Origin of the sequence: Flavobacterium sp. WG21, assembly GCF_000335775.1 — a bacterium.
Taxonomy (GTDB): Bacteria; Bacteroidota; Bacteroidia; order Flavobacteriales; family Flavobacteriaceae; genus Flavobacterium; species Flavobacterium tructae.
Genome location: NZ_AMYW01000001.1, coordinates 1 through 230,686, shown reverse-complemented (window position 1 = coordinate 230,686; position 230,686 = coordinate 1). Strand labels below are relative to the sequence as shown.

At 35.6% G+C, this 230,686-nt stretch carries 188 protein-coding genes and 6 tRNA genes (1 of these 194 cut by a window edge); 109 read left to right on the top strand and 85 right to left on the bottom strand.

The window, feature by feature from the left end; genetic code table 11:
- On the bottom strand, nt 1-192 hold the 5' portion of the coding sequence (locus tag C245_RS0101015; RefSeq protein WP_017494724.1) for a hypothetical protein. 138 nt of this gene lie to the left of the window's left edge; the window shows 192 of its 330 coding nt (coding positions 1-192); the start codon lies at nt 190-192; the stop codon falls past the left edge of the window.
- 161 nt (nt 193-353) lie between these two features.
- Here C245_RS0101015 and C245_RS0101010 point away from each other — a divergent pair, with 161 nt between their 5' ends.
- Complete coding sequence (locus C245_RS0101010; protein WP_157495755.1) at nt 354-1,127, top strand: hypothetical protein; 774 nt, start codon at nt 354-356, stop codon at nt 1,125-1,127.
- Between the two features lie 710 nt (nt 1,128-1,837).
- Here the strand turns inward: C245_RS0101010 and C245_RS0100995 are convergent.
- The 4 genes from C245_RS0100995 to C245_RS0100980 form a co-directional block, all read right to left on the bottom strand.
- Nucleotides 1,838-5,263, bottom strand: a complete 3,426-nt coding sequence (locus tag C245_RS0100995; protein ID WP_157495754.1) for a DEAD/DEAH box helicase family protein — start codon at nt 5,261-5,263, stop codon at nt 1,838-1,840.
- A gap of 120 nt (nt 5,264-5,383) precedes the next feature.
- A complete protein-coding gene (locus tag C245_RS0100990) occupies nt 5,384-5,659 on the bottom strand; it encodes a helix-turn-helix domain-containing protein (protein WP_035745991.1) in 276 nt (91 codons plus the stop codon).
- A gap of 119 nt (nt 5,660-5,778) precedes the next feature.
- On the bottom strand, nt 5,779-7,167 hold the full coding sequence (locus tag C245_RS0100985; protein WP_017494718.1) for a phage integrase SAM-like domain-containing protein: 1,389 nt from the start codon (nt 7,165-7,167) through the stop codon (nt 5,779-5,781).
- Nucleotides 7,168-8,104: 937 nt separating this feature from the next.
- Entirely contained in the window at nt 8,105-8,338 is a 234-nt protein-coding gene (locus C245_RS0100980; protein ID WP_026109791.1) for a hypothetical protein, read from the bottom strand.
- A gap of 82 nt (nt 8,339-8,420) precedes the next feature.
- Between C245_RS0100980 and C245_RS0100975 the strand changes: the two genes are divergently transcribed.
- Complete coding sequence (locus tag C245_RS0100975) at nt 8,421-8,651, top strand: helix-turn-helix domain-containing protein (protein ID WP_017494716.1); 231 nt, start codon at nt 8,421-8,423, stop codon at nt 8,649-8,651.
- Nucleotides 8,652-8,937: 286 nt separating this feature from the next.
- Here C245_RS0100975 and C245_RS0100970 read toward each other — a convergent pair whose 3' ends face one another.
- The 9 genes from C245_RS0100970 to trxA all read right to left on the bottom strand — a co-directional run bounded on the left by C245_RS0100970 (nt 8,938) and on the right by trxA (nt 19,318).
- On the bottom strand, nt 8,938-10,521 hold the full coding sequence (locus C245_RS0100970; RefSeq protein WP_017494715.1) for an MFS transporter: 1,584 nt from the start codon (nt 10,519-10,521) through the stop codon (nt 8,938-8,940).
- A gap of 1 nt (nt 10,522) precedes the next feature.
- A complete protein-coding gene (locus C245_RS0100965) occupies nt 10,523-11,572 on the bottom strand; it encodes an HlyD family secretion protein (RefSeq protein WP_017494714.1) in 1,050 nt (349 codons plus the stop codon).
- Between the two features lie 64 nt (nt 11,573-11,636).
- Nucleotides 11,637-12,986: a TolC family protein gene (locus tag C245_RS0100960; RefSeq protein WP_017494713.1), complete on the bottom strand. Its 1,350-nt coding sequence runs from the start codon at nt 12,984-12,986 to the stop codon at nt 11,637-11,639.
- Nucleotides 12,987-13,249: 263 nt separating this feature from the next.
- Nucleotides 13,250-14,071 carry an AraC family transcriptional regulator gene (locus C245_RS0100955; RefSeq protein WP_017494712.1) on the bottom strand — a complete coding sequence of 274 codons (822 nt, stop codon included), beginning with the start codon at nt 14,069-14,071 and terminating at the stop codon, nt 13,250-13,252.
- 218 nt (nt 14,072-14,289) lie between these two features.
- Nucleotides 14,290-14,363, bottom strand: a tRNA-Asp gene (locus C245_RS0100950).
- Between the two features lie 675 nt (nt 14,364-15,038).
- Nucleotides 15,039-15,112, bottom strand: a tRNA-Asp gene (locus C245_RS0100940).
- An 86-nt stretch (nt 15,113-15,198) separates the two neighbouring features.
- Entirely contained in the window at nt 15,199-16,125 is a 927-nt protein-coding gene (locus tag C245_RS0100935; RefSeq protein WP_017494711.1) for a DUF58 domain-containing protein, read from the bottom strand.
- The gene (locus C245_RS0100930; protein ID WP_017494710.1) at nt 16,122-18,695 is read right to left on the bottom strand and encodes a M1 family aminopeptidase; all 2,574 of its coding nucleotides are present in this window, start codon (nt 18,693-18,695) and stop codon (nt 16,122-16,124) included. Before C245_RS0100930 ends, C245_RS0100935 begins: the two co-directional genes overlap by 4 nt.
- A gap of 305 nt (nt 18,696-19,000) precedes the next feature.
- Nucleotides 19,001-19,318, bottom strand: coding sequence for a thioredoxin (gene trxA / locus C245_RS0100925; protein ID WP_012023423.1), 318 nt, complete (start codon nt 19,316-19,318; stop codon nt 19,001-19,003).
- Between the two features lie 244 nt (nt 19,319-19,562).
- On the opposite strand from trxA, the gene C245_RS0100920 reads away from it, so the two are divergent.
- Both C245_RS0100920 and C245_RS0100915 read left to right on the top strand, forming a co-directional pair.
- Nucleotides 19,563-22,025, top strand: coding sequence for an AsmA-like C-terminal region-containing protein (locus tag C245_RS0100920; protein ID WP_017494708.1), 2,463 nt, complete (start codon nt 19,563-19,565; stop codon nt 22,023-22,025).
- A 164-nt stretch (nt 22,026-22,189) separates the two neighbouring features.
- Nucleotides 22,190-22,504, top strand: coding sequence for an HPF/RaiA family ribosome-associated protein (locus tag C245_RS0100915; RefSeq protein ID WP_017494707.1), 315 nt, complete (start codon nt 22,190-22,192; stop codon nt 22,502-22,504).
- 54 nt (nt 22,505-22,558) lie between these two features.
- Here the strand turns inward: C245_RS0100915 and C245_RS0100910 are convergent, their stop codons facing one another.
- Nucleotides 22,559-23,215, bottom strand: coding sequence for an oxidoreductase (locus C245_RS0100910; protein ID WP_017494706.1), 657 nt, complete (start codon nt 23,213-23,215; stop codon nt 22,559-22,561).
- Between the two features lie 474 nt (nt 23,216-23,689).
- Between C245_RS0100910 and wrbA the strand changes: the two genes are divergently transcribed.
- Nucleotides 23,690-24,850 (top strand): NAD(P)H:quinone oxidoreductase, encoded by a 1,161-nt coding sequence (gene wrbA / locus C245_RS0100905; RefSeq protein WP_017494705.1) that lies wholly within the window; start codon nt 23,690-23,692, stop codon nt 24,848-24,850.
- A 280-nt stretch (nt 24,851-25,130) separates the two neighbouring features.
- Here the strand turns inward: wrbA and C245_RS0100900 are convergent, their stop codons facing one another.
- Nucleotides 25,131-25,796, bottom strand: a complete 666-nt coding sequence (locus C245_RS0100900; RefSeq protein WP_017494704.1) for a hypothetical protein — start codon at nt 25,794-25,796, stop codon at nt 25,131-25,133.
- A gap of 361 nt (nt 25,797-26,157) precedes the next feature.
- Here C245_RS0100900 and C245_RS0100890 point away from each other — a divergent pair, with 361 nt between their 5' ends.
- The 6 genes from C245_RS0100890 to C245_RS0100870 all read left to right on the top strand — a co-directional run bounded on the left by C245_RS0100890 (nt 26,158) and on the right by C245_RS0100870 (nt 30,352).
- Nucleotides 26,158-26,649 (top strand): nuclear transport factor 2 family protein, encoded by a 492-nt coding sequence (locus C245_RS0100890; protein WP_017494702.1) that lies wholly within the window; start codon nt 26,158-26,160, stop codon nt 26,647-26,649.
- Nucleotides 26,650-26,910: 261 nt separating this feature from the next.
- Nucleotides 26,911-28,293, top strand: a complete 1,383-nt coding sequence (locus C245_RS0100885; protein ID WP_017494701.1) for an ammonium transporter — start codon at nt 26,911-26,913, stop codon at nt 28,291-28,293.
- Between the two features lie 195 nt (nt 28,294-28,488).
- Entirely contained in the window at nt 28,489-29,166 is a 678-nt protein-coding gene (trmB, locus tag C245_RS0100880; RefSeq protein WP_026109789.1) for a tRNA (guanosine(46)-N7)-methyltransferase TrmB, read from the top strand.
- Between the two features lie 41 nt (nt 29,167-29,207).
- A complete protein-coding gene (locus C245_RS24445; protein ID WP_232424313.1) occupies nt 29,208-29,534 on the top strand; it encodes a hypothetical protein in 327 nt (108 codons plus the stop codon).
- A 23-nt stretch (nt 29,535-29,557) separates the two neighbouring features.
- Complete coding sequence (locus C245_RS24440) at nt 29,558-29,845, top strand: hypothetical protein (protein ID WP_232424312.1); 288 nt, start codon at nt 29,558-29,560, stop codon at nt 29,843-29,845.
- Nucleotides 29,846-30,025: 180 nt separating this feature from the next.
- Complete coding sequence (locus C245_RS0100870; protein WP_017494699.1) at nt 30,026-30,352, top strand: MGMT family protein; 327 nt, start codon at nt 30,026-30,028, stop codon at nt 30,350-30,352.
- Between the two features lie 15 nt (nt 30,353-30,367).
- Here the strand turns inward: C245_RS0100870 and C245_RS0100865 are convergent, their stop codons facing one another.
- On the bottom strand, nt 30,368-31,693 hold the full coding sequence (locus C245_RS0100865; RefSeq protein WP_017494698.1) for a PAS domain-containing sensor histidine kinase: 1,326 nt from the start codon (nt 31,691-31,693) through the stop codon (nt 30,368-30,370).
- A gap of 82 nt (nt 31,694-31,775) precedes the next feature.
- Complete coding sequence (locus C245_RS0100860; protein WP_026109788.1) at nt 31,776-33,122, bottom strand: sigma-54 dependent transcriptional regulator; 1,347 nt, start codon at nt 33,120-33,122, stop codon at nt 31,776-31,778.
- Between the two features lie 157 nt (nt 33,123-33,279).
- Here C245_RS0100860 and C245_RS0100855 point away from each other — a divergent pair, with 157 nt between their 5' ends.
- From C245_RS0100855 to C245_RS0100845, 3 genes are all read left to right on the top strand, one after another.
- Nucleotides 33,280-34,524, top strand: a complete 1,245-nt coding sequence (locus C245_RS0100855) for an efflux RND transporter periplasmic adaptor subunit (protein WP_017494696.1) — start codon at nt 33,280-33,282, stop codon at nt 34,522-34,524.
- Between the two features lie 151 nt (nt 34,525-34,675).
- Nucleotides 34,676-35,383 (top strand): ABC transporter ATP-binding protein, encoded by a 708-nt coding sequence (locus C245_RS0100850; RefSeq protein WP_017494695.1) that lies wholly within the window; start codon nt 34,676-34,678, stop codon nt 35,381-35,383.
- Between the two features lie 147 nt (nt 35,384-35,530).
- Nucleotides 35,531-37,960, top strand: a complete 2,430-nt coding sequence (locus C245_RS0100845; protein WP_026109787.1) for an ABC transporter permease — start codon at nt 35,531-35,533, stop codon at nt 37,958-37,960.
- A 167-nt stretch (nt 37,961-38,127) separates the two neighbouring features.
- Here C245_RS0100845 and C245_RS0100840 read toward each other — a convergent pair whose 3' ends face one another.
- Complete coding sequence (locus tag C245_RS0100840) at nt 38,128-39,744, bottom strand: murein L,D-transpeptidase (RefSeq protein ID WP_017494693.1); 1,617 nt, start codon at nt 39,742-39,744, stop codon at nt 38,128-38,130.
- 418 nt (nt 39,745-40,162) lie between these two features.
- On the opposite strand from C245_RS0100840, the gene C245_RS0100835 reads away from it, so the two are divergent.
- The 4 genes from C245_RS0100835 (at nt 40,163) to C245_RS0100820 (ending at nt 42,699) form a co-directional block, all read left to right on the top strand.
- Nucleotides 40,163-41,293 carry an Mrp/NBP35 family ATP-binding protein gene (locus C245_RS0100835; protein WP_017494692.1) on the top strand — a complete coding sequence of 377 codons (1,131 nt, stop codon included), beginning with the start codon at nt 40,163-40,165 and terminating at the stop codon, nt 41,291-41,293.
- 89 nt (nt 41,294-41,382) lie between these two features.
- The gene (locus C245_RS0100830; protein ID WP_017494691.1) at nt 41,383-41,622 is read left to right on the top strand and encodes a NifU family protein; all 240 of its coding nucleotides are present in this window, start codon (nt 41,383-41,385) and stop codon (nt 41,620-41,622) included.
- A gap of 216 nt (nt 41,623-41,838) precedes the next feature.
- Nucleotides 41,839-42,321: a hypothetical protein gene (locus C245_RS0100825; protein ID WP_017494690.1), complete on the top strand. Its 483-nt coding sequence runs from the start codon at nt 41,839-41,841 to the stop codon at nt 42,319-42,321.
- Between the two features lie 60 nt (nt 42,322-42,381).
- A complete protein-coding gene (locus C245_RS0100820) occupies nt 42,382-42,699 on the top strand; it encodes a 2Fe-2S iron-sulfur cluster-binding protein (RefSeq protein ID WP_012023404.1) in 318 nt (105 codons plus the stop codon).
- Nucleotides 42,700-42,796: 97 nt separating this feature from the next.
- Here the strand turns inward: C245_RS0100820 and C245_RS0100815 are convergent, their stop codons facing one another.
- The 4 genes from C245_RS0100815 to C245_RS0100800 form a co-directional block, all read right to left on the bottom strand.
- Nucleotides 42,797-43,300, bottom strand: coding sequence for an SMI1/KNR4 family protein (locus C245_RS0100815; RefSeq protein WP_026109785.1), 504 nt, complete (start codon nt 43,298-43,300; stop codon nt 42,797-42,799).
- A gap of 116 nt (nt 43,301-43,416) precedes the next feature.
- A complete protein-coding gene (locus C245_RS0100810) occupies nt 43,417-44,406 on the bottom strand; it encodes an aspartate-semialdehyde dehydrogenase (RefSeq protein ID WP_017494688.1) in 990 nt (329 codons plus the stop codon).
- Between the two features lie 167 nt (nt 44,407-44,573).
- A complete protein-coding gene (gene mscL / locus C245_RS0100805; RefSeq protein WP_017494687.1) occupies nt 44,574-44,990 on the bottom strand; it encodes a large conductance mechanosensitive channel protein MscL in 417 nt (138 codons plus the stop codon).
- Between the two features lie 69 nt (nt 44,991-45,059).
- A complete protein-coding gene (locus C245_RS0100800; RefSeq protein ID WP_026109784.1) occupies nt 45,060-47,531 on the bottom strand; it encodes a bifunctional UDP-N-acetylmuramoyl-tripeptide:D-alanyl-D-alanine ligase/alanine racemase in 2,472 nt (823 codons plus the stop codon).
- Nucleotides 47,532-47,734: 203 nt separating this feature from the next.
- Here C245_RS0100800 and C245_RS0100795 point away from each other — a divergent pair, with 203 nt between their 5' ends.
- Nucleotides 47,735-48,340 carry a hypothetical protein gene (locus C245_RS0100795; protein WP_026109783.1) on the top strand — a complete coding sequence of 202 codons (606 nt, stop codon included), beginning with the start codon at nt 47,735-47,737 and terminating at the stop codon, nt 48,338-48,340.
- On the opposite strand, the gene C245_RS0100790 is transcribed toward C245_RS0100795, so the two are convergent.
- On the bottom strand, nt 48,335-49,048 hold the full coding sequence (locus tag C245_RS0100790; protein ID WP_026109782.1) for a porin family protein: 714 nt from the start codon (nt 49,046-49,048) through the stop codon (nt 48,335-48,337). The two genes, C245_RS0100795 and C245_RS0100790, sit on opposite strands and share 6 nt — an antisense overlap.
- Before the next feature lie 221 nt (nt 49,049-49,269).
- Here C245_RS0100790 and C245_RS0100785 point away from each other — a divergent pair, with 221 nt between their 5' ends.
- The 4 genes from C245_RS0100785 to C245_RS0100770 all read left to right on the top strand — a co-directional run bounded on the left by C245_RS0100785 (nt 49,270) and on the right by C245_RS0100770 (nt 55,397).
- A complete protein-coding gene (locus C245_RS0100785) occupies nt 49,270-49,623 on the top strand; it encodes a hypothetical protein (RefSeq protein ID WP_017494683.1) in 354 nt (117 codons plus the stop codon).
- Between the two features lie 158 nt (nt 49,624-49,781).
- Nucleotides 49,782-51,989: a TonB-dependent receptor gene (locus C245_RS0100780; protein WP_017494682.1), complete on the top strand. Its 2,208-nt coding sequence runs from the start codon at nt 49,782-49,784 to the stop codon at nt 51,987-51,989.
- A gap of 143 nt (nt 51,990-52,132) precedes the next feature.
- A complete protein-coding gene (locus C245_RS0100775; protein ID WP_017494681.1) occupies nt 52,133-54,241 on the top strand; it encodes a prolyl oligopeptidase family protein in 2,109 nt (702 codons plus the stop codon).
- A gap of 163 nt (nt 54,242-54,404) precedes the next feature.
- The gene (locus tag C245_RS0100770; protein ID WP_017494680.1) at nt 54,405-55,397 is read left to right on the top strand and encodes a Gfo/Idh/MocA family protein; all 993 of its coding nucleotides are present in this window, start codon (nt 54,405-54,407) and stop codon (nt 55,395-55,397) included.
- 289 nt (nt 55,398-55,686) lie between these two features.
- On the opposite strand, the gene C245_RS0100765 is transcribed toward C245_RS0100770, so the two are convergent.
- The 3 genes from C245_RS0100765 to C245_RS0100755 all read right to left on the bottom strand — a co-directional run bounded on the left by C245_RS0100765 (nt 55,687) and on the right by C245_RS0100755 (nt 61,949).
- Nucleotides 55,687-56,655, bottom strand: coding sequence for an outer membrane beta-barrel protein (locus C245_RS0100765; RefSeq protein ID WP_026109781.1), 969 nt, complete (start codon nt 56,653-56,655; stop codon nt 55,687-55,689).
- Nucleotides 56,656-56,832: 177 nt separating this feature from the next.
- Nucleotides 56,833-61,362 carry a DNA polymerase III subunit alpha gene (gene dnaE, locus C245_RS0100760; protein WP_017494678.1) on the bottom strand — a complete coding sequence of 1,510 codons (4,530 nt, stop codon included), beginning with the start codon at nt 61,360-61,362 and terminating at the stop codon, nt 56,833-56,835.
- A gap of 167 nt (nt 61,363-61,529) precedes the next feature.
- A complete protein-coding gene (locus tag C245_RS0100755) occupies nt 61,530-61,949 on the bottom strand; it encodes a DUF417 family protein (RefSeq protein ID WP_017494677.1) in 420 nt (139 codons plus the stop codon).
- A 604-nt stretch (nt 61,950-62,553) separates the two neighbouring features.
- Here C245_RS0100755 and leuC point away from each other — a divergent pair.
- The 4 genes from leuC (at nt 62,554) to leuB (ending at nt 67,581) form a co-directional block, all read left to right on the top strand.
- Nucleotides 62,554-63,948 carry a 3-isopropylmalate dehydratase large subunit gene (gene leuC / locus C245_RS0100745; RefSeq protein WP_017494675.1) on the top strand — a complete coding sequence of 465 codons (1,395 nt, stop codon included), beginning with the start codon at nt 62,554-62,556 and terminating at the stop codon, nt 63,946-63,948.
- Between the two features lie 158 nt (nt 63,949-64,106).
- The gene (leuD, locus tag C245_RS0100740; protein ID WP_017494674.1) at nt 64,107-64,703 is read left to right on the top strand and encodes a 3-isopropylmalate dehydratase small subunit; all 597 of its coding nucleotides are present in this window, start codon (nt 64,107-64,109) and stop codon (nt 64,701-64,703) included.
- Between the two features lie 124 nt (nt 64,704-64,827).
- Nucleotides 64,828-66,348: an alpha-isopropylmalate synthase regulatory domain-containing protein gene (locus C245_RS0100735; RefSeq protein WP_017494673.1), complete on the top strand. Its 1,521-nt coding sequence runs from the start codon at nt 64,828-64,830 to the stop codon at nt 66,346-66,348.
- A 171-nt stretch (nt 66,349-66,519) separates the two neighbouring features.
- On the top strand, nt 66,520-67,581 hold the full coding sequence (leuB, locus tag C245_RS0100730; protein ID WP_017494672.1) for a 3-isopropylmalate dehydrogenase: 1,062 nt from the start codon (nt 66,520-66,522) through the stop codon (nt 67,579-67,581).
- Between the two features lie 125 nt (nt 67,582-67,706).
- On the opposite strand, the gene C245_RS0100725 is transcribed toward leuB, so the two are convergent.
- Together C245_RS0100725 and C245_RS0100720 are read right to left on the bottom strand one after the other, a co-directional pair.
- Nucleotides 67,707-68,057 carry an RNA-binding protein gene (locus tag C245_RS0100725; protein WP_017494671.1) on the bottom strand — a complete coding sequence of 117 codons (351 nt, stop codon included), beginning with the start codon at nt 68,055-68,057 and terminating at the stop codon, nt 67,707-67,709.
- Nucleotides 68,058-68,191: 134 nt separating this feature from the next.
- Complete coding sequence (locus C245_RS0100720; protein WP_017494670.1) at nt 68,192-68,674, bottom strand: DUF6252 family protein; 483 nt, start codon at nt 68,672-68,674, stop codon at nt 68,192-68,194.
- A 197-nt stretch (nt 68,675-68,871) separates the two neighbouring features.
- Here C245_RS0100720 and C245_RS0100715 point away from each other — a divergent pair, with 197 nt between their 5' ends.
- The 4 genes from C245_RS0100715 to C245_RS0100700 all read left to right on the top strand — a co-directional run bounded on the left by C245_RS0100715 (nt 68,872) and on the right by C245_RS0100700 (nt 71,336).
- Nucleotides 68,872-69,438: a 30S ribosomal protein S16 gene (locus C245_RS0100715; RefSeq protein ID WP_017494669.1), complete on the top strand. Its 567-nt coding sequence runs from the start codon at nt 68,872-68,874 to the stop codon at nt 69,436-69,438.
- Between the two features lie 15 nt (nt 69,439-69,453).
- The gene (gene rimM / locus C245_RS0100710; RefSeq protein WP_017494668.1) at nt 69,454-69,978 is read left to right on the top strand and encodes a ribosome maturation factor RimM; all 525 of its coding nucleotides are present in this window, start codon (nt 69,454-69,456) and stop codon (nt 69,976-69,978) included.
- Between the two features lie 158 nt (nt 69,979-70,136).
- On the top strand, nt 70,137-70,487 hold the full coding sequence (locus C245_RS0100705; protein ID WP_017494667.1) for a four helix bundle protein: 351 nt from the start codon (nt 70,137-70,139) through the stop codon (nt 70,485-70,487).
- A 141-nt stretch (nt 70,488-70,628) separates the two neighbouring features.
- On the top strand, nt 70,629-71,336 hold the full coding sequence (locus C245_RS0100700; protein WP_017494666.1) for a tRNA1(Val) (adenine(37)-N6)-methyltransferase: 708 nt from the start codon (nt 70,629-70,631) through the stop codon (nt 71,334-71,336).
- Here the strand turns inward: C245_RS0100700 and C245_RS0100695 are convergent.
- From C245_RS0100695 to C245_RS0100685, 4 genes are all read right to left on the bottom strand, one after another.
- Nucleotides 71,333-72,625 (bottom strand): HlyD family secretion protein, encoded by a 1,293-nt coding sequence (locus tag C245_RS0100695; RefSeq protein ID WP_017494665.1) that lies wholly within the window; start codon nt 72,623-72,625, stop codon nt 71,333-71,335. The two genes, C245_RS0100700 and C245_RS0100695, sit on opposite strands and share 4 nt — an antisense overlap.
- Nucleotides 72,626-72,628: 3 nt before the next feature.
- On the bottom strand, nt 72,629-74,821 hold the full coding sequence (locus C245_RS0100690; protein WP_017494664.1) for a peptidase domain-containing ABC transporter: 2,193 nt from the start codon (nt 74,819-74,821) through the stop codon (nt 72,629-72,631).
- Between the two features lie 682 nt (nt 74,822-75,503).
- A complete protein-coding gene (locus C245_RS24140; RefSeq protein ID WP_070906069.1) occupies nt 75,504-75,701 on the bottom strand; it encodes a hypothetical protein in 198 nt (65 codons plus the stop codon).
- Between the two features lie 85 nt (nt 75,702-75,786).
- Nucleotides 75,787-77,349 (bottom strand): vitamin K epoxide reductase family protein, encoded by a 1,563-nt coding sequence (locus tag C245_RS0100685; RefSeq protein ID WP_017494663.1) that lies wholly within the window; start codon nt 77,347-77,349, stop codon nt 75,787-75,789.
- A gap of 259 nt (nt 77,350-77,608) precedes the next feature.
- Here C245_RS0100685 and C245_RS24090 point away from each other — a divergent pair, with 259 nt between their 5' ends.
- Genes C245_RS24090 through C245_RS24080 form a run of 5 tightly spaced genes read left to right on the top strand, consistent with a single transcriptional unit; the run spans nt 77,609 to nt 78,388 of the window.
- On the top strand, nt 77,609-77,746 hold the full coding sequence (locus C245_RS24090; RefSeq protein WP_017494662.1) for a hypothetical protein: 138 nt from the start codon (nt 77,609-77,611) through the stop codon (nt 77,744-77,746).
- Between the two features lie 20 nt (nt 77,747-77,766).
- Entirely contained in the window at nt 77,767-77,919 is a 153-nt protein-coding gene (locus tag C245_RS23855) for a TIGR04149 family rSAM-modified RiPP (protein ID WP_017494661.1), read from the top strand.
- 21 nt (nt 77,920-77,940) lie between these two features.
- Nucleotides 77,941-78,093 carry a TIGR04149 family rSAM-modified RiPP gene (locus tag C245_RS23850; RefSeq protein WP_017494660.1) on the top strand — a complete coding sequence of 51 codons (153 nt, stop codon included), beginning with the start codon at nt 77,941-77,943 and terminating at the stop codon, nt 78,091-78,093.
- 20 nt (nt 78,094-78,113) lie between these two features.
- On the top strand, nt 78,114-78,257 hold the full coding sequence (locus C245_RS24085; protein ID WP_017494659.1) for a TIGR04149 family rSAM-modified RiPP: 144 nt from the start codon (nt 78,114-78,116) through the stop codon (nt 78,255-78,257).
- Nucleotides 78,254-78,388: a hypothetical protein gene (locus C245_RS24080; RefSeq protein ID WP_017494658.1), complete on the top strand. Its 135-nt coding sequence runs from the start codon at nt 78,254-78,256 to the stop codon at nt 78,386-78,388. The genes C245_RS24085 and C245_RS24080 overlap by 4 nt, the downstream gene beginning before the upstream one ends.
- 19 nt (nt 78,389-78,407) lie before the next feature.
- On the opposite strand, the gene C245_RS24760 is transcribed toward C245_RS24080, so the two are convergent.
- Nucleotides 78,408-78,665: a helix-turn-helix domain-containing protein gene (locus tag C245_RS24760; protein WP_369769999.1), complete on the bottom strand. Its 258-nt coding sequence runs from the start codon at nt 78,663-78,665 to the stop codon at nt 78,408-78,410.
- Nucleotides 78,666-80,315: 1,650 nt separating this feature from the next.
- On the opposite strand from C245_RS24760, the gene C245_RS0100650 reads away from it, so the two are divergent.
- The 6 genes from C245_RS0100650 to C245_RS0100625 all read left to right on the top strand — a co-directional run bounded on the left by C245_RS0100650 (nt 80,316) and on the right by C245_RS0100625 (nt 85,714).
- Nucleotides 80,316-81,494, top strand: coding sequence for an acyl-CoA dehydrogenase family protein (locus C245_RS0100650; RefSeq protein WP_017494656.1), 1,179 nt, complete (start codon nt 80,316-80,318; stop codon nt 81,492-81,494).
- A gap of 87 nt (nt 81,495-81,581) precedes the next feature.
- Nucleotides 81,582-82,364, top strand: a complete 783-nt coding sequence (locus tag C245_RS0100645; RefSeq protein ID WP_017494655.1) for a DUF3050 domain-containing protein — start codon at nt 81,582-81,584, stop codon at nt 82,362-82,364.
- A gap of 67 nt (nt 82,365-82,431) precedes the next feature.
- Nucleotides 82,432-83,163 (top strand): SGNH/GDSL hydrolase family protein, encoded by a 732-nt coding sequence (locus tag C245_RS0100640; RefSeq protein ID WP_017494654.1) that lies wholly within the window; start codon nt 82,432-82,434, stop codon nt 83,161-83,163.
- A gap of 107 nt (nt 83,164-83,270) precedes the next feature.
- Entirely contained in the window at nt 83,271-84,098 is an 828-nt protein-coding gene (locus C245_RS0100635; RefSeq protein WP_017494653.1) for a helix-turn-helix domain-containing protein, read from the top strand.
- Between the two features lie 69 nt (nt 84,099-84,167).
- Nucleotides 84,168-85,127: a nitrilase family protein gene (locus C245_RS0100630; RefSeq protein ID WP_017494652.1), complete on the top strand. Its 960-nt coding sequence runs from the start codon at nt 84,168-84,170 to the stop codon at nt 85,125-85,127.
- Between the two features lie 80 nt (nt 85,128-85,207).
- Complete coding sequence (locus C245_RS0100625) at nt 85,208-85,714, top strand: GNAT family N-acetyltransferase (RefSeq protein WP_017494651.1); 507 nt, start codon at nt 85,208-85,210, stop codon at nt 85,712-85,714.
- Between the two features lie 93 nt (nt 85,715-85,807).
- Here C245_RS0100625 and C245_RS0100620 read toward each other — a convergent pair whose 3' ends face one another.
- The 3 genes from C245_RS0100620 to C245_RS0100610 all read right to left on the bottom strand — a co-directional run bounded on the left by C245_RS0100620 (nt 85,808) and on the right by C245_RS0100610 (nt 87,646).
- Nucleotides 85,808-86,521 carry a hypothetical protein gene (locus tag C245_RS0100620; protein WP_017494650.1) on the bottom strand — a complete coding sequence of 238 codons (714 nt, stop codon included), beginning with the start codon at nt 86,519-86,521 and terminating at the stop codon, nt 85,808-85,810.
- Between the two features lie 108 nt (nt 86,522-86,629).
- Nucleotides 86,630-86,716 (bottom strand) — tRNA-Ser (locus tag C245_RS0100615).
- A 60-nt stretch (nt 86,717-86,776) separates the two neighbouring features.
- Nucleotides 86,777-87,646: a LysR substrate-binding domain-containing protein gene (locus tag C245_RS0100610; protein WP_017494649.1), complete on the bottom strand. Its 870-nt coding sequence runs from the start codon at nt 87,644-87,646 to the stop codon at nt 86,777-86,779.
- 91 nt (nt 87,647-87,737) lie between these two features.
- Here C245_RS0100610 and C245_RS0100605 point away from each other — a divergent pair, with 91 nt between their 5' ends.
- The gene (locus C245_RS0100605; protein ID WP_017494648.1) at nt 87,738-88,970 is read left to right on the top strand and encodes an MFS transporter; all 1,233 of its coding nucleotides are present in this window, start codon (nt 87,738-87,740) and stop codon (nt 88,968-88,970) included.
- 76 nt (nt 88,971-89,046) lie between these two features.
- On the opposite strand, the gene C245_RS0100600 is transcribed toward C245_RS0100605, so the two are convergent.
- The 6 genes from C245_RS0100600 to C245_RS0100575 all read right to left on the bottom strand — a co-directional run bounded on the left by C245_RS0100600 (nt 89,047) and on the right by C245_RS0100575 (nt 95,401).
- Nucleotides 89,047-90,078 (bottom strand): asparaginase, encoded by a 1,032-nt coding sequence (locus C245_RS0100600; protein ID WP_017494647.1) that lies wholly within the window; start codon nt 90,076-90,078, stop codon nt 89,047-89,049.
- Nucleotides 90,068-91,204 carry a 1-acyl-sn-glycerol-3-phosphate acyltransferase gene (locus C245_RS0100595; RefSeq protein ID WP_017494646.1) on the bottom strand — a complete coding sequence of 379 codons (1,137 nt, stop codon included), beginning with the start codon at nt 91,202-91,204 and terminating at the stop codon, nt 90,068-90,070. The genes C245_RS0100600 and C245_RS0100595 overlap by 11 nt, the downstream gene beginning before the upstream one ends.
- A gap of 64 nt (nt 91,205-91,268) precedes the next feature.
- Entirely contained in the window at nt 91,269-92,048 is a 780-nt protein-coding gene (locus C245_RS0100590; protein ID WP_026109780.1) for a TatD family hydrolase, read from the bottom strand.
- Nucleotides 92,049-92,242: 194 nt separating this feature from the next.
- The gene (locus C245_RS0100585; protein ID WP_017494644.1) at nt 92,243-93,898 is read right to left on the bottom strand and encodes a S41 family peptidase; all 1,656 of its coding nucleotides are present in this window, start codon (nt 93,896-93,898) and stop codon (nt 92,243-92,245) included.
- 190 nt (nt 93,899-94,088) lie between these two features.
- Nucleotides 94,089-94,814: a tol-pal system YbgF family protein gene (locus tag C245_RS0100580; protein WP_017494643.1), complete on the bottom strand. Its 726-nt coding sequence runs from the start codon at nt 94,812-94,814 to the stop codon at nt 94,089-94,091.
- Between the two features lie 2 nt (nt 94,815-94,816).
- A complete protein-coding gene (locus tag C245_RS0100575) occupies nt 94,817-95,401 on the bottom strand; it encodes an RNA polymerase sigma factor (protein WP_017494642.1) in 585 nt (194 codons plus the stop codon).
- A 148-nt stretch (nt 95,402-95,549) separates the two neighbouring features.
- Between C245_RS0100575 and C245_RS0100570 the strand changes: the two genes are divergently transcribed.
- The 6 genes from C245_RS0100570 (at nt 95,550) to C245_RS0100545 (ending at nt 107,523) form a co-directional block, all read left to right on the top strand.
- Complete coding sequence (locus C245_RS0100570) at nt 95,550-95,849, top strand: hypothetical protein (RefSeq protein WP_017494641.1); 300 nt, start codon at nt 95,550-95,552, stop codon at nt 95,847-95,849.
- A gap of 123 nt (nt 95,850-95,972) precedes the next feature.
- The gene (locus tag C245_RS0100565) at nt 95,973-96,956 is read left to right on the top strand and encodes a hypothetical protein (RefSeq protein ID WP_017494640.1); all 984 of its coding nucleotides are present in this window, start codon (nt 95,973-95,975) and stop codon (nt 96,954-96,956) included.
- 180 nt (nt 96,957-97,136) lie between these two features.
- Complete coding sequence (locus C245_RS0100560) at nt 97,137-99,089, top strand: PKD domain-containing protein (RefSeq protein WP_026109779.1); 1,953 nt, start codon at nt 97,137-97,139, stop codon at nt 99,087-99,089.
- Between the two features lie 109 nt (nt 99,090-99,198).
- Nucleotides 99,199-101,862 (top strand): CHAT domain-containing protein, encoded by a 2,664-nt coding sequence (locus C245_RS0100555; RefSeq protein WP_017494638.1) that lies wholly within the window; start codon nt 99,199-99,201, stop codon nt 101,860-101,862.
- Nucleotides 101,814-102,251, top strand: a complete 438-nt coding sequence (locus tag C245_RS0100550; RefSeq protein ID WP_017494637.1) for a retropepsin-like aspartic protease — start codon at nt 101,814-101,816, stop codon at nt 102,249-102,251. The genes C245_RS0100555 and C245_RS0100550 overlap by 49 nt, the downstream gene beginning before the upstream one ends.
- A 94-nt stretch (nt 102,252-102,345) precedes the next feature.
- Entirely contained in the window at nt 102,346-107,523 is a 5,178-nt protein-coding gene (locus tag C245_RS0100545; protein ID WP_017494636.1) for a T9SS type A sorting domain-containing protein, read from the top strand.
- Between the two features lie 88 nt (nt 107,524-107,611).
- On the opposite strand, the gene C245_RS0100540 is transcribed toward C245_RS0100545, so the two are convergent.
- Nucleotides 107,612-108,580, bottom strand: a complete 969-nt coding sequence (locus tag C245_RS0100540; RefSeq protein ID WP_017494635.1) for a C1 family peptidase — start codon at nt 108,578-108,580, stop codon at nt 107,612-107,614.
- Nucleotides 108,581-108,778: 198 nt separating this feature from the next.
- Here C245_RS0100540 and C245_RS0100535 point away from each other — a divergent pair, with 198 nt between their 5' ends.
- Nucleotides 108,779-109,615: a hypothetical protein gene (locus tag C245_RS0100535; protein ID WP_017494634.1), complete on the top strand. Its 837-nt coding sequence runs from the start codon at nt 108,779-108,781 to the stop codon at nt 109,613-109,615.
- 204 nt (nt 109,616-109,819) lie between these two features.
- On the opposite strand, the gene C245_RS0100530 is transcribed toward C245_RS0100535, so the two are convergent.
- From C245_RS0100530 to C245_RS0100510, 5 genes are all read right to left on the bottom strand, one after another.
- Nucleotides 109,820-112,996 (bottom strand): efflux RND transporter permease subunit, encoded by a 3,177-nt coding sequence (locus C245_RS0100530; protein ID WP_017494633.1) that lies wholly within the window; start codon nt 112,994-112,996, stop codon nt 109,820-109,822.
- Between the two features lie 92 nt (nt 112,997-113,088).
- Nucleotides 113,089-114,156, bottom strand: a complete 1,068-nt coding sequence (locus tag C245_RS0100525; RefSeq protein WP_017494632.1) for an efflux RND transporter periplasmic adaptor subunit — start codon at nt 114,154-114,156, stop codon at nt 113,089-113,091.
- 11 nt (nt 114,157-114,167) lie between these two features.
- Entirely contained in the window at nt 114,168-115,502 is a 1,335-nt protein-coding gene (locus tag C245_RS0100520) for a TolC family protein (protein WP_017494631.1), read from the bottom strand.
- A gap of 61 nt (nt 115,503-115,563) precedes the next feature.
- Entirely contained in the window at nt 115,564-116,163 is a 600-nt protein-coding gene (locus C245_RS0100515) for a TetR/AcrR family transcriptional regulator (RefSeq protein ID WP_017494630.1), read from the bottom strand.
- Nucleotides 116,164-116,271: 108 nt separating this feature from the next.
- A complete protein-coding gene (locus C245_RS0100510) occupies nt 116,272-116,793 on the bottom strand; it encodes a YceI family protein (protein WP_017494629.1) in 522 nt (173 codons plus the stop codon).
- Nucleotides 116,794-117,168: 375 nt separating this feature from the next.
- On the opposite strand from C245_RS0100510, the gene C245_RS0100500 reads away from it, so the two are divergent.
- Nucleotides 117,169-118,143: a polyprenyl synthetase family protein gene (locus tag C245_RS0100500; RefSeq protein WP_026109778.1), complete on the top strand. Its 975-nt coding sequence runs from the start codon at nt 117,169-117,171 to the stop codon at nt 118,141-118,143.
- A 103-nt stretch (nt 118,144-118,246) separates the two neighbouring features.
- Here the strand turns inward: C245_RS0100500 and C245_RS0100495 are convergent, their stop codons facing one another.
- The 3 genes from C245_RS0100495 to C245_RS0100485 form a co-directional block, all read right to left on the bottom strand.
- On the bottom strand, nt 118,247-120,112 hold the full coding sequence (locus tag C245_RS0100495) for a trehalase family glycosidase (RefSeq protein ID WP_017494626.1): 1,866 nt from the start codon (nt 120,110-120,112) through the stop codon (nt 118,247-118,249).
- Entirely contained in the window at nt 120,102-121,322 is a 1,221-nt protein-coding gene (locus tag C245_RS0100490) for a sugar MFS transporter (RefSeq protein ID WP_017494625.1), read from the bottom strand. Before C245_RS0100490 ends, C245_RS0100495 begins: the two co-directional genes overlap by 11 nt.
- A gap of 119 nt (nt 121,323-121,441) precedes the next feature.
- Nucleotides 121,442-124,081, bottom strand: a complete 2,640-nt coding sequence (locus C245_RS0100485; RefSeq protein WP_017494624.1) for a TonB-dependent receptor — start codon at nt 124,079-124,081, stop codon at nt 121,442-121,444.
- Nucleotides 124,082-124,248: 167 nt separating this feature from the next.
- Here C245_RS0100485 and C245_RS0100480 point away from each other — a divergent pair, with 167 nt between their 5' ends.
- Both C245_RS0100480 and C245_RS0100475 read left to right on the top strand, forming a co-directional pair.
- Complete coding sequence (locus C245_RS0100480; protein WP_017494623.1) at nt 124,249-125,274, top strand: LacI family DNA-binding transcriptional regulator; 1,026 nt, start codon at nt 124,249-124,251, stop codon at nt 125,272-125,274.
- A gap of 41 nt (nt 125,275-125,315) precedes the next feature.
- Entirely contained in the window at nt 125,316-125,669 is a 354-nt protein-coding gene (locus tag C245_RS0100475; RefSeq protein ID WP_017494622.1) for a hypothetical protein, read from the top strand.
- 36 nt (nt 125,670-125,705) lie between these two features.
- Here C245_RS0100475 and C245_RS0100470 read toward each other — a convergent pair whose 3' ends face one another.
- Both C245_RS0100470 and C245_RS0100465 read right to left on the bottom strand, forming a co-directional pair.
- A complete protein-coding gene (locus C245_RS0100470) occupies nt 125,706-126,377 on the bottom strand; it encodes a hypothetical protein (RefSeq protein WP_017494621.1) in 672 nt (223 codons plus the stop codon).
- Between the two features lie 46 nt (nt 126,378-126,423).
- Entirely contained in the window at nt 126,424-126,975 is a 552-nt protein-coding gene (locus tag C245_RS0100465) for a hypothetical protein (RefSeq protein WP_017494620.1), read from the bottom strand.
- 115 nt (nt 126,976-127,090) lie between these two features.
- Here C245_RS0100465 and C245_RS0100460 point away from each other — a divergent pair, with 115 nt between their 5' ends.
- The 7 genes from C245_RS0100460 to C245_RS0100430 all read left to right on the top strand — a co-directional run bounded on the left by C245_RS0100460 (nt 127,091) and on the right by C245_RS0100430 (nt 137,310).
- Nucleotides 127,091-129,865, top strand: coding sequence for a 2-oxoglutarate dehydrogenase E1 component (locus C245_RS0100460; protein ID WP_017494619.1), 2,775 nt, complete (start codon nt 127,091-127,093; stop codon nt 129,863-129,865).
- Nucleotides 129,866-129,948: 83 nt separating this feature from the next.
- Nucleotides 129,949-131,184 carry a 2-oxoglutarate dehydrogenase complex dihydrolipoyllysine-residue succinyltransferase gene (odhB, locus tag C245_RS0100455; RefSeq protein ID WP_017494618.1) on the top strand — a complete coding sequence of 412 codons (1,236 nt, stop codon included), beginning with the start codon at nt 129,949-129,951 and terminating at the stop codon, nt 131,182-131,184.
- A gap of 216 nt (nt 131,185-131,400) precedes the next feature.
- A complete protein-coding gene (locus tag C245_RS0100450) occupies nt 131,401-133,866 on the top strand; it encodes a TonB-dependent receptor (protein ID WP_017494617.1) in 2,466 nt (821 codons plus the stop codon).
- A gap of 58 nt (nt 133,867-133,924) precedes the next feature.
- Nucleotides 133,925-134,257, top strand: a complete 333-nt coding sequence (locus C245_RS0100445; protein ID WP_017494616.1) for a hypothetical protein — start codon at nt 133,925-133,927, stop codon at nt 134,255-134,257.
- 18 nt (nt 134,258-134,275) lie between these two features.
- Entirely contained in the window at nt 134,276-134,578 is a 303-nt protein-coding gene (locus C245_RS0100440) for a hypothetical protein (RefSeq protein WP_017494615.1), read from the top strand.
- 3 nt (nt 134,579-134,581) lie between these two features.
- Complete coding sequence (locus tag C245_RS0100435) at nt 134,582-136,141, top strand: PepSY domain-containing protein (protein ID WP_017494614.1); 1,560 nt, start codon at nt 134,582-134,584, stop codon at nt 136,139-136,141.
- Between the two features lie 56 nt (nt 136,142-136,197).
- Nucleotides 136,198-137,310: a PepSY domain-containing protein gene (locus C245_RS0100430; protein WP_017494613.1), complete on the top strand. Its 1,113-nt coding sequence runs from the start codon at nt 136,198-136,200 to the stop codon at nt 137,308-137,310.
- A 212-nt stretch (nt 137,311-137,522) separates the two neighbouring features.
- Here the strand turns inward: C245_RS0100430 and C245_RS0100425 are convergent, their stop codons facing one another.
- Nucleotides 137,523-137,870, bottom strand: a complete 348-nt coding sequence (locus C245_RS0100425; protein WP_017494612.1) for a toxin-antitoxin system YwqK family antitoxin — start codon at nt 137,868-137,870, stop codon at nt 137,523-137,525.
- A gap of 210 nt (nt 137,871-138,080) precedes the next feature.
- Nucleotides 138,081-139,076 (bottom strand): TlpA disulfide reductase family protein, encoded by a 996-nt coding sequence (locus C245_RS0100420; RefSeq protein ID WP_017494611.1) that lies wholly within the window; start codon nt 139,074-139,076, stop codon nt 138,081-138,083.
- 157 nt (nt 139,077-139,233) lie between these two features.
- On the opposite strand from C245_RS0100420, the gene aspS reads away from it, so the two are divergent.
- From aspS to C245_RS0100330, 18 genes are all read left to right on the top strand, one after another.
- Complete coding sequence (aspS, locus tag C245_RS0100415) at nt 139,234-140,985, top strand: aspartate--tRNA ligase (RefSeq protein ID WP_017494610.1); 1,752 nt, start codon at nt 139,234-139,236, stop codon at nt 140,983-140,985.
- A 402-nt stretch (nt 140,986-141,387) separates the two neighbouring features.
- Nucleotides 141,388-141,582, top strand: a complete 195-nt coding sequence (locus tag C245_RS0100410) for a cold-shock protein (protein ID WP_007137066.1) — start codon at nt 141,388-141,390, stop codon at nt 141,580-141,582.
- Nucleotides 141,583-141,823: 241 nt separating this feature from the next.
- A complete protein-coding gene (locus tag C245_RS0100405; protein ID WP_026109777.1) occupies nt 141,824-142,189 on the top strand; it encodes an NADH-quinone oxidoreductase subunit A in 366 nt (121 codons plus the stop codon).
- A 160-nt stretch (nt 142,190-142,349) separates the two neighbouring features.
- Nucleotides 142,350-142,898 carry an NADH-quinone oxidoreductase subunit B gene (locus tag C245_RS0100400; RefSeq protein ID WP_017494608.1) on the top strand — a complete coding sequence of 183 codons (549 nt, stop codon included), beginning with the start codon at nt 142,350-142,352 and terminating at the stop codon, nt 142,896-142,898.
- 1 nt (nt 142,899) lies between these two features.
- Nucleotides 142,900-143,421: an NADH-quinone oxidoreductase subunit C gene (locus C245_RS0100395; protein ID WP_017494607.1), complete on the top strand. Its 522-nt coding sequence runs from the start codon at nt 142,900-142,902 to the stop codon at nt 143,419-143,421.
- A 24-nt stretch (nt 143,422-143,445) separates the two neighbouring features.
- On the top strand, nt 143,446-144,684 hold the full coding sequence (locus C245_RS0100390; RefSeq protein WP_017494606.1) for an NADH-quinone oxidoreductase subunit D: 1,239 nt from the start codon (nt 143,446-143,448) through the stop codon (nt 144,682-144,684).
- Nucleotides 144,685-144,832: 148 nt separating this feature from the next.
- Nucleotides 144,833-145,363, top strand: a complete 531-nt coding sequence (locus C245_RS0100385; protein WP_026109776.1) for an NAD(P)H-dependent oxidoreductase subunit E — start codon at nt 144,833-144,835, stop codon at nt 145,361-145,363.
- Nucleotide 145,364: 1 nt separating this feature from the next.
- A complete protein-coding gene (gene nuoF / locus C245_RS0100380) occupies nt 145,365-146,732 on the top strand; it encodes an NADH-quinone oxidoreductase subunit NuoF (protein WP_017494604.1) in 1,368 nt (455 codons plus the stop codon).
- Between the two features lie 86 nt (nt 146,733-146,818).
- On the top strand, nt 146,819-147,850 hold the full coding sequence (locus tag C245_RS0100375) for a 2Fe-2S iron-sulfur cluster-binding protein (protein ID WP_017494603.1): 1,032 nt from the start codon (nt 146,819-146,821) through the stop codon (nt 147,848-147,850).
- 3 nt (nt 147,851-147,853) lie between these two features.
- Nucleotides 147,854-148,906 carry an NADH-quinone oxidoreductase subunit NuoH gene (nuoH, locus tag C245_RS0100370; RefSeq protein WP_017494602.1) on the top strand — a complete coding sequence of 351 codons (1,053 nt, stop codon included), beginning with the start codon at nt 147,854-147,856 and terminating at the stop codon, nt 148,904-148,906.
- A gap of 156 nt (nt 148,907-149,062) precedes the next feature.
- Nucleotides 149,063-149,608 carry an NADH-quinone oxidoreductase subunit I gene (locus tag C245_RS0100365; RefSeq protein ID WP_026109775.1) on the top strand — a complete coding sequence of 182 codons (546 nt, stop codon included), beginning with the start codon at nt 149,063-149,065 and terminating at the stop codon, nt 149,606-149,608.
- A complete protein-coding gene (locus tag C245_RS0100360) occupies nt 149,609-150,148 on the top strand; it encodes an NADH-quinone oxidoreductase subunit J (RefSeq protein WP_017494600.1) in 540 nt (179 codons plus the stop codon).
- Nucleotides 150,148-150,468 (top strand): NADH-quinone oxidoreductase subunit NuoK, encoded by a 321-nt coding sequence (nuoK, locus tag C245_RS0100355; protein ID WP_017494599.1) that lies wholly within the window; start codon nt 150,148-150,150, stop codon nt 150,466-150,468. Before C245_RS0100360 ends, nuoK begins: the two co-directional genes overlap by 1 nt.
- A 6-nt stretch (nt 150,469-150,474) precedes the next feature.
- Complete coding sequence (gene nuoL / locus C245_RS0100350; RefSeq protein ID WP_017494598.1) at nt 150,475-152,358, top strand: NADH-quinone oxidoreductase subunit L; 1,884 nt, start codon at nt 150,475-150,477, stop codon at nt 152,356-152,358.
- A gap of 10 nt (nt 152,359-152,368) precedes the next feature.
- The gene (locus C245_RS0100345) at nt 152,369-153,808 is read left to right on the top strand and encodes a NuoM family protein (protein ID WP_017494597.1); all 1,440 of its coding nucleotides are present in this window, start codon (nt 152,369-152,371) and stop codon (nt 153,806-153,808) included.
- A gap of 68 nt (nt 153,809-153,876) precedes the next feature.
- Nucleotides 153,877-155,268: an NADH-quinone oxidoreductase subunit N gene (locus C245_RS0100340; RefSeq protein ID WP_017494596.1), complete on the top strand. Its 1,392-nt coding sequence runs from the start codon at nt 153,877-153,879 to the stop codon at nt 155,266-155,268.
- A gap of 166 nt (nt 155,269-155,434) precedes the next feature.
- Nucleotides 155,435-156,208, top strand: coding sequence for a Bax inhibitor-1/YccA family protein (locus tag C245_RS0100335; RefSeq protein ID WP_017494595.1), 774 nt, complete (start codon nt 155,435-155,437; stop codon nt 156,206-156,208).
- 670 nt (nt 156,209-156,878) lie between these two features.
- On the top strand, nt 156,879-159,725 hold the full coding sequence (locus C245_RS0100330; RefSeq protein ID WP_017494594.1) for a T9SS type A sorting domain-containing protein: 2,847 nt from the start codon (nt 156,879-156,881) through the stop codon (nt 159,723-159,725).
- 84 nt (nt 159,726-159,809) lie between these two features.
- Here the strand turns inward: C245_RS0100330 and C245_RS0100325 are convergent, their stop codons facing one another.
- On the bottom strand, nt 159,810-160,553 hold the full coding sequence (locus C245_RS0100325) for a hypothetical protein (RefSeq protein ID WP_017494593.1): 744 nt from the start codon (nt 160,551-160,553) through the stop codon (nt 159,810-159,812).
- A gap of 111 nt (nt 160,554-160,664) precedes the next feature.
- Entirely contained in the window at nt 160,665-162,218 is a 1,554-nt protein-coding gene (locus C245_RS0100320) for an aldehyde dehydrogenase family protein (protein ID WP_017494592.1), read from the bottom strand.
- A 181-nt stretch (nt 162,219-162,399) separates the two neighbouring features.
- On the opposite strand from C245_RS0100320, the gene C245_RS0100315 reads away from it, so the two are divergent.
- Nucleotides 162,400-163,359: an MBL fold metallo-hydrolase gene (locus C245_RS0100315; protein WP_017494591.1), complete on the top strand. Its 960-nt coding sequence runs from the start codon at nt 162,400-162,402 to the stop codon at nt 163,357-163,359.
- Between the two features lie 340 nt (nt 163,360-163,699).
- Here the strand turns inward: C245_RS0100315 and C245_RS0100305 are convergent, their stop codons facing one another.
- From C245_RS0100305 to C245_RS0100295, 3 genes are all read right to left on the bottom strand, one after another.
- Entirely contained in the window at nt 163,700-164,011 is a 312-nt protein-coding gene (locus tag C245_RS0100305) for a hypothetical protein (protein WP_017494589.1), read from the bottom strand.
- 125 nt (nt 164,012-164,136) lie between these two features.
- Entirely contained in the window at nt 164,137-164,676 is a 540-nt protein-coding gene (locus C245_RS0100300; protein WP_017494588.1) for a 3-hydroxyanthranilate 3,4-dioxygenase, read from the bottom strand.
- 128 nt (nt 164,677-164,804) lie between these two features.
- Entirely contained in the window at nt 164,805-165,905 is a 1,101-nt protein-coding gene (locus C245_RS0100295) for an endonuclease (protein WP_017494587.1), read from the bottom strand.
- 228 nt (nt 165,906-166,133) lie between these two features.
- On the opposite strand from C245_RS0100295, the gene C245_RS0100290 reads away from it, so the two are divergent.
- The 3 genes from C245_RS0100290 (at nt 166,134) to C245_RS0100280 (ending at nt 168,333) form a co-directional block, all read left to right on the top strand.
- Nucleotides 166,134-167,033, top strand: coding sequence for an LD-carboxypeptidase (locus tag C245_RS0100290; RefSeq protein ID WP_017494586.1), 900 nt, complete (start codon nt 166,134-166,136; stop codon nt 167,031-167,033).
- Between the two features lie 166 nt (nt 167,034-167,199).
- Entirely contained in the window at nt 167,200-167,559 is a 360-nt protein-coding gene (locus C245_RS0100285) for a YraN family protein (RefSeq protein WP_017494585.1), read from the top strand.
- A gap of 117 nt (nt 167,560-167,676) precedes the next feature.
- On the top strand, nt 167,677-168,333 hold the full coding sequence (locus C245_RS0100280; protein WP_008466087.1) for a hypothetical protein: 657 nt from the start codon (nt 167,677-167,679) through the stop codon (nt 168,331-168,333).
- Between the two features lie 68 nt (nt 168,334-168,401).
- Here the strand turns inward: C245_RS0100280 and mfd are convergent, their stop codons facing one another.
- Together mfd and C245_RS0100270 are read right to left on the bottom strand one after the other, a co-directional pair.
- A complete protein-coding gene (gene mfd, locus C245_RS0100275; RefSeq protein WP_017494583.1) occupies nt 168,402-171,767 on the bottom strand; it encodes a transcription-repair coupling factor in 3,366 nt (1,121 codons plus the stop codon).
- Nucleotides 171,760-172,386, bottom strand: coding sequence for a hypothetical protein (locus C245_RS0100270; protein WP_017494582.1), 627 nt, complete (start codon nt 172,384-172,386; stop codon nt 171,760-171,762). Before C245_RS0100270 ends, mfd begins: the two co-directional genes overlap by 8 nt.
- Before the next feature lie 309 nt (nt 172,387-172,695).
- Between C245_RS0100270 and C245_RS0100265 the strand changes: the two genes are divergently transcribed.
- Entirely contained in the window at nt 172,696-173,634 is a 939-nt protein-coding gene (locus tag C245_RS0100265; RefSeq protein ID WP_017494581.1) for an L-threonine 3-dehydrogenase, read from the top strand.
- Between the two features lie 194 nt (nt 173,635-173,828).
- On the opposite strand, the gene C245_RS23525 is transcribed toward C245_RS0100265, so the two are convergent.
- Nucleotides 173,829-174,176, bottom strand: coding sequence for a helix-turn-helix domain-containing protein (locus C245_RS23525; RefSeq protein ID WP_017494580.1), 348 nt, complete (start codon nt 174,174-174,176; stop codon nt 173,829-173,831).
- Nucleotides 174,177-174,352: 176 nt separating this feature from the next.
- Here C245_RS23525 and C245_RS0100255 point away from each other — a divergent pair, with 176 nt between their 5' ends.
- Both C245_RS0100255 and C245_RS0100250 read left to right on the top strand, forming a co-directional pair.
- A complete protein-coding gene (locus C245_RS0100255) occupies nt 174,353-175,321 on the top strand; it encodes a hypothetical protein (RefSeq protein WP_017494579.1) in 969 nt (322 codons plus the stop codon).
- A gap of 87 nt (nt 175,322-175,408) precedes the next feature.
- Complete coding sequence (locus tag C245_RS0100250; RefSeq protein ID WP_017494578.1) at nt 175,409-175,948, top strand: DUF5683 domain-containing protein; 540 nt, start codon at nt 175,409-175,411, stop codon at nt 175,946-175,948.
- Nucleotides 175,949-176,011: 63 nt separating this feature from the next.
- On the opposite strand, the gene C245_RS0100245 is transcribed toward C245_RS0100250, so the two are convergent.
- Both C245_RS0100245 and C245_RS0100240 read right to left on the bottom strand, forming a co-directional pair.
- On the bottom strand, nt 176,012-177,892 hold the full coding sequence (locus C245_RS0100245; protein WP_017494577.1) for a M1 family metallopeptidase: 1,881 nt from the start codon (nt 177,890-177,892) through the stop codon (nt 176,012-176,014).
- A gap of 62 nt (nt 177,893-177,954) precedes the next feature.
- Nucleotides 177,955-179,589 carry a S8 family peptidase gene (locus C245_RS0100240; protein ID WP_026109773.1) on the bottom strand — a complete coding sequence of 545 codons (1,635 nt, stop codon included), beginning with the start codon at nt 179,587-179,589 and terminating at the stop codon, nt 177,955-177,957.
- Between the two features lie 511 nt (nt 179,590-180,100).
- Here C245_RS0100240 and C245_RS0100235 point away from each other — a divergent pair.
- The 4 genes from C245_RS0100235 (at nt 180,101) to C245_RS22550 (ending at nt 193,398) form a co-directional block, all read left to right on the top strand.
- Entirely contained in the window at nt 180,101-184,219 is a 4,119-nt protein-coding gene (locus C245_RS0100235; protein ID WP_017494575.1) for a LamG-like jellyroll fold domain-containing protein, read from the top strand.
- A gap of 150 nt (nt 184,220-184,369) precedes the next feature.
- Nucleotides 184,370-189,196, top strand: coding sequence for a T9SS type A sorting domain-containing protein (locus tag C245_RS23520; protein ID WP_017494574.1), 4,827 nt, complete (start codon nt 184,370-184,372; stop codon nt 189,194-189,196).
- A 2-nt stretch (nt 189,197-189,198) separates the two neighbouring features.
- Nucleotides 189,199-189,891, top strand: a complete 693-nt coding sequence (locus tag C245_RS0100225) for a hypothetical protein (RefSeq protein WP_017494573.1) — start codon at nt 189,199-189,201, stop codon at nt 189,889-189,891.
- A 177-nt stretch (nt 189,892-190,068) separates the two neighbouring features.
- On the top strand, nt 190,069-193,398 hold the full coding sequence (locus C245_RS22550) for a T9SS type A sorting domain-containing protein (protein WP_017494572.1): 3,330 nt from the start codon (nt 190,069-190,071) through the stop codon (nt 193,396-193,398).
- An 88-nt stretch (nt 193,399-193,486) separates the two neighbouring features.
- Here C245_RS22550 and C245_RS0100215 read toward each other — a convergent pair whose 3' ends face one another.
- Nucleotides 193,487-194,344 carry an MBL fold metallo-hydrolase gene (locus C245_RS0100215; protein ID WP_017494571.1) on the bottom strand — a complete coding sequence of 286 codons (858 nt, stop codon included), beginning with the start codon at nt 194,342-194,344 and terminating at the stop codon, nt 193,487-193,489.
- Between the two features lie 296 nt (nt 194,345-194,640).
- On the opposite strand from C245_RS0100215, the gene C245_RS0100210 reads away from it, so the two are divergent.
- The 6 genes from C245_RS0100210 to sufD all read left to right on the top strand — a co-directional run bounded on the left by C245_RS0100210 (nt 194,641) and on the right by sufD (nt 199,667).
- Nucleotides 194,641-194,970 carry an iron-sulfur cluster assembly accessory protein gene (locus tag C245_RS0100210; protein ID WP_017494570.1) on the top strand — a complete coding sequence of 110 codons (330 nt, stop codon included), beginning with the start codon at nt 194,641-194,643 and terminating at the stop codon, nt 194,968-194,970.
- A 94-nt stretch (nt 194,971-195,064) separates the two neighbouring features.
- Entirely contained in the window at nt 195,065-196,513 is a 1,449-nt protein-coding gene (gene sufB, locus C245_RS0100205) for a Fe-S cluster assembly protein SufB (RefSeq protein WP_017494569.1), read from the top strand.
- A 7-nt stretch (nt 196,514-196,520) separates the two neighbouring features.
- Nucleotides 196,521-197,009, top strand: a complete 489-nt coding sequence (locus tag C245_RS0100200; protein ID WP_017494568.1) for a flavodoxin family protein — start codon at nt 196,521-196,523, stop codon at nt 197,007-197,009.
- A gap of 12 nt (nt 197,010-197,021) precedes the next feature.
- The gene (sufC, locus tag C245_RS0100195) at nt 197,022-197,768 is read left to right on the top strand and encodes a Fe-S cluster assembly ATPase SufC (RefSeq protein WP_017494567.1); all 747 of its coding nucleotides are present in this window, start codon (nt 197,022-197,024) and stop codon (nt 197,766-197,768) included.
- 85 nt (nt 197,769-197,853) lie between these two features.
- The gene (locus C245_RS0100190; RefSeq protein WP_017494566.1) at nt 197,854-198,243 is read left to right on the top strand and encodes a four helix bundle protein; all 390 of its coding nucleotides are present in this window, start codon (nt 197,854-197,856) and stop codon (nt 198,241-198,243) included.
- 107 nt (nt 198,244-198,350) lie between these two features.
- Nucleotides 198,351-199,667, top strand: a complete 1,317-nt coding sequence (gene sufD / locus C245_RS0100185) for a Fe-S cluster assembly protein SufD (RefSeq protein WP_017494565.1) — start codon at nt 198,351-198,353, stop codon at nt 199,665-199,667.
- Nucleotides 199,668-199,785: 118 nt separating this feature from the next.
- Here the strand turns inward: sufD and C245_RS0100180 are convergent, their stop codons facing one another.
- Nucleotides 199,786-201,135, bottom strand: a complete 1,350-nt coding sequence (locus C245_RS0100180) for a serine hydrolase (RefSeq protein WP_017494564.1) — start codon at nt 201,133-201,135, stop codon at nt 199,786-199,788.
- A gap of 219 nt (nt 201,136-201,354) precedes the next feature.
- On the opposite strand from C245_RS0100180, the gene C245_RS0100175 reads away from it, so the two are divergent.
- From C245_RS0100175 to C245_RS0100150, 6 genes are all read left to right on the top strand, one after another.
- Nucleotides 201,355-202,569: an aminotransferase class V-fold PLP-dependent enzyme gene (locus tag C245_RS0100175; RefSeq protein ID WP_017494563.1), complete on the top strand. Its 1,215-nt coding sequence runs from the start codon at nt 201,355-201,357 to the stop codon at nt 202,567-202,569.
- An 11-nt stretch (nt 202,570-202,580) separates the two neighbouring features.
- Nucleotides 202,581-203,006: a hypothetical protein gene (locus C245_RS0100170; RefSeq protein ID WP_026109772.1), complete on the top strand. Its 426-nt coding sequence runs from the start codon at nt 202,581-202,583 to the stop codon at nt 203,004-203,006.
- 2 nt (nt 203,007-203,008) lie between these two features.
- Nucleotides 203,009-203,434: a SufE family protein gene (locus C245_RS0100165; protein ID WP_017494561.1), complete on the top strand. Its 426-nt coding sequence runs from the start codon at nt 203,009-203,011 to the stop codon at nt 203,432-203,434.
- 87 nt (nt 203,435-203,521) lie between these two features.
- Nucleotides 203,522-203,845, top strand: coding sequence for an SUF system Fe-S cluster assembly protein (locus tag C245_RS0100160; protein WP_017494560.1), 324 nt, complete (start codon nt 203,522-203,524; stop codon nt 203,843-203,845).
- Nucleotides 203,846-203,914: 69 nt separating this feature from the next.
- A complete protein-coding gene (locus tag C245_RS0100155; protein ID WP_017494559.1) occupies nt 203,915-204,424 on the top strand; it encodes a DUF2480 family protein in 510 nt (169 codons plus the stop codon).
- An 80-nt stretch (nt 204,425-204,504) separates the two neighbouring features.
- Nucleotides 204,505-205,455 carry a DUF3078 domain-containing protein gene (locus tag C245_RS0100150; RefSeq protein WP_017494558.1) on the top strand — a complete coding sequence of 317 codons (951 nt, stop codon included), beginning with the start codon at nt 204,505-204,507 and terminating at the stop codon, nt 205,453-205,455.
- Nucleotides 205,456-205,496: 41 nt separating this feature from the next.
- Here the strand turns inward: C245_RS0100150 and hflX are convergent, their stop codons facing one another.
- From hflX to C245_RS24325, 10 genes are all read right to left on the bottom strand, one after another.
- Nucleotides 205,497-206,726, bottom strand: a complete 1,230-nt coding sequence (hflX, locus tag C245_RS0100145) for a GTPase HflX (protein WP_017494557.1) — start codon at nt 206,724-206,726, stop codon at nt 205,497-205,499.
- Between the two features lie 173 nt (nt 206,727-206,899).
- Nucleotides 206,900-207,769 carry a hypothetical protein gene (locus tag C245_RS0100140; protein ID WP_017494556.1) on the bottom strand — a complete coding sequence of 290 codons (870 nt, stop codon included), beginning with the start codon at nt 207,767-207,769 and terminating at the stop codon, nt 206,900-206,902.
- Nucleotides 207,770-207,907: 138 nt separating this feature from the next.
- Nucleotides 207,908-209,257 carry a DUF5689 domain-containing protein gene (locus C245_RS0100135; RefSeq protein WP_017494555.1) on the bottom strand — a complete coding sequence of 450 codons (1,350 nt, stop codon included), beginning with the start codon at nt 209,255-209,257 and terminating at the stop codon, nt 207,908-207,910.
- Nucleotides 209,258-209,277: 20 nt separating this feature from the next.
- A complete protein-coding gene (locus tag C245_RS0100130; RefSeq protein WP_026109771.1) occupies nt 209,278-212,115 on the bottom strand; it encodes a carboxypeptidase-like regulatory domain-containing protein in 2,838 nt (945 codons plus the stop codon).
- Between the two features lie 238 nt (nt 212,116-212,353).
- Complete coding sequence (locus tag C245_RS0100125) at nt 212,354-213,571, bottom strand: MFS transporter (RefSeq protein ID WP_081603498.1); 1,218 nt, start codon at nt 213,569-213,571, stop codon at nt 212,354-212,356.
- A 262-nt stretch (nt 213,572-213,833) separates the two neighbouring features.
- Nucleotides 213,834-214,877 carry a Gfo/Idh/MocA family oxidoreductase gene (locus tag C245_RS0100120; protein WP_017494551.1) on the bottom strand — a complete coding sequence of 348 codons (1,044 nt, stop codon included), beginning with the start codon at nt 214,875-214,877 and terminating at the stop codon, nt 213,834-213,836.
- A 129-nt stretch (nt 214,878-215,006) separates the two neighbouring features.
- The gene (locus C245_RS0100115; protein ID WP_017494550.1) at nt 215,007-216,077 is read right to left on the bottom strand and encodes an NADH:flavin oxidoreductase/NADH oxidase; all 1,071 of its coding nucleotides are present in this window, start codon (nt 216,075-216,077) and stop codon (nt 215,007-215,009) included.
- A 474-nt stretch (nt 216,078-216,551) separates the two neighbouring features.
- Nucleotides 216,552-217,007 (bottom strand): CPBP family intramembrane glutamic endopeptidase, encoded by a 456-nt coding sequence (locus C245_RS24755; RefSeq protein WP_157495751.1) that lies wholly within the window; start codon nt 217,005-217,007, stop codon nt 216,552-216,554.
- 406 nt (nt 217,008-217,413) lie between these two features.
- Nucleotides 217,414-217,572, bottom strand: a complete 159-nt coding sequence (locus C245_RS23845) for a bacteriocin (protein ID WP_017494547.1) — start codon at nt 217,570-217,572, stop codon at nt 217,414-217,416.
- 19 nt (nt 217,573-217,591) lie between these two features.
- Nucleotides 217,592-217,753 carry a hypothetical protein gene (locus tag C245_RS24325; RefSeq protein ID WP_017494546.1) on the bottom strand — a complete coding sequence of 54 codons (162 nt, stop codon included), beginning with the start codon at nt 217,751-217,753 and terminating at the stop codon, nt 217,592-217,594.
- Nucleotides 217,754-218,494: 741 nt separating this feature from the next.
- On the opposite strand from C245_RS24325, the gene rseP reads away from it, so the two are divergent.
- The 3 genes from rseP (at nt 218,495) to C245_RS0100075 (ending at nt 220,105) form a co-directional block, all read left to right on the top strand.
- Nucleotides 218,495-219,835: an RIP metalloprotease RseP gene (rseP, locus tag C245_RS0100085; RefSeq protein ID WP_017494544.1), complete on the top strand. Its 1,341-nt coding sequence runs from the start codon at nt 218,495-218,497 to the stop codon at nt 219,833-219,835.
- 86 nt (nt 219,836-219,921) lie between these two features.
- Nucleotides 219,922-219,995 (top strand) — tRNA-Asn (locus tag C245_RS0100080).
- Nucleotides 219,996-220,031: 36 nt separating this feature from the next.
- Nucleotides 220,032-220,105, top strand: a tRNA-Asn gene (locus C245_RS0100075).
- Nucleotides 220,106-220,180: 75 nt separating this feature from the next.
- Here the strand turns inward: C245_RS0100075 and C245_RS0100070 are convergent.
- Nucleotides 220,181-220,609: an SRPBCC domain-containing protein gene (locus C245_RS0100070; RefSeq protein ID WP_017494543.1), complete on the bottom strand. Its 429-nt coding sequence runs from the start codon at nt 220,607-220,609 to the stop codon at nt 220,181-220,183.
- 266 nt (nt 220,610-220,875) lie between these two features.
- A tRNA-Leu gene (locus C245_RS0100065) sits at nt 220,876-220,955 on the bottom strand.
- Nucleotides 220,956-221,183: 228 nt separating this feature from the next.
- Between C245_RS0100065 and C245_RS0100060 the strand changes: the two genes are divergently transcribed.
- The 4 genes from C245_RS0100060 to C245_RS0100045 all read left to right on the top strand — a co-directional run bounded on the left by C245_RS0100060 (nt 221,184) and on the right by C245_RS0100045 (nt 224,767).
- On the top strand, nt 221,184-222,125 hold the full coding sequence (locus C245_RS0100060; protein ID WP_017494542.1) for a ribose-phosphate pyrophosphokinase: 942 nt from the start codon (nt 221,184-221,186) through the stop codon (nt 222,123-222,125).
- 113 nt (nt 222,126-222,238) lie between these two features.
- Nucleotides 222,239-222,850 (top strand): 50S ribosomal protein L25/general stress protein Ctc, encoded by a 612-nt coding sequence (locus tag C245_RS0100055; RefSeq protein WP_017494541.1) that lies wholly within the window; start codon nt 222,239-222,241, stop codon nt 222,848-222,850.
- Between the two features lie 543 nt (nt 222,851-223,393).
- Nucleotides 223,394-224,020 carry an aminoacyl-tRNA hydrolase gene (gene pth / locus C245_RS0100050; protein WP_017494540.1) on the top strand — a complete coding sequence of 209 codons (627 nt, stop codon included), beginning with the start codon at nt 223,394-223,396 and terminating at the stop codon, nt 224,018-224,020.
- Nucleotides 224,021-224,158: 138 nt separating this feature from the next.
- A complete protein-coding gene (locus C245_RS0100045; protein ID WP_017494539.1) occupies nt 224,159-224,767 on the top strand; it encodes a superoxide dismutase in 609 nt (202 codons plus the stop codon).
- 91 nt (nt 224,768-224,858) lie between these two features.
- On the opposite strand, the gene C245_RS0100040 is transcribed toward C245_RS0100045, so the two are convergent.
- From C245_RS0100040 to C245_RS0100015, 5 genes are all read right to left on the bottom strand, one after another.
- Nucleotides 224,859-225,203 (bottom strand): hypothetical protein, encoded by a 345-nt coding sequence (locus C245_RS0100040; protein WP_017494538.1) that lies wholly within the window; start codon nt 225,201-225,203, stop codon nt 224,859-224,861.
- Between the two features lie 708 nt (nt 225,204-225,911).
- Complete coding sequence (locus C245_RS0100030) at nt 225,912-227,810, bottom strand: amidophosphoribosyltransferase (protein ID WP_017494536.1); 1,899 nt, start codon at nt 227,808-227,810, stop codon at nt 225,912-225,914.
- Nucleotides 227,811-227,892: 82 nt separating this feature from the next.
- Nucleotides 227,893-228,816, bottom strand: coding sequence for a PfkB family carbohydrate kinase (locus C245_RS0100025; protein WP_017494535.1), 924 nt, complete (start codon nt 228,814-228,816; stop codon nt 227,893-227,895).
- A 240-nt stretch (nt 228,817-229,056) separates the two neighbouring features.
- Complete coding sequence (locus tag C245_RS0100020) at nt 229,057-229,452, bottom strand: hypothetical protein (protein WP_017494534.1); 396 nt, start codon at nt 229,450-229,452, stop codon at nt 229,057-229,059.
- A 4-nt stretch (nt 229,453-229,456) separates the two neighbouring features.
- Nucleotides 229,457-230,023: an RNA polymerase sigma factor gene (locus tag C245_RS0100015; RefSeq protein ID WP_017494533.1), complete on the bottom strand. Its 567-nt coding sequence runs from the start codon at nt 230,021-230,023 to the stop codon at nt 229,457-229,459.
- 283 nt (nt 230,024-230,306) lie between these two features.
- Here C245_RS0100015 and C245_RS0100005 point away from each other — a divergent pair, with 283 nt between their 5' ends.
- Complete coding sequence (locus C245_RS0100005; RefSeq protein ID WP_026109770.1) at nt 230,307-230,654, top strand: DUF6249 domain-containing protein; 348 nt, start codon at nt 230,307-230,309, stop codon at nt 230,652-230,654.
- The last annotated feature ends 32 nt before the right edge of the window (nt 230,655-230,686 follow it).

Sequence of the window (230,686 nt, the reverse complement as noted above, 5' to 3'; positions counted from 1 at the left end):
TTCTTTGATCTCATCTTTGAAATCATAATGAATAATTTTTCCTATTTGTAACACTATATCTAAAGAAACATTACTGTTTTCAAACATTAGATAAATCCATCTTCTGCTTTTTGATAATCTTTTGGCTAATTCCGTAATAGGATAACCACTTTTATAAACCGCTTTTTTTATTATCTCGCCTCTGTGTTCCATGATTCAAAGATTGACAGTTTAGCGTGAAATTTATTTTACAATTAATGCACATATATGTGTATTTATACTTATTTTTACGGTTATTAAAACAAACATATATTCAAATATGTGAATTATATGTGCAACAAAGCAGTTCATTAATAAAAATCCAAATAACCAGTATGAAAAAAACATTACTATTAATTGCAATAATTTTCATTTTCACACAACAAATGCAAGCCCAAACTACATCTGAAAAAATTAAATGGGACTACACCAACATGACTCCAAAAACATTTACCTTCAACAAAACAATAATTGGTTATTTTATTGAAGAAAATAAGGATTCTCCCAGAATTGCTATGGACATTTTTTCAGATTCTACAGCGACAACTAAAATTGGTTCAACAAAATTAAATGAAATATTACCGACAGAAGTTTTTGATGCATTAGCATATAGTTATTCTGACAAGGTTTATTTGATTAAGTCAGCAAAAGACAATAAAATATGTTTAATACATGAAGATGTTATGTATTACCAAAATTGGGGTAAGGGTAATGGAATTACACTAACCAAAGATTACACAAAACCACAAATACTTGCAAAAGAAAAATTGCTTTTAGAAAATTACCGTTTAAAACTGAAAAATGCATTGTCAACAGTTAGCAAAATAGAAGCGATTAATAATAAGCATTTAGTAAATATGGTTAACGCTTTTGGCGTAGTTGTAGAACAAAAATATGATCCAACTAAGTTCACAAAGGATGAAAAAGTCATTTACAAGCAATTAATACAAAAATTGAAATCACAAAATGAAGAAATAAAAACGGAATTAGAGAAAAAAATTGATTCTAAGAAAACATTAACTGAATTAATTAGTATTCCTGACATAAATAAGCAATTGCAGATCGAGCATGCTTACAACGATTATTCGTATCCCACATTAAATTGGTAAACATATTAACCCCATACAATATGTATGGGGTGTTTTTTTTCTAAATTAGCTTAAATTTAGACACATAACTTCTAATAAATGGACAAGAAATTACAATATTATTACGTTCATGGATTGCACTCTTCAAAAAATTCAATAAAATTTAAAGATATCCAAGTAAGATATCCAAACGCAATATGTTTTGAGTGGACAGTTAAGGATAATTTAACCGATAAAATTAATGAATGGGTCGCTATAGTCAAGGAATCAAAAAACAAATAATGTACTAATAGGTTCGTCTACTGGATGTAATTTTATTTGTCAAATGAATTTAATATTACAAAAACACAATAACCATCCAAAAACGATATTACTAAATCCGTTGTTAAATCTGGATCAAGTAATCAATAAAGAAATAATTAAATACATCCAAAAGATTGATGCTTTTATTAATTGCCTACTAATAATTTCTGATAATGATGAAGTTTTAAATCACGATCAAATAAATACTAAGTTAATAGAATCAAATCTGCTAATAATTTCAAAAAACGATAATCATCAATTAATTAAGTTTAAGAATTACTTTGATGAAATTGACAGATACATCGATTCTACAATATCTATCTAGCCTTTTTTAGTTTTTTACATCTGCTTTTTGTATTTCTGTTCTCTATAAAAATATTATATATTATACATAAGCCAAAAACAACCAAAAAGCAGATGTAAAATTATTAGCTATATCTAGTTTCTCTAACTCCTTTAATCATTTTTGGTGTAGATTTTAATTCACTAAATTTTGCCTTAACAAAACCACCTACACTTTTATTAGATAAACCCGTTATTTCCATAATCTCTTTTACTGTAACAAAACCATAAATTTCAACTCTTTTAGCTATGTCAGTAATAGTATCATCGGAAATATGTGTATATGCGTTCCCTATATTTTCACCTATTGCCTTTCCTTTTCTATTTCTTAGCAACCTTTTATTCATGGGTGCTTCCGTTTCTAATTTACCTTTCAAATTGTCTTCATACCAAGTAATCGTATCACTTATCCATGCTTGCGTATATCGTTGCTTAAACTCAATCTTTTTTCCCTGTTTAATTATATAACAGACGTTCAATTTCTTTTTAAAGTTTTCTTGTAATTTTAGTTTTGTGTTACGATCCATATTGTTGTATGCTTTATTGATATACTTTGGAGACAAATCATCTAACATCTTTTGATATTGCAATTTTGATAAACTACCATAACCATCAATCATATTTACTATTTTATCCACCTCATCAATTAGGCTATTATCTAAATCGTCAACCAAATCACTATTAACAAACTTCATAAATTTGAGTCTATTATCAATCTCCTTAAAATTCATATTACAATCCTCCATTAATGATTTTATCCAACCGTAATCATTAATAAAACCACTAATATCTACACACTTTTTTACTAACAACCTTACATTTCTAAAAATCTGTTCATTTTCAAGAGTCAATATTTCTTCAACCAATGAATAATTACCTAATTTTATTGTGGCAACACTGAACTTTCTTATTAAATTAAATACATCGCTAAGAATAAAATCTAGAGCCCGTACTTTGCTTTGCTTTTCCAATTCATTTTGTTCTTTTAATAATTCTTGATATTTTTTAATCACAAAACTATCTGTACAAGTACCCTCTATAACTTTCACATTATAACCAAACTTTTTTAAATTTCCTCCTATACAAATGATATTACTATAATGTTCTTTTAATTTTTCATTTAATACTTTCCACTTAACTTTATCTTTGTCAACTCCATAACTATCCTCCATGTTTTCAAATTCATTATCTGTAAAAAGATCTGTAGCTATATGATTTTTTATTAAACTTATTTCATTCGGATCTTCTACATAATTAAAAGCAAATTCTTCATCATACTGGTTATTTTTAGGTATTACAAAAAAAACGAAAATCTTAACATTTGTTCTTCTGAATCTGTTGGCATATTGTTCAATTTCTTGCGCTGTGATTGAGTTTTGATTATCAGTATAAACAACCATAACAATTGGTTTATCTGTATTGTTTATATCAATACCAACATTCCCCAAAGAAGTAGTAAAAAGTATTTCAACGTCATCATTTATCATAGATATTTTATTAATATCCTCACTTACTTGATTATACTTCTGATTATTTGAATAGATCGCAAAATTTGGAGAACCAATATTGCCCGCAAAACAATTTATCCACTTCTCCCCCATATTTGTTGGAATTAGCACCCTGAATTTGCTCTTTAATAATTCTTTAGTTTTACTGATAATTGACGTGTAACACATATCTCTATTTTCACAACCAACTAAAGTTACTTCTCTATTTTTATTATTAATAAATTCCTTTTTTTGCGTTATTGGCTCACCATGTTCATCTGTTCCAAAATAAAACTCCTCACCTGTAGGAGTACCTGTCATTAATATTATAATAGTACTATTTATCAATAAATTTGTATTACTACGAACTTTTCGCATATAAGAATTTAGCTTCTTAAGCAACAATACTATAGCATTTATTCTATATCTCTCAGTAAACAAAAGATGAGACTCATCTATAATAACGTAATCGAATTTTCCAAAATCTTCAACCTTTATTTGTGCTCCTTTATCAAAGGTGCAAATTATTGATTCCGTATTATTAATATGTTTTTGTATATCTATAGAATCAAAAACTTTTACAAAACCATTTAAATTTTTATTTTTTATTATTGCCTTTGTCGGTACTATAAGTAAACATCTATAATTTTGTTCGTTTAGTTTTTCAACCATACTTGTTTTACCGCTTGATGGCGGGGAAATTAAAATATTTATATGCCTCCACGACCAATACTCCTTTAGTTCTTCTATTTTATCACTAAGAAATCCATTTAATACTTCGCCCTCAATTCGTTTAAATTTTTCAACTTCATTTTTGATCTCACCAAGTTTAGTGCTAAGTAAGGAAGGATCGACAATATCAGTAGATTTTTCCTTCTCAATTTTTTGTTGTACTGAGTAATTCTTTTCATTTACTATCTCTGTTAATTCAAATTGAATAATTCCATTCTCAAATGAAGTGCAGAAGTTATTATAATCAATATCATTTCTTTTAAGAAAATTTAATGAATCATGTCCTCTTGTCCAACCAACAATATTGTTAACCTCAGCAAGTTTTTGAACATATTTACTCTCATGTTTACTTGCCCAATGCACGAATAGATAATTGGGGGAGTCGGTTATTTCAAGCTGTATTTTAATTGCTTCTTCTTTTGTCCATCCAAAGCCACATAGAGTTTCAATATATTTTTGTTTACTGTTCCATGTATTCCTGCGATCTTTCAGATTTAATATAGAATTAAATTTACGTTTTGCTACATCCCTACTGACATTGTATTTCTTGGCATAATTCTCATAAGCGCTTTTTGAAACGTTAGAACCAACAATCAAATCTATATAAGACAAATGACCACTCATTACATCAAATTCTATCATTTCAAAAGGCTGAACTTTACGAAGAATTCGAGGTGTTTGTATAAATTTATTATAAAGCCTATAGTCTGAAATGACCCCATTCTTTACTTTATAGTCATATTTATAATTTTTACAAGTCCCAAATGTATTTGCTAAAATATCTAATACACCATAATACCAACTATTAAGATAAGTATCCATATTAAATTGAACTGGTCGCTTCTTAAATTTTGTTGGACTCTTAACCCATTCCTTAAAATCGTCAATCTTTTTAAACGCGCTTTCAAGTCTTTGTTCATCCACACCATTCTGCAAAATTTCGCCAGTCTTTCTATAGTGCTCAACAGATTCAAAATAAGGATGTTCGCCAAACCGCTTTGAACCAAAGAAGTAAGCGGTTTGAATTATTAAATAACATTCTGTAAAGTAATCTGCACGAAACAATTCTACATATTCAGTATTAGTAATTATTTCCATTGGAGTATATGGCGTGTAATTACAAACATCTAATATTGCTTTAATCCCTGCTATACTAGTTGATTTTAACTTTCTGTAATGATATTTTTTAATTTTATCATCTTCTTCTTTACACGAAAGATAAATTTGATCATAAAAATAATTCACAGCCAAATAGGTAAGAGAATCAAAGGATCTTCCTGATTCTGTTTCCATATTATTAAGATTTGCAATGCCGTTAATTAGTGCCTTCTCTGTATCTTGATTTTCTGATAAATAAAATGACAGATTTCGATCTATATTTTTATTAGCATTAATGATACTGTAAAGCTTCAATTACCTTAATGGGATCAAAGAAGCTTCAATATCTGAGCGTAAAAAATAGACACGTGAACCTAAACCAAGCGGTTTGAGTTTTCCACTTTTTGACCAGTTATTTATGGTCGAAATATCTACATCGAACATGCGGGAAACCGCTTGTCTTGTTAAATATTCATTTGGTTGAACAGGTTTGAAATTTTTTAAGAATTCATCTAGAATTAACTTTACATCAGCAGTAATTTCTTGTTTTAATTTTTCTGGACTAGTTGCCAGGAATTGAATTTGTGACATGACTAAAATGTTTATGTTAGTCATATCATTACACGTTTTAGTTTTCAACCTTAGGTTGAAAACTAAAGCAAATCAAAAAATCAAATACCTCTTTATCAGGTAATTAAGCCAAAAGCAATTCATTCATTTGTTCCGTCCTTAATTATTTTTAATCTTGGTGGCTCATTTTTTTGCAAGTCACTATAGAATTTCATAAATAAATCAGCATTACTATCCTTGTCTTCACGTTGGTTTATATAGGTCAAAAACAAGCTTTCTTTTGAGTGTCCAGTTATTCCAATTAATACCGCAGTTGGGATTTTTTTATAGTAGTTTGTTGCAAAAGAACGTCTAAAACAATGACTTGCTATTAATTCATATTTAGGATAATTTCCTAACTCTTTCCTATTAGTTTCGGTATTTAATTTTGTACCCTTAACAATTGAATCAATCCGAGCCAACTTACAGATTACTTTCACATAATCATTAAGTTTTTGATGAGGTAATTCTTTTGGAAAATGATTTTCGATTATATCAATAACATGAGGAGCAATAATTCCTATTGTAACGTTTTTATTTGTTTTCTGTTGAATTATATCAATGTAAATGGATACTCCTTTATATCTTACATTTTCATTTGTCAATTTAAGTAAGTCGCCTCCTCGCTGTCCGATCTCACAACCTATCAAAATCCAGTTTCGTGCATTGTTTAACGCTTCAGGCGTAATAGCAATACCTTTTGTAAGTTCGGGGTTTGAAACTTTAAATTGTTTGAGTTCTTCTACATTTGACAAATCCAAATTTTTAATTTGTTCCAGTTCAGCAAAAGATAAAGTTTGTATGTACCTATCCGCTTCACTTTCTCGAAAGTGCTGAATTATTTTTGAATATGGTGCTACTGGTATTTCGTGTTTCTCTGCATCAATGCAAACCGTTTTTAAAATCTCTAATTGTTTTCCTGCATAGTTTGTCGAATAATTTTTAGTATTAATTAACCAATTTGTGAACTTTTCAACGAAAGGCTTTGTAACCTCAACAAACTGAATTTGCTTTTTTATTTTAGTTTGATATTCTAAAATTATATTTTTAAAAAGTGTATAGTTTTTTATTGTACTGGCACTTAACCCGATTTTAAAACCTCCATTGATTTTTACTTTGCGAGTGTTTGCATTATCAATAATGTACTGGATATGGTTAACCAATAAACCTGTTTCACTTTTTATGACACGTTTAAAACATTCATTAATTTTTGCATCAAGCCAAAAACTATCAATTACGACAGCTTCTCCCATATCATTATTAATATTTTCAAAAAGGAAAGATTCTAATTTTTTGAGATTATTAAATATTACTTTGTTTTCAGAGGTGTTTTGTTTTGGTCGACCTGTAGTTTCACTCCAATCTTTTGGATTAATAGAAAATCCCGTATTTAATTCTAGATCTTGTTTACCTCTACCTAAAATAACTCGTACTTTAATTGATACATTTTTGTTTGCTTTGCTTCGCACTCTAAATTTAACTGATGCCATAACTTTTTATGATTATATGTTTTAATTATATATCATATATCAATTTCAAAGATACGGCATTTTTTAAAGTTGCCCGACACTTGCCCGACATTCATACTAGTTTATTATATTTCATTCTATATCATTCCACTAGTTGACACTATCAAAAAACCCTTATACAAGTTGATTTTATTGACTTTTTAGTGCTTTTGTTTGATTTATAGGTAATATCAAAAAGAGCCAAGTGGAAGCGATAGGCGTGTAGGTTCGAGTCCTATTATCCGCACCGAAAAAAAGCTTCTGAGAAATCAGAAGCTTTTTTGTTTTAGTAAATATCTTCCTTCTAAAAGCGATCAGGTGCAAAAATACCTATCAATAACAAAGTAATTTCTATCCGAAAACTTTACGACTTTACTTTATCAAAATAAATATCAAGCTTCCTATTTCAATACACAAACCGATATAAAACACACAAACACATCATTATCTTTGTTTTAACATTTTTTAATTAAAAAAAACCTACTTTTACATGTGTTTATCAACCTTGACTTTAAGCCTTTTTTTTATGAATAAAAATCCAAACCGACTACGATTATTCCTGAGAATAATCGGCACATTATCAATAATAATCTTTTTTGTTTCAAAAGCACTTGAAATAGACAACAAATTCACTGACTACCTATTGATTTTAAGTGTACTATGCTTTTCAATAATTATACTATACCCCTTAATAAAGTATTTAAAAAATAATTACTTTGTTAAATAAATCAGATCATAATACTCTCTATGTCATTCTAAATTTACGCCCCAAATTAATCTCAATGACAAAGAATCTTGGAGCAGGAAAGAATTCTTAAATACTCTCAAAAATGCGAAAGTCTCTACATTATGAGATTTTCGCATTTTTTTTAGTTTATCTCTTCACAAAAATGAAGACACTTAAAGCATAACTTTCTTTTCACTCCACATCCAAATAAGGATCTAAAATCTCCGCCAATTTATTCAGCCAATAAAAATTATCATCGATATAAGGTAATTCAGATTCCATGGTTTCGCACCCTCGCATGGAAGAAACCGAAAGCGCATAATTTACCTGTCGTAACATTCTTGCCATATCTTTAGGCTCGATAAAATCCTTAAAAAAATCCTTTAGTCTAGTTTCAACATCATTTGAAATATTTATTGTAGCCATAATCTTATTTTTTTTCAAATATAATACATTTAAACACATATATGTATTTAAAAAAAGAAATAAATCTTGTGATTTTTGAAATATGAGCATTTCAGAAGAAACTTTTATTACAAATCTCGGCTTTCACATCAGACAACTTCGTGAAAAAAAAGGTTTATCCCAGCAAGAATTAGCTGATTATTGTAACATACCTCAAAACCAGATTGGCAGAGTAGAAAGAGCTGAAATCAATACCACAGTAAAAACTCTTATAAAAATTGCCAATGCTTTAGATGTCGAACCTAAAGAATTACTTGATTTTCCTTTAAAATAGAGATCATTCGACTAAAGCCTTTTCCTCCAAATCATAAAAAAACCTCCAGCTAAAGCAGGAGGCTATTTGTATCATTTATTATTTTTCACGTACAGTTTGTCATTTCGACGAAGGAGAAATCGCACCAGAGGTTCCATTCCAATTGTCATCAATCTTTGTCGAATTACGAGTGTGATTCCTCCTCCGTCGGAATGACAAGATTGCGTAGAAACTTTCCGCAAAAAAAACTCACAACTCACAACTCACAACTCACAACTCATAACTCATAACTCATAACTCAAAACCCTCAGCCTATCCAGATTTTACTTTTCACCAAAGTCATCGTTTGTCTTAAATGCTGATTGCAGACAATGAGGAAGATCAAAACCAGAAGACTATAACCCATAATGGTATAAATCTCCATATCAGCCAGTAAAGTAGCTTGTTTGGTAACGGTTCCGAAGATCTTTTTCATAGCTAAAACATTGGCATTGTCTGCCGAATATCCTTTGGCGATAAAACTTTGTGTTGTTGTGGCAATCGTTTGCTGCGCTTCGGGGTTATCACCTGTTACAAACTGACTGAGTTTTAAAAAATGCTTTTTGTTTAAAAATACGGTCGCATTCTGCATCACGCAAAAGCCAACGGTGCTTCCCCAAAAACGTCCCGAAACCCCCACAATTCCAGATGAAGCCGCCATTTTTGAAGGAACCGAAGAAGTCGTAAACAATATTAACGGAACAAATAAAAATCCCACTCCAATGCCTTGCAAAACATACGGAATGATAATATCCGACAACGCCACATCGGGCACAAAAAGAAACGTAAACCAAAAATGAAACAATGCAATAAGCGAAAAGCCAATGATAAAAATGATTTTGGTCGAAACGGACCTCATTAGAAAAAAAGCCGCCAGAACAAGTCCGATTACATTTCCTAGTCCGTTAATGTATTGCACGCCCGCCACACGCGACGGATCCCAATTCCAAATTGAATACATCGCCGAATGGCAAAGACTCAGCGTTGCCCTGCTGATATAAAAAAGGAAAAACAGCAAAAATCCAATGCGCAGATTGGCATATTTAAAGACTTCAAAATTAAAAGTGGGTCTTTTTACCAAAAGCTCCTTAAAGATAAACAGCCCTCCCGAAATCAGTGCAACGATAAGCGTTAGCACCATTTGAGAAGAACCGAACCAATATTTTTTCTCGGCATAGACAAAAAAGTAAGCACCGCAAAGAATTGCAGTTAAAACCAAAAAATAACTCATCCAGTCGATTTGATACAACGGAATTTTCTTTGTGATTCGGTGCCCACGAAAAGTAACTAAGATTAAAAAAACGTTCAAAACCTGCAATCCGCCCGAGACATACAGCATGTATTTCCAATCGTAATGATCCAGAAACCAAACGGCAATATTCATTATAAAAGGTGTAGACAACAACAACGCTCCATAATAAAACGAAAAACCTATGATGATGGCACTTTTAGAATTGAACTGTTCGATCAACAATTGTCGGATCGTAATTACCGGAAGCGCCATCAGGATTCCTTCGGCAATTCTCATAATTAAAAAGAGCGAAAAATTGGTAATATAGGCCGAAGAAACAATCGTAATTCCAATTAAGGAATACACCGCCATGAGGTAATTTTTAGCAGGGAAAAAACTAGAGAACCTCGCTTCGATTAAAATGGTCGCGAGCAGCGTCCCGTAAGTAACACACATAGCAAACTGCAGGTCTTCGGGTTCAATATCGAGAAAACTTGCCGCATAGGTCACATTTGACGTATAAACTCCCAATAAAATCATAGAATGCAGAAGACAGACAAACAAAATAATAATGATTGCCCACTTTGGAACCCAGGATTTAAAAATACTTTTATCTTCCATTTTAGTGTGCTGCAATCACAGTAATATTCATTCCCGCTCTTAAAAAATCGGTTTGTTTGTCGTCATCCTTTAACTGTATTCGAACCGGAATTCTTTGTTCGATTTTCACGAAATTTCCAGTTGCATTATCCGGAGGAAGCAATGAAAATCTTGCCCCGCTCGCAGGCGATAATGAGGCAATTGTTCCTATAAATGTTTTATCGCTTACCGCATCGGCTTTGATTTCGACATTCTGTCCAACGGTTAGATACTGCAATTGCGTTTCTTTAAAGTTGGCCGTAATCCATTTTTCCTTACTTACAATCGAAAGCAGCGACTGACCTTCTTTTACCAATTGTCCGGGCTGCAAAGTTCGTTTCCCGATCCAGCCATCGTAAGGTGCTGTAATTATAGTATACGAAAGAAATAAAGCCGCATTATCTGCCGTGGCTTGTCTCGAAGCGATATTGGTTTGTGTAGTTGGCACATTTGCTTCAGCCACCGAAGTACTTAAAGCCGAAGTATGGATTCTGTTTTTCATCTCCTGAAAATGCGCTTGTGCCGACTCGTAATCTGCCTTCACTTTTTCTAATTGCTGAGAAGTTGCCGCTTCTTCACTTACCAAAGCTTTGTACCTTTCGTACTCTAATTTGGTTTTCCAAAGATTCGATTTTGCAGCCTCTAATTGCGCTTCATTAATAGCCGTCGCACTTGCCGTGTTTACCGCATTTTTCTCGGCAACCAGGCTGTTTTGCCTTGCGCTCTGAACATCGGCAAGAGCCACATTCAATTTCGATTGATATTCTCTGTTATCAATAACAACCAAAGTATCTCCCTTGTGCACAAACTGATTTTCATTAAAACGAACTTCCTGCACATAACCCGTAATTCTCGACATAATTGGCGTTACATATTGCTCGACCTGAGCATCATTAGTTTCCTCGTGATTCCTGTTGAAAACATAAAACCAAATTCCCAAAATAATACCGCTTACCACCAATACACTTGCGATAATTGTTATTAACACATGAAACGTTCTGTTTCTTCTAGTCTCATTTTTAATCTTAACCATATTTTTCGTCTATTCTCTATATTCTATTTTCTATTTTCCAACATCTAACATTTAACTTCCAACCCTACGGAAGCATTCCCGCCGTACGCAAGAGTTCGTAATGTTTTAAAATCGCATCCAATCGTGTGGCAACTTTATTGTATTTTGCCTGAAGCAAAGCATTATCAGCATCAACCATTTCGGTTATTAAAACCAGTTGGTTCATATATTTCAATTTTACAATACGGTAATTTTCATCAGCCAAATCCAAAGCTTTATCTACTACAACAAACTTTTCAAGGATCTCCTGATACTGTGTATGCTCTTTAAAAAGCTTATCCTGAATTTCGTCTTTCAGAATCTCAGATTGCATTTCCTGCCATTTGATTTTGGTGTTTGCCTGATCCATTTTGGTCTTGTTTTTATACAGAGACGAAAGATCGAAAGCGGCTTCAACCCCTACTTGCCCCAGTGTGTACAAATATGGATTAGGCGGAAAGAATTTGTAGTTCGGATAATAAAAACCATAGTTCCCAAAAAAATGAACCGTTGGCAGATAATTCCCTTTAACCAGTTTCAGCTCTGTTTTGCTAATATTCAGCTCCTGACTGGCAATTCGCATCTCCTCATTATTCAAAGCCTTATTTAGATAAAAATCATACGGATCTAAACCGTTCATTTCATCCAAACTGGCCGCCGTATTGATGGCTATTTCTTCGTTTTCCGGAAGTTGAATTAGAGTTTTAAGATCGTGAAGCGCAATTTTTATGTTTTTGGAATTTGTAAGCGCATTTAATTCACGATCCGAAAGCTGTAATTCGGCTCTGATAACTTCATTTTTAGTCACCGCCCCGTGTTTTCGGAGTGATTGCACTTCTCTCAATCGGCTTTTCTCTTCTTTGATGTTTTCTTCAAAAATCTTTTGCAGCTCCATCATCTTATAAATCGCCAGATAGTTTGCCACCACTTCGAGTTCGACATCATTTTCGACCTTTTCTGTTTTTATTTTAGCAATTTCACTCTCCTGATTGGCAATTTTGATGGCGTTATTTATTTTATTTCCGGCATAGATTGGCATTTTAAAACTCGAATTCACTTCATAGAGTTCCGGAATCGCCTTTGTAACTTCTTTTCCGTTTAAAAACCCGTTTCCTTTAAATTCGGTAATATTAGTGATTCTGGAGTACATTCCACTTAGTTGTACATCAGGCAATCGGAGTTCTTTTCTTTCTTTGATATTTTGCTCTGAAAGCGTAACCTCAAGTTGAGATCTGAGGATTTTTTTGTTGTTTTCTTTGGCCAGCTTCAAAGCTTCTTTTAGCGAAACCGAGTGAACTTCCTGCGCTTTTATACCATTAAATGCTAATACAAGTAAAAATAAGAGCAGGATTTTAGGAAAACAATCGTTCGTAGAATTTGTTGTTTTAAGGAACATGAATACATAAATAATTTAAGCTGCAAAGTTCCTTCATTTTTCTCATTGACTGATAATTCTAAAAAGTCAAAAACATATTCATTTCGGACAAATGTTAAAATCGGATTTTTCGAAAACGTTATATTAAGATACTGAAAAACAATTTATTACAAAACAGATTTGGATTGTGATTTTTCACTCAGCTTTTAAAGGATTTAAGGCGATTTTTATTTTTCCCTCTCGCAGATTCCGCAGATTGAGCAGATTATTAAAGAGTTAAAAATTTACTTTTGCTCCAAAATCTCTTCACCATTTAAGTAATCGGAAGGTCTTTGTCCTAAAATCTTAAAAAAAGTATTACTGAAAGTTGGAACACTATTATATCCAACTTCTTCGGCTACCTCTTTCACCGAAAGCTTTCTTTCTAATAGCAATTCGATTGCCTTTAAAATTCTTCGAATAGTATAATATTGAATAAAGGACATTCCAAGATCTTTTTGAAACAAGCGATACAAAGAGCGCTCGCTATATCCGAATTCATGTGCTACATCAGCAAATAAAATCGTTTCTCCCAGATTATTCTCGATATGACGTAAAATCTTTCCAAGTCGTTTGTCTTTTGGCTGCGGTAATCCCAAAGGCAAATTCGTAGTACATATTTGAGGCAGAATCGCTTTTATAGCTTTGGCGATGGTAAAGTTTGGAGTTCCTTTCTCAAGATCGCCATTCCATCGATTCGTAAAAAGCATCATTTGAAGCAGTAAATTATTCACCGGATAAATTCCCTCGTTCTTGTAAAACTCATTTTCGTCTTTTTCAACCGGAAAATACAGGTTCCGCATCGTAACATTTTCCGACTTCGGTTCAATGCTGTGCTCCACCCCACTAGGAATCCATATAAAATGACGTGCCGGTAAAAAATAGGTTTTAGTTTCGGTGGTTACAAAAACAACATCCCCTTCGGCATACAACAACTGTGCTTTGTCGTGTTTATGTGTAGGCACAAACAACTCCCCCATCAAATCGTGGTGACAGTAAATGCTTTTTTTATCGGCATCTACTTTTTTGATGTAATACTTATCTAATTTCTGACCTGAATATTCCATTGGAGTTTATACAATGTTTTTGCAACTTTAAATATAAGAAAATTAAATTCCAAAGCTGAACCATTAAGACTTAACCGCAAAGTTCGCAAAGAAAAAAACGCAAAGTTCGCAAAGCTAAATTAAAACTTTGCGAACCTTGCGTAAATCTTAGCGCACTTTGCGGTTAAATACAAAAAACAAAAAAGCCTTTCCGTTAAGAAAGGCTTCTTCCAATATTGCGGTCTGGACGGGACTCGAACCCGCGACCCCATGCGTGACAGGCATGTATTCTAACCAACTGAACTACCAAACCGTGCGTTATTGCGAGTGCAAAAATACAACAGAATTTCGTTTCTGCAAGCATTTTTTACGAATAAATTTCAATTAATTTTTAATCAATTAAATTCCAATATTTTAAAATTTGACCATAAAACCAAAAAAGAAGAATTTACTTTCTTTTTAACCTCAAAGACTGCGAACCTCAAAGCGCAAAGTGTACAAAACTTATAAAAAACTTTATGGACTTTGCGTAAATCTTAGCGCACCTTGCGGTTAAACCAAACAAATAAAAACCAAAAAACCCACAAAGCTTATAAAAAACTTTGCGGACTCAGCGTAAATCTTAGCGCATCTTACGGTTAAACCAAACAAATAAAAACCAAAAAGCCCACAAAGCTTATAAAAAACTTTGTGGACTTTGCGTAAATCCTAGCGCACCTTGCGGCTAAACCAAACAAGTAAAAACCAAAAAATCCACAAAGCTTATAAAAAACTTTGCGGACTTTGCGTAAACCTTAGCGCACCTTGCGGTTAAAATCAGAATAGCCTTAAATCAAAAAAGCCATCCACAAAAGTGGAAAGCTTTTCATTGGTCTAACTACTAAACCAGCTACGAGTTACAAAGTCGTAGCAAAACAACACAACTAATCTTAGATACCGTATTTGGGCAAAAAAGCCTTTCCGTTAAGAAAGGCTTTTCCCAATATTGCGGTCTGGACGGGACTCGAACCCGCGACCCCATGCGTGACAGGCATGTATTCTAACCAACTGAACTACCAAACCTCTGCGTTATTGCGGTTGCAAAGATAGTACAGAATTTCGTTTCTGCAAGTGTTTTTTGAAAAAAAATTAAATAAATTTTAAATTATTTATCCAAAGTTTTGTTTTTCAACTAAATATGTCGTCAATATTTTTTCAAAATTGTCGCCTACATTTACCGGAACGTACTTAATATGGTTCTTTGCACAGGTTAAAGCCAGATTTTTAAAATAGCCTTCTACCCTTTTTTCATATTCCGCTTTTACGTTATCAGCAAAAATCGATACTTCTTCACCTGATTCCAGGTCAATAAATTTGCGCGGCGTGTTATCAAAGTCAAATTTCAATTCGGTTTGATCGTCAACTACATGAAACAGTACTACTTTATGTTTGTTGTGTTTCAGATGCTGTAAGGCGTTAAAAAGCTTCTCATCCTCTTCGGCCTGAAACATATCTGTAAAAAGAATAATCATCGAACGACGATGCATTTTCTCCGCAATCTGATGCAGATACGTAATCGTATCGGTACTTTTTTTACCTTTTGGCTGTTCCAGTAACTGTTCTAATTTATTGAGCAGCATTCTGTGATGGCGATCACTTCCTTTCTCGGGAGCATAATATTCATAACTGTCCGAGAACACGCTCAAACCAACAGCATCACGTTGTTTTTTAAGGATATTCATCAATACAGCAGACGCCAAAACAGAAAACCCAATTTTCTTTTCGTAAAAGGGCTGATTTGATTTTAGTTCAGGATAATGCATAGACGATGAATTATCGACAATAATATGACACCTCAAATTGGTCTCCTCCTCAAAACGTTTGGTATACAAACGATCTGTTTTGGCAAACAGCTTCCAATCGATGTGTTTGGTACTTTCTCCGGCATTATACACTTTATGCTCAGCAAATTCGGCCGAAAACCCATGAAACGGACTTTTGTGCATCCCCGAAATAAACCCTTCTACCACCTGATTCGCCAGCATTTCGAGATGCTGAAAACTGGAGACTTTTTCTATTTCCGATTCAATTTTCATTCGGTTTCTTTTTTAATATTTTGTGCGCGGTACAAACCGTCGGTTGCCTGCATTAATTTTCTTTTCAGAATGGGACTAAAATTAGGATTCTCTTTTAAAAATCGCTGTACCTCATCAAAAGCATATTTCGACGAATATTTCCCAATGGTATTGTTCAGCCAGTCTTTTGGAAAGAAGATATCTCCCGTTCTCTGAATTTCATCAACCAAATCTAGTGAAAATCTAATATACCTCTGAGCACTTTCCTGACGTAATGGATGATTTATATTCGCTAAACCGACAGAAACCCATGCTTCTTTTTCTCTGTTGGCATCGTCTTTTAAAGATTGTACAAAAGCATCGCGTACCCCTTCGTCTTTAGATAATGAAGGAAGCAGAAATTCAAATCGTTTTTGCTTGTCGGGATTACTAATCGAAGTTTTGGTCTTATTCAGAATCTCATCTGCTTTTTCATGCTTAAAAATTGCCAGATTCATGGCCATGTTCGTATAATCGTCTTCGTTTAATTTCAAACCTGAAATTACCGTTTCTTTACTCCAAATCGCATATAGCTTTACTTTTCCTGAATCTGAATAAGCAATCGAACTGAACAGATTAAACAATGTTTTCTTGATATTGCTAGGCAAATTGGTCTTCAAACGATCGAAAACTACTTCTTCAAGCTGTTTTTGTGCTCTATTTTGCTGTTTTTGCGTGAGATATTTCCAAAAAACAGCACTGGTTTGATTCGTAATTATTTTCAGCACCAATTCGTTTTGCTCCTGCTGAATTCCTTTCACAAAACAATCGAAAGCTTTTGCCGGAGCGACATTTCCCGTTAAGGTATTTTCATAAATATTAATGTAAGTCGAAGCTCTTGCCACCTCATCCTGTAGGCTTAAAACAGAATCTAAATTATTCCCGTCAAGCGGAAAAACACCATACCCAAAACCATTATAATTGTAAATAACAGCTATTGGTTTTTCGAGCCCAATTGCTTCTTTCAGCGACAGACTTTTGTCTTTTATAGTAGCACTGATCACTTTTACGCTGTTAGGATAAATCAAACCAATATCAAAAATCTGAGGCCATACGTTAGCCGAACGATCTTCTGCCTGCTGTGTAATTTCAAAGCTCGAAATTCGGTTTTGAGCATCGTAGGCAATCTTATCTGTAAAAATGGCTCTTCCAGATTTATTTACCCAGACTTCGCTCCATTTTTTCATATCCAAAGGTGTTTCGGCATCCAGAATTTCTACCAGATTGTTCCAGTCAGCATTATCGTTGGCGTACTTTTTAATATACTTTTCGATTCCTTTCTGAAAAGCTGTTTTTCCCATTGAAGCTTCTAACTGACGCATCATAATAGGTGCTTTATTGTAAATAATGGCTCCGTAAAGTGATCCTGCATTTTTAAGATTGGCAAGATTTTGCTTGATTGGATGCGTACCCAACGAGCGATCCTCGCCATATGCATTAGGATAGTGTGCCGTTAAAAATTGTAAATTATGGTTGACTTTAGGAAAAATCGGATTCATGATTTTGTCGGCCATGAAATTGGCAAAAACCTCTTTCATCCAGACATCATCAAACCATTTCATGGTAACCAAATCTCCAAACCACATGTGTGAAGTTTCATGTGCAATTAATTTGGCACGATCGAGTTTCTCGCTATCTGTAGCACTATTATCCAGAAACAAAGTTGATTCTTTATATTGTATCGCTCCAACATGTTCCATTCCGCCATACTGAAAAACAGGAATGGAAGCAAAATCTAACTTCTGAAACGGAAATTTATAATGCGTATATTTTTCTAAAAAATCTAAGGATTGCTGGTGCAGTTTAAAGATAGTATCAGTGCTGCTTTTTAGTTTTTCTGCATTGTTTTCGCGGTACAACATGGTCATTTCTAAACCTAGTTTCTCCGTGATGCTTTTAAACTTTCCTGCTACAAAAGAGAACAAATAAGTACTCATTTTATCGGATTCTCCAAAGGTGTAACTTGTAAAATCATCTTTTTCAAACTTCTCCTCTACATATGCCCCTGCCAGAACCGACCAGTCTTTTGGAACCGTTAACTTCAATTTATAAGTTGCTTTGATATCCGGCTGATCCAAACATGGGAATAAAGTACTGGCACGATCGGGAACCAGTAAAGTATACAAAAAATCATCGTTTCGGTTTAAAGACAAGTCACCTGCAATAAAAGAAATTGCAATCGTATTTTTTCCTTTTACTAAGCCTTCTGAAGGAATTATAATATGTCCTTTTTGATGCACAATTGGGATATTTTTCCCGTTTGCTGTAACTGATTTAATATTTTGAGTCTTCTCTTTAAAATCGAGATACAAAGGCTCACTCCCGTCAGCAAGAACAAGATCCAACACCAATTCGGCATTAATGGATTGCGCTTTTTTCTCCGGAATTTCGAAAGACAGTCCGTAAGTGAGTTTCGAAATCTGCTTTTTTCGAAAATGTGCTAACTGCTCTGAAACACCGTCCTCTAAAATTAATTTTTCTTTTTGTTTCGACTGGGAAAAACCAATTGTAGTAAACACAAAAAAGCAGAGTAAGCTATAGGAAATTTTCATTTTTAAAGGAAATTAAGATGCTCTAAAAATAAAAAAAGTTTAGCAGGTAATACCTAAATTTTCACGAATTAAAATTCAATCTGTTTCTTTTGCCACAGATTGAAAGGATTAATACCGATTGTATATTCAATATAGTCCAATTGCATTGTACTATTTTCATATTACATCGGCATTATATCAGAAAGCATTGGACTAAAATATAAGTAAAATTGATATAAAAAGATTTTTCAATCTGTAAAAACCTTTAAACATAAAAAAGGTCCGACTTTCGCCGAACCTTCTTTATATAAATTATAATCTTTCGATTACAACAAAGCGTCTAAACTATCTGCGTAGGTTTGTTTCGGAGCAACTCCTACTTGTTTTCCTACTACTTCACCGTTATGAAAAACCAAAACAGTTGGTATATTACGAACACCGTATTTTGCAGCAAATTCCTGGTTAGCATCTACATCTACTTTACCTACTACAACTTTACCTGCGTATTCGTCGCTTAATTGGTCAATGATTGGACCAACCATTCTACAAGGACCGCACCATGCTGCCCAAAAATCTACCATTACCGGTTTATCTGACTTCAAAACTACTTCATCAAAAGTAGCATCTGTAATTGCTAATGCCATAATTTTTTGTCTTTTAAAATTATTGTCTGAATTGTTTCGTTTCAAACTAGACCACAAATTTAAAAATTAAATACAAATGAAACACCATAACCAAATTAGTTTTCATTATAAATGTATTGTCATTAATTATATTCATTCAAAAAACAAAAATTATAAGTTTTAACCTACTCAAGTCTGAATTGTATCTTTTTAAAGAAACCTCCATATTTTACCTTATCTTTAAGGATTCAGAAAATTCTTCCCGATGAAAGCCGCTTTACTCCACATCAAAAACTTTTTTCAATCGCTTCATTTAAGAAAATATGCCAGACGTTTTTGCTTTTTCATATTAGGAATCATTGCTTTACTCCTTCTTACTTGTGGTGGATTATCGATTTATTTCAATCAAAATAAAGCCGAAATCATTACCAAGATCAACACTAAAATCAATGAAAACATCAACGGGAAATTTCATATTGGAGATTTTCATTATAAGTTTCTGACTGGTTTTCCCAACTTTACCCTGGCTTTAAAAGAAGTTGAAGTCAAAGACAATCAATGGGCCACGCACCAACACACTTTACTGAAAGCACAGGAAATAGAAGTACGCCTGAACGTTTGGAGTTTAATTCAAAACGAAATCAATATTCACAAAATCCTCATCAACGACGCGGCTATCTATGTGTATAAAGCGCCGAACGGTTATTCGAATGCCAATATTTTTAAACCAAAAAAGAAAAAAGCACCGGAAGAAAAATCAGATACCGAAACTACAATTGACCAGATTGAACTAAACGGAGTTCACTTTACTTTAAACAATTTGCTTGGTCATAAATTGTTTGATTTTGATGTTGATCGCTTACAATCGAAAGTAGAGCATGACGGCGACAACTGGCAAACCGATGTTTATCTAAACACCCAAATTAAAAGTCTTGCCTTTAATACGGTACACGGAAGTTTTGCAAAACAAAAAGAACTCAAAGGCACTTTTGCAGTAGCTTATTCCGCTCCAAAAGAAAGAATTGACGTGGTGACTAAGGACCTAAAAATTGGAACAGACTCTTTTGACATCATCGCTTTTTTTAATCTGGCTAAAGGAAATGCACTTTTTGGAATCAATATTAGTACGTCTATTTTGTGGCAAAATGCATCGAACTTATTATCGGCAAACATCAGTTCTAAGCTTAACCGATTTAATCTGAAAAAAGAGATTGAGGTAAATTGCGACATCAAAGGCGATTTTAATGCCGAAGGTGATCCCAGAATTGTCGTTCAGGCGATTACCAAAAATAACGAACTTTCTATACCGGACGGATTGATTAAAGACTGCAACTTTAAAGGCATTTTTACCAATAATTTCAAACCAACGGCCGGTTATAACGATGCCAATTCGGCTATTATTTTAACGAATTTTGCTGGTGAATACGAAAACATTCCGCTTACCATTCCGCAATTGTCGATCAATAATCTCGAGAAACCGCTGGCCACCGGAAATCTAAGTTCTGATTTCGACATTGAAAGACTCAACCAAATAAGCAACGACAAGTGGATTCAGTTTACAAGCGGTCATGCCAAAGCCAACCTGGCGTTTCAGTTTGACATTGTTGATCTGTACATTAACAAACCGCGTTTTATTGGTAAAATAGATGTTGACGACGCCTCGTTTCATTATATTCCGAAGAATGTTCGAGCTGTAAAAACCAACATTCATCTTGACTTTACCGAGAAAGCTTTACTCATCAAACAAATTGCTTACAAACACAATAAGAATACGATTTTCATCGAAGGAGAAATTGACAATTTCCTGAACCTCTATTATAATGCTCCCGAAAAAATGATTGTCAACTGGAAAATCTATTGCCCGAATATCGATCTCAAACAATTTCTGGGCGTTCTGGCCAGTTCACAAAAAGTAAAAGGCCCGGCCAAGACTGCCAAAAGCCCCACGATTTCGAATCATCTGAGAAGTGTAATCGACAAATGCTCGGTGGTGATCGATATCAAAGCCGACAAAATCAATTACAACAAACTCGTTGCCACCAATACCACCGCCCGAATTCAGATGCTGGACTCGAAACTGGTCATCAAAAATGGTTCGCTGCAAACGTCCGGAGGCACTATTACTTTTGACAGTGAAGTGGTGCCAAACGGAAAAAACTATGCTTTCAGTTCGAATGCTCAGGTAAACAGGGTCGAAATTGCAAGCTTTTTAAAGTCGTTTAACAATTTCGGGATTCAGTCTTTTAGCCCCAACAACATCAAAGGAAAACTAACTAGTAAAGCCAGCGTAAACGGTTTTATCAATAATCGTGGCGAATTGATTAGCAACTCGATGCGCGGAAAACTGGGGTTTAAAGTCAATCAGGGCGCTTTGGTTAATTTTGAGCCTATTGTGAAAATCGGCAAGTTTGCCTTTCCGTTTCGCGATGTCGAGAACATCACCTTTAGCGATTTGTCCGGTCAGCTCAATATGCGCGGAGAGCAGATCGACGTCAACAATCTCACTATAAGTTCCAACGTGTTAAACATCGATGTCAACGGAATTTACTCTTTCGGCCGAGGCACCAATCTCGCCCTTACCGTCCCCCTCCGAAACTCTAAAAACGACGCCAAACTCGCCACCCAAGCCGAACGCGATGCCGTCCGTGAACGCGGGATCGTCCTCCATCTACTTGCCGTTGACGATAACGGAAAAATGAAAATTAAATGGGGGAAGAGGGAGAAGTAGTTTTTTTCGCATCCTTTCAACACAATCTTATCATTCCTCGTTCCTCGGAATGACAAACTAGACGCAAAAAAACGCAATTAATTTCTTAATGTTTTATTAACCTGCTTGTCTTTTTGTTTTAAAAAAGATAGCTTTGAGAGACAATCATTAAATACAAACCAATTATGAAAATTCAGATCAATACCGACAAGAACATCGAAGGACACGAAAGATTAGAAGCTTATTTCTCTGGTGAATTAGAAAAAGGTTTAGCGCGTTTTGAGGAAAAAATAACCCGCGTCGAAGTACATTTTGGCGATGAAAACGGAGAAAAATTTAGTCTGCACGACAAAAAATGTGTGATTGAAGTTCGTACTGCAAAATTACAACCAGTAACCGTTACAGACCATGCCGATACGCTTGAAAAAGCTTTTATTGGTGCATTGGCGAAGGCAAAAAAATCTTTAACTACTACTTTCGAAAAAATGAAAGCGTATTAATTTATATACCATCCATAAAAAGGACCTTATCTCTAATCCGGATAAGGTCCTTTTTTATTTTAACAAAGTCGTCATTTCTTCCCAATGCAGTATTTTTACTTTCTGATCTAATCGTTCTGCACTTTTTACCATTGCTTTGGCTATATCTTCGGCCTCTATTCCTTTGTATTTGCTTAGGCTCCCCATAAATATTGGGTTGATCCATTTGAATATTCCAATGAATACTTTTTCCATTGGTCGGCTTTCTTTTCGGTCTCCTAAAATCATCGAAGGACGAAAGATATAAGTATGATCCAAATTTAGACTAATAATCCCTTGTTCGGTTTCTCCTTTTAATTTGGTATAAAATATCGACGATTTCGCATTGGCACCAAGAGTCGAAACCAGAAAAACCGCTTTTGCTCCGTTTTCTTTCGCCAGTTTTGCTGCCAGAATTGGGTAATCGTGATCTATTTGATAATATAACTTTTTGTCTGGCGTTTTCTTCTGTGTGGTCCCAAGAGCAATAAAAACTTCATCAACCTGAATGCCTTCTATTACTTTGGATAAGGTGTTAAAATCACCTATCAGCATTTTTAGTTTGGGATGCTGGATGTTTAAATCTCTCCTTACTACAATTATTACTTGCACATAAGTAGCGTTGTTCAACAAATTTTCGAGAATAAAGGAACCTACTAGTCCGCTTGCTCCATACACAATTGCTTTTTTCATAAGTAAGGCGATTTGTTTCCTCGAAGTTAATTTTTTTTGCTACAGATTTCACAGATTAGAATGATTACTTTTTTTTCCCGCAGATTTCTTTGTTGTTTTTTGATTTAAAGCTCCAACGGAGCAATATATCTATAGACTAATTTTAGTATGCGTTGTTACAATCCAGCTCCAGCGGAGCGACATATAATTTTAGCACAATTTGGTAGGTCACCCCGATGGGGTTCTGTTGATGTGCATTTTTAATTTCCTATAAATTTATTGCTCCTCCGGAGCTCTAAATATATTATTCTTGATTTTTTTTATAAATATATTCGTCCTGATGGATCCTAAAATAAATTACATCCAAAAACCTTAATTAAGATAATAATAACGCTTTTTGATATTGTAAGAAGTAATTTTGCAATCCCAAAAATGAAGCTTTGAAACAAGCGCATAACTGGGATTATTTACTATAAATTATTAAAAATTACCCTCATGAAAAAGCAACTACTGCTATTATTAACAGCTCTTTTTATAGGTTTTGGTTCAAATGCGCAAGTAAAATCATCTGAAACAAATGTGCTGGTTTTGATTTATTCTCAAAACGGCGGAACTTATAAAATGGCCAAGTCTATTGCCGAAGGAATTCAAGAATATCCCAATGCAAAAGCAATCATAAAACGTGTTCCTTCAATCAATCCAAAAGAAAAATTGAATGCTGATGTAGAAAAATTACCGATTGCAACTATCGAAGAATTGGCCAATTATGACGGAATCGCATTTGGAAGTCCTGTTCATTTTGCAAACATTAGTGCCGATATGAGTTCCTTCTTCAGCCAGAGTATTCCGCTTTGGACTTCAAGAACTCTGGAAGGAAAACCGGCTACTGTCTTTATGTCGGCAGGATCTGGAGCCGGAAAAGAAGCTGCGATTTTATCGTTCTGGAATATTCTTGCGTCTCACGGAATGGTAATCGTTCCAACGGGGATTATGGGAACAGCCACTTTAGACAAAACAGTTCCACAAGGAAATACTCCGTTTGGCGCTACTTCATTGGCAGGATCTGTTGGAACACGTCCGTCACAAAGCGAATTGAATTTAGCCAAAGAACAAGGAAAAGCTTTGGCAAGAGCAGCCTCGGGATTGAAAAATACCGAAACGATTAAAGCTGCAAAAACGACTTCGATTGAGGCTAAAAGCGATATCAACAAAACCTTAAAAGACAATAACATTACGCTTCCTGAAGCGCCTAAACCGGTTGGAAATTATGTTCCGTTTACGATTTCTGATCATAAAGTGTACATTAATCAGGTGGCTTTAAAAGACGGAAAGATTCTAAATCCCGGAAAAGTTGGCGCAACAGTTACCGAAGATCAGGCCAAAGAAGCTACCTATCAAACGATGCTAAATGTAATTGCGGTTTTAAAAGAGGCTTGCGGTGGCGATTTGAACAAAGTAAAACAATGTGTACAGTTAACAGGATATTTCAACACCACTCCTGATTATACACAACATGCAGCCCTTATGAATTCGGCTTCAAATTTAACGGCTTTGGTTTTTGGAGAAAAAGGAAAACATGCCAGAGCGACCATTGGCGCTGCTTCATTACCGATTAATTCGGCTGTAGAAATTCAGGCGATTTTTGAAATTGAATAAAGGAAAATTTTACCGCAAAGTTCGCAAAGAATTACGCTTTGCTTTGAAATCGCAAAGGGATTGTGTTTAAAAAAACTTAGCTTAATAACATCGCTCATAAGGATTACCCATATTTTATAATACAACCTAGTTTTTCGCGTGAGGGATAGAGCTAAGCTACCGAAGTAGCAGCGAAAGCCCGACAGCAATATAAAAAGGGGCGACTAAGCGATTGCAATAGTCAGCCCCTTTTTATATTGGTGGCACGCCCAGATTATTATTCACATAATTCTCGACTTCCTTATGATTTTGGTAATGGCGCCCCAACTGCAATATCGCAGCGATGCCCCGGTTTTCCGTGTGCGGGATTTTTTCCATCGGCTACAGTTGCTGTTTCTGTACTTAACAAAGCCGGAACAGCATTGTCTGTCGCCGGAGGTGTTACGGTAAAGGTTTGCGAAGTAGTTCCGCTTTGGGCTGTATTGGCAGCAACCGGTTGTTTGGCAGCAGCCGGAGAATTTAAAGGTGCTCCCACCGGAATATCGCAGCGGTGTCCGGGTTGTCCGTGGGCAGGATTCATACCTTTAGCCACTTTTGTCGGCGTAACAGTTGTTGTAGTCACTACATTTTGCTGACCCGGTTTTACCTGAACGGTTTGTACAGGCTGTGTCGTTGCAGTTTGTCCTTGTGTTGGAGCCGAATTTAATGGCGCCCCAACAGCAATATCGCAACGATGTCCGGGTTGTCCGTGTGCAGGATTCATTCCACCATTAGCACTCAAAACTGTATTTGGATTTGCTGCAGTTGGAGCCTGAACAACAGGGGCCGCTTTTGTCGTATCTTTTGCCAATCCCAGTTTTACCAATTCAGAATTTGGTGTGTTTTCCTGAGGTTCTAATTCCTTTTTGCAGGAAGTTAAAAAGATAGAGGAAAGTACTAATGAGGTGATGAGTATTTTTGGATTCATGATGTATCGATTTTAAAGCTATCAAATATACTAAATCCTATTATACCATATAAGTGATGTAAGATAATTTAAGTTTTACTTGGCTATTTGGGTTTTTAAAAGTGTAAAGGTTTGTAGAAAGTAAGGAGACTTGAACGACAGCGAAAAGATGGAATAGATCATACTAGAAACTCCGCACAGATTGCTGCCAATCTTTGTCGAGTTTCTTATGTGATCCTTCGTTCCTCAGGATGACAAACGGTACGTTTAACATCACTGTGCCTTGAACCTCTGCATCTTTGTGCCTCTGCATCTTTGTACCTCAGTACCTCAGAACCTTTCAAAAAATATTTGCTACCTTTAAATCCAAAACAAACCACTTATGAAAAAACCAATCTTACTTTTATTATTTGTTACCTTTTTTGCAAACGCACAGACTTCTGAAAAAGACAAAGTCAACCAAACTATCGATGCTTGGCACAAAGCAGCCGGCGAAGTAAAATTTGATGCTTATTTTGATTTAATGGCCGAAGATGCTATTTTCATCGGAACCGATGCCACCGAAAACTGGATCAAAAAAGATTTTAAAATTTGGGCCAAACCCTATTTTGACAAAGGAACGGCCTGGAATTTCACAGCTTTAGAACGTCATATCTTTTTTGACAAAACCGGAAAAATTGCTTGGTTTGACGAACTGTTAAATACGCAAATGAAAATTTGCCGCGGATCGGGGGTTTTGATCAAAATAGGGAAAGAATGGAAAATTCAACATTATGTGTTATCTATGACGGTTCCTAATGAGGAAGTAAATGCAGCGATCAAAATTAAAGCTCCTATCGAAGACGTTTTGATTGCAAAGCTTCAAAAAAAATAAACATTTTTGGGCTTTCTTTTTACAATCCTAACTTTTTATGCCCTTTACAGTACACTTTGCCAATTTTATTATAATACAATTGGCAATTTTGTCTCTTTTTTAGAAGTGCAAAATAAAATACCCTCAAAAAAACAGGGTGTATTTTACAAAATCTACTAAAATAAAAACAACACCTCTGTTTTTACACCCCTAAAAACCATAATATTCATTTTTTCATAACTTTAACCCTAAAAAAATAGGGACACATAAAGTATTTGAAAAATGAAAATAGAAAAACGCTGGATCATTTCCTTTATTATCATCAGTATTGTTTGCGTTACTGGTGCTTTTTGGCCAACTATCACCGAAAATAGTTACGTATTATCTGAATTTGGCACAACCGATCATATCGTTCCTGCCGATGTCGCCTGGATGTTAACGTCCTGCTGTCTGGTTTTAATCATGACTCCGGGACTGTCTTTTTTTTACGGCGGAATGGTTGGCAAGAAAAATGTAATTTCGACCATGTTGCAGAGCTTTATCTGTTTAGGGGTTGTCACGCTTTTATGGGTTGTAGTGGCCTTTAGTCTGGCTTTTGGCGATCCTGTAGGGCTAAATTTAGGAGGTCATTTTTATAGTTTCTTTGGTGATCCAACCACTTTTGCTTTTATGGATTATGTGGGAGTTCTGCCTCATAAACAATTGGCCAGTACGATTCCGTTTATGCTTTTTGCATTGTTTCAAATGAAATTTGCGATTATTGCTCCGGCCATTATCACTGGTTCTTTTGCAGAGCGCGTTCGTTTTATATCGTATTTACTTTTTATCAGTCTTTTTACCATTTTTATTTACGCGCCATTGTGCCATTCTGTTTGGTATCCAACAGGTATTTTAGGCAGTTATTTTGGTGTAAAAGATTTTGCTGGAGGAACGGTTGTACACATGAGTTCAGGATTTGCGGCTTTGGCGGGAGTACTGGTTTTAGGAAAAAGAAAAAACAATCAGCACATTCCAACCAATATTCCGTTTGTATTATTAGGAACCGGAATGCTATGGTTTGGATGGTTTGGCTTCAATGCCGGTTCGGCTCTTGCAGCCAACGGAACCGCCGCAATGGCTTTTGCAACTACGACAACCTCATCGGCTGCAGCCATGTTAACCTGGGTTTTCTTTGACCGAATGAACGGTCGAAAAGTTTCGGCTCTTGGCGCTTGTATTGGAGCTGTAGTAGGCTTGGTTGCCATTACTCCGGCTGCTGGTTATGTTTCAGTTCCTGAAAGTATGTTTTTTGGATTTATAACCGCTTTGGTTTCTAATTCGGTTGTAAACTGTCGCTTATCAAAAAAATTCGATGATACCCTTGATGTTTTTGCCTGTCACGGTGTAGGTGGAATTATGGGAATGATTCTAACTGCTATTTTTGCTCATGGTGAAGATGCGAGTTTGTTACACGGAGGCTGGAATGTATTTGCACATCACATGATGGCGTTGGTATTGGTTTCTATTTTTACTTTTTTCGGAGCGTACTTCTTGTTTAAGGTAACCAATTTCATTATTCCGTTGCGTGTTTCTGAGGAGAACGAACATATCGGATTGGATCTCTCTCAACATGATGAGACGCTTGATCCAAAATTAAAACCTATTGCAGAACCGCAGTACATTTAAGAAATCTTTTTTTTTCGCCACGAATTACACTTAATCTACACTAATTTTTTTCCGACCAAACCGCTTAAATTAATTCGTGAATTCGTGGCAAAAAAAAATATCCTTGATGAAAATTCGTGAAGGAAAACTTTTAAAGCTAATTGTACTATTTACATTCGTTTATATTCCTTAATTTTGCTGAAAATTTTTGTAAAAGTGGGAAGTAAAAATAAACTAAAAAGATTCAGAGAAAACGAAACATTTCAAAACGTTTTTCAACCAACCAGAGAAGAAGTTGTAGGCGATTTAATGCCTTTGAAAGGTAAATGGAATTCTGATTTCTTTAAAAATGATAATCCATTAGTTTTAGAATTGGGATGTGGAAAAGGAGAATATTCTGTTGGATTAGCAGAAAGATATCCAAACAAAAATTTTATCGGAATTGATATTAAAGGAGCCCGTTTCTGGAGAGGTGCCAAAACCGCTGTTGAAAACGGATTACACAACGTTGCATTTGTTCGAACTCAAATCGAACTAATCAATCATATTTTTGCCGACAATGAAGTGGACGAAATCTGGATTACTTTTCCGGATCCGCAAATCAAATACAAGAGAACCAAACACCGTATGACCAATTCGGAATTCTTGAAATTATACAAAAGAATCCTTAAAAAAGACGGTGTCGTAAACTTAAAAACCGACAGTGAATTCATGCACGGTTACACGTTGGGATTACTTCACGGTGAAGGTCACGAGGTTTTATACGCCAATCATAATGTATATAAAAATGAAGGAAGCCCTGAAGAAGTTACCGCATTCCAGACTTTTTATGAAAAACAATATTTAGAGATTAACAAGGCAATTACGTATATTCGTTTTAAAATTAAAGACTAATTTAATTTTAAAAACTTTTTCATAACCCATCAATCAACTGAATGGCATTACTTACCCCATTACTTTCAGGTTTTCTTGCCGCTTTCATTGGGATTATTCCACCAGGTTTAATCAACATGACGGCAGCCAAAGTAAATTTGAAAGAGGGGAAAAAAAATGCTTTATGGTTTGTTGCGGGAGCTGTCTTAGTGATCTTTTTTCAGGTTTCTTTAGCCGTTTTTTTTGCACGCGTCATCGACAATCGGCCAGATGTAGTGACATTGTTACGCGAAGTAGGATTTGTTATTTTCTCTGTTTTAACCGTTTATTTTTTGTTTATAGCCAAAGAACCGAAAGCCAAAAAAATCGAAAATAAAAAAAACCAGTAAAAAAAAGTCGTTTCTTTCTGGGAATGCTGCTTTCCGGACTTAACTTCTTCCCTATTCCGTATTATGTGGTTGTAAGTGTTACTTTGGCCTCTTACCACCTTTTTGCATTTGAAAACAACATTATTTTTACTTTTGTATTCGGATCTGTTTTAGGCTCATTTGCCGCTTTATACAGCTACATTGGTTTCTTTGGAAGAATCGAGAAGAAAACAGACTATCTGATGAAAAACATGAATACCATTATTGGAAGCATCACAGGATTAATTGCCGTACTCACGCTTTTTAATATTTTGACTTACTATTTCAGCTAATAAAATGTAAGTTCAGATTATTATTTATTTGTAAAATTTTAGTTTCACGCAGATTTTGCGGATTAAGCAGATTCTTTCCTTCATAAATTAAAAAAAATGGGCTTCATTTTAATGCATAAAATCTGCGTGAAAATTTCGTTAGTAAAATCATTTCTCACCCTTTAACCTGTGCTACAAATTATGGCTGAAGATAATTTTTTTGAAAGAGTTTATGCAATCGCCCGACAAATTCCGTACGGAAAAGTAACTTCTTATGGCGCAATTGCCAAAGCTTTAGGAACAGCCCGCTCTGCCCGAATGGTAGGCTGGGCCATGAATGCCTGTCACAACATGGATGATGTTCCCGCCCACCGTGTGGTAAACAGAAAAGGACTTCTCACCGGAAAACATCATTTTGACGGAACCAATTTAATGCAACAGTTACTCGAAAGCGAAGGCATTAATGTCGTAGACAATCAAATTATAGATTTTGAAAAACATTTCTGGCAGCCGAAAATAGAACCTTAAAACCGCTCCTTATAACTAAATCAGGCAAATTACAAAGCTGGTTTTATCCTCATCGGTTTGGTAACTCAAATACCCTCCGTGCGCTTCAATGATATTTTTAGAAAGCGTTAGTCCAATTCCGGCACCATCTTTTCTGGTGGTGAAAAACGGCAGAAAAACTTTATCTCTGATCTCGGTATCAATTCCTTTTCCATTATCCGAAATGGTAATAAAAAAGCGATTGTTTTCAGTATACGATGACAAGAACATCTTCTTTTCGCGCTTTTCTTTCAAAGCATAAATACTATTGGTAATCAGATTGATAATTACCTGTTCTATCTGACTTTTATCAATTAAAATCGATCTTGAACTATTAATTTCGTTTACCAGTTCTATATTTTCCGTCTTTAAAATTGGACTCATTACCCGAAGACAGTCTTCAAAAAGAACTTTTATAGGAGTCATTTTTTTAGTCGGAGTCGGCAGCATGGCCAGTTTTCGATAATTTTCTACAAAAACCTGCAAATGATCGCTTCGATTGATAATGGTCGAAATACTACTTTTAATATCCTCAAAATCATCCTCTTCTAATTCGTCCTGATCAACTATTTGCAGTAAATTTTGCGAAAGTGCACGGATTGGCGTTAGCGAATTCATTAACTCGTGCGAGATAATTTTCATCAGATTGATCCAGGCTTCCTTTTCTTTTTTCTCGATAACACGCTGAATACTGTCCAGCAGAATAATAAAATATTCTTTGTCATACATTTTCGTATGCGAAGTCTGAAGCACAAAAGTCTGTAAGTCCTGATCTTCGATCTTGATCGAAATAGCCGTTTTCAATTCTGTAAAATTGGTCTTTTCGATTTCCTCACAAAGAGACGGCAAATAGTTTTTAAGATACTTCCACTGGCTTACTTTTGGCACTTTGAATAAGTTTGAGAAGCAATCGTTCATTAAAAAAAGATTCCAGTCCTCACCTTCTTTCTCGAGAATTAAAGTAGCGGTGTCGATATTATTTAAAATGGACTGATAGATGCGCTCTTTTGACGTCTGTTCCTGTCGTTGAACCTTTAATTTATCATAAAGTAAAAACAAGTTCCTGAAATTCTCCTTTTTGCTTTCTTCCGGAAAATTATTCGAAAAATCATCCTGCAGAATCGATAAAAGCATTTTATCGTAAAACAAAATTTGCCCTTTAACAAAAAAATACATTTCAGACAACAATATAAAAACGACAAAACCAACCAGAATCGCATTGTAATACAGTTCTTTGTAAATCAAAAAGACACAAAAGAAAAAGGGAATCATCACCAACAGAATCCTTGCAAACAAAGCGTTATAAAATTTCCAGTTCTTCATTGTTTTATTTTTTATTCCGACAGATTCAAAAGTTTAATATTCAACAAGAATCTTTCAAAGCCGTTCGGAACTATTTTTAAGTTTAGATGTTTCTCAGATCGTATTTTTCAATTCTTCTGTACAAAGCGGCTCTTGAAAGCCCAAGTTCTTCGGCTGTTTTGCTGATATTTCCATTATTCTTAAACAATGTTTTCTCGATGGCACTTTTTTCCATTTCAGACAATGGATTTTCGTCGTTTTCCTGAAGTTCTTCGAAATCCAAAATATCCAGATTGGTTACCGAAATAGTATGATTATCGGCCAAAATTAAGGCACGCTCAATCTTATTCTCTAATTCCCGAATATTTCCTTTCCAGGGATATTTTTCTAAATAGGGTCCAACATTGTCGTCAAAACACCAATTTTCCTGATTGTATTTTTCAGCAATTTTATCCAAAATAAAATTAGCCATCGGGATAATATCGTCTTTTCGCTCACGCAAAGAAGGTAAATGAATCTCCATGGTGTTGATTCGGTACAGTAAATCTTCCCTAAACGTTTTATTTTTTACTTCTGCTTTTATATCGGCATTGGTAGCCGCAATGATCCTTACATTCAACGGTCTTGCTTTGCTTTCGCCCAAACGGGTTACGGTTTTGGTTTGTAAAACATGTAACAGTTTGGATTGCAGATGTAACGGAATATTCCCTATTTCATCCAGAAAAATCGTACCGCCTGATGCCGCTTCAAATCTTCCCGCGGTATCTGTTTTAGCATCTGTAAAAGCCCCCTTGGCATATCCAAAAAGTTCACTTTCAAACAAGTTATCACTCAGTGACCCCAGATCGACATGCACAAAAGGCTGCTCTTTTCGTTCTGAATTCAAATGGATGAACTCGGCAAAAACATACTTTCCTGTTCCATTTTCACCTAAGATTAAAACGTTAGCAGCTGTTTTGGCGACTCTCTCAGCAATACCGTAAGCCTGCTTAATTTTAAGAGAAGTTCCTGTAAAATAACTTTTGGTTGATTTTTCTACTACTTCTTTTTTACTATTCTTTCGGCTCTCTACTACAGCCTTATCAATAATTTCCAGTAGTTTTTCATTGTTCCAGGGTTTCAAAACATAATCAAAAGCCCCAATTTTAATTCCTTCAACCGCAGTGTCAATTTTACCAAAAGCAGTCATTAAAATCACAACAGTCTTTGGCGAAAGTGTTTTAATTTCCTTGAGCCAATGGATTCCTTCGCGCCCATCTTCAAAACCAATTCGATAGTTCATGTCCAACAAAACCACATTTATTTCATTTTCGTTTAAAATAGAGATGATTTTTTTAGGGCTGTTGGTCGTAAAAATGGTTTCAAAATGTTTTTTGAGAATCATTTTTGCCGAAAAAAGAATTTCTTCCTGATCGTCGACGATTAAAATATGGGCTTGTTTCTTTCGCATGCTGTCTTTTTTTGTCCGATTCTGAACGGTCAACTGTTCATTTCCGAACACTTCTTTTTTAGGTGGTTTTTAAAGCTTCTTTAAAATCAATACTTTACAGATTATACTTTTTATGGCACAGTATTTACCTATTGGTAATCAGTAAATTATTAAAGAAATGGACAAGATAATTCCTCGTAAAAATAGAAAATTTAGATATCTCACAATAGCAATTGGAGTTTTTTTAGTTTTGGCAACAATTGTGTTTTTCTCGTTTAATACCAAAAGAAGTTTAAATGTAAAAGCCGATGAACTTAGCGTTCAAAAAGTAGAAAAAGCTTTCTTTGAAGATTTTGTTGTTTTTCAGGCCAAAGTAGAACCTCTTAACGTAATGCTTGTAAATGTTACTGAAGGCGGTTCTGTAAAAGAGATTTTTGTTGAAAATGGCGCAATGGTTACCAAAGGTCAGCCTTTAGCACGTTTGTTCAATCCGAACACAGAACTGAATTACCTGACTCAGGAAACGGCGATTATCGAGCAAATCAATAATTTAAACACCGGAAAACTGAACATCAGAAATCAGGAGCTGAATTTAACCAAGGATCTGGTTTTAATAGAACACGATTACAATGACGCCAAAAGGTTGTACGACATGAACGCGAAATTGTTTGAAAAAGATGTGATTTCGAGAAATGACTGGAATAATTTTAAAGAAAGTCTGCGTTTTCAGGACGAGCGTAAAAGAACGATCCAACAAAGTATTCAAAAAGAAAAACAAACCAATCAGGTTCAAATTTCTCAAATCAACCGTTCGATTCAGACTATGGAAAAAAGTCTGGATATTTTAAGAAACAATAAAAAGAACTTCTTAATTACAGCACCGGAATCGGGGAGATTAACTTCTTTTCAACCTGTTTTGGGAAAAACGTTTCAGGCAGGTGAAAGTATCGGAAAAATAGATTCTAAGCAAGGCTACAAATTAGCAGCCGATGTAGATGAATTTTATTTGGAAAAAGTACGCGAAGGATTGAAAGGTCAGGTAGAATTTCAAGGAAAAAACCTGGAAGTTATAGTTACAAAAGTAATTCCGGAGGTAAAAAGCGGACACTTTAGAGTGGAGTTGGCTTTTATATCCAAAGAAAATATCACTTTACAAGACGGACTCAGTTTTGGTGTAAAACTGATTCTGTCCGAAAAAAACAAAACACTTGTGGTTTCAAAAGGAAGTTTCAATCAGGAGTCTGCAGGAAAATGGATTTTTGTAGTAAAAGGAAATAAAGCAGAAAGAAGAAATATAAAACTAGGCAGAGAAAACCCATCCTATTATGAAGTTCTCGAAGGCTTAAAAGAAGGTGAATCAGTTATCACTTCATCGTACACCGATTATAAAGACATTGAAGAATTATCGATTAGTTCTCAGTAGTAGTTTTCAGTCGCGGTTTTCAGTCACAGTACACAGTCACAGTACACAGTCACAGTATACAGTCGCAGTTTACATTTTACAATTCACAAAGTTTCAATCATCAATCATCAATCAAAAAATAGAATTAACAACCACTAAAATTTCAAAACTTATGATAACCATTCAAAACCTAACCAAAGTTTTCAGAACAGAAGAAGTAGAAACAGCAGCTTTAAGCGGGATTTCTTTAGAGATTAAAAAAGGTGATTTTTTAACCATTATGGGACCTTCAGGCTGCGGAAAATCAACTTTACTTAATATCATAGGTCTTCTGGACAGCGCTTCAGGCGGGAGTTACAAGTTATTAGATCAGGAAATGATTGGTTTAAAAGAGAAAGGAAGAGCAAATGTCCGAAAAGAAAACATTGGCTTTATTTTCCAAAATTTTAACCTGATCGACGAACTTTCGGTTTACGACAATATCGAATTGCCTTTGATCTACAACAATGTAAAAGCAACTGAGAGAAAACAAAAAATCGAAGCTATTGCCGAGAAACTGAATATCTCTCACCGCCTTAAACATTTCCCACAGCAACTTTCAGGGGGACAACAGCAAAGAGTTGCCGTTGCAAGAGCTTTGGTAAACGATCCTAAAATTATTCTGGCCGATGAGCCAACCGGAAATTTAGATAGTAAAAACGGTAATGAGGTAATGGAACTCTTAACCGATTTACACGCTAAAGGAGCTACCATTTTAATGGTTACCCACTCTGATTATGATGCTTCGTTTTCGCAAAGAACGATCCATATGAAAGATGGTGTGGTATTCTCTGAAAAATTCAATCAACGAAATGTTGATGTTTTTATGGACGCTAAATAAAAGTAAAATGATCAAATTCATCGTAAGCGCAATCATAATCCTGATGGGGTTTGTTTGCAAAATACTATCCGGCCTATAATGCCTTGCAGATTATAAAACCTGCAAAACTATTTCAAAACCAACCGTAACAACTATAAAAAATAAAACATGATTTTTAACTGGTTTAAGATATTTATATATCATTTGAAACAAAACAAACTGTTTTCGTTTTTAAATGTCCTGGGATTAAGCATTGGAATCTCTGGAGTAATTTTCGCCATTTTATACTGGAATAACGAAAATGCCTATGATCAATGGAATCCTGAAAAAGATAACGTTTATCAGGTTTTGAATAAAATTGGAGCAACAGGAGATACCTGGGCCTCCAGCAGTATTCCTTTCGGAAGAACTTGTAAAGCAACAATTCCCGAAATAGAATCGATCTGTTTTTTTAATTCCTGGTACAGCAATGATATGATTAAATATCAGGGGCAAAAATTCTTTCACAAAAAGATTGCAGTTTCCGACAATGGTTTTTTTGATATGTTTCCGCTGCCTATCGTAAAAGGAGCCAAAACCAATATCCTGAAAGAAAAAAACAGTGTGGCATTGTCAGAAGAAACTGCAAAATTACTTTTTAAGAACGAAGACCCAATTGGCAAATCAATTACCTATAATTACAAAGATTACACGGTAAAATCGGTTTATAAAATTATAGCTCCTTCAGCTTTTGAACCCAATTACGTTTTTAGCGGAGTTGCCCGTGATGGCGACGAGCAAAGTTGGGGTAACTTTAATTATGGCTTAATGATTAAAGTTAAAAAAGGAACTGATATTGCAACTGTTTTAAAGAAAATACAAAATGTAGATTACGTTAACCGAACTTTGAAAGATGCCAAAGCCAACGGACAGACTCCGGAACAATATGTAAAAGAAAATGGACAGACAACTGTAATATTAGATAAATTAAGCGATACCCGTTTGCACGGTACAAAATCGTCACAGGGAGCAAATCTTCCAGAAGGAAAAGGAAATCTGCAATTGCTTTACATTATGGTCGGTCTCTCTATTTTGATTCTGGCGCTTTCTTTGGTCAACTATATCAATTTAGCGACCGCTTCAGCAATAAAACGCGCTAAAGAAGTGGGCGTTCGTAAAATTGTGGGAGCCACTAAAAAGCAGATCGTCCTTCAGTTTATTTTCGAAACCGCGATAATAGTAGTTTTAGCCATTATTTTTGCTTTAGCAATTGTAGAACTTTCTCTGCCGTACTACAATACTTTTTTGAAAAAATCTCTGACTATGAATGGCAGTGAATTTTACCTGCAGCTCCTTTTTATATTTGGATTAGTGATCGTTCTTGCAGGTGTTTTTCCTGCCGTTTACATCTCAAATTTTGAAACGCTTAAGGTTTTAAAAGGAAACTTCTCCAGAAGTAAAAGCGGCATATGGATTCGAAATTCGATGCTTATTTTCCAGTTTGGTATTGCTGCTTTTTTTATTATTGGTGCTTTAATCGTGAATTCACAGGTAAGCTATATGATGAACAAAGATCTTGGTTTTAGTGGAGATCAGGTTATCAAAATTCCTTTTAATTATCAGGAATATGACAAGAAATTCCTTAAATATCAAACCACAAAACAAGAACTTTTAAAAATGCCTGGAGTTACAGATGTATCCACCTTTGCCGGTACTTTTGGAAACAGCACCAACTCCAGTTCAGGATTTACACACAATAGTATTTTTGTACAATCCCGAAATGTCGAAATGGATTTTGGCTTTCTGGATATGATGAAAATCAAAATTGTTCAGGGACGCGATTTATCTCCGAAATTTGCTTCGGATACCATTGACAATTGGCTGGTCAACGAAACTCTTGTTAAAACCTTAGGAATTAAAAATCCTATTAATACGGTTATAACATCGGGTTGGGGAAATGAAAAAGGAAACATGAAATTTAAAATTGTTGGTGTGGTAAAGGATTTTCACATCACGGGATTACAGGACAAAATACCACCAATGGTTTTTATCAATCTTAAAACTTTAAAGTGGAATAATTATGATAATATTTATGTGAAAGTTTCTCCAAACAACTTAACCGAAACCTTATCAAAACTAGAAAAATTCTGGGCAAAAAACATCAATCAGGATTATCCATTTGAATATGAATTTGTCAATAAAGGCTTTGCCCGAACCTATCAGGAACAGGTAAAACAGAAGAATTTGTTTTTCATTCTAAACCTTGTGGTCATCATCATCGCTATTTTTGGATTGTTTGCTTTGGCCTCTTTTTCAATGGAGCGAAGACTAAAAGAAATTGCCATTAGAAAAACATTGGGCGCTGAAACTGACGCTTTATTAAAAGAATTATCCAAGCAATATGTTGGTTTTTGTTTACTTGGATTTGTGATTGGTATTATTCCGGCATACCTTTTGCTACAAAAATGGCTGGAAAACTTTGCCTTCCGAATTGGAGTCTCGGTAATTCCATTCAGTATCGCTCTGGCTTCCCTATTGGCTTTAACGCTTGTCATCGTTTTAGCAAAAGCTTATCAGGTAACTAAGATTGATATCTTAAAATACCTAAAATACGAATAATACCGATTGTATATTCAATATAGTCCAATTGCATTGTACTATTTTCATATTACATCGGCATTATATCAGAAAACATTGAACTAAAATGTAAGTAAATTTGATATAAACTTGTAGACCATTTTTTTTAAAAACCCGCCAAATCATATTGATCTGGCGGGTTTCTTTTTTTATTTCGAAACAACTGAATCGGAATATAATAACTTATCCAGCTGTTTATCTCTGTCGTAAACATCGGGATAAAAACCAATTTCTCCGTCATCCGTTACCCAGGCCGTAAAATATCCAATATAAATTGGAATTTTGGTTTTCAGCATACAAGTGGTTTCTTTTTCACCGCTCATCGCTTTATCGATTTTATCTACCGGCCAGTCGGGATTGTCTTTCAAAATAGCCAAAGCCAATGGTTTTGCTTCTTTAACATTAATACAGCCATGACTGAAAATACGTTTTTCGAAATCAAACAAACTTTTTGCAGGAGTGTCGTGCAGGTAAATGTCATTTGGATTTGGGAACATGAATTTAACTAATCCTAAAGAGTTTTTAGGTCCCGGTTTTTGTCTTACATTCCCTCCGTTCCATTCCATATTATGATCTGCCAGATAATTTTTATCCTCTGCCATTTTCAGTTTCAGCTCATTTTTGATGATGCTCTGCGGAACATACCAATACGGACTAAATACAATTCGATCCATATTACCACTAAAAATTACGGTCTCGGTCATTCGGGTTCCCACAAAAACATCGGAAACGAGTTCATATTTACCATTTTTCACATAAATCAGCCTGAAGGACGGAATATTAACCATTATGTACTCGCTAGCCTTTGCTAATGAGGTAGGTATCCATCGGCAACGCTCCATATTCAGCATGATCGTTTTGATACGATTACCAATAGGTTCATTCATCTGATTGATATGATCACGGGTTAAGGTATAATTCAGTTTAAGTCCGTACCTTTTTTTATACTTTAAAACTCCGGCCATCATCTCCTCGTCATAGACATCTCTTTTAGAATCTTGCGCCAGATCTCCCACCACAAACAATCGCTGTCTGATTTGCTTGATGGCAACACCGCTATCAAAAGGCTTCAGGTCTTTATAATTTATACTGTCAATATCAATTTTTGTCCATTGATTGTTTTTCTCAATGTTTCTGTATCTTTTCAATACTGATTTAAGTTTGTAGTACTGTCCAAACAAAAGATCCTCGTCTTTATTCAGTCGACCGGGGTCAACCATAAGAGAATCTAATATTTTAGAGTAAGAAATCGTTTTTGCAGGAAGAAACCATCCAATTTTTTTTAGTGTCGCCGGATCAACTCCTGAATAAACGTTGCTTGCATAAAAAACATACATATTAGACAACAACAGTTCTGTATCAATTTGCGGAAGATCATTCGTTACGTTCTCATTAAAAACATCATCTACCAGATTCATATAAGGCATCATAGCTTTAATTCCCTGCTCATTTAGCAAGCGTACCTTATGATACAACAGTGCTCCAAATTCACTCACACTTTTATCATCGTACCAGATCATTTTGTATTCCTTTTTCTTATACAGGTCTAAAACGTCATTTTGGTATTTTTTCAGATTGGGATATTTTTTATAAAACTGACTGATTGCTGCCGCATCAACAGCGGTTTTAAAAAGGTACCTATTCGATGCAGAAACATTATCAAACTCTTTGAATTTGTGGTTTACATCGCTCTCTTTAGCGGAAGATCCGAAAGAAAACAGCAAAAAACTAACGGCAATAATTACAGAAGAAGTAAAATTTCGCATATTTTTCAGATTTAAATTTTAAGATTAAATTCTATTCAGAAAATACCGGAAACCTATAATTGTCCCCCAAAGACAAGTTCTCGTATATTTTTCAGAATATTTGGAAATCGCAAATTTAGGGTACTCAAATATAGCTAAGATTATTGATATTTTAACGATCTTATTCTTAAATTTTATCTATTTACCTGTTATGTTTTCCCCGTTTTTTTATTTCTAAATAAAACACAATCTCTCGTTTTTCAGATTCCGGAATCAAAAACTAGGTGTAAGAATCATTTTGAGCAATCTCAATATCAATAAATACAATTTAAAAAGGGTTTGAATCCGAACATAATCTGTTATCTTTGCAGTCTGAAATCAGTTTAAATTAACACAATACTTTAAATCGATTTCGATCAATCGAAAATAGTCCATTAAAATGAAATTAGACAGAAAAGAAATTCTTAAAGCTCTAGAAACAATTACTATAGCGGGAGAAGGAAAAAATATGGTTGAAAGCGGCGCTGTTGCCAATGTCATTACTTTTGGTGATGAAGTTGTGGTAGACCTGGTGTTACATACGCCAGCAATGCACATCAAAAAAAGAGCTGAAGATGATATCAAAAAAACAATCCATGAATTGGTATCTCCAGAAGCAAAAATTAAAGTAAATATTAAAGTAGAAACTCCGGAGAAAAACGAAATTAAAGGTCGTGCTATTCCCGGAATCAAAAATATTATTGCAGTTGCTTCTGGTAAGGGAGGAGTTGGAAAATCGACTGTTACCGCAAATCTTGCTGTAACACTTGCAAAAATGGGCTTTTCAGTTGGTGTTCTTGATGCTGATATCTACGGACCATCGATGCCAATTATGTTTGACGTTGAAAACGAAAAACCGGTTTCGATTACTGTTGACGGAAAATCAAAAATGAAACCTATCGAAAGCTATGAAATCAAAATACTTTCTATTGGTTTCTTTACAGCGCCAAGTCAGGCTGTAATCTGGAGAGGTCCAATGGCTGCAAAAGCACTGAATCAAATGATTTTTGATGCCGATTGGGGAGAATTAGATTTTATGTTAATCGATTTACCTCCGGGAACGGGAGATATTCATCTTTCGATCATGCAGTCGCTTCCAATTACGGGAGCTGTAGTAGTAAGTACTCCTCAGGCTGTGGCTTTAGCCGATGCTAAAAAAGGAGTAGCGATGTTCATGCAGGACAACATTAATGTACCTGTTTTGGGAATCATAGAAAACATGGCTTATTTTACACCCGAAGAATTACCTGACAACAAATATTATATCTTTGGACAAGAAGGAGCAAAAAATCTTGCCGAAGACTTAAACGTTCCTTTTTTAGGAGAAGTTCCAATTGTACAATCTATTCGTGAAGCTGGTGATTATGGTCGTCCGGCTGCTTTACAAACTGCTTCGGTAATCGAAACCGTTTTTGAAGGGATTACACGAAATGTTGTACAAGAAACTGTAAACAGAAACGATAGTTTACCTGCGACTGAAGCCATAAAAATTACAACTATGGCGGGATGTTCAGCGGTTAAAAAAAATTAATATAATGAGATAATGAGAAAATTAGATAATTAGATAATGCACAAAATTGTCTAATTATCTAATTGACCAATTTTCTAATTGATAAAATTATGACAACAGAAGAATTAACAAGCAACGTATTATTAGCTCTTGATGAAATCAGACCTTTTTTAAATTCTGATGGAGGAGACATTACGCTTATTTCTATAGAAGATGACAAACATGTTAAAGTTCGTCTTGAAGGAGCATGTATCAGCTGTAGTGTAAATCAAATGACGCTAAAAGCGGGAGTTGAGACCACTATAAAAAAATATGCCCCACAAATAGAAACGGTGGTTAATATAATGTAATAAAAACGCGATTTTTCTCAGCAATTCGATTTCGTTGATTTAACAAGAATATTAGCGCTTTATATCGTTTAATTTATAATTTCGCAAAAAAACAGTGCTAAATAAATGGGTTGTTGCATTTTTAGCAAAATATAATACAAATATTTAAGAGTTTTAGTTAAGGAATTGTCACTTATTTAATTAAATTTGTCACATAACCCTTAAATCTTAAATTTTATGAAGAAGTTTTACGCTCTGTTTTTATTATTATTTTGTGTTTCTGTAAATTATGCGCAACAAACCACTCAAACGTTAGTTGTTGACAAAGCCTGGCTAAATGATTCTGAAGAATGGTCGGATTTTAAATACACAGGTCAGATTGTATTTTCGACTAATGCCAACGAAGAAGAAGGAAGCCTAAGAATTGGAAACTATGATTTTCTGTTCGACATTTGTGGAGGAAAAGCAAAGTTTGCCAACAAAGCAACTTATAGTGTTGCACAATTCTCTCACCCGAGAAAAGTATCTGTTACCACAGATAAACAGGGAGTAATGAATTCAACTTATGAAGGAACTTTGGTTTTTCAATCTGATAAAGATTATTATTCTGTAATTGCTATAGTAACGATATTAGAGAAAAACGGAAATACTCTTGGAGTAAAAATGCACCTTAAAGAAGGCAGCAAAAAAGAATACGCATTTAGTATCAAAAACAGTTAATATAATTTAAGGATTTTTTCACGTTATAAAATCCGAACCAGTAAAATTCCACTAATTAAAATGGATGTATTAATAAAGATTAAAGATCGAGAAGGAGTTATACACGAATTACAGGCTCCGACTGATATGGCAATGAACATAATGGAGTTATGCAAAGCATACGAACTTCCTGTTGAAGGAACTTGCGGAGGAATGGCGATGTGTGCCTCTTGTCAGTGTTACGTTCTAAATGATGTTGCATTACCGGAAATGGGAGATGAAGAAGAAGCTATGCTTTCGGAAGCGTTTTATGTTAAATCTAATAGCCGTTTAGGTTGTCAGATCCCTATTACTGAAGAATTAGAAGGCCTGGAATTAGAACTGGCCCCGGAATATTAAATACAAAAAAGCGAGAAGTAAAATTCTCGCTTTTTTTATGGCTGTTACTTTAATAAATCCGACAGGTTTTAAAAACCTGTCAGGTTTGCTTATACAATTATTCTGTAATTTCTCCAGGATTAAATGGCTCAAAATTTCTTTCAGAAAATGCTTCTGTCAGGATTCCCGACGAACACAGCCAGGTTATCGTTTCTTCAAGTGTAGTTCCTGCCTTATAGATCATTTCACTATGTCTTGGCAATACAAAGTATTCGTTTTTTAAAAGAACAATCTCATCGCCGTCGTACGTATCCCCTATTCTTACTGAGCTCAAAACTTCTTCTTTCGTAAGCACATCCTTTCCTTCATCCCAGAACCAATATTCCGTTATGCGATTTCTCCATTCGTCGAGCGTCAGCATTATGGTTTCGGGAAGATAAATCCGTACGTAAGTTCCCCCAAGGATTCCACTCCCAAATTCTGAAACATACGCTTTGTAATCTTCGTCGAAATTAATATTTAAGGTTTTCTCACAAGCCAGAATATCTTCTTCATCCGCTACAAACAAATCTGTTTTATGGGTATTGTAATTGGCTATTATTTTATAATTATCGAAATTCATATCATTGATTTTTACAACAGCTAATTTATGATTTTTAAATTTATACATCAAAAAAACCGCAACTGCATTGCTGCAATTACGGTTTTCTCTTTATAACAATTTTATTTAATCTCTGTTTATACCAAACCTGCCGCGATTAAATACTCAGCGATTTGAATCGTGTTGGTTGCAGCTCCTTTTCTAAGGTTATCAGCAACAATCCATAGGTTTAAAGTATTTGGCTGACTTTCGTCACGACGAATTCTACCTACAAAAACATCATTTTTACCTTCTGCAAACAATGGCATTGGGTAAGTAAAAGTATCTAAGTTATCCTGAACTACTACTCCATCTGTATGGTGTAAAATTTCACGTACTTCATTTACATCAAAATCATTCGTAAACTCAACGTTCACAGCCTCACTGTGTCCGCCAACAACCGGTACACGAACTGCAGTAGCGGTTACTCTGATTGTATTATCGCCCAGAATTTTTTGAGTTTCACGAACTAATTTCATTTCTTCTTTAGTGTATCCGTTTTCCTCAAAACTGTCGCAATGTGGAATGGCATTTCTGTGAATTGGATACTTATAAGCCAATTCGCCCTGAACTCCGGCATATTCATTTTCTAACTGTCTTACCGCTTTCACACCCGTTCCGGTGATCGATTGATACGTAGAAACGATAATTCTCTTAATATTGTATTTTCTGTGCAATGGAGCCAAAGTCAACACCATTTGGATAGTGGAACAGTTTGGGTTTGCGATAATTTTATCTTCTTTGGTTAAAGTCGAAGCGTTGATTTCAGGAACCACTAATTTCTTAGTCGGGTCCATTCTCCATGCTGATGAATTGTCAATAACAGTTGTACCTGCTGCAGCAAATTTTGGAGCCCATTCCAGTGAAGTTTCACCTCCTGCCGAAAAAACAGCAATATCAGCCTTCATATCCACTGCTGTCTGCAGTCCTACCACTTTGTATTTTGTTCCTTTATATTCAATTTCTTTTCCTACTGATTTCTCAGAAGCTACCGGAATTAACTCTGTAACAGGAAAATTTCTTTCTGCTAAAACTTTAAGCATTACTTCGCCAACCATACCAGTGGCACCTACAACTGCTATTCTCATTTTTATATGTTTAGTATGAATTAATTTATTTTGTTATGCAAAAGTATACATAATAAAAGTCAAAACAACGTCCTTCACAAAAAATAACAAAATGTTACAAAACAAACAAGAAGCAAAAAAAACCGCCCCAATTAAGGAACGGTTTAGTTAGACTTAGTGTAGCGGAATTATTTTTTAAGCAAATCTCTAATTTGCGTAAGTAGCTCTTCTTGAGTTGGTCCGGCAGGTGCTGCCTCGACTACTGTTTCTTTTTTCTTCGCTTTATCTGCAGCTCTTAGTACCACAAATACAAAAAATGATATAATTACAAAGTTAATGATTGCCTGAACCAAATTTCCATAGGTAATTACTGCGGCTCCGGCAGCTTTAGCAGCGGCTAAATTTGGATAACTATTACCATCAAGTGTAACAAATTTTTGAGTAAAATCAATTCCTCCCGTAAGTAAACCAACAACTGGCATAATAATATCGTCTACAGCAGAACCCACTATTTTTCCAAATGCGCCACCAATAACAACTGCTGTTGCTAAACTCAACACATCACCTTTCAGCAAAGAAGCTTTAAAATCTGCAAAAAATCCCATAATCGATTATTTTAGTTTATACTTAATTGATTTTCGAAAATACGTAATTTTATTGACAATTTGTTAAAATTATCTAAAAAACACTCTTTTCACCCGCTGTGATATGCTGGTCATAATTTCATACGGTATTGTTTTTAAAGCAGTTGCCATTTCAATAACCGTTGGACTTTCTCCAAAAACAATTACTGAGTCACCTTCTTTACAATCGATATCGGTGACATCAACCATGAGCATGTCCATACAAACACTTCCTAAAATGAACGCTTTTTGATCCTTAATCACCACATACCCTACTTTATTTCCCCACAAACGCGAAATTCCATCTGCATATCCAATAGGTATGGTGGCAACTCTGGTTTGTTTATCTGCCATAAAACGGCGTCCGTAACCAACGCTATCTCCCGCCGGAATTGTTCGTACCTGAGAGATAATTGATTTCAGAGTACCTACATTTTCCAGATATTTTTGCTCAGCAGGATCGTTCGAAACTCCATATAAACCAATTCCTAAACGTACCATATTGTATTGCGCGTCGGGAAAATTACTTATTCCGGAAGTATTCAGTATATGACGAATCGGATTAATATCCAGAGCCGTAATCAATTTTAAGGACAAATCTTCAAACAGACGAATCTGGGATCTCACAAAATCAAAATGCTTCACTTCATCACTTGTTGCCAAATGAGACAGCACACTTTTTACTTTTACGGTCGAATTTCCTCTGAGAGTTTCAATCAGTTCCTCCAGTGTATTTTCTTCAAAGCCCAAACGATGCATTCCCGTATCCAGCTTTATGTGAATTGGAAAATCTTTGAGGTTCTTTTCTCTTGCAATTTTCAAAAATGCTTTTAGTCCTTTGATACTATAAATTTCGGGTTCTAAATGATACTGTATAATCGAAGGAAAGCTGGTCGATTCCGGATTCAGCACCATAATTGGTAGTTTTATTCCACCATTTTTAAGAGAGATTCCTTCATCAGCAAAAGCCACCCCCAAATAATCTACTTTGTGATGTTCGAGCAGTTTTGCGATTTCAAGTCCACCATTTCCATAACCAAATGCTTTCACCATCACCATTAGCTTAACATTAGCCGCTAATTTCGATTTATAGTAATTCAGATTGTGGCTAATCGAATTCAGATTGATCTCCAGAATCGTTTCATGCGTTTTTTCTTCGAGTAATGACACAATTTCTTCAAACTGAAACGATCTCGCTCCTTTAATTAAAATGGCTTCATTTTCGAAATTCAGACTCTCCATTTGTGCTATAAATTCAGCTGTATTTGGAAAAGTAATACAGTTTGAGAATTTAGCGGCAAAGGAAGAAATCGTTTCTCCTATCCCGATGACACGGTTTATTTTATTATCGGAAATTAACTGCGCTACTTTGGTATACAATTCTTCATTTGAAAATCCGCTTTGAAAAATATCCGACAGAATAACTGTTTTTGATGCATTCTTTTTCTGTTGGCTTTCTAAAAAATCCAACGCTATCTTGAGTGACTGAAAGTCTGAACTGTAACTATCGTCAATAATACTGCAATTGTTGATTCCGTTTTTTACCTCCAAACGCATTTGCACGGGGTATAAATTTTGAAATCGATTCTGAATGGTTTCGGCATCGTACTTCATGTAAAGCAAAACCAAGAGACAGGAAATCGCATTTTCTATGGAAGCAGAATCACTGAATGGAATTTCAAAATCAAAAAATTCATTTTTATAACGGGCCTGAATACTGGTCGTTTCATCCTCATTAATGCGTTTCACGACAAAAACATCTGCCGATTCATCGGTAAAACTCCACGAGAAAAGTACTCTTTCCGGTAAAAAATAGTCCTGATTTAACTTGGCAAGACATTCGTTTACAAGCTTGTTGTTCTGATAAATAATAACGGTCGCATTTTTAAAAAGCAGTAACTTTTCGTCTATTTTTTCTTCCAGATTTTTAAATCCTTCATCATGTGCCGAACCAATGCTGGTTAAAACTCCAATATTAGGTTTGATGATTCTTTCGAGTTTCATCATCTCATTAACTGTAGATATTCCGGCTTCGAAAATTCCCAGATTATGTTTTTCATTAATGGCAATTACAGATAACGGAACGCCAACCTGAGAGTTGTAACTTTTAGGGCTTCGGATAATATTATAGTCCGGACTCAACAAGAAATTAAGCCATTCCTTTACTATCGTTTTACCATTACTTCCTGTCAATCCGATAATAGGGAAATGAAACAAATCTCTGTAATAACCTGCAAATTCCTGTAAAGCCTGTAGTGTATTTTTGACCACCAAAAAACTGGCTTTTCCTTTTACATCTTCAGGAATATGCTGTACTACAAAATTCTGAACTCCTTTTTCTATCAATTCTGCAATATACAAATGAGCATCATTATTAATCCCCGAAAGGGCAATAAACAAAGTTTTGGAACCGTTTTGTAGAGAACGGCTGTCGATCGAAATATGGTCAACAAAAACATCGGAATCTGAACCTGTCCATTCGGCATTGAGAACCGGGATAAGGCTTTTTACATTTATGCTCATTAAGATTTTCTTTTTGTCAAATTTAAAAAAAGGTTTACCATGAATTTCACAAATTTTCACTAATTCTTTGCGGCACTTTTTGCCACAGATTACTAAAAAGTTTGTCGCGAATTGCACGAATTTTAACTCTTGCTAATTCATACGATTCGTAGCAAAAAAACATTATTTGTTTATATTTGCTTAACACCACTAAATACAACGTTTTGAAAAGAATCCTGCCTATATTCTCCTATATCTTTCATCCGATTTTTATATCGATGTACGCCACCTTATTTTATCTTTTCTTCAAACACGATCTCTTTAGTACTCAGGAAAAATATTATGTGCTGCTTCAAATCCTCATCATCACTATTTTAGTACCCATATTGTTTTATCTTTTACTACGTTCGACGGGGCGTGTGAATTCTATTATGATTCACGAAACTTCACAACGCAAAATCCCCCTGATTTTACAGTGTTTTTTGTATATTTTACTGGTAAAACGAAGCATCGTCATTAGCCGTTATCCTGAATTGCATTTCTTTTTTCTGGGCGCTTTATTCAGTACCATTCTGGCTCTGATTTGCTCGCTGTTCAAAATAAAAGCAAGCTTACACATGATGGCCCTTAGCGGATTCACCATTTTTGTGATTGGGCTGAACACACATCTTCAATTGCAAAATCCTTATTGGAGTGCTTTCCTGATTTTAATGACGGGAATTGTCGCTTCATCACGCTTAGAAATGGAAGCCCATTCTCCTAATGAGTTAGTGATTGGAACTTTTATTGGAATTTTACCGCAGTTATTGTTTCTGAATTTGTGGCTATAAAATGTAGAAAATCAATCCCGCATTCAGCGTTCTTACATTAATGTTTTGTCCTGAAACCGTTGTTACATTTTTAAACAAAGGATTTAGTCCATAATTGAGGTAAAGATTCCAGGTATTATAACCAACAGCCAGATATACGCTATACTGAAGCTTGTTTATATCAGGATTGTTCGAAATTTTATGAGACTCTTCTCCAGTGTCTAAAAGAGACTTATTAGAAAAAATATAGCTTAGTTTAAATCCTCCGTAAATCCTCCAGAATCTATAACTTTCGTAGGTCGAATTTCTCCAACGAAATTCTATCGGAAGATCAACCATATACTGTTTATATCGGTTTGATTTGATATCATTATAATCAGTTACTTCATAAGTCAACACACCATCTGCACCTTTAGCAATCGTCAGGTTCTGGTTATAATTTTGATAACTCAATCCCAAACCCGTTGCAATGGCAACCGTTCTGCTTTTATTGATTGGCATATCACGCAGAAAACCGGTAGAAAGTCCGACAGAGAATTTATTTTGTTTAAGTCCTTGTGGAACCTGGGTCAGAAGATTATAAGTAACTGAGAAATAAAACTGATCTTCCCGATACAATGAATCTATTTTAACAACAGGCTTCACTTCCGGCTTGACCTCCGGCTTTACTTCCTGAGCAAAAGAATTAAAAAACGATACTAAAAACAAACAGCTAAATAGTAGTCGCATATCGTATTTTGGTTTTAAAGAGTTTTTCAAGTAAACGTTTTTTAGGGTAGTTTTATTTCAATTACAAATATAATATAATGCCAGTTCAGGATACCATTTGAATGTAATTATTCGCTTTTCGATCCAAAAAAAATGCCTTTTCTAAACTTTTTTCAATGAATCGTTAACAGAATCTAAAAAATAAATCTATTTTTCTTCTATCTTTTATACCTTTGTGTGTGATGAAAAGAAAACAACTCATATTAAGTGTTTCTTTGGTTCTGATGATATTGTTCTCAATATTCTTTCAGTCCATACACAGTTATGAGCATATTGTAAAGCAGCTTTCAGAAAAACAATGCCACCACGACTATAATGATCCAAGTGGCGAAATAACGCATCAGCACCATAATTATGACTTATGTTATGTTTGTCATTTTGCTTTTGGCAGTTATATTGTTCCAGAAGAAATTGCGCTTCAGTTTCACCATTTCGATAACGAAATTCCGTACTTCTTTACTCTTTCAGAAAGATTATTTTCGTTTTCAGAGAGCGCCTATTTACTAAGGGGGCCTCCGCAAGCTATGGTTGCCTAAATTTCGTAATACACGAAATAAATTTAAACTCTTTTTAATCTAATTCTAAAAAATTGGTGAATTTCCCCATCCTGAAACTTTCAGGTTCGGCAGGTTGTACCGTTGATTTTAGTTTCAGATTGCAAGACAAATTCAATTAACTATAGCATCATTTTCAAATGAAAAAACTAATATTGGCCCTTATTTTAGGGTTTACGGGCATTCTTTCTGCTCAAAATTCGGTATCGGGAACTGTTATCGATCTTCAAAACAAACCCTTAGCCGGCGTATCTGTTTATGCAGCTGAACTACACAAAGGAACAACAACAGATGAAAACGGAAAATACGATTTTAAGAATCTTCCAAACGGTAGTTTCCGACTTTCTTTTACTCTTATCGGTTATACTACACAAAGCAAGACCATTTCTAAACTATTAAAAGAAAACACTCTAGACATTACACTTACGGAATCTGTTTTTGAAATGGATGAAGTTGTGGTTTCAACTCCTTTCAACAAATTGCAATCGCAAAACGTAATGAAAGTAGAACATGAAAGCATTAAAACATTACAACAAAAAGGAACTTCAACTTTAATCGAAGGTCTGGCAACTATTCCGGGAGTTTCTCAAATTTCTACGGGAACTTCTATTGGAAAACCGGTTATTAGAGGTTTAAGCGGAAATCGTGTTTTAGTGTACTCGCAAGGAGTTCGTATCGAAAATCAACAATTTGGAGACGAACATGGCCTGGGACTTAATGATGCCGGAATAGAAAGTGTCGAAGTAATCAAAGGGCCTGCTTCTTTATTATACGGATCTGATGCTTTAGGTGGTGTTTTGTATTTTAATCCTGAAAAATTTGCCGACGCAAATACCTTCAAGGCTAATTTTAGTCAAAAATACTTCACCAATACACAGGGAAGTAACTCTTCTATTGGCTTAAAAACTTCAACAGACAACTGGAAATTCTTAGCCAGAGGAAGCTTCAACACTCATTCTGATTATAAAATTGCCGACGGTGATCGTGTAACCAATACCCGCTATAATGAAACCGATTTTAAAACCGGAGTTGGATACAGCAACTCTAGTTTCTCAAGTGTTTTGCGTTACAATTACAACAAGCTCGACATTGGTATTCCCGAAGAAGGAATCGCAGAGCAGTCATCAAGCAAAAACACATTGTTCCCAAGACAAGGAATCTTCAACCATTTATTGAGTTTGAACAATGTGATCTTTTTTCAAAACTCTAAACTGGACGTTGATTTAGGCTACATTGCGAATGACAGAAGTGAATTTGAAGACAGTAATGTTGCTGCACTTCATATGAAACTGAATACTTTTAATTACAATGCCAAATATCATTTTCCAAAATTCGGTAAAATTGAAACGATTGTTGGTGTTCAGGGAATGCATCAGACTAATAAAAATTCCGGGGAAGAATATTTAATTCCAAATGCGACTACAAATGATTTTGGTGCTTTTGGAACTGCAAATTACGAATGGAATAATAATGTTTTACAAGCCGGATTACGTTTTGACAATCGAAAAGTAACTTCTGAAGCTCACGGTACCGAAGGTGAAGAAGGTTATTTTCTGCCTTTAGACCGTTCCTTTGATAGTTTTAATGCTTCTTTGGGATATAAAACCAAACTTGCAGAACCTTTAACACTGAGACTGAATGTAGCAACAGGTTTCAGAGCGCCAAACTTAGCCGAGCTTACTTCAAACGGGGTTCACGAAGGAACGAACCGTTATGAAGTTGGAAATTCTAATTTAAAAAATGAGCAAAACGTTCAAACCGATTTAAACTTAGAATATAAAAACACACACTTTGAGTTTTTCATCAACGGATTTTACAATCATGTGAACAACTACATTTACACTTCACCAACAGGCGAAGTACGTGATAACAACGATGTTTTTGCTTATGTTCAGAATGACGCCAAATTATACGGAGGTGAAGCAGGTTTACACTTCCACCCTCATCCGCTGGACTGGCTGCATTTTGAAACCAGTTTTGAAACGGTAACGGGTAAAAAACAAAACAATGATTACCTGCCTTTAATTCCTGCTAATAACTGGAATAATACATTACGAACTGAATTCAAAATCAAAAATTGGTTTGAGGAAGGTTATGCTTCTCTAAATGTTTCTTCTACTTTTAGCCAAAATAATGTAAGCGGTTTTGAAACTGCTTCAAAAGGATATACTTTAGTGAATTTAGGTTTTGGTGGAACAGTAAAACTGGGTAAACATGCTTTCGATGTTAACCTAAACGGAAACAATTTATTGGATAAAAAATATATTGCTCACCTGTCAAGATTAAAAACGGACGGTATACCAAACATAGGACGAAATATTGTTCTTGGAGTTAACTTCAATCTGTAACATTTTTAAACCCTATACGACATATAGCTAAGATTAGTTAATACCTGACTAAGCAAGCTTGTACGCCTTATATGGTTTAACTTTTTATCATTATTATTTCACAACAAAAATGCTATTTTTGCTACAATCGTTAAACAAAAATTATGAAAAAAACATTTCTTCTAATGGCAATCACAACTGCAGGAATTTCGTTCGGGCAAGGCAAAATTCAGTATCCCCAAACTAAAAAAGGCGAAACGGTTGATGTGTATTTTGACACTAAAGTAAACGACCCGTATCGTTGGCTTGAAGACGATAAGTCGGCTGAAACTGGAGCCTGGGTAAAGGCTCAAAATGAGGTAACTTATGGTTATTTAGACAAAATTCCATTCCGCAATGAACTTAAAAAGCGCATGGAAAAACTATGGAACTATGAAAAGATCAGTGCTCCATTTGTAGAAGGAAAATTTACTTACTATTCTAAAAACAACGGACTTCAGAATCAATCTGTAGTTTATAGAAAAGGGAAAGACGGTAAAGAAGAGGTTTTTCTAGATCCGAATACTTTTTCTAAAGACGGCACGACTTCTCTTGGAGGATTAAACTTCTCTAAAGACGGATCAAAAGCAGCTTATGCTATTTCTGAAGGAGGAAGCGACTGGAGAAAAGTAATCATTATTGATGCTATCACTAAAAAAGTTCTGGAAGACACCATCGTTGATGTAAAATTCAGCGGAGTTTCATGGCATGGAAATACCGGTTTTTATTACTCCAGTTATGATAAGCCAAAAGGAAGTGAACTATCTGCAAAAACCGATCAGCATAAATTGTATTTCCACAAACTGGGAACTTCTCAAAAAGAAGACAAAGTTATCTACGGAGCTGATCAAAAACGCAGATATATTGGCGGATATGTTACAGAAGACGACAAATATCTGGTAATTTCTGCAGCCAATTCTACTTACGGAAATGAGTTGTTCATCAAAGATTTAACGAAACCTAATAGTCCGATTGTAACGATTGTAGACAATTTCAACAGCAGCAATCAGATTATCGAGAATGAAGGAACTAAATTATTTATCGATACAGACTTAAATGCACCAAACTCACGTGTAGTTACTGTTGATATCAGCAATCCAAAACCGGAAAACTGGAAAGATTTTATCAAAGAAACTAAGGACATCCTATCCCCTACAACCGGTGGAGGATTCTTCTTTGCCAATTATACCAAAGATGCAGTTTCATTTATACAACAATACGATTACAGCGGAAAACTAATCCGTGAAATCAAACTTCCTGCAGTAGGTAGTGCCGGTGGATTTGGAGCCAAAAAAGAGGATAAAACATTATATTACAGCTTTACCAATTACACGACTCCCGGAACGATCTATTCATTTGAACCAAAATCAGGTAAATCTGAAATCTACCAAAAACCAAAAGTTGATTTTAAAAGCGAGGATTACGAATCAAAACAAGTGTTCTATACTTCAAAAGACGGAACAAAAATCCCAATGATCATCACTTACAAAAAAGGATTAAAATTAGACGGCAAAAACCCAACTATTCTTTATGGATACGGCGGATTCAACGTTAGCTTAACTCCTAGTTTCAGTATTGCAAATGCCGTTTGGTTAGAAAACGGAGGCGTTTATGCTGTTGCCAATTTAAGAGGTGGCGGTGAATACGGTAAAAAATGGCACGATGCCGGAACTAAATTGCAAAAACAAAATGTATTTGACGATTTTATTGCGGCTGGCGAATATTTAATTGCACAAAAATATACTTCTTCAGACTTCCTTGCTATTCGCGGAGGTTCTAACGGGGGTTTATTAGTGGGTGCGACTATGACACAGCGTCCTGATTTAATGAAAGTTGCTTTACCAGCCGTTGGTGTAATGGACATGTTACGTTACCATACTTTTACTGCCGGTGCAGGTTGGGCTTACGATTACGGAACAGCACAGGATAACAAAGAAATGTTTGAATACCTAAAAGGTTACTCACCAGTACAAAACGTAAAAAAAGACGTTAAGTACCCTGCAACTATGGTAACTACCGGTGATCATGATGACCGTGTGGTTCCTGCACACAGTTTTAAATTTGCGGCTGAGCTGCAAGAGAAACAAACAGGAGAAAATCCGGTATTAATTCGTATTGACGTAAAAGCAGGTCACGGTGCAGGAAAATCTGTTGCCGCAACTATCCAGGAGAATGTAGATGTTCAAGCGTTTACACTTTACAATATGGGCTTTAAAGCTTTACCAAAAAAGTAATACTTTATGCTAAATTTTTTAGCCACGAATTCACGAATTATTTTGTGAGTTCGTGGCTTTATTTTTTTGTCACAGATTAAAAAGATTAATATAATTTTTAATCTGTGAGAATCATATTAATCTGTGGCAAACTTTCTAAATTTGAAAAACTAAAATCTAAAACATGAAAATTGTAAAATGGGGAATTATAGGTTGCGGAAATGTAACGGAAGTTAAAAGCGGTCCTGCTTTTCAGAAAGCTTCAAATTCAGCTTTAGTTGCTGTTATGAGAAGGGATGCAGCTCTTGCCGAAGATTATGCCAAACGTCATAATGTTCCGAAATGGTACTCCAACGCCATCGATTTAATTAATGATCCTGAAGTTGATGCCGTTTATATTGCTACACCCCCATCTTCTCATAAAGAATACACTATTTTATGTGCCAAGGCCGGGAAACCTGTCTACGTAGAGAAACCAATGGCTTTAAATTTTGAAGAATGCAACGAAATGATCAGCGTTTGTAAAGAACACAATGTGCCTTTATTTGTTGCTTATTACAGAAGAAGCCTTCCAAGATTCCTGAAGATAAAAGAACTTATAGAACAAGGTAAAATAGGAACTGTCAGACATGTAAATTGTGTTTTATACCATCCATTTGAGAAGCGTTACGACGACGAAATCAATTTACCCTGGACGGTTTTACCACACATTTCCGGTGGCGGAATATTTGTCGATTTGGCTTGCCACACCTTAGATTTTCTTGATTTTGTATTTGGCCCGATTAAATCAGTCCGCGGGCATGCGAGTTCACAGCTCAAAGCTTATCCGGCAGAAGATTCGGTTTCGATGTCATTTTTATTCGAAAACGGAATCCACGGAACCGGTTTATGGAATTTTGCCAGTTTTGAGCGTTACGACAATACTGATATTGTAGGCGATAAAGGTAAAATTTCGTTCTCTACATTCGGTAATGACCCAATTCATATTCAGTATGCAAATGGTGAAAAAGAAAGTATTACGATCGAAAATCCGCTTCACATTCAATTACCACTTGTTGAAACTGTTGTTGCTGAAATTTTAGGCAAGGACGGTTTCTCACCATCAAAAGGAACCTCTGCTGCCAGAACAACCTGGGTTATCGATGAAGTTTTGAAAGAATTTAGAAACTCTAGATAAAGAGCAAGCCCATTTTGTTTCACGCAGATCCTGCAGATTTTGCAGATTTTTTCCTGCGATCATTAGTCTTGACCTCAATATTGTCATTTCGACTGAAAGGAGACTCGAGCGATAGCGAACAGGCGAAGCTAATCACATTAGCAGATCGACAAAGATTGGCGACTTTCAACGCGGAGTTTCTTTGCGGAATTGTTTGTGCGATCTCCTTTCAGTCGAAATGACAGGGAACAAAAAAAGAGGATATTCATTTCGAATATCCTCTTTTTCTAAAAACTAAAACTATATAAAATTATAAGCTGTATTTAAGACCTAAAGTCAATCCTAAACCTGAAATTCCAACATAAGAACTTAATTCGTTCATTGGTTTAGTAGAATCGTACCCTGATGGATTATACTCCTTATTATTAGAGTTTCCGTCTAAACGATCTACATATTTAGTATGAGTTGCAGAATATGAAGCAGCTCTGAAAGCAGTTGTTTCATTTAATTTATCTACACCATTTTCAGTATATATTGTAGTTTCTTTAGTCTTTCCGTGTACTGTAAAGTTACGGTATTCCAATTCTGCGAAAGCAGAAATATGTTTCCCTAATTTATAAGAGGTACCTAAAGATGCCATAAATCCGATTGTTGGATTTGGTTTAACTACATCTTTTGAGAAAGCATTTGTTGAAGCAACTTGATTGGCTCCTACAAACGTCGTATACTGTCTATCCGTTTTAATATCCAATGTACCATGAACAGGAACAATAACTCCTACTTTAGTGTATGGTTCAAAACCATGAGCTTCTCCTAAAAACATCACGATTGCTGGTGCTAAATCAAAAGCTTTAATTTCTCCATTCGCTGTAAAACTTACATAAGTAGCTGCCGGACTAGTAGCTGGATTATATGAAATAAGTCTGTTAGTCGTTTGTGACATGGTTTTTTCATTACTTACATAGTAGTTAGCTGACATCTCAACTCCTAAACGTGCTGAGAATCTATAACCTGCAGTAATTCCACTTCTGAAACCTTGTCCAAAAGACCCAGTAACACTTTCTCTAGATGCCAATTTATTATTTGCTAAAGTACCTGCATAAACATCTCTGTTTGGCAATTGACCTCCAACGACAGGAAATTCTGTAGAAGCAGTTTGGTTGAAGTAAGACGCACCCAATTTAAAATACCAGCTTTCCGGTTTATCTGCTTTTTCTGTTTGCGCCATTGTGGCCATAGAGCAAACTAATAACCCTAATAAAAATAGGTTCTTTTTCATAATTTTGATTTAATTAATTTTTACAAACATAGATTATTTTAACATAATCTTCTGGTTTGCGTTGTTAGACTTGGAACGAAATCGTTGTAATTTTGAGCAATATTACTAAAAAACTATTATGCATGCATAATTTTAACGTAAAAAAAATACATTCTTTTAAATTTTAACTGTTAAAATCTAATTTAACTTAAAATTCACCTGCATTTTTTCCAATTCTATCAATAGCTCTGTTGAGATTTTTATTTTTAACCTGCGGCTTGGCATCGTTAATTTGTTTACCACCTTAATTTCCTCAACTTCATTTACTTCCTGAATCTTTGTTTCCTCTATTCCATCATCTTCCCTGTCATTTTCTTCTTCAAAAGTAGATTCTTCAAAATCTTTTGGCGTTTCTACCTCAACCAATCTCTTTACTTTTTCCAATTCCATGATCTCAAAAGTCACTGAATTGTCTCCTTTATTCTCACTAAACAAATGGCTTAACCTATGAATAAAATCTGTCTGAAGGTCTTTTATGTTTAACAGCAAAATCAGCTTTTTGGCAAAAGCTTCCAAGATATCCTGCAATTGCCTGATTTCAACAAATTGCATTCTTGGATCCGATTTCTTACCGGTGTCATGATTTACCCAACCGTCTTTTATCAATATTTTGATGAATGCAAAATTATTCTGAATTAAGAAATGGCGGAATTTTAAATACTCTTCCCCAAAAATCTTGAACTCATAACTTTCATCATACCCCTCTAAGTTAAAAACTGCCCAGCCTTTTCCGTTTTTAGCCACACGATGCTGAACATTGTTTATGATTCCGGCAAAATTCAGATTTTTACCCACAAACTCGTTCATACTTTTCAAGGATTCCAATTTGTTATTGCAGAAATATTTCATCTCAAATCTGAAATCGTCCAAAGGATGTCCTGAAATATAGATTCCAACTACTTCTTTTTCCTTCGCCAGTTTTTCCATGGTACTCCAGTCTTCACAAGGAGGTACGACAGGTTCAGCAATCTGTACTTCGCTGGTTTCTCCGAACAAACTTACCTGTGAGGAGTTTTCATTTTCCTGAAACTTCGATCCGTAACGCATCGCTTTTTCGTAGAATGTAATTCCATCTCCCTCATCGTGGAAATATTGTGCTCTGGTTGTTCCTTCAAAAGAATCAAACCCCCCTGCTAATGCTAAATTTTCAATCGCTTTTTTGTTAGCTGCACGCAAATCAATTCGCTTGGCCAAGTCAAAAATCGATTTATATCTTCCGTCTTTTCTATTTTCTACAATTGTCTCTACGGCTCCGGAACCTACTCCTTTGATTGCTCCCATTCCAAAACGAACGGCATAATCATCATTAACAGTAAATTTATAGTACGATTCATTTACATCCGGCCCCAAAACCTGTAAGCCCATACGTTTACATTCTTCCATAAAGAAGGAAACCTGTTTGATATCGTTCATGTTATTCGAAAGTACCGCAGCCATATACTCTGCCGGATAATGTGCTTTCAAATAAGCCGTTTGGTAAGCAATCCAGGCATAACAAGTCGAGTGTGATTTGTTGAAGGCGTAACTCGCAAAGGCTTCCCAGTCTTTCCAGATTTTCTCCAAAACTTTTGCATCATGGCCTTTTTGCGCTGCTTGTTCCACAAACTTCGGCTTCATTTTATCCAGTACGTCTTTTTGTTTCTTACCCATCGCTTTACGCAAAACGTCGGCCTCACCCTTTGTAAATCCTGCCAAAGACTGAGACAAAAGCATTACCTGCTCCTGATAAACTGTAATTCCGTAGGTTTCTGATAAATATTCGGCACAGGCATCCAAATCGTATTTGATTTCCTCGTCACCGTTTTTTCTTCGAACGAAAGACGGAATATACTCCAAAGGTCCCGGACGATACAATGCGTTCATGGCAATTAAATCTCCAAAAACCGTTGGCTTTAGATCTTTCATATATTTCTGCATCCCGGGCGACTCGTATTGGAAGATTCCAACCGTTTCACCTCTTTGGAAAAGCGCATACGTTTCTTCGTCATCAATCGGAAAAGTATCAGGATCCAGATCAATGTTCGTTCTGTATTTTACCAGTTTTACTGTATCTTTTATCAGTGTAAGGGTCTTCAGACCCAAGAAGTCCATTTTCAGCAATCCGGCACTTTCTGCAACCGAGTTATCAAACTGAGTTACATATAAATCCGAATCTTTTGCGGTGGTAACAGGAACATAATTCGTAATATCCGAAGGTGTAATGATTACCCCACAGGCGTGAATACCAGTATTACGCATCGATCCTTCAAGGATTTTTGCCTGCTGAATGGTTTCTCCCGCCAAATCATCTTCATTGGCAATAGCGATTAACTCTTTTACATTATCAAATTCGTCCGAACGAAGTGCTTTTTTAACCTCGTCTTCACTCTCAGAAATAAAACGTGCCAAATTCCATTTGGACGGCATCATTCCCGGAATCAGTTTTGCAATTCTGTCTGCTTCAAATAATGGTAAATCCAATACACGAGCCGTATCACGAATTGCCGATTTGGTTGCCATTTTACCATACGTGATAATCTGTGCCACCTGTTTTTGACCGTATTTGTTGATTACATAATCCATTACACGTCCACGCCCCTCGTCATCAAAGTCGATATCAATATCGGGCATCGATACACGGTCAGGATTTAGGAAACGCTCAAAAAGTAAATCGTATTTAATGGGGTCAATGTTCGTAATTCCGAGACAATACGCAACGGCTGAACCCGCTGCAGATCCACGGCCGGGACCTACCGATACGTCCATTTTTCTAGCCTCGGCAATGAAATCCTGTACGATCAAAAAGTAACCCGGATATCCTGAATTTGAAATCGTTAATAATTCAAAATCCAAACGTTCCTGAATCGATTCGGTTATTACGCCATATCTTCTTTCGGCTCCTCGCATTGTAAGGTCTCGCAAGTAAGCATTTTCACCACGAACACCATTATCCTTTTCATCTTCCGGATCAACAAATTCTTCTGGAATATCAAATTTAGGAAGCAATACATCACGATAAAGCGAATATCCTTCAACCTTATCAATAATTTCCTGAATATTGATAATGGCTTCCGGCAAATCGGCAAAGAGTTTTTTCATCTCCTCTTGCGACTTGAAATAATATTCCTGATTTGGAAGTCCGTAGCGGTAACCTCGCCCACGACCAATTGGTGTTGCCTGCTTTTCACCGTCTTTTACACACAATAGAATGTCGTGCGCATTGGCGTCTTCTTTATTTAAATAATAAGTATTGTTAGTAGCAATTAACTTTACATCGTGTTTTTTAGAAAACTCAATCAGAGTTTTGTTGACACGATTCTCATCTTCCTGATTGTGGCGCATTACTTCCAGATAGAAATCTTCACCAAATTGTTCTTTCCACCAAATCAAAGCTTCTTCAGCTTGATTTTCACCAATGTTCAGAATTTTACTCGGAATTTCTCCGTATAAATTCCCGGACAAAACCATGATATCACCTTTATATTGCTCTACAATGGCACGGTCAATTCTCGGAACATAATAAAAACCTTCCGTATAGGCAATCGAAGCCATTTTGGCCAAATTGTGATAACCTGCTTTATTTTTAGCCAATAAAACAACTTGGTAACCATTATCTTTTTTGCTTTTGTCTAAGTGATTTTCACAGATATTAAATTCACAGCCTACAATTGGTTTTACTTCGGTTTCAGTCGGTTCTTCTCCAGCTTCAACCAAGGCTTTATTTTTTCCTGAAGCTGCTTTATTATGGTTCATAACGGCGCTCACAAAATGGAAAGCCCCCATCATGTTTCCGGTATCCGTCATAGCCACGGACGGCATTCCGTTTTTGGCTGCAGCCGAAACAATATTTCCAATTCCGATAGTAGATTGAAGTACCGAAAACTGTGTATGATTGTGCAAATGCGCATATTTTGCCGCTTTAAAATCTTCTCTGTCTGAATGCGAAATGGTAGGTTCTTGTCCAACAGACTCTAAAGCCTTTAACTGCTCTCTAATCTTGTCAGAAGCAGCCTTTAAATTGATGTGTTTTAATCCGATTAACGGAAACTCCTGTGGATTTCTACTTTGGAATTCCTTAAAATAATCCTTTGGAACATCCAATTCTTCTTTGGTAAAAACCTCTCTTCTGATTAACTCCAGAAAACAACGCGTAGTTGCCTCAACGTCGGCAGTTGCGTTGTGGGCTTCTGCAAAAGGTTTATTAAAAAGATATTCGTGTAATTCTGTTAACGTTGGCAATTTGAATCTTCCTCCACGTCCACCCGGAAGCTTTAACAACGAAGCGGTAACTTCTGTACAAGTATCCAAAACCGGCATCGAACTCATAGGAGAGTCCACTCCCATTCTATGGAATTCAGCCCCCATAATATTGACGTCGAAACCTAAGTTCTGACCCACAATAAATTTGGTTTTACTTAAAGCGATATTGAATTTCTCCAAAACCTCGGCCAGCGTGATTCCATCGGCTTCAGCCAATTCTGTCGAAATTCCGTGAATACGCTCGGCATCGTACGGAATATTAAATCCATCAGGCTTAACCAGATAATCCTGATGCTCTATGAGCTGCCCCATTTCGTCATGGAGCTGCCATGCGATCTGAATACAGCGAGGCCAGTTATCAGAATCGGTTATCGGAGCATCCCATCGTTTTGGTAATCCGGTGGTTTCAGTATCGAATATTAAGTACATAGGTATAAAAAGACAAATTTAAAATTCCAAATTCTACGTTCCGCATCACATAAACAACTGATTATATGAATCATAAGAAAAGTTGAGATACAAAATTGAGGAAGTTCAAATTTAGTCTTTTTTTTAGAGAAAGAATGCAGGTTTTTATCAACACCGCTCAATATTTTTTATTCTTTACCATTCACAAAAACCATCAGCGAAATTGCCAAATACGGAATGTCCTTTAAAATAAAAAAATCGGTTACAGGAAATCCTTCCACCATTTTAAAAACACCCGGAGTGGTCGCCAGAAAACTCAATGTGGTCACAAATATAACCGCTGATGCAAAGCCTGCATAAAAACCAATTCTTCTTAAAAACAAAGAAGCCAGTAAACCAATCCCCGTTAACACTTCAAAAATCCCAATAAGATTTGAAACCTGCTGAACCGACATTACTTTATACATCCAGCCCATAGCAAAATGATTTTCGACCAATTCTTTTATTGCTCCGGCTTCCACTGCTGTAAACTTAAAAAGTCCTACCCAAAGCAAAATAATTACAGTTCCCAAAACTCCCAGTTTGTACGCAAATTCATTTAAATTCATAACATTATTTTTAAAATTAGATTGTTCAAAATTAGCACTAGCTTTTAAAAGCAAATGTCAGATACCCGTCATTATCCGTCAATTTCTCCACAAGCAATCCTCTACTTCTTCATTTAATTTCATTCTAAAAAAGAAAAAAATACGCTTCTTGGATGTCGTATTATTTCCAGTAAAAAAACACAAATACATATTCCTCCTCAAGGCGTCAAAGTACGCTTAAAAAGTGTTTTTATCTGAGATCACAAAAACTTAAAAAGGAATTCAAAATCAATAAAAATCGCCTTTTTTGTTGATTTTATTACATTTTTCAACCCTAAAACCTATATTTTATGGTGATTTCAAGGCAAATCCATCAACTGCTAAAATTCAAAGCTACACTCTGGAAATTAACTTCGGAAAGAAAAACAATACTGATCTGCCATTCTTTTTGCGGCCAAAAACAGATTTTTCAAAAGCCAATCGCAATTCGTATTTTTAGTTTGGGTATCGTATATAATGAAATATTGAAATTGACCACTTTTTAGCTTTTTTTAATTTTGCTTTCCTATTATATATAAGCAGAAATTGCTGTGGTTATAGAAATTACAATTAAAAAAACAAAACAATGAGTAAGACATTATTTGACAAAGTATGGGATTCACATGTAGTGCGTAAAATTGAAGATGGACCAGATGTGTTTTTTATTGACCGCCATTTTATTCACGAAGTTACAAGTCCCGTTGCTTTTCTAGGATTAAAAGCCAGAGGCGTTTCCGTTTTATATCCGGAGCGTACTTTTGCAACTGCAGACCACAATACTCCAACTATTAACCAACACCTGCCAGTACAAGATGCTCTGTCCGCCAATCAGCTGAAAGCACTTGAAGACAACGCCAATGAATACGGAATTTCACACTGGGGACTAGGACACATTAAAAATGGAATTGTACACGTAGTGGGTCCTGAAAACGGAATTACTTTGCCAGGTGCTACTATTGTTTGCGGAGATTCACACACCTCTACTCACGGTGCTTTTGGAGCGATTGCTTTTGGTATCGGAACTTCTGAGGTTGAGATGGTTCTTTCTACGCAATGTATCATGCAGCCAAAACCAAAAAAAATGCGTATCAACGTAAACGGTCAGTTAAGCAAAGGAGTTGGACCAAAAGATGTTGCACTTTACATTATCGCTCAGTTAACGACTTCAGGCGGAACCGGTTATTTTGTTGAATACGCCGGAGATGTTTTCGAAAATATGACCATGGAGGGCCGTATGACGGTTTGTAACCTAAGTATTGAAATGGGTGCCCGAGGCGGGATGATCGCTCCGGATCAGACTACTTTTGATTTCCTTGAAGGAAGATTATTCACTCCAAAAGGAGAAGCATGGAACAAAGCGGTTGCCTACTGGAAAACCCTAAAAACGGATCCTGATGCTGTTTTTGATGCCGAACTGAACATCAATGCTTCTGATATCGAACCAATGATTACTTATGGTACTAACCCGGGAATGGGAATTGGTATCTCAAAACATATCCCAAATGCAAAAGAAGTTGAAGGTGGTGAGGAAACTTACAAAAAATCTTTGGCTTACATGGGCTTTAAAGAAGACGATGTAATGATTGGAAAGCCAATTGACTATGTTTTCTTAGGAAGTTGTACCAATGGGCGTATTGAAGACTTCAGAGCTTTTGCCGAGATTGTTAAAGGAAGAAAAAAAGCTGACAATGTAACGGCTTGGCTAGTTCCCGGTTCTCACGTTGTTGAAGCTCAAATTAAAGAAGAAGGTATTTTAGATATTCTTACGGATGCTGGTTTTGTATTACGTCAGCCTGGTTGCTCTGCATGTCTGGCTATGAACGACGATAAAGTTCCTGCCGGAAAATATGCAGTAAGTACCTCCAACAGAAATTTTGAAGGTCGTCAGGGCCCAGGTTCCAGAACATTATTAGCAAGTCCGATTATGGCTGCCGCAGCTGCTGTTACCGGAAAACTAACAGACCCAAGAGAATTATTTTAATTCTTGCTGTAAGCTTTAAGCAATAGGCTTTAAGCTTTAATCAGATTATAAAAAAAGGCTTACTGCCTGAAGCAAATAAAAAAACAAAACGCTGTGCAAAAAGCTTAAAGCATACAGCTTATAGCCTAAAGCAGAAAAACAGCCTAAAGCAGAAAAAAATGGCATACGATAAATTCAACATACTTACCAGCAGTGCGGTGCCACTGCCAATTGAAAACGTAGACACCGATCAAATCATTCCGGCTCGTTTTCTAAAAGCTACAAAACGTGAAGGTTTTGGAGACAATTTGTTTAGAGACTGGAGATACAACGGAGACGATACTCCAAAAACTGACTTCGTTTTAAACGATTCAACTTATAGTGGAAAAATTCTGGTTGGAGGAAAAAACTTCGGCTCAGGATCTTCGAGAGAGCACGCTGCCTGGGCAGTTTACGATTACGGTTTCAGAGCTGTCGTTTCAAGCTTCTTTGCAGATATCTTCAAAGGAAACTGTTTAAATATTGGAGTTCTTCCGGTTCAGGTAAGCCCTGAATTTGCCGAAACCATTTTCAAAGCTATCGAGGCTGATCCTAAAACAGAACTGGAAATCAATTTACCGAATCAAACGATTACCTTATTGTCGACAGGCCAGCAGGAATCATTTGCCATTAACGGATACAAAAAGAACAACATGATTAATGGCTTTGACGACATTGATTATTTACAAAACATTAAAGAAGACATTGTTGCTTTTGCTGACAAACTTCCTTATTAAAAAATCAGGTTCAGTCCTATGAGACCCGGCAGGTTTTTTTTAAAATCTGTCGGGTCTTATAACTTAAACAAAACCAGACAACACAACAACAATCTATTTGTATAAAGGAATTTGGAAAATCAATATGGAAAAAAGAAAAATTGAAATAATGGATACGACACTCCGTGATGGCGAACAAACCTCGGGAGTATCATTTTCTGCTGCAGAAAAACTGACCATTGCACAATTACTGTTGGAGGAATTAAATATTGACCGAATCGAAATTGCCTCTGCACGTGTAAGCGAAGGAGAATTTCAGGCCGTAAAAAGCATTACTACCTGGGCAACCGAAAAAGAATACATCAATCGTATTGAAGTTCTTGCCTTTGTAGACGGCGGCGTTTCGATAGAATGGATGAAAAAAGCTGGTGCAAGAGTTCAAAATTTATTGACCAAAGGCTCCCTAAATCATCTCACTCATCAATTAAAAAAAACACCTGAACAGCACTTTTCTGAAATCGCACACATCATAAGTTTAGCCCGGGAGAATGATATTGAAACCAATGTTTACCTGGAAGACTGGAGTAACGGAATGCGAAATTCTCCTGACTATGTTTTTCAATTTCTGGATTTTCTATCCACTCAGCCTGTTAAACGAATTTTGCTTCCGGATACTTTAGGTGTGCTAATTCCGTCCCTGACTTTTGAGTTTATTTCAAAAATCAGAGCCCGATATCCTAAAATTCATTTTGATTTCCATGCTCATAACGACTACGACCTAAGCGTTGCCAATGTTATGGAAGCCATAAAAGCCGGTATCAACGGACTTCATGTAACCGTAAACGGAATGGGTGAACGTGCAGGAAATGCGCCCTTAGAAAGCACAGTGGCCGTGATAAACGATTACCTGCCTGAAGTGAGCATCAACATTAAGGAAACTTCTTTGTACACCGTAAGTAAACTGGTAGAAACTTTTACTGGCTACAGAATTCCTGCCAACAAACCGATTGTGGGAGACAATGTTTTCACACAAACTGCCGGAATTCATGCCGACGGAGACAATAAAAACAATCTGTATTTTAATGATTTACTTCCGGAACGCTTTGGAAGAAAACGAAAATATGCTTTAGGAAAAACTTCAGGAAAAGCCAATATCGAAAAGAATCTTCAGGAATTAGGCTTAAAATTGAATCAGGAAGATTTGAAATTGGTCACACAAAGAATCATCGAACTGGGAGACAAAAAAGAGACGGTAACCAAAGAAGATCTCCCGTACATTATTTCTGATGTTCTGGACAGCCATACTTACGAAGAAAGAATAAAAATTGAATCCTATATATTAGTTCACTCAAAAGGAATGCGTCCATCAACGACTTTATGCTTAAAATTCGGCGATGAAATTATCGAAGAAAATGCTCAGGGTGATGGTCAGTTTGACGCTTTTATGAATGCTTTATCCAAAATTTATAAAAACAAAAAACTAACACTTCCCAAATTAATTGACTATGCCGTAAGAATCCCTCCCGGAAGCAGCTCTGATGCTTTGTGCGAAACCATCATCACCTGGGTCAACAACGGAAAAGAATTTAAAACGAGAGGATTAGATTCTGACCAGACCGTTGCAGCGATTATTGCAACTCAAAAAATGCTTAATATAGTTACTTGATAAAAGGTGCTAAGTTGCTAAGATTCTAAGGTACTGAGAAAAAAAACCAGAATTCAAGCAACTCAGAACCTGAGAACAAACAACAACATCAAGTTACTAAATGTGCTAATTAGAAAAAATCTTAGAACCTTAGCAACTCAGAATCTTAGAACCTTAAATAACACCCATAGAATGAAATTAAACATAGCCCTTTTAGCAGGAGACGGAATTGGTCCTGAGGTAATAAACGAAGCGGTAAAAGTATCTGATGCTATTGCAAAAAAATTCAATCACGAAATAACATGGACACCTGCCTTAACCGGAGCATGCGCAATTGACGCCGTTGGAGTTCCTTATCCTGATGAAACTCACGAAATATGCATGAAAGCCGATGCTGTTTTATTTGGCGCAATCGGTCATCCAAAATATGATAATGATCCAAGTGCGCCGGTACGTCCGGAACAGGGTTTATTACTCATGCGTAAAAAATTAGGATTGTTTGCGAATGTACGCCCAACCTTCACTTTTCCATCCTTAATTGATAATTCTCCTTTAAAAAGAGAAAGAATCGAAGGTACTGATCTGGTTTTCTTAAGAGAACTGACAGGAGGGATTTACTTTGGGGAAAAAGGAAGAAAAGATAATGGCGACACAGCATTTGACAATTGTGTTTATACCAGAGCTGAAGTACAACGTCTGGCAAAAAAAGGCTTTGAACTAGCCATGACCCGCAGCAAAAAATTATGCTGTGTTGACAAGGCGAACGTTCTGGAAACTTCGCGTTTATGGAGAGAAACAGTACAGGCAATGGAAAAAGACTATCCGGAAGTTACCGTATCTTACGAGTTTGTAGATGCCGTTGCCATGCGATTGGTTCAATGGCCTAATTCTTATGACGTTCTAATTACCGAGAATTTATTTGGAGATATTTTAACTGATGAAGCTTCTGTAATCTCGGGCTCTATGGGATTAATGCCTTCTGCTTCTGTTGGAGAACACACTTCTCTTTACGAACCAATTCATGGATCTTACCCACAAGCTACAGGATTGAATATCGCAAATCCGCTGGCTACTATTTTATCAGCTGCCATGATGTTTGAAGATGCTTTTGGATTAAAAGACGAAGCCGAAGCCATTAGAGCAGTTGTAAACCAATCCTTAGAACAGGGAATTGTTACCGAAGATTTGGCTTCAAAGGGTACTAAAGCTTATAAAACCAGTGAAGTTGGAGACTGGCTTGTAGCTAACTTATAGTTTTTTTTAGTTTCAGGTTTCAAGTTTCACGTTCCAACAACCTGAAACCTGAAACAAAAAAAAACGTGAAACAAAAAAAAGGGATCAACGCAAGTTGATCCCTTTTATATATTTAGAAAAAAATATTAATATCCTCCTCTGTTACCACCACGGTCATTTCCACCACGGTTGTTTCCGTAACCTCCGCGAGAATCACCTCCACGGTTGTTATTGAAGCTTCTTCTTTCACCTTCAGGTTTTGGTTCAGATTTATTAACAACAATTGTACGACCTTGAACAGTAGCTCCGTTCAATTCATCAATTGCTTTTTGAGCCTCGCTGTCGTTTGGCATCTCAACGAAACCAAATCCTTTGCTTCTTCCAGTAAATTTATCAGTAATAATTTTAACTGAATCTACTGCTCCGTAAGCCTCGAAAGACTCTCTTAAATCTGCTTCCTCAATACTGAATGGAAGGCTTCCAACAAAAATGTTCATATGTACTTATTTATAATAATGTAGCAAATGTAACTTTATTTTTCTGTAATCTACTATATATTAGTTTATTTATGTTTTTATTTTGATTTAAAAAAACAGATATCAATAAAACCAAACCATCGCAAATTAAAACTCTAATTTTCAAATGTTGCCGAAATTGGAATTTTGTAAAAAACACCTTCAGTAAAACTAATTTTTGGTTTTTCGAGATCCTTTTCATCCTCATTCAAAGCAGTAAACTTAAACGTCCCTGAGATCGTTTTGTTCTCGGCATTATATTCGGTAATCACAATTTGCCCATCCCCTTTATTTGCACCTGTAGAAAACCGGGATGGCGACGTCGATTGTGTATTTAAGTAAGTTGCCGTCGTTACATTGTCACGCCCCAGAATGTAGGTTTGTGCTGTTGGCTCCGGAACTTTTAAAATTACTTTTTCAAATCCAAGATCGCCCACAATAACAAAACCGCTGTTCGTAACACTGGAAGCATTATAGTTTACAGCACGCCAAAACACATTTTCCTTTAAGCTTTGGAAGGCCGGATTATTGAATTTTATATCTTCAGAACAAGCAGAAACAATAAAAAGCAGTAATACTAAAGAAATTATTTTTTTCATATCACAGTAAATTTGAGGCAAAAATAACCTCAATTAAGATAATTATTTAAAAAATGAAGTTAAAAAGGACATAAATGCCTCAGAAATACACCTGAAATACATTTAATATGATTTCGAACGTATAATTCATAAAAAAATTATATCTTTGCGCCCTTAATTAACAGGGGTCGAGTACCTCAAAATTTAATCATACGATTATGTCAGTAAAAATTAGATTACAAAGACACGGTAAAAAAGGAAAACCTTTTTACTGGGTTGTAGCTGCAGATGCACGCTCAAAAAGAGATGGTAAATACTTAGAGAAAATCGGTACTTACAATCCAAACACAAACCCGGCAACTATCGACTTAAACCTTGATAGTGCAGTTAAATGGTTACACAATGGTGCTCAACCAACTGATACTGCTAGAGCAATTCTTTCTTACAAAGGTGCTTTATTGAAACACCACCTTGATGGAGGTATCCGTAAAGGAGCTTTAACTCAAGAGCAAGCTGACGCTAAATTAGCTGCTTGGTTAGAAGCTAAAGCTGGAAAAGTTGATGCTAAAAAAGATGGTTTATCAAAAGCGCAAGCTGATGTTAAAGCTAAAGCTTTAAAAGCAGAACAAGAAGTTAACGCTAAACGTTTAGCTGCTGCTGCTCAAGCTGAAGCTGACGCAATTGCTGCTGCTACTGCTGCTGAGGCTACAGAAGAAGTTGCTGAAGTTGAAGCTTCAACTGAAGAAACTGCTACTGAAGAGAATAACGAAACAACTGAAGCATAATTTTAGCTGGCGAGAATGCGTAAAGAAGAATGTTTTTATTTAGGTAAAATCGCTAAAAAATTTAGTTTCAAAGGTGAAGTTCTGGCTTATTTAGACACGGACGAACCTGAGTTATACGAAAATCTGGAATCAGTGTTTGTTGAATGCAACAAACACTTGGTTCCTTTTTTTATTGAAACAAGTTCTTTGCACAAAAACGACTTTCTAAGAATTCGTTTTGAAGATGTAAACACAGAAGAAGATGCAGATGCCCTTGTTGGCAATGCCATTTATCTTCCTTTAACAATGTTGCCAAAACTTTCCGGCAACAAATTTTATTTCCACGAAGTAATCGGTTTTGAAATCGAAGACCAGCGCTTAGGTGTTTTTGGAAAAATTGCTGCCGTAAACGATACGACGGCGCAACCTCTTTTTGAAGTTTTAAATGGCGAAGTCGAAATGTTAATTCCGATGATCGATCAATTCCTTGTAAAAATAGACCGTGAAAACAAAAAGGTTATCATGAATCTTCCTGAAGGTTTAGTGGAGATGTACCTTTAAGTTTAGAAATTCCAAATTTTTTTAAATTCCAAATTCCAACTTGACAGAAGGGAATTATCAGTATTTTTTTTGAAAGAAAAAACTCGCTTTTTAATTGTCTTTTATTACTTTTAAACCCTAACCATTGGAGTTTGAAATAAAAAAAGGAAAATCATATCATGGGTAAACCGTACGATCTAGAAGAGAGAACTTTTTTGTTTGCAAAAGAATGCAGAAATTATATTAGAAGTCTGCCAAAAACAATATCAAATATTGAAGACGGCAAACAACTCATAAGGTCATCTGGTTCTGTTGGCGCTAATTATATTGAAGCAAACAAAAAACTAGGAGACAAAGATTTATTATTCAGACTTAAAATCGCCAGAAAAGAAGCCAAAGAATCTAAATATTGGCTGAGATTACTACACGAATTAAATCCTGATCAGAGAATAGCTTCAGATTCTTTATTATTTGAAATAGACGAATTGCGAAAAATTTTATCGGCAATAATCACTAAAACATCAAAATAATTAATTCGGATTTTAATCTTATTTTTGCATCGTAAAATAAGCCCCCAACAAACAACTAAAATTAGAATTTGGATCTTCTCCTTTGAAATTCTCTTCTGTCAAGTTGGAATTTGGAATTTAAAAAAATTGGAATTTCCCTATATGTTTACATTCAAACAATTTTCAGTTCTACAAGACAAAACCGCTATGAAAGTTGGCACTGATGGTGTTTTACTGGGCGCTTGGGCACCTATAAATCATAATCCATTTAGCGTTTTAGACATTGGCGCCGGAACCGGGATTATTGCTTTAATGCTGGCACAAAGAACAAATGCAGAGCAAATTGACGCGCTTGAAATTGACGAAGATGCTTATGAAGAAGCCGTAGAAAATTTTGAAAACTCGCCTTGGGGAGACCGTCTATTTTGTTTTCATGCAGGTTTGGATGAATTTATAGAAGAACCGGAAGACGAATATGATCTGATTGTTTCGAATCCCCCCTTTTATGCTGAAGATTATAAAAGCGAAAACGAACAACGTGATTTAGCACGCTTTCAGGACGCAATGCCTTTTGAAGAATTAGTTGAAGCGGCTGATTTACTTTTATCTGAAAATGGAATACTTGCCATAATTCTTCCTTTTAAAGAAGAAGAAAAATTTATTGCCTTAGCCAAAGAATCCGAATTATACCCTGTCAAAATTACGCGGGTAAAAGGTACTCCAACAGCTGTTGTAAAGCGTAGCCTTTTGGCTTTTAGCCGTAACCAAACCGCACAACCTGGAGTTGATGAATTAACAATAGAAATTGACCGACACGTTTATACCTCTGAGTATATCGAGCTTACTAAAGATTTTTATTTAAAATTTTAAACATGCTCAAAAAGGCTTTTGAACTGATATAAAATTCTCTCGATTAAACGTAAATCTTCGGTCACAATCTCGGCACTTCCTTTCATTTCCTGCTGAAAAACGATTTGCTTTTTATAGGACGTTTCCAATCCGTTGGGAAGCGCTACATCCAATAATAAATTCCCATCTTTATCCGGAACTAAAGAAATATTTTGGATCTTTCCTCTTAACACTCCAAATTCTCTGTCGGGAAAATTCGCTAATCTGATGTTCACCATCTGACCTACTTTTATTTTCCCTGAATTCAATGCCGGTGCTTTTACCTTACCTACAAAACCATTTTTGGTATCCGGAATAATCGAGAAGACGTTATCCCCAGTATTGATCGTTTGATTCTCTGTCCAAACCTGCAAAAAAGTAACAACCCCACTCACCGATGATTTTAAAGCATAGGCCAGCTCCCAGTCTTTTATTACTTTTTTAAGCTGATAAAAAGACTGCGCCATATTTCTTCCTAAGGTAACTTCTTCTTTAGTCCCACTGATTTGTGAGTTCTGACTTAATTTAGTATTAGTAATCAAAGCCGACTTTAACTGAGAAATGGAAGACAAAAGGGTTTTATAATTTTTTTGCGCCTGGAGATATCCCAGTTTTTTAGCTTCCATTTCCTGTGCAGAAATGATTCCTTTATTGAATAAGGTTTCAAATCTAGCCATTTCATTTTTCTGAAGCTGCAATTCACTTTCATTAATCACTTTTTGCTGCTGCAAAATTTCCAATCGGTCTTTAATCTGAACTTTTTCAGAAACCTGTGCCCGGTTTTCTACTTCAAAAGGCTGCAAATTTTTATTTAGTTGTTCTGCCTGATAGTCTTTTTGAAAAACAGCAAAAGCACTTTCAATCTCTCCTAACTGAGCATTTCTCAACAGTTCGAAAGGAAAGGCTTTTCTGGGATCATTGATATTATATTCGTCAACGATTTTTTTCAACAAAAAAACATCTTTATAATTAGCGGTATTTTCAATAACAGCAAGTGTGCTGTTTTTTGAAACAATCGATTTGTCTTTTACTAAAATTGCCTCAATACGACCCGATGATTTCGAAACGATCTTCTCCGGGGGAATATTGGTTGTAATTACAATTTGAGTAGCAACAACGTCAGGATATTTGATAAACCAGGACACGAAAAAAAGCATCGTAATAATAACGAATATCAAAACGGTTCCCCAACGAATCATCCAATGTGGTACCTTAGTGAGAATGTCCTGAACTTCTTCACTTCTTAGTTCAAATGTAGTATCTTCTGCCATGTTTTAATTTCCTAATTGTAATTGATTCTTAACCAGTTCAAAATAATTTCCTTTTTGCTCTACCAAAACAGAATGACTGCCAATTTCGATAATTTTTCCTTTATCTAAAACCACAATTTGATCTGCATTCATCACAGTACTTAAGCGATGGGCAATAACCACAACCGTTTTATCTTTGAAGAAAATATCCAGTTTTTGCATTATTTCTTTTTCATTATTCGCGTCCAATGCCGATGTAGCTTCATCAAAAAACAAAACTTCCGGGTTTTTATATACTGCTCTTGCTATTAACAAACGTTGCTTTTGTCCGGTACTCATCCCAAGTCCTTCGGCGCCAATTTTTGTATTGTATCCTAACGGTAAACCTGAAATGTATTCTTTTATGTTAGCTACATCAGCAGCATAAACCAAACGTTCTTTATCTACTTTATCGACACCAATTGCAATATTGTTCGCAATGGTATCACTAAAAATAAACCCTTCCTGCATAACAGCTCCGATATTGGATCTCCATGCTTTTTGCGAAATATTTTTCAATTGCGCATTTCCGATGGTTATCTCCCCTTTTTCAGGTTCATAGAATTTTAATAGAAGCTTCATTAAAGTTGTTTTACCGCTTCCGCTGACTCCTACTATTGCTGTTACTTTATTGGCCGGGATTTTCAGTGTCAGATCTTCCAGAACAGGAATATCAGAACCTAAATAACGATAGGAAAGGTTATTAATATCAATATCTGAATCAAAAGGAACATCACTCGTCTGATAGACTTCTTGCTGCGTTTCGTCTTCTTTCTCATGAATTTCAGATAATCTGGCCAATGATATCTTCGCATCCTGAAGCTCCCTGACGAATTCTATAAGTTGCGTAATTGGCCCGTTTAAACTCCCTACTATCGAACTAATTGCCAGCATCATCCCCAGTGTAATAGAACCATCAATTACTAATTTTGCCGATAGGAATATAATAAAGATATTTTTTAATTCATTGATTACAGAAGAACCTATAGTTTGTGTTTGCTCTAAAACCAGCCCCTTTATTGAAACTCTAAAAAGCCTTGCCTGTATGTATTCCCATCCCCAGCGTTTTTGTTTTTCGGCGTTGTGAAGCTTTATTTCCTGCATTCCGTTGATAAGCTCCATCACTTTGTTTTGCTCACTGGAAACCTCTGCGAAACGCTTGTAATCGAGTACTTCTCTTCTTTTTAAGAACAAAGTAATCCATCCAAAATAAAGCAAACTGCCCGCAAAAAACACTAGAAAAATCTTCAGATTAAAGTAAGCTAAAACACCTCCCATCACAAACATATTGATCACAGAAAATAAGACATTCAATGATGATGTTGTCAAAATTCGTTCAATTCTGCGATGGTCATTAATACGCTGCATGATGTCACCAGTCATTCGTACATCGAAAAATGAAATGGGCAGATTCATTAGTTTAATAAAGAAATCCGAAATAAGAGAAATGTTGATTCGGGTAGAAAGATGTAACAAAATCCAGCTTCTGATAAGTTCCAAACCTGTCCTTCCGGCAAAAAGGAACAATTGAGCAAAAAGAATCAGGTAAATAAAATGAATGTTCTGGTTTTGAATCCCGACATCGACAATACTTTGGGTTAAAAACGGAAAAATAAGCTGCAATAAACTACTGGCCAGTAATCCTATACTTAATTGTATTAGAAACGACCTGTACCGAAGCACGTATTGTGCCAACAATCCAAATCCGAGTCCGTGATTGTCTTCTTTATCAAAATCAGATTGAAAGAATTTAGGAGTCGCTTCAATCAATAATGCTATTCCTTCCTGAGTAGATTCATCCGCATTGTTTCCGATCCAGAATTTAATAAAATCTTCTTTGTTGTATTCGATCAAACCAAAAGCAGGATCCGAAATATAGTAGGTATTTCTTTTAATTTTGTAAAGTACTACATAATGATTTTTGTTCCAATGTAAAACACAAGGAAGCGGTGCTTCTTCTAATCGTTCGAGATTTAATTTTACACCTAAAGTTCTAAAACCAATTTTCTCGGCCGCATCACTCAAAAAAAGCAAATTACTTCCTTCACGTGTTGTTTCACTGATGTCTCTCAACTCCTGAATGTTGATTGTTTTGCCGTAATGTTTCGCTATTATTTTTAAACACGTCGGCCCACAATCTTTATAATCGGCCTGTTTATAATTGGTGAATTTTTTCAATTTAATTTAGGGTTAATCATTTATGCACAAACAATCTTACCATTATCTGCCTTACAAAAATATAATATTTATCCGCCAAAAAATCGCAATTATTTGTTTTTCCTTCTGATTTATAGTTAAAAAACAACAATGATCCTAAAAAAAGGATTTTACAAGAATTTTTCAGATCACATTTAAGACTACTAACCACAATACTAAACCATCTAAAGACCTTATTTCTACTCTTTACCAACCTAACAATCAATCCATATAAATGATTTCATTAAGTTCATTACGAAGCGACGGATTAATCCAAAAAAAAACAGAGAAGAAACAAATCTTCTCTGTTAGAGTATTTAAAAACATATCTATTAGAAATACAATTTCTTTAGGACATGGCACTGGTTAACCCTAACCAATTAAAATCAACTCAGTGACCAATTTCCTAAGAATCCCTACACCAATCATCAATGTGGGGAAATTTGCTCAATGTTCCACGATCGAGCGCCTACAAATTAAAAAAAACATGACTAAATTCTAAAAAAGGCTATTTTGTACTTCTATTAAAACGCTAAAAAATTAATATCAAAAACGACCAAAGTCATTTTACCTTGTCTTATATACTTCAATTTCGAAACATTCTTTAAATGCGAAGATTTATTTAGCCTCCTTCTTATATTAAATGCTCCTCATTAGAGTAAGACTACAAACAATCCTCAAGCACTGCCGGTATTGTACCATTCGAACAAATCGAATCACACGTTACAAGAGTAGACGAACCTCTACCCGGACAAACGCAACATCTTTTAGGCGGATTAATTGGCTGTCCTCCTACCATGCTTTTTTGCTCGAACGCACTTAGCTCTTGAGCACCTTCTAAGTTTAAAATGATTTTTAACATAACTAAAGGCTTTTGTTTTTTGGACTCATACTTCAATCATTTTAAGACAGTTGAAGCTTCTGTCTGTTGTAACTATTTTCAGATATTATGCTGTTTTTTCTAAAACAACCTCTTCTTTCTCTTCGATATAATCATTTAAAAAGTATTTTAACTCTCCTAATTCATATTCTGCCGGAAAAATTTTATCATTTACAATCTTAACAGGTGTGTAATTAAAATCGTTTTTAGAACACCATTCATATTGCTTGTTTATTTCCTGTGTTATCATCATACTTACAGAATCAACAGTCCATTTTTTCAACCATTTCTTAAGACTCATATTTTTAATATGCCAGTCTGAAATAGCCTCAACTGTTTTTCCCGGTGTAGATCTGTTTATTGTTAAAAGTCTTTCAACTACCACTTTATATGGATTTTCGGCATTCTCAGGATTTACATTAAACAACACGTTCAAGTGTATCTTATCCGGAAATCTCAATACTAAATCAAACGCCTCCTGAAATGTTTTATGACAATGTCCACAACTAGGGCTGATGATTACTGATAACTTAACGGCCGCATTTCTATTTCCAAAATGCAATCCTCTTAGATCATCAAGTCCATTTATATGAGGCACTTTTTTAGACAAGAAGTTCAATAAAGAGTAATTTCTTTTAAACTTTTTCATCTCTTTAAGTGAGCTTTCAGTCCCTAATATATTTTTTATAATTGTTTTCAAAACTGCCCAAATAGGAACAAGAAGTGCCAACGAGAACAAGAATGGAAAAATTTCAGCAAAACTAAAACTCAACGTAAACAAATCTGACGCAAACCATATAGCACTTTGCACAAAAATCAAAGAAGACACCACTAAGCACATTACACACCATCTTTGAATTTCAAATTTTTGAATCCAAATAGAAGACACAATAACCGGTATCGCTAATAAGCTTAAAAAACCTATGAAAATCGAAGACTCCAGTGGTTTTACCAAAATTGCAATCAAGCTGGCCCCAAAAAACATTAGTGGTAAGTCCGGAAAGCTAATCCATTTGCTTTCATTACCTTCTTTATTATTGATTACAGAGCTACAGGAAGAGTTAGAACTAAAATTGCAAAATTTTGAAATGATACTATTCTTAAATCCCAGTTTTTCCTGAACAATGAAAACACTTACAATGAATCCTAAAATTGATGTGGTTAAAAAAACCAGGCTAAATAAATTGTATGTATTGTAAAAAAATGACAATCCAACTACCAACAAAAGCGGCAAACCATATTTCAACCAGCTGAATTCAACTTTTATTCTCTCTCTTGCTATAACATTGTTTGGTTCAATTGCAACTATAACCCCATTCCAGTCTAATAAAAACTTTTCATAAGCCATTTTTTGACTTCCTTTTTTCATCGTATTGATTCGAACAAAATTCTTTGCTTTTTCCACTAATATTAACTCCTCTTTGAAATAAGCCAAAAAATTTGAAGGCAAATCTACTATTTGCTCTTTCGGAACTCTTATCGCAGCATTCTCTACAGACAGTAAATCCAGAGAATCTGTTATCGCAAACAAACTAGGATAATTTGGATGAGAAAGGAACAAATCTTTAAACTCATTTTTAATCTCCGAGTACTTGTTTATTTGTAGAAATTTTTGGACAAGCTTTAACATCTTTTCGAGTCTTTAAAATCATAATTACACTGCAAAGATTGTTGTTTTTGTTGAGAAAAAAACGCTAGTAGTACACATTTTATTAATTATACTACATACAATTTATAAATTATATCAGTCTGAATAAAATTACAATTAATTGATTATCAGTATTTTAATATTGAAATGATTTGTCAAAAACCCCAAAAACTCCATTCTCGATTAAGCGTTTTCCTTTTTGCATAGTTTTGATATATCAATAATCCTAATACAAACAAACATGGCAAATCGAGCACAAAAATTCGAAGATTTTCAATCTGAAAAACTGTCAAAAAAAGAACAAAAAACGGTTCAGGGAGGAGACGAATCTAATATTCCAGGTGACCCAAGTAGAGGGAATGGAAAAGGGTCTAATTAATCATTTAAAAAAATCAAATCATGAAAAATAAAAAATTAAACTTCGAAAATTTCAAAAGCAATACACTTTCAAAAAAAGAACAAAAAACGGTTCGTGGAGGTGACGATCCTACTACTCCTATTGAGACAATTACTGGTGATCCAAGTAGAGGAAATGGAAAAGGATCTAATTAATCATTTAAAAAAAATCAAATCATGAAAAATAAAAAATTAAACTTCGAAAATTTCAAAAGCAATACACTTTCAAAAAAAGAACAAAAAACGGTTCGTGGAGGTGACGATTCTAATACTCCCATCGATACAATTACCGGTGATCCAAGTAGAGGAAATGGAAAGGGATCTAATTAATCATTAAAGATCTACTAAAAATGGAAAATAAAAAATTAAATTTCGAAGATTTTACAAGCAATACACTTTCAAAAAAAGAACAAAAAACGGTTCGTGGAGGTGACAACGATAGTAATAGAGGAAATGGCAACGGATCTACACAACTAATAAACCTACAACAATGAAAACTAAAAAAATAAAATTCGAAGATTTTGGAAACGAAAAATTATCAAGAAAAGAGCAACAAACAATTTTCGGAGGTGACGGTGACCCTTCCAGAGGGAATGGTAAAGGAAGCACTGACGAAATTCCTTAATAAAAACACAAGAAACTTTTTAAATATTATTCGCAAACTGAGCTGGAGACACTCCAGTTCTTTTGCGAAATGATTTAGCAAAAGACACTGCATTTTTGAAACCTACACTTTCTGCTATCGCCTGAGTTGAATATTTACGATACATATGGTTCGTGATCATTTCATTAATAACATAATTAATTTTCAACTCATTCGAATATTCACCAAAAGACTTACCGAATCGCTTGTTTACCACATAAGACAAATAGGTTGTATTTGTTTTTATCTTCTTAGCCACATAAGGCAAGGTAAAATCAGCATGCAAAAATTCCTGTTTACTTTCTAAAGCCAGCAATTTTTCTACTATTTTATTCTCTTTTGCCTCATCAATACTTAAATTGACATTCTCTTTCTTAAGTTGTAACTCCTCAGACTCCAGAACAGCAATCTCTGGTTCAGGGTCGTTTTTCTTCTCTAAATTAGCTTTAAACTCTTCTATTAAAGCATTCATTTTTTTATGTGCTTTATTTTTATCCCGTATGTTTTTTATCAGCAAGAACACGATACCAATAAATATAACAACATAAAATACTTTCAGCGCTTTATTCAGAAAAACGTCGTATTTATACTTCTCCTGAATGGTAACCATCTCACTGGTCAAATCTCCTACTCCAAGTTTATAATTTACTTCCAGAATCTCATCATTTAATTTTGATTCTGATTTTTCATAATTATCAAGATAAATTTTTGAATGTTTATAAGCCAGTTCTGGTTCTTTTAGTATGTTATAAATCTTTGCCTGATAATAATTTGACTTCAGATGATCTACCTGATTGGTTTTAGTTAGCTCGCCAATCGAATCTGATTTTTTAAAAAACACTAATGCCTTATCATACTTCTTGGTATTATAATACAAGTCTCCTAAATTATAATTAGTAGTACATAAGATTTCCTGCATATTATTTTGATTGGCCAGAAAGATGATGTCGTAATACGTTTTTTCGGCATTTTTATATTCTTTCAGCTCACCATAAATATTCCCTAAACTTAATTTCGCTACAATCTTATTGTCCGGAAAATTTTGAGAATAGCTAATGGTTTTTTGGTAAAAATACTCCGCAGAGTCAAGCAAAACCTTCTTTTTAGGATCTTTCATATAAAAGCTTTCATATGATCCTGCCAGACTAAGATTGATGTTACTCTTATTATTAAGATACTGCTGCTTGGTATAAACGCTCTGGTTTTTATCCACAAAATCATTGAGACTCCGCAAATCCTTAATCGCTAATCGATAATTACCTACAGCAACATTTATAGCCGCGATATTACTCTTAAACTTAACAATTTGAATAATATCCCCAATCTTTATAGAGAGTTTTATTCCTTGTTGGTAATTTTCGATCGCATCACTGTAATTCTCTCTTTTCCATTCTGATAATCCGGCATAATTATACAAATAAGACCGAAGTTGAGTTTTTTCTTTATCATCCGGCATTTTATCTAAGTAATTTAAGGCTAACTGGTATTTTTCCTTAGATTTTACTGCATTTCCTTTTAACTGAATCAAATAAGACAATGCAGCATTTGCAAAAGCCAGATGTTTATTGTTATTAGATCTTGCCAGCTGATTAGCATATACGATCGAACTGTCAACATTAGCATTTGCCGTTAGTCGAATTTTGTCTTGTAATATTAAGTACTCTTGTTCCGTAAAATCCTTTTTCTCCTGAGAAACAGCGACATTTACAACAAAAAAGAGTATAAAAGAGATGATCAGCCTCATTCAATTCGTTTTTTGAATCTCAAAAATAGCTTATAAATTCACAATAAACTAAAATTAATTCGTGTTTATACTATTTTCCTTCTTTGCTATTTATAAAAATATAACAATTTAACCGTATTTTGTTATATTTTTATTGCGTAGATTTGTATTATAAAACTATCAAAAATGAAACCAGACCTATTTCAAGCACCAGATTACTATAACTTAGATGACTTATTGACAGACGAACACAAACTAGTTCGAGAATCGGCGCGAGCCTGGGTCAAGAGAGAAGTTTCCCCAATTATAGAAGAATATGCTCAAAAAGCAGCATTCCCTACACAAATTATAAAAGGACTCGGCGAAATCGGTGGTTTCGGACCGTATATTCCGGTAGAATACGGAGGTGCAGGTCTGGATCAGATTTCTTACGGTTTAATCATGCAGGAGATAGAACGCGGAGATTCCGGTGTTCGATCGACTTCATCCGTTCAGTCTTCCCTGGTAATGTATCCGATCTGGAAATATGGAAACGAAGAACAGCGAATGAAATATTTGCCAAAACTGGCTACAGGAGAATTCATGGGATGCTTCGGTTTGACTGAACCTGATCACGGTTCTGACCCCGGAAGCATGATCACTAATTTTAAAGATATGGGAGATCATTATCTTTTAAATGGTGCCAAAATGTGGATTTCTAACGCTCCTTTTGCCGATATCGCAATTGTTTGGGCAAAAAATGAGGAAGGAAGAATTCACGGTTTGATCGTTGAACGCGGAATGGAAGGCTTTACAACTCCTGAGACACATAATAAATGGTCTTTGCGTGCCTCTTCAACCGGAGAATTAATCTTCGATAATGTAAAGGTTCCTAAAGAAAACTTATTACCTAACAAATCCGGTCTTGGCGCACCTCTTGGATGCTTAGATTCAGCACGATACGGAATTGCCTGGGGAGCTATTGGAGCTGCAATGGATTGCTACGATACTGCTTTACGTTATTCTAAAGAAAGAATTCAATTTGGGAAACCTATCGGAGGAACACAATTGCAACAGAAAAAATTAGCCGAAATGATTACCGAAATCACAAAAGCACAGTTATTAACCTGGCGCCTGGGTGTTTTACGCAACGAAGGAAGAGCTACAACCACGCAAATCTCAATGGCAAAACGCAACAATGTCGATATGGCCATACATATTGCACGTGAAGCCAGACAAATGCTGGGCGGAATGGGTATTACAGGCGAATATTCGATCATGCGTCACATGATGAATCTCGAAAGTGTTATTACTTATGAAGGAACTCACGACATTCATTTACTAATAACGGGTATGGATGTAACTGGAATTCCAGCATTTAAATAATGAATATTTATTAAAATATATACAAAACCAATACAAAAAGCTTCTTCTTAACGGGAAGCTTTTTATATTTGCATAAAAAATTCGAAAATGAATATTGAAACTATAAACAATAGCATTCAACCCCAAAAAGATCAACTTCTACAACACTCATTATACAATAAAATCCAAAATATCGATGACTTACATCGTTTTTTAGAAACTCATGTTTTCGCTGTTTGGGATTTTATGTCCTTATTAAAAGCATTACAATCTAAGCTTACCTGTACTTCTACTCCTTGGTTCGCGACAAAAAATCCTGAAACAAGATACTTAATCAATGAAATCGTTTTGGCAGAAGAAACCGATTTAAGTATTGATGGAAAAAGACAAAGTCACTATGAAATGTATATTGAAGCTATGGAAGATTGTGGTGCCGATACAAGCGGAATCAACAACTTTTTAGCCGAAGTAAACTCCTTGCATAATATTTTTGTTGCCATAAAACAAAGTTCCTTGCATCCTGATACAAAAGCTTTCCTGGACTTTACTTTTAGAGTAATTGAAGAAGGAAAGCCTCATCAAATTGCTGCAGCATTTACTTTCGGAAGAGAAGATTTGATTCCGAGTATGTTTACCGCAATCCTGAAAAACTTCCAGAAGAACCTTCCTGAAACGGATCTAAGTAAACTTTTATACTATTTTGAAAGACATATCGAATTGGATGCCGATGAACACGGACCAATGGCGATGCAAATGATCTCTGATTTGTGTGAAGATGATGCTCAGAAATGGAAAGAAGTGGAAGAAATTTCGATTTTGGCATTAGAAAAACGTATCGGACTTTGGAATGCTATTGAAGAAGAAATTCTGATGAAGACTGAAATGGTCTAAAAACCGAAACAAGTTATTTAACGTAACTATTTGTTTAAAATGAACCGAAAATTAATTTGTCAAAATTATGAAACTGCATTTCAAACAAATAGTTATTGTTATCCTCTCTATATTCCTGCTAAGCTGTAGTTCTGACGAAAACACTTCGGAAATATCTACTTTTCCAACTACACCTCTTTTGGGCTCGATAAAGTATTTGGCTTTAGGAGACAGCTATACCATCGGACAAAGCGTATGCGAAACGTGCGGGTTTCCTGAACAGTTAAAATCGAGTTTAACCGCAATTTATCCGCAAGCCAGCTTTTCTTTAAAGATTATTGCGACCACCGGATGGACTACCACTAATTTAATTTCGGCAATAAACACCCAAAATCCGGATCCTAACTATGATTTAGTCACACTTCTTATCGGGGTAAACAATCAGTATCAGGGAAAAAGCTTTTCGATCTATGAGACAGAACTTCCGGAACTCGTAAACAAAGCAATTGTTTTAGCAAAAGGGAATAAAAAAAGGGTAATTGTTATCTCTATTCCGGATTATGCTTATACTCCTTTTGGCAAAATACAAATGGAGGGAGAAGGCGAAAGAATTTCAAGCGAAATCAATCAATACAATTCCTTTGCCGAAAGCTACTGCAAACTCAATAATATTGTTTTTGTTTCGATAACCGACATTTCCCGTAAAGGTCTTGATAATCCTGATTTGGTGGCCGCAGATGGCTTACATCCTTCTGCCAAAGCTTATACTTTATTTACAGAACGTATTTTACCTGTGGTGAGAGTAGCTTTACAGAACTAATATTTAAAATCTTAATTGGAAAAATATCCTTAATTTTATCAAAAGTTATTCTTCATAAATCAAAAATGATCTCATACAATTGACTGCAGTCCATAATCTTTTAAATAATGCAGATTTCACCATCAGTAGAATTAGCTCCTTACATTAAACATTATCTTTTTTTAGATACCAAAGAAGTATCCGAACAAAAGCTTCGTCTGTTTTCGGATGGTAATACCGGTATTGTGTTTTCTTTAAAAGGCAATCTTACTTCTGATCTAAACCATCAAGAAATTCAGAGCTTCTTACCGGATTCTTTTTTGTATGGACAACTTACGGGATTTAAAGACATTTATTCCAACCAGGAAATTACTCTTATAATTGTTGTTTTTCAGCCTAACGGGATTCATCAATTGTTGGGCATTCCGGCTTATGAATTTCTCGACTCTATTGTTTCTATTGATACTATTTTTAACAGAGAGGGTTTAATTCTTCAGGAGCAGCTATGCGAAAATTACACGATCTCAGAGAAAGTTGAACTTCTCAATCATTTTTTCGGCACTTATATTTCCAACAAAACAGCTTCTTACCAATTAATTATTGAAAGTTCGCTTCGTTTTATTACCGCACATAAAGGGAGTTTTAATGTAAACCAACTGGCTAAATTTACAGGTTATACGGAACGTCATCTGGAAAGAAAGTTCAAAGAGTGCATCGGATTAAATCCGAAGAAATTTGGAAATATTATCAAACTGCATTATTTCTTAAAACTACTAAAAGAGAAGTCTGTCGATATAAATCTCACAAACATTAGCTACAATGCCGGTTTTTCGGATCAGTCTCATCTGATAAAGGAATTCAAAAAACATACCGGAATCACGCCAAAAGAATACTTAAACAATACCGGGAAATTAACCAATAACCTCATCAAGACTGTTCCGCCTATTCTGCTTTAGAATGTCGGTTTTGTACAATTTTTAAAATAGTACCGATGCTACCTTTGTCTCAAATCAATAGTAAGCATTATGAAAAATTTAAAAATAGCCACGGCTCAGTTCGAGAACAAAAGTGGCGATAAAAGTTATAACTTATCCGTAATTGAAAAACTTTCACAACAGGCAGCAAGTCAGGGCTGCGATGTTATCTCCTTTCACGAGTGTTCTGTAACAGGCTATACTTTTGCCCGACATCTGTCAAAAGAGCAAATGCTAGATTTGGCAGAATTAATTCCGAGTGGAGAAAGTATTCTGAAATTAACTGAAATTGCGCGAAACCATAATATCGTGATTCTGGCTGGGCTTTTTGAGAAAGACGAAGACGATAACTTATTTAAAGCTTATGTGTGCGTAGACGAAAATGGTTTGGTTGCCAAATACCGAAAACTGCATCCGTTTATCAATCCACACCTTACTCCGGGCGACCAATACTGCATCTTTGAGATTAAAGGATGGAAGTGTGGTATTCTAATTTGTTACGACAACAATATTATTGAGAATGTTCGAGCTACCACTCTTTTAGGTGCCCAGATTATTTTTATGCCTCACGTTACGATGTGTACTCCTTCTACCCGACCGGGTGCCGGATTTGTTGCCCCACAGCTGTGGGAAAACCGTGAGGCTGATCCTACTTCTCTCCGACTGGAATTTGAAGGAATGAAGGGCAGAGACTGGCTTATGAAATGGCTTCCTGCAAGAGCCTATGACAATGCTATTTATGCCGTATTCTCGAACCCAATTGGAATGGACGATGATCAACTGAAAAATGGCTGTTCGATGATTATTGATCCTTTTGGGGATATTCTTTCTGAATGCAACTCTTTTGAAGACTCTTTTGTAACTGCACTATTAACTCCTGAAAAATGCATTCAGGCTGGCGGAAACCGTTACATAAAAGCAAGAAGACCAGAATTATATCGCGATATTATTGGTCAGGAGCATCAATCCGAACAAAATGTGGTATGGCTGAATACTTCTGAAAAAAGTTAAAACTGATGTTTCATGGGACTTTACGCTTCTTAAAGATTTACCTTTGAGGAATTCATTAATCTACAGTATACCGCCCAATAATGGAATTTTTTAAAACTACAAATGAAGATATCGATGCCGTTTTTGATCTTTATAATGAAGCTACCTCTTATCAAAAAACGGTCAATAATAAAAGCTGGAGAGGCTTTGAGAGAACACTTATAGAAACAGAAATTGCCGAAAATCGCCATTTCATCATCAAAGAAGGAAATGAAGTGGCCTGTACATTTGTGCTTACTTTTAACGATTTGATTATCTGGAAAGAAGCCAGCGCCGATCCTGCCATCTACCTTCATCGTATTGCTACGAACCCAAAATTCAGAGGACAGTCGTATGTTAAAAAAATCATCGAATGGGCAAAAATATATGCTCACGAGAATAACAAATCATACATCAGGCTTGATACGCATAGCGGTAACGAAAGGATAAATAAGTACTACACCAGTTGTGGTTTTAATTACAAAGGAATCAGCACCATCGAATGGACAAGTGAATTACCGGAACATTATAAAGAAGGTTCTTTTAGTTTGTTTGAGATTAAGCTTTGAATAATTGTAACTATTTTAATTTAAAAAAATGTTGTGAGAATCTCACAACATTTTTTTAAATTAATCATTTTGCTCAGAAAACCTACTGTTCTATTAATTTGAATCCCTTTTAGTTGGTTTGTAATTATCCATAGCTATCATATATAATTCCTTATCAACAGTTCTCATCGTTGATAATTTTGCCCGGTCTAAATACAATGCTCTTAAATCGCTTTCAAAGTTATCATATGCTTCATTTATACAACCATAAATAATATATCTAAATGAATCAAACGAATACAAATAATTTTCATTAGGATAATATCCTCCCATATCTTTAGATCTATTACTTTGTTCTTCTAAAAATGCTGGTATGTTATTATTTGGTGTCTCAAAATGAGAAAACATTATTCTCAAATCATCAATACTTTCAATATTGAAATCAAGTCTGTATAAAGTCTGAAATAATCGATATCTTATATGTACAAAACACCTTTTCATATATGGATCCCAAATTAACTGTTCTTGTATTCTACTTTCAAGTACAATTTTCCACTCATTGAATCTATCATTACGCAATTTATCCTCGTTTGCATCCGTAGCAGCTTTTAAACGCTTTAATCCCAAATATGCTGCTGTTACAGTTACAGTAGCCAAAAATAAACCCTTATAACTTCCTAATTCATGAATATAAATCTCAACACCTTTTGGAGATATATCAACCCCATGATCCCAAAGCTTCAGATGTATAAGTCCAAAACCAATTGAAGAAAAAACCAATAAAGAAACTACAATTAATAATAAGACCCCCGACAAGAATTTAACCATACTTAAACTATTTAAAAACTCAACTCGTATATTCATTTCAATAAATCAACCAGAATCTCTTAATTAATTAAATAAAAAAAACCTGTAAATTAACATTTACAGGTTTTGCAGAAAGGAAGGGATTCGAACCCTCGATACAGTTACCCATATACTAGCTTTCCAGGCTAGCTCCTTCAACCACTCGGACACCTTTCTAAATTGGTCTGCAAATAACATAAAAAAAAATGACTTAGAAAAACAAAATCGGATATTAGTTTACATACTTTTTCGAAATTCTTCCATAAACAGTTTTACGGCCTTTTTTTGATAGCCTCCAAGAGTCAGCATAAACGATTCTCTTTTTGTGGGAACTCCCGTAATCTGAATCGCTTTCAGGTCGTCCCAGCCTTTTAGGGCTTTCTCGGCCACTATGGTGGCCCAGTCACTGTCCTGAACCATTTGCAGCAAGGCGTGAATGGAGTTTAGTTCGATGGAAATCTTGGGTCTCATTTTGTTTTTGGCAAATAGTTCTTCAACAAATTCCCTTGAATTCGACCCTTTTCCCGGTAAAACAAGCGGAATTTCCTCTATTTTCTTGAAAGCAATTTTGTCTAATGTTGCCAAATAATGTGTTTTCGAAACCACCAATACCATTTGTGACGTAAACAAAGGAACTTTCTCAACGGGAATATTTATTTCATGTGACGAAATCACCAAAACCAGGTCCAATTCGTTGGTTAATAATTTTTGTTCTAAAGCTTCTGTCGTGCCGTATTCGACGACAATTTTCAGGTTAGGGTACTGTTTTGCAAACGTATTGATAACGGGCAGAATTAAAAGTCCGAAGATATAGGTTACGCCAATTCGCAGTTCACCGCCAATCATTTCGTTTAAATCTTCAATAGCCTGTTTTCCGTTTTCTACATTTTCGATAACTTTTTTGGCGTGAATCAGGAAAACAGCACCGGCTTCGGTAAGCTGTACTTTTTTACCGATCCTTTTAAACAAAGGCATTTCGAGTTCTTCTTCGAGTTTTTTTATTTGCTGTGATAAACCCGATTGTGTTACAAAACACAACTCGGCCGCTTTGGTAAAATGAAGTACCTCAGCGGTTTTTATAAAATATTCTAGTTGATAAATTTCCATACTGATAAGTTTTAATACTTATTATAAGTAAAATTATTAATTTTTCTAATGAAATCATAATTCCGAACTTTGTAAAAAAATATCAGGCATTATGTTTAAAGCGTTAAAATCAAAAAACTTCAAGTTGTTCTTTTACGGACAATCTGTTTCTGTAATTGGAACCTGGCTTCAGAAAACAGCTGTAAGCTGGATGATTTACAGCGTTACTGGTTCGGTTTTCTTACTGGGATTAGCGACATTTTTAAGCATGATCCCGTCCTTATTTCTGGCTCCCCTGGCCGGAAGTATTATTGGCCGTTACGACAGACACCGCGCTATGATTCTATTACAATCTTTGGCTATGCTTCAGGCAGGTGCTTTGGCACTGTTAATTTATCTGAAAATATACAACATCAACTTTATTCTGGCCTTGAGTTTAATTCAGGGAATCATCAATTCTTTTGACATGACTTGCCGACAAACGATGATGATAGATATTGTTGACAATAAAGAGGACTTACCCAATGCAGTGGCCTTAAACTCTACGCTGAATAATTTTGCCCGAATTGCCGGACCTGCCTTAGCCGGAATTATTCTGCACAATTATGGTGAGGACATTTGTTTTATTGGAAACTTCTTAAGCTACATTCCTGTTCTGATTTCTTTATTGATGATGAAAATCACACCGCATATTAAAGCCACCGAAAAAATGAAAATGGTTGACGACTTTCTTGAAGGTCTGGATTATATTAAAAAAGAAAGTGAAATGGCTAAAATGCTTCTGATGTTAATGTGCAGCAGCTTGTTTGTGATTTCGTTCAACACTTTAATGCCTGTTTTTGCCAAGGATATTTTTAGCGGAAATGCACAGACTTTCAGCTGGTTTGAAAGTGCTGCCGGAATTGGTTCGATACTGTCTGCTATTTATCTGGCTAATCTTAAAAAAGCAGACAATATGGGCAAAATAATGATCGTTGCGAGCTTATTATTAGGTTTTAGCATTATCGTATTGGCCTATTCCAATAGTCTGACTGTGGCACTTATTTGCATGGCTCTGAGCGGTCTGGGAATGATGGCACAAACCTCGTCTATAAACATTTACGTTCAGACACAAAGTCCTGTACACCTGCGTTCGAGAAGTATTAGTTACTATCTGATGGCATATCAGGGAATGATTCCTGTGGGAAGTTTGATTATCGGATATGTTTCACACATTATCGGAACCCGAGAAACTGTGGCTATTCAGGGTATTATTTGCATTCTTTCTGTAATAGTTTATGTGTATTACAAAAAACAAAGCCCTGAAGAAGAGTTTGGAACTTGTGAGGTTCGTTACAAAAATTGATAAGCTCCAAATTTAGAAATTCCAAATTCCAAAATGAAGATATAATCAGCAAACGATTGGAATTTGGAATTTTATCTTATAGCGAAATCTCCCCGCGTAAAGCTGTTTCGAAAATTGCCTTAAATTCAGTTTGAGGAATATTTTGTCCCAGCAGGTACATTAATTTTGTTATGGCTGCCTCGGTAGTGATGTCCTTTCCGGAGATAACGCCAAGCGATTTTAAAGCGGTACTGGTTTCATATTGTCCCATATTGACGCTTCCACCTGAACATTGGGTCACGTTAACAATGTGTAATCCGGACTGAATTGCTTTCTCAATCAAATCCAAAAACCAGTCTTCTGTTGGTGCATTACCCGAACCGTAGGTTTCCAAAACGATTCCCTTTAGATCTTTAATCGCTAAAATTGAAGCTAAAACCACTTCACTCATTCCAGGGAACATTTTGATGATTGCAACATGATTGTCCATTTCTTTATGAACGATTAGTTTCGCGTCTGTCTTTACAGGAAGAAATAAATGTGTGTTCAACTTTAAATGAACTCCTGACTCTACTAATTCCGGATAGTTTGGTGCTGTAAATGCTCTGAAATGTTCTGCATTTACTTTTGAAGTTCGGTTACCGCGGTACAGTTTATATTCAAAATACAAACAAACCTCAGTGATTACCGGTTTTCCGTTTTCCTGAAGTGAAGCAATCTGAATGGCTGTAATCAGGTTTTCTTTAGCATCGGTACGCAAATCTCCTATCGGAAGCTGGGAACCTGTAAATACTACCGGTTTTGCCAAATTCTCCAACATAAAACTCAATGCCGAAGCAGAATACGACATGGTATCCGATCCGTGCAACACCACAAACCCATCGTAAGCAATATAATTTTCTTCGATAATAGTGGCAATTTTCGTCCACTCTTGAGGATTCATATTCGAGGAGTCAATCGGCTCTTCAAATGAAACTGTTTCAATATCGCAGTCTAATTGTTTGATTTCAGGTATCTTTTGTAATAATTTACCAAAGTTGAACGCTTTGAGCGCGCCCGTCTCAAAATCTTTACTCATACCGATAGTTCCACCGGTATAGATTAGTAGTATTTTTGGTTTAGATGACATCCTGATATTTTAATTTATTAACAACCGGGTTAGCGTACATGGCCAGAAATCCTTGTCTTGTTACTGGGTTATCACTTCCGATACGCATTTCTAAACGACGCTCGAACAACGATTTTTCGCTTTCTTTGTACAAGTGCGCAAACTTATTGGTCTCGTTTAAAATATCGTAAGCAATAAAATTAGTTGGCCATAATTGATAATTTTTCAAAACCGAATCGTCAATAACCTGAGCCAAAGCCTGTACTTGTTTGTTGACATTGTCATTTTCAGCTACAATCTGATCGATTTCTGTATCTAAAACATCTCCAACAGAAATGTGTATTCTTTTTTTAGTTCCCATGATACCACTCAGGATATTCATGAAATCTTCGTTTTTGTCTTTAACATAAACCTCATTATTGGCTTCTGCCATTAACTGTGGCATCTTCAGAACATCTGTTGGATCGTATTCGTATGAAATGGACACGGGAACAATTTTTAATTTCTTAAAATAATCCATTAGATTAGGCTCATCAGATCCCATTCCGATCATTTTTAAAACTCCCGGATTGGTTTCATCGTTTCCATCTTTGGTACGGCCTTCTCTCTGTGCAATCCAAACCGAACGATTCTCACGAAGTAATAATTGCCCAATATATTCTGATAATAATTTAGAACTCTGCAACATTTCTCTTGGCGATAAACCTCTTAGAACCAAAAAGTTTCGGTTTAATTTTGCCAAAGTACTCAGGAATGCTTTTTTTACCAGATTGTCTCCAATGGCAGATGCCGTCATGACTAATCCGTGCTCAAAAAGACAAACGTTTAATAAAGTAGTATCTAATAAAATATCTCTGTGATTAGAGATAAACAAGTAAGAGGTGTTTTTTTCCAGTTTCTCAAATCCTGAAGTAGTAAGACCTTCAGAACTTTTCTCTAAAACTTTTTGTATGGTGTTATAAATAAAGTTGCATTGAAAATCACGAATAGAATGTGTCTTTTTTAGCTGCTCTTTCCAAACCTCATCTGCTACTTCCGGAAAAGTAAAGTTCATCATGGTTTTCATCATCGGATGATTGACTACATCATGAAGTGCTTCATTTATTTCAGAATCATAAAACGGTCGAATGGCATCAAATCTCTGCATTATTTATATTGGTATTAAGTGGGCAAAAGAACAAAAAAAAAATTAAACTATTGTAAGGTACGGGTTAAATCCCAAAAACGTCTTTAGAATTCTGAGTGGTTCGTTCTGCGATTTCTTCCTCTGAAACGTTGTATATATCCGCTAATTTGGCGATAACATTTACCAGATAACTGCTTTCATTTCGCTTTCCGCGATACGGAATTGGCGCTAAATAAGGAGAATCGGTTTCCAGAACGATATGTTTCAAATCGATCTGATTTAGAAACTGATCGATTTTTCCGTTCTTGAAAGTTACCACTCCACCAATTCCCAGCTTCATATTGTAAGACAGCGCCTGAAGTGCCTGCTCGTATGTACCTGAAAAGCAATGAAAAATTCCAAATAAATCGGCTGATTTTTCCTCTTCCAGTACTTCAAAGATTTCATCGAAAGCCTCACGACAATGAATTACAATAGGCAATTTGTATTGTTTTGCCAGTTGAATTTGCCTTTTAAAAGCAATTTGCTGCTCTTTTAGATGCGTTTTATCCCAATACAAATCGATTCCAATTTCACCTACAGCGTAGAACTTTCGTTTGGCCAGCTCCGTTTCTACATGCTTTAACTCTTCTTCGTAATTGTCTTTCACATAGGTAGGATGCAACCCCATCATCAAGTATACATAATCCGGATAATTTTGCTCCAGATCGTACATCGACTGTGTGGCAGCGGCATCAATCGCAGGAATAAAAAAACGGGTTACTCCGGCATTTATAGCTCTCTGCATCATCTCGTCGCGGTCCTGATCAAATTCTTCAGAATATAAATGTGTATGTGTATCGGTAATTATGGGCTTCAAATTCAATTGTTATAATTTTTAATGGCCCAAAATTACGATAATATTAAAAACTTTCCCAATTTGAATGAAATGAGGAAAAATGTCACGCGGATTTTTACGGATTCACTTCGTGAAAACGCGGATAAAAACGGATTTTTTCTAAAAGTAAACCCGACAGGTTTTAAAAACCTATCGGGTTTGAATCAGTACGAAATAATTTGTTATTTCCCTGTTTTAACAAACAGTAAAGCGCGATCCAGAACTTCGTCTTTACCTTGTTGAGCCCCTAAAATGGTTGGGATTACTTTAATATCCGGGATAATCCCAATACGCTGTGTTTCTTTTTTATTTGGGTAAAAAGCACCCATTGAAGTAAATGAAGAATCAAATCCGTTGATAATGTTAAATTCATAATTTGGTCCATCGGAGCCCGATGTCTGAGTACCTACAACGGTAACATTTGGTGCTGTCTGAAGGCTCATTACGGTTTGTTCCCCAAAACTATGAGTTCCTGAGCCTACCAGAGCAATTACTTTACCTTTATAATAATCTGGATTGATTTTACCACATTCTTCCATATCGTCCATAAAATAATAACGACCAGGATAACTTAAGTCCTGTCGAAGCAATCTCAAAATTGGTTTTGGCTCCGGATTTAGATATTCGCTGAATAAAAAATCAGTATAGGCTGGTCTGCTTCTGACATCAAAAATAATAGCTTGTGTCCCTTTTAATTCTTCCATCATCTTTGCAACTTCCTCTTTTGGTACTTTACTCATTCTTACATAGCCAATATTATCTGCCAGAATTTCCCATTTTGCAGTTTTTTTGAATGGTGATCTTTTAATTTTTTCGTTTGAGTAACGATGTATTTTCTTTGTTGATGTCACATTATCTCTAATGAATTCAATTTCTAAATCATCTGTATCTCCTGTAAACATTATAAAACCTCCCAAGTAAGTCGCTACAGCTTTATTAGATCCCTGCATATATTTTGAAAGCTGTGCTAATTGCTGAGCAACTGTGCTCCCATCAACTTTCGTTATAATATCGCCAATTCTTAAGTCATCTATTTTGGCTAAAGAATCATTAGCTAAAGCAACAATTACAGCTTTATCGTTTATAAATTTAGCTGTAAAAGCAATATACTTCTCTCCACCCAAATACTTAACCATATCCGGACTTGTAGTCCCGGCATGTGTATCGTTAAGCTTTATCGATATTTCACGCATTGCCAATAAAAATTCCTTTTCGGAAGCCGGAGTTTCAATATGAGGAAGAATTTCAGTAAGCGCTTCGTCCCAATTCTGATCCATTACATATTTATACGGAAAAAAGTATTCTGTGTAATTCCAAAAACGAAATAGTGCCAAAAGGCGTAAATTTTTATCTGTCCATTTAAAATCAGCATAGACTGGTTCATTAACAAACTGCAAACGAACATTTTTACCCTCTTGATTTACAAAATGATTTACACCCTGAAATCTATTCTCTGTAATAAATTTCAATTTTTGAGAAAGACTTTTAGAAAACAATTTGTCTTTCTGCGTCCATTCTAAATTCAAATTTTTATTAAAATAGTCTTTTTTTGGATCCAGTGCCACTGGTCTATTGGCAGGTACTTCTCCTAGACTTTCAATCCATTTTTCTATTGTAGCAGAAAATTCTTCTTTCGTCTGTGCTTTTTCAATTTTAGGTAAAACCTCAAAGAGTTTTTCATCCCAGTTTATTTTCCCACTAGCAACTGCAGGATGATAATATTTTAAGAATCCCCAAACTTTGCAGGTAGCAGCAAGCTTTTCGGTTTCTGTGATTTTGGCATAGCCAAAGATCGTTTGAGTGCATACAATAAGAAAAACTAAAGTAATTTTGTTCATGTAAATAATCCGGTTAGGTTGAAATTGTTTTTTGGTAAATTTTTCTAAAAAAAATCAGCCGAATGTAGAACTAAAAATCCGGATTCGTTTACGGCTTTACGTAAAAACCTTTTTTATATAAATAAACCGGACAGGTTTTAAAGCCTGTCCGGTTTGAAAGTATAATAATTTTACCCTTTTAAATAAACAATCAATCTAACTCGTCCAGCAACTCCTGAACATCGTCATAGTTTTCATAATCCTGAGAAATGGTCTGCAGAATTTCTCTGCAGGCATTGTAATCTTTCTGTTTTAATTTGGACAGTGCCAGATTCCATTTGGCTTTTTCTTTGTAAGCTGAAGTACCTGATTTTAGTTCATTAAAAACTGCTTCTGCTTCTTTATAATCACTTTCTTCCAGTAAAGAAACCCCATAAAAATATTGTATTTCAGGTGTTTTATTCTCTTTTAAAATTTCCTCAAAAAACGGAATTGCGAGTTCATAATTCTTTTCGTTGAATGCTTTTTCCGCTTGTTTTAAAGTTTCGTCTGCATCCCCACGTTCGACGAAAGAAGCGGTTTCGGGATGATTAAAATCTTCAAAATCAGGATTCTGATTGTAATCAAAAAAGAACAGTCCGAATAAAATAACAATCGATGCCGCTGCTGCGAAATACCAAGGTCGCATTTGAACCACTTTAGGCTTGTTGGCATTAAAATGTTTCTCTGAAATCTCCGTCAGATTTGCCGTAAAGGCTTCTCTCTCTCTTTCGTGTTCAAATTTACTTTTGAGCTGTAACTGCACTTCTTTGAAAGTTTCAAAGGCTGAAGCCAGTTCATGATCCTCAGACAATTGTTTCTCAAAACTATTTTTTTCCTCAACAGTCATTTCTCCCTGAAGATATTGATCGAATAATATGTAACGTTCTTCGTTCATGACTAATTATTTTTTAACGATTTAAAATTCCCGGCTTCCTGAATCCACTGTGTCAATTGCCCTACGCACAACGATTTTTTCTTACGAACATACCCATAAGTCACGTTGAGTTTCGCTGCTACTTCTTCCATCGTTTTGGTGGTGAAACTTAGTTTTAACAACTCCTGACATTTGTCTCCTAATTTTTGAAACATGGCATCAAAGAGCTGCTGTCTTTCATCAAATTCTTCGGTTTGACCAATTAATTCAAGAGCAGATTCATTCATAGATACCGCATCCTCATTAATTGTTACCCCTTTATTGGCTGTTTTTTTAAGTTCGTTGAGCCATTTCCTTTTACACAATAAAAAAAAGTAAGCGTCAAAAGGACAAGTCAGTTGCAGTGTCTTCGCTTTGGCCTGATTAAAAAGTAAAATCATGACTTCCTGAACCACATCCTGAGCATGTTCTTTATCTCCCGAATTGTTCATAACAAACATGACCACCTTGGGAACGAATTTCTTGTAAATGCTTTGAATAACTGCAGAGTTATTTGCAGCAATGCCATCAATATACATTTGATCGGGATGAATTTTATTCTTAACCATAAAGAATCATTTTGTAGCTAATTTAAAAAACAATTGGAAATAAATTTCATGTCATAAGGTAACAATTAACAAATCAAGTTGATGTAATAGTAAAGAACTTCTAAAATAGTCTTAGAGAAGAGCCTAAAAACCATCAAAAATCAGGAAAATGGAAACCTATCAATTTGTAAACGAAAAGAGTTTGGATCAATTTCATCAGATGATTTCTGCCAAAACACGAAATGGATTTGTGGTTGTGGAGCATAATGAAAAGCTCCCGTATGTGGTTTTATCCAAAAAACCAAAAGCAATCAACCATCCGTTGCACCTCTTTCTGACCTGTATCACATTCGGACTCTGGGTTACAGTATGGATCTATTTTTCAATAACGCTTTCACGAAAGACAAGCATTCTTGTTGCTGTAGATGAAGACGGCAATTTATTTGAAGACAGGTGTCTTTCAGAATAAACTCAGAAAAAACAAAAACAGGGGGTAACAATATCAAACCCAAATTGATATAGCAATATAATTAACAACCGAAATCTGAAAACCACCTGATCATCAGGACAGATTTATAAAAAACTAGAAATCATGAACACACATTTTAAAAAAATCGGACTTTTATTTTTACTGGCAATGGGTTTTGTAAGCTGCGACAATAGCGACAGCGACGATGCTCTTATTTTGCCACCCTCGGCTTCTGCTTTTAAAAGCATAAGTGAACAAGGGGTGAAGAAAAACACACAGAACTTTTCCATCACTGCCGGAACCGGTGTGGTAACTTTAACTTCGGCTAAAGGAGTAAAATTAAGCATCAACGGGGATTGTCTTACCAAAAATGGAGTTGCAGTAACGGGGGCAGTTGCAATTGAGTACATCGAACTTTTTGACAAAGGGAACATGTTGGTTACCAACAAACCTACTATGGGGGTTATGCCTGACGGAAAGAAAAACTTATTGATTTCCGGTGGAGAATTTTTCATCAGAGCTACTCAGGGTGGTGTTGAACTTAAAAGTTCCTGTTCAATGAATTTAATTGTGCCTGCGGCTTTAACAGATGGTGTCGACAATGCCATGACTTTATGGGTCGGTAAGATTGATGAGAAAGGGGAACTGGCATGGGAACAACCTAAACCAAATGCTGACGGAACCGGTGGTAAAGGCGGCGTTCAGGGTGAAGGAACCAATTACTTTGTGACTTTTGGTAATTTTGGCTGGACAAACGTTGACCGTTTTTACAGTGACCCAAGACCAAAAACTACTCTTTTGGTTGATGCTCCTGACGGTTACGACAATAATAATAGCGCAGTTTATTTGTCTTATGATGGCGAAGGCACTAATGCGCTTGCAAAATTAGATACTTATACTCCTGCCGGATTGTTTAGCGAGCACTACGGACAAATTCCAATTGGCTTAAAATGTCATGTGATTTTTGTAACCGAAGACAATGGCCAATGGCGATATGCAATTAAAGCGGTAACTGTTGCTGCAAATGATGTGTACACCTTTACACTGGGGGAAACAACAGTGGGAACTGAAGCACAATTAGTAGCCGCAATCAATGCTATTCAGTAAGTTACAAAATACTTTTTAAGAAAAAGTGATGATTTGCTCATCACTTTTTTTTACATTTAATCCAGTTTTCAAATCAATTCTGATGCTTTTCAGAAGCTAATCCTGCTGTCCGCTGTATCTTTTGTCCCGAACCCCGTGACAAAAGGATGCCGCTCCCATCAGGGCTAAAAACCTCTAGTTATGAAACCACTATCGTCTATTTTATTGATGCTATTTTCTATTCTTGCAATGGGACAAACGAAGGTAAAAGACACCATAACCCGAAGGGCCAATATTGTTTTCATTCAGAACGGAAATGCGGTTACGTATAAACCCGAAACTCCGCCTTTAATTCCTATTGCCGGTGCCCCCAAACCCAGTTATTCTTATTTGTGGGAACTCGGTGACGGACATTACAGCAAGGAAGCCGAACTAAAACATGTCTACAAAAACAAAGGAACCTACACTACCAGACTTGCCGTAACCAACAATTACGACAATGGAAAACCTCCGGCAACACGCCCGAAAAAAGTAGCCGTAAATGACCTTACTGACACCAATTATAAAGATATTGCTTCTATAGCCGATCAAAACGGATTGGCGATTTTAAAAAACTGTGACCCGATTCCGGAACAGGAAATGGTAGTCGTAGTGAGTTATCAGAACATGGAAAATTATGTTTCCAGCGGAAAACTGTATTTATTTTATAACGAAAAGCAATTTAAGAATAATAATTTCGAACTGGTTGATTACAGAACCCACGCCAGCGAGCGTGAAGTAAAGGAAAAAACCGTGGCTTCTGTAGACGATCTGGACGATTCTAAAAACTATGTTGCTTCGGCTGAAAACTCTTTTAAAGCCAAAAAATACAGGAATACAACCAGCGAAGAAGACCTGGATGCTTCCTTACTCGACGCCCATAAAACCTATCATAATGTTTCGGTTTTAGAGTTTGACGATGCCAATCCTAATGAAACCCGAAATGTTTTTTATACTTTTAAAACGACTCCCGAAATGATCAAAGATACTAGCGCAACGGTTACCATGCGCGGTATTTTTGTTCCGAACCGAAGTTATAAAAACCACAAAATCAAAAATCTGGAAATGGAAATCGTAACGTCTCACGATCCTAACAAAATGGGATCCAACGGGCGTTTTATGAATTACAGACTGGTTCGTTTTAAAAGAGTAAATTTTAAAACACGTTTTCAAAACAACGGTGAAGGTCCTGCCCGAATGATTAGACTTGAAACTGATATTCCGGATATGTTCGACAAAAAAACCTTCCAAATTGAAGACATGTACCCCAAATGTCCCATCTGTCCAAAAAATGAAGTTCCAACGACAAGCTGCCTGGATACCATTATCAAAAAGAATCAAATCTTTTTTACCTTCAAAAACATTTACTTACCCGGAAGCGAACAGAAAAATGTACATGAAAAAGACAGTACAAAAGGTTTTGTAAAGTACTCAATGAAGTTTGGTGAGGATTTTCATAAAGTAAAAACCCGAAGCCGAACTGCTATTATTTTTGATAAAAACGAGCCCATCATTACCAACTATGCCACAACCCGATTCCTTCCCGGAATTTCAATTGGAGCAAAAGCCGGTTATAATTTGTATCCTGATCTGGAAAAATCGACGAGTTATTTTGTGGGTGCCACTATTTCGCCTTTTAAATCGTATCGTTTTTACTGGCAGGCAGAATGGATTAATGCCCTGAACAAATACGAAAGCGGCCTAACAGTGATCGATCAGACTGTGGCTGGTGCCAATGGCGTGAAGCAATTACAACGTACCACCACAACAACCGAAAACAAAAATGTAAACTGGGAAATCCCGGTCCTGATTCGCTATAACCTTAACAATTATATAGGAGTCGGAGCCGGAATTCAGGCCAATTTTGATATCTCATCAGAACAAAATCAAATCCAAAAAATTGAAAACTTTGAAGGTGGAACAGATCAGTTTTTAATCAGTACCCGAACGCAGTCCAATTCGATAAAGAACGGTTTTGGGAATTTAAAAACGGGCGTTTTGTTTGATTTAACAGCCGGATTTGCGAGAATCGGACCCAGTTTTGGAGCCCGCTATGTCATTAACTTTGAGCAGAATTTCAACTATTTTCAGTTTTACGGGATTTGGAAGTTTTAAATGTTTTTCGTTCGTCACTGAATGTCACCCTGAGCGAAGTCGAAGGCTTCCTGACAATAAAGGTCTTCGACTTCGCTCAGACGGACAATCGTAGTATTACATCTATTATATGAACTTATATCGCTTATATGTTTCAATCTTCCTTTTTTTCAATCTGAATGTTTTAGGACAGAATCAGGAAGATCAAATATATACCGCAATTGACTCTTTTATTGCTCACCCTTCCCCCAAAGCGCTACAAGATCTCACTAATACAGAATCTGTTTTCTGGAAAAATCCGAAGCCAAAAACCAAAGGAGAATTACTGGCGATTGTAGTTTTAAACTGCAATAAAGCGTATTATGAAAATCAATTTGGGAAAGCCGAAAAGGCCATTGCGAATTATGAAAAAGCCTGGCAAATTTATCAAAAAAACAAACTTTCAAATTACGATATTATCGAATACTGCCTGAAACCCTTAGGCAATTTGTATACTGTTTTGGGGGATTACGACAGCGCAGAAAACACCATAAAACAGTATTTCTTTATTGTCAACACTGCTCCAAATTATCCGGATGCCCAAAAGCAAAAATTTGCTGCAATTCTAAATTTATCCAATGTCTATCAGAGCTCAGGTAAATTCAATCTGGCCATTGATTTATTGGAACAAATCCTAAAAACGGAGAAACTGTCTAATGCTCAGAAAGGAATCGCACTAAATAATCTGGGGAACAATTACCTGCTGAGTTCCACTGAAAATTTAATGCGTCCTGAGACGTATCAAAAAATTGAAAACACTTTTAAGTCGTCTGTAAATTATCTGAAAAACGAGAAAAACCAATCCGAGACTTTGTCTAATTCTTACCGGAATCTGGCGATGCTAAATCGGCAAAGACATCAATTTGAAGCATCCAATTCTTATTTAGCGAAAGCAGAAAAGCTTCTACTGGAAACGCCTCAAATACAAGCCCGAAAAATAGCAAAGCTGTACTATGAAAAAGCCTCATTACTTTTTGAAGAAGGAAAATATGCTGAAAGTACCGAACAGCTTAAAGCCGTTTTTAAACTTTTAATCGCAAATTATGCGCCTCAGAATGTTCTTCCAAATCAAAATCAATTGTATGCCGAAACGGTTTTAATTGATGCACTTGATTTACAGGCTCAGCTTTTCCTGAGTCAAAATCAGCTTAAAAAAGCATTGGAATCTTACGAACTTTCGCTTCATATCGAAGAAGTATTGATGAACATTACTCTTTACGAAAACTCCAAGATAATCAGTCAGATTCGTTCCCGAAATCGTACCGAAAAATGTCTTTTGATTTATGATCGTTTGTTTCAAAAGGAAAACAAAACAGAATATCTGGAAAGCGCTTTTCAATTGGCCGAAAAAACAAAATCAGGGGTTTTAAAAAGTTATCAATCGAATATCAAAAAGGCAACTACAGAAGAGAAATCACTTTTAGTGCAGCTTCAAAATTTAAACAATGTTATTGTAAAAGAACAGCAAAAGGGCAGTCTGGCTAATATTGCAAACATCAACCAAGCAATCAAAAAACAGAACGAAGTTATGCTCTCCCTAAAGCAAATTCGATCTAAAAACCCGGATTTACTTCCTGAAATCAGTGACTTAAAGACCTTGTTTTCGAAATTGGAAAAAGACAAAGCGGTGATGGTGTACTACTTTATGGGAGCTGAAAATTTGTATTATTTCACCTTGCAGAACAACCGAATCAGTCTCCATCACCTCGATACGGCACATACAGCCATGTTGAATATTATAAAATTTATAAACTATTTTAATACCTCAGCCGCTATTACAAACGATATTTCGGGATACAACTATTATGGCAAAAAAATATACGATTTATTGCAAATGCCACGAAATACTATTTACCAAAACCTCATCATTGTTCCCGATGGCATTTTAAACTTCTTGCCTTTTGAGGCCTTGATTACCAAGGACTCAAAAACCACCAATTTTGCCAAGATGCATTATTTACTGAATGATTTCAGGATTGCTTATGCTACTTCAGCAAACCTGTATCTGAACCCTAACCCGGTTTCAAATTCAGAAAATACTATTTTGGGTGTTTTTCCGGTTTTTGAAAATACTTCTTTTGAATTACGTTATTCTAAAAAGGAACTAGAGGCTATCAGAAGTAATTTTAAGGGAAAATATCTGGAAAATTCAGAGGCTACATTTTCTAATTTTAAGAATGATGCGAACCATTATTCGATTTTACACTTGAGCACTCACGCTTCTTCAGGTGATATTGAAACTCCTGCGAGCATTAAATTTTACGATCAGGAAATTTTATATTCTGAATTATACAATCTGAATGTCAATCCTGATTTAGTAGTTCTGAGCGCCTGCGAAACCGGAATCGGTAAATTGTACAAAGGCGAAGGTGCCATGAGTGTGGCCAGAGGATTTCAATTTGCAGGAGCTCAGAATTTATTGTTTTCGTTATGGAAAGTCAATGATTATACGACCTCTGTTTTTATGACCGATTTTTATGAAAACATCAAAAAAGGGGAATCCTATGCGGAGGCCAATACGAATGCAAAACGTGCTTTTTTACAGGACAAGTCCATTTCGAATGCTAAAAAATCTCCGTATTACTGGAGTTCTTTTGTATACTATGGTGCTATCCAAACAGAGAAACAATCGACAAATTATATCTTTTATATCATTAGTTTATTGGGAGTAATTGGTTTATTTTTGGTTTTCAATCATAATCGAAAATGGAAAATCTTCACGAGGTTCTCAAAAAAGAGAAATACAGAAAAATAAAATTCAAGGTTACCAAAACGCAGCATTTATTGATTAAGGCAAAAATCAACGATGTTTCAGGAAATTTTATTTTAGATACCGGTGCCTCTAATTCCTGTGTAGGGTTTGAAAGTATTGAACGTTTTGAACTGACAGCAAAAAAGTCTAAAACCAAAGCTTCGGGTGCCGGAGGAACGGGTATGTTAACCCAAATTTCAAAGCACAATCGCCTACAGCTTGGAAGTTGGAAAAACCACGATTTTAGTCTGGTTATTTTTGATCTCTCTCATGTCAATGAGGCTCTGGAGTCTTACAAAGCAAAACCGGTTCATGGTATTATTGGTGCCGACGTTTTACTTGAAGGCAAAGCAATTATCGATTATTACAATCATTATTTGTATTTAAAATAATCGATTACAAATTTTAAATTCCAAATCTCAATACCGGGGTTTTAATCTGTTTTTTTGTATATATTTGTTTGCCTATTTTAACAAACCGATACGTATGAAAAAAACTCTACTTTTTTTTATTTTACTGTTTTCTAATTATTTTTATGCTCAGGTCAGTGATATCGAGCATTGTTACGGGGATACCCGGTTTAACTTAACGCTCAATCAATCTGCTTTACTTGGTAACTTAAATCCGGTAGAAACTACGCTTAGTTATCATCTTAGCGCTCAGGATGCTGCGGCTAATACAAACGCAATTGCACAGCCAGCCTCCTACAATAGTACGGCACCGTCTACGACTATTTATGCCAGAATAGACAATAAAGGAACGGTTACAACAAACTATTTTAATCTAAAAATATACGATCAGATCAATTTTACACCTCTTACAATACCCGCAAGTTGTAAAGGACAAAATAACGGTATTTTAACTGTAGCTCCGTCAGGAGGCAAAACACCTTATGCTTATAGTCTGGATGGAAGACCTTTTACCGTTTATAATGGTAATCCCATAGGTACTTTTACTGACTTGTCAGCAGGTACACATACCATTGCTGTAAAAGATGCTATAGGCTGTCAATCGATGCTTTATACTTTTCAGATAACCGAACCTTCTGCTTTGACAGTAAAACTATTTACTGAAAATCAAACGGTAGTGGTTAGTGCCTCAGGAGGAACATCGCCTTATCAATATTCTTCGGACGGAATCAATTATCAAACGAGTTATGTTTTTTCAAATATGCCTGTCGGATCCTACACTTTTAGCGTAAAAGATGCTCAGGGTTGTGTAGCATCAGAATCGGTGAATGTTTATTATCCACTGACTTTGGGAACCCAGATATTAAAACCTATTGACTGTATTGAGAAGGCTAGAGTTAGTGTTTTTGCAGCCGGAGGAAGTGCTCCGTACGTTTACGCAGTCAATAAAGGTCCTTATCAACCTATGAATGTTTTTTCGAACCTTGCTGCAGGAGATTATGTTTTTGAAGTAAAGGATGTCCAAAATGTGGTACGTTATGCTAATGTCACGATAGCCGAACTTGTACCTCTTTCCATAACAACAGCAAAAACAGATGCTACAACCAACGATGATAATGACGGTACTATAACCGTAACGGCCAATGGAGCGCTTAAACCTTATACGTATACCCTAACCGATAATGCCGGTAATCCTCTTAAACCTTACCAATCATCAAATGTTTTCCAAGGTTTGAAATCAGGAACTTATGGTGTCCTGGTGAACGATGCCACTAATTGTAATGCATCGCAAACCAATATTTCTATTCTTAAAAAAACCACGCCTTTATCAGCAGTCTTAGACATATCTCCGGTTACATGTTCTATGTCAACCGGAACTATAACAGTGAATGCTTCGGGAGGTTCAGCTCCTTATCAGTATTCCATAGATAACGGAAATACTTATAGCAATTCTAATGTGTTTTCTAATTTAAATGCAGGGACTTACAATGTAAAAGTTCTTGATGCACAAAACGCTGTAGTTATTACAACTGCAACTATAGATCCAATAACAATACCCGTAATAAACACAACTTATAAAAGTATATTGTGTCATGGAGATTCTAATGGTTCCATATTAGTGGGGACCAATAACGGAAAATCGCCTATTCTTTTTTCAATAAACGGAGGGCCTTATTCTTCTAATAACCTTTTTGAAAATTTAACAGCAGGGAATTATGTTTTATCTGCAAAAGATTCAAACGGTTGTATTGTTTCGACAACAGTAGTATTAGAAGATCCTACTCCGATAACTGCCGAAATTACCTATTATTACAGAACTGTAACCGTTAATGCAAGTGGAGGTTATGGAAAATATCAATACGCCCTTGATGGAGGTAGTTATCAGGATTCGAGAATTTTTGGAATGGTAACTTATGGTAATCACACTATTTCTATAAAAGACCCTAATAAATGTACGGTAAGTATTCCTATAACAGTAGTAGAGCCTACCCCGCTTGTTTCGTCTTATGTAGTCGACAAAGGTACCGTTACGATTACTACCAGTGGGGGTATCACACCTTATAGTTATAGACTTCAAAAGTCGACCGGATCTCCATTAACGACAACTCAGTCCAATGTATTTACAAACCTGATCAATGGTTCTTACGACATAATAGTATCAGACGCACAAGGCGGTCAGGTGCTGTTCTCTAATATCATTATTTCTGAATCGGCTCCATTTACTGCAGTAGCTACTTCAACTCCAATCACCTGTACGGATTTAAAAAGTACAATAACGGTAACACCAACCGGAGGCTCCGCTCCTTATCAGTATTCTATGTCGAATCCGGAGAATTTTGTAAATTCAAATGTCTTTTCTAATTTAAATGCCGGGAGTTATCTGGTAACCGTTCGGGATTCAAATAATTTTCGAACTACTGCTTCGATTACAATTTCAAGCGCAAAACCGGTATTGGCTTCAGCACAGATTATCTCAGCAATAAGTTGTAATGGTTCCAGTGAAGGTGTAGTAAAAGTAAATGTAACTCAGGGACAGGCCCCCTATACCTACGCTCTTGATAATGATCCATTACAAACTGATGATACTTTTAGGAATGTTAGTCCGGGAACTCACACCCTACGTGTTTTAGATAAAAATGGCTGTCAGGCTACTGTATCTGTCACATTATCAGAACCTACTTTAATACAAGCAACACTTGCTGTTAATGGTAACTCGATTACTGCATTCGCAACAGGTGGAACACCGCCTTACAGGTACTCTTTAGAAAGTAATCATGTAGTTGTGGTAGATCTTCAGAACTCTAATACTTTTAATAATCTTCCTGTAGGAATTTATACGGTTCGAACTATAGATGCAAACGGATGTTATTTTCAATCAGATTATTTAGAAATTTCTCCGGCTCCTGTTCTTCTCGCTTCAGCTGTAATAACTCCTATAACTTGTGAAAACACTAATGGAACAATTACGGTTACTGCAACTGGAGGTTTGGCTCCTTATGAATATTCCATAGACAACGGGAATAGTTATACTTCCTCAAATGTGTTTCCTAATCTTGTAGCCGGAAGTTATCTGATAAAAGTTAAAGATTCTCAAGCCACTACAGCTGCCATAACTGCTGTTATAACTGCCTTAAATCCTTTAACTGCCACAGCAACTATTACCAAAACAATAGATTGCATTAGTAATGGTACTATAAATGTTGTCGCTTCAGGAGGTAACGGATCTTATCAATATTCGATAGACAATGGAGTTACCTATACTTCCAATCCTGTTTTTACTAATTTAATTGCAGGGACTTACTCTGTTCTGGTAAAAGATGCTCTAAATTGTACTGCACTTGTAAATGCTATAACGCTGGAACAGCCTGTTCTTTTAACAGCGACTGTCGCTCATACGCCAATTACAAATTGCTCTTCCCCTGTAAGTGAAGTAATCATTAATGCTGTTGGCGGTACAGTTCCGTATCAGTATTCCTTAAACGGTCTTCCTTTTCAATCTAGTTCTTTCTATACAGGTATAAATCCCGGAAATTATATTCTGGAAGTCAGAGATGTAAACGGATGCAGCTTCAGTACAGTATTCACTATAGTGCCACCAGTTTCTTTCGTGGCAACTGTAGCCATTAATCAGGCTCAAAATTGTAATGATTTTGATATCGCAACCATTACAGCAATCGGAGGACAACCGCCTTACACCTATTCTCTTAATGAATCTAATACATTTTCAGCAGCGAATACCTTCACTTTAGCTCCCGGAACATATACCTTAAAGGCCAAAGACAGTAATGGCTGTATCGCAACAGTAAACGCTACGATAGCCCCCCGTACTACTCCTGAAAGTACATTAATTATTACAAATGCAACAACCGCAACCAGTAATGACGGAGCTCTAATCGTAAATGCGATCAGAGGAACAGCTCCTTATACTTACACCCTTTTGAACAGCAATAATACAATCATAGTTCCGGCGCAAAGCGCAAATACCTTTAATAATCTGGCTCCCGGAACCTATAGTGTGATTGTTAAAGATGCTAAAGGCTGTTCTTCAATACAAACACAACTAACTATTTTGGCTCCTAATCCGCTTTCAGCTGTAGCTACTGTTATTCAGCCAGATTGTAATAATCCAATGGGAACAATAACCGTAACGGCATCGGGAGGCATCTTTCCTTATCAATATTCAATGGATAATGGTGTAACTTATAACCATTCCAATACTTTTACAGTTTCTCCGGGCAGCTATAGCATAAAAGTGCGTGATGCTAATAATGCTATATATACTTTTGTAACCACGATTGTAGCTCCAAATCCATTACACCTTACCGCTGTAGTTACTTCCTCAGTATCCTGCGTTTCAAACGGAGCAATCATGGCAAATGCTATAGGTGGACAAGCACCGTATACTTATTCCATAAATGGAAGTCCTTACCAAGCCAGTAATAACTTTGTGAATTTAAATGCCGGTGTTTATACCATAACCGTAAGAGATACTAATAATTGTACCGTAACAACCACTTTAATGTTGCAAGCACCAATTCCTATAGCGGTTTCAGCAACTGTCTACAATCAAAATATAACGGTTACAGCAACCGGTGGCACTGCTCCGTATCAATATTCACTAGATTTAAATACTTTTCAGTCAAGCAATACTTTTACAGTTTTCAACTACGGGATATATCAGGTAGCTGCAAGAGACGCTATGGGATGTATTGCATTAATTCATGTTACCATAGATCCTCCTGCACCTTTAATAGGCGGTAAAAAAACAATAACAATCGATTTTAAATCTGGCCAAACTTTAGGAGATCTTGTTATCGAAGGTCAGAACATAAAATGGTACAGCACTAAAGGCCTTTCAACAGGTAAAACGAGTAAAGCTTCAGAAACTCCTTTGCCATTGACCACTGTTTTAGTTGACGGAGTTACGTATTATGCCTCTCAAACCATAGATGGAATCGAAAGTACAGAACGTCTTGCGGTTACGGCAAAAGTAAACGGATCGCTTTCAACACCTGATTTTGCGCTACCGGATTTCAGATTTTATCCAAACCCTGTTCAGCACAACTTATCGATACAGAACAGTTCGGCTATTGATGAGATTGAATTAATCTCGGTTTCTGGAAAGACTATTTTAACGAAGAGAATAAACCATACACAATCTGAAATTGATTTATCGAATGTAGCTGCAGGGTTCTATTTCCTTAAAGTAAAAGCTGAAGGACAAATCAAAACTGTTAAAATAGTGAAGAAATAAAGTCACAAAAAGTTTAATACTTTTATAAAACAAAAGGAGACTGTCTGATTTTAGACCGTCTCCTTTTTTAATTGAGTTAATTGTATGACTAAGAATTCGCCCCTGGATTTGGAATAATACATCCTGCCCAATTGAAGGCTCCGTTAGCAATATTGTTGTACGTTACATAAAAGAAACCGCTGCGTCCCCATCCAGGTCCCCATGAATTTTGTACTTTAAAAAGTCCTGTAGCATCATCATATCCTACGATACAAACACAGTGACCTCCTTGTCTGCTGCCGTAAAGACTGGACCAAACATGGTTATTATTTCGGATATCATAAAAACTCTGATTGACATCAAAACACACTGCAACGGCATAATTTTGATTCAGATAATACTTGATATCAGCTGTACTTCTTGGATTCACATTAAACCATCCTCCCGTTTTTCTGGCGGCAGCCCATGTTTTTTGCTGCGCTGAAGGCTGAGTATTACATCCTCCGGCAATGTAAGGCATTTGAGCCTCTGAACATTCTCCCTGATTTTTGATCAAATTCATGGCATCATTCGGGTAAGAACCTGCTCCGCAATTCCCCAGTTTTATCTGATTGTAAATATAGGCTGCACTTCTTGAAGCCCCGCTCCAATTGCTTTGATGTACTGAATTATTAAGATATCTGGCGATACTGTGTGCCGCATAACCCACTCCCCAGCCAACGCAGGAACCTTCGCTTCCCTGATCTCCAACCGGTGGAGTCGGTAAGTTTTTTGCGGCCGCAACTTTAGCAGTCAAAGACATTTTTTGGGTGCTTGTCACTAAATCTGGTCGTAATTCAGCAATTCTCGCACGATAATCAACGGGAGTTAAAAATTCAATACTCTTTAAATAGGCATCCGGCATCTGAGCAAGTCCGTATCTTCCTTTGTCTAAAAGATCGACATTACCGTCCATTAATTTGTCCTGAGCAACGGCATCAGCCTGGTCATTTCCTTTTTCACAAGAGTACAAGGCAAGCAATGCCAGCAGTACAAGTGCCAGTTTTTTAATCGAAAATTTGGTAAATAGTTTTTTCATAATTCTTTTGGGTTTTGTTGTTAATTTTTAATTTGTTAAATTATTTAACGAATTTATTATTAATTTTAGCAGAACATTAACACTAAAAAGATCACAACAATAACTTATCTTACACACAAATCTATAATCAGGATTTAATTAACAGGAATTGTATTTAATTATCGTCAAAACGAACGTCAATTATTAAAAAATTCGCCTATGGAAATCATAATAGAAAAATTAATAAAGGGCATACAATCACATCCAATCATACAAAACAGTACACTCTCCGGTGTTACAGAATGGAAAAGAGCGCACTACATTATCCTTTCGGAAATAATCTCTGATGTTTTAGAGAAATCGGAATTTATGCAGGGCTCCAAAAGAAATGAGCTTGGATGTTCGATCTCGAGCATGACCTTGCAAAGGATTTTCACCAATGACTCTTCTAAAACCAAAAACTCTGATTTGCGGTTTTTAAAGAGTCTGGACAAACTGGCTATCTTTATCGGCTATCCTTCTTTAAACCATTTTCTGAATGATGAAGCGACAGACGCTGTAAAAACTTTAGAGTCTGAAAATAAAATAGAATCGGGTGCCTTTTTTGAAAAACTGATTAGCGATTATTGTCAGGAAGAGTTTAATTCTTTACAAAAATTACCTGTCGTTAGTATGGATGGATTATGCTATTTTGTATTCAAAGAAGGACCTTTCGCAAAAAGGATTAAGGATCTTTTTGAAAATTATTCGACTTTAAAATATCATTTAAACTGTGAAGATAACCGGTCTAATTTTGAGCTTTATGATTTTAAGATTTCAAGTATCGAAGAAAATATCGCTATTCTTACGGTGAAGGAGTTTTGGAATCTGGAGTGGAAAAACGAAAATGACGTTACTACAATTGTACTAAATAAGGTGAACAGACAGACTTATTTCATCAAAAAAAGAGACGATGTCTGGAAAATATGGGACAACTACAACCCTGATTATAACGAGATCTCAACAAAAATACACTCGGCTATAGAAAGCCAGCACATCAAAAAAGTTCTTATTTAACAAAATGCATAATTTTAAGCTGTTAAAAGTATTTATTTTTAACACATAGAAATCAATTCTATATGAATCACAACCCACAACTTATCTAAATTTAAACCATAAAAAAATCCCAAACTCCTTTCGGAATTTGGGATTTTATTTTTACCAGTTCCTCCCGAAGTGTCGGGATTGAAATTTGGAATTTCTTTATTGAGATTTTAAATCTTAATGAGTATGTTTAGGATTAAAACCATCTTCGCTTAATTCTGTTGGTGTATAATCCGCGAACATTTCAGCTTCGTAGTTGATTTTTTCTCCTTTAGAGAATTTATGAATAATTTTCTCCATGATATTATAGATAACCGGAACCACAATTAAGGTAAGGAATAAAGACGAAATTAATCCTCCGATAATTACCCATGCCAAACCGTTTTTCCACTCAGCTCCTGCTCCAGATGCTAATGCAATTGGGAACATACCGAATACCATCGCAATAGTTGTCATCAAAATTGGACGCAAACGAGCGTGGTTGGCCTGGATTAATGCGGTACGAATAGATTCCCCTGCTGCTCTTCTCTGGTTCGTATAATCGACCAACATAATCGCATTCTTACACACCAGACCGATCAACATGATGATCCCCAGAATCGTAAAGATGTTCAATGAGTTGTTGGTCAAAGCCAAGGCTAACATCGCACCAATAAACGAAAGCGGGATAGCAAATAATACTACGAACGGGTGAACAAAACTGTCATAAAGTCCAACCATTACCAGGTAAACCAAGATAATAGCAGCCAATAAAGCAATTCCTAAAGTACCAAATCCTTCTGATTGGTTCTCCTGGTCACCACCCCAGATGTAGTTTACACCGGCTGGTTTTTTCAGTTTGTCTAATTTCACTTGCCATTGCTGAACAATTGTTCCTGATGGCACCCCAACGTTTTGTCCTTTTACCGTTACCGAAGCCGATTTATCTCTTCGCTCTAACTGGCTAGGTCCTGAACCTTCTGTAATATCTGCAAATTGAGACAATTTAATTTGTTGACCTGCTGCATTAATAAAAATCAGGTTGCTAACGTCAGTAATACTTTTTCTGTCGAATGCATTGTATCTAATGTTGATATCATATTCGTATTCACCAGCTCTGTATTTACCGTCTGTATTTCCACTAAAAGCAGTCTGCATGGTTAAACCAACGGTTTGAAGTGTTAGCCCTAATGCTGCCATTTTATCACGATCTACTTTAACATTGATCTCCGGATTTCCGTCCTCAACCGTTAATTTAATCTCTGTTGTTCCCGGAATCGTGCGTAATTCTGCTTCTGCCAATTTAGCAAATGCCATAGCACTTTCTGTTGACGGACCTGTTACGATCAATCCTAATGTAGCATCTTCGGCTGTTCCTAAGATACCTACCGGAACGGTTTTTACTTTAGCACCAACTAATACTTTTTCTAACTTTCGTTTGATTTTTGCTGCGTAAACGTTAGCATCATCCGTACGGTCTTTTTGCTCGATCATTTTTACGTCGATCTCCGCTTTGTAAGCCGTTGCCTGCGATGCTCCAAAACCCTCACTGGTTTGTCCTACTGTTGTAATCTGACTGTGAACATATTCTTGTGCTTTCAAATAAGCTTCTGCTTTCTGGGTCATGAAGTTGGTTTGCTCTAACGAAGCGTCTTTCGGCATTTCGATTTGAACTAAAAACTCCCCACTATCAGAAGAAGCAAAGAACTCTCCTCCGATGAAACCTCCAGCCATTAAACCAATTGTTGAAGCAAAGAACAATACAATTACTACTGCAAATGTTTTAATATAATGATCCAGACACCAGGTTAATAAATGAGAAACCCAGTCCGTAAAACGTGTTAAATAACTTTCGAAACCAAGAATAATTCTTCCAAATAAATTCTTTCCTTCAATATGTTCTAATTTACCATAACGAGAAGACAACCAAGGAATGATGGTAAAAGAAGCTAAAAGCGACAACATCGTTGAAATAATTACCGTCACACAAAATTGTGTAATAATATTAGAAACTAATCCGGAGCTCATCGCAATTGGAAGGAATACCACCACAATTACCAAAGTAATCGAAGTTACAGTTCCACCAATTTCTGCGGTTCCGTCATACGAAGCACGAATTCGGCTTTTACCCATTTCCATGTGTCTGTAGATGTTCTCCAGTACCACAATCGCATCATCCACCAGAATACCAACTACAAGAGATAACCCTAATAAACTCATTAAGTTCAGGGTGTATCCCATTAAATAAATACCGATAAAAGTAGCAATCAAAGAGGCCGGAATCGACACCATTACAATCAGCGAGTTTCTGATACTATGAAGGAAGAACAACATTACGAAAGCTACCAGAACTACCGCAATTAATAAATCGTGTACTACAGAGTCTGCCGCCTCTAAAGTAAAAACGGTACTATCCTTTGCTACTTCCAGTTTTAACTGGTTTGCTTTATAATCTTTTTCAAGAGTCGCAATTGTCTTTAATAAATGCTCACTTACCGCAACCGCATTCGCATCTGATTGCTTTACAATTTGCAAAACGATCGCACTTTTCTGATCTACACGTGATATTTTTTCAGCGATCTTTTGAGTATCCTGAACATCCGCAATATCTTTCAAACGAACCTGAATTCCGTTTTGAGAAGAAACTACCAGGTTTCTTAATTCTTCAACACTTTTATATTTACCTGCTAAACGAATTAATATTTTTTGATCACGAGTCTGGATATTCCCTGTTGGGAAATCCAGATTCGAAGTCAAAATGTTTTGTTGTACCTGTGGAACAGATAATCCGTACCCCTGCATTTTTAAGGCATCAAGGTTTACCTGAATTTCACGCTCTGAACCACCAATAATATTTACCTGCGCCACACCTTGCACACGGGATAAGATAGGAGCAATTTTTTTATCAATTAAGTCATAAAATTCTGCCTCGTCCATTTTTCCGTTGGCACCAAGCGTCATGATTGGTAAATCACTTAGCGAGAATTTGGTTAGTGCCGGTGTTTTTACGTCTTCCGGTAAATCACTAATAATCGCGTTTATTTTTCGCTGTGCATCATTCAGAGAAAAATCGACTTTTGCTTCAGATGTTAGAGTAATCGAAACGATAGATAAACTCTCATACGATTTCGAGTCAATTTTCTTAACATTCTCTAAGGATGCGATCGCATCTTCAATTTTCTTGGTTACTGTGTTTTCTACCTCACTTGGAGAAGCTCCCGGATATATGGTAGAAATGGTAATAACGTTTTGTTCAAATTTCGGGATCAGCTCATAACCTAACTGGCTGTAGCTGAACAGTCCACCTAATGTTAGAATTGTAAAGAGTACAATTACCAACGACGGACGTGTGATGGATATTTCGGCTAATTTCATATATGTTATTTTAGGCTGTAGGCTATACGCTGTAGGCTTTAGGCTCTTATTAAAGGCTTAAAGCTTACGGCGTAAGGCTTAAAGCGGTACAATTATTTAATAATTTCTACTGTGTTACCGTCTTGCAGATTGATTTGACCCGTTACAATTACAGTTTCTCCATCAGTTAATCCGTTGATGATTTCTACTTTATCACCCAAAATTCTTCCGGCAGTTACTTTTCTTAATTTTGCAATACCTTTTTCTACTACGAAAATTTGGTTACTGCTCACACTTCCTACGAATGCATTTCTAGGTACAACCATAAGGTTTTGTTTTTGTTGTTTCGATGCAAAGTTTGCCGTTCCGTACATACCTGCTTTCAGGTCGTTGTTTACGTTATTTGTAATTTCGATTTCAACGGGGAAGTTCAAAGATTCATCCGCTTTTGCAGCAATGAAAGTAATTTTTCCAGAGAAATTTTTATCCGGATAAACACTTGCAGTTACGTTAATATGATCTCCTGTTTTTAAACTCGCTACCTGATTTTCGTTTACGGTAACTACTAATTTTAATTTAGAAACGTTAACAATATCAAACAATGCTGTTGCAGGCATTCCGGTTAAGATAGATCCCGGCTCGATGTATTTTTTATTGATAAAACCGCTAATTGGAGCTTTTACTCTGGTATCACCAACATTGATTTTTGCTTGTGTCAAATGAGATTGTGCATTGGTTAAAGCTAATTTTGCCTGGTCAACTTGCTGCTTGGTAACTCCTCCGGTTTTATAAGCATTCTCATATCTCATGTAATCTGATTTTGCATTTTGATAAGCCGCTTCTGCAGTCTGAGCATCAACATTAATAACGTCTCCTCTCATTGTTAATAACGTTTGACCAACTCTTACATAGTCTCCTTCTTTAGCCAGAACACTGATTACTTTTCCTGATTTCTCAGCAGAAAATGTCAATTGCTGGGTTGGTTGGAAGTTTCCGTTTGCTACGAAATCAAGTGAAACTTCTTCTGTTTTAACCGGAGATACTTTTACGGAAACTGCAGCATTTTTCTCTGCTACGATATCTGTCTTTTCCTTGTTCTCTTTCTTATTTTTATTTAAGATATATCCAATCACGCCCAGAGATGCGATTATGATTACGATTGTTATAATAGTTTTCTTCATTGTACTTCTAGTTATTTAATAAGAGTTTTAAGTTCGCCTTTTGATTTGATTAATGCTACTTCGGCAATTTTATAATTTAAAATGGCTCTGGTATAATTATTTTGTGCTTCAAGAGAGGCATTTTCTGCATCTAACAAGTCAGTTAAAGAGGCCAATCCCTGAAGGTAATTGTTTTTTGTATTGCTTAAGATTTCTGTCGCTAAGCGCATATTCTCTTTTTGATTGGTGATCGTCACCAGGTTATTATCGATTTGTGCCATCGCATTTTTATAGTCCAGATCAAGCGAAAGTTTGGTATCCTTGATATCTTCCTCAAGTGATCTTAGCTCAACATCGGCCTGTCTTACTTTTGCACGAGTTCCGAATCCTGTAAAGATTGGTACATGTAAGTTTAAGGCAATTGCAGAGAAATCGGACCAATAAACTCCCTGAGAAGGTTTTGCAAACCAAGGCATTTGAGGGCCCTGTCCGATGTAGTTATAACCGGCAGTCAGAGAAAGTGTTGGGTAATATCCTGCTTCAACGGCTTTTTTATTGAATACTAAAAGTTCTTGTTGTTTTTTCAAAAGCAGGTACTCTGTTCTGTTTGCCGTATTTGGCTGTTCCGTTAAGGCAGCAGGAACCACTTCAAATTCTTCTTTTGGCATATCAATTTGAGTTTCTATTGGCATTCCCATATAAAACTTCAAAGCATTTTCCTCCAGAGTAATCTGATTCTTAATTTGTTGGCGTTCTGTATCAATGTTTGACATTTTCACGATGATACGATCTAAATCAATCTTTTTAGCCAAACCATTGTCAAACTGTCCTTTTACGATATCACGAACTTTAGTCGTGTTAACATAATTACTGTCTAACAAAGTCAGTCTTTCTTTTTGTACATAAACAGAGTAGTAGTTATTGGCAACTCTTTCAATTACTTGCTCTTCTGTCAACTGATTGTTGATCTGATAGAATTCACGGGTAGATCTTGCGGCTCTTAATCCGGTAAAAACGGACTGATCAAAAATGGCCTGTGTTAAAGAAACTCCGGCAGTCGAAACCCATTTTTGACCAAATGCTGCCTGAATCGTAGTTCCCGGTGCACCAAATCCTGCACCATCAATTACAGTTGTCTGAATGATCGGATTGTGTGTTAAATTTCCATTTGCCGAAATTTGAGGCAAAGCTCTTGAGCGTATTTCCTGTATTTTGTATTCACTGTTTTCAACCTGAAGTTTCGCCTTTTTAGCATCGGCTTTATTTTGAAGCGCATAAGTAAGCGCGTCTTTTAAGGTTAAACGTGTGACTTGTGCACTGGCTGACAGGCCTATTGTACACAAAAAAATGAGAACTATTCGTTTCATATGCTGTTAGATATTTGTTTGTGTTGATGATTTAAAAAATCATACTATTATTGATTGATGATTATACTCTGATTTTCTTAAGTTGCTTTTCCAATTCCACTATTCCTTTTTCTGTAGCCATAGCTCTGGTGTGATATTCCAGTGCTTCCAGTTCTATTTTTTGTGCTTCACTTTCCGAAACGGTAGTCTCGTTGATGTGAAAAATTAGTGTATAATAAAATTTCACATAAACGTCTACATTCAGGTCTTCACGATAAAGCCCCTCACTAATTCCTTTTTCAATATTCTTTCTGAACCAATGGCTGCACAAATCAATCTCCTGGCACAATATATTTTGATAAATATCCGGATAATGTTTTTTTAGCTGATAAATGGGCGAAGTATCGATGTTGTTTTTAAACATGTCTCTGAACATTTCTCTGATTTCAAAATTTTCATGAATAGAATTGTAATTTTTCGCTACAATAGTGTCAATTATTTCGTGTACCTGTTTATGAACCAATGAGGTACTTTCCTCAATCAGGACTTCTTTATTACAGAAATATTTGTAGATCGTTTTTTTCGAAATACACATTTCTCCTGCTATGTCGTCCATTGTGACACTTTTAAATCCAAGTTTTAAAAACAGCTCGCTTGCTTTTGCTATGATTTTCTCTTTCATTTTAATTTTCAAATTGCATTACAAATATACTGAGGAAACTAAACTCACGAAAATAGTTTCCGTAATATTTGTAATAATTTTACATTAATTTACTTCATTCTGTAAGATTTATATGCTAAACTCTAAATTTGCAATAAGCTTAATGTCTTTTCCTAAAGCCAATCCTCCATTATGACTGAACGAATTATAATCTAAACCAAAATCCTGACGCTTAATGTCTCCTTTGATTTCAAAAGCAACTTTCTTCTCACCATTGTACGTATTAACCCCTATAAACTCGGCATCAAGTTCCACTACTTTGGTAACATCTTTAATCGTTAAGTCACCTTTGAAAAAATTAATATTGTTGTTTACTTTTTGAAACGAAGTCGATTTGAAACTAATAATCGGATGTTCGTTTACATCAAACAAATCCTGAAGTTGTAAATAAGTATCAATTTGCTGAAAATTATCAATCTTGTTGTTAATGTCAAGCGAAAACTCAACCGATGCATCTTCTACTTCATTGTCTTCAATATTCACATAACCACCAAATTTATTTGTAGTTCCTCCCATGTAAGCAATAATCGAATGTCTCATTTTAATCAAAACATCTGATTGGCTAGAATCTAAGGTCCATGTTGTTTTCATAAATTACTGTTTTTACTGAGGTTATACATTTCTCAATTCTACAAGGAAACTATTTTAGTGTTTCAAGTTTCCTGTTCGACGGTGCAAATATAGACAGGAAACTCTGAATACCAAAAAAGTTTCCAAGTTTTTTTGAAAATAATTTTAAAACAAACCCAAAACCGCCTTCGACTCCGCTCAGGTTAACAAACACAATCATGACATGAATGTCAGGTTGAACGAAGTTGAAGCCTCCCGCACTTACAACCAAAACCCATTATCAAATTATCAAATTACCTCCATTATCTAATTCCTCCACCATCTTTTAAAATTTTAAAAACGCAATAATTCATAATGAATCGTATCTTTGGACCTCGCAAATCAGAATTTCATTTTATGCACGATATTAGTCAGTACCAGGATTTTTTTATTCATTATTTAAAAAATCAAAGCATACAAAAAGAACCCAAAAATCTTTACGCACCTATTGAATACATTCTGGGCCTCGGCGGAAAACGAATTCGTCCTGTACTTACTTTGATGGCTGCAGAAGTTTTTAATACTCCTTATACAACAGCACTTCCGGCTGCAATGGCTGTGGAAGTTTTTCATAATTTCTCGCTTGTACATGACGATATTATGGATGATGCGCCTTTGAGAAGAGGGCAGGAAACTGTTCATGAAAAATGGGACCTCAACACCGGAATTTTGTCCGGTGATGCCATGCTTATTCTGGCGTATCAGTATTTTGAGCAATACGAACCAATTGTTTTCAGGAACTTAGCAAAACTATTCAGCAAAACGGCTCTTGAAGTTTGTGAAGGGCAACAATGGGATGTTGACTTTGAACAAAGAAATGATGTTACGATTCCGGAATACCTAAAAATGATCGAATATAAAACGGCTGTTCTGGTTGCTGCTGCCATGAAAATGGGAGCCATCGTAGCCAAAACATCTGAAAAAGAAGGTGATTTAATTTATGATTTTGGATTGAATTTAGGGCTTGCTTTCCAGCTTCAGGATGATTATCTGGACGCTTTTGGAGATCCAGAAACTTTCGGAAAACAAGTGGGCGGAGACATTATTGAAAACAAAAAAACGTATTTATACCTCAAAGCAAGAGAATTTTCTTCTCCTGAAAAAGCTTCAGAATTAGAGCAATTATTCAGTTTACAATTAGAAGACAATACAGCTAAAATAGCTACTGCAAAAAACATTTTTAATGAATCCGGTGCTTCAAAAGCCACTCAGGATGCCATTGAAATGTATACTTTTAAAGCTTTTGAAACGCTGGATAAAATGGATCTTAACGCTGAAAAGAAAAACATACTGCGTACTTTCGGGGAAAACTTAATGGGGAGAAAGGTCTAGGCTTCGACTTCGCTCAGCCTGACATTTGACTTCGCTCAGCCGGACACAATAATTTAAATGATAACGTTGTGTCCGGCTGAGCGAAGTCGAAGCCCCCTTTTAACTAAAAAAGTACATCCGGATCAACCAACTCCGATAATTTTTGTTTTAAATCTTCCTCCAAAATGGTTAAACCATACTGGTACGAAGCATTCATCCATCCGAAACCTTCTTCGGGGATAAAGTCAAATTCGGTTCCGACGTTTCCATATTCTGCAAAGATTTTATGCGAGCTGATCGATAAATCAAACTTTTCCGGAATGGTTCCGTTATAATCCACTGCATTTCTAGTAATCAGCCAAAGCCAGCGGTATACCATTTCCTGTACTTCTTCATTAAAATTATAATTCAGCAAACCTTCCCACAAAAGCATTTGATGTGGTGCCCATCCAAACGGATAATCCCATTGACGCACAGGTGCGCTTTCGTCTATAGCTGCAATAGATTCTTCGGTACTTCCGGCAATTCCGCCTTTCATCTTAAATTTTGGAAGGGTCTTTTTTACCAGAATATCAGCTTGTTCGGGTGTGCTTATTTTGGCCCAAAGCGGGTAAAAAGTAGTTGCAGCCTCAAAAAAATGCTGCTCTTCATTTACAAAATTATAATCCAGATAACATCCATATTCTGAATTCCAGCACAATTGATTGATTTTTTCTTTTCTCGAAGCTGCTTTCGTAAGCCAATATTCGGTTGAAAAAGACTGGTCCTCAAAATATTGAAATTCGTTTTTAAAATACTTCCTAATCAAAAACGCAATATCCGTTTCATATTTGTAAAGCAGACTGTTGATCGCAACGGTATTTAAATTGGCACAAATTCCAACCAGTCTGTTGGTCGTGTCATGACCGCTTTCGCGCATGCTTCGGTCGTGAATAAAATACTTATCCAGTTCGACATCGACCACTTCCCTTTCCAGATATTTTTTTTCGAATTCACGGGTAGACAAATTGTATTTCGGTGCGTATTGCTCCAGAATATCATCAAAATGCCCCTCTTCTACTTCAAACGGAAGCCCAATTCCTTCGGCTTTATACCGATTTAACCCATTAGCGGTTAGTCTTTTGCCTTCCTCCATCCAAACCGTCAGATATTCTTTAATGGCTGTTTTTAAATGTCTTTCAATCCAGAAAATATCCGGATTCGATTTTTCCAAGACATCTCTGATCAAGGACGTATAAAGCGGAGGCTGCGTACGGGTTAAATAATAACTCCGGTTGGCATTTAATATTTTTCCGTAATGATCAATCTGGTATTTAAAATTCTCTGCAATTCCCAGAGCCAGCTCTATTTTATCATCGATTAAAAGTCCTTTGGCAATAAAATAACTGTCCCAGCCGTACATTTCATTAAACCTTCCGCCGGGAACTACAAAAGGAACTCCCGAAATTTCATTGTTTTTAATTTGAAGTGCTAAAGCCAGTATGCCCGGTTTTTGATTGAGCGACAATACATACTCCGGTGAAATATGTTTCGGCATTTGTACCACTTTTAACTTTGGAGTTACAGCTTCCAGTTTTTTGAAATAATCAAAAACGATTTCATCTCCAAAAGGCACGTACAAATACGAAATAGCGTTTTCTATTTTATTGTCTTCCAGTATTTTTTTCACCCCATTGGCATCAATTGTACGTGTTAGCCCTTTCCAGTACAGGTTTTTTATTTTTCCGGAGATTCTTTTTACAGGATCTTCTACAATTTGATCGAGACTGATTTCGGCAAATTCCGTATTTTCTTTTTTAGCCAAAGCCAATTCCTGCAATAAGTTGGAAAGCTGATAGGTTCCTTCAATAAGGATTGAATTTCCCTCTTCACCATTCAGTAAAAATCGCTTCGGACCATGATCATCAATCGTTATTTTTTTATCGCCGTCAGTATCTTCCTGAGCCAATAGTTTTTCGATAGTTTGGGATATATGTAATTTAAATTTCATCTTTTGCAGTTATTTTTTTAAGAATAAAAAAGGACACTAATAATAAAGACATTGGAATTAATGTAAAATAAAATGCCTTTTCCGGTCCTTCATTTTTAAACAGCCAACCTGTTATTCTAGAGCCTAATGTTCCGCCAAGAGCCGAAAAAATCACAATTAATCCTGTCATCGAACTTTGCAGATTTTTAGGCAGCGCACTCAATACAATTGAATTTAACAACGGATAAATTGGTGCAATAAACAATCCGATTAAAGGAAATGCGAAACCAATTAAAGGTATGTCTGCCAGGGTATTGATACTTTTTACTTCTAATCCGACGGTTTTTGGAAGTACAAAAACTACAATCAGCATGGCTGAAACAATACAGAAACTTAGCACCCAGAGCCAGCCCACTTTTTTAGTTACTATTCCGGCAATCATCCTTCCGGCTGCCAGTGAAATGGCCAAAATACTAGCCATCATAATACTTATGTTTTCAGGTAAATGCAGTACTTTGGTATTGAATGTAGGCAGCCAGGAAAGGATCCCCTGTTCAATCATTACAAACAAAAAGACACTGATGACAAAAATAACCGTTAGCAATTTCGCCATTAAACGGAACATTTGCATGAAATCGTCTCTGAGATCTGCTCCCGCGGCAACTTCGGTTTCTTCAAATTTCACAAAGAACAAAAACAGAAACGACAGCAACGACAATCCGGCCAGAAACCAATACACATTTAGCCACGAATTGGGATCTTCTTCCTTATTAAAAGCCGGAAACAGAAAATAGGCCAGTGCGATTCCAACCATAAAAAAACCTTCAATACTGCTCATCAATGCATTGTGTTCCTTTTTGGTTTCGGTCACAGTACCAATTAGGGAATAAACCGAAACTTTAATCAAGGCAAACGAAACTCCAACCGTTGCAAAGAGAATTTTAGCATTGTCGAATGAATTTCCAAAATACATGGAAACACAAGCCAAAGTAACCAGCCCCAAACCAATCAGCATGGATTTTCGATATCCGATTCTGGGCAAAAAAGAGGCTATAAAAAAGGAAACAATCGCAATAGGCATGTCCTTAAACGCTTCTAAAATACTCGCCTGAACTTCATCTACTCCATAATTTTTCTGCGATTTCAAAATCACAATGCCTACGCTATTCAGTAGAATAGCGAAGACAAAATAATTGAGGTAAAGTGAAATTTTGATTCCTATGTTTTTCATGTACTTATTGGTTTGTTTTTTAGTTGGCGAAATGTTTCAGGTTTCAAGTTTCAAGTTTCAAGTTTCAGGTTTCGAACATACTCTACACCTCACATCTTACATTTCACCTCCCACATCTCTTAAAAGTTAATCGCCACCGAAAATCTAAAAGCACGTCCTAAAATTGGTCTTGCCATAAACACATCGCTTGCTGCAGAGGTAGTCTGTCTTGGGTCACCTTCGGTTAAACCAATTTCATTGAACAAGTTTGAAGCATCAACCGCAAAACGAAGATTATGATAGGTATAATTTAATCCTGCCCCCACTTCTTTATAAGCCGGCAAAACTTGTTTATTGTCCTGATTCGTGAATTTTTTATCATAATAAGAGAACTGCACATACGCTGTAAAATCTTTTGTAATATCAACTTCCGGTCTTAAGTTACAGAAAAACTTAGGAATTCTTCTGGCTGTGTTTCCGTTAAAATTAAAAGTAGATCCGTCAGCGTTGGTACCCGTAAAATTATCGTACTCCGGTTTTTGAACGGTGAAAGTAAAGTTCATTTTTACCATTTTGTATCTGGCATTGGTTTCTACTTCAAGACCAATATTGTTTACATCGGCGAATTTATTCTCAGAAGATCCATCCGATAAAATATCCGTAAAGGCAACATTTTTCAAATTCATATGAAACAGGTTGGCATTTACATTGAAGAAAGAATTAGAATATTTATACCCCAGCTCAAACTGATTTACTTCGGTGTTTTCCAGTTTGCTCAAATCGGCTGCATTATCATAAAAAGACTCTTCGATAGGCGATCTGAAACCGTGGCTGTAACGTACATACGAAGCCATATTGTCATTGAACTTATAGTTTCCGGCAGCGGTATACGACCATTCACTCACATCATATCTCCAATACGTATAAGGATTTCCTTTTACCGTTGTTACCTTATCATCGGCCGTATTGTTGCTTAAAACTCCCAAATTCTCTGCAAAAAATCTCGCATTGTCTCGGTACCCTGAATATTTGTCTTTATTATATCGTAAACCTGCATTGAAAGTCAGCTTGTCTGTCGCTTTAATTTCGGCATCGGCATAAACATCATTCAAAACTCCTTTAGTTTGCGCGTCTCTTTCCAGCCATGTAATTCTCTCCACCCCATTCCAGGTATGATTTACACCTGATGTATTGTCTTTTACATTTAACAATCTCGGATTGTCTGAAACTCCCACTAAATACGAATTCCAATTCCAGTATTGATTCGATTTCCAGTTGGAATAATAGTAGCCCGCAGTCAGTTTTACAGGATCTAAATCAAACGCAAAAGAGAAATTATTCGCAAAATTGTTCATCTTTTTCTCGATGTGCCAAAGATCTGCTCTCATAATTAAAGCGTTTGGATCAAGTGTTGCGCCGTTATCTACATAAGAATAGGTAAGATTACTGGCTGTTGTATTCTGAACCCCTGTTGCATACGCATCTTGTGTCCACGGACCTCCATTTGGAAAAATAGCATTGTAATTCAAATTGATATTGGTTTGCTTAAAGGCATTCTTGAACGTCACTTTCTCAGATATCTTCTTTTTAAATTCAGCACCAATCGAGTTGATGATCGGATGAGAACCGTCTTCTAAATCTGCACTAAAAGTTCCGCCACCGTATTGAGGCACGTTTAAACGACTGAAATTTACTGACGTCAAGGTTCCGTAATTTGGGTTAAAACCCGGAATTCCTTCTATTTTACCATTGTTACTTTTTAATGGAATCGGTAAATAGAACGTATTTCTGTCATCCAGATGTTTGAAGTTGATTCTCAAATAATCGTCGTCATCAAATTTATAGGTAATATTTCCTTTTATCTGTCCTCCTTTATTGGCTGTAAAACCTGTATTTCTTACCCCATTATCAGCTCTGTAAAAACCTCCAACATTAAAGAACAATTTATCCTGAATTAAAGCCCCCGATAAATTAAGGTCGGTTCTGAACATTCCATAATCTGAAGTCGAGAATTTAGCCCTTCCCTGAAAGTCATTCTGTCCTGTCTTCGAAATAAAATTGATGATTCCTCCCGGCGCATTATTGGCAAAAATAGATGCCGAACCTCCACGAACTGCCTCCATTTTACTCACCGTTTCGTCTAGTCTGTAAAAAGTATCGGCATTTGCAAACTGCAAAGCTCCATCTTCAAAAACAGGCAATCCGTCTTCCTGAATCTGCACATACTCATAGGCTCCAGCAGACGGGATCCCCCTTGCAAAAAGGTTATTTCCAATTTCTCCTCCCGAGGCTTCTACCACAAATCCGGGAATCGTTTGCAATAAAGCAGCCGTACTTGCCGGCGCTCTGTCTTCGATGGCCTTAGCTCCCATGGTGGTAATGGCCACACTGGATTCTAATTTCGACCTCGGACTTGAAGATCCTGTTACGACCACTTCTTTCAAACTTTGCGATTCTCCTTCCAGAAGTAAATTAACCTCTAGAGATTCTCCTTCTTTTACGGTGATTTGTTTTCCAAAGGTTTTATAGCCCACATTGGTCGCTACAATGGTGTAATCTCCTGCGGGAATATTGGAAAATACAAATCTTCCGTTTTCATCTGTAATCGTATTTTTATCTGTTCCTTTAAGCGAAACATTGGCTCCCGGAATCGTTTGTCCGCTATCATCAAGTACCTTTCCGGAAACGGTATTTTTATTCTGTGCAAACAGATGGTTTGGAACAGAGATTAAGCACAATATCAAAAATAATATGCCTAAATAAGAATGTTGCTGTTTCATGATTTTTTGGTTTAGTTAGTTAATCTTTCATTTATGAAATGTAAACTTACTCAAGGAATTAACTCTAATTTAAGAATTCTAAATCGAAAACGTTTTCGAAATCCCCTAAAACGTTTTCGGAAGTTAATTTTTTATTAATACACTTTATTTTTTAGTACTTTTATTTCATGAATGACACCAAATTAATAGATATAGCATCGGCATTGGGAATTTCGGTTACCACGGTTTCAAAGGCATTAAAAGGCTATACCGACATCAGTAAGTCTACACGTGCCCGTGTGATCGAGATGGCCGAAACCATGAATTACATGCCCAATTCGGTTGCGGTAAATCTGAGAACCAACGAAACCAAAACAATTGGCGTAATCATTCCGGCTACCGTGCATCATTTCTTCTCCAGTGTCTTAAATGGTATTCTCGAAGAAGCCGAAAAAAGAGGATATCTTGTCATTATATTACAATCCAACGAAAAATACGAACTGGAGAAAAAACAGCTGGCCCTATTAATTCAAAAACGTGTTGACGGGGTTTTAATGTCGCTCTCTAACGAAACGGATGATTTTACTCATATTAATGATGCCATCCGTAAAAATACACCCGTTGTCTTATTTGATAAAATTGCCAAAAGAGTCGATTGTTCCAAAGTCGTGATCAATGATGCCAAAGCGGCATTCGACGCCGTTTCCTATCTTATTAATAAAGGATTCAAAAAGATCGCACATTTTAGAGGTTCTTATGTTCCGCAAAATTCCATTGATCGCTTCTTAGGGTACAAAAGAGCTTTGGAAGCACACGGAATTGAATACGATTCCAAACTGGTTTACGTGTGCGATAACAATACCGATTTTGAAGACGGTTACGAAAATGCCCAGAAAATAATGACGGAACACCCGGACATAGACGCGATTTTTGCCATTACTGATCTGGTCGCTATCGGAATTATCAAATACTTTAATGAGGCCGGAATCAAAACACCGGAACAGGTAGCGGTTTTTGGCTTTAGCAATTGGTTTATGAGTACGGTTATATCGCCTAAATTAACAACAATTGACCAGCCAGGCTTTGAAATGGGCCATCAGGCCGTTTCTCTTTTAATCGATGAGATAGTAGACCTGAAAGAACATCGACCGGTGACGCATCAAATTATTGAACTCCCTACAAGAATCATTGAAAGAGAATCGACTGTTAAATGATTTTTTAGTTTTAACTTTGCGTCAATTCTTAAAAAGCATCAATGTTTCCAATCCCCGCAAATACCGATATTTTATTGGCCGATGCCGAAAGCGAAAATCTATATTTAAGTTTGATTGAGCAGATTAACAAAGATTTTAATTTGGCCAACGAAGGAATAGATTTTCCGATGAGTATTTCTCCCGAAGAACTAAAAATTCAGCTTCACGAGAAAATCTACAGAATGATTCAGTACAAATTTGCGGAGTACCTCAATCTGCTTTACATTATCGATGTGCCTGAAAATGAAATCAAAAAACTCGACGGTTCTGATTTGGTGATCTTAGCCGAGCAGGTTTCTTTTTTGATTTTAAAAAGAGAATGGCAGAAGGTTTGGTTTCGAAGACATTATAAGTAGAGGTACTAAGGTGCTGAGATGCTAAGGTTCTAAGGTTTATACCGTCACTCCTAATTTTTCATTTTCGACTATTTTTTGAATCAAATCTCGAAATGTTTCAATTTCTCCAGTTGTAACACTACTTTTCTTGTACACATAAATTGGCAATATTTGATCTATCCAATATTTATATCGTCTTTGTGGTTTTTGTTTTTCATATTCTAATTTATCAAAAACCCTAACACCTGTTAAAGTGACTTCTTCCATAAGAGGGGAAAAATTTTCATAGACATCTAGAAAATCTTTGATTTTTGTTGAGGGTCTTAAATCCGCAACATCAACACCTTTATCTTTTAAGTTTCTTTTTAAAGCGATAAACGTTGCTGCAGATAAACACTCATTACCTAAAATCTTAATTGGATTTATAATTTCTTTTTCTGCAGTTGTAGATAAAAAATCACAGAGATCACCCAACGTTTTTTTCTTCTCTGGATTTAAAATAGAATCCCATTTTTCTGAGGTTTCATTAATTCTAAATTCTCTGCTTAAAAATTCAGCAAGTTTATCCCACTTCACTAAATCTCCTGCTCTTCTCCAGTCTCTAATTACTGTATTTGTTTTTAATACAAAAGATTCATCTGTCTCCGGATCAAGAGAACTGCAAAGTCTATGCTGTTCTTTAAATATTTCGAAAATTTCACTAGAGGTATAACGTATCGTATTATTCATATCTACAAAAAACTTAGAATCTCAGTACCTCAGAACCTTAGCACCTCTAAAAATAAACTCTCACAAAAGGCATAAACCCTGATCCGTAGAGACTGGTATTTTTATCATACAAAACATCATAACGTGCTCCAATAGTAACACTTCCGGTTCGGTAACCCGCACCGAGGTATAAGGCGGTATTCCAATAATCATCAGAGTAACTTGGTCGATAGGCCGTTGATTTATAGTCTGTATTTATACGAACCTGTTCCAATTCTGCTGACAGCTGAATTTCAGGAATCGGATTCACGAGTCCAACCACACTTCCGCCATAGACAAAAGAGCTGTAATAGTTTTTAGAAGATAAATAACCAAACTGCAATCCAACACCAACCGCTACAATTTCGTTTACATTATAAATGGCACTTGGTGAAACCGAGATGTCCGTATATCCGGAACCAATTCCTAAACCAAGCCCTCCTCCAAACTGAACTTTCTCCCAAAAATGATTGCTGTTGTCTATGACATATTTTTGCTGTGCAAAAGCAGAACTCGAAAATGAGACAGCCAAAATCACAAAAAAAGTTTTGAAAACGATTGAAATTTGATTTTTATCCATAGTTGGGTCTATTTTTAACAAATTTTTACGTAAAAGTACGTAAAAAAAGATTTAAATAAATGTGATTGTTGTACTTTTGCGATTCTATTTAACAAAAAGTATATTCACTCATATTATGGATAGGTTTTCATTTTTAAATGCAGCGCATACAGAGTTTTTCGCACAATTATATGATCAGTATTTAGTAAACCCAGATAGCGTTGAGCCAAGCTGGAGAAGTTTTTTTCAAGGTTTCGATTTTGGACAAACGACTTATAATGACGAAAATCCGGTTCAACGAATCGTTGAATACGTAACAAACGACAACGTAGATTGTAGTTTAGTTTCTGATAAATTACAAAAAGAATTCAATGTCCTAAAATTAATCGATGCTTACCGTACTCGCGGGCACTTGTTTACTAAAACAAACCCTGTTCGTGATCGCAGAACATCGTCTCCAACTTTAGACATTGAAAATTTCGGATTAACAACTGCTGATCTTTCAACAGTTTTTGATGCTGCTCAGGCAATCGGAGTAGCTCCTTCTACACTACAGGACATTGTTACACGTCTTCAGACTATTTACTGCCAGCACATTGGTATCGAATACATGTACATCAGAAATCCCGGCGTTGTAAAATGGATCCAGGACAAATTGGCTATAAACGTAAACCAGCCTAACTTCTCTTCTGACGAAAAGAAAACAATCTTAAATAAATTAAACCAGGCCGTATCTTTCGAGAACTTCCTACACACTAAATATGTAGGTCAAAAACGATTCTCATTAGAAGGTGGTGAATCTATCATCCCGGCTTTGGATGCTTTGATCGAGCAGGCTGCCGAAAAAGGAGTGGAACAATTCGTAATGGGAATGGCTCACCGTGGTCGTTTGAACGTTTTGGCTAACATCTTCGGAAAATCAACTCAGGATATTTTTGGTGAGTTTGACGGTAAAGATTACGATCAGGAATATTTCGACGGTGACGTAAAATACCACTTAGGTCTTACTGCCGACAAAAAAACAAGAACAGGAAAAAACATCAATATCAATTTAGCACCAAACCCTTCTCACTTAGAAACGGTTGGAGCTGTAATTGAAGGAATCACAAGAGCAAAACAAGACAAATACTATCCGAACGATTTCTCTAAAGTATTACCTATTGCCGTTCACGGAGATGCTGCAATCGCAGGTCAGGGAATCTTGTACGAAATCATTCAAATGTCATTGCTTGACGGATACAAAACAGGCGGTACTATTCATATCGTAATCAACAATCAGGTTGGTTTTACCACTAACTATTTAGATGCACGTTCGTCTACGTACTGTACAGATGTTGCCAAAGTAACGCTTTCACCAGTATTACACGTAAATGCTGATGATGCTGAGGCTGTTGTACATGCTGTATCTTTTGCATTAGACTACAGAATGCAATTTGGACGTGACGTATTTATCGATTTATTAGGATACAGAAAATACGGTCATAACGAAGGTGATGAACCTCGTTTTACACAACCTGTCTTGTACAAAATCATTGCAAAACATAAAAATCCAAGAGATATTTATGCAGAGAAATTATTGTCTGAAGGCATAATCGATGCCTCTTATGTAAATGCTTTAGAAAAAGAATACAAATCTGCTTTAGAGGAAAACTTAGAAGCTTCCCGTAAAAAAGATTTGACTATTATAACTCCGTTCATGCAAAATGAATGGAATGGATTTGTTCAGGTAACAGATACCCAAATGTTAGGAAAAACAGATACTACTTTTGACAAGAAGGAACTGGATTCTATCATCAATACAATCTCAACGTTACCGGCAGACAAGAAATTCATCAACAAGATCACTAAAATTGTTACCGACAGAAAAGTAGGATACGACAACAACACTCTTGATTGGGGAACTGCAGAAGCATTGGCTTACGGTTCACTTTTAACAGAAGGATTTGACGTTCGTATTTCCGGTCAGGACGTAGAGCGTGGTACATTCTCTCACCGTCATGCGGTAGTTAAAGTGGAAGATTCTGAAGAAGAAGTAATTTTACTGGACACTATAGCGAACAAAAAAGGAAAATTCGGCGTTTTCAACTCGCTTTTATCTGAATATGGTGTTCTTGGTTTTGATTATGGATATGCGTTAGCGAATCCAAATGCTTTAACGATCTGGGAAGCACAGTTTGGAGACTTCTCTAACGGAGCCCAAATCATGATTGACCAGTATATTTCTTGTGGAGAAGACAAATGGAACAACCAAAACGGTATTGTTTTATTATTGCCTCACGGATATGAAGGTCAGGGAGCGGAACACTCTTCTGCAAGAATGGAACGTTACTTACAACTTTGTGCAAGACACAATATGTATGTTGCCGATTGTACAACACCGGCTAACTTCTTCCACTTGATCAGAAGACAGATGAAAACGAAATTCCGTAAACCATTGGTAGTTTTCTCTCCAAAAAGTTTATTACGTGATCCAAGATGTGTATCTACTGTTGAGGAATTAGCAAACGGAAGCTTCCAGGAAACAATCGACGATACTACAGTAAACAAAAAAGACGTAAAATCTTTAGTATTCTGTACCGGTAAATTCTACTACGACATTGTAGCTGAAAGAGAAAACAACGGAAGAAATGATGTTGCAGTGGTTCGTATCGAGCAATTGTTCCCTTTCCCTGTAGAGCAAATCAAAGAAATCATCGCACAATATCCAAATGCTGACGATTACGTTTGGGCACAGGAAGAGCCTAAAAACATGGGAGCTTACAGCTTTATGTTGATGAACTTTGACCTTGTGAAATGGAGATTAGCTTCATTAAAAGCTTACTCTGCTCCGGCATCAGGAAGTTACACACGTTCAAAACGTCGTCACGCCGATGCTATCAGAATGGTATTCGATAAAAATTTATTCAGATAAAAAACAATGTTTCAAGTTTAAAGTTTCGGGCCCCTACAAAACCTGAAACTTTAAACAAAATAAACTTTAAACAAAGAAATAAGATGATTTTAGAAATGAAAGTCCCTTCACCAGGGGAATCTATAAAAGAAGTTGAAATCGCAACTTGGTTAGTAAAAGACGGCGATTATGTAGAAAAAGATCAGGCTATTGCTGAAGTTGATTCAGACAAAGCTACTCTTGAACTTCCTGCTGAAATGAGCGGAGTTATTACGCTTAAAGCAGAAGAAGGTGATACAGTAGCAGTAGGTGCTGTAGTTTGTTTAATCGATACTGACGCAGCTAAACCATCAGGATCTGCTCCGGCTGCTGAAGCTCCAAAGGCAGAAGCACCAAAAGCGGAAGTAAAAGCTGAGGCACCAAAAGCTGCTCCGGTTCAGGCTCCGGCAGCAACAAGTTATGCAGCAGGAACTCCATCTCCGGCAGCAAGAAAAATATTAGACGAGAAAAACATTGCTCCGGCTTCAGTTTCAGGAACTGGTAAAGGTGGAAGAATCACTAAAGATGACGCTGTAAACGCAGTACCTTCAATGGGAACTCCAACAGGAGGAAGCCGTGGAACTGAGCGTACAAAATTATCTATGTTGCGTCGTAAAGTAGCAGAGAGATTAGTTTCGGCTAAAAACGAAACGGCTATGCTTACTACTTTCAACGAAGTAAACATGACACCAATCAACCAAATTCGTAACGAATACAAAGATGCTTTCAAAGCAAAACATGGTGGTTTAGGTTTAGGATTCATGTCATTCTTTACAAAAGCAGTTACAAGAGCTTTAGAATTATACCCTGATGTTAACTCTATGATGGATGGTGACTACAAAATTGCTTATGATTTTGCCGACATCTCAATCGCAGTTTCAGGACCAAAAGGATTAATGGTACCAGTAGTTCGTAACGCTGAATTATTAACTTTCCGTGGAATCGAGGCTGAAATCAAAAGATTAGCACTTAGAGCACGTGACGGTCAAATTACCGTTGACGACATGACAGGAGGAACTTTCACTATTACTAATGGTGGAGTTTTCGGAAGTATGTTGAGTACTCCAATCATCAACCCTCCTCAGTCAGGAATCTTAGGAATGCACAACATCATCGAGCGTCCAATTGCTGTAAACGGTAAAGTGGAAATTCACCCAATGATGTACGTAGCTCTTTCTTACGATCACAGAATCATCGACGGACGTGAGTCAGTTGGTTTCTTAGTAGCTGTAAAAGAAGCTTTAGAAAATCCATTAGAGTTATTGATGAATGGAGATGCTAAACGCGCTTTAGAATTGTAATTGTAATACTTTTCAACAATCATACAAAACCTGCTTCTTAACTGAAGCAGGTTTTTTTTCTTAATATTAACTTAAAATCGACTTAAGATGTTAAAAAATTAAACAATAAAAAATTTTACCCTTTAAAAATTGTTTTATTTAGAATAAATAAGAATAGTTTGTTTGATTTGTATTCTGCACTTAAATTTGCACTATTAAAATCAATTCTAAATAATAATGAAAACCAAATACACCACCACATTTTTGGCTTTTCTCTTTGTACTGCTTGCAACTCCAACCATGTGGGCACAGCAAAGAGCAAGCATAAAAGGACAAATTAGCCTTACTAACAATCAGGCCGCAGATAATGTGACCATTATCTTAAAAGGGACCAAAATAGGAACCAATACGGACAGCAGAGGTTTTTACGAAATTAAAAACATCAAACCGGGAAACTATGTGATTAAAGTTTCTGCGGTTGGGCATTCTTCAAAAGAAAAAAGTATTTCTCTTAATGGCGGAGACGAAATAATTGAAGATTTCACAATCAGTTCCAATTCTGAACAACTGGACGAAATTGTAATCAACGGTCACGGAAAAAAGAATCCATTAGCCCGCAAAGAAAACCAACAAGTATCAAGATTACCTCTTAAAAATCTTGAAAACCCACAAGTTTATTCTACTATTACAGGCGAATTGCTAAAAGAACAAGTCGTAACCAATATCGACGACGCTCTTAAAAACGCACCGGGATTAACCACACTTTGGGCTTCTACAGGACGTGGAAATGATGGTGCAGGCTACTTTTCTCTAAGAGGTTTTGCTGTTCAGCCTACTATGATTAACGGATTACCAGGATTAACAAACGGAAGCCTTGATCCTGCAAATATCGACAGAATAGAAGTCATCAAAGGTCCATCAGGAACCTTGTTTGGAAGCAGCCTTATTTCCTACGGAGGATTAATCAATATTACAACCAAAAGACCTTACGATCATTTCGGAGGAGAAATAAACTACACTACAGCTAGTTACGGATTAAACAGAGTTACTGCCGACGTCAACACCCCATTAGACGACGAGCACAAAGTAAACCTGCGCATTAATTCTGCTTATCACAATGAAAATAGTTTTCAGGATGCAGGATTTAAAAAATCATTCTTTTTTGCCCCTTCTCTGTCTTACGAAGTAAACGATAAACTTTCGTTCTTTGTTAATACTGAATTCATGAACAATAAAGCGACCAATCCAACCATGTTGTTTTTAGACAGAGGTACTGCTTTAAGAGTTCACAATATGAAAGAACTAGGCTATGATAACAAACGTTCTTATACCAGCAACCAGCTTGCTATAGAAACGCCTTCTTACAATCTGCAAGGACAGATGATTTACAAGTTTACTAACGAATGGACTTCTCAAACTGTTATTTCAAGAGGATCATCAAGATCAGAAGGCTACTATTCTTACTTATACGAAGGAACTAAAGGTTATCCAAAAGTCACTGAAGGTATTGTGTTAGGACGTTTTATAAACTACCAGAATTCTACGACACTAACCACTGATATTCAACAAAATTTTATTGGCGACTTTAAAATTGGTAAGTTGAGAAACCGAATTGTTGCCGGTTTCGACTACTTCAACAACGCTACAACAGACAACGGAACGGGATATATTGCCAATGGAAGCATCTATATTGGTAACGCAAGTTTACAAACCGTAAATGAAAATGTTTTCAAAATTACCGACCCTACAAAATACATTACAACCGGTGATAACGGAAATTTATCAAAAGCCGGAACTGACGATCTTTTGGCAAAGGCAAAGACAAACAACAACAAAACAAAACAGGAAGTGTACAGTGTTTATGTTTCGGACGTAATCAACTTTACACCTGCATTGTCTGCAATGGCAAGTGTACGTGTAGACCGTTTTATGAACGCAGACAACGGAGGATACAATCAAACTGCTTTTTCTCCTAAATTCGGATTAGTGTATCAGCCAATTTTGGATAAAGTTTCTGTTTTCGCCAATTATATGGATGGATTCTCAAACGTCGCCCCGGGTGAAGACCTAAATGCCGGCATAAGAACTCCAAGAATTTACAACCCGGAACATGCCAATCAATTTGAAGTTGGTACCAAACTGAACCTTTTCAAAGACAAACTTTACGCCACTTTCAGTTACTATGATATCAAAGTTACCGATCAGGTTTACAGCATCAGAACAGATGCTACAAACTCTACTTCTTACCAAAATGGAGGTCAGAGAAACAAAGGTTTCGAAGCTGAAATCGTTTCTAACCCTGTTGCCGGTTTAAATATTGTATTTGGATACAGCTATAATGATGCAGTGCTTACAGCTGGTGATCCTGAATTTGTAAACTTCAGACCGGAAAGCGCAGGAGCAAGAAATTTAGCGAATCTTTGGGCCAGCTACAAATTTTTGGAAGGACCGTTACAAGGATTCGGATTAGGTTTTGGAGGAAATTATGTGGGTGATAACAAAATCATGAACAGAAAAACAACCGGAGCATTTACGATTCCTGAATATACCGTATTAAACTCTTCTATTTTCTATGCTGCAGAGAAATTCACTTTAACCTTAAAAATGGATAACATTGCAAATGCAGATACTTATGATGGATGGTCTACGATTCATCCAAGAAACATGAGAAGTGTAGCAGCAAGTTTCGCTTATAAATTCTAATAAAAATCAAAAAAACACCTTTCTTTACAGGAAAGGTGTTTTTTAAATTTCATCAATCATGATCACAATTGCAAGTCTTATTGTTTTTTTAGCTTTTTACACACTGTACTACACCTCGAAAAGAGCCACATTATCGTATGATTTAGGCTTTGAAAAATGGATGAAAAGCAATCCTAAATCAACCAGGTTTTTAGGCCTGGGGCTTCTTTTACTGGCTTATGCGCTCTGGCTGTTCACACAATCTTTGTGCTGCGGCACCCTAATGTTCTTTATTCAGCTCATGACCATTGGGAGTTTGATCATCATTTTGGCTCCTCTAAAAAAAATAAGCCGCTTTACTATTCTCGGTTTTTTTATACTTGCAGCTCTACTGGAATTTTATTACTACTAATTCATTTCTAATTAAAATATGCCGGCCAATCCAAAATATTTAACCCAATCCAAATGGCAAAGATTTGCCAAAATTACAGCTGCCATATTAGGCGGCTACTTTGTTTCAGTCACCTTTCATTTGGCTTTAGCAGCCTGGTTCAGCCGTGCCGATATATTGATGACTATGGCTTTTAGCGGATTCATCCTCTGGGTAGCCCTGATGATCGTTGCCTTTCTGGCCAAAAGTGGATGGAAAATATGGGGAATCTATATTCTTCTTACTTTAGTTTTCTCTCTTTTAATATACCTGGGTCAAACCTACAATCCAATAGCAAAATAATCCATGAACAATCGTAATTACAACATCTATTTTCATACCCATACCGTTAGCGGAATTGTGATTAGCGTAGTACTTTTTGTGATTTTTTTCGCAGGGTCCTTTTCTTTCTTCAGAGATGAAATTATCAATTGGGAAAGAAATGAATCTACTGCTTTAACCAAAGAAATCCAGCTCGACTATACTTCAGCTTTACAAAAACTAGACAAAGAATACGTCTTACACGGAAGAAATATTACCATTTCGAAACCAAGTACGGAACGAAGAGTGGCTGTTTATATGGAAGGTACAAAAGATACTTTGGCCCCTAAAAAACAACAAGAAGGGTCGTTCTTCTACCTTGATACCAAAACCTTCAAAACCTTTACTTACGAAGATTCTTATTCTTTAGGAGAGTTTTTATACCGCTTGCATTTTCTGGCACAAATTCCTTATCCGGTTGGATATTACCTTTCGGGTTTCACCGCTTTGTTTTTTTTATTTGCCATCGTAACCGGGCTTTTACTGCATTGGAAAAAAATCGTCTCTAACTTCTATATCTTCCGTCCAAAAGAAAAACTAAAAACCTTATGGACAGATGCACATACCGCCTTAGGAATGATTGGTTTGCCTTTTCAATTTGTATATGCCGTAACCGGAACCTTTTTCATGATTAAACTCTTAATTGTGGCTCCGGCAGTAATGGCTTTATACAAAGGCGATCAGGACAAATTATACAAAGAACTGGAATATAAAGATCCTGAGTACAAATTCGATAATAAAAAATTAGCAGCCCCATTTAATATCGATCAGCTTGTTGCGAAAACAAAAAGCAGCTGGAAAGATTTTGAAATTACCCGTGTTTTCATTCAGAATTACAGAGATGCCAACATGCACGTTTTGGTTGAAGGTGAAATGTTAAGCCACAAAAAATTCACCGGAATTGGGAAGATCGTGTATCGAATTGCGGACGGAAAAGAAATTGCCCGAAAAAATCCGATTACCCAAACAAGTTATTTAGATGTCGTAAAAAATGTGCTATACCGCATACATTTTGGCGATTACGGAGGTTACGCTCTCAAAATTGTAAGTTTCGTTTTAGGTATAATTACCTGTTTTGTCATCATTTCGGGCGTTATGATTTGGTTAGTCGCCAGACAAAAAAACAACTTACCCGAAAAGAAAAGACGCTTTAATGCCGGAGTCGTTCGTATTTATTTGGCCATATGCCTGAGCATGTACCCGATCACAGCTTTTGCTTTTATTGCGGCCAAAATATTCCACCCTCTTACTCAGGATCAGTTATACATGGTTTACTTTATTGGATGGCTTATTCTTACCGTATTTTTCATCCTTAAAAAGAATGATGCTTTTACCAACAAATGCTGCTTAATTTCAGGAAGTGTATTAGGCTTTTTAATCCCAATTACAAACGGAATTGTCTCCGGAAATTGGTTTTGGACCTCTTTCATGCAGAACAGAATTCAGGTCTTCTTTGTGGATGTTTTTTGGATATTCCTGGCCTCCATAACCCTTTATGTTGCCTATTCATTAAAACCTAAAAACGAAGCCGTTTCTAAAAAATAAATAAAATTACTTGCTCCCCATTGATTTTGCGTATAATTTTGCGTTTTTACAATAAAATGGGATTCAAAACACAAATACGATTTCTACACAAATGGCTCGGATTAATTTCCGGGCTTATTGTTTTTATTATCAGTATTACGGGCTGTATTTTTTGTTTCCATGATGAAATAAAAGACATCACCCGCAAAGAATGGCGAATCGTTGAACCTCAGAACAAACCTTTTGTTCTACCCTCCGTATTAAAGGAAAAAGCCAAAGAGATTCTTCCAAATTACAAATCGAGTATGGTTTCGTATTACGGAAAAAATCGTTCTGCAATTGTTTACACCTATGCTGATAGCGAAAATCGATACCTCTACTTCAATCCCTACACGGGAAAATACTTAAAAACCGAAGATCCTGATACCGACTTTTTCATTATTGTCGAGCGCATTCATTTGTATTTACTCCTACCGGATTATATAGGAAAACATATCATTGGAAGCGCGACCATCATCTTTATTTTATTAGTAATTTCAGGACTCATTCAATGGTGGCCCAAACGAAAAAGCGATCTCAAACGAAGCTTTACTGTAAAATGGTCCGCTAAATGGAGACGTGTCAATTACGACTGGCACAATACTTCCGGATTTTACATTTCAATAATTGCCGTAATTATAGCCATAACCGGTTTAACTTTTACCTACGAATGGGTGGGCGACGGAATCTATAGTGCATTCAATTTTGGGGGAGATAAAACGCAGGAAATAAAAGTACCTGTCATCGATACGACCAAATTCAACAGCAACTCCGTTACTGCCGTCGATCGCGCTTTTACAACAACCGCAAAACTTCAACCCGATGCCGAAATGTATTTTGTTACCTTTCCACAACAAAAAGGCAATATCATCGAAACAGGAGCTTATCCGCATGCTTTACGATACGACCATCAAAGCAACTATTATTTTCATCCGAACACCGGAAAACTGATTCAAAGCGAACCGTTCCAAAAGAAAACGTTGGGCCTACAGGTTGTCGAAATGAATTATGGCATCCATACCGGACAAATCTTAAACCTGCCCGGCAAAATTATGGCCTTTATCGTAAGCTTAATTGCAGCCGCACTTCCTTTAACCGGTTTTATCATCTGGTACGGAAGAAATAAAAAATCTAAAAAAAGCAGCGCATAAAAAAGAACTCTCCTCCATTTTATTGACTTATTTATCCACAAGTTTTTTTTAACTCCCGCAGATTTAGCAGATTTATTTAGATTGTTTTGCAGTATACCAAACAAAAATATCTGCTAAATCTGCGGGAGAAAACTAAAATACCGAAATACAAAGACATAAAAAAAACCGTCTCGTTAAAAACGAGACGGTTCTATAAATCATTCGAAATCTTATTAATTTCTATTGGCTAAAGCATTTTTCTGTAAATTCTTAACAGATGTTACTTTGCTGTTTTCATACGCCACTTCGCAAAGATTTTTATCATTGAAGAAAATCCATTTTCCGGTTTTTACTCCTTCAGTGTATTCTCCAACAGCCATCTTATTTCCTTTTGTATCATACGATACCCAAACACCATCTAACTTACCGTCTTTGAAGAAACCCTCTTGTTGAACACTACCATTTTCATAGTAATACGTAGCTTTTACTCTATTTCCAACAGCTTCCAATTCCGGTTTTATCTCTTGTGCAACTAAAATTCCAGAGAACAATATTGCAACTAAAATTACACACTTTTTCATATCTTTAGGTATTAATGTTATCAAATCTTTATCAAATATAATCAATTGTTTACATTAAAAAAACTTTTACTTAACAATTTGGTAACATTAGATGAAAGCTTAACATTGGAAATTTTTCAAAAACAAAAAAACCAAAGCTTAAGCCTTGGTTTTACTACTATTTCCTAAAAAAATATAAAACTTTTATAAACTTGTAATTTGAAACATAAGTTACTTTAATAAGGCATCTAATTGCGTCTGAAGTTCTGGAGATGAAGGTCTTTCCGCATCACTACTTACTACTTTACCGCTTGGATCCACAATAATAAATCTTGGAATTCCGGTAACACCGTAGCTCGTTACAAACTCAGATTCCCAGTCTTTATCCGCAAACAATTGAATCCCTCCAAGCTTCTTATCCGTCACAAACTTCTTCCATTTTTCATTATCCTTCGCTTTATCCACAGATACACTCACGAACTCAATATTTTTTCCATGATACTTTTCTTCCAGTTTTTGTAAATACGGAATCTCAGCTCTGCATGGCGCACACCAGGTAGCCCAAAGATCAATATAAACATACTTCCCTTTTAAATCAGAAAGCTTCGTTTTTCCTCCTTTATGATTTTCATAATTAAAATCAGGAGACAAAGTTCCCGTCATTTTTTTGGCTTTTGCAGCACTCTCATAATCATCTTTAGCATAGCTGTTAAAACTTTCAAATTTCTTTTTCAAAGCCGTCGTAAACTCAGCGTCGAAATTACCTTTCTCTAAACTTGCCAGATCCGTTTTCAACTTTGCCTCCAATAGCGATGCAAATTCTGTTGCTTCCTTAACAAAAGCCTCCTTCTGAAACTTCTCATCATTTAAAGCCTGCTGAGCCAAAAAATTACTTTCCTCAACCCCTTTACCTTTATACACAATTGTTTCATCAAACTCCTTAGCGTCCATTGTCAGATTAACATCCGAATTGGGTTTTAAGTACAAATTAGAACCTTCTGTCCCATCTGAAAACATATAAAAACCCTTTGGAGCATTAAAAGAGGCCACAAAAGTTCCCATTTTATTAATTGGAATCACCTGTTTGAAATTATCTTTTCCTTTAATTACTAAAGTATCGCTATTTCTATTTGTAATCTTAGCGGTAAATTTAATTGGGCTCTTGGCCTGACCGATCACACCCAAGGTGCTGCAAATCAACAAACCGGTTATTAAAAATTTGTTCATATCAATTAGAGTTTAGATTTTGTAATCCAAATCTAACGAAATTAGCTTCTCGAAATTTAAGAATTAACAAAATATTTCAAATTTCTAAGCATCAAGTGATCACTTTACTATATTAATTTGAATTTTGTGTTTACTTTTGCAGTCTAAAATTTTGATCATGTATAGAAGTCATAATTGTGGCGAATTAAACGCCTCAAATATTAACACGGAAGTTACACTAGCGGGTTGGGTTCAAAAATCACGCGATAAAGGATTTATGAATTGGGTTGATTTACGTGACCGTTATGGAATTACACAACTTATTTTTGACGAAAGCCGTACAGATAAAGCGGTTTTTGAACTTGCCAAAACATTGGGAAGAGAATTTGTAATTCAGGTAAAAGGAACCGTAATTGAGCGTGAAGCCAAGAACAAAAATATTCCAACCGGTGAAATCGAAATTTTAGTATCGGAGCTAACCATTCTGAATGCCGCTTTAACACCTCCTTTCACAATCGAAGATGAAACGGATGGTGGTGAAGATATCCGAATGAAATACCGTTACTTAGACATCAGAAGAAATCCTGTAAAAAACAGTTTATTGTTCCGTCATAAAGTAGCTATGGAAGTTCGTAAATATTTATCGGACTTAGATTTCTGCGAAGTAGAAACTCCATACCTTATCAAATCAACTCCGGAAGGAGCCAGAGATTTCGTTGTACCAAGCCGTATGAACGAAGGACAATTTTATGCCTTGCCGCAATCACCGCAAACCTTCAAACAATTATTGATGGTGGGTGGAATGGATAAATATTTTCAGATCGTAAAATGTTTCCGTGACGAAGATTTACGTGCGGACCGTCAGCCTGAGTTTACACAAATTGACTGCGAAATGGCATTTGTGGAACAGGAAGACATTTTAAACATTTTCGAAGGTCTGACCAGACATTTATTAAAAGAAATCAAAGGCATTGAAGTAGACAAATTCCCAAGAATTACCTACGACTATGCCATGAAAACATATGGAAATGACAAACCGGACATTCGTTTCGGAATGGAATTTGGTGAATTAAACGAATTTGCACAACACAAAGAATTTCCGGTATTCAACGCTGCAGAATTAGTAGTAGGTATTGCCGTTCCGGGAGCAGGAAACTATACCCGTAAAGAAATCGATGCCTTAATTGATTGGGTAAAACGTCCTCAGGTTGGAGCATCAGGAATGGTATATGCCAAATGCAACGACGACGGAACTTACAAATCTTCTGTAGATAAATTTTACGATCAGGATGATTTAGGCCAATGGGCAAAAATTACAGGAGCAAAACCGGGAGACATGATTTTTGTTCTTTCAGGACCTGCCAATAAAACCCGTGCACAGCTTTCGGCACTTCGTATGGAACTGGCAACCCGTTTAGGCTTGCGTAATCCGGAAGTATTTGCACCATTATGGGTAATTGACTTCCCTTTATTGGAATTAGACGAAGAATCAGGGCGTTACCACGCAATGCACCACCCGTTTACCTCTCCAAAACCGGAAGACATGCAATTGCTGGAAACTGAACCAGGGAAAGTTCGCGCAAACGCTTACGATATGGTGTTAAACGGAAATGAAATTGGCGGAGGTTCGATTCGTATTCACGATAAAGCAACACAGCAATTAATGTTCAAATATTTAGGCTTTACTGAAGAAGAAGCTAAAGCACAGTTTGGTTTCTTAATGGACGCCTTCCAGTTTGGCGCACCACCACACGGAGGTTTAGCTTTTGGATTAGACCGTTTAGTAGCCATCTTAGGAGGTCAGGAAACCATCAGAGACTTTATTGCATTCCCAAAAAACAATTCGGGACGCGATGTGATGATCGATGCTCCTGCCGCAATCGATGAAGCTCAATTGAAAGAACTTGCCATAAAATTGGATTTGAAATAATTTTTATTCTTTTTTTTAGAAAATAAAAAACGACAACTAAAAGTTTCAGTTGTCGTTTTTTTATGCATTTTGTCGTCATTTTACCCTTTTTTCGTGTTAATAAAATCTTAAAACGCAAAAGGAAACCCTAGTAAATACAGGCTTTTTCCCACAAAAACAAGTCTTAAAAAAACAAACTCCGCTTAATATATGAAATTTTTGTAAAACATAAGCTACTTTTTTAACATTTAATTATAATAATTAATGATTCTCAAATAAAGTATACACATACCAAATTTGATGCAATATAAATAGCGAAAAGACTGTTAATCAATAATTTTTACAAAAATTTAACAGGTATATGTCTTTTGTATGAATTTATATGTTACATTTGCTTTATTATAAATTATTATTACAATTACAATGCGTACAGGTACAGTAAAATTTTTCAATGAGTCTAAAGGTTATGGATTCATTACAGACGAAGAAACAGGAAAAGACATCTTCGTTCACGCTTCAGGAATTAACGCGGAAGAATTACGCGAAGGAGACCGTGTAAGCTACGAAGAAGAAGAAGGAAGAAAAGGGAAAGTTGCTGCTAAAGTAGCAGTAATCTAAGAAAAATATAGCAATTTATTTTTTTTGCCTCTGAATGGTTTTCAAAACGTCCCGAAGTATCGGGGCGTTTTTTTTTGCTCAAATCTTAAAAAAATACTAAAATCCTTGGATCTTATTTATAATCAATAAAAATTAGCTGTTAACGCGGTTTCAGGGTACACTTAAATCATTTTTTAGCTTGTGATTTACAGAGTTGAAAGTTATCTTTGTGGCTTATTCTTTAAGTAAAAAAGCTAAGTTTATGCAATCTGATCAATACAGTTACATTCCTATTTTAATGCAGTTCATTTTGGCTGTGGGTTTTGTCGCAGGAACCATCGTTATTTCCGGAAAATTAGGTCCAAAAAGAAGTTCTGAAGTAAAAGATAAAAACTTCGAATGTGGTATCGAATCTGTTGGAAACGCGCGTATTCCTTTTTCTGTAAAATATTTCCTTGTAGCCATTTTATTTGTACTGTTTGACGTAGAGGTAATTTTCCTTTACCCATGGGCAGTAAACTTTAAAGAATTAGGCGTAGAAGGAATGCTTAAAATGATTGTTTTCATGTCGCTTCTTTTAGTGGGTTTCTTTTATATCATCAAAAAGAAAGCTTTAGACTGGGAATAAAGAAGTTTTAGATTTTATATTTCTGATTTTAGATCTAAGCATCTGAAATTAAAATTTAAAATTTAATCTTAAACTAAATTTAATACTGATTTAAAAAAATTGATTTTACTTTTTAAGGTTTCAACAATCTAAAATCTAAAATCAGAAATCTAAATAAAAAATGAGCGATTCAAATGTAAATATGGTTGCGCCGCCGGAGGGAGTTACTGGTGAAGGTTTCTTCGCTACAAAACTGAATGATGTTGTAGGTTTGGCAAGAGCCAATTCATTATGGCCACTACCTTTTGCAACCTCATGCTGTGGTATCGAATTCATGGCAACAATGGCTTCACATTACGATTTAGCACGATTTGGTTCTGAGCGTGTGAGTTTCTCTCCTCGTCAGGCAGACATGCTTTTAGTAATGGGAACTATTTCAAAAAAAATGGCACCTATTTTAAGACAGGTTTACGAACAAATGTCTGAACCACGCTGGGTAATTGCTGTTGGAGCCTGTGCTTCATCAGGCGGAATCTTCGATACTTATTCTGTTCTACAAGGAATTGACAAAGTAATTCCGGTTGACGTTTATGTACCGGGATGTCCTCCAAGACCGGAACAAATTGTTGACGGAGTAATGAAACTTCAGGAATTAGTAAAAAGCGAATCTGTAAGACGCAGAAGCTCTCCTGAATACCAAGAATTACTAGCTTCATATAATATTACTTAAGATGGCTTTAGAAAATACCCTGATCCAAGATAAACTTACAGAAACATTTGACACAAGTGTTTTTAACTTTCAACAGGAAAGAGATATTTTTTCATTGGAAACTACCGCTGATAAAATCACTGCCCTGATTCTTTTTTTAAAAAACGATTCCGATTTACGCTTCCACTTTCTAACTGATTTATGCGGTGTTCATTATCCGGACAACGAAACGGATCGTCAGTATGCTATTGTTTATCATTTGCACAACTGGTACGAAAACAAACGTATTCGAATCAAAGTATATCTAAACGGTGAAAAACCGGAGATCAAAACCATTTCAAATATTTTCCTGAGTTCAAACTGGATGGAAAGAGAAACATACGATTTCTTCGGAGTCAATTTTATTGGACACCCACAATTGAAACGTATTTTGAATATGGACGAAATGGTGTCTTTCCCAATGCGAAAAGAATTCCCAATGGAAGACAGCGGAAGAACTGATAAAGACGACAGATTCTTTGGAAGAACAACAACAAATTGCTAAAAATAAATAATTCAACATTATAAAATGTCAGAACTATTATTATCACCAGAGCATCGATATGCTAAAATAATTAAGGACAGGCTAAACGAAGACGGAAGTGAACTTTCGGTACTGAATTTAGGTCCTACACACCCGGCGACTCACGGTATTTTTCAAAATATCCTGTTGATGGATGGTGAAAGAATACTTGAGGCTGAACCAACAATCGGTTACATCCACAGAGCTTTTGAAAAAATTGCCGAAAATCGCCCTTTTTACCAGATTACCCCTCTTACTGACCGAATGAACTATTGCTCCTCTCCTATTAACAATATGGGATGGTGGATGACTATAGAAAAACTATTGGGAATTGAAGTTCCAAAAAGAGCTCAGTACCTTAGAGTAATTGTAATGGAGCTGGCCCGTATTACAGATCACTTAATCTGTAACTCGATTCTGGGTGTAGATACTGGTGCTTATACTGGTTTCTTGTACGTTTTTCAATTCAGAGAAAAAGTTTATGAGATTTACGAAGAAATTTGTGGAGCTCGTTTAACAACAAATATGGGAAGAATTGGTGGTTTCGAAAGAGACTGGTCACCTGAAGCTTTCCGCAAACTAGACGTCTTTTTAGAAGAATTCCCTGTTGCCTGGCAAGAGTTTGTTAACCTATTCGAAAGAAACAGAATTTTCCTTGACAGAACCGTAAACGTTGGTGCTATCTCAGCAGAACAGGCAATGGCTTACGGATTTACAGGTCCAAACTTACGTGCAGCGGGAGTTGATTATGACGTTCGTGTAGCACAACCTTACTCCTCTTACGAAGATTTTGATTTTGTTGTCCCGGTTGGAAAATCAGGTGATACTTACGATCGTTTCTGTGTTCGTAATGCTGAAGTTTGGGAGAGTTTAAGCATTATTCGTCAGGCTTTGGCTAAAATGCCGGCAGGAAACGAATACCATGCAGAAGTTCCGGATTACTACCTTCCTCCAAAAGAAGATGTTTACACTTCGATGGAATCTTTAATTTATCACTTTAAGATTGTAATGGGAGAAGTTCCTGTACCGGTTGCAGAAATTTACCACCCGGTTGAAGGAGGTAATGGAGAAGTAGGATTCTATTTGGTTACAGACGGAAGCCGAACACCATACAGATTACATTTCAGAAGACCTTGTTTTATTTATTACCAGGCTTATCCGGATATGATTAAAGGATCTTTACTTTCGGATGCAATTGTTATTCTATCCAGTTTAAATGTAATTGCAGGAGAATTAGACGCGTAAAGATATTGTAGATTTTAGATTGCAGATTGTAGATTGAAAAATCTAAAATCTAAAATCAGAAATCTAAAATTAAAAAAGATTGCAGAATATGGGTTATGGACAAAGATTTAAAAAATCTGAAATCCAAAATCTAAAATCTAAAATAAAAATGGAACGAAAACATTACAAACAAGAAATAAACATGACTGAAGCGTTGATGTCCCGCATCAATGAGTTGATCAGTCATTATCCTGAGGACAGAAGAAAATCAGCTTTGTTACCTGTTTTACATGAAGTGCAAGACGCTCATGACAACTGGTTAAGCATTGAGTTACAGGATAAAGTTGCCGAAATTTTGCACATCAAACCAATTGAGGTTTACGAAGTGGTTACTTTTTATACCATGTACAACCAAAAACCAATTGGAAAATACATGTTCGAATTTTGCCAGACTTCTTGTTGTTGTTTAAATGGTGCTGAGAATTTAATGGATTATACTTCTGAGAAATTAGGCATCAAAATGGGAGAAACCACTCCGGACGGAATGTTTACCATTGCCGGTGTAGAATGTTTAGGCGCTTGCGGATACGCTCCGATGATGCAGTTGGGAGATTTCTACAAAGAAAAATTGACAGAAGAAAAAATCGATCAGTTAATTGCTGATTGCAGAGATGATAAAATAATATTACACGATAAATAAGATGTCACAGAAAATATTATTAGATAAAATCAACATTCCGGGTATCAAAACCTACGAAGTATACCGTCAAAATGGTGGATATGCCTCTGTAGAAAAAGCTTTGAAAACACTTACACCGGATGAAGTTACTGAAGAAGTAAAAAAATCAGGATTACGTGGTCGTGGTGGTGCAGGTTTCCCTGCCGGAATGAAATGGAGTTTTATTGATAAAAAATCAGGAAAACCAAGACATTTAGTCTGCAACGCCGACGAATCTGAACCGGGAACTTTCAAAGATCGTTATTTGATGGAATTTATTCCTCACCTATTGATCGAAGGAATGATTACCTCAAGTTATGCCTTAGGCGCTAACCTGTCTTATATCTACATTCGTGGAGAATATATGTGGGTTTTCAAAATATTAGAAAGAGCCATCGCCGAAGCTAAAGCTGCCGGTTGGTTAGGAAAAAATATATTAGGTACAGGTTACGATTTAGAGTTACACGTTCACTGTGGAGCCGGAGCTTATATTTGCGGAGAAGAAACTGCACTTATCGAATCTCTGGAAGGTAAAAGAGGAAATCCTCGTATTAAACCACCTTTCCCGGCGGTTTCAGGACTTTGGGCCAATCCAACAGTGGTAAACAACGTAGAAACTATCGCTACTGTGCCATGGATCGTAAACAATTCTGGTGACGATTATGCAAAAATCGGTATTGGACGTTCAACGGGAACTAAATTGATCTCAGCTTCAGGACATATTAAAAACCCGGGAGTTTATGAAATTGAATTGGGTTTAAGTGTTGACGAATTCATGAATTCTGATGAGTACTTAGGAGGAATGTCTTCCAGCAGACCTTTAAAAGCGTTTGTTCCGGGAGGATCTTCGGTGCCTATTTTACCTGCTGAATTAATTTTTAAAACAGCAAACGGTGAAGACCGTTTAATGACTTACGAATCTTTAAGTGATGGTGGTTTTGCTACCGGATCGATGTTAGGTTCCGGAGGATTTATTGTGTACAACGACACCGCTTGTGTGGTTCGTAATACCTGGAATTTCGCCCGTTTTTACCACCATGAATCTTGCGGACAATGTACGCCTTGTCGTGAAGGAACAGGATGGTTGGAGAAAATATTATGGAGAATCGAGAACGGCCAGGGCCGTGAAGAGGATATCGAATTATTGTGGAGCATCCAGAGTAAAATCGAAGGAAATACGATTTGTCCGCTTGGTGACGCAGCCTCATGGCCGGTAGCCGCAGCGATTCGCCACTTTAGAGATGAATTTGAATATCACGTTCGTTTTCCGGAGAAAATTAAAAATAGAGATCACTTTGTTGCTGAACCTTTCTCACAAGTGAAGCATTTAGTAGGCAAACAAACAGTTTAAAAATATAGTTTAAAGTTTTAAGTTTTTTTAGTTTCAAGTGAAAGCCTGAAACCTGAAGCCTGAAACTAAAAAAACAAAAGTAAGAGATGAAAGTAACCATAGACGGTCAAAGTATAGACGTAGAGCCAGGAACAACAATCCTGCAGGCTGCACGTATGATTGGTGGAGATTTAGTTCCGCCAGCCATGTGTTATTACTCAAAATTAAAAGGCAGCGGTGGAAAATGTCGTTGTTGTTTAGTTGAAGTTTCGAAAGGTAGTGAGGCTGACCCAAGACCAATGCCAAAATTAATGGCATCTTGCGTAACAGGATGTATGGACGGAATGGAAGTGAACAGTAAATCTTCTGATCGTGTAACAGAAGCCCGTAAATCGGTAACGGAATTTTTATTGATCAACCACCCGCTGGATTGCCCTATTTGTGATCAGGCAGGAGAATGTGATCTTCAGAACTTAAGTTTTGAGCACGGAAATCCAAAATCACGTTTTATTGAAGAAAAAAGAACGTTCGAACCGGAAGATATCGGTCCGAATATTCAACTGCATATGAACCGTTGTATCTTATGTCAAAGATGTGTACAAGTTGCGGATCAATTGACAGACAACAGAGTTCACGGGGTATTAGATCGTGGAGATCACGCTAATATTTCAACCGGAATTTCTAAAGCAATCGACAATGAATTCTCAGGAAACATGATCGACGTTTGTCCGGTTGGAGCTTTAACCGATAAGACTTTCCGTTTCAAATCAAGAGTATGGTTCAACAAACCTTTTAATGCTCACAGAGAATGTACGACTCCGGGATGTTGTGGTAAAACAACCGTATGGATGTTTGGAGGAGAAATTCAGCGTGTTACCGGTCGTAAAGACGAGTACCATGAAGTAGAAGAATTCATTTGCAACAGCTGTCGTTTTGACCATAAAAATGTAAGCGACTGGGTAATTGAAGGACCAAGAGAATTTGAAAAAGATTCTGTAATCAACCAAAACAACTACACTCAAAAATTAGAGAAAGTTGAAATCGATACAGAGAAAAATATCCTTTTAGGTAGAGATATTGATCGTAAAAAAATTAGTATGGCTGCAATTCCATTAACTACTAATGATAAAAAATCTTAAGAAATGGAAAGTGCATTTATTATAGAAAAAAGTGTCGTTATTGTTGTCGTTTTTGCGATTACTATGATCATGGCGATGTATTCTACCTGGGCTGAGCGTAAAGTTGCTGCTTTTTTACAGGACCGTGTAGGACCAAACCGTGCCGGATGGGGAGGATTATTACAACCTCTTGCTGATGGTATGAAATTATTCTCGAAAGAGGAGTTTTTCCCAAATACACCTAATAAATTTTTATTTATCGTAGGACCCGGAATCGCAATGAGTACGGCTTTAATGACCAGTGCTGTTATTCCGTGGGGGGACAAATTACATGTTTTTGGCCGTGATGTTTATTTACAGGCCACTGATATCAATATTGCGTTATTATATATTTTTGGTGTTCTTTCTGTTGGAGTTTATGGTATCATGATTGGTGGATGGGCTTCTAACAATAAATTCTCTTTGATGGGAGCTGTTCGTGCAGCTTCACAAATGGTTTCTTATGAAGTTGCCATGGGATTATCGATGATTGCTTTATTGATGATGACCGGAACTTTAAGCTTAAAAGAAATTTCCTTACAACAACAAGGAATGAACTGGAATGTTTTTTACCAGCCGTTATCTTTTCTAATCTTCTTAATTTGTTCTTTCGCTGAAACCAACAGAACTCCTTTTGACTTAGCAGAATGTGAAAACGAATTAATTGGAGGTTACCATACGGAATACTCTTCCATGAAAATGGGATTCTATTTGTTTGCTGAATATGCAAGTATGTTCATCTCAGCTACTATTATCTCGGTATTATTCTTTGGTGGATACAATTATCCCGGAATGCAATGGATGGTTGATAATGTAGGGGTAAACGCAGGAAATATTTTAGGTATCGTAGTCTTGTTTGTTAAAATATGTTTCTTCATCTTTTTCTATATGTGGGTACGTTGGACGATTCCAAGATTCAGATACGACCAATTAATGAATTTAGGCTGGAGAATTTTAATTCCGCTTTCCATTATTAACATTATGATTACGGGTGCTGTAATATTAAGACACGATATCGCAGCAGCTTTAGGATTCTAAGAACCGTAATGCCCTAGCCCTGATAGTAGCGGCATCCTTTTGTGGTGGGGTTCACCACAAAAGATAAAGCGGATAGCAGGATTAGCTTGAAAAGAAAAATAAAACAGATTTGATTTGTATCATACAAATAGTGAATCGTAAATCATACATTAAAAAATGTCAATAGAAACTATATCATTATCGGGTAGAAAAAAGGTGGTCTCTAACAAGGAGATGACTTTTATGGAACGATTGTATCTTGTGGCGATTGTAAAAGGATTGTTTATCACACTTAAACACTTATTCAGAAAAAAAGTGACGATTCACTACCCTGAACAAGTACGTGAAATGAGTCCGGTTTATCGTGGTCAGCACCAATTGAAACGTGATGAACAAGGTCGTGAAAACTGTACTGCCTGCGGATTATGTGCTTTATCATGCCCTGCAGAAGCGATCACAATGAAAGCCGCCGAGCGTAAGGCAGATGAGAAACATTTGTACAGAGAAGAAAAATATGCTTCAATCTACGAAATCAATATGTTACGTTGCATTTTCTGTGGTTTATGTGAAGAAGCCTGCCCGAAAGACGCCATCTACCTGACGACTTCAAAAGTTTTGGTACCTTCAAGCTATGAAAGAGAAGATTTCATTTTTGGAAAAGACAGATTAGTGATGCCTCTTGATGTGGCTATCAAAAATGCTCAACTTAATAATGCTAACTAAATGATACATATTCCCGATTTTGCACACGCAACAACTGTACAAATTATATTTTGTTTCTTAGCGTTTATTACGGTGATTACCGCTTTCCTGACTATTTTTAGCAGAAACCCAATTCACAGTGCTATTTATTTAGTGATTTGTTTTTTCTCTATTGCCGGTCATTATTTACTATTAAACTCTCAGTTTTTGGCTATCGTACACATCATAGTCTACTCGGGAGCAATTATGATTTTATTCCTGTTTACGATCATGTTGATGAACCTGAACGAACAAAAAGAAGTGCACCGCCCTAGAATTACTCGTTTAGGTGCCATTGTCTCTTTTTGTTTGATTTGCATCGTATTAATCGCAATTTTCATCAACTCTAAACCAATTGTTGGCGAATACGACTCAACGGGTGAAGATTTCCAATCAATCAAAGTATTGGGTAAAATTTTGCTGAACGAATATATGGTTCCGTTTGAATTTGCTTCAATCCTGCTTTTAGTAGCCATGATTGGAACTGTATTATTGTCTAAAAAAGAAAAATTAAATAAATAATGGGTAATATATTAAATCAAATAGGTATTGAAAACTACATCTTTTTGAGTGTTGTACTTTTCTGTATTGGTATTTTTGGTGTATTGTACAGACGAAACGCTATTATCGTTTTCATGTCTATCGAAATCATGTTGAATGCTGTTAACCTTTTATTTGTTGCTTTTTCAACTTACCATCAGGATGCGCAGGGACAAGTCTTCGTGTTCTTTTCGATGGCAGTTGCTGCAGCAGAAGTTGCAGTTGGATTGGCTATTTTAGTTTCGATCTTTAGAAATTTAGGTTCGATTAGTATCGATAATTTAAAAAATTTAAAAGGATAAATAAAAATGGATACCAATTTAGCTTTACTTTTAGTTTTATCTCCTTTTTTAGGATTTTTAATCAATGTTTTCTTTGGCAAGAGCTTAGGAAAAACCGTTTCAGGAATCATCGGAACTGCTGCTGTAGTGGTTTCTTTTGCTGTTACTCTTTTCTTTTTCAATCAGGTGAGCCAAACCAAACAAGCGCTTCAGGTTACTTTATTTGACTGGATTCAAATTAGTAATTTAAAGATCAATCTTGGATTTTTATTAGATCAGTTGTCTTTACTTTGGTTGCTTTTCGTAACCGGTATCGGATCATTGATTCATTTATACTCTATCAGCTATATGCACGACGATGAGAATATGCACAAGTTTTTTGCTTATTTGAATCTGTTCGTTTTCTTCATGATTACTCTTGTAATGGGAAGTAACTTATTAGTTTTATTTATCGGCTGGGAAGGTGTTGGACTTTGTTCGTACTTATTAATTGGATTCTGGCATAAAAACCAGGATTACAATGATGCTGCGAAAAAAGCTTTCATCATGAACAGAATTGGAGATTTAGGTTTATTAATCGGAATGTTCATACTAGGTTCAATGTTCTCAACTTTAGATTATGCTACTTTAAAAACCGCAATCGCAGGAGCATCGAACTTAAATATCCCATTGCTTTCATTAGCTGCTTTATGTTTGTTTATTGGAGCTTGTGGTAAATCAGCACAAATTCCATTATACACCTGGTTGCCTGATGCGATGGCAGGACCAACTCCGGTATCTGCATTAATTCACGCTGCGACAATGGTTACAGCAGGTATCTTTATGATTACCCGTTTGAATTTTGTATTTGATTTAGCTCCGGACGTTCAGTCTGTTATCGCTATTATTGGAGCTGTAACTTCATTAGTTGCTGCAACAATCGGTTTGGTTCAGACCGATATCAAAAAAGTATTGGCCTACTCTACCGTTTCTCAATTAGGTTTAATGTTTTTGGCCTTAGGATTTGGTGCTTATGAAGTAGCCGTTTTTCACGTAATTACTCATGCTTTCTTCAAAGCTTGTTTATTCTTAGGTTCAGGATCTGTAATTCATGGTTTACATGGAGAACAGGATATGCGTAAAATGGGTGGTTTGCGTAAAGCGATGCCTATCACTTTCTGGACAATGTTAATTTCATCATTAGCCATTTCAGGTGTTCCGTTTTTCTCCGGTTTCTTCTCTAAAGACGAAATTTTATTAACGGCGTTCCATCACAATATTCCTCTTTATGTAGTAGGATCTATTGCTTCTATCATGACGGCATTTTATATGTTCAGATTGATGTTCCTTACTTTCTTTAAAGATTTCAGAGGAACCGAAGAGCAAAAACACCACTTACACGAAAGTGACGGATTGATTACTTTTCCATTAGTGATTTTAGCTATTCTGGCTACTTTTGGAGGATTGATCAGTTTACCTGGAAACAGCTGGTTAAATGGTTACCTAGCCCCTCTTTTCACTAAAGTAGCAGGCGAAGAGCACCATTTAGGTACCACAGAATACACTTTAATGGGTGTTGCTGTTTTGGGTGGATTATTAGGTATTTTAATTGCTTATGTGAAATACTTCAAGCAGGATAATGTTCCGGAAGCGGATGAAAACATCACCGGCTTGACAAAAGTATTGTACAACAAATATTATGTAGACGAAGCTTACGATGCTATTTTCGTTCGCTCTATCAACGGATTATCAAGATTTTTCAGAGACTATATCGAAACTGGTCTGTCTGCCCTTGTTTTTGGATTAGGAAAAGTAGCCAACGAATTGGCTTTTCAAGGTAAAAAATTACAAAACGGAAGTATCGGATTATATCTTTTTGCATTTGTTTTAGGGCTTTGTGCCATTGTTTCCTATATATTTTTAGCTAAATAATTTTACAACTATGAACGTTTCTCTTATATTAATTATTCTTCTAATTGGTGCATTTGCCACTTATTTTGTTGGTGACAAACTAGCATCAAAAGTAGCTTTGTTCTTTAGTTTGGCGGCTTTAGGTTGTTCAATTGTTTTATTAAATCATTTTTCAGCTGGTGAGAATATCAGCCTGATCAATACCTGGATTACTCAGCCTAAAATTTCATTTGCTCTTAACGCAGATGGTTTAGGTATGGCGATGCTTTTGCTGACAGTAGCTTTAACGCCAATTATTATATTCTCTTCTTTTGGTAACGAATACAAAAATGCCAAAGGTTTTTATGCTCTAATTTTATTTATGGCTTTTGCTATGACAGGAACGTTCCTGGCAGCAGACGGTCTTTTATACTATATTTTCTGGGAGTTGGCGCTTATTCCAATTTACTTTATTGCCCTTATCTGGGGTAATGGTGATGCCGAAGAACGCAGAAAAGCAGTAGTTAAATTCTTTATCTACACACTGGCAGGTTCCTTATTCATGTTAGTTGCTTTTATCTACTTGTATCAAAAAGCCGGAAGCTTCTTAATTGAAGATTTGTACAAATTAAATTTATCAGCTTGCGAGCAATTATGGATATTCTTAGCCTTCTTTTTAGCGTATGCTATTAAAATTCCAATCATTCCTTTCCATACCTGGCAGGCAAATGTGTACCAAAAAGCACCAACGGTTGGAACAATGCTTTTATCCGGTATTATGTTAAAAATGGGATTGTACAGTGTTATTCGTTGGCAATTACCCCTTGCACCATTGGCTGCAAAAGAATACATGAACATCTTTATCGCTCTTGGAATTGCTGGTGTGATCTACGGATCAATTGTAGCTTTAAGACAAAAAGATTTGAAGAAATTATTGGCTTATTCGTCTTTGGCGCACGTTGGTTTAATTGCTGCGGGAACTTACACCCTAACTATTGATGGTTTACGCGGAGCTGTATTGCAAATGATTGCTCACGGTTTTGTGGTAGTAGGTTTATTTTATGCTGCCGAAATTATCTTTAGAAGATATGAAACCAGAGAAATTTCACAATTAGGCGGTATCCGTACACAATCTCCAAAATTCACTTCAATGTTTTTAATTTTGGTATTGGCTTCTGTTGCTTTACCAAGTACTTTTAACTTTGTTGGAGAATTTACTGTTTTGTACAGTCTTTCTCAAATTAATATCTGGTTTGCTGTTTTAGGCGGAACTACTATTATTTTAGGAGCTTATTATATGCTTAAAATGTTTCAAAATGTAATGTTGGGAGAAACCAATTCGAAAACTTTTGCAGATGTTTCTGTTAATGAAGGAATTTCATTAGTAGCGATTATTGCAGTGTTGATTTTCTTCGGATTCTATCCAAAACCAATTACAGATTTGATTACACCAAGTTTAGAAACGATTCTGAACGTTATCAATAAAAATTAAAAAATATTTTAAATAAAAATAAATTAGGGCGTCATTAGTTTTAGATTTCCTAAATCAAAAAAACAAAAATGAATACATTAATAGCTATAACAGGATTGGGTATTTTTTGCCTATTGTTTGAAATTCTTAATTTAAGAAAGGCCATTGTTCCTATTACCATCATTGGTTTACTAGGTGTTTTGGCGCTTAACTTTTACGAATTCGGATCAACAGCAAGTTACTATAACAATATGATTACAGTGAGTAAGTTCTCTGTCACATTTTCATCGTTGTTTATTGTGTTGACCATTTTCCTAGTAGCATTAAGTCATAATTTTTACGAAAATCATCCAACCAAAATCTCGGATTTTGTTGCGATCAAAGTATTTTTATTAGCCGGTGGAGTCGCTATGGTTTCTTTCGGAAACTTAGCAATGTTCTTCTTAGGAATTGAAATTCTGTCTATTGCCCTTTACGTTTTGGCTGCGAGCGATCGTTTGAATCTAAAAAGTAATGAGGCGGGTATGAAATATTTCTTAATGGGATCTTTTGCATCAGGAATCATTTTGTTCGGAATTTGTTTGATCTACGGAGCAATGGGAACTTTTGATGTAGCTGAAATACATGAAGTCTCTTTATCTGCCGAATTGCCAATCTGGTTTCCAATCGGAATGATTTTGATGATTATTGGTATGTTGTTCAAAGTAGCAGCGGTTCCTTTTCATTTCTGGGCTCCGGATGTTTACGAAGGTTCTCCTGCGTTGACTACTGCTTTAATGAGTACTTTGGCAAAAGTTGTAGCAATCGCTACGCTTTATAAATTGGTTTCTGCATTGAATTTCATTCCATCACTAGACAATCAGGATCTTTTAGGAACTTTCGAAACTATTGTTGTAATCGTTTCAATCGCTTCCATGACTGTTGGAAATATAATGGCATTGCGTCAGGTAAATGTAAAACGTATGCTGGCGTTCTCAGGAATCTCGCATGCCGGTTTTATGTTAATGACTTTACTAACGATAGCAACCTCAGCAGGTGTTTTATTGTACTACACAGCTGCTTATGCATTGGCCGGAATCGCTGCATTTAGCGTTGTTTTATATGTGTGCAAAAATCAGGATAACGAAGATATTACCAATTTCCATGGTTTAGGAAAAACAAATCCTCTATTGGCAGCAATCCTTACAGGTTCGTTGTTGTCTATGGCCGGTATTCCTATTTTCTCGGGTTTCTTTGCTAAGTTATTCTTATTCAACCAAACGATTCAGGCAGGATACATTGCTTTAGTAATTGTAGCGGTTATCAACTCCATTATTAGTGTTGGATACTATTTCAAACTAATCTTAGCGATGTACTCTAAAGAACCGAATCAGGAGCGTACCGGAAAACCTTTCCTTATTTATGCGGTTGCAGTAATTTCAATTGTTTTAAACATTGCTTTAGGTTTATTCCCTTCTTTAGTTTTAGATCTTTTAAAATAAAAATTTCAACATCAAAATACGAGCCGTCAATTTTCATTGACGGCTTTTTTATTTACAGGAATAAAGCTTCAGAACAATCGCCCCGAACTGTTAAAAATTCCATAGTATTAAAGGCACATCAAAAAATATCGATTATATTTGATGAGTTTTTAAAACCAATTATATTATGAACTTTAATTCAAAAAATCCATTTTTAAGCAACAAGCGTTTTTCCTCTAATGCTGTTTCAAAAGCTGAAGAAGTACATCAGGCACAAATTATCGACTACAATCAGGAGATGACTTTGTCCGGTACGATCAACAAAACGGCCATCTTGTTTTTAATTTTATGCGGATCGGCTATGGTAACTTGGTGGATGGCATTTAATGGTATGAATGTGATGCTGCCTGCTATTGGTGGTGCCATCATTGGACTAATTTTAGTTGTAATTTCAGCCTTCAAACCTCAGGCTTCTCCTTATTTAGCTCCTGGTTATGCTTTATTTGAAGGACTATTCATTGGAGGAATTTCAGCCATCTTTGAAGCCAAATATCCCGGAATTGTAATTAACGCCGTTGGAGCAACTCTGGTTACTTTTTTAGTATGCCTTGGTTTATATAAATTCAGAATTGTAAAAGTAACAGAGCAATTTAAGTCAGTAGTTGTTGCGGCAACACTAGCAATTGCTACCTATTATTTAATTTCATGGTTAGTTTCTTTATTCACAAGCTGGACTCCTGTTCATTACGGAAACTCAATGATGAGTATCGGAATTAGTGTTTTTGTGATTATTATTGCTGCGTTAAACTTATTCTTAGACTTTGATCAAATCGAAAAAGGAGTACAACAAAGAATGCCAAAATTTATGGAATGGTATGGTGCAATGGGACTAATTATCACACTAGTTTGGTTGTACATTGAATTCTTACGACTATTATCAAAATTATCAAGCAAAGATTAATTCTTTCCTTTTCTCATAACCAAAGCCTTTTGAAATATTCAAAAGGCTTTTTTTATGCTCTTACCTCTTCAGGATAATACCAACTCCAAGTTAAACTATACTACTGTTTTTAAGCTTTCAGCCTGCTTTAAAACTTCATCTAATCAATACTGCGGAAGTTGACAGACACCCTTTCTCTACTACTTCCTTTTTTCATCTCAAAAACGATTAATATGGATTGTATATTCAATATAGTCCAATTGTATTGTGCTATTTTCATATTACATTGGAATAAAATAGAAGTAAAATCGATACCATTTTCAAACTCTAAAGGTATCAACAGATATAGAAAAGACGCCTTTTTTATCGCTATAACATAAATTACTCAAAATGTTATAAATCTATATTTTGGTTTTATTGCATTCGGTTTCTTCTCTCCATTATACTCTTAAATGCAATAAAAATGCTACTTCACAAAACCTATCGTGTTTATGTAATAAATTACAATTAATGCAATTTATTACATTATCAATATTCAAAAGTATAATTTTTTATCATTTTTACTTTTTTATAACAAATATTTTACACATATCGAAAAATAACATATTTTTGTGTAATCGATTACAAATTTGTTTATTGAATCAATACCCAAAAAATCACAAGAAACTTTATTAACCAAAAAACCACAATTATGAAAAAAAACCTACTTATTCTGCTGCTTTTACTGCTTACAGTTCCCTTATGGGCACAACAAGTTCAAATTACCGAATCCTCGGGTTGGCTTGAATCGGCATTTGTTAAATGGCAACCTGTAAGCAATGCACAAACCTACAATGTGTATTACTCCGGTAATGGAGTCACCGATAAAAAAATTGACGACCAATTGATCAGAAGTTACGGGAGTTATTTTCGTGCAGACATTCCAGGTCTAAAAGCGGGATCTTATACCGTTAAGATCAAACCAGTCATTTCGGGTGCCGAAGGTACTGGTTCAACAACAGGTTCGTTAACCGTTACTGCCCAAGATCGTAATGGATTTGCTTTTGAGGGCGGACGCGTTCCGGGAGGATACAAAGCTGACGGAACTCCGAAAGACAATGCGGTTATTTTATACATCACGCAAAATACCAAAAACACTATTTCGATGAATATCACCGGAGCCAGTGCAAACCCTTGCGTTGGTTTACAAAACATATTGTATGCCATCAAAAAAGGAAAAGATACACGTCCGTTTATCATTCGTTTAATTGGAAATATTACCGACATGTCCGTGATGGAAGGCGGAGATGTTGTTATTGAAAATGCCAACAATGCAGCCAGTTATCTTACGATCGAAGGAATAGGAAATGATGCTGTTGCCAATGGCTGGGGCGTCCGTTTGAAATCGGCGTCGAACATAGAGGTAAGCAATCTTGGTTTTATGAACTGCAACAGTACCGCGGGTGACAATGTTGGCATGCAGCAAGACAATGACCACGTTTGGGTGCACAACTGTGATTTGTTCTACGGAAATGCGGGAAGCGATGCTGATCAAATTAAAGGAGACGGAGCTTTAGACAATAAAACATCAACTTACATTACCCTGTCTTACAATCACTTTTGGGACAACGGAAAAGCAAGTCTTTTGGGTCTAAGCGAAGGCACTACAAGCGGTTTGTACATCACCTATCACCACAACTGGTTCGATCACTCTGATTCGCGTCATCCTCGTGTGCGCTATTATTCCGCACATATTTACAACAATTATTTTGATGGTGTTGCCAAATACGGTTCGGGTTCTACATTAGGATCTTCGTTATTCGTGGAGGGAAACTATTTCCGAAACAGTAAACACCCCATGTTAACTTCTTTGCAGGGAACTGATATCTGGGACGAAACCAATCAGGTAAACAATGCCGGAACTATGGGAACCTTTTCAGGTGAAGCTGGAGGATCAATTAAAGCTTTCAACAATACTTTTGACGCTTCAAACGGAACTAATAACATGCGTTTTGTAGCCTACAATGATCCTAATCCGTTATACAATATTTCAGGAAAAATTAGCTCCACAACCGACTTCGATGCTTATGTTGCCACAACAAGGGGAGAAACAGTAAGCAGCGCTGTTAAATCTAAATCCGGAGCCAATACTTATAATAATTTTGATACCGATGCTACGCTTTACGTAAAAAATTTAACCATCGAACAACCGGCGACTGCTAAAACAAAAGTAACTCAATACGCCGGACGTGTTTCAGGAGGTGATTTAAAATGGACATTTGACAATAGTATCGATGATACTTCTTCAATAGTAATCACGGCACTTAAGTCGGCACTTACCAATTACACAGGGGCTTTGGTTGCCGTGCAAGGGGAAGGCAATCCGCCTACAAGTTCTCAAACCCTAACTTCAACTTCCAATAACAATCAAACTGTAACCAGCGATACTGCTATTGGGACAATTGTTTTTACTTGGGGAGGCGACGCAACAGATGCAACGGTTACCGGTTTGCCGGCATCAGGAATTAGTTTTGTAAAAAATGCAAGCGCCAAAACAATCACCATTACCGGAACTCCAACGGCTAATGTTTCCTACTCTATCGCAACTACCGGAACAGGAACTCCGGCAACGGGTTCAGGAACCATTACGGTAACCACAGCCGGCACGCAAACCCTGACATCCACAAACAATAACAGTCAAACGGTTTCCAGTGGAAACGCAATTGCAACGATTGTTTTCACTTGGGGAGGAAATGCTACAGATGCTACAGTTACAGGATTGCCTGCATCAGGAATTAGTTTTGTAAAAAATACCAGTGCCAAAACGATCACGATTACAGGAACTCCAACTTCTAACGTGTCGTATTCGATAGCTACGACCGGAACCGGAACTCCGGCAACGGGTTCAGGAACTATTACCGTTACTACCGGAACACCTGCCGGAGATGAGATTCATAACTTTACAACATCCGGAAAAACAAGTTCCTTTTACACCATTACCGGAAATATGAATTCAACTAACGGATCCGTAACCTATGCGGGATTAACTCTTACAGCACGTCTTAAAATAGAATCAAGTACTACCATTACCTATACTACTACGAGTCCTTCTACTTTGACCCTAGTTTTTGATGCTAACTTTACTGGAACCGTTAAAGTAAATAATGTCTCGTACACTGCATCGGCCGGTATTGTAACCGCATCTATCCCTGCGGGTTCCAATACCATTACAAAAGGTTCTGTTGCCAATCTGTTTTACATCAGTACAGAATACAATAGTGGAAGTACATTACGAGTAGCTCAAACAGCTGAAATCGCTGCAGAATCAAAAACTTCAAAAGTGATTTTATATCCAAATCCGGTTGCTGATGTTTTATACTTCTCCGAATCAGTACAAAGTATAGAAAAAGTTCAGGTGTACAATATGTCGGGAACTTTAGTAAAAAGTGTGGGCAAAAATGTGGAAAGCATTGATGTAAGTAATTTGATTTCGGGTACCTATTTAGTAAAAGTTTATACTAATGAAGGCTCGTTCAATCAAACTGTTCTAAAAAAATAAAGCGCTCAATAGTTTAAAATTCAAAAAGGCTTCCAAATTTGGAAGCCTTTTATATTTTCAAAATCTTAATAATATACTTTTAATTTACCAACTGGCCTGCGGAAGAGTCTCTACAATTGTATCCGGATTATCTCTTGCAAATAACATTTGTCGTTTCAATTTAAATTCTCCTATTTGATGTTCACTTGGCAAACTATCATGCAATGTATTCGTAACCTCATGATCATATTTGCCTGAAATAAGATCATATTCACTCGTAAGCCACGAACCTGCACCTGAATGAAAAGTACCAATACTAATAAGAACTAACTTATCATCTATATACTTATATACAGCTTCTCTATTACCAGCTGGTCCCATTCCCTCAAGCAAAATATGCAATTTCTTTTCAGAATCTATGGAAATATCACCAAGTCTAAAATAATCTGGATATTCCGGACCTACTGCTTCCCATGAAAGGTCTTGTAATTTATATCCTCCGCTTTCTTGCTGCAAAAGCACCAAAGTTGGACGTGAGTCTGCGCTATCATAAGTATTCTGCAAAACAATTACAACATCTTTAAGGTTGTCATCATTTAAAAATCCTTCCGCTTGCATTTTTATTTCGCAAGGTTCTAAAACAAAATCCTGGATACTTTTTCCAGTTTTTGGAAACTGAAGTTCTTTTAAAGTTACTATAGATTCATCACTTTCATACCCGTCCTCTTCTCCTTCAAAAGTGTTTTGATTCAACGTATCTTTAATCACTACTGCCGTTTTTTCATCTGATTTTTTACTACAACTTATCATAAAAGCTGTCAAAAACAATAAAAGTATTTTTCGATTCATTTAATACCAATTTTCAATCAAAAATAAACAAAGCTCTATAAATTGGTCCTAAAAAAAACCGCTTATTTCGAACAAATGAAATAAGCGGTTTCTAATTGAATTTATTAAATATTACAAATCAAATTTAATTCCTTGTGCCAAAGGCAGACTCGTTGTATAATTGATTGTATTGGTCTGACGACGCATGTAAATTTTCCAGGCATCGGATCCTGACTCACGACCGCCTCCGGTTTCTTTTTCTCCACCAAAAGCACCTCCAATTTCAGCACCAGAAGTTCCAATATTTACGTTGGCAATTCCGCAATCAGAACCCACTACTGATAAAAATCTTTCTGCTTCACGCAAATTATTTGTCATAATTGCTGATGATAATCCCTGAGCAACTCCATTTTGAAAATCGATCGCGTTATCCACTTCTCCTGAATATTTAATCAAATATAACACCGGAGCAAATGTTTCGTGCTGTACAATTTCAAATGAGTTTTGAGCCTCCGCAATTGCAGGTTTTACATAACAGCCGCTTTCGTAACCTTCACCTGAAAGCACTCCGCCTTCCACGAGGATTTTTCCTCCTTCGGCAACTACTTTATTTAAAGCTTTAGCATACTGCTCCACAGCATGTGTATCAATAAGTGGCCCCACATGATTGTTCTCGTCTAATGGGTTACCAATTCTTAGTTGTTTATAAGCAGCAACCAAAGCATCTTTTACTTTATCATAAATACTTTCGTGAATAATTAGTCGGCGTGTTGAAGTACAACGTTGTCCGGCTGTACCCACAGCTCCGAAAACAGCACCAATAACCGTCATTTTAATATCGGCATCCGGAGTTACAATAATAGCATTGTTTCCTCCTAACTCTAACAATGATTTCCCTAAACGTCCGGCAACAGCCTGCGCTACAATTTTCCCCATACGGGTTGAGCCTGTAGCTGAAACTAATGGGATTCTGGTATCGGCTGTCATTAATTCTCCTATTTTATAATCACCGTTGATCAAACAAGAGATCCCTTCCGGTAAATTATTCTCTTTGATCACCTGAGCGATAATGTTCTGACAGGCAATCCCGCAAAGAGGTGTTTTTTCAGACGGTTTCCAAACACAAACATCTCCGGAAATCCATGCCAAAGCTGTGTTCCAGGACCAAACCGCTACCGGAAAGTTAAACGCCGAAATGATTCCCACAACTCCTAAAGAATGGTATTGCTCGTACATACGATGTCCCGGTCTTTCTGAATGCATCGTTAATCCGTGAAGCTGACGCGATAAACCCACTGCAAAATCACAAATGTCAATCATTTCCTGTACTTCACCGTAACCTTCTTGCAATGATTTACCCATTTCGTAGGAAACCAACTTACCAAGCGCTTCTTTATTGTCACGAAGCTTTTGTCCAAACTGACGCACAATTTCTCCACGTTGTGGTGCAGGAATTAAACGAAAACTTTTAAAAGCTTCTGTAGCTGCCTGCATAACTTTTTCATAATCCTCAGGCGTCGACATTTTTACTGATGCTATTAATTTTCCATCAACCGGTGAAAAGCTGTTTAAAATTTCTCCTGAAGAAAAATTCTCCAGCCCCGTTGATGTTCCTTCGTTTATTGATTTGATGCCCAATTTTTCCAGAGCCTCATTCATTCCAAACTGTGATGCTATTGTTGTCATTGTAACTTTTTTTGTTAAAATTGTTATATTTTTATGTAAAGATATTATTTCGGACCGAAAATAGACCAAACTAATTTGTTAAAATCAAGTAAATTTAGCTTTAATTAAAATGAATTACAGCTTTCCATCATGATTTATTCGTCTTAATTGATGAAATTTGTGCTACTAAAATTACTCTAATATGTCTATTCTTAACCGATTTTTAATCTGTTTCCTTTTCATTTCAGTTCAGGCCTTTTCTCAAAAAGAACAAAAATCTTCCTTTCAGGTGGTTCCGTTAGGCATAAAAGGAGGAATAGATGAGAAGAATCTTTCAGCCTATTTAGTTGCCCCTACTCACACCAATGATTTTATCTGTTTAGATGCCGGAACTGTGAATGCCGGAATTGAAAAAGCAATTGAAAACAAGGTTTTTAAAGTTTCAACCAGCGAAGTTTTACGAAAATACATTAAAGGGTATTTTATTTCTCATGCACATTTAGATCATGTTTCAGGTTTAATAATCAACTCTCCGGCAGATTCTTCCAAGACGGTTTATGCCACTGAAAAATGTATGGAAATGATGGAAAACCATTATTTCAACGATCAGACCTGGGCTAATTTTGGAGATAAAGGCCCCGGAACTCCATTAAAAAAATACCATTTCCAGACTTTAAATATCGGAGAAGAAATTCCGATTACCAATACAACGATGACGGCAAAAGCATTTCCGTTAAGTCATGTGAATCCGTTCGAAAGCACTGCCTTCTTAATTAAAAATGGCGAATCGTATGTACTTTATCTAGGGGATACCGGACCAGATGCTGTAGAGAAAAACGACAAATTAAAGTCGCTCTGGACTACAGTTGCGCCTTTGGTTAAAAGCAAACAATTAAAAGGTATTTTTATTGAGGTTTCCTTCCCAAATGAACAACCGGATCAATTTTTATTCGGACATCTTACTCCAAATTATCTCATGAAAGAGCTTCATGTTTTAGAAGAATTAGCAGGAAAAGGTACTTTGAATGGTTTCCCTATTATCGTGACTCATCTCAAACCACCTGTTAAGAATATTGCAAAACTAAAAGAGCAGCTGCAAAAACAAAATGACTTAAAGGTTAAAATTATTTATCCTGAACAAGGAAAAAGATTTGAGTTGTAAATTATTTTGTAGGTATTTTTCTATAAATTTACTAAACTAATTTTTTAATAATGAAAATTGTTTGGTCAACAAAAGCTAAATATACTTTTTATACAACACGTAATTATTTAATTCAATATAGAAATACTGAAATCGCACAAAATTTTGTGAATGAAGTTTTACGAAGTACTAATTTAATTTCGAAAAATCCCCATTTAGGAAAGTTTAGGTATGATTTAGAATGTAATGAAATATTTATTACAAAACATGTATCACTCTATTATGTAATTAACGAGGACTTCATTCATTTAATTCGGTTTTATGATAACCGGCAAAGACCGGCAACAATTTTAGACCTTTTTTAAATTATTCCTTTTCTCTTTAATTCAAGTAGCATGTCTTCATGTGTCATAAAATTACCCTCTTCAAACTCTCGTTTGGCTTGTTCAATATCAGCCTTGAGCTCTAATCTGAAATTTTCTTCGGGAGAAAGTATTTTTGCTATAGACAATACTTCATCCGGAGTGAAAGTCTGAGATTTTAGTTTTCGATAGAAAGTCGGACTTGGAATACCAACTTTCTCGATAATATAATTTTTTTTATATGGAGATGTATCAATTAAATTTTCAATACTATTCACAATATTCATGTATGTAATTATTTCTTGTATCATTTTTGATATGTTTTTTACATCGTTTATAATACAAATATACACCAAATATGAATGTAAATTATTTATTTGCCATAAAAACAAAACCCGACAGGTTTTAAAAATCTGCCGGGTTTCTTTTAGTAAGTTTATTTCTTCGCCACAAATCTGGGATCCGATTCCATTACAGTTCCACAGTTATCGCAGGTTCTCAACTCTAACGAATTATAAAAATGTTCGAAATGCGGCAGAAAATCTTTTTCAATATTATGCAATTCAAAAAGCACTTCATACAATTTATGATTGCAATGATCACAATGCCAAAGCAATCCGTCAGTATACCCTAATCCTGCACGTTTGCGTTCGATTACCAATCCTATTGAACCTTCGGAACGAACAGGTGAATGGGGAACTTTAGCCGGATGAAGATACATGTCACCTGCATGTAAATCCATTTCCTTTCGTTCTCCATCTTCCTGAATAATCACTTTTATACTGCCTTCCAGCTGATAAAAAAGCTCTTCGGTTTCGTTATAATGATAATCTTTTCGGGCATTCGGACCTGCAACAATCATCACGATATAATCACCGGAATCAACATAAAGATTTTTATTCCCAACGGGAGGTTTTAGTAAATGACGGTTCTCATCGATCCACTTTGTTAGATTGAAAGGTTTTGCTATTGCCATTTTTAAAGGTAGTAAGTTTCTAAGTAGCTAAGTTAAGGAAAAGTTTTCAGTCTCAGTGTCCGTTTTTAGTCGCAGTTTACAGTGACCAACTAAGACTGCGACTGAAAATTGGGACTATAAACTGAAACTTACTTCACTTCTTTAACCAAATAAATATAAACGGGAAAATGGTCACTAAATCCAACTTCTGTCAAACTATGTCGCAGCGGATACCCTTTATACGGTCCTGAGCTCTGAACCAGAAAAGTTTTATTGAAAATTCCCGCTTTCCAAAAGTTAAAAGTCAAAAAATCAGCTTGTATAAGTGACTTTGAAATGATGATCTGATCAAAAATATCCCAGGAATCTCTAAATGCAATTGTCCCTAAACCTTTATCGAGCATTGCCGCAAAGGGATTAAAAAGCCCGTATTCCTCCACTTCTGATTTTTTTGTCTTTGCCCCCAAAACAGTTTTTACACTTTTATTAAAGGGCCCATCATTCAAATCGCCCATTGTAATCACTTTAGCATGGGGATTTATTTGCTGTAGCGAATCGATAATTCTTCTGTTTAAACTTCCGGCAGCTTCCCGAAAAATACTGCTTGCTTTCTCCCCTCCCGATCTGGACGGCCAATGATTGACGATAATATGAATTTCCTCTCCTTCTAAAAATCCTGAAATTAAAAGCTGATCTCTGGTAAAAACCCGATTCTTATTATCGGTTTTAATTTCGATATCATCTTCCGGTTGCTGAATCTCCTCTTCTTTATCTGCGCTTTTTTTTAGATAAATACGCAGCGGAATATTGGAATATGACGTGGGTCTAAAGTATTTTCTCTGATATAAAAGTGCAACATCTATTCCTCGTTTATCCGGCGAATCAAAATGAACGATTCCATAGTCAAAAGGGAGTAAATTTGGTTGTTTCACCAGATCTTCGAGAACCGTGCGATTTTCAATCTCGGCACCACCAATGAGTACCGGAGCATTTGAGTTATCCGGCCTTCCAATTTCAGACAAAACTTTGGACAGGTTTTTTAATTTCTGTTCGTATTTTTCCATCGTCCAATGCTGAGTCCCATTAGGTGTCCATTCGTCATCGTTGGTATTGACATCATCATTAATATCGAAGAGATTCTCAAAGTTATAAAATGCGATAGTATGGATAGCATATTTTTTTGGCTGTGCCTGCAGAATTGTAAAAGATAAAAAAACGATACTACTGAATTGAAAAGAAATTACTCTCATAAACTTAACTCTTTAAAAGGTTCAATTTAAACAATTAAACCATATTGTAAGAATTTTCTAATTATTTTGTTTTTAAAAATATTTATATTTGTTTTATCTTTACGAATGAATTAGCAGAAAAACATGAAAGCGAGCACCCGTCAATACCACAGAAACTACTTTTCTATTTATAAACTCGTATTTCTTATTTTTGCTTTACAATCCATCCACTGTCAATCACAACAAAACATGATAACACCACCTTATTTACAAAAAGGAGATACTGTAGCCATTTTAGCAACAGCAAGAAAAAATATAGACGACAATCTGAAACCTACTATTGATTTATTACACAGCTGGGGACTTGAGGCTGTAGTTGGAAGCACTATTGGTTTGGATTTTAACCAACTGGCTGGTACCGATGAACAACGTGCTGCAGATTTTCAAAAACAGTTAGACAATCCAAATATTAAAGCAATATGGTGTGTTCGCGGTGGCTATGGAACGGTAAGGATGATCGATTTACTTGATTTTACCAAATTCAAACAACACCCAAAATGGATTGTTGGTTTTAGTGACGTTACCGTTCTGCACAATCATTTGAATACGATGGGCTATCAGTCTATTCACGGGATCATGCCTGTAACGGTTCCAAGAGCTACTCCCGCTGCGGTCAGTTCAATGAAATCTGCCTTGTTTGGTGAACCTATTTCCTATACTATTGCTCCGGATAAAATGAACCGCTTTGGAACCGCAACCGGGGAATTAGTGGGCGGAAATCTATCTATTTTATACAGTTTATTAGGTTCTCCTTCGGCAATTGACTGTAAGGATAAAATTTTGTTCCTTGAAGATCTGGACGAATATCTGTATCATATCGATCGTATGATGATGAATTTAAGACGCAATGGATGTATCGAAAACCTAAAAGGAATTGTTGTTGGAGGTATGACCAAAATGAAGGATAACGAAGTTCCATGGGGGAAAACTGCAGTAGAAATTGTAGATGATGTGACCAAAAAGTACAATATTCCCGTAATTTTTAATTTCCCAGCCGGACACATTCAGGACAATAGGGCCTTAATAATGGGAAGTACCGTTACTATTGATGTAAATGCATCCGGAAGTTCTCTTACCTTTAAAAAATAATAGCTTCTGAGATTTTTCTCTAAAGAATTTTAAATACCACATATCGTAATCTCGCAAAAACGCGAAGTCGCAAAGTTATATTCCTTTCTTTGCAACTTCGCGTCTTTGCATGTAAATTGCTCATTACAGCATAAAAAAATCACAACTCGCAATTCATAATTAAAAGATGGCAGAACACAACGAACTTGGAAAAAAAGGTGAAGATCTCGCTGTGGAATATCTCGAGCAAAATGGCTATAAAATTCTCGATCGAAACTGGACTTTTCAAAAGGCCGAAATTGATATTATCGCAGAAAAAGAATCTATTTTGGCCGTTATTGAAGTCAAAACAAGATCAAGTTTAAGCTTTGGTTTACCACAGGATTTTGTGAAACCTAAAAAGATTCAACTGCTGGTAAAAGCCGTAAATGCCTATATAAACGATAGGAAAATAGATATTGAAGTCCGTTTTGACATCATTGCGATACACAAAAAAAAGGAATCATTTGCAATTGAACACATTACAGACGCTTTTTTCCATTTTTAACATAATTTTACCTTGTTATATTTGTAACAAATTGTTCTTTTATTTATATTCGCGAAGTTTTATAACACAAAATTAACTACAACAAACCAATTAAGTTACAAAAAAAAGAAAAAAACTATGAAAACCGTTTCTTCAATCGTCGAAAATTACATTAAAACAAAACCCTTTTTATTAAATGCGCTATCGCTTGGAATTATTAACCTCACTTCTCTCTCACGGAACATTATGACCGAATTAGAAAGTGAATTTGGTAAAGAAGTAAAACAAGGTGCTGTTGTAATGTCATTAAAAAGACTCACAGAAGAACTGGATTTTAAACTGAATCATAAAATCAATAAAGTAATTAAGAATATAGGTGAAATCACTGTTCGATCTGAATTGACGGATTATACTTTTGCCGCTTCCGAAACTGTTTTGAACAAACAGGCTGATTTAATTTCTGACATTAATGCTTTATCTGATATCTTTTACACCTCATCACGTGGCGTAAACGAAACCAATATTGTGGTAAGCAGCAGCGTAAATCATTTGGTTGAAAAACACTTTATGCGCGAGAAACTTATTCAGAAATTAGACAACCTGGCCTCCATAACTGTAAAATTGCCAAAAGAAAACATCGTGGTTCCCGGAATTTACTATTTCATTTTCCAGCGTTTGGCATGGGAAGGAATTATCATCAATGAGGTAATTTCGACTTCAAACGAATTTACCATTTTAGTGGGGGAAGATCAGGTTGATGTTGCTTTTAAAGTAATTAAGGACCTAAAGAATTAAATCTAAAAATAAAACCCGACAGGTTTTTGAAACCTGTCGGGTTTAGAATATTATACCTTTTAAAATTGTTATTCTCCCAGTAACTCCATCAACTCCAACGCTCGTTTGGTCGATTTTACATTGTCAAAAGTCAATAAAAGACGTAAACCGTTAGGCGTTTGTTTTTCTTTCATCTGACAAAGATTACTATGGGTTTGTACAAACTTGATCACTTTATGAAAACGCTTCGATTGGTAATAATCAGATTGTTGGTCTGAAACAAAATAACCGATCATTTTGCCTTTCTTCATCACTAACTTCTCAATACCTACACTTGTTGCAATCCATTTGATGCGAATACTATTCATCAAAGCATTGGCACGTGGCGGCATTGGTCCGAAACGGTCAATTAATTTATTCTGAAAGATTACCAGTTCTTCCTCATTTTTCACACCGCCCAACTCGTTGTATAAACTCAAACGTTCGGTGACATTGTTAATGTATTCATCAGAAAACAATAGCTCAAAATCAGTATCGATTTGCAGATCTTTTACATATTCCTTGGTTTCAATATCGTTCTCTTCCGGATATAAGTCCTTGAATTCATTCTCCTTCAATTCTTCGATGGCCTCATTCATGATTTTTTGGTAGGTATCAAATCCAATTTCATTAATGAAACCGCTTTGTTCTCCACCTAATAAATCTCCTGCTCCACGAATTTCAAGATCTTTCATCGCAATGTTAAAACCACTACCTAGTTCGCTAAACTGCTCTAAAGCCTGAATACGTTTTCTGGCATCCTCAGTCATAGAGGAATAAGGCGGACAGATGAAATAACAGAATGCTTTTTTATTGCTTCGGCCTACTCTTCCTCGCATTTGGTGCAGATCAGACAGTCCGAAATTATTGGCATTGTTGATGAAAATCGTATTGGCATTTGGTACGTCCAAACCACTTTCGATAATTGTTGTGGCTACCAGAACATCGAAATCGCCGTTCATGAAACCCAGCATTAATTCTTCGAGTTTGGCTCCTTCCATTTGTCCGTGACCGATTCCAACTCTGGCATTTGGGACCAAACGCTGAATCATACCGGCAACTTCTTTTATATTTTCGATTCGGTTATTGATGAAGAAAACCTGTCCGTTACGCTGAATTTCATACGAAATGGCATCACGGATTATTTCTTCATTAAACCCAACAACATTGGTTTCTATAGGATATCGGTTTGGCGGAGGGGTCGTAATAACAGACAAATCCCTCGCTGCCATTAATGAAAACTGAAGCGTTCTCGGGATTGGCGTTGCCGTTAATGTTAGGGTATCGACATTCGCAGCAATGGTCTTAAGTTTATCTTTTACGTTTACTCCAAACTTTTGTTCCTCGTCGACAATCAATAAACCAAGGTCTTTAAAAACTACATTTTTATTGACTAATTGGTGTGTTCCAATCACAATATCCAGTTTCCCTTCTGCTAAATCTTTTAAAGTTTGTGCTTTCTGTTTGGCGGTTCTAAAGCGGTTCATATAACCAATGGTAACCGGCATGTCTTTCAAACGTTCTGAAAACGTACGGTAATGCTGGTAAGCCAAAATGGTGGTTGGAACCAAAACAGCTACCTGTTTACTATTGTCTACTGCCTTAAACGCTGCACGAATCGCTACCTCTGTTTTTCCAAAACCTACATCCCCACAAACTAAACGGTCCATCGGACGATCGCTTTCCATATCCGCTTTGACTTCCTGAGTCGATTTAGTTTGATCAGGCGTGTCTTCGTATATAAACGAACTTTCTAATTCATTCTGCAAATAACTGTCCGGTGCAAACTGAAAACCTTTTTCCAGACGTCGTTTTGCATACAACTGAATTAAATTGAAGGCAATATGTTTAACCCGCGCTTTGGTTTTTTGTTTTAAAACTTTCCAGGCGTTTGATCCCAGTTTATAGATTTTTGGAGGAGTTCCGTCCTTTCCGTTGTATTTTGAGATTTTATGAAGCGAGTGAATACTCACATACACAATATCATTATCGGCATACACCAATTTTATAGCTTCCTGCGTTTTACCTTCAACCTGAATTTTCTGCAGGCCGCCAAATTTTCCAATTCCGTGATCGATATGCGTTACATAATCACCAACCGAAAGCGCGGTTAATTCCTTAAGCGTAATATTCTGCTTTTTCGAATAACCGTTTTTGATATTAAATTTATGATAACGCTCAAAAATCTGGTGATCGGTATAGGCTGTAATCTGACTTTCTTCATCAATAAATCCCTGATACAAAGGCAATACAACCGTATGATATTGTTTTCGAATGTTCTCGGAATTAGCTTCGTCTAAAGTTTCGAAAATATCATGAAAACGCTTGGCCTGAGTTTCATTCGAACAGAACAGATAATTTTTATATCCGTTAAAGTGATTGTCGCTCAGGTTATTCAGCAGCAAATCAAATTGTTTATTGAAGGATGGCTGCGGATGAATATGAAAATCGAATGTTTTGGTGGTTTTAAAAACAGGTTTTGAAGCCAATTCGACTATTGAAAAATCTAAAGCGCGTTTAATAAATGAGCTCTGATTTAAGAATAGTTTCTCAGGTTCAGCCCTTTTTATTTCTTTTGAAAGTTTCTCGAAAGCTTCTTCGGCTCTTACGAATTGTTTGTCTAACTGAGTGAAAAGTCCTTCGGTATTTTGAATAAACAAAACGGTTCTCTCGGCAATATAGTCTAAGAAACTCTCTCTGTTTTCCTGAAAAAGTTTGTTCTCGACATTCGGGATTATCGTGATCTTTTTATGGGTTTCTACTGATAATTGTGTTTCTACATCAAAACTTCTGATACTGTCTACTTCGTTACCAAAAAACTCTATTCGGTACGGATGATCGTTGGAAAACGAGAATACATCGACAATTCCGCCTCGAACAGAAAACTCTCCCGGTTCAGTGATAAAATCGACTCTTTTAAATTCATATTCAAACAACACTTCGTTGATAAAATCTATCGAAATTTTATCGTTCAAAGCGACTTTCAAAGTGTTTTTATCAAGTTCCCTGCGTGTCACTACTTTTTCGAAAAGTGCTTCGGGATAAGTAACAATTACGGCAGGTTTTTTACGGGAATTGATTCGGTTTAAAACCTCAGCACGAAGCAAAACATTAGCATTGTCTGTTTCATCAATTTGATACGGACGGCGAAATGACGCGGGATAAAACAACACATCTTGTTCTCCGATCATTTGTTCGAGATCGTTCAAATAATAAGCTGCTTCTTCTTTATTATCTAAAATAACTAAAAAAGGTAATTCTGATTTTTTGAAAACAGCACGCAAAACAAATGAAACTGCCGATCCTAACAATCCGTTAAGATGCATTTTTATTTGTTTCTGTTCCAGTAATTGTGTGGCAATCTGCTGATTTTTTGGCAGATTATCATACAGGGTATATAAGGCGTTTTTACTCAACTTTTGGTGTGTTTGGATCTATATTTTTCCCCGGAATCGGAGCTGTGGTCTCGTTTGGAATGGCACGAGCGGTATCTAACATTCTTAAGAAATCTTCCTCACCTTCTTCTTTCGGAATTTTACTTTTTACAATAACAACATCCATCTGTCTTTCTAATGAAACCAATTCTTTGTTGATTTCACCAATTAAAAATGTCACTTTCTCTGAAGGAATTTGATTCAGATGAATGAATAAATCCATCATTCTGACTTTTGTAATCAAAATAGAAATTCGGCTTCTGATCTGTGGAATATTGAATTCTGCAGGAATATTATTATTTAAAGCCATTACTTTTTTTGAAATCGCAGTTGATTTCTTTTGAAATGCTCCAATTGTTTTTCTGGGTTTATCTCTGAGTTCATTCAAAAAGTCACGCCACTCACTCCACGAATTCACTTTTTGCTCCGAGATTTCGTTGATTGGCTCATCGATAAAAGACCAGCTTTTATTGATTTTATTAAAAATGACTTCATTTTTTTTGGCTTCCTTTTCGTTTTCAGCGCGACGTTTTTCATCTTCATTCTGACATGAATTCAATACAAAAACAAAAAGCAAAAAAAGAGATATCTTATATTTCATTTGGTAAAACATTAAGCTACAAAGTTACAAAGTAATTTTACAATTACGAATTCTGATTTTTGGTACAAATTACATTATTTAGCTGCCATTAGACCGAAACAAATTTAGGAATTCTACTTTGTAAGACTTATAGAAAAATCCTGAATTCCTGATCGAAAATACTTATAATTTATGACTTGAGTTCCACATTCAACAACGAATAATCTAAAAAAGAATCTTTATCATTGTTAAATTTACAATTTGTTCTCCTTAAAAGCGAAAACATTTGCGAAAACGTTATATTTGTCTCTCAAAAAAACTATTCAAAAAATGAATCCAAAAATATTAATCATTGGTGCCTGCGGTCAAATTGGGACGGAACTGACTCAAAAACTGCGCAAACTATACGGAACAGACAATGTAATTGCTTCTGACATTAGAAAATTAAATACTGACGTTGTAAATTCTGGTCCGTTTGAAGTAGTCAATGCTTTAGATTTCAACCAAATCGAACATCTTGTTGAAGTGCATCAAATTACTGATATATATCTAATGGCTGCACTTTTATCGGCTACAGCCGAGAAAAACCCTGCATTTGCCTGGGATCTGAATATGAATTCATTATTTCATGTTTTAAATTTAGCAAAAGCCAAAAAGATAAAAAAGATATTCTGGCCTTCCAGTATTGCGGTTTTCGGACCTACTACACCCAAAGAAAACACTCCTCAATATACCGTAATGGAGCCTTCTACGGTGTACGGAATTAGTAAACAAGCGGGAGAAAGATGGTGCGAATACTACCATAATATTTATGGAGTTGATGTTCGAAGCATCCGTTATCCGGGCTTAATCAGCTGGTCGACGCCTCCTGGTGGCGGAACTACAGATTACGCTGTTGATATTTTTTACAAAGCTATTGCCGATAAAAAATACGAGTGCTTTTTATCTTCGGAAACAAAAATGCCAATGATGTATATGGATGATGCTATTGATGCAACTATTAATATCATGAAAGCTCCGGCAGAAAAAATTAAAATACACTCTTCCTATAATTTAGCTGCAATGAGTTTTACTCCTACTGAAATTGCCGCAGAAATTAAGAAACATATTCCTGAATTCGAAATAACATACAACCCTGATTTCCGCCAGAAAATTGCGGACAGCTGGCCGGCTAGTATCGACGATTCTCAGGCAAGAGAAGACTGGGACTGGAAACACACTTTTGATCTTGAAACCATGACAAAAGACATGTTAGAGCATTTAGGATAAGATCTGCTTACAAAATATAAAAACGCACAAATTGTGCGTTTTTTTTATGCTTCTCATTTGCTCGCCGATATTACTCATTAAACAGAGGAATGGAGATTTTTCTATTCTTCTCCATCTGGTTGCTTTTTGAGAAAATAATCTATTAATTAAAAAGTCCCTTTTAAAATTTATTTCTAAAATTAAACGGGACTTTTTCATTCTCCTTCTTTCTCCGGGATCTCTGTTTGCCTTTCGATCAATAAAACGGTCTTTTCTATTCTTTTCAGGAGTTTAAATATGGTAATGAAAGATACCGGATCCGGGCTCAGACTTTCCGAAATTAAAATCTTACCCGCTTTTCTTTTGTCTTTAACGTCTACCAGCGCATCTGTACTAATATTGTAAAAAACGGCTATTTTCTTTAAGTTTTTATAGGTTGGATAAAAGATATCGCTTTCCCATTTTCCATAAATCGTTTGTGAAACTTTCAAAATAGTCGAAATCTCCTTTTGCGACATCCTTTTTTCACTTCTTAATTGTTGCAATCTAGTTCCAAAAGTCATTCTATTTATTTTTGAGGCTAATATACTACAAAAAAACTTTCGTTTTGAAATTCAAAACTTTTAAATTAAAGAAAAATCTTATTTTTTAATTCTTTTGTAAAATATTTTGATTTAAGAGATAATATTTATCCCTTATCATTCTAATGACTTAAAACAATACTAAAAATTTAATGACAATGAAAAAAACTTATTTAATCGCCATGCTTTTTATAGCATTTATTTCTTGTAGTAAAGATAATCCGACTACAGATAACATTCAATCGATAAGTAGAAAAACAGAAACGTTTAATTTTTCCTCCTACGAAATGATGTATAAAAAAATAGATGAAATAACTTCCACGAAAGAAAAGAAGGAAGCATATACATCAGAAAAATATACAAATGACAACAATCTCTCTAAGAAATCAAGTGAATCAGAAACAATAATTTTAAACAATTTAAAAAAATATCATGCTGATAGATTAAATGATATTTATGAGCTTAGAAAAGAACTGAATTTCATCAGTATTCAAAGTATCGCTGATGAAATAAACTCACTAAACCTTATAAATCCAAATGAAGCAGACAAATTATTAACCAAGTACAAATCTTTACTATTTCAAGATAATTACGAGATAAAAACTATTTATGAAGATAGAACAGCAAATGTGATCAATGAAAATGGCGAAGTTTTGATTGATGGAATTCCTGCTAATTTTAGAATTTATAAATCAAATAACCCAACAGGGAAATATATCGGTGATGAATTTATTAGAACTGGTACTGCAGCAACTTCGAACGATCTATACTTTAAGGTTGATTTTTCTGCTGGGAGAGAGAAACATAGAGACACGTTTGGGAGAACTTTCTTTAGATACTATACAGAATTTAAAGCATACTATATAAACTTTAATACAGGAATTACATCTCTTTGTCCTGCAACTTTCAATGTTGACGCTTCTTCTATTGCGGGTTTCTCCCAAACAGGAAGTTTCCCTTTCAGCGAATTTGCTTTCAGTATTCCATATCCTTCAGGAAATGGAAGCTCGATTAGATATACAGGAAGTAAAATCTGGACAGCCTATCAACCAGAAGGAGGTCTGATTAAAGGAACTTTTACGGGTGCTGGTCGCGTGGCAACTTGTAATTTTAAGTATACACGATAAAACAAAAAAATAATTACTCAGTACTAGATTCAGCTAGTGACTTTTTTATATTTAAACTATTTTTTCATTTTTCAAGAACTCTTTCCTATGCGTTTGTTTATAATTTTTATATGCTTTTTTTCTGTATCTCTTTATTCTCAAACTCAAATTAATGAAGACACTTTAAATTCGCGAATTCTTGATCCATTACGCCCAGCCAAAGCAGGTTTCTATTCAGCAATTTTGCCCGGATCAGGCCAAGTTTACAATAAAAAATACTGGAAAGTTCCATTAGTTTGCGGTGCGATCGGTACCAGTATATATTTTTACGTCGACAATCAAAAACAATACAATGTATATCGCAATGAATATAAAAACAGACTTTCCGGAAATCAAAGCAACTCAGAATATTTATCTAATCTAAATAGTTCTCAATTGATTTCTGCTCAAAAACAATTTAGACGAAATAGTAATTTATCTTTACTATGCGCTGTTGGTTTTTATGTCTTAAATATTATTGATGCAAACATTGATGCCTCTTTATCACAATTTAACGTCAGCAAGCAATTAACATGTAAACCTACAGTAAATACAAATAACATAGCTCTACAAAATAACTTTAGTCTGAGCTGCACTTACACCTTTTAAAAACAAAAAAGCCAAAGCTAGCAGAAAACTAACTTTGGCTTTTTTTATATTTTTAAGTGATTATTATTTCACCTCATAAACATTATTTGCTGCTTTTACATCGGCCATTAATCCGCTTGGATCAATCGTAATTTTCTTGATGGCAGTTTTGTTTTTGTCTATTGTAAAACTATAATTCGATTGTGCCCATGCCCAGTCGTCTAAAACGGTTCTTTTTACATTCGGGTTTGGATTTGGCTTGATGAAGTTCATCATTCGTAACGGAATGTAGAAACTTTCAGAAGTACCATCTGTGTATTCCACTGTTAAATCAATCGGCATTGGCATTCTTCCGATTCTTTCTAAAGTGATATTGGTTTTTCCCGCGTTATCCGCTACTTCTTTGATACCATAATCAATTGTATTGGTAGTTCCTGTCCAATCGATTAAATACCAATCTAATTCTGCTCCTGAAACTCTCTCTGCTGATCTTTTAATATCATTTGGAGTAGGGTGTTTGAATTTGAAATCATTGTAATATCTTTTCAAAGTAGCATCTACATTGTCTTTTCCAATTACATACTCTAATTGCGACAAGAAAAGGCTTCCTTTTACATAAGAAGAAATACTATAAGGTCTGTTTTCATCGTAACGGTCTCCATGAGTGGTTTGTGGCTGCTCTTTTCCGGAATTAACCAGGCTGTAATAAGCAGCATAATTTCCTTTAAACGGATTCACTTCTTTTTTATCGCCTTTCAATTCATTCAAAGCACTGTCTTCGATGTAAGTAGTAAAACCTTCATCCATCCAAGGGTGTTTTGATTCGTTTGAAGCTAAAATATGCTGAAACCAGGAATGTCCTAATTCATGAGTTGCTGTTCCTAAAATTCCTTCAAGAGTTCCGTTTCCAAGCATTAGGGTACACATTGCATACTCCATTCCGCCATCTCCACCCTGAATAAAAGAGTATTGTTTGTACGGATATGCTCCCACTCTGTGGTTGTAATAATCCATTACTTTCACCATTAAAGGTTCTAATTGTTTCCAATTTGCAGTTGTTTTTGGATTGTTTTTGTAGAAAAAGTGCAAATCAACATCATTTGGTCCTTTTACAATATCATGTGTGTATTCTTTATCTGCTGCCCAGGTAAAATCATGAACGTTTGGTGCAATAAAATGCCAGGTCAACGTTTTTGTTTTCTTTGGATAAGTAACGGTTACACCTGCATCTTCATAACCGTGACCTATTTGATTCTTATCTTGTAAATATCCTGAACCTCCGATAGTATACTCTTTATCGATTGTAATTTTTACATCAAAGTTCCCCCACACGCCATGAAATTCTCTGGCGATGTATGGATCTGCATGCCAGCCTTCGAAATCAAATTCGGCTAATTTTGGGTACCATTGTGACATTGACAATTCTACTCCTTCAGAATTATTACGTCCAGTACGACGAACCTGAACCGGAACTTGTCCGTCAAAATCTAAAGTAAAGGTTGTTTTAGAATTTGGTAAAATTGGTTTTGCCAAAGTCACTTCTAAAATAGTTCCGGAAACTCTCGTTTGTGCCGAAACTCCATCTTGTTTAAAGTCTGAAATTTTTAAATATCCAATTTCATTTGGTTTTAAAGTTTCAATTCGGCTTTGTTTGGTTTCTTTACCATCTGCGCCTTTTACTTTATTTACCATTCTTCCATCAGGATCTTTTATAGAATGCAGACGAGCATCCATTTCACTTCCCGGCTGAAATGCATTTAAAAATAAATGGTAATACACTTTCTTTAAAGTATCAGGAGAGTTGTTTGTGTACACTAACTCTTGTTTTCCTTTGTACTGATAGTTTTTTACATCCATGGAGACTTCCATTTTGTAATCGACATGTTGTTGCCAATAAGGAGCGCTTTGTGCAAATGCTGAGTTTAAACTCAAACTCAAAAAAGATAGTAGTAAAATTTTTCGCATGGTTATTTCAATCAAAATGGAAGAGCGCGAACTCTTCCATTACGTTAGTATTCTGTTTTTGTTTATTTTTTAGACATTTTTTCGGCCATCAATAAAGCATTGTAAGCGTTAACCATTTTAGCTGTTCTTGAAGATTCTGTCGAAGAAACCGCTACCGGTTTTGCTTCAGGATTTGGATTCGTTCCCAAAACAACCATTGATGGAAGCGCCACTCCTGAGTCCATTAAAATTTGTTTTACCTGAGCTGCTTTTAATTTTGGATAGTACGAACGTATCAGTGCTGCCACTCCTGCTGCATTTGGAGCAGCCATTGAAGTTCCTTGCAGGTATTTGTATTTGTTGTTGGGTACCGTTGCATAAATTTCTTCACCCGGAGCAAAAACATCTACGTTTATTTTTCCAAAGTTCGAAAATCCTGCTACAACAGTTTCTCCATATTCTTTATTAAGTGCCCCAATTGTGATTACGTTATCAGCAAACTCTTTAACGTTATCTTCTGAGTCGTTTGGATAATTGATGTTTTTGGTTTCATCAATATTGTATCCGTCATTTCCGGCTGCATGCACTATTAGAACATCTTTTTTTGCTGCATATTTTATTGCATCATACACCCATTTTTTATGAGGAGAGAAACTTTTTCCGAAACTTCCGTTGATTACTTTTGCTCCGTTGTCTACTGCATAGCGAATCCCTAAAGCAATATCTTTATCGTATTCATCACCATCAGGAACAGCTCTTACGGTCAGGATTTCTACATTATTACTAACTCCGTCTCCCCCTAAATTATTCCCGCGAACCTGTGCAATAATTCCGGCTACGTGTGTTCCGTGAAGCGCTTCCTCTTTATCCGGACCAAAAACAATATTATTTCCATAACGTGTGTTTTTAATATCCTCCGGATTATCACCTACTACTTTTCTTCCGTCGAATTCTTTATTTAAGTTGTAATTCAACTGACCGTAAACCTGCTTACTATACTCTTTTAACTCAGAGTCAGGGTCAAAAGTTGGCCCTGCATTCGTTAAAATTTGAGTCATGATCTCTTTACTCTGGGCAACTTTTGGATCTGTAGAGGTTATAGTATTTAGATCCTCAATTTTATAAGTTGTTTTATTAAGTTCTTTTTGTATTGTTTTATGAACTTCTAACAAAAAGTCAGATTGTTGCTTGTCTCTTAAAGCGTCTTCGTATTTTTTAGTATACTGCGCCAAAGCCTCTTTATATTCGGGAGATCCGTCATCACCTTTTTTAACGACACGCGTTAATTCAAGATTTTCATGAACAGCATTTCCTAAGAAATTCCATCCGTGGACATCATCAATAAATCCGTTTTTATCATCGTCGATTCCGTTACCCGGAATTTCTTTAGAATTGGTCCAGATCATCCCTTTCAGATCTTCATGTTCGATATCGACACCTGAATCTACAATTCCCACGATCACCTTCTTTCCGGTTTTTCCTTGCAATAATTCAGCGTAAGCCCTATCGACACTCATTCCCGGGATCGAATCTTTAATTAAATCAAGGTGACTCCATCTTTTTAATTCATTTTCGCTAACAGGAGCTTTCTTAACAACAGCTAAAGGAGCTTTGATAAAATCTTTTCTTGCCGATTCCTGCGCTTGCATAGTGGTGGTGCAACCTGCTAAAACGATTAATGCAAAAGCAGATAATTTGAGGGGTTTTATATGACTCATATATCTAATATCTATTCTAAAGTTAAATTATGGGTCTAAATTATGATTTTTTGTTACATAAAACTAACGATTAACACTGTGTTATGATTTTTTGTTTGTGTTTTAAGAAAGTGTAAAATATAATTAAGATTCTTAACTTCAAATATTTACACAAATCCTTACATTCAAAAAATAGTTGCTAACTATTTTTTATTTTAATGAATAAAAAAATATGGTTTACGTCTTTCCGTAAGGAAAATTCGTCTAAAACTATTATCCTTGCGTCAGAAACCTCAAAAACATACTTTTATGAAAATAAAACTACTTTTTTTGCTTCTGTAAAATGTATCTCCCAGATATACCAAACTATCGGTAATATCCTGAAGTACAATTCTTAGCCGGTTTTAAAACAACAATAAAAAAAGGTATCCTTTTTTATTGTTATTACTATTACTAATCAAGCTTAAAGGCTCACTCAATAAAGCATATTCCAACCAAAAAACACACTATTAAATAACCAAATTTTTATCGTATGAGAAAAATTTTACTTTTATTTTTAATACTTTCTTGTTTTCAAATTAAGGCTCAATGTATCCGATCTATAGCTGCCGGATACAACCATAATATTATAATAAAGCCAGACGGCACCATGTGGGCATGGGGTAATAATGGTAATGGTCAATTGGGAGATGGTACAACAACTCAAAAAAACGCTCCTGTAAAAATAGGGACGTCAAATGACTGGAAAACGGTAAGCGCCGGATGGGGACATACCGTTGCAATGAAAGCAGACGGAACTTTATGGGCTTGGGGTTACGGTTCATTAGGGCAAATAGGAAATGGTCCGGGCACTGTTGCCGGTTATAATGCTGTCCAACAAATCGGATCTGCGAAAGATTGGCAAAGTATATCTGCTGGAGGAAATTACACCATGGCAATAAAAACCGACGGTACTTTATGGGCTTGGGGATATAATTCTACAGGACAATTAGGCGATGGCACCACCGTTAATAAAAATACTCCAATACAAATAGGAACCGATACTGACTGGCAAATTGTAGCTGCAGGTGGAGAACACACCATTGCCTTAAAAAAAGACGGTTCTTTATGGGCATGGGGAGAAAATTCTAAGGGGGCTTTAGGAGATCGTACGTTAGTTAGTAAAACCATTCCAACGAAAGTAGGAACTGCTAATGACTGGAAAACAATTTCTTCAGGATACAGTCATTCAATCGCTCTAAAAACTGATGGAACTTTATGGGCTTGGGGAGAAAATATAAATGGTGGAGTTGGAGATGGAACCTCTCTAAATAAAAATTTACCAACACAAATTGGGACATCTACAAATTGGAAAAATATTTCTGCCGGATGGAACGCTAGTTATGCGATCCAAACCGATAATTCATCATGGGCTTGGGGTGAGAACTTATTCGGAAAACTGGGCAATGGTACAACTGTAGGAAGTAATACCCCTATACAAGTAGGAACAACTACCAAATGGTCTTTAATTTTAGCAGGTAACTATCACACTGTTGCTGTCGATACAGGTGGAGATATATGGACTTGGGGTAGAAACCAAAGTGGACCATTAGGTGACAATACAACCATCGATAAAAAAGTGCCAACAAAAATAGATTGCCCATCATCTTTAACAATCACAACATCCTTTACTGCTATAACCTGCACCGGTTATGCTAATGGTTCAGCCTCAGTAACAGCTGTTTCTGGCGGTACGATGCCGTATTCATATCTTTGGTCTAATGGATATACAACTTCAACAATTACAGGATTATATCCGGGAAATTACACCTGCACGGTAAGCGACGCTACATCGTCAGTATCCAAAACCATCACGATTACAGAACCAATTCCTATTGCTGTTAATGCAACTGCGACATCTGTTTGTAATACTAAAAATGACGGAATTATAACCGCTATGGCAACTGGCGGAACGCAACCTTATCAGTATGCTATGTATCCTGCCATGAATTTCCAGTCTTCAAATATATTCTCTAATTTATCAGCAGGCACGTACTCGATTATTGCAAAAGATGCCAAAGGATGTACAACCAATCCTTATACAATAACCATAAACTCATCCGTCACAGCTGCTCCAACTGCAAATGCACAGTCTTTTAAAAGTGGTGCTACTATTGCCAGTTTACAGGCTACGGGATCTAATCTTAAATGGTATAGCAGCGCTATTATACAGAGCAACTTAAATTTATCTACTTCTTTACAAACAGGTAAATACTACGTTTCTCAAACTGTTAATGGATGTGAAAGTACCAGAACTGTTGTTGATGTCACTGTGATTCCCGCTTTGATAGACGGGCAAGTACCAACAAATGGTTTAATTGCTTATTTCCCTTTTAATGGAAATGCGAATGATCTTAGCGGAAACGGATCAAATGGAACTGTTACAGGCGCTACACTAACATCAGACAGATTTGGAAATAGCAATACAGCTTATAGTTTTGATGGTACAAACAGTTATATCGATGCTGTTCTGCCAAATATTCCTAAAAACAATTCTTCGAGAACAATTTCAGGATGGTTTAAAACAAATGATGCTTTTTCTGATCCGAATAAATATCAAGTCTCCATTTTTAACTATGGGACTTTAGCAAAATTACAAAGATTGTCTCTTTCTGTTTATAGTAAAGGTTACCTTGAAGCAATAACTGGTTCTGATTTTTCTAATGATGATTTTTATGTAAACAACTTTAATTATTCTAACAACGATTGGTATTTTTTCACTGTTACCTATGATGGAACTCAGCTTTCGATATATGTAAACGGCAAATTTGTGGATCAAAAAGCGGTGAATTTAAATACTGTCGGCACTCTTTTTAGAATTGGACAAAGAATTTCCGGAGATAACACAAAAGAAGGCTTTAAAGGAACGATCGATGATATTGCTATTTGGGATCGTGTACTTACACCGGAAGAAATTTCAGCTTTATATACGCCTGAAAATACAGAAAATTACACTTTAATTCCTGACCCTAATTTTGAACAAAAATTAATTGATAGCGGGATTGATAACGGGACTATCGACGGTAAAGTTTTAACCTCTAAAATCAGTAATGTAAAGATCTTAAATGTTACCAATCGTAATATTTCAGATTTAACAGGAATTGAAAATTTTGTATCATTAACTGATTTGTATTGCGGTCAAAATTCATTATCAGCATTGAATGTGAGCAAGAATAAAGCTTTGACCACTTTAGATTGTAACAACAATAAAATAACTTCCTTAGATGTAAGCAATAATACTGCCTTACTTAATTTAAGCTGTTACGCAAACCGATTAACCTCTTTAGACGTTAAGGTAAATACAGCGCTGCTAAAATTAGATTCAGGTTCAAACCAATATACTTCTTTGGATGTGAGCACCAATACTGCTTTAACATTTTTGGGCTGTAATACCAGTCAATTAACTTCTATAGACGTGAGCAAAAACACTGCTTTGACTCTTCTGGATTGTCGTGAAAACAAAATAACCAACCTGGATGTTTCTAAACTCACTACTCTAACAGAGTTATATTGTCAGTCTAATCAATTAAAAGATTTGAACATAAGCAAAAATAAATCCCTGGAATTTTTAAATGCTGCAAAAAATCAAATAACCACTTTGGATCTAAGCATAAATACAGCCTTAGTGGGTTTATATGCTCACACTAATCAATTAACCAGTCTAAATTTGAAAAATGGAAATAATATTAACTTTCAATTGCCATTTCTAAATATTACAAACAATCCAAATTTAAGCTGTATTCAAGTTGACGACAAAGCCTATTCTGATACAAACTGGGCTGCAAAAAAAGATACAATTGCAAGTTATAACACTAACTGCACCTCCGGTTTTGCTCAGATTCCGGATCAAAATTTTGAGCAAAAATTAATTGATTTAGGAATTGATACCGACGGCTTAAACGGAAAAATCTCTGTTGCAAACATAAGCACCATTACGTCTTTAGATCTTTCAAACAGTACTATTAAAGATCTTTCAGGCATCGAGAATTTTACAGCACTAACATTTTTAGATTGCAGTAATAATCTATTGAGGGCATTAGATGTAAGCAGAAATCTTGCTTTAGAAACACTAAATGCTTCAACAAACCAAATCACTACATTGGACTTTTCCAAAAACAGTAAACTTAAAATCGTATATGTAGCAAATAATCCATTACTATCATTAAATCTTCAAAATGGTAATAATAGAAATTTTGTTTTAGCATCTCCAACAAATAAAAAAGCGGCCTCTTTATATACCAGCTTTTTAGGACTTAAAACTCTTGGTTGCATACAAGTTGATGATGCCAATTATTCGAATGCTAACTGGTCCGGAATCAAGGAGCCCAACACAATTTATTCTAATAGCTGTAAAAATTTAGGCATAGAAGATTCTGTTTTTGATAAAATAACAATGTATCCAAACCCAACAACCGGTGAAGTGAACATTAATAATATCGCTTTAGAAAAAGCAACAGTTTATAATTCATTAGGACAATTGGTAAAAACATTTACTTTAAATTCAAGTGATACAAACAATACAATAAACTTATCCGATTTACCAAAAGGAGTTTATTACGTATATTTAATCCATCAGGATGCCGCTTCTGCGAAAAAAGTTATCCTTAAATAATACCATTTCTTTAAGCTAAAAAATCCCATTCGCCGCGGCGAATGGGATTTTTTTATTATTCAAAAAGTTCAGTCCTTTCATTACGTCTTCCCGTAAGGAATATTCAATTTTATTACTTACTCTTGCGCGATCTAATTTTAAACTCGTTCTATGAAAACAAAACTACTCTTGTTACTATTTCTATTAAATTTTTCTTTATACGCCCAGACCACCAAAATTCCGGACTTAAACTTTGAAAAATTCTTAATAAACGAAAAATATGACTCCGGAGTTCCGGATGGTCAGGTTTTAACTGCAAACATCTCGTCAATAAAGACATTAAACCTCACAGGATTAAACATTAATGATCTAACCGGAATTGGTGATTTTAAAGCATTAACACAGCTCATTTGCTCGTTTAATAACTTAACATCAATTGATGTCTCGGGCAACACTTCACTAATTACCCTGAATTGTTTTTCAAACAAATTAACAAGTTTAAATACTAGTAAAAATACCGCTCTGACCAATTTAAATTGTGCAACCAATCTAATAACCAGTCTGGATTTAACTGCTAATTTAGCTTTGAGTACTTTAAATTGTTATGACAACAAATTAAAAAACCTGAATATCGCTAAAAACTTATCGCTGAAAGAAATTAACTGCAGCGCTAACGATTTTACAAACGGATTAGTTCTATCCAACAACACGGCATTGACTTTTATAAACTGTAATTTCAGTAACTTAACCACTCTTGACATTTCTGCCAATCTGTATTTACAAAGTTTAAATTGCCAGGGTAATAGTTTAAAAACATTAGATGTTTCTAAAAATACCAATCTTACGTTTTTAGATTGCTCTTCAAACAACCTAACTACTATCAACTTAAAAAATGGTAATAATACTCGTTTAACCACTACTTCAACTTTTAAAAGAAACCCCAACCTAACCTGTATTCAAGTAGACAATGCCTCTTATTCTAATACTAATTGGGCAAATCTTAAAGATGCAACTCCAAATTATGCCGTTTCATGTGATGATCAAAAATATACTCTAATTCCTGATGCAGATTTTGAGAGACAGTTAATTTATCTTGGTTATGACAAAGATGGCGTAAACGGAAAAGTTCTTACAAGTGCAATCTCAAATGTAAAAACATTAAAGATTACATATACTGCTATCAATATCAAAGACATCACAGGAATACAAGATTTCACAGCTCTCGAAAGCCTGGCTTATGGTGGTAATACATTTAAATTGAGCTCTATAGATCTTTCGAAAAACGTAAACTTAAAAACACTTGATCTTACTTCTAATAGTTTAACAACTCTGGACTTGTCTAAAAATGTCAATCTGGAGAATTTAGCTCTTGGCAGCAATCAACTAACAAAATTAGATCTTTCAGATAATACTAAGCTAAAGAGCCTGATATTAAACAATAACTTACTTGAATCTTTAACTATAACAAACAATAAGGATTTAACACTACTTAATTGTTATAACAATAAATTCACAACCGGGATCGATCTGTCTCAAAACACTTTGTTAACCTCTCTGGACTTAGGTTTCAATAAAATTACAAGTTCAAATTTTGACAACAACACTTTATTAAAAACTCTAAGGTTGAGTGGAAATAAACTAACATCTTTAAATCTTTCTAAAAACACTGCATTAGAAAGCTTAGATTGTTATAATAATGTTTTGACGAATTTAGATCTTAGTGCAAACGTAAATTTAAAGACTGTTGTCTGTCGTGACAACCAGTTAACGAATATAAATATTACCAAAAACACCTTATTGCAAACACTTGAATGTGGCAGTAATAAACTAAAGGAATTAAACACGTCTGAAAACAAAGAGCTAACCTATTTAAGCTGTCTTTCTAATAGCTTACAACGCTTTGATCCTTCTAAAAACTTAAAACTAATAGTTTTAGATTTAGGGTACAATAGCTTAAATAATCTTGATGTATCTCAGAATACCTTATTAAAGAATTTAAGATGTGATGTTAATAGTCTTAACGCTATTGATGTTTCAAAAAACTTAAACTTAGAAGCTTTAAGTGTTAGCAATAATAGTATTGAAAGCATTGACCTGACAACTAATTTAAATTTACAAAGTTTTTATATTGAAAGAAACAAACTTACAAGTCTTGATCTTTCAAAAAACAAATTACTGACTTCAGTAAATGTTACTAATAACTTGCTTTATGATTTAAACCTGAAAAATGGTAATAATAAAAATTTCACACAATACACAAAGTTTAACAACAACCTTTCTTTATCTTGTATTGTGGTTGACGACGTGACGTATGCAAATCAAAACTGGGTGACATATAAGGATTCCTGGGCAAATTTTTCTACAGATTGCAGAGCTTACACTACTATTCCGGATGCTAATTTTGAAAACAAATTAATTGCTCTTAAAATTGATACTGATGGGGTAAACGGAAAAGTATTAACACAAAGTATTGCAAGCGTAAAATCTTTAGATGTTTCTGGCAGTTCAATCGCCAACTTGACAGGAATCCAGGATTTTGCAGCTTTAGAGACTTTAAACTGTAAAAACAACCAATTAACATATTTAGATTTTACTAAAAATACAAACCTAACCTCTTTAGATTGTTCAAACAATAAGCTTGTAAGTTTAGATTTAAACAACGAAAAAAATACTTTGCTAAACAAAAGCACTTCGTTGTTTAACAATAATCCGGATTTAAAATGTATTCAGGTGGATGACGAAAGTTATTCAAATACAAATTGGGCAAACTTAAAAGACGCAACCGCTTCATACAATAAATTTTGTAACTCATTTACAGCGATTCCGGATGCTAATTTTGAAGGAAAATTAATTGCTTTGGGAATAGATACTGACGGGAAAAATGGCAAAGTATTAAGTTCAAGCATTGCCTCTGTAACCACTCTTAATGTTTCAAACAGCAATATATCAAACTTAAAAGGAATTGAAGGTTTTACGGCTTTAAAAGAATTAAATGTTTCTTCAAATTTATTAGTCGAAATAAATCTGACAAAAAATCTTAAACTGACTACTTTAAATTGTAACTCAAATAAAATTTTAAGTTTAAATCTTTCGGCAAATACCGAACTTACACAAATACAATCGTCTTCAAACAATTTATACAGCCTGAATCTGAAAAATGGTAAAAACACCAATTTCACCAACATGACTCTAGGCAATTTCACCAACAACCCTTCATTGACATGCATTGAGGTTGATGATATAAATTATTCGACTACAAATTGGGCAAACGCAAAAGATGCTAATGCAAACTACTCTGTAACCTGTACCTCGGTTGCTTTTACCATTATTCCGGATGCTAATTTTGAGAAAAAATTAATAGCCCTTAAAATTGATACTGATGGGGTAAATGGAGCCGTACTTACTTCAAGTATTAACACACTTAAAGATCTTAATGTAAGCGATTCAAATGGCAGCCCTGTAAATCCTATTCAGGATTTAACCGGAATTCAGGATTTTGTTGCCCTGGAACAATTAAATTTCTCTTATAATTATATTTCAAAAGTAGATCTTTCAAAAAACACTGCATTAAAAACACTGTATTGTAATAAGAACCGCTTAACAGAATTAGATCTTTCTAAGAACACCTCTTTAAGGTTAATCTATTGCTTTGAAAATCAATTAACCTCTTTAGACTTTTCAAACAATACTGCCATTACGGAGATAATTTGCAGAGACAATGTACTGCGCAATTTGAATGTTACAAAAAATGCTTCTTTGAATTTATTAAATTGTGATCATAACCAATTAACGACTCTTGATCTTTCAGGAAACAAAAATTTATCTTATCTGCAATGTCAGGTAAATAACCTTACAAGCTTAGACTTTTCAAACAACTTGTATTTAGTGCAATTAACTTGTAACAACAATCAGCTGAAAAAACTGGATATGTCGAAACAGGTCTCATTGCAGCATTTCATTTGTAATTCTAATCAGTTAACAGAATTAGATTTAACCAAAAACAAGGATTTATATGCCTTTAATTGTCAATCAAATCAGTTGTCTTCAATTGACATTTCAACTAATTCAAAAGTTGGCTATCTAAATGTTTCTGATAATAAACTGACTTATCTAAACATTAAAAATGGTAATAATACTAAATTGAGCACCACTGGATACAGTAGTCTTGATTTTAGAAAAAATCCTGATTTAACTTGTATCCAGGTTGATGATGTTACCTACTCTAACACAAACTGGTCTACGCTAAAAGATGATACTGCAACTTACAACACTAGTTGCGGCGCTATCTTGACATTACCAATTGATAATTTTACTGTTGAATCTAAAAGTGAATCCTGCTTAAATGAAAATAATGGTGAAATAAACATTACTGCAAAATCTACTCAAAACTATACGGCTGTAATAAATAGTAAAAACTATGATTTTACCAATAATAGTCTAAAAGTTTCAGGTTTAGCGCCAGGGACTTATAAAGTATCCATTACGGTTGCGGGCCGCACATTCGAACAAAATTTTACGATTACAATTGCAAAAGCAACAACCGTTTCAGGAAAATCTGTTGTAACTGATAAAAAAGTTAATGTTGAAATCATTGAAGGAACAGCTCCGTTTACTGTATTTGTTAACGGAACAGAACAGTTTCAAACCAATGATGCTTCTTTTTCTGTAGATGTTACTAAAAATGCTTTAGTAGAAGTAGTAACTGCAAAAGCCTGTGAAGGTGCTTTTGCTAAAAATGTTTCTGTTTCTGATTTCGAATCACAAATTTTATCTGCTTATCCAAACCCTACTTCAGGAAGTTTTGAGATAGAAATTCCAGGCGCTAAAAGCGAAGTTCAAGTAGAATTATACAATTTCTCCGGTCAATTAATTTCAACCAAAACACTTGTTATCGAGAGTGGAAAAATAAAATTAAATCTTGAAAATCAACCTTCAGGAATCTATGCTATAAAAGTTTATTTAGATACTCCTGAATACATTAAAATTATAAAAAAATAAAAATGAAAAATCTTATATACCTCACAATCATTGGTCTTTTATTTGCGGCTTGTGGTGGCAGTGATGATTCAGGATCATCCGAAGCTATCAATGTAGCGCCAACGGTTCCTGCATTAAAAGTTCCGGCTGATAATAAATTATGTGTAGACAATACTGTTTCTTTTCAGTGGGATCTTTCTACCGATGCTAATAAAGATGTTATTACCTATCAAATTCAGGTAGCAAAAGAGAATACGTTTGCTCAAATTGTAAAATCATCTGAAGTGACTACTAATAACACTTCAATAGCACTGGAAAAAAACACGGCTTACTACTGGAGAGTTAAAGCGACAGACAGTAAAGGACTGGCAAGTACTTATTCCGCTACTTTTAAACTCTATACCAGTGGTGAAACAGTAGTAAATCATATGCCATTTTCTCCTGAATTGATATCACCGGTTTTAAACGCTACACTAAACGCAACAACTGTTTCCTTAAAATGGAATGCAACTGATGTTGACACTGCAGATGCACTGACTTATGACGTTTATTTTGGAACAACAAATCCGCCAACAGAAAAAGTAAGTGAAAATAAATCTGAAAAAACAATTGATGTTAAAACGGTAGCGACCAAAGAATACTTCTGGAAAGTTGTTGTAAAAGATAACAAAGGAGGAGAAACTGTTGGTCAAATCTGGAAATTTAAGACCAATTAAAAGCCTTAATAATTACAATTAGTTAACCAAAAAATCCTGTTTTCGATATACTGAAAACGGGATTTTTTATGCCTCCTATGATGAGCTCCGAATTACAACCATGTCTATTACGTCTTCCCGTAAGGAAATACCAATCTAATTTTGTAGACTTGCGCGATACTATCATAAATCAAGTCTATGAAAACAAAACTACTCTTGTTGCTGTTCCTGGCAAGTTTTTCTATTTATGCGCAACAGTATACTTCCATTCCTGATGTGAATTTTGAAAACAAGTTAATCGCATTAGGAATTGATTCCGGAACTGCTGATGGAAAGGTATTAACTGCCAATATTATAAAAGTTAAAATTTTAGACCTTGGCACCACAATAATTTATGACTTAACAGGGCTTGAAGATTTTTCTAACTTAGAAACCTTGTATTGCTCTGGAGCTTCCAACCCTAGTGGAGGAGTAACAGGTAAACTGACAAAATTAAACGTTACTAAAAACACAAAGCTAACCACATTATACTGCTCCGGAAATCAGCTAACAGACTTAGATGTATCCCAAAATTTAGCCTTAAAATTGCTCTATTGCCCTTATAATAAACTGACAACAATTGATATCACTAAAAACTTATCATTAGAGAAATTTTTTATTGCAGGAAATAGTCTAACCACTATAGATGTTACCAAAAACCTTTCATTAATTCAATTAAATGTGAGCTCAAATCAAATTTCAAATATTGATTTAACCGCTAATACAGCCCTGGAATGGCTTACTATTAATCAAAATAAAATAACAGATCTTGACATATCTCAAAATTTAAAACTTACTTATTTGTCCGTCTCCGGAAACAATTTAGCAAAAAGCCCTGATCTGACCAAAAACAAAGCTCTTGAGTCTTTCACTGCAGCAAACAGTCAATTAACAACGATAGATCTTTCTCAAAATAAAGCTTTGCGTAGCCTGGACCTTCGTCAAAATAAGTTCGAAACATTAGACGTTTCCAATAATCCGACCCTAACTACTTTATATTTACAAGAGAATCTATTGACAAGTTTAAATCTCACTAACAATACATCCTTACTTGCCAATCAAATCTCTTTCATATCAAATCCAAAATTAACTTGTATTCAGGTTAGTGATGTTACAGCTGCAAATACAAATTGGTCAACCAAAAAAGACCCAACTACATCTTTTTCCTCGACCCCTTGTATCGCTCCTGGATCATACACCTTAATTCCGGATATTAATTTTGAGAAAAAACTAATAGCATTAGGAATCGACTCGGGAACAGCCGACGGAAAGGTCCTGACATCAAAAATTTCCGATATTACAGAATTAAATCTATACAATAGCAATATTACCAACTTAACCGGAATTCAGGATTTTAAATCTTTAACGTCATTAAGTTGTATGTCTAATAAGATAACGGATCTTGACATCTCTCAAAATCAAGCTTTAACCTCTCTGAATGCAGGTGATAACAAACTATCCAAATTAAATACTTCAAAAAACATTTCTTTAGAATACTTATCACTGTTTGATAATGAAATAACAAATCTTGATATTTCTAAAAATATTAATTTGAATCTTCTAAGTGTTCGTTCAAACAAACTAACCAATATTGATACATCCAACAATAAAAAATTATCTGCATTGTGGTGTCCTTCAAACCTGTTAACAAGTCTAGATCTTTCTAAAAATCCATCTTTATCATCTTTAGATTGCTCTGAAAATAAATTATTGACCACAATAAATATAAAAAATGGAAACAACCGCTCTATGCAAATTACTTACAATGCTACTAATTTTACAAAAACACCATTACTAACTTGTATTATAGTCGACGATGCTCTTTACTCAAATGAAAAATGGAAAGACTTTAAAGAAACTTCCGCATCATACTCAACTGTAGACTGCTCTCAGGTTACGGCAATTCCAGATCCCGCTTTTGAAGATAAGTTAATTGCATTAAACATTGACAAAGACGGTAAAAACGGTACAGTTTTAAACAGCAGTATTGAAAATATAGCTTCTTTGGACGTTGCTTCAAGCACTATAAAAGACTTAACCGGAATTAAAGGTTTCACCAATTTAAACGCTCTAAATTGTTCCGGGAATCTATTGTCTCTTTTAGATGTTTCTCAAAATAAAGCTTTAACCCTTCTTACTTGCACCAATAATTCTTTAGAAAGTTTAAATCTAAAGAACGGGAATAATATAAATTTTGATGTAAATTCTAATTTTAAGAACAATCCTAATCTAAATTGCATTCAGGTTGATGACGATGTTTATGCCAATACGAATTGGAGTACTTTCAAAGATACGGCTGCAAACTACAATGTAGACTGTACTATATACACCCTAATTCCGGACTCTAATTTTGAAGATAAGTTAATTGCTCTGGAAATTGACAAAGACGGTAAAAATGGTAAAGTTGCAACCGCAAGTATCAATAAAGTAACCTTCTTAGACCTTTCTAATTCTAATATTAGTGATATTAAAGGTATAGAAGATTTCACTTCATTGACCTACCTAGATCTTAACTTTAACAATATACAGTCGATTAATGTAAGCCAGAACAAATCACTTATAAAATTATCACTGCACGACAATAAACTAAAAGCTCTGGATCTCACTGCAAACAAAGAGCTCTTTAATTTAATGTTTAGTATGAATCAAATTTCAACCATTGATTTATCGCAAAATAAAAAAGTTCATTACGTAACGGCGGATCGAAATCAGTTAACTAGCATTGATTTATCAGCAAATCCTGAACTAGAATCACTTTATTGTGGTCACAATGATCTAACAACATTAGATGTATCAAATCAACCTAATCTTTTGCAGTTAAACTGCGTCTATACTAAAATTTCAAAACTAGATGTTTCTTCTAATCCAAAATTAGAAGACTTGTATTTTGATAATGCTCAATTAACCACTTTAGATCTTAGTAATAATCCTCGTTTAAAAAGATTAAATCTTGCCTGGAATCAGTTGACATCACTAGATTTATCACATAATCCCCTTTTAGAACTTGTTTTCCTTGAATTTAACCCGTTAACTTCACTGAATATCCAAAATGGTAACAATAAAAATTTCGTATTGCCATCTAAATCTGGAAAAAATACCGCTACGGCCATATACACCAGCTTCTTAGGAAATAAAACACTAAGCTGTATACAAGTAGATGATGCCGATTATTCAAATGCCAATTGGGCAAACATTAAAGAAAAAAACGCTACTTATTCTAACACTTGTAAAACATTAGGTATTGATACCAACAATTTTGAAAAAGTAACAATCTATCCAAACCCAACTAAAGGCGAAGTAAACATTCAAAATGCAAGTTTAGAAAAAGCAAATGTTTATAACAGCTTAGGCCAGCTTGTAAAATCATTTACGTTAAATTTAAGTACTACCCATAATACGATCGATTTATCCGGTCTGCCAAAAGGCGTTTATTATGTGTACTTAATCAATGGGGATGCTGCCTCAGCCAAAAAAGTAATTGTCGAGTAATTATAATTTGTTGAATTAAATTTGTTAATAAAAAGTCCCACTTTCGACATCATGAAAATGGGACTTTTTTGCATTTATAGCTTTAATTTTAAAGAACTTCTTCGCAGGTAAATACTTCTTTTAAGCGAACACCTTTTTCGGTCTGTTCTACTGTTATAATTTGATTATGTGCATCATGCTCTAAAAACAAATAATAATTGTGGTCTGCAGCCGCGTTCAAAAATTTAGATTTCTCCGGCATTGTCAATAAAGGTCGTGTATCATAACCCATTACGTAGGGTAACGGAATATGCCCGGCAGTGGCTAACAAATCGGCACAGAAAACAATCGTTTTATCCTGATATTGGATATGTGGAATCATTTGCTTTTCGGTATGGCCATCCACATAATAAATTCCAAAATTCATTTCTTCAGAAAAACCAAAATCACTTTCGGGACGCTTTATAAAATTCAGCTGTCCGCTTTCCTGCATAGGCAGAATATTCTCTGAAAGAAAAGAAGCCTTTTCGCGTGCATTGGGTTTTGTTGCCCATTCCCAATGATTTTCATTCGTCCAAAACTTTGCATTTTTAAAAGCAGGCTCGTAAAAAGTCCGGTCTGAATTCCATTGCACACTTCCTCCACAATGGTCAAAATGCAAATGCGTCATAAAAATGTCTGTAATATCGTCTCTCTGAAAACCATATTTTGCTAACGATTTGTCTATCGAATGCGATCCCCACAGCGAATAATAGCCAAAAAACTTCTCCGATTGTTTGTCTCCCATTCCGGTATCAATCAAAATCAGACGATTTCCATCTTCAATAAGCAGGCAGCGTGCAGCAATATCAATTAAGTTATTAGCATCGGCAGGATTGGTTTTGTTCCAGATGGTTTTAGGAACTACGCCAAACATAGCGCCTCCATCTAACTTAAAATTTCCGGATTCTATAGGGTAAAGTTTCATGAGAATAGATTTTTAATAGGAAAACAAAACTAGGAAATACTATTTCATTTTTACAACAAACCATCATAAAGTCTTCAAAAAACAATAATAAAGTCTCATTCTTTTATCAATATAACATATATCTATTTTAACATTTGTTATAATAATGTGAACCGTTATGGAAAAAGGTTTTTAAGTCGTATCTTTGCCGATAATTTCATTTCAACATTGAAAGACAGCACTTTAAAATCGTAATCTTCGGATTACTATTTTTAAGAGCAAAATTGAGGTGAAAGCAAAAATAAACACGATAAACAATGATAAAAGTTTCTGATACTGCCAAAAATAAAATCATCGATTTGATGAGAGAAGATGGTTTTGATGCTGCTAGCGACTACGTAAGAGTAGGCGTAAAAAGCGGTGGATGCTCTGGTTTGTCTTATGATTTAAAATTCGACAAAACCAAAGGCGACGACGATAAAATATTTGTAGACAACGACATAACAATTGCAGTTGAAAAAAAATCATTTCTATATCTGGCCGGAACAATTCTTGAATTTTCAGGTGGATTAAACGGAAAAGGTTTTGTATTCAATAATCCGAATGCAAGCAGAACTTGTGGTTGCGGAGAATCCTTTTCACTATAAAATAATTAAACGATTGCAAAATTTAAAGATTTAAAAATTACAGAAGTGATAGTATTTAAATCCTTCAATTTTTGAATCTTTCAATAAAGAAACAATGAGCAAATACACAGAAGACGATTTAAAAATCGAACTCGAAACTAAAGAATACGAATACGGGTTTTATACTGATATTGAATCGGAGACCTTTCCTATTGGCTTAAACGAAGACATCGTAAGAGCTATTTCCCTTAAAAAAGAAGAACCTCAGTGGATGACCGACTGGCGCATTGAAGCTTTTCGTGCCTGGAAAGAAATGATTGAACCGGAATGGGCAAATGTACATTATGAAAAACCAGATTTCCAAGCCATTTCATACTATTCTGCTCCAAAACAAGTCGATCCAAACAAAACTTTGGACGATGTAGATCCTGAATTGTTAGAAATGTACAAAAAGTTAGGTATCTCTGTCGATGAACAAAAAATGATGAACAATGTCGCTATGGATATTGTAGTCGATTCTGTTTCTGTAGCTACGACCTTCAAAAAAACTCTTGCTGAAAAAGGAATTATTTTTTGTCCAATTTCAGAAGCTATAAAAGAACACCCTGAATTAGTTAAAAAATACTTAGGAACTGTTGTACCTCAAAAAGACAACTTCTATGCTGCCTTAAACTCAGCTGTTTTCTCTGACGGAAGTTTTTGCTATATTCCAAAAGGCGTTCGTTGCCCAATGGAACTTTCCACATATTTCAGAATCAATCAGGCAGGAACTGGTCAGTTCGAGAGAACACTAGTTATTGCTGATGAAGGAAGTTACGTTTCATACCTTGAAGGCTGTACCGCTCCAAGTCGTGACGAAAACCAACTTCACGCTGCTGTAGTTGAACTAATCGCTTTAGATGACGCTGAAATTAAATATTCTACCGTTCAAAACTGGTTCCCTGGAAACAAAGAAGGAAAAGGTGGTGTTTATAACTTCGTTACCAAAAGAGGTTTATGCGAAACAAATGCTAAAATTTCATGGACACAGGTTGAAACTGGTTCTGCTGTAACCTGGAAATATCCTTCTTGTGTACTTAAAGGAGACAATTCGGTTGGAGAATTTTATTCAATTGCCGTTACCAATAATTACCAACAAGCTGATACCGGAACTAAAATGATCCATTTAGGAAAAAATACTAAATCGACTATTATTTCTAAAGGTATCTCAGCCGGTAAATCACAAAACAGCTACCGCGGACTAGTTCAAATTAGCCCAAGAGCTGAAAATGCCAGAAACTTTTCGCAATGTGATTCTCTTTTAATGGGGAACAATTGTGGTGCACATACTTTCCCATATATCGAAAGTAAAAATCCATCAGCCAAAATAGAGCACGAAGCAACAACAAGTAAAATTGGAGAAGATCAGGTTTTTTATTGCAACCAGAGAGGTATTCCTACTGAAAAAGCGATCGCCCTAATTGTAAACGGTTTCAGTAAAGATGTATTGAACAAATTACCAATGGAATTTGCTGTTGAAGCTCAAAAATTATTAGAAATTTCTTTAGAAGGATCTGTTGGTTAATTGCGAGATGGAAGATAAAAAAGTAATCATTTTAGGTTCCTCCAGAAAAAACGGAAATACAACCAGAATCGCGGATGAAATTTCTAAAGAAACCGGAATAGAAGTAATTAATCTGAGTGATTATAATATTTCTTATTATGATTACGAAAGTAAAAACAGAGAAGATGATTTTTTTCCTTTAATAAAAGGTATCATCGAGAAGTATGACACTTTAATTTTTGCAACGCCTATATATTGGTATAACATGAGTGGAATCATGAAGGTATTCTTTGACCGCTTTTCGGATTTAATCCGAATTGAAAAAGAAACCGGAAGAAAACTCAGAGGGAAGAAAATTGGTGTGATCTCCAATTCACACGATAATGAAATTGAAGAGAGCTTTTACATTCCGTTCAAAAAATCAGCCGATTATCTAGGCATGAAATATTTAGGTCACGCGCATTTTAATGCCAGCATCCTAAACGAAACAACAAAAATAGAATTGACATTTATATAAAATAAAAAGACAATGTTATCAATAAAAAACCTTCACGCCTCAATTGGTGATAAAGAAATCCTTAAAGGAATTAATATAGAAGTAAAAGCTGGCGAAGTACACGCTATCATGGGACCAAACGGTTCAGGAAAAAGTACACTTTCGGCTGTAATTGCCGGAAACGAAAACTATGAAGTTACTGACGGAGAAGTTTTCCTTGACGGAGAAGATCTTGCTGATCTTGCTCCTGAAGAAAGAGCACACAAAGGAGTTTTCCTTTCTTTTCAATATCCTGTAGAAATTCCGGGAGTTAGCGTAACTAACTTCATGAAAACTGCCATCAACGAAACTCGTAAAGCTAACGGTCAGGAAGAAATGCCTGCAAACGAAATGCTGAAAGTGATTCGTGAGAAATCTGAATTGTTAGAAATCGACCGTAAATTTCTATCACGTTCTCTTAACGAAGGATTTTCCGGAGGAGAGAAAAAAAGAAATGAGATTTTTCAAATGGCAATGTTAGAGCCAAAATTAGCCATCCTTGACGAAACAGATTCTGGACTTGATATCGATGCCCTTAGAATTGTTGCCAATGGTGTTAACAAATTGAAAAGCGAGAAAAACGCCATCATCGTAATCACGCACTACCAACGTTTATTAGACTATATTGTTCCGGATTTCGTTCACGTTCTTTACAACGGAAGAATCGTAAAATCTGGTGGAAAAGAGCTAGCCTACGAATTGGAAGAAAAAGGATACGACTGGATTAAAGCGGAGAATTAATTTTTAGTTTCAAGTTTCATGTTTTTTTAGTTTCAAGTTGATTTATGTTTTGTAAGTTTAAACTTAAATTATTTAAACGGAAATTATGGCGACAATAACTCGATTTGAAGATTTAGAAATTTGGAAAGAAGCTCGACGATTAGCGAAAGAAATTCATCTTATTGCAATTCACAGTGAGTTAAAATCAGATCTCAGATTTAAAAATCAAATAAAAGCTTCTTCTGGCTCAGTAATGGATAACATTGCTGAGGGTTTTGAACGAGATGGAAATTTAGAGTTTAGACAATTCTTATCCATCGCAAAAGGTTCAGCCGGAGAAACAAGATCGCAATTATACAGAATTTTTGATTTTGAATACATTTCAGAACAAAAATTTGAGGCTTTAAAAACAGATTATGAAAATTTAAGTGGTAAAATAAAAAACTTTATCTCTTATCTAAATAAAAAAGATTTCAAAGGAAATAAGTTTCAGTAGATTGAACGTGAAACTTTAAACCTGAAACAAAAGGATTCAAAGGAATTTAAGTTCCGGCAAACAACCTGAAACTTGAAACCTGAAACTCCGAAGGAAACAACAGAAAAATGGATTTAAAAGAAAAATTAGTATCGTCTTTTATGGCTTTTGAAGAGCGTGTCGATGTACATTCAGATTTGCATGACATTCGCACCAAAGCACTAAAAAACTTTGAAAATAAAGGTTTCCCAACCAAAAAGGAAGAAGCTTGGAAATACACATCGTTAAACGCCATCTTAAAAAATGACTTTACGGTTTTTCCTAAGCAGGAAAGTGCAATCGAATTTAATCAGGTAAAGAAATATTTTTTACATGAAATCGACACTTATAAATTAGTGTTCATCGATGGTGTTTTTAGCTCGCATTTGTCTTCAACTACACATGACGGAATCGATGTTTGCTTAATGTCTTCGGCATTGACCAAACCAAAATATAAAATGATCATTGATACCTACTTCAATCAGATTGCAAGTAAAGACGATAGTTTGACTTCGTTGAATACTGCCTTTGCAAGTGAAGGGGCTTTCATCAATATCCCAAAAAAGAAAGTAGCCGACAAACCTATCGAAATCATGTATTTCTCTACCGGTAATGAAGCTGCATTAATGGTTCAGCCTAGAAATCTGATTATTGTTGGTGAAAATTCACATGTTCAGATTATCGAGCGCCACCAGAGTTTGAATGAGAATCCCGTTCTGACCAATTCGGTTACAGAGATTTTCGCTCAAAAACGTGCCATTGTTGATTATTATAAAATTCAAAACGACAATAGCGAAGCGAATTTAGTAGACAACACTTACGTTTCTCAACAACAGGAAAGTCATGCTTATGTTCATACCTTTTCATTTGGAGGAAATCTAACGCGTAACAACTTAAACTTTTATCATTTTGGTGAAAGACTGACAAGTACACTTAACGGAATCTCGATCCTAAACGACAAACAGCACGTTGATCATTATACTTTAGTGAATCACGCAACGCCAAATTGCGAAAGTTTCCAGGATTATAAAGGAATTTTCTCTGATCGTTCAACAGGAGTTTTCAACGGAAAAGTTTTAGTAGAGAAAGAAGCTCAAAAAACAAATGCTTTTCAAAAAAGCAACAACATTTTATTGAGTGACAAGGCTACGATTAACGCCAAGCCGCAATTGGAAATTTTTGCAGATGACGTAAAATGTTCTCACGGCTGTACAGTTGGACAATTAGACGAAACAGCAATGTTCTACATGCAGTCACGCGGAATCCCGAAAAAAGAAGCTAAAGCATTATTGATGTACGCCTTCTCAAATGCCGTAATCGAAAGCATTAAAATACCGGAATTAAAACAACGAATTACTAAAATCATCGCTACAAAATTAGGCGTTAATTTAGGATTTGATTTGTAAAATGATTTAACCGCAATCCCGATAGCTATCGGGAGCTAAGAGTTACGCAAAGTTCGCAGGGTTTAGTTTTAAACTTTGCGAACTTTGCGCTTTTTACTTGTCATCTTTGCGGTTAAATTTATTTTTTTATTGAAGAAATGATCTCCTTCAAAAATTCATTAAAATCAAAATAATGATCGCCTTCATTCACTCCCATCCTAACAATTACCATATCCAGAGACGGAATAATCGCTACCATTTGTCCCTGATAACCATTACAGTAAAACATATCACGAGGTGCATCGGGAAACTTCCCTCCGGCATTTAACCAAAACTGAGCTCCATAACCTCCATTTGAAGTATTCGTTGGAGTTGCGGTATACTTTACCCAGCTTTCCTCTAAAACCTGCTCTCCGTTCCAGTTTCCTTTATGTAAATACAGCAGTCCGAATTTTGACCAGTCTCTCGCTGTTGCCCACGCATAAGAAGATCCCACAAAAATTCCCGACATATCCTGCTCTACAATCATCGAGTTCATCCCAATTTTATCGATTACGGCACTATACCAAAAATCAAGATATTCCTGCTGTGTCTTAAACTGACCTCTTAAAATTCGGGACAATAGGTTAGTGGTTCCCGAAGAGTAATACCAATGTGTATTAGGTTTAAATTTAGCAGGTTTATCCATTTGTACTTTCCCCATATCTTCTGCCTGAAAAAGCATTTCTGTCGCATCACAAATTTTAGTATAATCTTCCTCCCATTCTAAACCTGAGTTCATATGAAGCAAATCATTAACGGTAATATTTTTACGATCGTCATTTCGCCATTCTGCAATTGGAGCAGGTTTATAAATATCAATTTTTCGTTGTTTCACTAAAACACCAAAAGCCGAACTGGTGATACTTTTAGTCATCGACCATCCTAAAATTTTACTGTCTTTATTAAAACCGGTATCGTATTTTTCAGCAATTAATTTGTCTTTATATACCACTACCACAGCACGTGAACGTTTATTCTTTTGGCCTTTTACATCAAACGAACCGTCAACAGCCTTTTTCAGTTTGGCATAGTCAATATTTGAAAAAGTGGTATCCTTTGGTTCTTTATTCCCATAAGGAAAAGAAAGATTGTTAACCAATTTTGTTCTTTTTGGAAGCAGGTACGGCTTCGAAATATCATAATCATCGTCAATCAAAGTAGCGCCCAGTCCTTCTCTGTAAATTGCTTTTCTTTTTTTCAATCCATAAACTGTAGAAACAGCAAACTTACCGGCATCATCAATAGTATTCTCCGCTAAATCAATCATGTGGATATCATTATCCGTTTTTTCGATTAATTCCTTCGAACGATTGTCAATAAAATGACCTGATGCAACACTCTTGGCCGAGAAGCCTGAAATCAAATCCAGTTTGGGATAAGTAGTAAACCCGAAATATAAAAAAGCAAGAATTAAAACAAGTACAAGTAATTTAAGAATTCTTTTCATCTGGTTGTGGTATTTTTAATGCAATATAAATAATTTACAATCAATATTATACAACTCAATTTAGATTTAAAATTCACAAAACATAAAAAAAAGAATCAATTTTTAAAGAATCTATAAGCAAACGTTCAATTAATAGCATCATAAAAGGAAATTATAGTTTTAATGGATAAACCAATTTTGTTTTAGTACTTTTGTAGGTAGAATTTTTCTAAATAAGACATGTTAGACATCCAAAAAATAAGAGCTGATTTTCCGATACTTTCAGAAAAAGTGAACGGAAAACCTTTAGTATATTTCGACAACGGCGCAACTTCACAAAAACCACAAGTTGTGATTGATGCGATCGCAAAGTATTATCAGGAAATAAATGCCAACATTCATCGTGGTGTTCATACTTTAAGCCAATTGGCGACTGATGCTTACGAAATTTCAAGAGTAAAAATCCAACATCATATCAATGCGAAATTCTCGCACGAAGTACTTTTTACTTCGGGAACAACTCACGGAATTAACTTAGTAACCAACGGTTTTGCTTCTATTTTAAAACCCGGAGATGAAGTTATTGTTTCTTCATTAGAGCATCACAGTAACATCGTGCCTTGGCAAATGTTATGTGAGAAAACAGGAGCAACACTTAAAGTTATTCCAATGAATGAAGAAGGCGAACTAATAATAGAAGCTTATGATGCCTTATTGTCAGAAAAGACAAAAGTGGTAACGGTAAACCATATCTCGAACGCATTGGGGATTATCAATCCGATCAAATACATGATCGAAAAGGCTCATGCTGTTGGCGCTGCTGTTTTGATCGATGGTGCACAGGCCGTCCCGCATTTAAAACCTGATGTTCAGGATTTAGATTGTGATTTTTATGCTTTTTCAGGGCATAAAATGTGCGGACCAACGGGAACCGGAATTCTTTATGGAAAAGAAGAATGGCTCAATAAATTACCTCCCTATCAAGGTGGCGGTGAAATGATCAAAGAAGTTACTTTCGAGAAAACGACTTATGCCGATTTACCTCATAAATTTGAAGCAGGAACTCCAAATATTGCAGGCGGAATTGTTCTAGGAACGGCTGTTGATTATTTGAACCATATTGGTTTTCATAACATTCATCAGCATGAAACGCATTTATTACAGCACGCAACCAAACGTTTATTAGAAATCGAAGGATTGAAAATTTACGGAACCGGAAAAAATAAAGCTTCCGTGATTTCGTTTAATATTGATGGAATTCATCCGTACGATATTGGTTCCATTATCGACAAACTGGGAATCGCAGTAAGAACCGGACATCATTGCGCACAGCCAATCATGAATTTTTTCTGCATTCCGGGAACGATCCGTGCTTCATTTTCTTTTTACAATACCAAAGAAGAAATTGACATAATGGTTGAGGCCATTAAAAAAGCGAAAGCTATGTTAAGCTAAAAAAATCTTTTATGAGGATATTATCTTTGTTACTCTTAACCTTTTTTATTGGAACAAGCTGTTCCAGCCAAAAAAAAGCCGACATGAAAGCTACCGAAATTGAATACTCTGCAGTTTCCCGAGGCACTTACAAAGTAATCGTGGTACAGAATAAAACAGTTTTAGTAACCAATGGCCGCAATGCTCAACCGGTAGAGAGCAAAATAGATGATTTAAAATGGAAGCAGATTGTAGCTGAATTTTCAAAAATCAATCTCAAAACTATTCCGGACTTAAAAGGCCCAACACAAAAACGCTTTCATGATGGAGCCGCTCTGGGAAATTTAAAAGTCACTCAGGATCAGAAAATATATGAAACTCAGGGTTTCGACGATGGATACCCTCCAAAAGAGATAGAAAATTTGGTAAATTTGCTACTGGATTTTACGAAAAAATAATTATGACGATAAAAGAAATACAAAACGAAATAATCGACGAATTTTCGATGTTTGATGACTGGATGCAACGTTACGAGTACATCATCGAATTAGGAAAAAGTCTTCCGTTAATCAAAGAAGAATATAAAACCGACGACAATTTAATCAAAGGATGTCAGTCGAAAGTTTGGCTGCAAGGAGAACAGAAAGAAGACAACATTGTCTTTACTGCCGATAGTGATGCCATTTTAACTAAAGGAATTATCGCGATTTTAATTCGTACATTCTCCAATCAAAAAGCATCCGATATTTTAAACGCCGATGTTGATTTTATTGACGAAATTGGTCTAAAAGAACATTTATCTGCAACACGTGCGAATGGTTTGGTATCGATGATTAAAAACATCAAAATGTACGCATTGGCTTTTGATTCAAAAAATAAAAATTAAATCATTAAGACATTAAGTTTCGTAAAGACTTATACTTAATATCTTAATGATAAAACAAAAAACTTACGTTGAAAAACAAAAAATAAAATGGAACAAGAAATAGACACAAACGAATTAGGAGAATCTATCGTAAAGGTTTTAAAAGGCATTTACGATCCGGAAATTCCTGTAGACATATACGAGCTGGGATTGATTTACGATGTAATGGTCAACACCGATTACGAAGTAAAAATCTTAATGACTTTAACTTCTCCAAACTGCCCTGTCGCAGAAAGTTTGCCAAGAGAAGTAGAAGAAAAAGTAAAAACAATTGAAAACATAAAAGATGTTGATGTTGAAATTACTTTCGATCCGCCATGGAGCAAAGACTTAATGAGCGAAGAAGCAAAATTAGAATTAGGAATGCTTTAATATTTGTTTCAAGTTTCAAGTTTCAAGTTCACACAACCTGAAACTTGAAACCTGAAACCAACTTTTCACATGGAAGAAATCATCAATAAAGTTGCCAATAGTGCCTTGGAGGTTTTTGATCTTGAAGATTATTACCCAAAAGGAGCACGTGTGCAAATCGATATATCACAATGGCTTTTAGAAGGTTTTTTATTAAAAGAAAAAGACTTTAGAGAGCATTTAAAAAATCACGACTGGTCGCAATATCAAGATCAATATGTGGCTATAAACTGCAGTACAGATGCAATTGTACCTGCCTGGTCTTCTATTCTGGTCGCAATCCATTTGGCCCCATATGCTAAAAAAGTGGTGAACGGGACTATAGAAGATCTCGAAGCAAGCTTATACGAAGAAATATTAAGCAAACTTGATTACACTCCCTATAAAGGCAAACCTGTTATCGTAAAAGGCTGTTCCCGTAAACCTGTACCTACCCGTGCCTACATTTTAGCAGCAACCTATTTGCAGCCTTTTGCAAGAAGTATCATGTATGGCGAGGCTTGTTCGGCGGTACCATTATACAAAGAACCAAAGAAATAACACTCCTTACCAACTGCATCCCATAAGGCTTTTTAACGATTATTTAGTATATTTGTTCTTACACATTTAAACCAGATATCATGAAAAAGCTAGCGTTATTACTTCTTATTTTAGCAAACTTTACTTTTGTTCATGCGCAAAATTCAGAAAAGGAACTGATCCAGAATACTGAAAAAGCAGTAAAAAAAATAAATGATACTATAGAAGATGAAGGATGGAAGGCAAAAGGTACTGTGTCTCTTTTACTGAATCAATCGAGCTTTAACAATTGGGTTGCCGGGGGCGAAGACAGCTTCTCCGGAACTTTAGGAATCAATTATGACTTTAACTATAAAAAAGACGATCTCACCTGGGACAACAAGATTCTGGCTTCGTATGGTCTTTTGCAAACTAAAAATGCCGATTTCGAAAAAAAGACTGATGACCGTTTAGAATTTAATTCAATTGTAGGAAAGAAAGCTTTTGGAGATTGGTATTATTCGTTCTTTTTAAATTTCAGAACCCAATTTACAACTGGTTATCTTTATGGGAAGGATGTAAACGGGAAGGAAATCCGAACTGAAAACACCAAGTTTATGTCTCCGGGGTATCTAACTACAGGACCTGGTATTTACTGGTCTAAAACGGAGAATCTAAAAATAAACTTTGCTCCTTTAACTTCAAAATTCACTTTTGTAGACCGCGCTTATACTTCGGGAATTGATCAGGCAACCGGGCTTCCTTATGTTGACGGAGCCTACTTTGGAGTAGATGCTAATAAAAGTATGTTATACGAACTTGGGTTTTATACTTCGGTTTATTACAAACTGGCTATCATGACCAACGTAACTGCCGAAAATACCCTGAATTTGTATTCTAACTATTTAAGAGATCCACAAAATGTAGATATCAACTATTCGTTGAATGTTATCATGAAAGTTAACAAATTTCTATCGGCAAACTTATCCTTCCAGGCCATCTATGACGATAATGCTTTCAGTGGATTCCAAACCAGGCAAGTATTTGGTGTAGGAATAAATTTCGGCTTCTAATAAAAACCAAAACGGCTTTTGATTACTCAAAAGCCGTTTTTTTATTCCTCTTCTTTTTCGATTGCATCTTTATAATCCGGATACAAAAACTTATTATACGGAAATCTGGTGATATGAATCTGGCGGACTGCCTCGTAAACCATTTCTCTGAATTCTTCAAAATTCTGTTTTTGTGTTGCCGAGATAAACAGTGTTTTATCTTCTCCAACATTACTCATCCAGGTCTGTTTCCATTCCTCAAGAGTATAATGTCTTCTTGTTCTCTCCGTAATTAAATCATCTTCATCAATCGTCAAATGTTTGTAGGCATCAATTTTATTAAAAACCATAATAGTTGGTTTGTCATTACTCTTAATCTCTAACAAAGTTTGATTTACCGATTCGATATGGTCTTCAAAATCAGGGTGTGAAATATCTACAACATGCAATAATAAATCGGCTTCACGCACCTCATCGAGTGTACTTTTAAACGAATCTACCAGTTGTGTTGGCAATTTTCTAATAAAACCTACGGTATCTGATAATAAGAACGGTAAGTTTTTAATCACTACTTTTCGAACAGTGGTATCTAAAGTTGCGAATAATTTATTTTCAACAAAAACATCACTTTTACCAATCGCATTCATAAGGGTCGATTTTCCAACATTGGTATATCCTACCAATGCCACACGAACCATCGCACCGCGATTACTGCGCTGAATGCTCATTTGTTTGTCGATGGTCTTGATTTTATCCTTTAATAACGAAATTCGGTCACGCACGATACGTCTGTCCGTTTCGATCTCGGTTTCTCCCGGACCACGCATACCAATACCCCCTTTTTGACGCTCAAGGTGTGTCCATAAACCTGAAAGTCTAGGCAGTAAATATTGACATTGTGCCAACTCAACCTGTGTTCTTGCATAAGAGGTCTCAGCTCTTTGTGCAAAAATATCCAGAATTAAATTCGTTCGGTCTAAAATTTTACAATCGATAATTCTGGAAATATTCTTTTGTTGTGATGGTGATAATTCGTCATCAAAAATCAACGTCGATATATTATTTTCTTTTACAAAAAGATTGATTTCATCTATTTTTCCTGTCCCTACAAAAGTCTTCGGATTTGGACGTTCCATTTTTTGAGAAAAGCGCTTAATCACTTCACCTCCAGCGGTAAAAGTCAAAAACTCTAATTCATCCAGATATTCGTTAAGTTTTTCTTCACTTTGATTTTGAGTTATAATACCTACAATGGCTGTTCTCTCAAAATTTATAACTTCTTTTTCTAACATAGCTTTGAATAAGGTGCAAATTTAATGATTTGTAAGGTACTAACCCTTATAGAACTTGTTTTTTAAACCGTATTTGAAAAATTACCCTATTCTTTAAAAATCCAAATCCCAAATTCCAATTGTTAATCGAAGTTTGGGATTTGGGATTTGATTTTTCAGTTTTAAAATTTACGTTACTCGTAAATAAAAGTCTTTTCTGTTTTTACAATTCCATTCTCCTCTATCTGAGAACAAGAGATTGGAAAGTTCAACTTGTTGTATTTGTATTTTCTACTCACTCCGACCAATACAGTAGAGGAAGGACTAAAAACAATTTCGTTATTAGGGGAGATGGATTCAAAGCTAAATTCTTCCTCATGATAGGAGATCATTGGTACAATCACTTTGTAATTGTCTCCAAATAAGCTTTTAACAATTAAAACATCAACAGAGTTTTTATCATCAAAAATAAAACTTTTCGAAATTTTATCTCCTACCAAACCTTTATGTTTTATGACATTATCGTTGAAGTAAACATATTCAATTTTACCAATGATGGCTTTATTTCTGTCTCGGGAAGTACGTCGCACAATAGCACCGTTTTCAACAATATACTCGATATCATCAACTAAGTTCTGGTGATTAGTGCTCTTTTTCGTAATTACCTTTACTCTGGCTCCTTCGTAGGTAAAAGTTACTACCTTGGTAATATAATCATTACCTTCCTGGTATTTTTTAACAAACTTCGTAATGTTATTGTCGGCATCATACGTATAATTCACAACTTCTTTCCAGTCACTTCCTACCTTATCTTTAACCGTCATATCCAATAATCCTTTGGTATTGTAAAAGAAATGCTGAATGACATCTGAAGTAGTAATGGTTTGTATTTTTCCGTCTTTAAAAACGACTGTTTTGTTTACAATTTCACCATCTTTAGAATTCTGGTAATTTGTTTTTACAATATTAATTTGTTTCAGTCTCACAGGTTTAGCATCCTGATTCTGACTATGTACTAAACACGGGAAAACCATCATGATGATGGCAAGAAAATAGATTTTCATAGTGGTATTTGTATTGATTTGGGGTGACCAAAATACAAAATTCTATTAAAATCTAACCGTTTAAATCTCAAAAACAATACCGCATTAAATTATCATCTAAAAATCAACACCTTAACTGAATCTCTATTAAAAACAGCCTTATTTTTCCGCGAAAATCCTAATATCATCAACCATAAAAGCGCCATTCAAAGTTTTATCCTTACCTGAACCCATATATTTAAATGCAATATTAATATTTCCTGAATAGGAAGATAAATCAATTGCTCCGGAACTGATAAAAACCCGGGACGGTGTTGACAATGACGGAAATTTTGCTGTTAGTTTTGTCCATTTTGCTTTGGTTACACTAGAACCATCAAAATTAGTTGAAACATAGACTTCAAGCACATTTAATGGCGAATCAATCTTTAAGTCGTGCTGTGCGCTTCTAAAGGATAATACTGCATTTTTATAACCGCTCAAATTGATTTTTGGAGTAACCATCCAGGCAACATTTTCAGCTGCGGTTGTACTTGTAGTATTAAACTCTGCATAACCGTTTCCGGCATACAGCATACTCTCCCATAATTTTGATGCTTTTTCAATAATGTTACTCCAACCCGGCAAAGTAAAATTCACATTGTTTTTTACGGATTGGAAATCTTCGGAAAAAATCGGAATATCTCTTTTTCCGTTCATTTCCAGATCTTTTTCTGATCTGCTCATTAGTTGATAATCTGATCCGTATTTGGTCAAAACTCCTCTCACTTTTCCGCTTCCTTCCGGTACCAATTTATTAGCAAAACCAGCATAACCGCTTGTTCTGAAAATAATCTGATTGCCACTTTTATCCTGAAGGTTCCAGTTTGTAGAACCTCCTACATTGTTAGACTCTTCAAAATAATGACGTCCAATCGCTTCCTCGGCAAACTGGACTCCGCTTAACTCCACCAGCGTATTAAGCTTATCATCATTTAGCGCTTCTTCTACAGAAATTGCTTTCACCAGCTTACTTTCATCCATTATTGTACAAGACGCATTAAGTACATTTTTATAATCGGTCTGCGAAATTCTGCCAATCGTTGGATCTCCTGAATTGCTTACTGACAAACTTCCAATACGCAAACCACCAAAATATAAATCTGTAAACTGATTCTTTAATTTAATATACACTTTATTCCCTACCCGAAAATCGATATAGGTGTTGGTAACATCAACCGCAACACTAAATCCTATTGCCGGTGTTTCATCCGTTGCAATAGTTTGCAGGAAAAGTATCTTAAAGAAATTTCCTCCCTCATCGCTTGACACTACGTAAGCCTCAATAGTATCATCGTAGCCATATTGTTTCGGAACGGGTCCTGAAAAATCTTTAACTTTCTGAACCTTCTGATTAATAACTAAACTCGGTTGTGTACATTCCAATTTTGGAATTTCAATTTCATTATTGCAGCTGTAAATCATCGGCAACAAGAATACATAACCGAAAACTAAGAATCTATTTTTCATTTCAAATTGGTTTTAAAATTTTACAAACTCATTGTAAGGTTCACAAAATATGTTCTTCCATATCCATAATAATATTTAGAACCAAATGAGGGAGTTCCGCTGGAAACATCCTGATTGAGAGCTCTGAAATTAGCATTACGGGCTTGTTCAAAACCACCTGTTTTGAACACCACATTCAGAACATTATTAACACTCCAGAAAAGCCCAATATATTTGTGAGCGATATGCCAGGACTTTCCTCCTGTAATATTTAATAATGAAACCGGATTAAATCTTTCCTGTTTCAGTAAAGCAGCTGTCCGTTCTTCTGTCGCTTCCGGAAAGAGGTGACCATTCACAGCGTTTACATAAAACCGATTGGTTCGTGCAACTGGCGAAACGTCAATATAAGCTTCAGACAAATAATTAATATTCGCTCCCAGCCACCAAAATTTAGGATCTCTGTATTCTAATCCAATCGAATAAGCTTGTTGGGGCATACCGGGCTGTTTGTAGTTTTTAAGATAGGATTTTCCAAAATCAAAAGTGGTCTGGGTACCGCCTTCTGCCACATTTGCATCGTTAGTTATAGATACATTAGGATTACTGCTATAGACATAATTACCGTATGCCGCAGATGAAGTCACTTTTAAAGTTGATGAAATTTGCCATTCAAGACTAAACTCCATACCAATATTTTTCTTGTCCAGATGTGTTAAAGTCTGACTAACAAATGCATCCGTATTGTTGTAAGCTGCGCCCTGATCAAAAATTCCTTCAGCAAAGAAAAAGGAAGTTCGGGTCGTATTTTTAATCAATAAATAATAAATTGTAGAACGAATTTTAAAATTCGGAGAACGAAAAACATAATTTCCTTCGGCACTACTTATACTTTCATTTTCAATTCCGTCAACTATTGAATTATTCAATCTGGAATTTAAAAACGTGTTTCGCAAGGATGGTGCTCTGCTAAGATGCATTCCGTTAAAAAACAACCATTGTTTTCCTGAAATTTTATAAGTCAGACCTCCTTTAAAACCAAAATTTTCAAAATTCACTTTGTTACTTTTTCCAAGTGATGATGTCGGATAAATCCCATTTTGATACAAACCTTCTCTCTGGTAATTGGAAACAGAATAAGACTGTCCTAAATAAAAATCTGTTTTATTATAACTGAATTTAAACTGTGTGAAAGCACCAATTGTGGTTGCAAAAAGATTATAATTGTAACCATAAGTATCTCCTTCTTTTACCTGACGATTTGGATTTTGTAAATCAGACTGTCCTTGATCACCTTGGTAAAACGCATCAATGTCTTCAAAATATTGCCCTCCCAACAAATCTAAAAGATATTGAAACTGATGTGACTTTAAATTTCTAAAAGTAATTCCTCCGTCAAAAGCAGTATTCTCTGTTAATTGTATATTCAGATTTGAATTTGCGGCTAGGGTCTTATCATCTGTTCGGTCTTCGTATAAAACATAATGACTTTGTGCGGGTTCAAATCCGCTAATTGTTCCATCAGCATTTAAAATTGGTTTCTGATTGGCACGATATAATTCATCCCAATTGATTTGGCGGTCTTCGAGAAAATTTGCTTTTGCTTTTTCGGCACTTATAAAATCGGGGGTAAAATCTCCCGAAAACTCCCCTTTGTCTTTTTCGTAGATTGAGGTATAATAACTGGGCATTTTTTGATAATACACCGGATCTGGACTGGCTGCGTTTTGATAGTCAATAGTACTGTTTCCTACCTGACCAAATTGATACATTAGACTGGAATTCAGATTTGTTTTCTCATTTATTTTGTAATAATGATTTAACATCAATACCGGTTCTTCGACTCTTTTTACTCGCGCATTTCTCTTTTTCCCGTTTTGAAATCCCCAATAAGAATTGTATTTCTCATTGGTTAGTTGGGCAACTTCATCTGTATTTGCCGAATTTTTCCCTCTTGAATTGGGCGTATAAAACCCTGTAAAGTTCAATGAATGGTTGTCATTCAGTTTCTTTTCTACACTAATAAAAAAAGATTCTGCTTTAAAATTTGTTCCGTCAAAATAACCTTCATCCGACCAGCGTTTTCCTGCTGAAAGTACATAAGCCCAACCGGAAGCATTCATTCCGGAAGCATAAGTAGCGATAGCCCGCCAATTGTAGGCTGTATTGCTCCCGGAAAAAGAAAGCTGACTACTTTTTCTGTACAATGAAGCACGTGTATTTATTTGCTGGGTTCCTAAAACTCCTCCAAAAGTATAACTTGAAGCGGCTGCTCCGACTGAAAATTCCTGATTTCGCAACACATTGTTCAAACCTCCCCAATTACCCCATTGTGGTCTTCCGTCGTAAATTTTATTCATGACCATACCGTTAAGCATCATCGTCCCATTTTCGCTGTCCAGACCCCGAACTCTAAATCGGGCCTGTCCCCAATTGAAAGCTGAAGCCTGCATAAAAGCATCTCTTGAAGATTGCAAAAGACCCGAAGTCATTTCAGAAGAACTATTATCATCCAAAAAATCGCTGTCTAATAAGGTGATGAGTGCTGCCGGTGTCTCCTCTGAAAAATTATCTTCTAACGGTAAAATCCCCAGTTCAACCTTTTGCCCCGGGTTCGATTGTATTTTTAAAAGAAGATCTTTATAGCCCTGACTGTGTATCCATAATAATTGTTCTCCTTTTATAGCAGAGTGTAATTCAAACTTTCCCTTTGCACCAGTTAATTGTGTTATGGAAGAATTTTGAATGTTTACCACAATATTTTCCAATGGATTTAGAGTCTTTGAGTCAACTATAGTTCCTGAAAAAGTGGTTTGTTCTTGCGCAAACAAAAGACTAATAGGCAATAAAACAAATAGTAACGTTTCTTTTTTTATCATGAAAACCCCAATTTACTTTTATAATTTTAGTTTTAGGATTGGAGGTTTTTAAAAACAAAAACATCCAATCTCTTACATCAAAAGATAAAATTGGTTTTTGGAAGAGATAAAAAATAATAAGCTAATACTCCTTATTTAGTTTCAGGATTCAAATATAAACAAAAAACAATAATAAAGTATTTTCTTGTTAAATAAAAATTAATATCAAAACGATCCTTCGCCTTTTTTAGCGTACAAACTAAGAGGCTATCCTGATTTTGGAAACCATAAAAGCAATCAGAACTCCGAAAATTCCAATAAAAGCGAATGAAAACTGAAGTCCAAAAGTTTCAGCGATATGTCCGATAACCGGTGGTCCCATTAAGAACCCCAAAAAACTTACACTCGAAACAATAGTTAAAGCTTCTCCGGGTGGAACTGTCGGGTTTTTCCCTGCCATACTATAAACGGTAGGAACTATAGTGGCAACTCCTAAACCAACTGCCATAAAAGCAATGGTACAAGGTATAAGATAAGGAAGAAAAACAGCTGTAAAAAGTCCGGCAGAAATCATAACACCACTAATTTGCATCACACGTTCACGTCCAAATTTATTGATCAGACCGTCTCCCAGAAAACGTCCGCTTGCCATCATAATCATGAAGGAAGTATATCCTAAAATCACCAACGGACCGGGTGCTTTTACGATATCTTTAAAGTATACTCCGCTCCAGTCGAACATTACACCTTCGCTTGCCATACTGCAAAATCCAATCACTCCAAGCCAGATTAAAGCGCTGTCCGGTTTTACAAATAGCTTCTTTTTCTCGTTCTTAACTTTGATTTTTTCTTTGGCTTTAATTAAAAACTTAAAGTTAAAGGCAATCATTATTAATACGATTCCCGCCACGATCAAGAAGTGATGAAGAGGACTTAGTTTTAAAGCCAGCATTCCCAACCCTACTAAAGCCCCGGTAAATCCGGCAAAACTCCACATGCCATGAAAAGACGACATGATTGTTTTTCTAAAAAGAACTTCGGTATAAACGCCTTGTGTATTGACCGCGATATTGGCCAGATTTCCAAACAATCCAAACAGAAATAATCCTAATGACAATTGTAAGGCGGTAGTAGCCAAACCTAAATTGGCCAAACATAAAACATACATGATTAAGGAAAGAATCAAAATTCGATGACTGCCAAATTTCGTAACCATCTTGCCTGAAAATGGCATAATTAGTAATTGTCCCATTGGCAAAGCAAAAAGAATAGAACCTAGATCCCCCTCAGTTAAATGCAATGCTGTTTTAATGTCCGGAATCCTGCTTGCCCAGGTCGCAAAACTTAAACCCATTCCAAAATAAAACATCCCAACAGCCAAACGAATTCGGTTCAAATAAGAGATTTTAGCTTCTCTGTAAGCTTTCTTAATTTTTCCTTTGGTTTGGAATAATGCTAATGGATTGAAGTCGATCAAAATAATGGGTTTTGGATTTAACACTATAAAAGTACTAAAAAGCTGCTTTATGGCCTATAAAACCTGACTGTTCCTCAATTTACAACGTTGTATGTTTATAATTTTTTTGAGGGACAAAGGTTCTGAGAGGCAAAGGCGCAAAGTTTTTTATCGTTAACTACTTCTAATTGTTTTATTTTATAGACTATGATACTTCTTTTCAGATTTCAAGAATTAAAAAATCCGTGACAATCTGTTTTATCCGTCAAATCTGTGCGCAGCTTCACGACAAATGAATTACTTTTTGCTGCGTATGACTTGCGATTGCTGCTTCGATAATCTGCATTACTTTTACTCCTTCCTGTGCGGTAACCGGTTCTTTTTCATTCTTTACGATAGCCTCATAAACACCGTCAAAGAAAGAAAAATAATTGCCCTGAAGCGTTGGAATTTTTTCCCTGATTACTTTTCCCTCAATTTCGGTGTGTAAAAGGCCTTGTAAAACCTCTGATTCTGTACCCCAGGATTCCAGATTTGGCTTTTTACCTAATTTTAAATCATCTTCCTGAACATCTCCACGAGGTTTTAAAAATGATCCTTTTTTACCGTGAATCACATAAGCAGGATTAGCTTCTCTCACAAAAAAACCGGCTTTTAAACGGACTCTGAAATTTTCATAGATCAGCAATAGATCGATCCAGTCGTCCACCAAAGTATCGGCTCTGGTAAACCGAATGTCTCCAAAAACTGCATTTGGAGAACCGAACAAACAAACGGCCTGATCAATTAAATGCGGACCTAAATCTTTCAGGATTCCGGCACCATCATTTACAGTTTCTTTATGTGCTTTAGGGCTTAATAACGGATTGTATCTGTCAAAATGAAATTCAGCTTCGATCAAATCTCCTAAAGCTCCATCATAGATTACTTTTTGAACCGTTTTAAAATCACTGTCCCATCTTCTGTTTTGAAAAACGGCTAATTTCAGTCCTTTTTCTTTTGCAATTGCAGCCAATTCCTGAGCTTCGGCTACTGTTGTGGTAAACGCTTTTTCAACTACGGCATGTTTTCCGCTCAAAAGCACTTGTTTCGCATATTCATAATGCGTTCCCACGGGTGTGTTTACAATCACCAAATCGACATCATCCACCAACAAGTCTTCGATCGAGGCATAACTTTTTACAGCCGGATAATCCTGCTGAATGAGTTTTTTGCTTCTTTCCCAGGAGCCCAATAATTCAAACCCTGGGTGTATATTTAAAAATGGAGCATGAAACACCTTCCCTGACATTCCATATGATAATAGTGCTGTTTTTATTTTTTGCATTTCATGTTTAGTTTTTTGCCACAGATTATTATGATTAAAAAGGATTTTATTTCTGCCACGACCCGAGCAATAGCGAACGGACGAAGTAATTCATAAATTAAATTCGTGAATTCGTGGCAAATAAAAATATTAAAGTTTCGCTCTTTCGTATTGTTTTGGCCACTGAATATTGTCGTTTAATTCTTTAGCAAAATCTAAAGGTAAATTCGGATTTCTGAGCGATTCTCTGGCAAACAAGATCACATCGGCCTGACCACTCTCCAAAATTTCTTCTGCTTGCTTAGCTTCTGTAATTAAACCGACAGCCCCTGTTAAAATAGAAGCTTCTTTTTTTATTTTGGCTGCGAAAGGAACCTGATAATTGGGCTGCAAAGGAATCTGCTGATGCGAAACTAATCCGCCTGACGAGGTATCAATTAAATCAACACCTTTTTCTTTTAAGAGTATCGAAAGTTGTACGGATTCCTCTGGATTCCATCCTCCTTCTGCCCAATCTGTAGCTGAAATTCGAACCAATAAAGGCAAATCAGACGGCCATTCGGATTGTACAGCTTCAACAATTTCTAAAGTCAGACGGATTCTGTTTTCGAAACTTCCACCATATTCATCATCTCTGACATTCGTTAAAGGTGACAAAAACTGGTGCAGCAAATATCCGTGCGCTCCATGAATTTCCATGACCTGAAAACCGGCTTTAACCGCTCTTTTTGTTGCTGCTTTAAAATCTGAAATTACTTTTTGAATTCCATTTTTATCTAAAGCTTCCGGAAGAAAAGGCTCATCATCATGATACGGGATCGTACTTGCCGAAACAGTCTGCCACCCACCTTGTCCAATATCTAATTTTTTATTGCCCTCCCATGGAATCGAAACACTTGCTTTTCGTCCGGCATGTGCCAATTGAATTCCGGGTACAGCATTTTGAGAAAGAATAAATTCGTTAATTGTTTTTAATTTTTCAATATGTTCGTCTTTCCACAAACCTAAATCAGAAGGAGAAATTCTTGCCTCAGGAGAAACTGCGGTAGCTTCCTGAATAATTAAACCCACTCCGCCACTGGCACGACTGCCCAGATGAACCAAGTGCCAATCGTTTGCAAATCCGTCTATGGCTGAATATTGGCACATAGGCGAAATAACAATTCTATTTTTTAAAGTAATCTTTTTTATGGTTAAGGGAGCAAATAATAATGAGGTCATATTGTAACTTTTAATTGTTTTAAACCGCCTGTTGGCTATGACGGTACTCTAAAAAGTAAAGTTACGGTATCTGCTTAAAAGTAAAAATTCAAATGTTTATTAATTAACAAACATTTAAAACAAGTTTCGCTTGTTCCAGAGAGCATAATATTCCAGATGCAACAATTCAAAACGATTTTCAGATTCCAGGATCGTTCCTTTTTTCATAACCAGTATGTTTTAACAACAAGATTTTTCAGCGTGTTTATTGGATCAAAACCGAAGTACATTCTTCTTTTATTTTTAAATATGTCCTCACAAATATGAATATCTAAATCTTGGTTCAATAGTAGATTTAATTAAATGGACAACTGCAGCTGCAAACATCACAATGAATACTATTTTAACTGTTTTTGTTTTCAAATCACACCCTAATAATTTTGATAAAGAGACAAAGTTATTTTACTCACTATAAAAAACTTTCTTTCATTTATTTCAGAAGATCTCGTTTGTCTTTAATCGGTATAAGAAAAGACTGGAAATTGAAAAAACAATGGTCGTTATAATTGATCCTTCAAACCCAAAATCGCCTCCACTTAAAAAATAAGGCCTTTCAGGATAATATTGTAAAACGCTCGTTACCTTTAAACCACTTATATTACTCCCTAACAAACAACCAATCGAGAAATTCCAAAAAGCATGGATAAAGCCACATAAAAAAATTGAGTTACTCTTTAAGTATATTAAACTAAAAAAAACTCCCGCCACCACAATATTAATCAAACCTATAATATTGATGTTAGGATTAAATAAATGAAAGAAACTAAAAAACACCGAAACTAATACTATATTCTTAATTGAAATTTCTTTTATCAGAATCTTATACGGAATATATCTGAATAGAATCTCCTCTAATAATGCCGAAAGAAATATTAAGATAAAATAGCCCATAATTTCAATATCCCAATTTACAGTACTTTCTACTTTAATCCTTTTAAATATAATCAGAAAAAAATATACTATAAATGATATCAAACATGTAAGTACAACTAACCAATAATTAGTTTTTTACTAAAAAATTACTTTTAAAATTTTGATACCATTTTTGTTTTCGAAACAGGTATACAATGTAAATTAATTGTGAGCAAAATGTAGCAATCCACATTTTATAACTAAAACTATTTATTCTAAAATCTTCAAAAGCAATAAATAAAAAAGGTATCGATATAAAAGATATAATTAAAAAAGCACGAATATAGAAGTTTATTATTTTTTTCATATTTAATAAAAATAGCATTATCCCTTTTGTAATGTTACTAAAAGGATAATGCTTTTGCTACAATTCTAATAATTTAAACTAAATTTCATAATGATGACCACCTCTTACTGGATGTGCAGCAATACTATCAGCTGCTCTTTCTAATAAATATCCTGTAAATCCAAGCACGAATCCGATAATTGAACCTCCCTCAATATGATTCATTTCCTCTGTAGTTAATTGTGTTAAATTTTCCATTTTTTTAAGTTTTAAATTTTTATTCAAAAAGTTCTTTAGCTGCTTTATAGCCTTTTTTGACATCATCCTGCGAATACATTAATTCATATGCAACTTCAGCCAAAAGCCACCAATAACCTCCATCAACTTCTTGTACTTCCTGAGCACTAAGCTCCACTAAATTCAAATTTTCTAAATTCATAATTTTAAATTTAAACCGTTCATTAATCTTTTCAATAAAATCATTTTCTCGAGAATTGATTCATAAGAACAAACTTACAATACTTCCATCTAATAACATTGGACGGAACTCTTAACCTCCGAAAATTTCTTTCCTTTCTTCGTCTTTAATTATACTGAGCGAATAATGCACTATTAGCTCAAAGGAAGTTTCATAGTAAAAGCTCTCTCTTTTTTTACAATATTTTAATGGCGCATCAAATCCTTTAATTATTTCCAATTCATTGTAAAGCTGGCTTCTGCTTAAAAGCATTTTTTTTTGCAAAAGCAGCCGGCGAGCCTGTTTTCTCCTCACAGATTAACTGATGAATCCTTTTCATTCGCTCTATTTTCTCTATAAAACTCATCGGCTGCAATAAAATTAAGTGAAACATAAAATCATTAAACACCTGTTCTTTCTTCTTCATAAGAAAGTAACGACATCAAAAAGTAGGAAAATTACAAAGTATTTTTACAACAAATTGCCTCAATAAGCCATAAGACTATCATAATAAGACTTATTTCACACCCAAGTATCTTTCTATCACGAGGCAAGAGAAAAAAACATTATCTCTTTCATTTTTATGAAGAAGACTTTAGTTCTGTTTCAGAAAAATAAGAATGAAGTATTAACAAACATTTAAAACCTTATGTATTATATTGCACTATCAAATTAAAATAGAAACGTTACTTTTGTGCGTTAAATACGAACTAAAAATACAAAATGGATATAGTTATCAAACTCTCTCAATTTCTATTGAGTTTATCTTTACTTATTATTCTTCACGAATTAGGGCATTTTATTCCCGCAAAATTATTTAAAACAAGAGTCGAAAAATTCTACTTATTTTTTGATGTTAAATATTCCCTTTTAAAAAAGAAGATTGGCGAAACTGAATACGGAATTGGTTGGTTACCTCTTGGAGGTTATGTAAAAATCTCCGGAATGATCGATGAAAGTATGGACAAGGACCAAATGGCTCTTCCTCCACAACCTTGGGAATTTCGTTCGAAACCGGCGTGGCAACGTTTAATTATTATGTTGGGTGGTGTTACGGTAAACTTTATTCTGGCCTTTATTATTTACATTGGAATGGCATTTGCTTACGGTGATATTTATGTAGCCAATGCGGATTTGAAAGATGGTGTTTTGGTTGAAAATCCTGTAATGCTAAAAACAGGTTTTAAAACCGGAGATAAATTTCTGGCTGTTGACGGACAAAAAATCGAAAATTTCGATAATGATATCAACATGAAAATTATCATGGCCAAAGAAATCTTAATCGAAAGAAACGGACAGCAACAAACCATAAAAATGCCAACTGACTTTGTCGATCAATTGTCGAAACAGGAAAAAGCACATCTTGTAGACATGAGAATCCCTTTTGCAGTGGCAAGTGTTACGGAAGAATCCGGAAATACAGCTTTAAAACCAAAAGATTTAATTGTTAGCCTTAACGGTCAGGACGCAAGATACTATGATCAGGTAAAAACAATTTTAGAAAGCAACAAAGGCAAAACTATTCCTGCTGTTGTTTTACGTGATTTAAAGAAAGTACCAATTACAGTTAAAATTTCTACAGCCGGAAAACTTGGTGTTGGCGTTGGAGGTTTAAATATCGAATCCTTAGAAAAATTAGGATACTATAAGGTAAGCAAAAAAAGCTATACTTTCTTAGAATCAATTCCGGTTGGACTTACAAAAGGTAAAGATCAGTTGGTAGGTTACGGAAAACAACTTAAAATGATTTTCAATCCTGAGACGAAAGCTTACAAACAAGTGGGTGGTTTTGCAGCTATTTTCAACATTTTTCCAAGCAGCTGGAGCTGGGAAACCTTCTGGTCGATCACTGCTTTATTATCAATTATGCTTGGAGTAATGAATTTATTGCCAATTCCTGCTCTTGATGGCGGTCATGTAATGTTTTTATTATACGAAATAATTAGCGGCAGAAAACCGAGTGATAAATTCCTAGAAAACGCCCAAATGGTTGGTTTCGTTTTACTTATAGCACTGCTTTTATTTGCTAACGGGAACGACATTTATAAGGCAATTGTGAAATAGAAAAAAAAATCAATAAAAAGTGCTAAAATATTTTTGAGAAACTAAAAAACGTCTTATATTTGCACTCGCTAAAAAGAACAGCAACTTCCTCCTTAGCTCAGTTGGTTAGAGCATCTGACTGTTAATCAGAGGGTCCTTGGTTCGAGCCCAAGAGGGGGAGCAACTTTTTAGCAAACATATTTACCTTTAAGGTGATTCCTCCTTAGCTCAGTTGGTTAGAGCATCTGACTGTTAATCAGAGGGTCCTTGGTTCGAGCCCAAGAGGGGGAGCTTACTAAAAACCACTTACAAACGTAAGTGGTTTTTTTTTATTCTTTATATTTCACACAATACCAGGATCACAATCTAAAACTTTCGCTTTTGATAAGGCATACCCTCACCGTCTTCACAATAACCTTTAAGACTCAAAAGAAACATCGCCCAGTTGTAATTGCACCATTGATAGAATTCCGTTAGCTCACGCCAGCCAAAATGCTTCAAAACAACCGCCGTTATCCCATCCTTCTCCGTTAGATCAAACGAAATACCCGTTCCAATCCACTCCGGGTCCGAATCTACACATTCCCACAACACTCTTTTATTTTCAATCAATTCAACCACCTTCATTTTTGTCACATCCTCATCTCCGAAACCAAACTCATTGACAAAACCCACTTCCGGCTTAACAACCAATTCCTCTGTCCAGACAGCAGCCAAACCTTCCTGTGTCGTCAACACCCTATAAACTTCCGCAATAGGCGCTTTAATATAATTGATATGCTCTATTTTTTCCATTTTCACAACTAGATTATTATTCACATACTCAAAGTTAACAAGTTTTACACTACTTCAACACAAGCCGTTATCTCAAAATTCCAAGAATTTTAATTCACCTCTTCACCAAAGAATACACCCTTCACAACATCAATAGGCCGCAAACCCACACAAACACAACAAAAAAAACCCACAGTTAAAACCGCGGGCAATATTCAAATCAAAGATCAAATTCAAAAATTTATGAAGCACAAAAAAAGCCCCTTCTAAACAGAAGAGGCTTTAAGTACCCGGAGCCGGAGTCGAACCGGCACGGTTTCCCACAGGTGTTTGAGACCAGCGCGTCTACCAATTCCGCCATCCGGGCTTAGCAGACGAAAAAACAATCAAAATTTGATTATTTCAACGCAATAGAATAAGTTCATTATGATGTCATAACTGTGCTTATTCCTTTAACACGGTGCAAATGTAAAAAATAAAATTAAAAATTCTAATAAAAATACTTAATTTTTTCCTTTCAGTGTCCAATAAATTTTCTAAATTTGCACCTCGTTAAAACGAAGCACACACAACTAACTACAAAACAACAAATTAAATGTCGCACCTAGAACCAGAAGCTAAAATTTTTGCTTGTTCACAAAGTGTCTATCTTGCAGAAAAAATTGCAGAACAGTACGGAATTCCGTTAGGAAAAGTAACGATGTCGAAGTATAGTGATGGAGAATTCCAACCATCGTACGAAGAATCAATAAGAGGATTACGTGTTTTTATCGTGTGTTCAACTTTCCCATCTGCTGATAATTTGATGGAATTGTTACTCATGATTGATGCAGCGAAACGTGCATCAGCAAGACACATTACAGCTGTCATGCCTTATTTTGGTTGGGCAAGACAAGACAGAAAAGATAAACCAAGAGTTCCGATTGGAGCAAAATTAGTAGCTAATTTATTAGATGCTGCCGGAGCGACAAGAGTAATGACAATGGATTTGCACGCAGATCAAATTCAGGGGTTTTTCGAAAAACCGGTAGATCATTTATTTGCATCTACAATCTTTTTACCATACGTAGAAAGTTTAAAGTTAGACAATCTAACTATTGCATCTCCGGATATGGGAGGTTCAAAAAGAGCATATGCTTACTCTAAGTTTTTAGAATCAGATGTAGTAATCTGTTACAAACAAAGAAAAGCAGCCAACGTTATCGACACTATGGAACTAATTGGTGAAGTAAAAGGCCGTAACGTAATATTAGTAGACGACATGATCGATACAGGTGGAACATTAGCTAAAGCCGCAGATTTAATGATCGAAAAAGGAGCATTAAGCGTTAGAGCCATTTGTACACACGCCATTTTATCAGGTGAGGCCTATGAAAAAATTGAAAACTCTAAATTAAGCGAATTAATCGTTACCGATTCTATTCCTTTAAAAAGAGAATCAAAGAAAATAAGAGTCGTGAGTTGTGCACCTCTTTTTGCCGAAGTTATGCACATGGTGCACCACAACAATTCCATCAGTGGAAAATTTATAATGTAAATTTTGGACGTAAGCTTTAAGCAATAAGCCGTAAGCACCCCAATAGTTACTTTATAAAAAGCTTAAAGCTTATAGCAACATAGAATATTTATTAATAACTATATTTTTTTACAATGAAATCGATTACAATTAAAGGATCAGAAAGAGAAAGCGTGGGCAAAGTGTCAACTAAAGCCTTACGTAATGCTGGAGCGGTTCCTTGCGTGTTATACGGAGGAAATCAAGCAGTACACTTCTCAGCAGACGCTGCAGCGTTCAAAAACTTGGTTTACACTCCAAACGCACACACAGTTGTGATTGAGCTTGGAAAAGGAAAATCATTTACAGCAGTTTTACAAGACATTCAGGTTCACCCTGTTTCTGACAAAATTTTACACATTGACTTCTTCCAATTATTTGATGATAAAGAAATCACAATGGAAGTTCCTGTGAAAATCGTTGGTACATCTAAAGGTGTTCTTGCAGGTGGTGTTTTACGTTTAAACCAACGTAAATTAAAAGTTAAAGCTTTACCTAAAAATCTTCCTGATTTTGTTGAAGCTGACATTACTCCACTTGAAATGGGTAACAAATTATATGTTACTAAAGTTGGAAAACCAGAGTACAAAGTTATGCACCCAGACAACACAGTAGTTTGTCAGGTAAGAATCTCTCGTGCTGCTATGAAAGCTGCTCAAGAGGCTGCAAAAGCTGCAAAAGCTCCTGCAAAAGGAAAGAAAAAATAATTTTTTTCAATTCAAAATACAAAGCATCAATCGAAAGGTTGGTGCTTTTTTTTTGAGGTGCTGAGATGCTCAGGTGCTGAGATTCTAAGTTTTTTTTACTACAAGATGGCTTCGACTCTGCTCAGCCCGACACGCTAGACAAATATTAAATGTGTCCGGCTGAGCGAAGTCGAAGCCCTTTAAAGCTAATTCTCTAATTATCTGTTTTTTTCTTAGAAGCAGAAAATTCCATTTTCATAAAACGCGACACTCCTGCCATCCGCTATATCTTTTTATCCGCAAAAAAAAAGCGGCTAAAAAGGATACCGCTTCTGTCAGGGCTAGCCGGAAGTTTCGTTTTTCATCAGACTAGAGGCGTAAAGATTCAGAGATACAAAGGCGCAAAGGTTTTTAAACAATCTTTTCAGTATGATAAAAATGATAAAAAATAATCCGCGTAAATCCATTCAAATCCGCGTCATCAGCGTGCCATTCTTTGCCGTTAAACGCAAATTATCTAATTAACAAATTGGCACATTCTCTAATTAACCCTATTTTTGTATCATGATAAAATGGATAACAAAACTGTTTTCATCAACCCAAAAAGAAGAGAACACTGATTATATGAAAAAATATTTAATCGTTGGATTAGGCAATATTGGTGCCGAATACGTAAATACACGACACAACATCGGTTTTAAAATACTTGATTTTTTAGCTAAAAAAGAAAGTCTTTCATTCGAAACCGTAAAACTGGGCGCTTTGGCCGAATATAAATTTAAAGGAAGAACTTTTTTTCTGCTCAAACCAAATACGTACATGAACCTGAGCGGTAAAGCCGTAAAGTACTGGATGGACAAAGAAAACATTCCATTAGAGAATATCCTGGTAATTACAGACGATCTAAACCTCTCTTTTGGAACTATCCGAATCAAACCAAAAGGCAGCGACGGAGGACACAACGGACTTAAAAACATCAATTTAGTTTTAAATACCCAACAATATACCCGCTTTAGATTTGGGATCAGCGATCAATTCAAAAAAGGGCAACAGGTCGATTATGTTTTAGGAGATTGGGATGAAGAAGAAAAAGCAAAATTGCCCGAACGTTTAGAAGTCGCTTCAGAAATCATTAAATCTTTTGGTACCGCCGGCTTAGAAAACACGATGACTACTTTCAACGGAAAATAAAGATTTACAATCCGTTAGCATTCCGAAAAACGAATTATCAATTAATTAAATGGAATAATAACGAAATAGTATTTCCAATTCCAAAGTTAAATGTCTAAATTTGGAATAAATAATTATAAATCATAAAATCATAATATCATGGCTTTTGAATTACCTCAATTACCTTATGCATATGATGCATTAGAACCACATATTGATGCCCGTACAATGGAAATTCACCATTCAAAACATCATAATGCTTACACAACAAATCTTAATGCAGCAATCGCCGGAACAGATTTAGAAGGTAAAACTATCGAAAACATCTTAATCAATCTAGATAAATCAAATGCAGCAGTTCGTAACAATGGTGGAGGTTTTTACAACCACAATTTATTCTGGACTGTAATGTCTCCAAATGGTGGTGGATTACCAACAGGTGATTTACTTGCTGCTATCGAAGCTTCTTTTGGAACTTTTGAAGAATTTAAAGCAAAATTTGCTAAAGCCGGTGCTACACAATTTGGTTCAGGATGGGCTTGGTTATGCGTACAAAAAGGTGGAAAATTAGACGTTTGCGGAACTCCAAATCAAGACAATCCATTAATGCCAGAAGTAGGTTGTGATGGAACTCCAATCTTAGGAATGGATGTTTGGGAGCACGCTTACTACCTAAACTACCAAAACAGAAGACCTGATTATATTGAAGCTTTCTTCAACGTAATCAACTGGACTGAAGTTGCAAGAAGATTTGCTTTAGAGAAATAAGAAAATAGAGTAAAGATTATAGAAAAAAGACGAATGGCCTAACGGTTATTCGTCTTTTTTTATCGTTTAATTTTCCGTTGAACACTTCCATTTACATAATACTGGATATAACCAGCATGTAGATCAGCAGTGCCATAAAAAATAATATCAAATTAATATTACGTAATTCTTCCTCTTTCTTCATTTGCAAAGCTATGGTTTCAGCAAACATATAGGCAAACCATACTATCGGAGCAAATATACTAAGCAACAGAAATTCAAACTCACTTCTATTACTCAAATCAGGAAGCGACAATAGCACGAGTGGTCCTCCCGCAATAATAGCCAGAATTACAATCCGGACAAGTAAATGTCTGACTCCGCTTTTTGCTTTTAGAATTACACCCCTTGAATTTCCATTATCTGCTTCAAAAGACTCCTTAAGTTCCTGATTCATTTTTTTTCGAGTTAATCTATTCTTCCCTATTCTTTACACAAGAAGCACTATACTTTTAATTGAGTCCTAATATACCGCAAGAAAGGGTAATAAAAAAATTACAAAAAAGAGAAATGTGTGAAAATTAACCCATCGTATTGTTTGACTTAATTCAGAGTCATATTACTATTTAGAATCCAACTTTCTTGTCGTTAAAAGCCAATTCTTCTTAATACAGAAGAAAATAGAACAAAGATTATAGAAAAAAAAGACGAGTGCCATTTGGCAGTCGTCTTTTTTGTCGTTATATTTCGTCTTTACTCTATTCTCTTTGTTCTATGCTCTATACTCTTTGCTCTAAAAAAAAGAAAATAAAAAAGGCGGAATCACTTCCACCTTTTTTGCCCCAAATCTACCATAAACTTAACCTACTAATGTTATGGTTCTGTAAAGGTATGGCAGCTATTCGAATGAAAAAAACTTTCTAGACGAATGGCAAATATATCCGATAAAGTGAATGTAATATCTTACTTTAGAAATACTTGAGTTTATTCCAATAAAAAAGGTGGAATTACTTCCACCCTTTTTGCCCCAAATCTACCATAAACTTAACCTACTAATGTTATGGTATTTCAAAAGTATTGCAGCTTTCCAATTTCACCAAACAAATAAGACGAACGGCAAAAAAAATCGATGAACTGCACAATTTAACCTTTTGTTAGTATTTTATTAATACGCTCTCGCGTCTTTTCCTTCGTAAAAATTCATGAAAGCTCTGTTAACCACACGGTTCCCTCCTGGAGTTGGATAATCCCCTGTAAAGTACCAATCTCCTAAATTTTTCGGACAAGCAATATGCAAATCTTCTACTTTTTGGAAAATAATTTTTACTTCGGCATTAATTTCAGGCGAGCTTAACATTTCGGCTATTTTATCTGAAATCTCTTCAGGAGTAAACTGATCGTAAATTGCCGTAACGTAGTTTACAACATCCGTATCTACATAATTCTCCTGAGCTTTACACTTCGCATAAACCTCGTCAACAATATGATACAAGTTTCTTTCTTTCAACAAAGCCAGAGCCGCTCTAAAAGCTACAAGGCCTTCCAGTTTCGCCATATCGATTCCGTAACAGTCAGGATAACGAATTTGTGGTGCCGATGAAACGATTACGATACGTTTAGGTTTCAAACGATCCATCATCTTTATGATACTCATCTTTAAAGTAGTACCACGAACAATACTATCGTCAATAATAACCAGATTGTCCGTTGGCTTAATTACTCCATACGTAACATCATACACGTGAGCAACTAAATCATCACGACTACTGTCTTCTGTAATAAAGGTTCTTAGTTTAGCATCTTTAATCGCTACTTTCTCTGTACGAATCTTTACAGCCAGTAATTCCTGTAAAGTCTCAGCATTAAGTGTATTTCTGTTAGCTAAAATATAATTGTTTTTTCTTTGATTTAAAAAATCCTGAGCCGCTTCAACCAAACCATAAAAAGAGGTTTCAGCTGTATTTGGAATATAAGAAAACACCGTATTATCGGTATCACTGTCAATTGATTCCAAAACAGCAGGTAAAATTAATTTTCCTAAATTTTTACGTTCCTGATAAATTTCAGCGTCACTTCCTCTTGAGAAATAGATTCTTTCGAATGAACATGCTTTTTTAACAGTTGGCTCTAAGATTTGATTCATAGAAACTTTTCCGTTTTTCTTAATGATCAAAGCATTTCCCGGTTCGATTTCCTGTACACTTTCAAAAGGCACATTAAATACGGTTTGAATAACCGGTCTTTCAGAAGCCACCACTACCACTTCATCATCCTGATAGTAATATGCCGGACGAATTCCTGCAGGATCTCTAAAAACAAAAGCATCACCATGACCCAATAATCCGGCCATTGCATATCCTCCGTCTAAGTTTTTAGCAGAACGGGCTAAAATTTTCGCAATATCCAATCGGTCTGCAATTACCGGAGAAGCCTCTCTTTTAGAATATCCTTCGAGTTTGCAATCCTGATAAAGCTGCATTACTTCTTTGTCTAAGAAGTGTCCGATTTTCTCCATTACAGTAACCGTGTCAGCCATTTCTTTCGGATGTTGACCCAGTTCTACTAAATTTTCGAAAAGCTCTTTAACATTAGTCATGTTAAAGTTCCCTGCCAAAATTAAATTACGGTGCATCCAGTTGCTTTGACGCAGGAATGGATGCACACTTTCAATACTATTTTTTCCAAAAGTTCCGTAGCGAACATGCCCCAGAAACAACTCTCCTATATAAGGTATATTTGCTTTCTGTTTGGCAACATCGTCTGCATATTCCGGATGAGAACTCATCTCTTCATTAATACGCTCATTGATTTGCTTGAAAACATCCTGAATGGGCTGTGAATGATTGGAACGAACTCTGCTGATATAACGTTCACCGGGAGCCACATCTAATTTAATGCTTGCAAAACCGGCTCCGTCTTGTCCACGGTTGTGCTGCTTTTCCATCATCAGGTACATTTTCTGTATCCCGTAAAAAGCGGTTCCGTATTTTTCTTTGTAATATTCAAGCGGTTTAAGAAGTCTAACCAAAGCTATACCACATTCGTGTTTTAAAGCGTCGCTCATTGTGTTGTGTATTTTGTGTTGTTGTAAGTTGTGTGTATAAACGTAATAAAAAAGCCCCGTTATTATTCGAGGCTTTTGGGCATTATATTTCTATGTCAAACTGAGTTAACGACTTAAACTGTTGTAATCGAATCGCTACTTCAGCTTTACTTAAACTCTCCATCCTTTCTGTTCCAAATTTCTCTACACAGAATGATGCTAAATTTGAACCGTAGATTATTGCATTTTTCATATTGCCAAATGAAATGTTTTCACTTTGCGCAATGAATCCTGAGAAACCACCTGCGAAAGTGTCTCCCGCTCCTGTTGGATCAAAAACATCTTCTAATGGTAATGCCGGAGCAAAGAATACTTCTCTGTTGTGGAATAAAAGCGCACCGTGCTCTCCTTTTTTGATCACCACATATTTTGGTCCCAATTCCTGAATCTTGGCAGCAGCTTTTACTAAAGAATATTCTCCCGAAAGCTGTCTTGCCTCTTCATCGTTGATCGTGATTACGTCAACACGTTTGATAACGTCTAACAATTCAGGTAAAGCACAGTCCATCCAGAAGTTCATAGTATCTAAAACTACTAATTTTGGTTTTTTCTCTAACTGATCCAAAACACTGCTTTGTACTAATGGGTGTAAGTTTCCTAACATCACCACATCGGCATCTTTATAGTTTTGAGGAACTTTTGGTTGGAAATCAGCCAAAACATTAAGTTCTGTTACTAAAGTATCTCTGGAATTTAGATCGTTGTGGTACAAACCGCTCCAGAAAAATGTTTTACCGCCTTTTACAATTTCGATACCGGAGATATCAATATTTTTCGAAGTTAGTAAATCCAAATGTTCTTGAGGGAAATCGTCTCCAACTACAGAAACAATAGCCGATTGCAGGTTGAAAAAAGATGCTGATAAACCAATGTAAGTCGCAGCACCACCTAATATTTTATCTGTTTTTCCGAAAGGAGTTTCAATCGCGTCGAAAGCAACCGTTCCAACAATCAATAATTTATTCATTTTATGAATTTCGAATTAGGGTGCAAAGATACTTCATAAGTTACAATATTGCAACGGTTTAGGTTCTCAAAATTTTCATAAATAAACAGGAGTGTTTTTCAACACAAAACAATTGTAAATGAAATACTTACACCATAATATTTTAGGAAGTCAAAATATGTTTTACAGATTTAAAATACAAGATTTATTTTTACGAAATACTTTAGAGCCTTTTACTGATTTACAACACTAAGGCCAGTTTTATACCTGATATTTTTTATCAAAATAATTTTTCAAAACCCCAACCTGAATCAAAACCATAAAAGGAACCACTAAAATCGCATATAAAACATTTTTAGATAAATGTATTCCTGAAAACAGCATCGAAATCTTATCCGTATATGATTTTCCAATTTCCAGGTTATTGTTGGTTCCACCAAAGAATACTGCGTAAACCATCAAAGCAATCAAACCTAAGCCTATCACAAACCAGGTCGATTTAGAAATCAGCGGTTTATACACTTTGGTTACACTCTTTTCAGCTACTTTAATCTGAGCCATTACTTTTGAGGTAAAATCAATTGAAGGCGAATCTAAAGTGGTTTCGCTCATCATTTTATCAATAAGATTTTCTATATTTTTATCGCTCTCTTTCATCACATTACACTATTTCGGGTTCTAATTTCTTTTTCAATATCACAGCTAATTTTTGTCGGCTTCTGAATAATTTCACCTTAACATTATTGGCTCTAATTCCCATAACTTTTCCAATTTCTTCTAAACTCTGATCTTCGAAATAAAATAAAGTCAATAAAAAATTCTCTTCTGCCGGCAGCAAATTCAAACAGTTCTGAATCGTTTGCTTTCGCTCTTTATCTTCTAAAGCACTCAAAGCATTGTCCATGGTCTTAATTAAATGTGCCGAAAATTCATCTATTGAAATATTCAGATCTTCTTTTTTATTTTTCTTCAAACGATCCAGGCACGTATTATAAGCTACTTTATAAACCCAGGTCGAAAATTTCGAATCTCCTTTAAATTTACTCAGCGAATTATAAATTTTAATAAAAGAGTCCTGCGAAACTTCTTCAGCCTCTTCTCTGTTCTTGACCATTTGAAGCGCCAGAGTAAAGATCATATTCTTATAGCGATCCACTAACACGGCAAACGCATTGGTCTCACCCTGCAGAATTTTATCGATATAATGTTGATCCGGTATTGTACTCATAATTATATAGGACGACCGTTTGTTGTTGCAGGTTACAAGAATTTTAAAATAAATCTCAAAAAATAAATTCCAAGTTTCATGTTTCAAGTTTCAAGTTTCAAGTTCTACAATCTGATTATAGAATACATTAGCGCTTTGTCAAAGTTTCAATATTCAAAATTAACTCATAATCAGCATGTTTGGGAATTTGGAATTTATTTTTTGATTTTTTTCACCTAAAGTTGTAACCTAAATTTTAAAGTTGTCGTCCTATGGAGTATCAATCAATTAAACAATAAAAAATATGGGACCAGAAATTTTAGTACCAATAAGCCTGTTTCTAATGATCTTCGGGATCATTTATCTTATTTATTCCACCAGAAACAGAGAGCGCTTGGCGCTTATAGAAAAAGGCGTTGATGCCAGTATCTTTTTAAAAGGAAGTGGAAAAGGCGTTCCAACCTGGAAGGTGCTTGTTTTAAACCTGGCCTTCTTATTAATAGGAAGCGGTGTCGGGATTTTCGTTGCTTTACTGATTACAACCTACACTTCACTGGAAGATTCAGCAGTATACCCGTCTATTATTTTTATTATGGCAGGAGTTGGTTTACTTGCCGGATTCAGCAAAGCGAAAGACTTAGACAAAGAGTAAAAACAGTACGTAATACTTTTAACAACAAAAAA

Coding starts and splice junctions, on each gene's coding strand:
- C245_RS0100440 (WP_017494615.1), top strand. CDS start 134,276: ATGCCGGCCAATCCAAAATATTTAACCCAATCCAAATGGCAAAGATTT.
- C245_RS0100705 (WP_017494667.1), top strand. CDS start 70,137: ATGGGTAAACCGTACGATCTAGAAGAGAGAACTTTTTTGTTTGCAAAA.
- C245_RS0100830 (WP_017494691.1), top strand. CDS start 41,383: ATGACAACAGAAGAATTAACAAGCAACGTATTATTAGCTCTTGATGAA.
- C245_RS22550 (WP_017494572.1), top strand. CDS start 190,069: ATGAAAACAAAACTACTCTTGTTGCTGTTCCTGGCAAGTTTTTCTATT.
- C245_RS0100460 (WP_017494619.1), top strand. CDS start 127,091: ATGGATAGGTTTTCATTTTTAAATGCAGCGCATACAGAGTTTTTCGCA.
- C245_RS0100545 (WP_017494636.1), top strand. CDS start 102,346: ATGAAAAAAACTCTACTTTTTTTTATTTTACTGTTTTCTAATTATTTT.
- C245_RS0100300 (WP_017494588.1), bottom strand. CDS start 164,676: ATGGCAATAGCAAAACCTTTCAATCTAACAAAGTGGATCGATGAGAAC.
- C245_RS0100595 (WP_017494646.1), bottom strand. CDS start 91,204: ATGCAGAGATTTGATGCCATTCGACCGTTTTATGATTCTGAAATAAAT.
- C245_RS0100580 (WP_017494643.1), bottom strand. CDS start 94,814: ATGAACGAAGAACGTTACATATTATTCGATCAATATCTTCAGGGAGAA.
- mscL (WP_017494687.1), bottom strand. CDS start 44,990: ATGGGATTTTTTGCAGATTTTAAAGCTTCTTTGCTGAAAGGTGATGTG.
- C245_RS0100500 (WP_026109778.1), top strand. CDS start 117,169: ATGCACGATATTAGTCAGTACCAGGATTTTTTTATTCATTATTTAAAA.
- C245_RS0100775 (WP_017494681.1), top strand. CDS start 52,133: ATGAAAAAAACATTTCTTCTAATGGCAATCACAACTGCAGGAATTTCG.
- C245_RS0100200 (WP_017494568.1), top strand. CDS start 196,521: ATGGAAGATAAAAAAGTAATCATTTTAGGTTCCTCCAGAAAAAACGGA.
- C245_RS0100955 (WP_017494712.1), bottom strand. CDS start 14,071: ATGGAATATTCAGGTCAGAAATTAGATAAGTATTACATCAAAAAAGTA.
- C245_RS24090 (WP_017494662.1), top strand. CDS start 77,609: ATGGCAAATCGAGCACAAAAATTCGAAGATTTTCAATCTGAAAAACTG.
- C245_RS0100360 (WP_017494600.1), top strand. CDS start 149,609: ATGATACATATTCCCGATTTTGCACACGCAACAACTGTACAAATTATA.
- C245_RS0100575 (WP_017494642.1), bottom strand. CDS start 95,401: ATGGTTAAGAATAAAATTCATCCCGATCAAATGTATATTGATGGCATT.
- C245_RS0100175 (WP_017494563.1), top strand. CDS start 201,355: ATGTTAGACATCCAAAAAATAAGAGCTGATTTTCCGATACTTTCAGAA.
- C245_RS0100570 (WP_017494641.1), top strand. CDS start 95,550: ATGGAAACCTATCAATTTGTAAACGAAAAGAGTTTGGATCAATTTCAT.
- C245_RS0100890 (WP_017494702.1), top strand. CDS start 26,158: ATGAAAAAACCAATCTTACTTTTATTATTTGTTACCTTTTTTGCAAAC.
- C245_RS0100470 (WP_017494621.1), bottom strand. CDS start 126,377: ATGAATAATACGATACGTTATACCTCTAGTGAAATTTTCGAAATATTT.
- sufC (WP_017494567.1), top strand. CDS start 197,022: ATGTTATCAATAAAAAACCTTCACGCCTCAATTGGTGATAAAGAAATC.
- C245_RS0100450 (WP_017494617.1), top strand. CDS start 131,401: ATGAAAACCAAATACACCACCACATTTTTGGCTTTTCTCTTTGTACTG.
- C245_RS0100150 (WP_017494558.1), top strand. CDS start 204,505: ATGAAAAAGCTAGCGTTATTACTTCTTATTTTAGCAAACTTTACTTTT.
- C245_RS0100045 (WP_017494539.1), top strand. CDS start 224,159: ATGGCTTTTGAATTACCTCAATTACCTTATGCATATGATGCATTAGAA.
- C245_RS0100255 (WP_017494579.1), top strand. CDS start 174,353: ATGAAAAAAACTTATTTAATCGCCATGCTTTTTATAGCATTTATTTCT.
- C245_RS24085 (WP_017494659.1), top strand. CDS start 78,114: ATGGAAAATAAAAAATTAAATTTCGAAGATTTTACAAGCAATACACTT.
- C245_RS24445 (WP_232424313.1), top strand. CDS start 29,208: ATGGCATTACTTACCCCATTACTTTCAGGTTTTCTTGCCGCTTTCATT.
- C245_RS0100695 (WP_017494665.1), bottom strand. CDS start 72,625: ATGGCAGAAGATACTACATTTGAACTAAGAAGTGAAGAAGTTCAGGAC.
- C245_RS0100435 (WP_017494614.1), top strand. CDS start 134,582: ATGAACAATCGTAATTACAACATCTATTTTCATACCCATACCGTTAGC.
- C245_RS0100165 (WP_017494561.1), top strand. CDS start 203,009: ATGACGATAAAAGAAATACAAAACGAAATAATCGACGAATTTTCGATG.
- C245_RS0100340 (WP_017494596.1), top strand. CDS start 153,877: ATGAATACATTAATAGCTATAACAGGATTGGGTATTTTTTGCCTATTG.
- C245_RS0100315 (WP_017494591.1), top strand. CDS start 162,400: ATGTCTATTCTTAACCGATTTTTAATCTGTTTCCTTTTCATTTCAGTT.
- C245_RS0100840 (WP_017494693.1), bottom strand. CDS start 39,744: ATGCGAAATTTTACTTCTTCTGTAATTATTGCCGTTAGTTTTTTGCTG.
- sufB (WP_017494569.1), top strand. CDS start 195,065: ATGAGCAAATACACAGAAGACGATTTAAAAATCGAACTCGAAACTAAA.
- C245_RS0100445 (WP_017494616.1), top strand. CDS start 133,925: ATGATCACAATTGCAAGTCTTATTGTTTTTTTAGCTTTTTACACACTG.
- C245_RS0100800 (WP_026109784.1), bottom strand. CDS start 47,531: ATGAGCATAAATGTAAAAAGCCTTATCCCGGTTCTCAATGCCGAATGG.
- C245_RS0100900 (WP_017494704.1), bottom strand. CDS start 25,796: ATGAATCCAAAAATACTCATCACCTCATTAGTACTTTCCTCTATCTTT.
- C245_RS23520 (WP_017494574.1), top strand. CDS start 184,370: ATGAAAACAAAACTACTCTTGTTACTATTTCTATTAAATTTTTCTTTA.
- C245_RS0100585 (WP_017494644.1), bottom strand. CDS start 93,898: ATGAACAAAATTACTTTAGTTTTTCTTATTGTATGCACTCAAACGATC.
- C245_RS0100325 (WP_017494593.1), bottom strand. CDS start 160,553: ATGAATCGAAAAATACTTTTATTGTTTTTGACAGCTTTTATGATAAGT.
- C245_RS0100960 (WP_017494713.1), bottom strand. CDS start 12,986: ATGTTCCTTAAAACAACAAATTCTACGAACGATTGTTTTCCTAAAATC.
- C245_RS0100850 (WP_017494695.1), top strand. CDS start 34,676: ATGATAACCATTCAAAACCTAACCAAAGTTTTCAGAACAGAAGAAGTA.
- C245_RS0100860 (WP_026109788.1), bottom strand. CDS start 33,122: ATGCGAAAGAAACAAGCCCATATTTTAATCGTCGACGATCAGGAAGAA.
- C245_RS0100160 (WP_017494560.1), top strand. CDS start 203,522: ATGGAACAAGAAATAGACACAAACGAATTAGGAGAATCTATCGTAAAG.
- C245_RS0100990 (WP_035745991.1), bottom strand. CDS start 5,659: ATGTCACAAATTCAATTCCTGGCAACTAGTCCAGAAAAATTAAAACAA.
- C245_RS0100725 (WP_017494671.1), bottom strand. CDS start 68,057: ATGAACATTTTTGTTGGAAGCCTTCCATTCAGTATTGAGGAAGCAGAT.
- C245_RS0100130 (WP_026109771.1), bottom strand. CDS start 212,115: ATGATAAAAAAAGAAACGTTACTATTTGTTTTATTGCCTATTAGTCTT.
- C245_RS0100550 (WP_017494637.1), top strand. CDS start 101,814: ATGGAAAATCTTCACGAGGTTCTCAAAAAAGAGAAATACAGAAAAATA.
- C245_RS0100430 (WP_017494613.1), top strand. CDS start 136,198: ATGGGATTCAAAACACAAATACGATTTCTACACAAATGGCTCGGATTA.
- C245_RS0100240 (WP_026109773.1), bottom strand. CDS start 179,589: ATGAGTCATATAAAACCCCTCAAATTATCTGCTTTTGCATTAATCGTT.
- C245_RS0100060 (WP_017494542.1), top strand. CDS start 221,184: ATGTCGCACCTAGAACCAGAAGCTAAAATTTTTGCTTGTTCACAAAGT.
- C245_RS0100835 (WP_017494692.1), top strand. CDS start 40,163: ATGAAATTAGACAGAAAAGAAATTCTTAAAGCTCTAGAAACAATTACT.
- C245_RS0100865 (WP_017494698.1), bottom strand. CDS start 31,693: ATGAAGAACTGGAAATTTTATAACGCTTTGTTTGCAAGGATTCTGTTG.
- C245_RS0100985 (WP_017494718.1), bottom strand. CDS start 7,167: ATGGCATCAGTTAAATTTAGAGTGCGAAGCAAAGCAAACAAAAATGTA.
- C245_RS0100970 (WP_017494715.1), bottom strand. CDS start 10,521: ATGGAAGATAAAAGTATTTTTAAATCCTGGGTTCCAAAGTGGGCAATC.
- C245_RS0100290 (WP_017494586.1), top strand. CDS start 166,134: ATGATAACACCACCTTATTTACAAAAAGGAGATACTGTAGCCATTTTA.
- leuD (WP_017494674.1), top strand. CDS start 64,107: ATGGCATACGATAAATTCAACATACTTACCAGCAGTGCGGTGCCACTG.
- C245_RS0100005 (WP_026109770.1), top strand. CDS start 230,307: ATGGGACCAGAAATTTTAGTACCAATAAGCCTGTTTCTAATGATCTTC.
- C245_RS0100180 (WP_017494564.1), bottom strand. CDS start 201,135: ATGAAAAGAATTCTTAAATTACTTGTACTTGTTTTAATTCTTGCTTTT.
- C245_RS0100915 (WP_017494707.1), top strand. CDS start 22,190: ATGAAAATTCAGATCAATACCGACAAGAACATCGAAGGACACGAAAGA.
- C245_RS0100735 (WP_017494673.1), top strand. CDS start 64,828: ATGGAAAAAAGAAAAATTGAAATAATGGATACGACACTCCGTGATGGC.
- C245_RS0100920 (WP_017494708.1), top strand. CDS start 19,563: ATGAAAGCCGCTTTACTCCACATCAAAAACTTTTTTCAATCGCTTCAT.
- C245_RS0100820 (WP_012023404.1), top strand. CDS start 42,382: ATGGATGTATTAATAAAGATTAAAGATCGAGAAGGAGTTATACACGAA.
- C245_RS0100070 (WP_017494543.1), bottom strand. CDS start 220,609: ATGGAAAAAATAGAGCATATCAATTATATTAAAGCGCCTATTGCGGAA.
- C245_RS0100280 (WP_008466087.1), top strand. CDS start 167,677: ATGAAAACCGTTTCTTCAATCGTCGAAAATTACATTAAAACAAAACCC.
- C245_RS0100565 (WP_017494640.1), top strand. CDS start 95,973: ATGAACACACATTTTAAAAAAATCGGACTTTTATTTTTACTGGCAATG.
- C245_RS0100120 (WP_017494551.1), bottom strand. CDS start 214,877: ATGCAAAAAATAAAAACAGCACTATTATCATATGGAATGTCAGGGAAG.
- C245_RS0100410 (WP_007137066.1), top strand. CDS start 141,388: ATGCGTACAGGTACAGTAAAATTTTTCAATGAGTCTAAAGGTTATGGA.
- C245_RS0100560 (WP_026109779.1), top strand. CDS start 97,137: ATGAAACCACTATCGTCTATTTTATTGATGCTATTTTCTATTCTTGCA.
- C245_RS0100640 (WP_017494654.1), top strand. CDS start 82,432: ATGAAACTGCATTTCAAACAAATAGTTATTGTTATCCTCTCTATATTC.
- nuoK (WP_017494599.1), top strand. CDS start 150,148: ATGGGTAATATATTAAATCAAATAGGTATTGAAAACTACATCTTTTTG.
- C245_RS23525 (WP_017494580.1), bottom strand. CDS start 174,176: ATGACTTTTGGAACTAGATTGCAACAATTAAGAAGTGAAAAAAGGATG.
- C245_RS0100215 (WP_017494571.1), bottom strand. CDS start 194,344: ATGAAACTTTACCCTATAGAATCCGGAAATTTTAAGTTAGATGGAGGC.
- pth (WP_017494540.1), top strand. CDS start 223,394: ATGATAAAATGGATAACAAAACTGTTTTCATCAACCCAAAAAGAAGAG.
- C245_RS0100225 (WP_017494573.1), top strand. CDS start 189,199: ATGAAAAATCTTATATACCTCACAATCATTGGTCTTTTATTTGCGGCT.
- C245_RS0100810 (WP_017494688.1), bottom strand. CDS start 44,406: ATGAGAATAGCAGTTGTAGGTGCCACTGGTATGGTTGGCGAAGTAATG.
- C245_RS0100790 (WP_026109782.1), bottom strand. CDS start 49,048: ATGCGACTACTATTTAGCTGTTTGTTTTTAGTATCGTTTTTTAATTCT.
- C245_RS0100825 (WP_017494690.1), top strand. CDS start 41,839: ATGAAGAAGTTTTACGCTCTGTTTTTATTATTATTTTGTGTTTCTGTA.
- C245_RS0100685 (WP_017494663.1), bottom strand. CDS start 77,349: ATGTTAAAGCTTGTCCAAAAATTTCTACAAATAAACAAGTACTCGGAG.
- C245_RS0100525 (WP_017494632.1), bottom strand. CDS start 114,156: ATGAAGAAAACTATTATAACAATCGTAATCATAATCGCATCTCTGGGC.
- C245_RS0100765 (WP_026109781.1), bottom strand. CDS start 56,655: ATGAAAAAGAACCTATTTTTATTAGGGTTATTAGTTTGCTCTATGGCC.
- C245_RS0100815 (WP_026109785.1), bottom strand. CDS start 43,300: ATGAATTTCGATAATTATAAAATAATAGCCAATTACAATACCCATAAA.
- C245_RS0100610 (WP_017494649.1), bottom strand. CDS start 87,646: ATGGAAATTTATCAACTAGAATATTTTATAAAAACCGCTGAGGTACTT.
- C245_RS0100535 (WP_017494634.1), top strand. CDS start 108,779: ATGGAAATCATAATAGAAAAATTAATAAAGGGCATACAATCACATCCA.
- C245_RS0100115 (WP_017494550.1), bottom strand. CDS start 216,077: ATGACCTCATTATTATTTGCTCCCTTAACCATAAAAAAGATTACTTTA.
- dnaE (WP_017494678.1), bottom strand. CDS start 61,362: ATGTACTTAATATTCGATACTGAAACCACCGGATTACCAAAACGATGG.
- wrbA (WP_017494705.1), top strand. CDS start 23,690: ATGAAAAAGCAACTACTGCTATTATTAACAGCTCTTTTTATAGGTTTT.
- C245_RS0100600 (WP_017494647.1), bottom strand. CDS start 90,078: ATGTCATCTAAACCAAAAATACTACTAATCTATACCGGTGGAACTATC.
- C245_RS0100270 (WP_017494582.1), bottom strand. CDS start 172,386: ATGAAATATAAGATATCTCTTTTTTTGCTTTTTGTTTTTGTATTGAAT.
- rseP (WP_017494544.1), top strand. CDS start 218,495: ATGGATATAGTTATCAAACTCTCTCAATTTCTATTGAGTTTATCTTTA.
- C245_RS24440 (WP_232424312.1), top strand. CDS start 29,558: ATGCTGCTTTCCGGACTTAACTTCTTCCCTATTCCGTATTATGTGGTT.
- C245_RS0100170 (WP_026109772.1), top strand. CDS start 202,581: ATGAGGATATTATCTTTGTTACTCTTAACCTTTTTTATTGGAACAAGC.
- C245_RS0100475 (WP_017494622.1), top strand. CDS start 125,316: ATGTTTCCAATCCCCGCAAATACCGATATTTTATTGGCCGATGCCGAA.
- C245_RS0100715 (WP_017494669.1), top strand. CDS start 68,872: ATGTCAGTAAAAATTAGATTACAAAGACACGGTAAAAAAGGAAAACCT.
- C245_RS0100780 (WP_017494682.1), top strand. CDS start 49,782: ATGAAAAAACTAATATTGGCCCTTATTTTAGGGTTTACGGGCATTCTT.
- C245_RS0100980 (WP_026109791.1), bottom strand. CDS start 8,338: ATGGCTACAATAAATATTTCAAATGATGTTGAAACTAGACTAAAGGAT.
- C245_RS0100965 (WP_017494714.1), bottom strand. CDS start 11,572: ATGGTTAAGATTAAAAATGAGACTAGAAGAAACAGAACGTTTCATGTG.
- C245_RS24140 (WP_070906069.1), bottom strand. CDS start 75,701: ATGTTAAAAATCATTTTAAACTTAGAAGGTGCTCAAGAGCTAAGTGCG.
- C245_RS0100365 (WP_026109775.1), top strand. CDS start 149,063: ATGTCAATAGAAACTATATCATTATCGGGTAGAAAAAAGGTGGTCTCT.
- C245_RS0100495 (WP_017494626.1), bottom strand. CDS start 120,112: ATGAAATTTAAATTACATATATCCCAAACTATCGAAAAACTATTGGCT.
- C245_RS0100305 (WP_017494589.1), bottom strand. CDS start 164,011: ATGATACAAGAAATAATTACATACATGAATATTGTGAATAGTATTGAA.
- C245_RS0100630 (WP_017494652.1), top strand. CDS start 84,168: ATGAAAAATTTAAAAATAGCCACGGCTCAGTTCGAGAACAAAAGTGGC.
- C245_RS0100700 (WP_017494666.1), top strand. CDS start 70,629: ATGTTTACATTCAAACAATTTTCAGTTCTACAAGACAAAACCGCTATG.
- hflX (WP_017494557.1), bottom strand. CDS start 206,726: ATGTTAGAAAAAGAAGTTATAAATTTTGAGAGAACAGCCATTGTAGGT.
- C245_RS0100390 (WP_017494606.1), top strand. CDS start 143,446: ATGTCAGAACTATTATTATCACCAGAGCATCGATATGCTAAAATAATT.
- C245_RS0100720 (WP_017494670.1), bottom strand. CDS start 68,674: ATGAAAAAAATAATTTCTTTAGTATTACTGCTTTTTATTGTTTCTGCT.
- C245_RS0100030 (WP_017494536.1), bottom strand. CDS start 227,810: ATGAGCGACGCTTTAAAACACGAATGTGGTATAGCTTTGGTTAGACTT.
- C245_RS0100420 (WP_017494611.1), bottom strand. CDS start 139,076: ATGAACAAATTTTTAATAACCGGTTTGTTGATTTGCAGCACCTTGGGT.
- C245_RS0100245 (WP_017494577.1), bottom strand. CDS start 177,892: ATGCGAAAAATTTTACTACTATCTTTTTTGAGTTTGAGTTTAAACTCA.
- C245_RS0100885 (WP_017494701.1), top strand. CDS start 26,911: ATGAAAATAGAAAAACGCTGGATCATTTCCTTTATTATCATCAGTATT.
- C245_RS0100025 (WP_017494535.1), bottom strand. CDS start 228,816: ATGAATAAATTATTGATTGTTGGAACGGTTGCTTTCGACGCGATTGAA.
- C245_RS0100540 (WP_017494635.1), bottom strand. CDS start 108,580: ATGAAAAAACTATTTACCAAATTTTCGATTAAAAAACTGGCACTTGTA.
- C245_RS0100400 (WP_017494608.1), top strand. CDS start 142,350: ATGAGCGATTCAAATGTAAATATGGTTGCGCCGCCGGAGGGAGTTACT.
- C245_RS0100770 (WP_017494680.1), top strand. CDS start 54,405: ATGAAAATTGTAAAATGGGGAATTATAGGTTGCGGAAATGTAACGGAA.
- C245_RS0100385 (WP_026109776.1), top strand. CDS start 144,833: ATGGAACGAAAACATTACAAACAAGAAATAAACATGACTGAAGCGTTG.
- C245_RS0100140 (WP_017494556.1), bottom strand. CDS start 207,769: ATGAAAATCTATTTTCTTGCCATCATCATGATGGTTTTCCCGTGTTTA.
- rimM (WP_017494668.1), top strand. CDS start 69,454: ATGCGTAAAGAAGAATGTTTTTATTTAGGTAAAATCGCTAAAAAATTT.
- C245_RS0100520 (WP_017494631.1), bottom strand. CDS start 115,502: ATGAAACGAATAGTTCTCATTTTTTTGTGTACAATAGGCCTGTCAGCC.
- C245_RS0100250 (WP_017494578.1), top strand. CDS start 175,409: ATGCGTTTGTTTATAATTTTTATATGCTTTTTTTCTGTATCTCTTTAT.
- C245_RS0100625 (WP_017494651.1), top strand. CDS start 85,208: ATGGAATTTTTTAAAACTACAAATGAAGATATCGATGCCGTTTTTGAT.
- C245_RS0100265 (WP_017494581.1), top strand. CDS start 172,696: ATGAATCCAAAAATATTAATCATTGGTGCCTGCGGTCAAATTGGGACG.
- C245_RS0100845 (WP_026109787.1), top strand. CDS start 35,531: ATGATTTTTAACTGGTTTAAGATATTTATATATCATTTGAAACAAAAC.
- C245_RS0100515 (WP_017494630.1), bottom strand. CDS start 116,163: ATGAAAGAGAAAATCATAGCAAAAGCAAGCGAGCTGTTTTTAAAACTT.
- C245_RS0100395 (WP_017494607.1), top strand. CDS start 142,900: ATGGCTTTAGAAAATACCCTGATCCAAGATAAACTTACAGAAACATTT.
- C245_RS0100510 (WP_017494629.1), bottom strand. CDS start 116,793: ATGAAAACAACATGGACCTTAGATTCTAGCCAATCAGATGTTTTGATT.
- C245_RS0100935 (WP_017494711.1), bottom strand. CDS start 16,125: ATGAAAATTGAATCGGAAATAGAAAAAGTCTCCAGTTTTCAGCATCTC.
- C245_RS0100015 (WP_017494533.1), bottom strand. CDS start 230,023: ATGAGTACAATACCGGATCAACATTATATCGATAAAATTCTGCAGGGT.
- nuoF (WP_017494604.1), top strand. CDS start 145,365: ATGTCACAGAAAATATTATTAGATAAAATCAACATTCCGGGTATCAAA.
- C245_RS23845 (WP_017494547.1), bottom strand. CDS start 217,572: ATGGAAAATTTAACACAATTAACTACAGAGGAAATGAATCATATTGAG.
- C245_RS0100285 (WP_017494585.1), top strand. CDS start 167,200: ATGGCAGAACACAACGAACTTGGAAAAAAAGGTGAAGATCTCGCTGTG.
- C245_RS0100320 (WP_017494592.1), bottom strand. CDS start 162,218: ATGACAACAATAGCATCACAGTTTGGAATGAATGAGGCTCTGGAAAAA.
- C245_RS0100055 (WP_017494541.1), top strand. CDS start 222,239: ATGAAATCGATTACAATTAAAGGATCAGAAAGAGAAAGCGTGGGCAAA.
- C245_RS0100040 (WP_017494538.1), bottom strand. CDS start 225,203: ATGAATCAGGAACTTAAGGAGTCTTTTGAAGCAGATAATGGAAATTCA.
- C245_RS24080 (WP_017494658.1), top strand. CDS start 78,254: ATGAAAACTAAAAAAATAAAATTCGAAGATTTTGGAAACGAAAAATTA.
- C245_RS0100020 (WP_017494534.1), bottom strand. CDS start 229,452: ATGAAAGAGAGCGATAAAAATATAGAAAATCTTATTGATAAAATGATG.
- C245_RS0101010 (WP_157495755.1), top strand. CDS start 354: ATGAAAAAAACATTACTATTAATTGCAATAATTTTCATTTTCACACAA.
- leuC (WP_017494675.1), top strand. CDS start 62,554: ATGAGTAAGACATTATTTGACAAAGTATGGGATTCACATGTAGTGCGT.
- C245_RS0100975 (WP_017494716.1), top strand. CDS start 8,421: ATGAGCATTTCAGAAGAAACTTTTATTACAAATCTCGGCTTTCACATC.
- C245_RS23850 (WP_017494660.1), top strand. CDS start 77,941: ATGAAAAATAAAAAATTAAACTTCGAAAATTTCAAAAGCAATACACTT.
- C245_RS0100530 (WP_017494633.1), bottom strand. CDS start 112,996: ATGAAATTAGCCGAAATATCCATCACACGTCCGTCGTTGGTAATTGTA.
- C245_RS0100405 (WP_026109777.1), top strand. CDS start 141,824: ATGCAATCTGATCAATACAGTTACATTCCTATTTTAATGCAGTTCATT.
- C245_RS0100930 (WP_017494710.1), bottom strand. CDS start 18,695: ATGAAAATTTCCTATAGCTTACTCTGCTTTTTTGTGTTTACTACAATT.
- C245_RS0100425 (WP_017494612.1), bottom strand. CDS start 137,870: ATGAAAAAGTGTGTAATTTTAGTTGCAATATTGTTCTCTGGAATTTTA.
- C245_RS0100785 (WP_017494683.1), top strand. CDS start 49,270: ATGAAAAGAAAACAACTCATATTAAGTGTTTCTTTGGTTCTGATGATA.
- C245_RS0100995 (WP_157495754.1), bottom strand. CDS start 5,263: ATGGAAACAGAATCAGGAAGATCCTTTGATTCTCTTACCTATTTGGCT.
- C245_RS0100855 (WP_017494696.1), top strand. CDS start 33,280: ATGGACAAGATAATTCCTCGTAAAAATAGAAAATTTAGATATCTCACA.
- C245_RS0100295 (WP_017494587.1), bottom strand. CDS start 165,905: ATGAGAGTAATTTCTTTTCAATTCAGTAGTATCGTTTTTTTATCTTTT.
- C245_RS0100555 (WP_017494638.1), top strand. CDS start 99,199: ATGAACTTATATCGCTTATATGTTTCAATCTTCCTTTTTTTCAATCTG.
- odhB (WP_017494618.1), top strand. CDS start 129,949: ATGATTTTAGAAATGAAAGTCCCTTCACCAGGGGAATCTATAAAAGAA.
- trxA (WP_012023423.1), bottom strand. CDS start 19,318: ATGGCATTAGCAATTACAGATGCTACTTTTGATGAAGTAGTTTTGAAG.
- C245_RS0100635 (WP_017494653.1), top strand. CDS start 83,271: ATGCAGATTTCACCATCAGTAGAATTAGCTCCTTACATTAAACATTAT.
- aspS (WP_017494610.1), top strand. CDS start 139,234: ATGTATAGAAGTCATAATTGTGGCGAATTAAACGCCTCAAATATTAAC.
- C245_RS24325 (WP_017494546.1), bottom strand. CDS start 217,753: ATGAATTTAGAAAATTTGAATTTAGTGGAGCTTAGTGCTCAGGAAGTA.
- C245_RS0100620 (WP_017494650.1), bottom strand. CDS start 86,521: ATGGTTAAATTCTTGTCGGGGGTCTTATTATTAATTGTAGTTTCTTTA.
- C245_RS0100755 (WP_017494677.1), bottom strand. CDS start 61,949: ATGAATTTAAATGAATTTGCGTACAAACTGGGAGTTTTGGGAACTGTA.
- nuoH (WP_017494602.1), top strand. CDS start 147,854: ATGGAAAGTGCATTTATTATAGAAAAAAGTGTCGTTATTGTTGTCGTT.
- C245_RS0100345 (WP_017494597.1), top strand. CDS start 152,369: ATGAACGTTTCTCTTATATTAATTATTCTTCTAATTGGTGCATTTGCC.
- C245_RS0100480 (WP_017494623.1), top strand. CDS start 124,249: ATGAATGACACCAAATTAATAGATATAGCATCGGCATTGGGAATTTCG.
- C245_RS0100210 (WP_017494570.1), top strand. CDS start 194,641: ATGATAAAAGTTTCTGATACTGCCAAAAATAAAATCATCGATTTGATG.
- C245_RS0100135 (WP_017494555.1), bottom strand. CDS start 209,257: ATGAAAAATAGATTCTTAGTTTTCGGTTATGTATTCTTGTTGCCGATG.
- C245_RS0100465 (WP_017494620.1), bottom strand. CDS start 126,975: ATGGATAAAAATCAAATTTCAATCGTTTTCAAAACTTTTTTTGTGATT.
- C245_RS0100910 (WP_017494706.1), bottom strand. CDS start 23,215: ATGAAAAAAGCAATTGTGTATGGAGCAAGCGGACTAGTAGGTTCCTTT.
- C245_RS0100335 (WP_017494595.1), top strand. CDS start 155,435: ATGAACTTTAATTCAAAAAATCCATTTTTAAGCAACAAGCGTTTTTCC.
- C245_RS23855 (WP_017494661.1), top strand. CDS start 77,767: ATGAAAAATAAAAAATTAAACTTCGAAAATTTCAAAAGCAATACACTT.
- C245_RS0100650 (WP_017494656.1), top strand. CDS start 80,316: ATGAAACCAGACCTATTTCAAGCACCAGATTACTATAACTTAGATGAC.
- leuB (WP_017494672.1), top strand. CDS start 66,520: ATGAAATTAAACATAGCCCTTTTAGCAGGAGACGGAATTGGTCCTGAG.
- C245_RS0100330 (WP_017494594.1), top strand. CDS start 156,879: ATGAAAAAAAACCTACTTATTCTGCTGCTTTTACTGCTTACAGTTCCC.
- C245_RS0100155 (WP_017494559.1), top strand. CDS start 203,915: ATGGAAGAAATCATCAATAAAGTTGCCAATAGTGCCTTGGAGGTTTTT.
- C245_RS24755 (WP_157495751.1), bottom strand. CDS start 217,007: ATGGGCTATTTTATCTTAATATTTCTTTCGGCATTATTAGAGGAGATT.
- C245_RS0100645 (WP_017494655.1), top strand. CDS start 81,582: ATGAATATTGAAACTATAAACAATAGCATTCAACCCCAAAAAGATCAA.
- nuoL (WP_017494598.1), top strand. CDS start 150,475: ATGGATACCAATTTAGCTTTACTTTTAGTTTTATCTCCTTTTTTAGGA.
- sufD (WP_017494565.1), top strand. CDS start 198,351: ATGGATTTAAAAGAAAAATTAGTATCGTCTTTTATGGCTTTTGAAGAG.
- C245_RS0100485 (WP_017494624.1), bottom strand. CDS start 124,081: ATGAAACAGCAACATTCTTATTTAGGCATATTATTTTTGATATTGTGC.
- C245_RS0100190 (WP_017494566.1), top strand. CDS start 197,854: ATGGCGACAATAACTCGATTTGAAGATTTAGAAATTTGGAAAGAAGCT.
- C245_RS0100235 (WP_017494575.1), top strand. CDS start 180,101: ATGAGAAAAATTTTACTTTTATTTTTAATACTTTCTTGTTTTCAAATT.
- C245_RS0100375 (WP_017494603.1), top strand. CDS start 146,819: ATGAAAGTAACCATAGACGGTCAAAGTATAGACGTAGAGCCAGGAACA.
- C245_RS0100870 (WP_017494699.1), top strand. CDS start 30,026: ATGGCTGAAGATAATTTTTTTGAAAGAGTTTATGCAATCGCCCGACAA.
- C245_RS0100605 (WP_017494648.1), top strand. CDS start 87,738: ATGTTTAAAGCGTTAAAATCAAAAAACTTCAAGTTGTTCTTTTACGGA.
- C245_RS0100490 (WP_017494625.1), bottom strand. CDS start 121,322: ATGAAAAACATAGGAATCAAAATTTCACTTTACCTCAATTATTTTGTC.